The sequence below is a fragment of the Pseudomonas sp. FSL W5-0203 genome (genome assembly GCF_001896155.1).
GTDB classification, from domain to species: domain Bacteria; phylum Pseudomonadota; class Gammaproteobacteria; order Pseudomonadales; family Pseudomonadaceae; genus Aquipseudomonas; species Aquipseudomonas paracarnis.
Window position 1 is genome coordinate 170727 of sequence record NZ_MPOR01000002.1, and the last position, 166534, is coordinate 337260.

162 protein-coding genes and 1 other RNA gene (1 of these 163 running past the window's edge) are annotated in these 166534 nt (G+C 61.0%); 70 read left to right on the forward strand and 93 right to left on the reverse strand.

The annotated features are described in order from the left end of the window. The 5 genes from BOP96_RS03005 to pilG form a co-directional block, all read right to left on the reverse strand. Positions 1 to 329: the 5' portion of an Hpt domain-containing protein gene (locus tag BOP96_RS03005; RefSeq protein ID WP_073451797.1), read on the reverse strand. The gene continues 5491 nt to the left of window position 1, outside the view; 329 of the gene's 5820 nt are visible here — the first part of the coding sequence; its start codon is at positions 327 to 329; its stop codon lies beyond the left edge, outside the window. 175 nt (positions 330 to 504) lie between these two features. Beyond that, positions 505 to 2556 (reverse strand): methyl-accepting chemotaxis protein, encoded by a 2052-nt coding sequence (locus BOP96_RS03010; protein WP_020301916.1) that lies wholly within the window; start codon positions 2554 to 2556, stop codon positions 505 to 507. Beyond that, positions 2553 to 3077 carry a chemotaxis protein CheW gene (locus BOP96_RS03015; RefSeq protein WP_020301917.1) on the reverse strand — a complete coding sequence of 175 codons (525 nt, stop codon included), beginning with the start codon at positions 3075 to 3077 and terminating at the stop codon, positions 2553 to 2555. The genes BOP96_RS03010 and BOP96_RS03015 overlap by 4 nt, the downstream gene beginning before the upstream one ends. An 11-nt stretch (positions 3078 to 3088) precedes the next feature. Then, positions 3089 to 3454, reverse strand: coding sequence for a twitching motility response regulator PilH (pilH, locus tag BOP96_RS03020; RefSeq protein WP_014720320.1), 366 nt, complete (start codon positions 3452 to 3454; stop codon positions 3089 to 3091). A 46-nt stretch (positions 3455 to 3500) separates the two neighbouring features. Continuing rightward, entirely contained in the window at positions 3501 to 3908 is a 408-nt protein-coding gene (gene pilG, locus BOP96_RS03025; protein ID WP_014720321.1) for a twitching motility response regulator PilG, read from the reverse strand. 239 nt (positions 3909 to 4147) lie between these two features. Here pilG and gshB point away from each other — a divergent pair, with 239 nt between their 5' ends. From gshB to BOP96_RS03060, 7 genes are all read left to right on the forward strand, one after another. After that, positions 4148 to 5101 (forward strand): glutathione synthase, encoded by a 954-nt coding sequence (gene gshB / locus BOP96_RS03030; RefSeq protein ID WP_020301918.1) that lies wholly within the window; start codon positions 4148 to 4150, stop codon positions 5099 to 5101. A 77-nt stretch (positions 5102 to 5178) separates the two neighbouring features. Continuing rightward, positions 5179 to 6084 (forward strand): energy transducer TonB, encoded by a 906-nt coding sequence (locus BOP96_RS03035; protein ID WP_014720322.1) that lies wholly within the window; start codon positions 5179 to 5181, stop codon positions 6082 to 6084. 173 nt (positions 6085 to 6257) lie between these two features. Beyond that, on the forward strand, positions 6258 to 6827 hold the full coding sequence (locus tag BOP96_RS03040) for a YqgE/AlgH family protein (RefSeq protein ID WP_019817750.1): 570 nt from the start codon (positions 6258 to 6260) through the stop codon (positions 6825 to 6827). Continuing rightward, positions 6827 to 7264, forward strand: coding sequence for a Holliday junction resolvase RuvX (gene ruvX, locus BOP96_RS03045; RefSeq protein ID WP_003195067.1), 438 nt, complete (start codon positions 6827 to 6829; stop codon positions 7262 to 7264). The genes BOP96_RS03040 and ruvX overlap by 1 nt, the downstream gene beginning before the upstream one ends. Before the next feature lie 132 nt (positions 7265 to 7396). After that, entirely contained in the window at positions 7397 to 7903 is a 507-nt protein-coding gene (gene pyrR / locus BOP96_RS03050; RefSeq protein ID WP_019817751.1) for a bifunctional pyr operon transcriptional regulator/uracil phosphoribosyltransferase PyrR, read from the forward strand. Between the two features lie 24 nt (positions 7904 to 7927). Beyond that, complete coding sequence (locus tag BOP96_RS03055; protein ID WP_014720325.1) at positions 7928 to 8932, forward strand: aspartate carbamoyltransferase catalytic subunit; 1005 nt, start codon at positions 7928 to 7930, stop codon at positions 8930 to 8932. Beyond that, positions 8929 to 10200, forward strand: coding sequence for a dihydroorotase (locus BOP96_RS03060; RefSeq protein ID WP_014720326.1), 1272 nt, complete (start codon positions 8929 to 8931; stop codon positions 10198 to 10200). The genes BOP96_RS03055 and BOP96_RS03060 overlap by 4 nt, the downstream gene beginning before the upstream one ends. A 43-nt stretch (positions 10201 to 10243) precedes the next feature. On the opposite strand, the gene BOP96_RS03065 is transcribed toward BOP96_RS03060, so the two are convergent. Continuing rightward, a complete protein-coding gene (locus tag BOP96_RS03065; RefSeq protein WP_003195076.1) occupies positions 10244 to 10672 on the reverse strand; it encodes an NINE protein in 429 nt (142 codons plus the stop codon). Between the two features lie 249 nt (positions 10673 to 10921). Here BOP96_RS03065 and BOP96_RS03070 point away from each other — a divergent pair, with 249 nt between their 5' ends. Further along, positions 10922 to 11560: a C40 family peptidase gene (locus tag BOP96_RS03070; protein WP_003195078.1), complete on the forward strand. Its 639-nt coding sequence runs from the start codon at positions 10922 to 10924 to the stop codon at positions 11558 to 11560. A gap of 148 nt (positions 11561 to 11708) precedes the next feature. Here the strand turns inward: BOP96_RS03070 and BOP96_RS03075 are convergent, their stop codons facing one another. Then, a complete protein-coding gene (locus tag BOP96_RS03075; RefSeq protein WP_014720327.1) occupies positions 11709 to 12743 on the reverse strand; it encodes a type IV pilus twitching motility protein PilT in 1035 nt (344 codons plus the stop codon). Positions 12744 to 12800: 57 nt separating this feature from the next. On the opposite strand from BOP96_RS03075, the gene BOP96_RS03080 reads away from it, so the two are divergent. From BOP96_RS03080 to BOP96_RS03120, 9 genes are all read left to right on the forward strand, one after another. Further along, the gene (locus tag BOP96_RS03080; RefSeq protein WP_014720328.1) at positions 12801 to 13487 is read left to right on the forward strand and encodes a YggS family pyridoxal phosphate-dependent enzyme; all 687 of its coding nucleotides are present in this window, start codon (positions 12801 to 12803) and stop codon (positions 13485 to 13487) included. Between the two features lie 34 nt (positions 13488 to 13521). Continuing rightward, on the forward strand, positions 13522 to 14340 hold the full coding sequence (gene proC, locus BOP96_RS03085) for a pyrroline-5-carboxylate reductase (RefSeq protein WP_073451799.1): 819 nt from the start codon (positions 13522 to 13524) through the stop codon (positions 14338 to 14340). Between the two features lie 25 nt (positions 14341 to 14365). Then, positions 14366 to 14953 carry a YggT family protein gene (locus BOP96_RS03090; protein WP_003195087.1) on the forward strand — a complete coding sequence of 196 codons (588 nt, stop codon included), beginning with the start codon at positions 14366 to 14368 and terminating at the stop codon, positions 14951 to 14953. A gap of 255 nt (positions 14954 to 15208) precedes the next feature. Continuing rightward, positions 15209 to 16348, forward strand: a complete 1140-nt coding sequence (gene metX / locus BOP96_RS03095; RefSeq protein WP_019817754.1) for a homoserine O-succinyltransferase MetX — start codon at positions 15209 to 15211, stop codon at positions 16346 to 16348. Positions 16349 to 16355: 7 nt separating this feature from the next. Continuing rightward, on the forward strand, positions 16356 to 16976 hold the full coding sequence (gene metW / locus BOP96_RS03100) for a methionine biosynthesis protein MetW (protein ID WP_003195091.1): 621 nt from the start codon (positions 16356 to 16358) through the stop codon (positions 16974 to 16976). 21 nt (positions 16977 to 16997) lie between these two features. Beyond that, the gene (locus BOP96_RS03105) at positions 16998 to 17432 is read left to right on the forward strand and encodes a DUF4426 domain-containing protein (protein WP_014720331.1); all 435 of its coding nucleotides are present in this window, start codon (positions 16998 to 17000) and stop codon (positions 17430 to 17432) included. After that, the gene (rdgB, locus tag BOP96_RS03110) at positions 17429 to 18025 is read left to right on the forward strand and encodes an RdgB/HAM1 family non-canonical purine NTP pyrophosphatase (protein ID WP_032872958.1); all 597 of its coding nucleotides are present in this window, start codon (positions 17429 to 17431) and stop codon (positions 18023 to 18025) included. Before BOP96_RS03105 ends, rdgB begins: the two co-directional genes overlap by 4 nt. Then, positions 18022 to 19224, forward strand: a complete 1203-nt coding sequence (gene hemW, locus BOP96_RS03115; protein WP_019817756.1) for a radical SAM family heme chaperone HemW — start codon at positions 18022 to 18024, stop codon at positions 19222 to 19224. The genes rdgB and hemW overlap by 4 nt, the downstream gene beginning before the upstream one ends. Positions 19225 to 19243: 19 nt before the next feature. Next, positions 19244 to 19567 (forward strand): DUF3392 domain-containing protein, encoded by a 324-nt coding sequence (locus BOP96_RS03120; RefSeq protein WP_003195099.1) that lies wholly within the window; start codon positions 19244 to 19246, stop codon positions 19565 to 19567. Between the two features lie 138 nt (positions 19568 to 19705). Here the strand turns inward: BOP96_RS03120 and trmB are convergent, their stop codons facing one another. From trmB to BOP96_RS03140, 4 genes are all read right to left on the reverse strand, one after another. Beyond that, a complete protein-coding gene (trmB, locus tag BOP96_RS03125) occupies positions 19706 to 20431 on the reverse strand; it encodes a tRNA (guanosine(46)-N7)-methyltransferase TrmB (protein WP_003195101.1) in 726 nt (241 codons plus the stop codon). A gap of 9 nt (positions 20432 to 20440) precedes the next feature. Further along, entirely contained in the window at positions 20441 to 21235 is a 795-nt protein-coding gene (locus BOP96_RS03130; RefSeq protein ID WP_014720334.1) for a thiazole synthase, read from the reverse strand. A gap of 45 nt (positions 21236 to 21280) precedes the next feature. Then, positions 21281 to 21481 (reverse strand): sulfur carrier protein ThiS, encoded by a 201-nt coding sequence (gene thiS / locus BOP96_RS03135; RefSeq protein WP_020301926.1) that lies wholly within the window; start codon positions 21479 to 21481, stop codon positions 21281 to 21283. A gap of 79 nt (positions 21482 to 21560) precedes the next feature. Further along, positions 21561 to 21935, reverse strand: a complete 375-nt coding sequence (locus BOP96_RS03140; RefSeq protein WP_014720336.1) for a DUF423 domain-containing protein — start codon at positions 21933 to 21935, stop codon at positions 21561 to 21563. A gap of 74 nt (positions 21936 to 22009) precedes the next feature. Here BOP96_RS03140 and mtgA point away from each other — a divergent pair, with 74 nt between their 5' ends. After that, a complete protein-coding gene (gene mtgA / locus BOP96_RS03145) occupies positions 22010 to 22732 on the forward strand; it encodes a monofunctional biosynthetic peptidoglycan transglycosylase (protein ID WP_073451801.1) in 723 nt (240 codons plus the stop codon). 188 nt (positions 22733 to 22920) lie between these two features. Here the strand turns inward: mtgA and rpoH are convergent, their stop codons facing one another. The 4 genes from rpoH to ftsY all read right to left on the reverse strand — a co-directional run bounded on the left by rpoH (position 22921) and on the right by ftsY (position 26987). Next, a complete protein-coding gene (rpoH, locus tag BOP96_RS03150; protein WP_003176698.1) occupies positions 22921 to 23775 on the reverse strand; it encodes an RNA polymerase sigma factor RpoH in 855 nt (284 codons plus the stop codon). 130 nt (positions 23776 to 23905) lie between these two features. Further along, positions 23906 to 24928: a permease-like cell division protein FtsX gene (gene ftsX / locus BOP96_RS03155; protein WP_060766840.1), complete on the reverse strand. Its 1023-nt coding sequence runs from the start codon at positions 24926 to 24928 to the stop codon at positions 23906 to 23908. Then, complete coding sequence (gene ftsE / locus BOP96_RS03160) at positions 24925 to 25596, reverse strand: cell division ATP-binding protein FtsE (RefSeq protein ID WP_073451803.1); 672 nt, start codon at positions 25594 to 25596, stop codon at positions 24925 to 24927. The genes ftsX and ftsE overlap by 4 nt, the downstream gene beginning before the upstream one ends. Beyond that, positions 25593 to 26987 carry a signal recognition particle-docking protein FtsY gene (ftsY, locus tag BOP96_RS03165; RefSeq protein ID WP_020301927.1) on the reverse strand — a complete coding sequence of 465 codons (1395 nt, stop codon included), beginning with the start codon at positions 26985 to 26987 and terminating at the stop codon, positions 25593 to 25595. The genes ftsE and ftsY overlap by 4 nt, the downstream gene beginning before the upstream one ends. A gap of 232 nt (positions 26988 to 27219) precedes the next feature. On the opposite strand from ftsY, the gene BOP96_RS03170 reads away from it, so the two are divergent. From BOP96_RS03170 to BOP96_RS03185, 4 genes are read left to right on the forward strand one after another with little or no spacing between them, the layout of a single operon-like run. Beyond that, positions 27220 to 28575 carry a M16 family metallopeptidase gene (locus BOP96_RS03170; RefSeq protein ID WP_014720340.1) on the forward strand — a complete coding sequence of 452 codons (1356 nt, stop codon included), beginning with the start codon at positions 27220 to 27222 and terminating at the stop codon, positions 28573 to 28575. After that, positions 28568 to 30058 (forward strand): M16 family metallopeptidase, encoded by a 1491-nt coding sequence (locus tag BOP96_RS03175; RefSeq protein ID WP_019817760.1) that lies wholly within the window; start codon positions 28568 to 28570, stop codon positions 30056 to 30058. Before BOP96_RS03170 ends, BOP96_RS03175 begins: the two co-directional genes overlap by 8 nt. Then, entirely contained in the window at positions 30058 to 30675 is a 618-nt protein-coding gene (rsmD, locus tag BOP96_RS03180; protein ID WP_014720342.1) for a 16S rRNA (guanine(966)-N(2))-methyltransferase RsmD, read from the forward strand. The genes BOP96_RS03175 and rsmD overlap by 1 nt, the downstream gene beginning before the upstream one ends. A 51-nt stretch (positions 30676 to 30726) precedes the next feature. Further along, positions 30727 to 31722 carry a hydrolase gene (locus tag BOP96_RS03185; protein WP_073451805.1) on the forward strand — a complete coding sequence of 332 codons (996 nt, stop codon included), beginning with the start codon at positions 30727 to 30729 and terminating at the stop codon, positions 31720 to 31722. A gap of 117 nt (positions 31723 to 31839) precedes the next feature. Here BOP96_RS03185 and BOP96_RS03190 read toward each other — a convergent pair whose 3' ends face one another. Both BOP96_RS03190 and BOP96_RS03195 read right to left on the reverse strand, forming a co-directional pair. Next, positions 31840 to 32694, reverse strand: coding sequence for a sulfurtransferase (locus tag BOP96_RS03190; protein ID WP_073451807.1), 855 nt, complete (start codon positions 32692 to 32694; stop codon positions 31840 to 31842). A gap of 33 nt (positions 32695 to 32727) precedes the next feature. Continuing rightward, positions 32728 to 33399, reverse strand: coding sequence for a TetR/AcrR family transcriptional regulator (locus BOP96_RS03195; protein WP_005792294.1), 672 nt, complete (start codon positions 33397 to 33399; stop codon positions 32728 to 32730). 145 nt (positions 33400 to 33544) lie between these two features. On the opposite strand from BOP96_RS03195, the gene BOP96_RS03200 reads away from it, so the two are divergent. The 5 genes from BOP96_RS03200 to BOP96_RS03220 all read left to right on the forward strand — a co-directional run bounded on the left by BOP96_RS03200 (position 33545) and on the right by BOP96_RS03220 (position 38133). Beyond that, positions 33545 to 34972 (forward strand): coniferyl aldehyde dehydrogenase, encoded by a 1428-nt coding sequence (locus BOP96_RS03200; RefSeq protein WP_073451810.1) that lies wholly within the window; start codon positions 33545 to 33547, stop codon positions 34970 to 34972. 29 nt (positions 34973 to 35001) lie between these two features. After that, complete coding sequence (locus BOP96_RS03205; RefSeq protein WP_020301931.1) at positions 35002 to 35547, forward strand: hypothetical protein; 546 nt, start codon at positions 35002 to 35004, stop codon at positions 35545 to 35547. A gap of 53 nt (positions 35548 to 35600) precedes the next feature. Further along, entirely contained in the window at positions 35601 to 37196 is a 1596-nt protein-coding gene (locus BOP96_RS03210; protein ID WP_014720347.1) for a GMC family oxidoreductase, read from the forward strand. A gap of 103 nt (positions 37197 to 37299) precedes the next feature. Then, entirely contained in the window at positions 37300 to 37779 is a 480-nt protein-coding gene (gene coaD / locus BOP96_RS03215) for a pantetheine-phosphate adenylyltransferase (RefSeq protein ID WP_003195136.1), read from the forward strand. A gap of 102 nt (positions 37780 to 37881) precedes the next feature. Continuing rightward, positions 37882 to 38133, forward strand: a complete 252-nt coding sequence (locus BOP96_RS03220; protein WP_003195146.1) for a YfhL family 4Fe-4S dicluster ferredoxin — start codon at positions 37882 to 37884, stop codon at positions 38131 to 38133. 123 nt (positions 38134 to 38256) lie between these two features. Here BOP96_RS03220 and mutM read toward each other — a convergent pair whose 3' ends face one another. Continuing rightward, positions 38257 to 39069: a bifunctional DNA-formamidopyrimidine glycosylase/DNA-(apurinic or apyrimidinic site) lyase gene (gene mutM / locus BOP96_RS03225; RefSeq protein WP_014720348.1), complete on the reverse strand. Its 813-nt coding sequence runs from the start codon at positions 39067 to 39069 to the stop codon at positions 38257 to 38259. A gap of 21 nt (positions 39070 to 39090) precedes the next feature. Beyond that, entirely contained in the window at positions 39091 to 39903 is an 813-nt protein-coding gene (locus BOP96_RS03230; RefSeq protein ID WP_172832678.1) for an HDOD domain-containing protein, read from the reverse strand. A 277-nt stretch (positions 39904 to 40180) separates the two neighbouring features. On the opposite strand from BOP96_RS03230, the gene BOP96_RS03235 reads away from it, so the two are divergent. The 3 genes from BOP96_RS03235 (at position 40181) to ilvD (ending at position 44764) form a co-directional block, all read left to right on the forward strand. Continuing rightward, positions 40181 to 41377: a class I SAM-dependent rRNA methyltransferase gene (locus tag BOP96_RS03235; protein WP_005792302.1), complete on the forward strand. Its 1197-nt coding sequence runs from the start codon at positions 40181 to 40183 to the stop codon at positions 41375 to 41377. Between the two features lie 125 nt (positions 41378 to 41502). Beyond that, positions 41503 to 42693 carry an MFS transporter gene (locus BOP96_RS03240; RefSeq protein WP_073451812.1) on the forward strand — a complete coding sequence of 397 codons (1191 nt, stop codon included), beginning with the start codon at positions 41503 to 41505 and terminating at the stop codon, positions 42691 to 42693. Between the two features lie 229 nt (positions 42694 to 42922). After that, a complete protein-coding gene (gene ilvD / locus BOP96_RS03245) occupies positions 42923 to 44764 on the forward strand; it encodes a dihydroxy-acid dehydratase (protein WP_073451814.1) in 1842 nt (613 codons plus the stop codon). 191 nt (positions 44765 to 44955) lie between these two features. Here the strand turns inward: ilvD and BOP96_RS03250 are convergent, their stop codons facing one another. Beyond that, entirely contained in the window at positions 44956 to 46017 is a 1062-nt protein-coding gene (locus BOP96_RS03250) for a hypothetical protein (RefSeq protein ID WP_014720351.1), read from the reverse strand. A gap of 242 nt (positions 46018 to 46259) precedes the next feature. Between BOP96_RS03250 and BOP96_RS03255 the strand changes: the two genes are divergently transcribed. Further along, positions 46260 to 47651 (forward strand): L-cystine transporter, encoded by a 1392-nt coding sequence (locus tag BOP96_RS03255; protein WP_014720352.1) that lies wholly within the window; start codon positions 46260 to 46262, stop codon positions 47649 to 47651. Positions 47652 to 47736: 85 nt separating this feature from the next. On the opposite strand, the gene BOP96_RS03260 is transcribed toward BOP96_RS03255, so the two are convergent. Continuing rightward, positions 47737 to 48249, reverse strand: a complete 513-nt coding sequence (locus BOP96_RS03260; RefSeq protein WP_019817767.1) for a dihydrofolate reductase — start codon at positions 48247 to 48249, stop codon at positions 47737 to 47739. A 69-nt stretch (positions 48250 to 48318) separates the two neighbouring features. On the opposite strand from BOP96_RS03260, the gene BOP96_RS03265 reads away from it, so the two are divergent. Beyond that, positions 48319 to 49698: a DUF2868 domain-containing protein gene (locus BOP96_RS03265; protein WP_073451816.1), complete on the forward strand. Its 1380-nt coding sequence runs from the start codon at positions 48319 to 48321 to the stop codon at positions 49696 to 49698. Beyond that, positions 49691 to 51058: a DUF3482 domain-containing protein gene (locus tag BOP96_RS03270; protein WP_073451818.1), complete on the forward strand. Its 1368-nt coding sequence runs from the start codon at positions 49691 to 49693 to the stop codon at positions 51056 to 51058. Before BOP96_RS03265 ends, BOP96_RS03270 begins: the two co-directional genes overlap by 8 nt. On the opposite strand, the gene BOP96_RS03275 is transcribed toward BOP96_RS03270, so the two are convergent. From BOP96_RS03275 to BOP96_RS03305, 7 genes are all read right to left on the reverse strand, one after another. Beyond that, positions 51055 to 51612, reverse strand: a complete 558-nt coding sequence (locus tag BOP96_RS03275; RefSeq protein ID WP_020301844.1) for a phosphonate degradation HD-domain oxygenase — start codon at positions 51610 to 51612, stop codon at positions 51055 to 51057. The two genes, BOP96_RS03270 and BOP96_RS03275, sit on opposite strands and share 4 nt — an antisense overlap. Further along, a complete protein-coding gene (locus BOP96_RS03280) occupies positions 51609 to 52739 on the reverse strand; it encodes a TIGR03364 family FAD-dependent oxidoreductase (protein WP_032902267.1) in 1131 nt (376 codons plus the stop codon). Before BOP96_RS03280 ends, BOP96_RS03275 begins: the two co-directional genes overlap by 4 nt. A 123-nt stretch (positions 52740 to 52862) precedes the next feature. Continuing rightward, complete coding sequence (locus tag BOP96_RS03285; protein WP_073451820.1) at positions 52863 to 53876, reverse strand: putative 2-aminoethylphosphonate ABC transporter substrate-binding protein; 1014 nt, start codon at positions 53874 to 53876, stop codon at positions 52863 to 52865. Between the two features lie 22 nt (positions 53877 to 53898). After that, positions 53899 to 55611 (reverse strand): putative 2-aminoethylphosphonate ABC transporter permease subunit, encoded by a 1713-nt coding sequence (locus BOP96_RS03290; protein WP_014720359.1) that lies wholly within the window; start codon positions 55609 to 55611, stop codon positions 53899 to 53901. Position 55612: 1 nt separating this feature from the next. After that, positions 55613 to 56677, reverse strand: coding sequence for a putative 2-aminoethylphosphonate ABC transporter ATP-binding protein (locus tag BOP96_RS03295; RefSeq protein ID WP_003195180.1), 1065 nt, complete (start codon positions 56675 to 56677; stop codon positions 55613 to 55615). Positions 56678 to 56889: 212 nt separating this feature from the next. Continuing rightward, complete coding sequence (locus BOP96_RS03300; protein ID WP_058410822.1) at positions 56890 to 57753, reverse strand: LysR family transcriptional regulator; 864 nt, start codon at positions 57751 to 57753, stop codon at positions 56890 to 56892. A 16-nt stretch (positions 57754 to 57769) separates the two neighbouring features. Continuing rightward, positions 57770 to 60058 (reverse strand): heavy metal translocating P-type ATPase, encoded by a 2289-nt coding sequence (locus BOP96_RS03305; protein ID WP_073451822.1) that lies wholly within the window; start codon positions 60056 to 60058, stop codon positions 57770 to 57772. Positions 60059 to 60143: 85 nt separating this feature from the next. Between BOP96_RS03305 and cadR the strand changes: the two genes are divergently transcribed. Next, complete coding sequence (gene cadR / locus BOP96_RS03310; RefSeq protein WP_073451824.1) at positions 60144 to 60584, forward strand: Cd(II)/Pb(II)-responsive transcriptional regulator; 441 nt, start codon at positions 60144 to 60146, stop codon at positions 60582 to 60584. 130 nt (positions 60585 to 60714) lie between these two features. Here cadR and BOP96_RS03315 read toward each other — a convergent pair whose 3' ends face one another. Together BOP96_RS03315 and lgt are read right to left on the reverse strand one after the other, a co-directional pair. Then, positions 60715 to 61548 carry a thymidylate synthase gene (locus tag BOP96_RS03315; RefSeq protein ID WP_014720362.1) on the reverse strand — a complete coding sequence of 278 codons (834 nt, stop codon included), beginning with the start codon at positions 61546 to 61548 and terminating at the stop codon, positions 60715 to 60717. A 51-nt stretch (positions 61549 to 61599) separates the two neighbouring features. After that, positions 61600 to 62412, reverse strand: a complete 813-nt coding sequence (gene lgt / locus BOP96_RS03320) for a prolipoprotein diacylglyceryl transferase (protein ID WP_003195189.1) — start codon at positions 62410 to 62412, stop codon at positions 61600 to 61602. A gap of 216 nt (positions 62413 to 62628) precedes the next feature. Here lgt and BOP96_RS03325 point away from each other — a divergent pair, with 216 nt between their 5' ends. Next, on the forward strand, positions 62629 to 63375 hold the full coding sequence (locus BOP96_RS03325) for an NRDE family protein (protein ID WP_058410117.1): 747 nt from the start codon (positions 62629 to 62631) through the stop codon (positions 63373 to 63375). Between the two features lie 230 nt (positions 63376 to 63605). On the opposite strand, the gene ptsP is transcribed toward BOP96_RS03325, so the two are convergent. Together ptsP and BOP96_RS03335 are read right to left on the reverse strand one after the other, a co-directional pair. After that, entirely contained in the window at positions 63606 to 65885 is a 2280-nt protein-coding gene (gene ptsP, locus BOP96_RS03330; RefSeq protein WP_014720364.1) for a phosphoenolpyruvate--protein phosphotransferase, read from the reverse strand. A 22-nt stretch (positions 65886 to 65907) separates the two neighbouring features. Then, positions 65908 to 66387 carry an RNA pyrophosphohydrolase gene (locus tag BOP96_RS03335; RefSeq protein ID WP_003176750.1) on the reverse strand — a complete coding sequence of 160 codons (480 nt, stop codon included), beginning with the start codon at positions 66385 to 66387 and terminating at the stop codon, positions 65908 to 65910. Between the two features lie 143 nt (positions 66388 to 66530). Between BOP96_RS03335 and BOP96_RS03340 the strand changes: the two genes are divergently transcribed. After that, the gene (locus BOP96_RS03340) at positions 66531 to 67187 is read left to right on the forward strand and encodes an HAD family hydrolase (protein ID WP_073451826.1); all 657 of its coding nucleotides are present in this window, start codon (positions 66531 to 66533) and stop codon (positions 67185 to 67187) included. A 94-nt stretch (positions 67188 to 67281) separates the two neighbouring features. Here the strand turns inward: BOP96_RS03340 and BOP96_RS03345 are convergent, their stop codons facing one another. Beyond that, positions 67282 to 67695 (reverse strand): DUF2269 family protein, encoded by a 414-nt coding sequence (locus BOP96_RS03345; protein ID WP_014720366.1) that lies wholly within the window; start codon positions 67693 to 67695, stop codon positions 67282 to 67284. Positions 67696 to 67735: 40 nt separating this feature from the next. Beyond that, the gene (gene ilvA, locus BOP96_RS03350; RefSeq protein WP_058410116.1) at positions 67736 to 69250 is read right to left on the reverse strand and encodes a threonine ammonia-lyase, biosynthetic; all 1515 of its coding nucleotides are present in this window, start codon (positions 69248 to 69250) and stop codon (positions 67736 to 67738) included. A 138-nt stretch (positions 69251 to 69388) separates the two neighbouring features. Here ilvA and rpiA point away from each other — a divergent pair, with 138 nt between their 5' ends. Together rpiA and BOP96_RS03360 are read left to right on the forward strand one after the other, a co-directional pair. Next, a complete protein-coding gene (gene rpiA / locus BOP96_RS03355; protein WP_003195201.1) occupies positions 69389 to 70060 on the forward strand; it encodes a ribose-5-phosphate isomerase RpiA in 672 nt (223 codons plus the stop codon). A gap of 333 nt (positions 70061 to 70393) precedes the next feature. Then, a complete protein-coding gene (locus BOP96_RS03360; protein ID WP_073451828.1) occupies positions 70394 to 72340 on the forward strand; it encodes an autotransporter domain-containing protein in 1947 nt (648 codons plus the stop codon). Here BOP96_RS03360 and BOP96_RS03365 read toward each other — a convergent pair whose 3' ends face one another. The 4 genes from BOP96_RS03365 to BOP96_RS03380 all read right to left on the reverse strand — a co-directional run bounded on the left by BOP96_RS03365 (position 72341) and on the right by BOP96_RS03380 (position 76624). Beyond that, on the reverse strand, positions 72341 to 73249 hold the full coding sequence (locus BOP96_RS03365) for an SdiA-regulated domain-containing protein (protein ID WP_073451831.1): 909 nt from the start codon (positions 73247 to 73249) through the stop codon (positions 72341 to 72343). It lies immediately after the preceding gene. Between the two features lie 121 nt (positions 73250 to 73370). Then, positions 73371 to 74294 (reverse strand): SdiA-regulated domain-containing protein, encoded by a 924-nt coding sequence (locus BOP96_RS03370; protein ID WP_014720370.1) that lies wholly within the window; start codon positions 74292 to 74294, stop codon positions 73371 to 73373. Positions 74295 to 74541: 247 nt separating this feature from the next. After that, complete coding sequence (locus BOP96_RS03375; RefSeq protein ID WP_073451833.1) at positions 74542 to 75207, reverse strand: fumarylacetoacetate hydrolase family protein; 666 nt, start codon at positions 75205 to 75207, stop codon at positions 74542 to 74544. Positions 75208 to 75229: 22 nt separating this feature from the next. Next, a complete protein-coding gene (locus tag BOP96_RS03380; RefSeq protein WP_005792341.1) occupies positions 75230 to 76624 on the reverse strand; it encodes an FAD-binding oxidoreductase in 1395 nt (464 codons plus the stop codon). Positions 76625 to 76829: 205 nt separating this feature from the next. Here BOP96_RS03380 and serA point away from each other — a divergent pair, with 205 nt between their 5' ends. Beyond that, the gene (serA, locus tag BOP96_RS03390) at positions 76830 to 78059 is read left to right on the forward strand and encodes a phosphoglycerate dehydrogenase (RefSeq protein ID WP_003195214.1); all 1230 of its coding nucleotides are present in this window, start codon (positions 76830 to 76832) and stop codon (positions 78057 to 78059) included. A 67-nt stretch (positions 78060 to 78126) separates the two neighbouring features. Here the strand turns inward: serA and BOP96_RS03395 are convergent, their stop codons facing one another. Further along, the gene (locus BOP96_RS03395) at positions 78127 to 78567 is read right to left on the reverse strand and encodes a DUF4399 domain-containing protein (protein WP_034128985.1); all 441 of its coding nucleotides are present in this window, start codon (positions 78565 to 78567) and stop codon (positions 78127 to 78129) included. 134 nt (positions 78568 to 78701) lie between these two features. On the opposite strand from BOP96_RS03395, the gene BOP96_RS03400 reads away from it, so the two are divergent. After that, positions 78702 to 79175, forward strand: coding sequence for a transporter substrate-binding domain-containing protein (locus BOP96_RS03400; protein ID WP_032902259.1), 474 nt, complete (start codon positions 78702 to 78704; stop codon positions 79173 to 79175). A 109-nt stretch (positions 79176 to 79284) separates the two neighbouring features. Here BOP96_RS03400 and BOP96_RS03405 read toward each other — a convergent pair whose 3' ends face one another. After that, positions 79285 to 79767: a DUF523 domain-containing protein gene (locus tag BOP96_RS03405; protein ID WP_073451835.1), complete on the reverse strand. Its 483-nt coding sequence runs from the start codon at positions 79765 to 79767 to the stop codon at positions 79285 to 79287. 2 nt (positions 79768 to 79769) lie between these two features. Then, positions 79770 to 80402: a 2OG-Fe(II) oxygenase gene (locus BOP96_RS03410; protein ID WP_003195222.1), complete on the reverse strand. Its 633-nt coding sequence runs from the start codon at positions 80400 to 80402 to the stop codon at positions 79770 to 79772. Between the two features lie 131 nt (positions 80403 to 80533). Here BOP96_RS03410 and BOP96_RS03415 point away from each other — a divergent pair, with 131 nt between their 5' ends. Then, positions 80534 to 81286: a DUF2059 domain-containing protein gene (locus tag BOP96_RS03415; protein WP_003195224.1), complete on the forward strand. Its 753-nt coding sequence runs from the start codon at positions 80534 to 80536 to the stop codon at positions 81284 to 81286. An 82-nt stretch (positions 81287 to 81368) separates the two neighbouring features. On the opposite strand, the gene BOP96_RS03420 is transcribed toward BOP96_RS03415, so the two are convergent. After that, positions 81369 to 82310: an alpha/beta hydrolase gene (locus BOP96_RS03420; RefSeq protein ID WP_014720378.1), complete on the reverse strand. Its 942-nt coding sequence runs from the start codon at positions 82308 to 82310 to the stop codon at positions 81369 to 81371. Between the two features lie 98 nt (positions 82311 to 82408). On the opposite strand from BOP96_RS03420, the gene BOP96_RS03425 reads away from it, so the two are divergent. After that, complete coding sequence (locus BOP96_RS03425; RefSeq protein ID WP_073451837.1) at positions 82409 to 82984, forward strand: DUF6436 domain-containing protein; 576 nt, start codon at positions 82409 to 82411, stop codon at positions 82982 to 82984. 26 nt (positions 82985 to 83010) lie between these two features. Next, the gene (locus BOP96_RS03430) at positions 83011 to 85365 is read left to right on the forward strand and encodes a penicillin acylase family protein (protein WP_073451839.1); all 2355 of its coding nucleotides are present in this window, start codon (positions 83011 to 83013) and stop codon (positions 85363 to 85365) included. 128 nt (positions 85366 to 85493) lie between these two features. Here BOP96_RS03430 and BOP96_RS03435 read toward each other — a convergent pair whose 3' ends face one another. Beyond that, on the reverse strand, positions 85494 to 86459 hold the full coding sequence (locus BOP96_RS03435; RefSeq protein WP_073451841.1) for a GlxA family transcriptional regulator: 966 nt from the start codon (positions 86457 to 86459) through the stop codon (positions 85494 to 85496). A 248-nt stretch (positions 86460 to 86707) separates the two neighbouring features. On the opposite strand from BOP96_RS03435, the gene BOP96_RS03445 reads away from it, so the two are divergent. Next, positions 86708 to 87349 (forward strand): HD domain-containing protein, encoded by a 642-nt coding sequence (locus tag BOP96_RS03445; protein ID WP_060766858.1) that lies wholly within the window; start codon positions 86708 to 86710, stop codon positions 87347 to 87349. Positions 87350 to 87487: 138 nt separating this feature from the next. Here the strand turns inward: BOP96_RS03445 and BOP96_RS03450 are convergent, their stop codons facing one another. From BOP96_RS03450 to BOP96_RS03480, 7 genes are all read right to left on the reverse strand, one after another. Then, a complete protein-coding gene (locus tag BOP96_RS03450; protein WP_003195236.1) occupies positions 87488 to 88372 on the reverse strand; it encodes an ABC transporter permease subunit in 885 nt (294 codons plus the stop codon). Then, positions 88369 to 89289, reverse strand: a complete 921-nt coding sequence (locus BOP96_RS03455; RefSeq protein WP_003195238.1) for an ABC transporter permease subunit — start codon at positions 89287 to 89289, stop codon at positions 88369 to 88371. Before BOP96_RS03455 ends, BOP96_RS03450 begins: the two co-directional genes overlap by 4 nt. Continuing rightward, positions 89286 to 90428 carry an ABC transporter ATP-binding protein gene (locus BOP96_RS03460; RefSeq protein ID WP_003195240.1) on the reverse strand — a complete coding sequence of 381 codons (1143 nt, stop codon included), beginning with the start codon at positions 90426 to 90428 and terminating at the stop codon, positions 89286 to 89288. Before BOP96_RS03460 ends, BOP96_RS03455 begins: the two co-directional genes overlap by 4 nt. A 66-nt stretch (positions 90429 to 90494) precedes the next feature. Next, positions 90495 to 91589 (reverse strand): polyamine ABC transporter substrate-binding protein, encoded by a 1095-nt coding sequence (locus BOP96_RS03465; RefSeq protein WP_014720384.1) that lies wholly within the window; start codon positions 91587 to 91589, stop codon positions 90495 to 90497. Positions 91590 to 91832: 243 nt separating this feature from the next. Then, positions 91833 to 92927 (reverse strand): polyamine ABC transporter substrate-binding protein, encoded by a 1095-nt coding sequence (locus tag BOP96_RS03470; protein WP_019817783.1) that lies wholly within the window; start codon positions 92925 to 92927, stop codon positions 91833 to 91835. A gap of 183 nt (positions 92928 to 93110) precedes the next feature. Then, on the reverse strand, positions 93111 to 94475 hold the full coding sequence (locus BOP96_RS03475) for an aspartate aminotransferase family protein (protein ID WP_014720386.1): 1365 nt from the start codon (positions 94473 to 94475) through the stop codon (positions 93111 to 93113). A gap of 57 nt (positions 94476 to 94532) precedes the next feature. Further along, positions 94533 to 95891 carry a glutamine synthetase family protein gene (locus BOP96_RS03480; RefSeq protein WP_003195249.1) on the reverse strand — a complete coding sequence of 453 codons (1359 nt, stop codon included), beginning with the start codon at positions 95889 to 95891 and terminating at the stop codon, positions 94533 to 94535. Positions 95892 to 96488: 597 nt separating this feature from the next. Between BOP96_RS03480 and BOP96_RS03490 the strand changes: the two genes are divergently transcribed. Both BOP96_RS03490 and BOP96_RS03495 read left to right on the forward strand, forming a co-directional pair. After that, on the forward strand, positions 96489 to 97865 hold the full coding sequence (locus BOP96_RS03490) for a glutamine synthetase family protein (RefSeq protein WP_003195252.1): 1377 nt from the start codon (positions 96489 to 96491) through the stop codon (positions 97863 to 97865). A gap of 244 nt (positions 97866 to 98109) precedes the next feature. Further along, on the forward strand, positions 98110 to 98739 hold the full coding sequence (locus tag BOP96_RS03495) for a TetR/AcrR family transcriptional regulator (RefSeq protein ID WP_073451845.1): 630 nt from the start codon (positions 98110 to 98112) through the stop codon (positions 98737 to 98739). Positions 98740 to 98861: 122 nt separating this feature from the next. Here BOP96_RS03495 and BOP96_RS03500 read toward each other — a convergent pair whose 3' ends face one another. From BOP96_RS03500 to BOP96_RS03535, 8 genes are all read right to left on the reverse strand, one after another. Next, positions 98862 to 99077, reverse strand: a complete 216-nt coding sequence (locus BOP96_RS03500) for a TOBE domain-containing protein (protein ID WP_003176783.1) — start codon at positions 99075 to 99077, stop codon at positions 98862 to 98864. A 19-nt stretch (positions 99078 to 99096) separates the two neighbouring features. Then, entirely contained in the window at positions 99097 to 99903 is an 807-nt protein-coding gene (gene ssuB / locus BOP96_RS03505; protein ID WP_014720389.1) for an aliphatic sulfonates ABC transporter ATP-binding protein, read from the reverse strand. Then, positions 99900 to 100685 carry an aliphatic sulfonate ABC transporter permease SsuC gene (ssuC, locus tag BOP96_RS03510; RefSeq protein WP_003195258.1) on the reverse strand — a complete coding sequence of 262 codons (786 nt, stop codon included), beginning with the start codon at positions 100683 to 100685 and terminating at the stop codon, positions 99900 to 99902. The genes ssuB and ssuC overlap by 4 nt, the downstream gene beginning before the upstream one ends. Before the next feature lie 9 nt (positions 100686 to 100694). Further along, on the reverse strand, positions 100695 to 101843 hold the full coding sequence (gene ssuD / locus BOP96_RS03515) for an FMNH2-dependent alkanesulfonate monooxygenase (protein ID WP_003195260.1): 1149 nt from the start codon (positions 101841 to 101843) through the stop codon (positions 100695 to 100697). Positions 101844 to 101869: 26 nt separating this feature from the next. Then, positions 101870 to 102838, reverse strand: a complete 969-nt coding sequence (locus BOP96_RS03520; RefSeq protein ID WP_014720391.1) for a sulfonate ABC transporter substrate-binding protein — start codon at positions 102836 to 102838, stop codon at positions 101870 to 101872. A 97-nt stretch (positions 102839 to 102935) separates the two neighbouring features. After that, positions 102936 to 103529 (reverse strand): NADPH-dependent FMN reductase, encoded by a 594-nt coding sequence (gene ssuE, locus BOP96_RS03525; protein WP_014720392.1) that lies wholly within the window; start codon positions 103527 to 103529, stop codon positions 102936 to 102938. A 318-nt stretch (positions 103530 to 103847) separates the two neighbouring features. Beyond that, on the reverse strand, positions 103848 to 104486 hold the full coding sequence (locus BOP96_RS03530) for a peroxiredoxin (protein WP_003195267.1): 639 nt from the start codon (positions 104484 to 104486) through the stop codon (positions 103848 to 103850). A gap of 274 nt (positions 104487 to 104760) precedes the next feature. Continuing rightward, entirely contained in the window at positions 104761 to 106104 is a 1344-nt protein-coding gene (locus tag BOP96_RS03535; RefSeq protein WP_014720393.1) for an OprD family porin, read from the reverse strand. Between the two features lie 370 nt (positions 106105 to 106474). Here BOP96_RS03535 and tauA point away from each other — a divergent pair, with 370 nt between their 5' ends. Continuing rightward, positions 106475 to 107461 carry a taurine ABC transporter substrate-binding protein gene (gene tauA, locus BOP96_RS03540; RefSeq protein ID WP_073451847.1) on the forward strand — a complete coding sequence of 329 codons (987 nt, stop codon included), beginning with the start codon at positions 106475 to 106477 and terminating at the stop codon, positions 107459 to 107461. 113 nt (positions 107462 to 107574) lie between these two features. Here the strand turns inward: tauA and argA are convergent, their stop codons facing one another. Both argA and argE read right to left on the reverse strand, forming a co-directional pair. Beyond that, positions 107575 to 108873, reverse strand: coding sequence for an amino-acid N-acetyltransferase (argA, locus tag BOP96_RS03545; RefSeq protein ID WP_014720395.1), 1299 nt, complete (start codon positions 108871 to 108873; stop codon positions 107575 to 107577). Between the two features lie 133 nt (positions 108874 to 109006). Next, complete coding sequence (gene argE / locus BOP96_RS03550; protein WP_073451849.1) at positions 109007 to 110155, reverse strand: acetylornithine deacetylase; 1149 nt, start codon at positions 110153 to 110155, stop codon at positions 109007 to 109009. Between the two features lie 158 nt (positions 110156 to 110313). Between argE and BOP96_RS03555 the strand changes: the two genes are divergently transcribed. Then, positions 110314 to 111681, forward strand: coding sequence for a CYTH domain-containing protein (locus tag BOP96_RS03555; protein ID WP_020301821.1), 1368 nt, complete (start codon positions 110314 to 110316; stop codon positions 111679 to 111681). Positions 111682 to 111754: 73 nt separating this feature from the next. Here the strand turns inward: BOP96_RS03555 and BOP96_RS03560 are convergent, their stop codons facing one another. Continuing rightward, the gene (locus BOP96_RS03560; protein ID WP_003195279.1) at positions 111755 to 112225 is read right to left on the reverse strand and encodes an Lrp/AsnC family transcriptional regulator; all 471 of its coding nucleotides are present in this window, start codon (positions 112223 to 112225) and stop codon (positions 111755 to 111757) included. 127 nt (positions 112226 to 112352) lie between these two features. Here BOP96_RS03560 and BOP96_RS03565 point away from each other — a divergent pair, with 127 nt between their 5' ends. The 6 genes from BOP96_RS03565 to BOP96_RS03590 all read left to right on the forward strand — a co-directional run bounded on the left by BOP96_RS03565 (position 112353) and on the right by BOP96_RS03590 (position 117609). Then, positions 112353 to 112691, forward strand: a complete 339-nt coding sequence (locus tag BOP96_RS03565; RefSeq protein WP_014720398.1) for a hypothetical protein — start codon at positions 112353 to 112355, stop codon at positions 112689 to 112691. Between the two features lie 79 nt (positions 112692 to 112770). Then, complete coding sequence (locus BOP96_RS03570; protein WP_073451851.1) at positions 112771 to 114465, forward strand: GspE/PulE family protein; 1695 nt, start codon at positions 112771 to 112773, stop codon at positions 114463 to 114465. Positions 114466 to 114541: 76 nt separating this feature from the next. Further along, entirely contained in the window at positions 114542 to 115462 is a 921-nt protein-coding gene (locus BOP96_RS03575) for an SPFH domain-containing protein (RefSeq protein ID WP_003195285.1), read from the forward strand. A 10-nt stretch (positions 115463 to 115472) separates the two neighbouring features. Beyond that, entirely contained in the window at positions 115473 to 115919 is a 447-nt protein-coding gene (locus BOP96_RS03580) for an NfeD family protein (protein ID WP_014720400.1), read from the forward strand. Between the two features lie 68 nt (positions 115920 to 115987). Then, entirely contained in the window at positions 115988 to 116302 is a 315-nt protein-coding gene (locus BOP96_RS03585; RefSeq protein WP_003176799.1) for a DUF2388 domain-containing protein, read from the forward strand. 164 nt (positions 116303 to 116466) lie between these two features. Beyond that, positions 116467 to 117609, forward strand: coding sequence for a DegT/DnrJ/EryC1/StrS family aminotransferase (locus BOP96_RS03590; protein ID WP_073451853.1), 1143 nt, complete (start codon positions 116467 to 116469; stop codon positions 117607 to 117609). Positions 117610 to 117739: 130 nt separating this feature from the next. Here the strand turns inward: BOP96_RS03590 and gcvH are convergent, their stop codons facing one another. From gcvH to BOP96_RS03635, 9 genes are all read right to left on the reverse strand, one after another. Then, positions 117740 to 118123: a glycine cleavage system protein GcvH gene (gene gcvH, locus BOP96_RS03595; RefSeq protein ID WP_003195293.1), complete on the reverse strand. Its 384-nt coding sequence runs from the start codon at positions 118121 to 118123 to the stop codon at positions 117740 to 117742. A gap of 52 nt (positions 118124 to 118175) precedes the next feature. Further along, on the reverse strand, positions 118176 to 119258 hold the full coding sequence (gene gcvT, locus BOP96_RS03600; protein WP_003195295.1) for a glycine cleavage system aminomethyltransferase GcvT: 1083 nt from the start codon (positions 119256 to 119258) through the stop codon (positions 118176 to 118178). A gap of 156 nt (positions 119259 to 119414) precedes the next feature. Continuing rightward, entirely contained in the window at positions 119415 to 121031 is a 1617-nt protein-coding gene (locus BOP96_RS03605) for an ABC transporter permease (protein ID WP_020301817.1), read from the reverse strand. 150 nt (positions 121032 to 121181) lie between these two features. Beyond that, positions 121182 to 122186 (reverse strand): extracellular solute-binding protein, encoded by a 1005-nt coding sequence (locus tag BOP96_RS03610; RefSeq protein WP_014720404.1) that lies wholly within the window; start codon positions 122184 to 122186, stop codon positions 121182 to 121184. A gap of 162 nt (positions 122187 to 122348) precedes the next feature. Continuing rightward, on the reverse strand, positions 122349 to 123566 hold the full coding sequence (locus BOP96_RS03615; protein WP_175562976.1) for a 2-octaprenyl-3-methyl-6-methoxy-1,4-benzoquinol hydroxylase: 1218 nt from the start codon (positions 123564 to 123566) through the stop codon (positions 122349 to 122351). Positions 123567 to 123574: 8 nt separating this feature from the next. Next, on the reverse strand, positions 123575 to 124060 hold the full coding sequence (locus BOP96_RS03620) for a DUF4442 domain-containing protein (RefSeq protein WP_073451857.1): 486 nt from the start codon (positions 124058 to 124060) through the stop codon (positions 123575 to 123577). Then, positions 124053 to 125240, reverse strand: a complete 1188-nt coding sequence (gene ubiH, locus BOP96_RS03625) for a 2-octaprenyl-6-methoxyphenyl hydroxylase (RefSeq protein ID WP_019817789.1) — start codon at positions 125238 to 125240, stop codon at positions 124053 to 124055. The genes BOP96_RS03620 and ubiH overlap by 8 nt, the downstream gene beginning before the upstream one ends. After that, a complete protein-coding gene (gene pepP, locus BOP96_RS03630; protein ID WP_014720408.1) occupies positions 125237 to 126559 on the reverse strand; it encodes a Xaa-Pro aminopeptidase in 1323 nt (440 codons plus the stop codon). Before pepP ends, ubiH begins: the two co-directional genes overlap by 4 nt. Before the next feature lie 20 nt (positions 126560 to 126579). Next, entirely contained in the window at positions 126580 to 127137 is a 558-nt protein-coding gene (locus BOP96_RS03635) for a YecA/YgfB family protein (RefSeq protein ID WP_014720409.1), read from the reverse strand. A 138-nt stretch (positions 127138 to 127275) separates the two neighbouring features. Between BOP96_RS03635 and BOP96_RS03640 the strand changes: the two genes are divergently transcribed. The 4 genes from BOP96_RS03640 to BOP96_RS03655 all read left to right on the forward strand — a co-directional run bounded on the left by BOP96_RS03640 (position 127276) and on the right by BOP96_RS03655 (position 128699). Beyond that, positions 127276 to 127485, forward strand: coding sequence for a TIGR02449 family protein (locus BOP96_RS03640; RefSeq protein WP_003177365.1), 210 nt, complete (start codon positions 127276 to 127278; stop codon positions 127483 to 127485). Beyond that, positions 127482 to 127799 (forward strand): cell division protein ZapA, encoded by a 318-nt coding sequence (locus tag BOP96_RS03645; protein WP_014720410.1) that lies wholly within the window; start codon positions 127482 to 127484, stop codon positions 127797 to 127799. Before BOP96_RS03640 ends, BOP96_RS03645 begins: the two co-directional genes overlap by 4 nt. A gap of 30 nt (positions 127800 to 127829) precedes the next feature. Continuing rightward, positions 127830 to 128008, forward strand: a non-coding RNA gene (ssrS, locus tag BOP96_RS03650) — 6S RNA. Between the two features lie 58 nt (positions 128009 to 128066). Next, entirely contained in the window at positions 128067 to 128699 is a 633-nt protein-coding gene (locus BOP96_RS03655; RefSeq protein ID WP_014720411.1) for a 5-formyltetrahydrofolate cyclo-ligase, read from the forward strand. Positions 128700 to 128708: 9 nt separating this feature from the next. Here the strand turns inward: BOP96_RS03655 and BOP96_RS30015 are convergent, their stop codons facing one another. After that, a complete protein-coding gene (locus tag BOP96_RS30015; protein ID WP_010207387.1) occupies positions 128709 to 128858 on the reverse strand; it encodes a hypothetical protein in 150 nt (49 codons plus the stop codon). A gap of 195 nt (positions 128859 to 129053) precedes the next feature. On the opposite strand from BOP96_RS30015, the gene BOP96_RS03660 reads away from it, so the two are divergent. Further along, positions 129054 to 129503: an EVE domain-containing protein gene (locus BOP96_RS03660; RefSeq protein WP_014720412.1), complete on the forward strand. Its 450-nt coding sequence runs from the start codon at positions 129054 to 129056 to the stop codon at positions 129501 to 129503. Between the two features lie 115 nt (positions 129504 to 129618). Here the strand turns inward: BOP96_RS03660 and BOP96_RS03665 are convergent, their stop codons facing one another. Then, positions 129619 to 130026 (reverse strand): flagellar basal body-associated protein FliL, encoded by a 408-nt coding sequence (locus BOP96_RS03665; RefSeq protein ID WP_014720413.1) that lies wholly within the window; start codon positions 130024 to 130026, stop codon positions 129619 to 129621. 150 nt (positions 130027 to 130176) lie between these two features. On the opposite strand from BOP96_RS03665, the gene BOP96_RS03670 reads away from it, so the two are divergent. Continuing rightward, positions 130177 to 131154: an NADPH:quinone oxidoreductase family protein gene (locus tag BOP96_RS03670; protein ID WP_019817790.1), complete on the forward strand. Its 978-nt coding sequence runs from the start codon at positions 130177 to 130179 to the stop codon at positions 131152 to 131154. A 291-nt stretch (positions 131155 to 131445) separates the two neighbouring features. Then, complete coding sequence (glpT, locus tag BOP96_RS03675) at positions 131446 to 132783, forward strand: glycerol-3-phosphate transporter (protein ID WP_014720415.1); 1338 nt, start codon at positions 131446 to 131448, stop codon at positions 132781 to 132783. On the opposite strand, the gene BOP96_RS03680 is transcribed toward glpT, so the two are convergent. Next, positions 132780 to 133433 (reverse strand): gamma-glutamylcyclotransferase, encoded by a 654-nt coding sequence (locus BOP96_RS03680; RefSeq protein ID WP_014720416.1) that lies wholly within the window; start codon positions 133431 to 133433, stop codon positions 132780 to 132782. The two genes, glpT and BOP96_RS03680, sit on opposite strands and share 4 nt — an antisense overlap. 27 nt (positions 133434 to 133460) lie before the next feature. Then, the gene (locus BOP96_RS03685; RefSeq protein ID WP_073451859.1) at positions 133461 to 135848 is read right to left on the reverse strand and encodes a TonB-dependent receptor plug domain-containing protein; all 2388 of its coding nucleotides are present in this window, start codon (positions 135846 to 135848) and stop codon (positions 133461 to 133463) included. A 327-nt stretch (positions 135849 to 136175) separates the two neighbouring features. Between BOP96_RS03685 and BOP96_RS03690 the strand changes: the two genes are divergently transcribed. Next, positions 136176 to 136658, forward strand: a complete 483-nt coding sequence (locus tag BOP96_RS03690) for a hypothetical protein (RefSeq protein ID WP_014720418.1) — start codon at positions 136176 to 136178, stop codon at positions 136656 to 136658. Positions 136659 to 136718: 60 nt separating this feature from the next. Here BOP96_RS03690 and BOP96_RS03695 read toward each other — a convergent pair whose 3' ends face one another. The 6 genes from BOP96_RS03695 to BOP96_RS03720 form a co-directional block, all read right to left on the reverse strand. Next, on the reverse strand, positions 136719 to 137687 hold the full coding sequence (locus BOP96_RS03695) for a CDP-6-deoxy-delta-3,4-glucoseen reductase (RefSeq protein ID WP_003195327.1): 969 nt from the start codon (positions 137685 to 137687) through the stop codon (positions 136719 to 136721). Beyond that, entirely contained in the window at positions 137687 to 139153 is a 1467-nt protein-coding gene (ubiD, locus tag BOP96_RS03700; protein ID WP_003195329.1) for a 4-hydroxy-3-polyprenylbenzoate decarboxylase, read from the reverse strand. The genes BOP96_RS03695 and ubiD overlap by 1 nt, the downstream gene beginning before the upstream one ends. Before the next feature lie 59 nt (positions 139154 to 139212). Then, positions 139213 to 141195 (reverse strand): acyltransferase family protein, encoded by a 1983-nt coding sequence (locus BOP96_RS03705; protein ID WP_073451861.1) that lies wholly within the window; start codon positions 141193 to 141195, stop codon positions 139213 to 139215. Positions 141196 to 141351: 156 nt separating this feature from the next. Then, positions 141352 to 142611, reverse strand: a complete 1260-nt coding sequence (gene rho, locus BOP96_RS03710; protein WP_003176825.1) for a transcription termination factor Rho — start codon at positions 142609 to 142611, stop codon at positions 141352 to 141354. Between the two features lie 234 nt (positions 142612 to 142845). After that, positions 142846 to 143175: a thioredoxin TrxA gene (trxA, locus tag BOP96_RS03715; protein ID WP_014720421.1), complete on the reverse strand. Its 330-nt coding sequence runs from the start codon at positions 143173 to 143175 to the stop codon at positions 142846 to 142848. 120 nt (positions 143176 to 143295) lie between these two features. After that, positions 143296 to 143991: a FadR/GntR family transcriptional regulator gene (locus BOP96_RS03720; protein ID WP_014720422.1), complete on the reverse strand. Its 696-nt coding sequence runs from the start codon at positions 143989 to 143991 to the stop codon at positions 143296 to 143298. A 256-nt stretch (positions 143992 to 144247) separates the two neighbouring features. Here BOP96_RS03720 and BOP96_RS03725 point away from each other — a divergent pair, with 256 nt between their 5' ends. Genes BOP96_RS03725 through BOP96_RS03740 form a run of 4 tightly spaced genes read left to right on the forward strand, consistent with a single transcriptional unit; the run spans position 144248 to position 147087 of the window. Next, complete coding sequence (locus BOP96_RS03725; protein WP_014720423.1) at positions 144248 to 145033, forward strand: transporter substrate-binding domain-containing protein; 786 nt, start codon at positions 144248 to 144250, stop codon at positions 145031 to 145033. A 14-nt stretch (positions 145034 to 145047) separates the two neighbouring features. Beyond that, positions 145048 to 145716, forward strand: a complete 669-nt coding sequence (locus BOP96_RS03730; RefSeq protein ID WP_014720424.1) for an amino acid ABC transporter permease — start codon at positions 145048 to 145050, stop codon at positions 145714 to 145716. After that, positions 145713 to 146363 (forward strand): amino acid ABC transporter permease, encoded by a 651-nt coding sequence (locus BOP96_RS03735; RefSeq protein ID WP_073451863.1) that lies wholly within the window; start codon positions 145713 to 145715, stop codon positions 146361 to 146363. The genes BOP96_RS03730 and BOP96_RS03735 overlap by 4 nt, the downstream gene beginning before the upstream one ends. Then, a complete protein-coding gene (locus BOP96_RS03740; RefSeq protein ID WP_032902243.1) occupies positions 146350 to 147087 on the forward strand; it encodes an amino acid ABC transporter ATP-binding protein in 738 nt (245 codons plus the stop codon). Before BOP96_RS03735 ends, BOP96_RS03740 begins: the two co-directional genes overlap by 14 nt. Here the strand turns inward: BOP96_RS03740 and BOP96_RS03745 are convergent. The 4 genes from BOP96_RS03745 to BOP96_RS03760 form a co-directional block, all read right to left on the reverse strand. After that, on the reverse strand, positions 147059 to 147634 hold the full coding sequence (locus BOP96_RS03745) for a hypothetical protein (RefSeq protein ID WP_138726204.1): 576 nt from the start codon (positions 147632 to 147634) through the stop codon (positions 147059 to 147061). The two genes, BOP96_RS03740 and BOP96_RS03745, sit on opposite strands and share 29 nt — an antisense overlap. Continuing rightward, entirely contained in the window at positions 147600 to 150101 is a 2502-nt protein-coding gene (locus BOP96_RS03750; RefSeq protein WP_175562973.1) for a fimbria/pilus outer membrane usher protein, read from the reverse strand. Before BOP96_RS03750 ends, BOP96_RS03745 begins: the two co-directional genes overlap by 35 nt. A 7-nt stretch (positions 150102 to 150108) precedes the next feature. Further along, complete coding sequence (locus tag BOP96_RS03755; protein ID WP_093114399.1) at positions 150109 to 150795, reverse strand: fimbria/pilus chaperone family protein; 687 nt, start codon at positions 150793 to 150795, stop codon at positions 150109 to 150111. A gap of 120 nt (positions 150796 to 150915) precedes the next feature. Continuing rightward, positions 150916 to 151563, reverse strand: coding sequence for a DUF1120 domain-containing protein (locus BOP96_RS03760; protein WP_014720430.1), 648 nt, complete (start codon positions 151561 to 151563; stop codon positions 150916 to 150918). A gap of 478 nt (positions 151564 to 152041) precedes the next feature. Between BOP96_RS03760 and ppx the strand changes: the two genes are divergently transcribed. Next, positions 152042 to 153544 carry an exopolyphosphatase gene (gene ppx, locus BOP96_RS03765; protein WP_003195352.1) on the forward strand — a complete coding sequence of 501 codons (1503 nt, stop codon included), beginning with the start codon at positions 152042 to 152044 and terminating at the stop codon, positions 153542 to 153544. Positions 153545 to 153672: 128 nt separating this feature from the next. Here the strand turns inward: ppx and ppk1 are convergent, their stop codons facing one another. Together ppk1 and hemB are read right to left on the reverse strand one after the other, a co-directional pair. Then, entirely contained in the window at positions 153673 to 155895 is a 2223-nt protein-coding gene (gene ppk1 / locus BOP96_RS03770; protein WP_014720431.1) for a polyphosphate kinase 1, read from the reverse strand. 18 nt (positions 155896 to 155913) lie between these two features. Then, positions 155914 to 156927, reverse strand: coding sequence for a porphobilinogen synthase (gene hemB / locus BOP96_RS03775; protein ID WP_019819828.1), 1014 nt, complete (start codon positions 156925 to 156927; stop codon positions 155914 to 155916). Between the two features lie 208 nt (positions 156928 to 157135). Here hemB and BOP96_RS03780 point away from each other — a divergent pair, with 208 nt between their 5' ends. Further along, positions 157136 to 157771: a DedA family protein gene (locus tag BOP96_RS03780; RefSeq protein ID WP_014720433.1), complete on the forward strand. Its 636-nt coding sequence runs from the start codon at positions 157136 to 157138 to the stop codon at positions 157769 to 157771. On the opposite strand, the gene BOP96_RS03785 is transcribed toward BOP96_RS03780, so the two are convergent. Then, on the reverse strand, positions 157752 to 158987 hold the full coding sequence (locus tag BOP96_RS03785; protein WP_014720434.1) for a sterol desaturase family protein: 1236 nt from the start codon (positions 158985 to 158987) through the stop codon (positions 157752 to 157754). The genes BOP96_RS03780 and BOP96_RS03785 overlap by 20 nt on opposite strands. Positions 158988 to 159102: 115 nt before the next feature. On the opposite strand from BOP96_RS03785, the gene elbB reads away from it, so the two are divergent. After that, positions 159103 to 159768: an isoprenoid biosynthesis glyoxalase ElbB gene (gene elbB / locus BOP96_RS03790; protein WP_032902239.1), complete on the forward strand. Its 666-nt coding sequence runs from the start codon at positions 159103 to 159105 to the stop codon at positions 159766 to 159768. A 34-nt stretch (positions 159769 to 159802) separates the two neighbouring features. Here elbB and BOP96_RS03795 read toward each other — a convergent pair whose 3' ends face one another. From BOP96_RS03795 to BOP96_RS03815, 5 genes are all read right to left on the reverse strand, one after another. Further along, the gene (locus BOP96_RS03795; RefSeq protein ID WP_032902238.1) at positions 159803 to 160258 is read right to left on the reverse strand and encodes a YaiI/YqxD family protein; all 456 of its coding nucleotides are present in this window, start codon (positions 160256 to 160258) and stop codon (positions 159803 to 159805) included. 1 nt (position 160259) lies between these two features. Next, a complete protein-coding gene (locus tag BOP96_RS03800) occupies positions 160260 to 162155 on the reverse strand; it encodes an FTR1 family protein (protein WP_014720437.1) in 1896 nt (631 codons plus the stop codon). Positions 162156 to 162355: 200 nt separating this feature from the next. After that, on the reverse strand, positions 162356 to 162988 hold the full coding sequence (locus BOP96_RS03805) for a LysE family transporter (RefSeq protein ID WP_005792425.1): 633 nt from the start codon (positions 162986 to 162988) through the stop codon (positions 162356 to 162358). Between the two features lie 96 nt (positions 162989 to 163084). Then, positions 163085 to 163651: a mechanosensitive ion channel family protein gene (locus tag BOP96_RS03810; protein WP_003195372.1), complete on the reverse strand. Its 567-nt coding sequence runs from the start codon at positions 163649 to 163651 to the stop codon at positions 163085 to 163087. Next, on the reverse strand, positions 163651 to 165561 hold the full coding sequence (locus BOP96_RS03815; RefSeq protein ID WP_073451871.1) for an ATP-binding cassette domain-containing protein: 1911 nt from the start codon (positions 165559 to 165561) through the stop codon (positions 163651 to 163653). Before BOP96_RS03815 ends, BOP96_RS03810 begins: the two co-directional genes overlap by 1 nt. 50 nt (positions 165562 to 165611) lie before the next feature. Between BOP96_RS03815 and BOP96_RS03820 the strand changes: the two genes are divergently transcribed. Further along, the gene (locus BOP96_RS03820) at positions 165612 to 166076 is read left to right on the forward strand and encodes a TIGR02444 family protein (protein WP_175562974.1); all 465 of its coding nucleotides are present in this window, start codon (positions 165612 to 165614) and stop codon (positions 166074 to 166076) included. Here BOP96_RS03820 and BOP96_RS03825 read toward each other — a convergent pair. Next, positions 166073 to 166534: hypothetical protein (locus BOP96_RS03825; RefSeq protein WP_175562975.1), on the reverse strand; the 462-nt coding region annotated here is incomplete at its 5' end. The two genes, BOP96_RS03820 and BOP96_RS03825, sit on opposite strands and share 4 nt — an antisense overlap.

Genomic DNA, 166534 nt, shown 5'->3' on the forward strand with positions numbered 1-166534 from the left:
CGGCGGGCACTGTGCACGCGGTCGAGGTACAGCGGCAATTGGCCGAGGGCTTGTTGCAGCAGGCGGATACTTTCATCGCGCTGGCCGACGTGCCCGGCCTGGAGCGCAAGGGCCAGTTCTTCGATCTCTTCGGCCAGCAGCGCCGCGCCGTAGAACTCGACCATTTGCAGCGCGCCATGCACCTGGTGGATACCGGCCAGGCATTGGTTGAGGGCGTCGTCGTCAAGGGTTTCAACGTACGCGTCCAGCGCCGACCGGGCCTGTTTCAGGGTTTCGGCAATATCGCCCTTGACCCATTCGAGGGCCACGTAGTCGTGCCGATCAACCATAACTGCTCCGCTTAGAATTCATGAGTTGCTGGTATCTCACAAACAATGGAGATCCGATGTGGGAGCTGGCTTGCCTGCGATAGCGGTGGGTCAGCACTATATCTGTATCTGACAGACCGCTATCGCAGGCAAGCCAGCTCCCACAGTTGGACTGTGGTGTTCTTCAGGTCGTATTTCAATCATCGACCTGCTTGGGCGGCGGCAAGGTGAAACCCGATACTGACCTGCGCAACTGGCTGGCCATCTTCGCCAGGTTACCAATGCTTTCGGCGGTGGCGGTGGAACCCGACGACGTCTGGGTGGTGATCTGCTGGATCACGTTCATGGTCAGGGAAATCTGCCCCGCCGATGAGGTCTGTTGCTGCGCCGCGTTGGAAATACTCTGGATCAGCGCCGCCAGGGTTTTGGACACGCCTTCGATCTCTTCCAGCGCCACCCCGGCGTCCTGGGCCAGGCGCGCGCCGCGCACCACTTCCGTGGTGGTCTGTTCCATGGATATCACCGCTTCGTTGGTGTCGGCCTGGATGGTGCGCACCAGGGTTTCGATCTGCCGGGTGGCCGCCGAGGAGCGTTCGGCCAACCGTTGCACTTCATCGGCCACCACCGCAAAACCGCGCCCGGCGTCACCGGCCATGCTGGCCTGGATCGCGGCATTGAGGGCGAGGATATTGGTCTGGTCGGCGATATCGTCGATCAGGCTGATGATGTCGCCAATTTCCTGGGACGACTCGCCCAAACGCTTGATGCGCTTGGCGGTGTCCTGGATCTGCTCGCGAATGTTGTCCATGCCGTGGATGGTGTTGTGCACCACCTCGTTGCCTTTGTTGGCGATCTCTACCGAACGTTCAGCTACCGCCGAGGATTCGGCCGCGTTGGCCGATACCTGGTCAATGGACTGCGCCATCTGGTTGATCGCCGTGGACGCTTCGGCAATCTGCTGGGCCTGATGCTCCGATGCCTGGGCCAGGTGCATGGCGGTGGCCTGGGTGTCCTGCACCGCACCGGCGACCTGCCCGGCAGTGAGGTTGATGGTGGCGACCAGGTCGCGCAGTTGGTCCACGGAATAGTTGATGGAGTCTGCGATGGTGCCAGTGAAGTCTTCGGTGACCGAGGCGGTGACGGTAAGGTCGCCGTCGGCCAGGTCTTCGATTTCATCCAGCAGGCGCATGATCGCGTTCTGGTTGCGCTCGTTCTTCTGCGCGGTTTCATGCAGTTGGCGGTTGGTCTCGCGCACCATGACCAGGCCGATCAGGATGATCGAGGCCAGCGCCAGCAAGCCCAGCACGTAACCACCGATGGTGTCGAAGCTGCGCCCGCTGGCGAGGTTTTCAAAACCCGTGGCCAGGTGCGAGGCTTCATCGAGCAAGGTTTGCGACAGGTTAAAAATATTGCTCGCCGAGGCGCGCACCTGGAACAACTGTGGCGAGGTCTCGAGAATTTCATCCACGGAGCCGGAGACAAATTCGAACAGCTCGGCGATGTCCGCCAGCCGCGCACGGGCGTCCGGGTCTTCGACCTGGGTGATACGCAGGCCCGGGTTGCCGTTAAGCATGCCATTGAGCACCACGCCAAAACGGTTGGCATCGCGGCCAAAGGCATCGGCGGCCTGCACGGCGGTTTCATCCCCCGCCAGCACCGTGTTGACCGCCCCCAGGATACGTTCGGCCAGCAGCGACTGGCGTTGGGCCAAGGCAACTTGGCTGGCCGGGGCGCCGCGTTGCAGCAGGATATCCACGACCTTTTCCGACTCGATCTGCAGTTGCGGCACGGTTTCGGCCAGGGTCGCCGCCACCTGGTGCAACGACAATACGGTCTGCTCGCTGGCCAGGATGGCGTCGGTGTTTTTGAGCAGCGCCTCCCAGTCGGTCTGCACCGCCCGCATTTCGGCGCGCACCGCACTGGGCGCCGCCGGCAAGCCAGTTTGCGGGTCACCTTTTTTCAGGTAACCCCAGCGCTGGGCAAAATCGTTGCGCGCATCGCCCAGCAGCTTGAACGCCGCCGCTTTCCCGGCAGCGGCCTCGGTGGCGTTCTTGGCAATGCGCTGGGACAGCACGCGCAGCTCACCGGCGTGGCCGATGTACTGTTTATCGTAGGTGGACTGGGTGTTGAGGTACGCGAAGTTGGCGAACAGCAACATGATGAACACGATCAAGGCGATAAACAGCACGATGATCTGCGAACGGCTGCGCGAAGCGGCCTGGGGTTTGGGCGCGGTAGCGGTACTCATGCGGCAACATCCATGAAGCCAGGGGCCTGGGCCAGGGCGAAGGGGCTGAAGACTTGCCATTGCGGCTCGCCGTCGAACTGGCCCTGGATAAACGGGGCGCTCGAGGCGGTGCTCGCCACCCAGGCGTCCAATGGGAAATGCTGCATGCCTACCACCTCGTCTACCAGCAGCCCGACAAACAGGTCGTTGAACTCCACCACCAGCACCCGCCGTTGCTTGCGCGCCCTGGACAACTCAAGGCCCAGGAAACCGCCCAGGTCCATCACCGGCAGCAAGCGCCCGCGCAGGTTGGCCACGCCCTTGACCCAGGGTTTGACCCCCGGCATCAAGGTGCAGCGCGGCTCATGCAACACCTCGGCGACTTCGCCCATGGGCGCCACGTAGGCGTTTGGCCCTACGCGGAAGGCGATGCCGCTCCAGCGTTGCAGGCGCGTTTCCTGGGACGGCAGGTCCGCGGCCAGCAAGCGGCAGCGGCGGTCGATGTCCAGCAACAGCTCAAAGGCGGTTTGCGACTCGGTCATGATCGCAAGCCTTAGCCGGCCAGCACCTTGTTCAGGGTGGCAATCAGGGTCTCTTCATCCACAGGCTTGGTCAGGTAATCCTTGGCGCCCTGGCGTGCGCCCCAGATCTTGTCGGTTTCCTGGTCCTTGGTGGTGATGATGATAATCGGGATACCGTTGGTTTCTGGCTCCTTGGACAACTGGCGCGTGGCCTGGAAGCCGTTGAGGCCGGGCATCACGATATCCATCAGCACCGCGTCGGGCTTTTCCTGACGGGCCAGGGCCACGCCGTCCGCGCCGTTTTCGGCCTTGAGCACCTGGTGGCCATGCTTTTCCAGCATGCCGGTGAGTTTGTACATTTCAGTCGGCGAATCGTCGACGATCAGAACACGTGCCATGGTTTTCCCCGCTACATTGGTCGGCGCCGGCCCTCGTGAGGCGGCGTCAGTGTGCTTGTTCTACTGCGGCGAACCCAGGCACATAGGCCTTGATCGCCCCCAGCAGTTCTTCCTTGCTGAAAGGCTTGGTCAAAAATTGATCGACACCCACGATGCGCCCCTTGGCCTTGTCGAACAGGCCGTCCTTGGAGGACAGCATGATCACCGGGATCGACTTGAACGCCGGGTTGTTCTTCACCAGGGCGCAGGTCTGGTAGCCATCCAGGCGCGGCATCATGATGTCGACAAAGATAATGTGCGGGTGATGATCGACAATACGAGCCAGGGCGTCGAAACCGTCGATCGCCGTGATGACCTCGCACCCCATGTTCTTCAACAGCGTCTCGGCGGTGCGGCGGATCGTTTTCGAATCGTCGATCACCATCACCTTCAAGGCGTTGGAATGCTGTTCCATATCTGCTCTACCATCGCCACAGCGAATCGGTTTTCGGTGTGTACTGCCTGATGTTGCACAGGATGAACGCCGCAAGCCTTGGAATTCAAGGGCTGCTGCGCCGTGCCAGCCTTTTTAGCACAGTCTCCAAGCGCAATCTATCGAGGCACCCACCCAGTGGTTTTTCCTTGACCCACAACAGCCGCAGCGCCACTCTGACGCCACTTTTATGCGCCCCAATTTGCTAGAGGAAATCCCCCATGAGCGTTCGCGTCGGCATTGTCATGGACCCTATCGCCAGCATTTCCTATAAAAAGGACAGTTCGCTGGCCATGCTCCTGGCCGCCCAGGCCCGCGGCTGGACCTTGTTCTATATGGAGCAGCGCGACCTTTACCAGGGTGAAGGCGAGGCCCGCGCACGCATGCGCCCGCTGCAGGTGTTCGCCAACCCCGAGAAGTGGTTCGAGCTTTCTGACGAAATCGACAGCCCCCTTAGCGACCTCGACGTGATCCTGATGCGTAAGGATCCGCCGTTCGACATGGAATTTGTGTACTCCACCTACCTGCTGGAGCAAGCCGAACGGGCCGGCGTGTTGATCGTCAACAAGCCGCAAAGCCTGCGTGACTGCAATGAAAAGCTGTTCGCCACCCTGTTCCCGCAGTGCACACCACCGACCGTGGTCAGCCGCCGCGCCGATGTACTGCGTGAATTCGCCGCCAAGCATGGCGACGTGATCCTCAAGCCGCTGGACGGCATGGGCGGCACCTCGATCTTCCGTCACCGCGCCGGCGACCCGAACCTGTCGGTGATCCTCGAAACCCTGACCGCCCTGGGCACCCAGCAGATCATGGGCCAGGCCTACCTGCCGGCGATCAAGGACGGTGACAAGCGCATCCTGATGATCGACGGCGAGCCGGTGGATTACTGCCTGGCGCGCATCCCGGCAGCCGGCGAGACCCGTGGCAACCTGGCCGCCGGTGGTCGCGGTGAAGCGCGGCCGTTGTCGGACAAGGACCGCTGGATCGCCGCTCAAGTCGGTCCGACCCTGCGGGAAAAAGGCCTGCTGTTTGTCGGACTGGACGTAATTGGTGAGAACCTCACTGAAATCAACGTCACCAGCCCGACCTGTATTCGCGAGATCGACAATGCATTTGGTACGAACATCGGCGAAATGCTGATGGCCGCCATTGAGCGCAAGCTAAAAGCCAAGTGACATAGAACAGCCGGACACATACCAACATTGCGTTATCATGCGCCACCTGTGAAACGCGCGATGTTGGTTTTCTTGTCATGACACTCCCGTCCGATCTGCCCCCCGAATTCACCCATAGCGGCGTGCGCCCGGCTGATCGTCTCGGTTTTACCCTGTTTCTCGCTGCGCTGATTCACCTCGCCCTGCTCCTGGGCGTGGGGTTCACCCTGGTGGAACCCAAGCAGATCACCAAGACCCTGGAAATCACACTTGCTACGTTCAAGAGCGAAAAGAAGCCCGAAAAGGCTGACTTTCTCGCCCAGGAAAACCAGCAAGGCAGCGGCACCCTCGACAAGAAAGCCGTGCCCAAGACCACCGAAGTGGCGCCCTTCCACGACAACCAGGTCAAGAAGGTCACCCCACCGCCGGCGCCAAAGCCCGAGGTCAAGCAGGCCACGCCCAAGGCTGCGGTAGCCACCGTCGCGCCCAAGCCGCAAAAAGCCCCGACCCAGCGCGAAAAGGCCAAGACCGAACCCAAGCCCGAGCCAGTGAAACCTGCGCCGACGTTCGACAGTTCGACGCTGTCCGACGAAATTTCCAGCCTCGAAGCCGAACTGGCCCATGAACAACAGCTGTATGCCAAGCGCCCGCGCATCTACCGCCTGAACGCGGCCTCGACCATGCGCGACAAAGGCGCCTGGTATAAGGACGAGTGGCGCAAGAAGGTCGAACGCATCGGCAACCTCAACTACCCGGACGAGGCACGGCGCCAGCAGATTTATGGCAACTTGCGCTTGCTGGTGTCGATCAACCGTGACGGCTCGCTGTATGAAGTGCAGGTGCTGGAGTCCTCCGGCCAGCCGCTGCTGGACCAGGCCGCGCAACGCATCGTGCGCCTGGCCGCGCCCTTTGCGCCGTTCAGCGGCGACTTGAACGACGTGGACCGCCTGGAAATCATCCGCACCTGGCGGTTCGCCAAGGGCGACCGGTTGTCCAGCAACTGATCGCACAGATCGTTCCCACGCTCCGCGTGGGAATGCCGCCATGGACGCTCTGCGTCTGCTCTTGGGACGCGGAGCGCCCCGGGATGCATTCCGACGCAAAGCATGGGAACGATCAGCGACCAGGCTCGCGCCCGCACTTGTCAGTTCGTCCCTCCAACGCCACACTAGCGGACATGAAAAACGTCAGCCCGACTTACCTCAAGCACCAATTCCTGATCGCCATGCCCCATATGGCCGACCCGAACTTTGCGCAGACCTTGACCTACATCGTCGAGCACACGGCCAATGGTGCCATGGGGTTGGTGGTCAACCGCCCGCAGGAGCTGAACCTGGCCGATATCCTTGAGCAACTGCGCCCGGAAATCGACCCGCCAGCGCGCTGCCAGGGCGTACCGATCTACTTCGGCGGGCCGGTGCAGACCGATCGCGGTTTTGTACTGCACCCCACCGGGCCGACGTTCCAGGCCACGGTAGACCTTGATGGGGTGTCACTGTCCACATCCCAGGATGTGCTGTTCGCCATCGCCGACGGCATCGGCCCCGAGCAGAGTGTGATCACCCTGGGCTACGCCGGTTGGGAAGCCGGGCAACTGGAGGCCGAACTGGCCAGCAATGCCTGGCTGACCTGCCCGTTCGACGCTGATATTTTGTTCAACACCGCCAGCGAATTGCGCCTGGAAGCGGCAGCAGCCAAGCTGCGGGTCAACCTCAGCCTGCTGACCAGCCAGGCGGGGCACGCCTGATGGCTTTGCGTCTGATCCTCGGTTTTGACTACGGCACCAAACAGATCGGCGTAGCGGTTGGCCAGGTCATCACCGGCCAGGCCCGCGAGCTGTGCACCCTCAAGGCCCAGAATGGCGTGCCGGACTGGAACCAGGTCGAAGCCCTGATTAAAGAGTGGAAGCCTGACGCGGTGGTGGTCGGCCTGCCCCTGAACATGGATGGCACCCCCAGTGACATGTGCCTGCGCGCCGAGAAGTTCGCGCGCCGCCTCAATGGCCGCTACAACCTGCCGTTCTATACCCACGACGAACGCCTCACCACCTTCGAAGCCAAGGGAGAGCGCCGCGACCGTGGCGGGCAAAAGGGCAGTTACCGCGACAACCCGGTAGACGCTATCGCCGCGGCCTTGCTGTTGCAGGGCTGGCTGGATGAAAACACCGCTTTATTTGAATCCTGACCCGCCGCGATCCTGTGGGAGCGGGCTTGCCCGCGAAGAACGTTAACGATACCGCGCGAAGACTGGATGAACGCGGTGCCCATGAGTTTTTCGCGAGCAAGCTCGCTCCTACACACTTGATAAGGAGCCACCATGAGCTTGCCGAACCCTGCCGAACTGATCAGCCAGATGGCGATACGCCTCAAGGCGCACCTGGAACACCGTGCCATCAGCGAACCGCGTTTTATCGGCATACGCACCGGTGGCGTGTGGGTAGCCCAGGCATTGCTGGAAGCACTGGGCAGCGATTCGCCTCTGGGCACCCTGGACGTGTCCTTCTACCGCGACGACTTCAGCCAGAACGGCCTGCATCCACAAGTGCGCCCATCGGCCCTGCCCTTCGAGATCGAAGGCCAGCACCTGGTATTGATCGACGACGTGCTGATGAGCGGCCGCACCATCCGCGCCGCCATGAACGAATTGTTCGACTATGGCCGCCCTGCCAGCGTGACCCTGGTGTGCCTGCTGGACCTGGATGCTGGCGAACTGCCGATCAGCCCGGACGTCGTGGGTGCAACCCTGTCGCTTGCACCCCAGCAGCGGGTAAAATTGTCCGGTCCTACGCCGCTCGAACTCGAACTGCAAGACCTTGCCCTTTAAACCGCCTTGTAAAGAGTCCCCGCGATGACGCCTCTAGATGCCAAGCGCCCGCTGCAGCTCAATGCTCAGGGCCAGTTGCAACACTTCTTGTCCCTCGACGGTTTGCCCCGCGAACTGCTCACCGAAATCCTCGACACCGCCGACTCGTTCCTGGAAGTCGGTGGCCGGGCAGTGAAGAAAGTCCCGCTGTTGCGCGGCAAAACCATCTGCAACGTGTTCTTCGAGAACTCCACCCGCACCCGCACCACCTTTGAACTGGCGGCCCAGCGGCTGTCGGCCGATGTGATCACGCTGAACGTGTCCACCTCGTCGGCGAGCAAGGGCGAAACCCTGCTCGATACCTTGCGCAACCTGGAAGCCATGGCCGCCGACATGTTCGTGGTACGCCACGGCGACTCCGGCGCTGCGCATTTCATCGCCGAGCATGTGTGCCCGAACGTGGCGATCATCAATGGCGGCGACGGCCGTCACGCGCACCCGACCCAGGGCATGCTCGACATGCTCACCATTCGTCGGCACAAGGGCAGCTTTGAAAACCTCTCGGTAGCCATCGTCGGCGACATCCTGCATTCGCGGGTGGCACGTTCGAACATGCTGGCTCTCAAGGCCCTGGGTTGCCCGGATATCCGCGTGATCGCGCCCAAGACCCTATTGCCCATCGGCATCGAACAGTATGGCGTGAAGGTCTACACCGACATGGCCGAAGGCCTCAAGGATGTGGACGTGGTGATCATGCTGCGCCTGCAACGCGAGCGCATGGCCGGGGGCTTGTTGCCCAGCGAAGGTGAGTTCTACCGCCTGTTCGGCCTGACCACCGCACGCCTGGCCAAGGCCAAGCCGGATGCCATCGTGATGCACCCGGGGCCAATCAACCGCGGCGTGGAAATTGAGTCGGCGGTGGCCGACGGCCCACAATCGGTGATTCTCAACCAAGTGACCTACGGCATCGCCGTGCGCATGGCCGTGCTGTCCATGGCCATGAGCGGACAAACCGCGCAACGTCAATTCGAGCAGGAGCAGGCCCAGTGAAGCTCAGCATTCTCGGCGCCCGAGTCATCGACCCGGCCAGCGGCCTGGACCAAGTTACCGATCTACACCTGGACGCCGGCAAGATCGTCGCCATCGGCGCCGCCCCCGCCGGCTTCAACGCCGGCCAGAGCATTGACGCCAAGGGCCTGGTGGCCGCACCTGGGCTGGTGGACTTGAATGTCGCCCTGCGTGAACCGGGCTACAGTCGCAAAGGCAACATCGCCAGCGAAACCCAGGCCGCGGCAGCCGGTGGCGTGACCAGCCTGTGTTGCCCGCCCAATACCAAGCCGGTACTGGACACTTCTGCTGTGACCGAGCTGATCCTCGACCGCGCCCGCGAAGCCGGCAATTGCAAAGTGTTTCCCATTGGCGCCTTGAGCAAGGGCCTGGATGGCGAACAACTCGCCGAATTGATCGCCCTGCGTGACGCCGGTTGCGTGGCCTTCGGCAATGGCCTGGAAAGCTTTCGCAGCACGCGCACCTTGTGCCGCGCCCTGGAATACGCGGCCACGTTCGACTTGACGGTGATCTTCCATTCCCAAGACCGCGACCTGGCCGAAGGCGGCCTGGCCCATGAAGGCGCAGTGGCGAGCTTCCTCGGCCTGCCGGGCATTCCGGAAACCGCAGAAACCGTGGCCCTCGCCCGTGACCTGTTGCTGGTGGAACAAAGCGGCGTGCGTGCGCATTTCAGCCAGTTGACCAGCGCCCGGGGCGTGGCTCTGATCGCCCAGGCCCAGGCCCGTGGCTTGCGGGTAACTGCGGATGTCGCCCTGTACCAGCTGATCCTGACGGATGAGGCGCTGATCGACTTCTCCAGCCTTTACCACGTACAGCCCCCGCTGCGCACCAAGGCAGACCGTGACGGTTTGCGTGCGGCGGTGAAGTCGGGTGTGGTGTCGGCGATTTCCAGCCATCACCAACCTCACGAGCGAGACGCCAAGCTGGCACCGTTTGGCGCGACCGAGCCGGGCATCAGCAGCGTGGAGTTGTTGCTGCCATTGGCGATGACGCTGGTGGAAGACGGCTTGCTGGACTTGCCGACACTACTGTCGCGCCTGAGCGCCGGCCCGGCCGAGGCCCTGCGCTTGCCAGCGGGCCAGTTGGCGGTGGGTTCACCGGCGGACCTGGTGCTGTTCGACCTGGCAAGCTCGACGGTGGCTGGTGAGCGTTGGTTGTCCAAGGGCGAAAACTGCCCGTTCATCGGCCACAGCCTGCCAGCGACGGTGCGGTACACCTTGATGGATGGGCGGATCAGCTACCAGGCTTGACGCGCAAGCTCGTTCCCACGCTCTGCGTGGGAACGATCAGTGCTCAGCGCCCGCTGTTGCGCTCGGCATTGCGGATCGAGATCTGCGTGTTCAGCGTCCAGAAGTCATACAGCACCCCAACCAAGAACAAACCACCGGTCAGCAGGTAGATCAGGCCGGTGATCCATTTGCCCTGATACATACGGTGCACACCAAACACCCCCAGGAACGCCAACAGAATCCAGGCCACGTTGTATTCAATGGGCCCAGCGGTAAAACGCAGGTCGGCTTCACGGTCCATGGCCGGGATCAGGAACAAGTCGATCAGCCAGCCAATACCCAGCAAGCCGAAGGTGAAAAACCAGATCGTACCGGTCACCGGCTTGCCGTAATAGAAGCGATGAGCCCCGGTAAAACCGAAAATCCACAGTAGGTAACCAATCGCCTTACTGTGGGTGTCGTGCTGCTGACCAACCTGTTGATAGGTGTTCATGAAGGACCTCTTTTGCGTCGATAGATAAATTTTTTCATTTTCTTTGTGACTTTTTTACGGGCGCCCGACGTACGGTAAATGGTATCTTCCTGCCCTCAAAGCCTTGTACCGCCTGCCTTGTGTAGGACAATTGCGGCGAATCGTCGCGTTTTTCCTGAATTTGACCCCAAGGTTCAGTCGACAAACGGCCTGAGAACAGCACAAAAAGCTGTTATAAAGTTGCGCGCAAACCCATAAGAGCCACGCCTAATGCGACCATTTTTCAAGACATGGCTAACCATTTGCCTATTAATGCCACTGGCCGCCCACGCCACCAATCGTGAGCAACGACTTCCGAACGTTAACGGTTTCACCCCTAAAGTCCATAGCACGCCCAGCACTGCCAAAGCGGCAAAGCCGACCGTCAGCCGCCCGACTCAACTGAGCAAGGCCCACGGCAAAGTGCTTTCCACCCAGCTGGCCGTGAACACCAAGCAAAGCAGCAACGTCTTGAGCCGTGCCGTCAACGTGCTCGGTACACCTTATCGTTGGGGCGGCAGCAGCCCAAGTAAAGGGTTCGACTGCAGCGGGCTGGTGAAATATGCATTTAACGATGTAAAAGCGGTGGACCTGCCACGCACCTCCAACGCCATGGCGGCCGGCCATGGGTTGAAGGTTGACCGCAAAGACCTGAAGCCGGGCGATCTGTTGTTCTTCAAGTTGAAGAGCCGCCAGGTGAACCACGTTGCCATCTACCTGGGCAATGACCGCTTTATTCACGCACCGCGCCGTGGCAAGTCGGTGAGCATCGACACGCTGAAAAAGCCGTTCTGGGACAAGAACTACGTGATTGCCAAGCGGGTACTGCCTAAAGAGCAGAACAGCAACCTGCGGATCGTGCAGCGCTAAGCCAGGCACCACTGAAGCTCCCCCTTTGAAATGCAATCAAATGTGGGAGCTGGCTTGCCTGCGATGACGGTGTGTCAGTTGGCAGAGAGAGTGCCTGACAGTCCGCTATCGCAGGCAAGCCAGCTCCCACATTGTGTATCTGTGCGTTTTAGATATCTGCCGGCACCCTCGCCTTCTCCCGCGCCTCTTCCCGACTGACCAGGCCCGCGCCCACCAACGCCTTCAAACTCATATCCAGGGTCTTCATCCCCAACGCCCCACCGGTCTGAATTGCCGAAACCATCTGCGCCACCTTGTCCTCACGGATCAAGTTACGAATCGCCGGCGTACCCAGCATGATTTCATGGGCGGCCACACGCCCACCGCCCACCTTCTTCACCAACACCTGAGAGACCACCGCCTGCAACGACTCCGACAGCATCGAGCGGACCATGGCCTTTTCCCCGGCCGGGAAGACGTCCACCAGCCGGTCTATCGTCTTTGCCGCCGACGAGGTGTGCAGAGTGCCGAACACCAGGTGCCCGGTCTCTGCCGCCGTCAGCGCAAGGCGGATGGTTTCCAGATCGCGCAATTCACCCACCAGGATCACATCCGGGTCTTCTCGCAGGGCTGAACGCAGGGCCACCGAGAAACTGTGGGTGTCACGATGCACCTGGCGCTGGTTGACCAGCGCCAGTTTCGGCCTGTGGATAAACTCGATGGGGTCTTCCAGCGTGAGGATATGCTGGCGTCGATGCCGGTTGAGGTCGTCGATCATCGCCGCCAGGGTCGTGGACTTGCCCGAGCCGGTGGGCCCGGTCACGAGCACCAGGCCGCGAGGAAGGCGGGCGATACGCTGGAACACCTCGCCCAATCCCAGCGCCTCCAGGCTCTGGACCTCAGTCGCAATAGCCCGGAACACTGCACCCACGCCGCGATCCTGGCGGAACACGTTCGCCCGGAACCGGGCGACGCCTGGCAATTCGAAGGCAAAATCCGTTTCAAGAGATGTTTCGAAATCCTTTTGTTGATGTTTATTCAGCAACGGGCTCAATAAGTCGACCACTTGGGTAGCGTCCAGCGCTGGCCCATCCAGCGGCCAAACCTCGCCATCAATGCGCAGCATCGGTGCCAGGCCAGCTGACAGATGCAGGTCTGAGGCGCCTCGGCTTACGCTGGCCGTCAGCAATTGCGTGATATCCATAGGGCTTTCCATTTCCAGTAGAATGCCGCGGACTCCATATCCACGGGCGCATCTTGAATGTCGACGATAGCAGACAACATCGGCCTGGTTAGCCAGCGCATCCGCGCCGCAGCCGACGCCGTGCAACGTGACGCAAGCAGCATCCACCTGCTGGCCGTGAGCAAGACCAAACCCGCGCAGGCAGTGCGCGAAGCCTATGCCGCCGGGCTGCGCGACTTTGGCGAAAACTACCTGCAGGAAGCCCTGGGCAAACAGGCGGATTTAACCGACCTGCCCTTGAGTTGGCACTTCATCGGCCCCATTCAATCGAACAAGACTCGCGCTATCGCCGAGCACTTCGCTTGGGTGCATTCCGTGGACCGCCTGAAAATCGCACAACGCCTGTCCGAACAACGCCCGGCCGACCTGCCGCCGCTCAATATCTGCATTCAGGTCAATGTCAGTGGCGAAGCCAGCAAGTCCGGCTGCACACCCGCCGACCTGCCGGCTCTGGCCACGGCGATCAGCGCCCTGCCGCGCTTGAAGCTGCGGGGCTTGATGGCGATTCCCGAGCCGACTGAAGATCGGGCAGAGCAGGATGCGGCGTTTGCCACGGTGCGCGACCTGCAAGCCAGCTTGAACCTGGCGCTGGACACACTTTCCATGGGCATGAGCCACGACCTTGAGTCGGCCATTGCCCAAGGCGCCACCTGGGTGCGGATCGGTACCGCGCTGTTTGGCGCCCGCGACTACGGCCAGCCGTGAAATGGCTGACATCCCTCGAAAATAAGGACCTGTCATGAGCAACACGCGTATTGCCTTTATCGGCGCCGGTAACATGGCGGCCAGCCTGATCGGTGGCCTGCGGGCCAAGGGCCTGGACGCCGAGCAGATCCGCGCCAGCGACCCGGGCGCCGAGACCCGCGAGCGCGTCAGCGCCGAACACGGCATCCAGACCTTCGCTGATAATGCCGAGGCCATCCACGGCGTCGATGTGATCGTGCTGGCGGTCAAGCCCCAGGCCATGAAGGCTGTGTGCGAGAGCCTGCGCCCGAGTCTGCAACCTCACCAATTGGTGGTGTCGATTGCCGCTGGCATCACCTGCGCCAGCATGACCAACTGGCTCGGCGCCCAGCCCATCGTGCGCTGCATGCCCAACACCCCGGCGCTGCTGCGCCAGGGCGTCAGCGGTTTGTATGCCACCGGCGAAGTCACCGCGCAGCAACGTGACCAGGCCCAGGAACTGCTGTCTGCGGTGGGCCTCGCCGTGTGGCTGGAGCAGGAACAGCAACTGGATGCGGTTACCGCCGTTTCCGGTAGTGGCCCGGCCTACTTCTTCCTGCTGATCGAGGCCATGACCGCCGCCGGTGTCAAGCTGGGCCTGCCCCACGACGTGGCCGAGCAACTGGCGGAGCAAACCGCCCTGGGCGCCGCGAAAATGGCGGTCGGCAGCGAGGTGGATGCCGCCGAACTGCGCCGTCGCGTCACCTCGCCCGGTGGCACCACACAAGCGGCTATCGAGTCGTTCGAGGCCGGGGGCTTTGAAGCCCTGGTGGAAACAGCACTGGGTGCCGCCGCACATCGTTCAGCCGAGATGGCTGAGCAACTGGGCAAATAGTCGTCCCTTACCAAGGTAATCAAACATGCTCGGAATCAATGACGCTGCCATTTTCATCATCCAGACCCTGGGCAGCTTGTACCTGCTGATCGTGCTGATGCGCTTTATCCTGCAACTGGTGCGTGCAAACTTCTACAACCCGCTGTGCCAGTTCGTGGTGAAGGCCACCCAACCACTGCTCAAGCCGCTGCGCCGAGTGATCCCGAGCCTGTTCGGCCTGGACATGTCGTCGCTGGTGCTGGCGTTGCTGCTGCAAATCCTGCTGTTCGTGGTGATCCTGATGCTCAATGGCTACCAGGCCTTCACCGTCCTGCTGTTGCCATGGGGCCTGATCGGGATTTTCTCGCTGTTCCTGAAGATCATTTTCTGGTCGATGATCATCAGCGTGATCCTCTCCTGGGTCGCACCGGGCAGCCGTAGCCCAGGTGCCGAATTGGTGGCTCAGATCACCGAGCCCGTGCTGGCACCCTTCCGTCGCCTGATTCCGAACCTGGGTGGCCTGGATATCTCGCCGATCTTCGCGTTTATCGTGATTCAGTTGCTGCAAAGCTGGGTGATTCCGCGCCTGGCCTACTTTGCTTACATGCCAAAAGAGTTGTTTGGCCTGATCTGAATGCCGTAGCCCCTATGGGAGTTGGCTTGTGTGGGAGCTGGCTTGTCTGCGATAGCATGGCTTGTGCTGATCATTCCCACGCTCTGCGTGGGAATGCAGCCCGTGACGCTCCGCGTCACCAGGGCAGGACGCAGAGCGTCCCAAGAGGCATTCCCACGCGGAGCGTGGGAACGATCACGCTAACCCCCGACCATTGCTTGCCGCTAGGGTCCCCGCTCTTTAGACTTACGCCTCATTTAAACGAGAGCAGGGTCGATGCCAGCTGCCTTCCCCCCCGATTCTGTTGGACTGGTCGTGCCACAAGTGGCGCATTTCAGCGAACCCCTGGCCCTGGCCTGCGGCCGTTCGTTGCCAGCCTACGACCTGATCTACGAAACCTATGGCCAACTGAACGCCACGGCGAGCAACGCCGTGCTGATCTGCCATGCCTTATCCGGCCATCATCACGCCGCCGGCTTCCATAGCGTTGACGACCGCAAGCCCGGCTGGTGGGACAGTTGCATCGGCCCCGGCAAGCCCATCGACACCAATAAGTTCTTTGTGGTCAGCCTGAACAACCTCGGCGGCTGCAACGGCTCCACCGGCCCCAGCAGCCTCAACCCGGAAACTGGCAAACCGTTCGGCGCCGACTTCCCAGTGCTGACCGTGGAAGACTGGGTGCACAGCCAGGCACGCCTGGCCGACCTGCTGGGCATCAGCCAGTGGGCCGCCGTGATTGGCGGCAGCCTGGGCGGCATGCAGGCCCTGCAATGGACCATCACCTATCCGGACCGCGTGCGTCATTGCCTGGCCATCGCCTCGGCGCCCAAGTTGTCGGCGCAGAACATCGCCTTCAACGAAGTGGCGCGCCAGGCGATCCTCACCGACCCCGAGTTCCACGGCGGTTCGTTCCAGGAAGCGGGCGTGATCCCCAAGCGCGGCCTGATGCTGGCGCGGATGGTCGGCCACATTACCTACCTGTCCGACGATTCCATGGGCGAGAAATTCGGCCGAGGCCTCAAGAGCGAGAAGCTCAACTACGACTTCCACAGCGTCGAGTTCCAGGTGGAAAGCTACCTGCGTTATCAGGGCGAGGAATTCTCAGGGCGCTTTGACGCCAACACCTACCTACTGATGACCAAGGCTCTGGACTACTTCGACCCGGCCGCCAACCACGATGACGACCTGGCAAAAACCTTCGAGCACGCCACGGCCAAGTTCTGCGTGATGTCGTTCACCACCGACTGGCGCTTTTCGCCGGCACGCTCCCGCGAACTGGTGGATGCCCTGATGGCCGCCAAGAAAGACGTCTGCTACCTGGAGATCGATGCACCGCAAGGCCACGACGCCTTCCTGATTCCGATCCCGCGTTACCTGCAGGCCTTTAGCAACTACATGAACCGAATCGCACTGTGAGAACGCCATGAGAGCCGACCTGGAAATCATCCAAGACTGGATCCCCGCCGGCAGCCGCGTGCTCGACCTGGGCTGTGGCGATGGCGAATTGCTGAGCTGGCTGCGCGACCACAAGCAAGTCACCGGCTACGGCCTGGAAAACGACCCGGACAACATCGCCCAGTGCGTGGCCAAGGGCATCAACGTGATCGAGCAGGACCTGGACAAGGGCCTGGGCAACTTTGCCAGCAACAGCTTCGATATCGTGGTGATGACCCAAGCCCTGCAAGCGGTGCACTACCCGGACCGCATCCTCGACGAAATGCTGCGCGTGGGCCGCCAATGCATCATCACCTTTCCCAACTTTGGCCACTGGCGCTGCCGCTGGTACCTGGCCACCAAGGGGCGCATGCCGGTCTCCGACTTCCTGCCGTACACCTGGTACAACACGCCGAACATCCACTTCTGCACCTTCGAAGACTTCGAAGCCCTGTGTGGCGAGCGTGAAGCCAAGGTGATCAACCGCCTTGCCGTCGATCAACAGCACCGCCACGGCTGGGCGAGTAAGCTATGGCCCAACCTGTTGGGCGAAATTGGTATCTACCGGGTCAGCAGCCCTGGCCTGACCGACCACAAAGTTGCCGTCTAATCATCTTCAAGAGGGACGTTCATGAGTCGTTTGGCTATTTTTCTATTGACCGCATGCCTGGGCGCCAGCGCCATGGCCGCCGACGCTATCGACGCTAATCGCAAAAAAGACTTCGGCGATATCACCGTTCATTACAACACCTTCACTTCAAGCTTCCTGCCCGCTGAGACCGCCCAAAAAGTCGGTGTGGTGCGCAGCAAGGAGAAGGGGTTGATCAACGTGACCGTGATCAAGGGCGTAAGCCCGGTGGCCGCGCAAGTCACTGGCACGGTCAAGGATTTGGGCGGCAAGAGCGAGATCCTGACGTTCAAGCAGATCGAAGAGAAAAGCGGCATCAGCTACCTCGCGCCCTACTCGGTGACCCAGCGGGAATACAAGACGTTTACCATCAACGTTGAAACCGGCGGCAAGGCCCACGGTTTCCAATTCAACCAAGAACTGTTCCCGGCCGAATGATGAACCTTACCCAACTCGTACTCGCCAGCCACAACGCCGGCAAACTCAAAGAACTGCAAGCCATGCTCGGTGAGTCTGTGCACCTGCGTTCGATTGGCGAGTTCAGCCAGGTCGAACCGGAAGAGACCGGCCTGTCGTTCGTCGAGAATGCCATCCTCAAGGCCCGCAATGCTGCGCGTATCTCTGGCCTGCCGGCCCTAGCGGATGATTCGGGCCTGGCCGTGGACTTCCTCGGCGGCGCCCCTGGCATCTACTCCGCCCGTTACGCCGACGGCAAGGGCGACGCAGCCAACAACGCCAAGCTGCTCGACGCCCTCAAGGACGTGCCGGAGGCCGAGCGTGGTGCGCAGTTCGTCTGCGTGCTGGCCCTGGTGCGGCATGCCGATGACCCGTTGCCGATTCTGTGCGAAGGCCTGTGGCCCGGGCGCATCCTGCAAGCCGCCAGCGGTGAGCATGGGTTTGGCTATGACCCGCTGTTCTGGGTGCCGGAGCGCAATGTCTCCAGCGCCGAACTGAGCCCGGCCGACAAGAACCAGATCAGCCACCGCGCCCGCGCCATGGCGTTGCTGCGCCAGCGCCTGGGCTTGAAATGACCCAGAACACCTCTGCGCAGCCGCTGATCCACGGTGGCGCGCAAACACCACGGGCGGCCCTGCCCCATCTGCCGCCCCTGGCGCTGTACATCCATATCCCGTGGTGCGTGCGCAAATGCCCGTATTGCGACTTCAACTCCCACACCGCCAGCAAAGTGCTGCCGGAAGAAGAGTACGTGGACGCCCTGCTGGCCGACCTGGACCAAGACCTGCACGCCGTGTATGGCCGTAAACTGAGTTCGATCTTCTTTGGCGGCGGCACGCCCAGCCTGTTCAGCGCTGCTGCACTGGGCCGCCTGCTCAAGGGCGTTCAAACGCGTATCCCGTTTACCGACGATATCGAGATCACCCTGGAAGCCAACCCCGGTACGTTCGAACAAGAGAAGTTCGTGGCGTACCGCAAACTGGGGATCAATCGCCTGTCCATCGGCATCCAGAGCTTCCAGCAAGAGAAGCTCGAAGCCCTGGGCCGCATCCACAATGGCGATGAAGCCGTGCGCGCAGCCGGCATGGCGCGCCAGGCCGGGTTCGACAACTTCAACCTGGACTTGATGCACGGCCTGCCCAACCAGTCCCTGGAGGACGCCTTGGGCGACCTGCGCCAGGCCATTGCACTCAAGCCGACGCACCTGTCCTGGTACCAACTGACCCTGGAACCCAACACCGTGTTCTGGAACCAGCCACCCGCGCTGCCGGAAGACGACACGCTGTGGGATATCCAGGAAGCCGGCCAGGCACTGCTCGCCGAACACGGTTACGCACAATATGAAGTCTCGGCCTACGCCCAACCGGGGCGGCCGGCGCGGCATAACGTCAATTACTGGAGCTTTGGCGACTTTATCGGCATAGGCGCCGGCGCCCACGGCAAGCTCAGCCACCCGGACGGGCGCATCATCCGCACCTGGAAAACCCGTGCACCGAAGGACTACCTCAACCCGGCCAAAAGCTTCCAGGCCGGCGCGAAAGAACTGACCAACGATGAACTGCCGTTCGAGTTCCTGATGAACGCGCTGCGCCTCACCGAAGGGGTTGATGCCAACCTCTACGCCGAGCGCACCGGCCTTGACCTGGCGAGCCTCGATGAAGGCCGCCGCGACGCAGAACAAAGTGGATTAATGCAGGTCGAACCGTCACGCCTGGCGGCCACCGACCGCGGGCAACTCTTTCTCAATGACCTGTTGCAGAAGTTTTTGAGCTGATAGCTCTTAAGGAAATCGAATGGATCTGGTACTCGACCTGCTCGCCACCGTATCCCGCTGGAGCCGTAGCAACCTGTCGGAAATCTCGTTGGCCCTTGTGGGCTGTTTGCTGGTGCTGTTCGGCGCCGACATCAAGGGCTGGGTCGAAGCACGCCTGGGCAGCATCGCCGGCGCCTTGCGCGTACCCTTGATGGCCCTGCTGTGCCTGATCGGCAGTGGTGCGGCGTTGATCTACGCTACGCCGTGGATTGTGCGGGGATTGAGCCAGTTCAATAACTACAGCCTGGCGCCGGTGTTGATCGTGGTGCTGGTGTTGATTGGCGTGGTAGCAGACCGCCGCTGACCCAGCAGGCACTACAAAACACATGTGGGAGCTGGCTTGCCTGCGATACAGACACTTCGGTGTATCAGTGATACCGAGGTGATGTTATCGCAGGCAAGCCAGCTCCCACATTTGATTGCGTTTCAAGCTGATGACTGTTTAAGCCAGCTTCTCGAACTTCAAATCCCACACCCCATGCCCCAACCGCTCGCCACGGCGTTCGAACTTGGTGATCGGCCGCTCGGCCGGGCGTGGCACGCATTTGCCGTCTTCGGCCAGGTTGCGGTAGCCGGGGGCGACGTTCATCACTTCCAGCATGTATTCCGCGTACGGTTCCCAGTCGGTGGCCATGTGCAGGATGCCGCCCACTTTCAGCTTGCTGCGCACCAGTTCCGCGAAGGACGCCTGGACGATGCGGCGCTTGTGGTGACGGGCCTTGTGCCAAGGGTCGGGGAAGAACAGCATCAGGCGGTCGAGGCTGTTGTCGGCGATGCAGCGGTTGAGCACTTCAATCGCATCGCAGTCGTAGACCCGCAGGTTTTTCAGGCCTTGGGTCAGCACACCGTTGAGCAGTGCGCCGACGCCTGGGCGGTGCACTTCCACACCGATGAAATCCTGCTCCGGCGCGGCTGCGGCCATTTCCAGCAGGGAATGGCCCATGCCGAAACCGATTTCCAGGGAGCGCGGGGCCGAACGGCCGAACACTTGGTCATAGTCCACCGGCGCATCGGCCAGGGGCAGTACGAACAGCGGCGTGCCCTGTTCCAGGCCCTTTTGCTGGCCTTCGGTCATGCGGCCGGCGCGCATCACAAAACTCTTGATGCGGCGGTGCTTGGACTCGTCGCCCTCTTCCACGGTGTTCGGCGTTTCGTTTGATTCAGTCATCAATAGCTCTTACTTGATCAGACCATCCAGCGGCGAAGAGGCGCTGGCATAGAGTTTTTTCGGCATGCGCCCGGCGAGGTAGGCCAGGCGGCCCGCGACGATGGCGTGGTTCATGGCTTGGGCCATCATGATTGGTTGCTGGGCATGGGCAATGGCCGAGTTCATCAGCACCGCGTCGCAGCCCAGTTCCATGGCGATGGTCGCGTCGGAGGCAGTGCCCACACCCGCATCCACCAATACCGGGATCTTGGCTTCTTCGAGGATGATCTGCAGGTTATACGGATTGCAGATGCCCAGGCCGGAACCGATCAGACCAGCCAGCGGCATCACCGCGATGCAGCCGATTTCTGCCAACTGACGGGCGATGATCGGGTCATCGCTGGTGTAGACCATCACGTCGAAGCCTTCCTTGACCAAGGTCTCGGCGGCCTTGAGGGTTTCGATCACATTGGGGAACAGGGTTTTCTGGTCGGCCAGCACTTCCAGCTTCACCAGGTTGTGGCCGTCGAGCAGCTCACGGGCCAGGCGGCAGGTGCGCACGGCTTCGATGGCGTCGTAGCAGCCAGCAGTGTTTGGCAAAAAGGTGTAGCGCTCCGGCGACAGCACTTCGAGCAAGTTCGGCTCGCCCTCGATCTGGCCGAGGTTGGTGCGGCGTACGGCGAAGGTGACGATCTCGGCACCCGAGGCTTCGATGGCCAGGCGGGTTTCTTCCATGTCGCGGTACTTGCCGGTGCCGACCAGCAGACGGGACTGGTAGGTACGACCGGCCAGGACGAAAGGCTTGTCGCTACGAACGATGCTCATGGGAAATCCTCTGGTTGGATGAGGTTCTGCAGAATGCGTGGCGGGCTAGCCGCCGCCGATGGCGTGGACCACTTCGATCTGGTCACCTTCGGTGAGCGCAGTCTCGGCGTGCTGGCTACGCGGAACGATATCCAGGTTGAGCTCCACTGCGACGCGACGCCCGGTCAGGTCCAGGCGGGTCAGCAGGGCCGCAACGGTTTCGCCGTCGGGCAGTTCAAAGGGTTCGCCGTTCAACTGAATGCGCATGCCACGGGCCGCCATCGTTTTTAGGGGCCCGCATTCTAGCGCGATTGGAACCTGAAGGTCAGCTCCAAGCGTCAAGCGGTCAAAGCTGCAAACGCCACGCCGCCAGGCCCAGGAAGAACCAGCCGAGCAGGAACGCCAGCCCGCCAAACGGCGTGATGATCCCCAGTTTACTGATGCCGGTCATCGTCAGCACATACAGGCTGCCCGAGAACAGCAGGATACCGACGGTAAACGAAATACCCGCCCAGGTGACCAACCGGCCCGGAATATGCGCCGCCAGCAAGGCCACGCCGAACAGTGCCAGGGCATGCACCAACTGGTAGGTCACGCCGGTATGGAAGATCGCCAGGTAGTCGGCGCTCAGGCGGTTTTTCAGGCCGTGGGCGGCGAAAGCGCCCAGCGCAACGCCGGTAAAGCCGAAAAAGGCAGCCAGCATCAGAAAGCTACGCAGCATGGGGAACTCCAGTCAGACTCATCGGGCAGGGTCTGTATAATGGCCCGCTCAACGGGTTCGGCCAAGCCATCTCTATGCTGCGTGTCCTCTTCAAACGCTTTCTCAACGTCGTGAAATGGTTTGCCATCGGTAGTGTGTTGCTGGTGCTGCTGTTTCGTGTGGTGCCGCCACCGTTCACTGCGCTGATGGTGGAGCGCAAGGTCGAGTCCTGGGTCGACGGTGAGCCTATCGACCTGCAACGCAGCTGGGTGCCGTGGGATGAAATCTCCGACGACCTTAAAGTGGCGGTGATGGCCGGTGAAGACCAGCGTTTCCCGCAACATTGGGGTTTTGATTTCGGCGCGATCCAGGCGGCGATCCTGCACAACGAGCGTGGCGGCTCGATTCGCGGCGCCAGCACCCTGAGCCAGCAGGTGTCGAAAAATCTGTTCCTGTGGGCCGGCCGCAGCTATTTGCGCAAAGGCCTGGAGGCGTGGTTTACCGGTTTGATCGAAGTGTTATGGCCCAAGCAGCGGATTCTTGAGGTGTACCTCAACAGTGTGGAATGGGATGAAGGCGTGTTTGGCGCAGAGGCGGCGGCGCGGCACCATTTTGGCGTAAGTGCCAAGGGGCTTTCGCGGCAGCAGGCCAGTTACCTGGCGGCGGTGTTGCCCAATCCACGGGTGTGGAGTGCCAGTCATCCGACCGCCTATGTGGCACGGCGAGCGGCGTGGATTCGCCAGCAGATGAGCCAGTTGGGTGGGGAGGGTTACCTGGTGGAGCTGCACAACTCTCGAAAGGCACCCTGGTCCGACTGACACAATACGAGACCTGTGGGAGCTGGCTTGCCTGCGATAGCGGTGGGTCAGTAACCCATGCTTCATCTGACACGGCCTCATCGCAGGCAAGCCAGCTCCCACATTAAACCGAGTTGTACTTGAGACTTTTCGAACACATACAAAAATGCCCCGATCTTTCGACCGGGGCATTTTTTGTTCGCTGCGTTTTAAGCGGCGATCGACAACTTCAGCTTGTTCATCGCGCTTTTCTCAAGCTGACGAATCCGTTCTGCCGACACGTTGTACTTTTGCGCCAGGTCGTGCAGCGTGGCTTTTTCTTCTGCCAGCCAACGCTGGTAGAGGATGTCACGGCTGCGGTCGTCCAGCACTTCCAGCGCTTCGTGCAGGTTGTGGTTGGAGTTGTCGCTCCAGTCGGCGTCCTCCAGTTGACGCGCCGGATCGTACCGGTGGTCTTCCAGATAGTTGGCCGGCGATTGGAAGGCGCTGTCGTCATCCGCTTCGGCGGCTGGGTCGAAGGCCATGTCATGGCCGGTCAGGCGGCTTTCCATCTCGCGCACTTCACGGGGCTCCACACCGAGGCTTTCGGCCACGCGGTGGACTTCTTCGTTGTTCAGCCACGCCAGGCGTTTTTTCTGGCTGCGCAGGTTGAAGAACAGCTTGCGCTGGGCCTTGGTGGTGGCCACTTTCACGATGCGCCAGTTGCGCAGGATGAACTCGTGGATTTCCGCCTTGATCCAGTGCACGGCAAACGACACCAGGCGCACGCCCATTTCAGGGTTGAAGCGCTTCACAGCCTTCATCAGGCCTACGTTGCCTTCCTGAATCAGGTCGGCCTGGGCCAGACCGTAACCGCTATAGCTACGGGCGATATGTACGACAAAACGCAGGTGGGCGAGCACCATCTGCCGAGCCGCCCCCAAATCCTGCTCATAGTAGAGACTCTCGGCCAGTTCACGCTCCTGCTCGGGCGTCAGCAATGGAATGCTGTTGACCGTGTGCACATAGGCTTCCAGGTTCGCACCCGGGACCAAGGCATAAGCAGGTTGCAAAGAAGTGGTCATACGAAAAAACCTCCGACTCACATAACTCGTGCAGTTCAGCACTGCGAAAATTGACCTGGGAACCGTAGGACAAGTTCCCTAAACAGCTGATACGGTCAATACAAACGAAACCACATTAATCTGGCATTAACTACTTCGGCGCCAGCTCACGTAAATGCCGTGCCACCGCAATCCACGCACCGATATACCCCAACAACACCGCGCCAAGCAAGAGACTCAGACCATCGGCTACCGGCACACCGGCCAGAGCGAAATCACTGCCGTAGAGCCCCGCCAGGCCGACAACCGCGTCGTTCAACCAATCCAGGCCAAACGCCAGTACGCCCCAGGACAAGATCCCCGCACCCAGGCCATACAGCGCGCCCATGTACAGGAAAGGCCGACGCACATAGCTGTCTGTGCCGCCCACCAGTTTAATCACTTCTATCTCGGTGCGACGGTTTTCAATATGAAGACGAATGGTATTACCTATCACCAAAAGTAATGCAGACACTAATAACACCGTCAGGCCGAACACAAAGCGGTCGCCCAGCTTGAGGATCGCGGCCAGGCGCTCTACCCAGACTAGATCAAGTTGGGCCTGTTGCACCTTCGGCATCCCTGCGAGTTTTTGTCGCAGGGCTTCCAGCGCCGGCTTGTCGACCTCGTTCGGCGTTACCAGCACCACGCCCGGCAGCGGGTTCTGCGGCAGCTCCTTGAGCGCCTCGCCCAGGCCCGATTGCTGCTGGAACTCTTCGAGAGCCTGGTCGCGGCTGATGTACTCGGCCTCGGCTACCCCCGGGATGTTCTTGATATCATCACGCAGCGCTTCGCCTTCCTTGCTGCTGGTGTCCAGGTTCAGGTACAGCGAAATCTGCGCCGCCCGCTGCCAGGAACCGCCCAGGCGCTCCACATTATTAAGCAACAGCGACAAGCCCATCGGCAGGCTCAAGGCCACCGCCATCACCAGGCAAGTGAAAAAACTACCGATCGGCTGTTTGCCCAGGCGCCGCAGGCTGTCCAGCAGGCTGGCGCGGTGGCTTTCGATCCAGGCGTGCACCAGGGTGCCGAAGTCCGGGCCGTCGTCTTCGTCGTGTTTTTTCTTTTTCGGTTGCGGGTCGGCCGGCTTCGGAGCCACCCGTTCGGATACTTTAGGGCTGCGCGTAGCACTCATACGCCCGCCTCCCCGTCGCCGATCAGGCGGCCGCGTTGCAGGGTCAGCATGCGATGGCGCATACGGGCAATCAGGGCCAGGTCGTGGCTGGCGATCAAGACGCTGGTGCCCAGGCGGTTGATGTCTTCGAACACCCCCATGATCTCGGCCGCCAGGCGCGGGTCGAGGTTACCGGTGGGTTCGTCCGCCAGCAGCAAAGCCGGGCGATGGACGATGGCGCGGGCGATACCGACACGCTGCTGCTGGCCGGTGGACAGGTCGCCGGGAAAGAGGTCGGTCTTGTCCGACAACGCCACGCGCTCCAGGGCCGAGTCCACGCGATTGACGATCTCGGCCTTGGACAACCCGAGGATCTGCAACGGCAGGGCCACATTGTTGAACACCGTACGGTCGAACAGCAACTGGTGGTTCTGGAACACCACGCCGATCTGGCGGCGCAGGAATGGAATTTGCGCATTGCTGATAGTGGCCAGGTCCTGGCCCGCCAGCAGCAACTTGCCGGTCGTCGGGCGTTCCATGGCCAGCAGCAGGCGCAACAGCGTACTTTTGCCCGCGCCCGAATGGCCGGTGACAAACAAGAATTCGCCGCGACGCACTCGAAAGCTCAGCTCATGCAAGCCCACATGCCCGTTGGCATAGCGTTTACCGACCTGTTCGAATCGAATCATGAACGCTCCCGCTCGGCAAACAGTGCCTGTACAAAGGGTTCGGCTTCAAAGGTGCGCAGGTCGTCGATGCCTTCACCGACGCCGATATAGCGAATCGGCAACCCGAACTGTTTGGCCAGGGCGAAAATCACACCGCCCTTGGCCGTGCCGTCGAGCTTAGTCAATGCCAAGCCGGTCAGCTGCACCGTCTGGTTGAATTGCTTGGCCTGGCTGATGGCGTTCTGGCCAGTACCGGCGTCGAGCACCAGCAGGACTTCATGGGGTGCATCGGCGTCGAGCTTGCCGATCACGCGGCGCACTTTCTTCAGTTCTTCCATCAAGTTGTCTTTGGTGTGCAGGCGACCGGCGGTGTCGGCGATCAGCACGTCAATGTTACGGGCCTTGGCGGCCTGCACGGCATCGAAGATCACCGAAGCCGAGTCGGCGCCGGTGTGCTGGGCGATCACCGGGATCTTGTTGCGCTCGCCCCACACCTGCAACTGCTCGACGGCGGCGGCACGGAAGGTGTCACCGGCGGCGAGCATGACTTTCTTGCCTTCACCTTGCAGCTTCTTGGCCAGCTTGCCGATGGTGGTGGTCTTGCCAGCGCCATTAACCCCTACAACGAGGATGACGAACGGCTTTTTCGGCGTGATCACCAGCGGCGCTTCAACCGGTTTGAGCATGGCGGCCAGCTCAGCCTGCAGGGATTTGTACAGCGCATCGGCGTCGGTCAACTGCTTGCGCGCGACCTTCTGCGTCAGGCTCTGGATGATCACGGCGGTGGCTTCGACGCCCACGTCGGCGGTGAGCAGGCGGGTCTCGATGTCTTCGAGCAGCTCGTCATCAATGACTTTCTTGCCCAGGAACAGGCTGGCCATGCCTTCGCCAATACTGGCGCTGGTCTTGCTCAGGCCCTGCTTGAGGCGTGCAAAGAATCCGGTTTTGCTGGTTTCGGTGGTGGCGACGACAGGCTCTGGCTCGATAACGGCAGGTGCAGCGACAACCGGTGCAGGCACTTCAACGACGGGCGGTATTTCAGCCACAGCCTCTACCGGCGCCGGCTCAACCACTGCAGGAATCGGCGGCACGACGTGCTCGGCCTGAACATCCTCAACCAATGCCACGGGTTCTTCGGCCACCGGCAGCTCTAACCAGGGCTTGTGCTCAGGCTCAGGTTCCGGCTCGGCCTCAACGACCGGCTGCAACACCGGCTCAGCCATCGGTAACACCACCGGAACTGGCGTCTCGGCAACCGGTTCGGCTTCTATTACGGGTTCAGGGGTCGGTTCAGCGTGAACCTGTGGCTGTTCGACGACGGTTTCCTGCGGCTTTTTGCGCAGCCATCCGAACAGGCCTTTCTTCTCGCCAGCCGCAGCTGGGGTCTTCTTGTCGTCGTTGGAACCAAACATGGAGACGGCTATCTCAAGGTAGCGACGCGCCACAGGGCGCGCCGGTAAATAAAATTCGATGCGTAACAGACTGTTTTTTAGCCAGCTCGTTCATGCGCAACATTTTGTAAGGCCTAAATAGGGCCTTCACAAGACAGCCGCAGTGGCCGTCCTTAAGTCGGACCAGTATCCTAGCACCTCCTCGCCCGCCGACGCTAAGACCAAGCGGGCAGCCCAACAGGTTTAAAAACGAATGAATGCTCTAGCCCGCCGCGCCGCAGGCCTGCTGTTCAGCACAGTTTGTCTGCCTCTCTCAGCTTTGGCTGCCGATCCACAACCCACCCATGAATTCACCCTCGATAACGGCCTTAAAGTGGTCGTGCGCGAAGATCATCGCGCGCCGGTGGTGGTTTCCCAGGTCTGGTACAAGGTTGGCTCAAGCTACGAAACCCCGGGCCAGACCGGTTTGTCCCACGCCCTGGAACACATGATGTTCAAGGGCAGCGCCAAGGTCGGCCCCGGCGAAGCCTCGCTGATCCTGCGCGACCTGGGCGCCGAAGAAAATGCGTTCACCAGCGACGACTACACCGCGTATTACCAGGTATTGGCCCGTGACCGCCTGGGCGTGGCCTTTGAGCTGGAAGCCGACCGCATGGCCAGCCTGCGCCTGCCGGCCGACGAGTTCAGCCGTGAAATCGAGGTAATCAAAGAAGAACGCCGCCTGCGCACCGACGATAACCCCATGTCCAAGGCGTTCGAGCGCTTCAAGGCCATGGCGTTCCCGGCCAGTGGCTACCACACGCCGACCATTGGCTGGATGGCCGACCTGGACCGCATGAAGGTCGAGGAACTGCGCCACTGGTACCAATCCTGGTACGTGCCGAACAACGCCACCCTGGTGGTGGTCGGCGACGTGACCCCGGACGAGGTGAAAAACCTCGCCCAACGTTACTTCGGCCCGATCCCCAAGCGTGACGTGCCGCCGGCAAAAATCCCGATGGAACTGGCCGAGCCCGGCGAGCGCCTGCTGACCCTGCACGTGCAGACCCAACTTCCGAGTGTGATCCTGGGCTTCAACGTGCCCGGCCTGGCCACCGCTGAAGACAAACGTTCGGTGCAGGCCCTGCGCCTGATCTCGGCCCTGCTGGACGGCGGCTACAGTGCACGGATCTCCGAGCAACTGGAACGCGGTGAGGAACTGGTGTCCGCGGCTTCCACCAACTACGACGCCTACACCCGTGGCGACAGCCTGTTTACCCTCTCGGCCACGCCGAACCAGCAGAAGAAGAAAACCGTGGCCCAGGCCGAAGCCGGCCTGTGGCGCCTGCTCGATGAGTTGAAGGCCAAGCCGCCGACCGCCGAAGAACTGGAGCGCATCCGTGCCCAGGTGATTGCCGGCCTGGTGTACCAGCGTGATTCCATCACCAGCCAGGCCACGGCCATCGGCTCCCTGGAAACGGTCGGCCTGTCCTGGAAACTCATGGACACCGAGCTTGCCGACCTGCAAAGCGTGACCCCGGAAGACATCCAGAAGGCCGCACGCACTTATTTCACCCGCGAACGTCTGAGCGTCGCCCATGTTTTGCCTGAGGAGACCGCTCATGAGTGATCGCAAAAACAGCCGCCTGATCCTGCCCGGCCTGATCGCCGTCACCCTGATGGCGGCCAGCGCCGTTTACTTCTTGCGCCCCAGCGAGTCGGTCGCCAGCCAGGCCCTGGACAAGGCTCAAACGGCCAGCACCCTGCAATCCCTGGCGGAACTGGATGGCAAGGCACCGACCAACCGCAAGCTCGACGTACAAACCTGGACCACCACCGAAGGCGCCAAGGTGCTGTTCGTCGAAGCCCATGAACTGCCGATGTTCGACATGCGCCTGCTGTTCGCCGCCGGCAGCAGCCAGGATGGCGACGTGCCAGGCCTGGCACTGATGACCAACGCCATGCTCAACGAAGGCGTGCCGGGCAAGGATGTCAGCCAGATCGCCAGCGGGTTCGAAGGCCTGGGGGCCGACTTTGGCAACGGCGCCTACCGCGACATGGCGCTGGTGACCCTGCGCAGCCTGAGCGACAGCGCCAAGCGCGACGCCGCCCTGTCACTGTTCAACCAGGTGATCGGCCAGCCGACATTCCCGGCAGACTCGCTGGCACGCATCAAGAACCAGATCCTGGCCGGTTTCGAGTACCAGAAGCAGAACCCCGGCAAACTGGCGAGCATCGAGCTGTTCAAGCGCCTGTACGGCGACCACCCTTACGCGCACCCGAGCGAAGGCACCCCCGAGAGCGTGCCGAAGATTACCCTGGCGCAGTTGCAGGCGTTCCACGCCAAGGCCTATGCGGCGGGTAACGCGGTAATTGCAGTAGTGGGCGACCTGACCCGCGCCGAAGCCGAAGCCATGACGGCCAAGGTGTCCGCCTCGCTGCCCAAGGGCCCGGCGATGGCCAAGATCGCCCAGCCGACCGAGCCAAAAGCCGGCCTGAGCCGTATCGAGTTCCCGTCCAAGCAAACCCACCTGCTGTTTGCGCAGTTGGGCATCGACCGTGCCGACCCGGATTACGCAGCCTTGTCCCTGGGTAACCAGATCCTCGGCGGCGGTGGCTTCGGCACTCGCTTGATGAGCGAAGTGCGTGAAAAGCGCGGCCTGACCTACGGCGTGTATTCCGGTTTCTCACCGATGCAGGTGCGCGGCCCGTTCATGATCAACCTGCAGACCCGCGCCGAAATGAGCGGTGGCACCTTGCGCCTGGTGGAGGACGTATTGGCTGACTACCTCAAGACCGGCCCGACGCAAAAGGAACTGGATGACGCCAAGCGCGAGCTGGCCGGCAGCTTCCCGCTGTCCACCGCCAGCAACGCCGATATCGTCGGGCAGTTGGGCGCCATGGGTTTCTACAACCTGCCGCTGAGCTATCTGGAAGATTTCATGAAACAATCCCAGGCCCTGACCGTCGATCAGGTCAAGGCTGCAATGAACAAACACTTGAGCGCCGACAAGATGGTCATCGTGACCGCCGGCCCGACGATTGCGCAAAAGCCACTACCGCCCCCCACTGATAAACCTGCCGAGCAGCCGCTCGGGGTTCCGGAGCATTAATGGCCAGTTCATCTCGCCCGAAAAAACCTGTCCACAACGTGCATAACGGTGTGGGCCAACTGCGCATCATTGGCGGTGAATGGGGCAGCCGCAAGCTGAGCTTCCCCGACGTTGTGGGCCTGCGCCCGACGCCTGATCGCGTGCGTGAAACCCTGTTCAACTGGCTCGCGCCGTACATAGGCGGGGCCAAAGTGCTGGACCCGTTCGCCGGCAGCGGCGCGCTGTTCCTAGAGGCGCTGTCCCGTGGCGCGGCTCAGGGCCAGGCGCTGGACGCCAGCAATGTGGCGGTGTCCAGCCTCAAGGAGCACCTGGGCACGCTGCGTTGCACCACCGGCCAGGTGCAGACGGCCGACGCGCTGCGCTACCTGGAAACCCAGGCGGCGACTGAATACGATGTAGTGTTCCTCGACCCACCGTTCAACCAGAACCTGCTACCGGCCGTCTGCACTCTGCTGGAAGAACGCCAGTGGCTGGCACCGGATGCCTGGATCTACACTGAGAGCGAGACCGCGCCCTCCACGCTCGGCCTGCCAAGTGGCTGGCGCCTGCACCGGGAGCAGAAGTCCGGGCGGGTGTATTACGCGTTGTGGCATCGTTTGGTCGAAAACGCCGCTTAACCTGTGGCTGGGGAGCTTGCCACGGCGAGCTCACTGGCTACCGAGAGTTTCATGACCCCCTCTTCCGATTTATTCAAACCCGCCTTCGGCCTCGGCAACCCCCACTTGCAGACACTGTGGGGGCCGCTGTGGCGGCCGACCACCCACATCGAGCGTCAGCGTGAGCGCCTGTGGCTGGAGGATGGCGACTTCCTCGATCTCGACTGGCATGGCCCCCATGACGTGCAAGCGCCCTTGGTGCTGGTGCTGCATGGGCTGACCGGTTCGTCCAATTCACCCTATGTGGCCGGCCTGCAAAAAGTCCTCGCGACCCAAGGCTGGGCCAGTGCCGCGTTGAACTGGCGCGGCTGCTCGGGCGAGCCCAACCTGCTGGCTCGCAGTTATCACTCCGGCGCCAGCGAAGACCTGGCGGCAGCGATTGCTCATCTGCGCGCCAAGCGGCCGTTGGCGCCCTTGTATGCGGTGGGTTATTCCCTGGGTGGCAATGTGTTGCTCAAGCATCTGGGGGAAACCGGCAAGGCCTCGGGTCTGCAGGGCGCGGCGGCGGTATCGGTGCCGTTTCGCCTGGATCAATGCGCCGATCGCATCGGCCTGGGGTTCTCGCGGGTGTATCAGAAGCACTTCATGCGCGAGATGCTGGCGTACATCCGCGTCAAGCAACGCCAGTTCCTGCAGGACGGTCGTGAGGATGGGCTCAAAACCCTGGAGGCCCTTGGTTCCCTGGAAAAGATGCGCACATTCTGGGACTTCGACGGGCGGGTAACCGCGCCGCTGCATGGTTTCATCAGTGCTGAAAACTATTATCGCCGCGCATCGAGCCGCTATTACCTGGGCGATATCCGTACGCCTACGTTGATTATCCAGGCGGCCGATGACCCTTTTGTGTTTGCGCACAGCTTGCCTGATGCGCGTGAACTGTCGGACTGTACTGAGTTCGAGTTGCTGGCCAAGGGCGGGCATGTGGGGTTTGTGGAGGGTTCGCTGAAGCGCCCTGGTTACTACCTGGAGCGCCGGATCCCTGCCTGGTTACTGACACAACGCGGTTAAACATGTGGGAGCGGGCTTGCTCGCGAATGCGGTGTATCAGTCACACCTGTATCGACTGACACCCTGCATTCGCGAGCAAGCCCGCTCCCACATTTGATTGGGTTTGCAGATCGAGCCTTAGTCGCCCGTTGCTATCTCCCGGGCTGGATCGGTAATCCACTCACTCCACGACCCCGCATACAACTTGCCCAACGGGTACCCCGCCAGGCTCAACGCAAACAGGTTATGGCACGCCGTCACCCCAGACCCGCAATACGCCACCAGCTCCTGAGCCGGGCGCCCTTGCAACTGCGCGGCAAAGCGTTGCTTGAGCTGATCAGCCGGCAAGAAACGACCATCACTGCCCAGGTTTTCACTGAACGCCGCACATTGCGCACCAGGGATATGCCCGGCAATCGGATCGATGGGCTCCACTTCGCCACGAAAGCGCGGCTGGGCGCGGGCGTCGATCAAGGTCAGGCCAGGTTGGCCCAGGCGTTTTTGCAGGTGTTCGGCATCCAGCAACAGACGATTATCCGGCGTACCGTCGAAGGTACCTGGCGCAACCACAGGCGCGTCCAGGCTCAAGGGGAAACCGGCGGCATGCCAGGCCTTGAGGCCACCATCCAGAATAAACACGCCATCACGCTTGCCCAGCCAGGACAGCAGCCACCAGGCACGGGCGGCGTAGGCACCGGGGCCGTCGTCATACAGCACCACATCGGTGTCGGCACTGATGCCCCAGGCCCGCAGTTGCCTGGCGAACGTGTCCGCCGCCGGCAAAGGATGACGACCGGTCACGCCCTTGGTCACCGGGCCGCTCAGGTGGCGCTCAAGGTCGGCGTATTGCGCGCCCTCGATATGCCCTTCGGCGTAACTGCACAAGCCGTAGTCCGGGTCTTCCAGGGCAAAGCGGCAATCCAGGATCACCCACCCGCTCGACTGTTGGCGCTCGGCCAATTGCGGGGGGCTGATCAGTTGGGCAAGCGGCATGACTGACTCCTGTGCATACAAAGGGGAAAGGTCTTACTTCACTTCTTCCAGTGCCTGATTCAACGGCACGTAAAACTCTTTGAACAAGGCATCCACCGCCTCTTTAGCCTGTGGCGTAACGAACCCCGCCTCCAGCACCAGCACCTGGTACACCCCGCGCTTGATCGCCTCGGCGCTCAGGTGGGTGGATTTTTCATTGGTGGTACACAAAAAACGCACCCACGAGGTAAGGATGATCCACGCATTCAGGGTCAGGGCTTCGGTTTGCACCGGGTCCATATTGAGAATGCCGGCATCGACAAAGCCTTGGTAGATCGCGCCGCCCTGGATCAGGCAACGCTGGGAAAACCGCCGGTAGCCAGTCGCCAGTTCCGGGTCGCTCTCCAGCAGGTGTTCGAGGTCGCGGTGCAGGAAGCGATAACGCCACATGCCGGCCAATACGGCTTGCAGATAAAAGCGTTTATCCTCCACCACCATCGTGCGTCCCTGTGGTGGGCGCAGGAAACTGTCTACCAGCGCTTCATATTCGCGGAACAGCACGGCGATGATCGCCTGCTTGTTAGGGAAGTGGTAGTACAAGTTGCCCGGGGAAATTTCCATGTGGGCGGCAATGTGGTTGGTACTGACACTGCGCTCGCCCTGCTGGTTAAAAAGCTCCAGGCTGGTTTGCACAATGCGCTCGCTGGTCTTTACTCGTGGTGCCATAGGGGATCAGCTTCTATACACGGGATGGGGCATATTACGGCCTAACCCGGCCAGGATAAATCTGGATGTTACTGCAATGTTATTTGACAATTTAGAGCAATGACTCTAAAAATCCAGGCAGACCAATAACAATCGGTGCCGCGCCATGTCTGCCAACGTTGCCTACCTGCAAGATTCCCAGGCGCTGGATCAGCTCCAGAACCTGTTCAACGCCCAACGCCGCGCCTTCGTCGCCAACCCGATGCCGCCGGCCGGGCAGCGCCAGCAATGGCTCAAGGCTTTGCGGGATCTGCTGAGCGACGAACGCCAGGCGCTGATCTATGCGATCAGCCAGGATTTCAGCCATCGCAGCGCCGACGAAACCCTGTTTGCCGAATTGATGCCTAGCCTGCATGGCATTCACTACGCGAGCAAACACCTCAAGGGCTGGATGAAACCTTCCCGCCGCGCTGTAGGCATTGCCTTCCAGCCCGCCTCAGCCAAAGTCATTTACCAGCCATTGGGCGTCGTCGGCGTCATCGTGCCGTGGAACTACCCGCTATACCTGGCCATCGGCCCGTTGGTGGGGGCATTGGCGGCCGGTAACCGAGTGATGCTCAAGCTCAGTGAGTCCACGCCGGCCACCGGTGAGTTGCTCAAGGCGTTGCTGGCCAAGATCTTCCCCGAGGATCTGGTGTGCGTCGTGCTGGGCGAAGCTGACGTGGGCATGGCGTTTTCCAAGTTGCGCTTCGATCACCTGCTGTTCACCGGCGCTACCAGCATAGGCAAGCACGTGATGCGTGCGGCGGCCGAAAACCTCACGCCGGTGACTCTGGAGCTAGGCGGCAAATCGCCAGCCATTGTCTCGGCCGATGTGCCACTCAAGGACGCCGCCGAACGCATCGCCTTCGGCAAAACCTTGAACGCCGGGCAAACCTGCGTGGCGCCAGATTATGTGCTAGTACCGGAAGATCGCGTGGAAGGCTTTGTCGAGGCCTATTCCAAAGCCGTGCGCGGGTTTTATCCGACGCTGGTCGACAACCCGGACTACACCGCCATCATCAACGAACGCCAACTGGCCCGGCTCAATGCCTACGCCAAGGACGCCACCGACAAAGGCGCCACTTTGATCCCACTGTACGAGCAAGGCCAGGCGCGGCGAATGGTCCACAGCCTGCTGTTGAATGTCAGCGACGACATGACCGTGACGCAGGACGAAATCTTCGGCCCGCTCCTGCCCATCGTGCCGTATCGCGGCCTTGACCAAGCCTTTGCCTACATCAACCAGCGACCTCGACCACTGGCCTTGTATTACTTCGGCTACAACAAAGGCGAACAAGCGCGGGTGCTCCACGAAACCCACTCCGGTGGCGTGTGCCTGAACGACACCTTGCTGCACGTCGCTCAGGACGATATGCCGTTCGGTGGCATCGGCCCGTCAGGCATGGGCCATTACCACGGTCACGAAGGTTTCCTGACGTTCAGCAAGGCCAAGGGTGTGCTGGTCAAACAGCGCCTGAACGCAGCGAAGTTGATCTACCCGCCTTATGGCAAGTCGATCCAGAAGCTGATCCAGAAGCTGTTTATCCGCTGATAACCGCCACCTTCGGGACTATAAAAACAATGAACCCCAGCCTGACTGATTCACCCGCGCTGTCACGGCGCGGCGTCTTGAAAATCGGCCTGTGTGCCAGCGCCTTCCTCGCCACCGCCGGGTTGGGCGCCAGCCTCAGCGGTTGCTCCAGCAGTACGCCGGCCAGCGGCTTTGCGATGTTGCGCACCAGCGACTTGCCATTCTTGCGGGCGGTAATCCCGGTGCTGCTGGAAGGCGCGGCCAGTGCTGAACAAGTGCTTGCCGGTATTGAGGGCACCCTGAAAAAGCTCGATTACAGCCTGCAGCACTTGTCCCCCGAGATGTTCAAGCTCACCCAGCAATTATTCGACGTACTGGGCATGGGCATTACCCGCGGCCCGCTGACCGGTATCTGGGGCAGTTGGGAAAACGCCAGCAGCGAACAGATCCGCAATTTCCTGCACCGCTGGGAAAACAGCTACCTGAACCTGCTGCGCATGGGCCAGGGCTCGTTGCTCAAGCTAGTGATCATGGCCTGGTACTTCCGGCCCGAGTCCTGGGCCCATTGCGGCTACCCCGGCCCGCCCAAGATCTAGCCTGGGCCATCCCCCAAGATTGCATCTTCCGACAAGAATAAGAGAGCACACCTATGCCCGTACCCGATCTGTTCCGCGACGGCCTGGCCCGTGGCTGGAAAACCCACAATGGCGCCGCCCTGGATAACGACCTGACCCTGGAAGCGGATGTCGCCATCATCGGCAGCGGCGCCGGGGGCGGTACCACGGCTGAAATCCTCAGCGCCGCCGGCTACAAAGTGTTGCTGATCGAAGAAGGCCCGCTCAAGACCAGTAGTGATTTCAAACTGCTGGAAGACGAAGCCTACGCCAGCCTTTACCAGGAAGGCATCGGGCGGATGAGTAAGGACGGCGCTATCACCATCCTGCAGGGCCGGGCCGTGGGCGGTACCACCTTGATCAACTGGACCTCCAGCTTTCGCACCCCTGACGCTACCCTCGCGCATTGGGCCAGCGAATATGCGGTCAAAGGCCACAGCAGCGCCGAAATGGCGCCCTGGTTCGAAAAAATGGAGCAGCGCCTGGGCATCGCGCCGTGGGCGCTGCCGCCGAATGCCAACAACGATGTGATCCGCAAAGGCTGCGAAAAGCTCGGCTACAGCTGGCATGTGATCCCGCGCAATGTGCGCGGTTGCTTCAACCTGGGGTATTGCGGCATGGGCTGCCCGGTCAACGCCAAGCAGTCAATGCTGGTGACCACCATCCCGTCCACCCTGGAAAAGGGTGGCGAACTGCTTTACCTGGCCCGCGCCGAACGGCTGAAATACAGCGGCGACACCATCAGCAGCCTCGAATGCGTGGCCATGGACGAACGCTGCGTAGCGCCCACCGGGCGCAAGATCAGCGTGAAAGCCAAGCACTATGTGCTGGCGGGCGGCGGCATCAACAGCCCGGCCCTGCTGATGCGCTCCGACGCGCCCGACCCACACTCGCGGCTGGGCAAGCGCACCTTCCTGCACCTGGTCAACTTCTCCGCCGGGCTGTTCGACGAGGTGATCAACCCCTTCTACGGTGCGCCGCAATCCATCTACTCCGACCATTTCCAATGGCAGGACGGCACTACCGGAAAAATGTCCTACAAACTGGAAGCACCGCCCCTGCATCCAGGCCTGGCGAGCACCCTGTTTGGTGGCTATGGCAACCAGAACGCCCTGGACATGAACCAATTACCCCACACACACGCCATGCTCGCCCTGCTGCGCGACGGCTTTCACCCCGACAGCCCAGGCGGCACGGTGGAGTTACGCGGTGACGGCACCCCAGTGCTCGACTATCAGGTCTCGCCCTACGCCTGGGACGGCCTGCGCCGGGCCTTCCACAGCATGGCCGAGATTCAGTTCGCGGCGGGGGCCAAATCGGTCAAGCCCCTGCATCACGACGCGCGCTTTGTGAACAACTTGGCCGAAGCCCGCAGCGTGATCGACGGTCTGAACCTGGAACTGCATCGCACCACCCTGGGCAGCGCTCACGTGATGGGCGGTTGCGCCATGGGTGAAGACCCAAAAAATGCCGTTGCCGACAGCCTGGGTCGCCATCATCAGTTGCGCAACCTGTCGATCCACGATGGCTCGCTGTTCCCCACCAGCATTGGCGCCAACCCGCAATTGTCGGTGTACGGACTGACCGCGCAACTGGCGAGCGCATTGGCCGAACGTCTGAAAACGGCATGAAAAGACAGGGTATTCACGGTATCTATCTACATAAGTCGACTTGGCCCACCGGTAATGCTGCGATACCATCCGGTTCCCCAACGGACTCCGCCAGGACGACGCGATGAACCGAGTGTTGTACCCAGGTACCTTCGACCCGATTACCAAAGGCCATGGCGATCTGGTCGAACGCGCCTCTCGCCTGTTCGACCATGTGATCATCGCGGTCGCGGCCAGCCCCAAGAAAAACCCGCTGTTTCCCCTGGAACAACGTGTGGAGCTGGCGCAAGAGGTCACCAAGCACCTGCCGAATGTGGAAGTAGTGGGCTTTTCGACATTGCTGGCGCATTTCGCCAAGGAGCAGAACGCCAATGTGTTCCTGCGTGGCCTGCGTGCGGTGTCGGACTTCGAATACGAATTCCAGCTGGCCAACATGAACCGCCAATTGGCGCCGGACGTGGAAAGCCTGTTCCTGACGCCGTCGGAGCGTTATTCGTTCATTTCCTCGACGTTGGTTCGTGAAATCGCCGCTTTGGGCGGAGATATCACCAAGTTCGTGCATCCAGCCGTGGCCGATGCGCTGACGCTGCGCTTCAAGAAGTAAGGCTGCTCGGTCGGTGCCTGCTCGCACTGCGGGCGCCAATGCGGCACAATTGCGCGCATTAGTTTTCAGATGCCTTGGCAGAGTGCCCTGGCAGGAGTTTCCATGTCCCTGATCATCACCGACGATTGCATCAACTGCGACGTCTGCGAACCCGAGTGCCCGAACGCCGCCATTTCCCAGGGCGAAGAGATCTACGTGATCGACCCTAACCTGTGCACCCAGTGCGTCGGTCACTACGACGAACCGCAGTGCCAGCAGGTATGCCCGGTGGATTGCATTCCGCTGGACGAGGCACACCCTGAGACGGAAGAGCAGTTGATGGAGAAGTACCGCAAGATTACCGGTAAGGCCTAAACCTCTTCATTGCCCCTAAGGGCCTCATCGCAGGCAAGCCAGCTCCCACACTTGGATATATGAATACATTCAAATGTGGGAGCTGGCTTGCCTGCGATAGCAATATCAGCCTTCACCCAGCAATCAGCTCTGACACCTGGGGCAAAACACACTCGCCCGCTGCCCCAGCACCACATTGCGCAGCTCAGTGCCGCAGACCTTGCATGCCTCGCCGCCCCGGCCATACACGAACAGTTCCTGCTGGAAATACCCCGGCTGCCCATCGCCGCCGATAAAGTCCCGCAACGTGGTGCCGCCCCGCTCGATGGCAGCGGCCAGCACCCGCTTGATCTCAATCGCCAGCTTCAAATAGCGCCCGCGTGAAATCCCGCCAGCGGCGCGGCGTGGGTCAATCCCCGCTGCAAACAGCGCCTCGGTCGCATAGATATTGCCCACGCCCACCACCACCGCGTTGTCCATGATGAACGGCTTCACCGCCATGGACTTACCGCGAGACAGCTGGAACAAGCGCTCGCCATCAAACAGGTCGGTCAACGGCTCCGGCCCCAGCCGCATCAGCAGCTCATGGTTGTGCGGGTCGTGGCTCCAGAGCATCGCACCGAAGCGCCGCGGGTCGGTGTAGCGCAGGGCCATGCCCGATTCCAGCTCGATATCCACGTGCTCATGCTTGGCCGCGGGCATGCCGACTTCCACCAGGCGCAAGTTGCCCGACATGCCCAGGTGGCTGATCAAGGTGCCCACTTCGGCATTGATCAACAGGTATTTGGCCCGGCGCTCCACCAGCACGATGCGCTGCCCTGACAGGCGCACATCCAGATCTTCCGGAATCGGCCAGCGCAGGCGCCGCTCACGCACCACCACGCGGCTGACGCGCTGGCCTTCCAGGTGCGGGGCAATGCCGCGTCGGGTGGTTTCGACTTCTGGTAACTCGGGCATATGTACCTCTTGAATGACGGGTCAGTGCGCGCCCAGTTCGCGGATCGACAACTTCAGGCTCTCGAAGTCGTAGTCCGACAGGCCCACGTAATCCAGCACCAGATGGCCAATGGCGTTCCACTCATGATCCACTGGCTGATTGCCCAGTACGCGATAGGACGAACAGATATGCTCGGCCATCTTCAAAATGGCCAGCAGGTTCTTGAGCTGTGGGTTGCGCGACGTCTCATCGCTGAAAATCGCCAGGGCGTTATGGTGATTGGCGATGGCGTCGGTGACATGCTCCGGCAGGCGCCAGGACTTGGCGGTGTAGTAGCCGACTACCGCATGGTTGGTGTGGAACGCTTTGTTTTCGGTGTCGACCACGCGGCAATCCGGGGCGGCATTGGCGTAGGCCTCTTCCAGCACCGCCATGTAATTGGGAAAGCGCTTGAGCATCAGCGGCACGCCACAATCATGGAACAGGCCCAAGGCATAGGCTTCGTCCACGGCCTGGGAACCGGTGCGCTTGGCCAGGGTGAGGCAGGTCATGGCCACATCCTGGGCGGTGTCCCAGAAGCGGTTGAGGGTGACGATGGTGTCGTCGCACATCTCACCCTTGATCGACTGCGCGTTGATCAAATTGATGATCGAACGGCTGCCCAGCAGGTTCACCGCACGCTGGATCGAAGCGATTTTGTTGCTCAGGCCGTAATACGGCGAATTGACGATCTTGAGCAGCGCGCCGGACAAGCCCGGGTCCTGGGAGATCAGCCGCGCAATCACTTCCAGGTCCGGATCGGGCATGTACTGCTCCATCTGCAAATCCACCATGATTTGCGGTTGAGGCGGCACGCTGATGCCTTGCAGGGCCTGTTGGATCTGCTCGGGGGAAAGCTCTTGGGACATAAGTACACACTCTGGGCTAGGCGCGAATTCTACCCCTTATGCAGACGTGGCCGACACCCAAAAACCCAAGTGAAACCCGATCGAATGTGGGAGCTGGCTTGCCTGCGATAGCATCACCACCGTACGTCTGATACACCGCGCCGCCCGCATCGCAGGCAAGCCAGCTCCCACATGAAAGAGTGCGCAAAGGGTATACTCCCGCTCTTTTTTCCGGAGCGACGTCATGTCCCTGCCAAGCCTGCGTCTCAAAGCCAACGCCGATCGTCGTTTGCGCAACGGCCACCTGTGGGTCTACAGCAACGAAATCGACGTGGCCGCCACCCCACTCCACGGCTTCCAGGCAGGCGACCAGGCTATCCTGGAAGCGGCCGGCGGCAAGACCCTGGGCATCGTGGCCATGAGCCCGAACAACCTGATCTGCGCCCGCCTGCTGTCGCGCGACATCAAGTTGCCGCTGGACAAGTCGCTGCTGGTGCACCGCCTCAACGTCGCGCTGTCCCTGCGTGACCGCCTGTTCGACAAGCCGTTCTACCGCCTGGTCTACGGTGATTCCGACCTGCTGCCGGGCCTGGTGGTCGACCGTTTCGGCGACATCCTGGTGGTACAGATCGCCTCGGCGACCATGGAAGCGCATAAAGAAGATGTGATCGCCGCGCTGACCCAAGTGCTCAAGCCCAGCGGCATCCTGTTCAAGAACGACTCCGCCGCGCGCGACGCCGAAGGCCTCAACCGCTACGTCGAAACCGTGTTCGGCCTGGTGCCGGAGTGGGTGGCGCTGGAAGAGAACGGCGTCAAGTTCGAAGCCCCGGTGATCCAGGGCCAGAAAACCGGCTGGTTCTACGACCACCGCATGAACCGCGCCCGCCTGGCCCCGTATGCCAAGGGCAAGCGTGTACTGGACCTGTACAGCTACATCGGCGGCTGGGGCGTGCAAGCTGCAGCCTTTGGCGCCAGTGAAGTGTTCTGCGTCGACGCTTCGGCCTTCGCCCTCGACGGCGTAGAGCGCAACGCCGCGCTGAACGGCTTTGCCGAGAAGATGACCTGCATCGAAGGCGACGTCTTTGAGGCGTTGAAAGAACTGAAAGCCAGCGAAGAGCGCTTCGACGTGATCGTCGCCGACCCACCGGCCTTCATCAAGCGCAAAAAAGACATGAAAAACGGCGAAGGCGCCTACCGCCGCCTCAACGAGCAAGCCATGCGCCTGCTCAGCAAAGACGGCATCCTCGTCAGCGCCTCGTGCTCCATGCACCTGCCGGAAGACGACCTGCAAAACATCCTGCTCACCAGCGCCCGCCATCTGGACCGCAACATCCAGATGCTCGAACGCGGCGGCCAAGGCCCGGACCACCCGGTGCATCCGGCGATTGTCGAGACGCGCTACATCAAGAGCATTACCTGCCGGTTGCTACCCAATAGCTGATGCTGTTCCCCTGTAGGGACTTGCGGGTTCCTACAGGTTTTTAGGAAATGTCGTACTGCCCCAGGCTTTGACTTTCCGTAGCGCAGACTCGATCCTCGCCCCTCTCATGGAACCGAGGCTCGCGCATGTCGAAGGCAATTACACAGGCTGAAAAACCGCTCTTGGTTTTCTGGCTGATGACCATGACTTTGCTGGGCGTCTTCCCCCTTGACGTCGTACTGCCCTCCTTTCCCGCCCTGGCTGAACACTTCCATACCTCGACCACCCATATCGCTCGATCCGTCAGCCTGTTCGCCATTGGATTTTCCTGCTCAATGCTGCTGATCGGCCCGCTGTCCGACAGAATCGGTCGCAAGAAGCTACTCCTGGCCAGTATGGTAGTAGCCATCCTGGGTGCAGTCGGGTGTCTGGCCGCCAGAAACACGCCCCAATTCCTGTTCTTTCGAGTCATTCAGGCCATAGGCTGCGGTGGTTTCATACTGTCCCAAGCGCTGGTGCAGGACCTTTTTTTCGGCAGGGAACAGGAGCGGTTGCGCATAGCAATGGCCACGGCCGGAGGCATTTTCATCTCGATTTCCCCAGTGCTGGGCGCATGGCTGCAATTGCACTGGGGATGGAAAGCCAGCTTCTACGCGTTTATCGCCCTCTGTGCCGCAACGTGGTTTATGGCTCAACGATTACTGCATGGCGGCTTCCCTCCAACCGCGCCAAGCGAGCGGGGTATTTTCAGGGCCTACGCCAAGGTTTTCGCCAACAGACATTTCGCCAGCTACGCCACGATCTCCGCGATCACCTTCGCCTGTCATTTCTCATTCATCGTTGTGTCACCGCTCATTTTCATGGACCAGTTAAAGCTGTCACCCCATGAGTACTCATTGACCTTGCTTCTCTACGGCGCCGCCTACGTAGTGGGAGGCCTCTGTGCCGGCGTCCTGCACAAACGGCTGGCGGCGGCTACCCAGATGGCAGTCGGGCTGGTTCTGATCGCTATCTCTGGCGTGGTCATGCTGCTGTTGGCCTACCTGTTCGGCTTATCAACCCCGACAGTGTTGGTGCCCATGCTGCTCTGCACGGCGGGCACCACCATCACCCGGCCCATTTCCAACTCCAAGGCCATGAGCCTGTTTCCAGACAATGCGGGAGCCGCAGCTTCCGCCGTTGCGGCAGCGCTGTTCATTGCTGGCGGCTGTATCAGTGCATTTATCAGCACCTTTACCCACCAGTTGAGTACTGCGCTTGGCTTGTGTTTTCTGATCCTGAGCCTTGCCGCCCTTGCGTTGAACTCATGGGCACGGCGGCGCCCGCACGTCCTGTAGCGGCTAACTTCAAGGTTGCGCCCATTCCCTCCAGCCGCCAGCGGTGTAGAATCGGCCCTATTCATCGCCAGTCATCCCCCGGCGGGTTTATGAGCTCGAGGCCCAAGCACGCGGCGATCCCGCGACGCGAGTGGCAACTTCCGGACACACGGCCATTTTCTGAGTGTTCCAGTCGTCAATTAGAAGCTCACTCCCCTTTAGTACTTGATTAGCCGCCCGGAGTGCTCCAATGCCTGATTACCGCTCGAAAACATCCACCCACGGCCGCAACATGGCCGGCGCGCGCGCGCTGTGGCGTGCCACGGGGATGAAAGATGACGACTTCAAAAAGCCGATCATCGCGATTGCCAACTCGTTCACCCAGTTCGTGCCGGGCCATGTCCATCTCAAGGACCTGGGCCAACTGGTCGCCCGCGAGATCGAACGCGCCGGTGGCGTGGCTAAAGAATTCAACACCATCGCCGTGGACGACGGCATCGCCATGGGCCATGACGGCATGCTGTATTCCCTGCCGAGCCGCGAGATCATCGCTGACTCCGTGGAGTACATGGTCAACGCCCACTGCGCCGACGCCATTGTGTGCATCTCCAACTGCGATAAGATCACCCCCGGCATGTTGATGGCTGCCTTGCGCCTGAATATCCCGGTGATCTTCGTCTCCGGCGGGCCGATGGAAGCCGGCAAGACCAAACTCGCCTCCCACGGCCTCGACCTCGTCGACGCCATGGTAATCGCCGCCGATTCCAGCGCTTCTGACGAGAAGGTCGCCGAATACGAGCGCAGCGCCTGCCCGACCTGCGGTTCGTGCTCCGGCATGTTCACCGCCAACTCAATGAACTGCCTGGTGGAAGCCCTGGGCCTCGCCTTGCCGGGCAACGGTTCCACATTGGCCACTCACAGCGACCGCGAGCAGTTGTTCCTGCAGGCCGGCCTTACCATCGTCGAGCTGTGCAAGCGCTACTACGGCGAGAACGATGAGTCGGTGTTGCCGCGCAATATCGCCAACTTCAAGGCGTTCGAAAACGCCATGACCCTGGACATCGCCATGGGCGGTTCCACCAACACCATTCTGCATTTGCTGGCTGCCGCCCAGGAAGCCGAGATCGACTTCGACCTGCGCGACATCGACCGCCTGTCCCGTCACGTGCCACAGCTGTGCAAGGTCGCGCCGAACATCCAGAAGTACCACATGGAAGACGTGCACCGCGCCGGCGGGATCTTCTCAATCCTCGGCTCCCTGGCCCGTGGCGGCCTGCTGCACACCGACCTGCCAACCGTGCACAGCAAGTCCATCGCCGAAGGCATCGCCAAATGGGACATCACCCAGACTGACGACGAAGCCGTGCACACCTTCTTCAAGGCCGGCCCGGCCGGTATCCCCACCCAGACCGCGTTCAGCCAGTCGACCCGCTGGGACACCCTGGACGACGACCGTGAAAACGGCTGCATCCGCAGTGTCGAGCACGCCTACTCGCAAGAAGGCGGCCTGGCCGTGCTGTACGGCAACATCGCCCTCGACGGCTGTGTGGTGAAAACGGCAGGTGTGGATGAATCCATCCACGTTTTCGAAGGCCGCGCCAAGATCTACGAAAGCCAGGACAGCTCGGTACGCGGCATCCTCGCGGACGAAGTCAAGGAAGGCGATATCGTGATCATCCGCTACGAAGGCCCTAAAGGCGGCCCGGGTATGCAGGAGATGCTTTACCCCACGTCCTATCTGAAATCCAAAGGCCTGGGCAAAGCCTGCGCCCTGCTGACCGACGGCCGTTTCTCCGGCGGCACGTCGGGCCTGTCCATCGGCCACGCTTCGCCGGAAGCTGCTGCCGGCGGCGCGATTGGCCTGGTGCAGGATGGCGACAAGGTGCTGATCGACATTCCGAACCGCTCGATCAACCTGTTGATCAGCGATGAAGAACTGGCAGCACGCCGGGTTGAGCAGGACAAGAAAGGCTGGAAGCCGGTGGAGAAGCGCCCGCGCAAAGTCACCACCGCGTTGAAGGCCTACGCGTTGTTGGCCACCAGCGCCGACAAGGGTGCGGTGCGCAACAAAGCCATGCTCGACGGCCTGTAAGCCCCGCGCATAAAAAAGCCCCGCCAGGTGCGGGGCTTTTTTTGTCTGCAGAAATTCCCCAAGACATTGGAGATCAAATGTGGGAGCTGGCTTGCCTGCGATTGCATCACCTCGGAGTACATGAAGTACCGAGGTGTCTGCATCGCAGGCAAGCCAGCTCCCACAGTGACTGCACTTCGACTTAAGGCTCTTTACTGAATCTCCTCCGGTTTCACGATCACCCAGTTCTTGTCCGCCGTCACCGGCAACCCTTCCTTGGCTTGCGCCGCCGCGTGCTTGGCGATCATGCCGTTGAGTTGGGTCATGTACTTGTCTTTGCGGTTGATCCACAGGTGGATGCCGCCCTTGGCCACGTCCACATCGTGGAACAGCATGTAGCCATCGCTGGTCGGTGTGTCACCGCCGACAATCACTGGTTTTTTCCATTCGTCGATGTAGGTGAGGATCGCCGCGTGCTTACCGGCCATCCAGGTCGCCGGGGTCCACAGGTAGGGAGTCAGTTCCAGGCCGAGGTTGCTCTTCTCGTCATACTTGCCGGCAGTGATCTGTTTGCGTGCGGTGGTCAGCTCGCCGGTCTTGCGGTCCTTGAGCATCGTGGTCACGCCGATGACGTTCTCGGGTTTGACGTTGTAGCCGTACTTCGGATCAGCCGCGACCATGCGCACCAGCTCCTCGGACGCGGCGGTCATCACATAGACCTCGATGCCGTTTTCCATCAGTTTGTTGTACAGCTCGGCCTGGCCGGTGAAGACTTTCGGCGGCTGTACCTCGGATTTTTTCACCACGTCGCCTTCGAAATAGCTGACCGGCACGGGCTTGCCGGAGGCCATCAGCTCGTCGACCTGCACTTTGAGCTCCTTGAGGGTAAAGCCGGAAAAAATCTGCGCAACCCAGGGGTAGCAGACCATGTCGTCGACTTCGCACAGGCGATAGTAGTAGCTGAACAGACTTTCCTTATGGTCGGCGGTGTCTTTGAAGGGGATAAGCTTGAGCGAAGGGTCCATGGTTTCGCGGGTGATCAGGCCCTTGTTTTCCATGAACGGCAGCAGCGACTCTTCAAGGTCATAGCGGTAGCTGGTGTTGTCCATGTCGAACACCGCGTAGTTACCCTTGTTGGCATTGGCGGCGATCATTTCGTTGAGTTGTTTGGCGGCAGGTGCCGGCCAGTGTTTCAACTCGGTGGCGGCAAACGCCTGGCTGGCGAGCCCGAGGCAAAAGGCGGCGGATACCAATAGTTTCGGCGCGAGCTTCATAGGCGTTGTCTCCCTCAAGTGAAAGACATCGACGCTAACAAATCCGTATGACAGTTATCGCCCGAGCGCGACCGCTGACGTCGCGATTGCGCCAAGGGCATACGCCTGGGCGTCAAACGCTTATTCCAAAAACGACAGTCGCCATTCCATATTGGTATTAAATCAATATATTTCAAGCTGTTAGGCTTCCCGGTTCGCAATCGCAGGCTCACGCGATTGGCTGCCTTCTCAACGGAGCTTCAATGAATCTGCCCCTGATTCTCAATTTATTGGTGTTCGTGGCCCTGTTGCTGGGCCTGGCACAAACTCGCCGTACTAACTGGAGCCTGGCCAAGAAGGTGCTGTTCGCCCTGGTGCTGGGCGTGCTGTTCGGCGCGGCGTTGCACACGATCTATGGCGACGGCAACCCGGTGCTCAAAGCCTCCATCGGCTGGTTTGACCTGGTCGGCAACGGCTATGTGCAGCTGCTGCAAATGATCGTGATCCCGCTGGTGTTCGCCTCGATCCTCAGTGCCGTGGCGCGCCTGCACAACGCCTCGTCCCTGGGCAAGATCAGCTTCCTGACCATCGGCACGCTGCTGTTCACCACGGCCATCGCGGCGCTGATCGGCATCGGCCTGACCAACCTGTTCGGCCTCACCGCCGAAGGCCTGGTGGCCGGCACCCAGGAAATGGCGCGCCTGCAAGTGATCCAGAGTGATTACGCTGGCAAGGTTGCCGACCTGAATATCCCGCAGTTGCTGCTGTCGTTCGTGCCGGCCAACCCGTTCGCCGACCTGGCCCGGGCCAAGCCGACGTCGATCATCAGCGTGGTGATTTTCGCCGCGTTCCTTGGAGTTGCCGCGCTGCAACTGCTCAAGGACGACGTGGAAAAAGGCCAGAAAGTCCTTAACGCCATCGACACCCTGCAAGCCTGGGTGATGCGCCTGGTGCGCCTGGTGATGAAGCTGACCCCCTACGGCGTGCTGGCGCTGATGACCAAAGTGGTCGCCGGTTCCAACCTGCAAGACATCATCAAGCTGGGCAGTTTCGTGGTGGTGTCGTACCTGGCCCTGGGCCTGATGTTCGTGGTGCACGGCCTGCTGCTGTCCCTGGCCGGGATCAACCCGCTGCGCTTCTTCCGCAAGGTGTGGCCGGTACTGACCTTTGCCTTTACCAGCCGCTCCAGCGCTGCAAGCATCCCGCTGAGCATTGAAGCGCAGACCCGTCGCCTGGGCATTCCGCAATCCATCGCCGGTTTCGCCGCCTCGTTTGGCGCGACCATCGGCCAGAACGGTTGCGCCGGTCTTTACCCTGCCATGTTGGCGGTGATGGTCGCGCCGACCGTGGGCATCAACCCGCTGGACCCGCTGTGGATCGCAACCCTGGTGGCGATTGTGACCTTGAGTTCGGCGGGCGTTGCCGGCGTAGGCGGCGGTGCGACCTTTGCCGCGCTGATCGTGCTGCCCGCCATGGGCTTGCCGGTGTCACTGGTGGCGCTGTTGATTTCCGTGGAACCGCTGATCGACATGGGCCGCACGGCGTTGAACGTCAATGGTTCGATGACGGCGGGGGCGATTACCAGCCAGATCATGGGGCAGACGGATAAGGCCTTGCTGGATGCCGATGAGCATGCCGAGTTAGCGCAGGTCTGATAGACCGCTATAGCAGGCAAGCCAGCTCCCACATTTGAATGTATTCACACATCAAACTGTGGGCGCTGGCTTGCCTGCGATGCTTTTAGGCTTTTTCCCACACTTCGAAGTTGTAGGCCGGCTTATCACCTTCAGCCGGATTCTCGACATTCGACACCAGCTTCCACTGGTTCATATCAAACTCTGGAAACCACGCATCCCCTTCAGGGCTCAGCGCCACGCGGGTCAGGTACAAGCGATCGGCCTGTTCCAGCCCCTGTGCATACAACTGCGCGCCGCCGATCAGCATCAGCTCGTCCACGCCTTGCGCCTTGGCCCATTCCTCAGCCCGCTCTACCGCCGCGTCCAGTGACGGAAACACTTGCGCACCTTCCAACACAAGATCGGTCTGACGGCTGACCACCAGGTTCAAGCGCCCCGGCAGCGGTCGGCCCAGGGAGTCCCAGGTCTTGCGCCCCATGATGATCGGCTTGCCAAGGGTGGTGGCTTTGAAATATTTGAAATCCCCCGGCAAATGCCAGGGCATGCTGTTGTCGACGCCGATCACACGGTTTTCACCGAGGGCTGCGATCAGGCTTAAAGGGAGAGTTTTTTTCATGGCGACGAGAATACCAGAGCGGCGAGCCAGCGGTTATGCTCCAACCTCATCAACACGACAGGACGGCGCGTGACTGCACTGAACCCGCTGCACAGACTTTGGCTGACAGAAACCGTGCGCCTGCGGGAAGAACACGCCGGCCCCCTGGAAGACCTGGAAGCCAACCGCTTGGCCCGCACCGCCGGGGGCGACCTGGCCACGCGCATCCAGCAGCGTGCGCTGCACCTGGCCGAGCGCGATGGTTTGGCCGCCGCACTCAGCCGCTGGCTGCAAGGCGCACGCCTGGCGCTGTTGTTACTGGCGGCGGTCGCCGTCATCAGCGGCGCCGGTTTGGCGTTCGCCGCGCTGGGCAATGGCCTGGCCCCGGTGAATGTGTTTTGGGCCTTGGGCAGCCTGCTCGGCCTGAACCTGATCTTGCTGATCAGTTGGGCCCTGGGCCTGCTGTTTGCCGGTGAACACAGCGCCAGCCTTGGCCGGCTGTGGTTGTGGCTCAGCGAGAAACTGGCGCGTGACGCCAAGGCCGCGCAACTGGCCCCAGCATTGTTGCTGTTGCTGCAACGGCAAAAACTCAATCGCTGGGCGGTGGGTGTGCTGGTCAACAGCTTGTGGTTGCTGGCCTTGCTCAGCGCCCTGGTGATCCTGCTGACCCTGCTCGCCACCCGCCGCTACGGGTTTGTGTGGGAAACCACCATTCTCGGCGCCGATACCTTTGTCGCCGTGACCCAGGCCCTTGGCACACTCCCGGCGCTGCTCGGTTTCAATGTGCCCACCGTGGAGATGATCCGCGCCAGCGGCGACTCCGCGCTGAATATCGAAAGCGCCCGCCAGGCCTGGGCGGCCTGGCTGGTGGGCGTGTTGCTGGTCTACGGCCTGCTGCCGCGGTTGATCCTTGCCTTGCTGTGCCTGTGGCGATGGAAACGCGGGCGCGCAGCGTTGCGCCTGGACCTCAACCTGCCCGGCTACGCCCAACTGCGCGAACGCCTGATGCCCAGCAGCGAGCGCCTGGGGGTCAACGATGTGGCGCCCGAACACCTGCACCCGATCAGCGGCGGCGCAAGTGAGCTGCAGAGTGATGGCGCCTTGCTGGTCGCCATCGAACTCGACGACCAACACCCTTGGCCCCCTAAACTGCCTGCCAACGTCAAGAACGCCGGCATCCTCGACAGCCGCGAATCACGCCACAAACTGCTGGAGCAACTCAGCCGTTTCCCACCCGCGCGCCTGGCCATCGCCTGTGACCCGCGCCGCTCGCCCGACCGTGGCAGCCTGGCGCTGATCGCCGAGCTGGCACGCAGCGCCACCGACACCCGCGTATGGCTGCTGCAGGCACCACCGGGCCAGGCGCTGGACGCCGAGCGCCTGGGCGACTGGCATGCCGCGTTGCAACAGCTTGAAGTGTCGTTTGCCGATTGTGCGCCGCTGAGCTGGCTGGAGACCGGTCATGACTAAACCGCTGAAACTCGCCGTGGTCGGCCATACCAACGTGGGCAAAACCTCACTGTTGCGCACCCTCACCCGCGATGTCGGCTTTGGCGAAGTGTCCCACCGCCCCAGTACCACGCGACATGTGGAAGGTGCGCGCCTATCGGTAGATGGCGAAGCCTTGCTGGAGCTGTACGACACCCCCGGTCTGGAAGACGCCATCGCCCTGCTCGATTACCTGGAGCGCCTCGACCGCCCCGGCGAACGCCTGGATGGCCCTGCACGGCTGGCGCGTTTCCTGGAAGGCAGCGAGGCGCGCCAGCGTTTCGAACAGGAAGCCAAGGTGTTGCGCCAGTTGCTGGCCTCCGATGCCGGCCTGTACGTGATCGACGCTCGCGAGCCGGTGCTGGCCAAGTACCGCGACGAACTGCAAGTGCTGGCCAGTTGCGGCAAGCCGTTGTTGCCGGTGCTCAACTTTGTCAGCAGCAGCGACCACCGTGAACCGGACTGGCGCGAAGCCCTGGCCCGCCTCGGCCTGCATGCGCTGGTGCGTTTCGACAGCGTGGCACCGCCCGAAGACGGCGAACGCCGGCTGTATGAAAGCCTGGCCCTGCTGCTGGAAAACTCACGGCCGCAGTTGGAACGCCTGATCCTCGATCAAGAAGCCCAGCGCCAGGCCCGCCAGCAAAGCGCCGCCCGCTTGATCGCCGAACTGTTGATCGACTGCGCGGCCTGCCGTCGCAATGTCGTCACCGAAGATGAACAGCAAGCCATCGGCGATTTGCGCAAAGCGGTGCGCCAACGGGAACAAAAGTGTGTTGATGCCCTGCTCAAGCTGTACGGCTTTCGCCCACAGGACGCGGCGGCCAGCGACCTGCCGCTACTGGATGGGCGCTGGGGCGACGACCTGTTCAACCCCGAAACCCTCAAGCAACTGGGCGTGCGGGTGGGTGGCGGGATCGCCGCCGGCGCAGCCGCCGGTGCGGGCGTGGACCTCCTGGTCGGCGGCCTGACGCTGGGCGCTGCTGCCCTGGCGGGCGCGATTGCCGGCGGTGCGCTGCAAACCGCGCGCAGCTACGGCAGCCGCCTGATGGGCAAGATCAAGGGCCAACGCGAACTCACCGTCGATGACAGCGTGCTGCGCCTGCTCGCCCTGCGCCAGCGCCAGTTGCTCAAGGCCCTGAACCTGCGCGGCCATGCGGCAATGCACAGCATCAAGGTCGACACGCCCCAGGACAAAACCTGGCGCGAGGGCAAACTGCCCGACGCCTTGAACAAGGCCCGCGCCTATCCGCAATGGTCGTCCCTCAATCCCCACGCCAAACTAAGCCAGGCCGAGCGTCAAGAACAGGTCGAAGCCCTTGCCATGCGCCTCGACGAGACCTAAGCAGTCATCAGCACCTGCCGGGCCTTGGCCTTAAGCACCTCAAGGTCCAGCACCGGCGCCTGCATTTGCTTGGCCTGCTCGTCCCAGTGGCGCATACGCAAGCTCACGGCATACAACGGGTCTTGCTCAAAGGTCCGGGCCTCTTCTGCGCTCATGACGCCGCCTTGGTAACCCAGAGTGCGACGGCTGGCTTCGCTCAAGCGGGCGAAATAGTCCGGTTGGCTGAAGGTCAGGTAACGCTTGGCCTGGACGTGGTATTCCACCAGCCTGGCCAGGCGTTCGCTGAAGCCTGCCCGGCGCAGGTAATCGGCGCCCAGCCGCTCGTGGCTGACCACGCCATAACCGCCCATGTTCGCGCCGCCCTGGCCGCAGAGATGGCCGATGTCGTGGAAAAACGCCGCCAGCACCACCTCGTCGTCAAAACCTTCGGCCATGGCCAATTGCGCGGCCTGGGACATATGCTCGATTTGCGACACCGGCTCGCCGATGTAGTCAGCCGTGCCATGTTGCTCGTACAAGCCAAACACCTGGGCAATCGCCTGTTCCGGGCTCATCGCGTCGCGCCCCACAGTGTGCTGATATTACGCTCGGCCATCGCCGGCCCCACGCTCATCCCTACGCCGGTGTGCATCAAGGCAGCGCTGACGCCAGGTGCCGCCTGCACAAACGAAAACGGCCCAGGCCCGCGCGAACCGTAGACGCCCTGCCAGCGCTCCACCACTTGGACCTTGCAACCCAGGGTCTGTTGCGCCAGTTCGATCAGCCAGTCATCCACCTGCTCGGCGTTGAAGGGCGACGGATCGCTGTCGTAATGGTGGGAGTCACCGATGATCAACTCGCCATGGGGCGTAGGGCTGATCAACAGGTGAATGCCGTGCTCGTGCAGGTACGGCGTTTCGCGCAAGATCTGCGCCTGCACGGCGGCCGCTTCCGGCAGGTCGGCAAAGGCGCCGTAGTGCACGCAGCTCAAGCCGGTGAGCAAGGCATGTTGCAGGTTCAGGTTGAGCACTGGCCGGGCGCGCAGCATTTGCAGGCGACAGGTTTGCGGGTTGAGCGCGGCGATGGCGTCGGCCAGCAGGGTTTGATAGTCGTGGCCGGAGCAAACAATGATCTGCTCGCCGCGAAAGCGGCCTGCCGTGCTGTGCAACTGGCCCGGTTCAACCTCGCGCACCAGGGTAGAGAAGTGAAACTCCACGTTAAGCGCCTGGCTCAGGTAATGGATCAGCGCCGGGATGGCCTCGCGGGAATACAGTTGCTGGTCGTCCTTGCCATGCAGTGCGGCGCGGTGATGGCGGAACTGGCCGGCGTACAGGTCGTTCATGACAGCGCCCTGCAGCAGCTCGACGTTGTAGCCGTGCTCCCGCGCGCGCCCGGCGCAGAAGGCTTCGAGCAGATGCTCTTCGGCTTCGGTGCGGGCGAACAGGTACGAGCCATTGCGTTTGAGCGCCAGGCCCGCCGCTTGCGCCCACTGGCCCCATATTTCGCGGCTTTCCCGCGCCAGGTCGAGCATTGGCCCTGGTGGTTGACCGGTGACCAGCGCCTGGCCGAAGTTGCGCACTGAGGCGCCCAATGGCGTGGCGCTTCGCTCGAACACCTTGACCTTGAGGCCGCGCCTGGCGGCGGCATAGGCGTGGGAGAGACCGAGGATGCCGGCGCCGACGACTAACAGATCACTACTCATACTGTCCTCTGGTTCCCGCGCTCCGCGTGGGAATTCATCCGGTGACGCTCCGCGTCACGACCTATAAAAGCGGACGCGGAGCGTCCAGAGCGGCGTTACCACGCGGAGCGTGGGAACGATCGGTTACTGTTTTTCCGACTTGCCGTCATAACGCTTACGCCATTCGGCCAAGATGCTGTCACGGTTCTTGGAAGCCCAGACAAAGTCGTTCTTGATCAACCGTTGCTCATAGTCGGCCGGCAATTCGGTCTGTGGCTTGGCGATTCCCGGTTGCGCGAGCACGGCGAAGTTGTCCTTGTACAGATCCATCGCCGCGGTGCTGGCGGAGAAGTCAGCGAGTTTTTTCGCCGCCTCGGCATGGGCCGTGCCTTTGATCACGGCGGTGGCTTCGATCTCCCAGCCCAGGCCCTCTTTGGGCAGGATGATCTCCAGCGGCGCGCCCTGGCGTTTGAGCTGAACCGCCGGGTATTCGAAAGAAATACCAATCGGGAACTCACCGGACGCCGCCAACTTGCACGGCTTGGAGCCGGAGTGAACGTACTGGCCGATGTTCTGGTGCAGGTCGTCCATGTACAGCCAGCCTTGCTTCTCGCCGAAGGTCTGGAGCCAGGCGCTGACATCCAGGAAGCCGGTGCCTGAAGACGCCGGGTTAGGCATCACGATCTTGCCCTTGTATTCGGGCTTGGTCAGGTCCTGCCAGCTCACCGGCTTGGTGAGGCCCTGCTTCTCGGCTTCGACGGTGTTGAAGCAGAGGGTGGCGGCCCACACGTCCATGCCGACCCAGGCCGGAGGGTTGGCGGCGTCGCGGTAGTTTTTGCCGATCTTGTCCAAGTCCTTGGGCGCGTAGTTGTCGAGCATGCCTTGTTGATCGAGGATCGCCAGGCTGGAGGCGGCCAGGCCCCACACCACGTCAGCCTGGGGGCGGTCTTTCTCCGCCAGCAGTTTGGCGGTGATGATGCCGGTGGAGTCGCGCACCCACTTGATCTCGACGTCGGGGTTGGCCTGTTCGAAAGCTTTTTTGTAGGTCTTCAATTGCTCGGCTTCAAGGGCCGTGTACACCGTCAACTCGGTCTTGGCCAAAGCATTCAGGCTGAATGCCGTGAGGACTGCAGCGACCAGCGCCAGGGGCTTGAACATGGAGCACCTCCTTCAGGGATGTTTATTGGCCAGGTGCGCGCTGGCGCCAGGCTTGGGAGCGGCGCAGCGCGCCACGTGAGGCCCACGCCAGCAGCAGCGAGACGCTGGCCGAAGTGAACAAGATCAGGGTCGACATGGCCGCCGCACCGCCCACATTGCCGGCGTCGTCCATGTTCAGCACGGCGACGGCGGCGAGGATGGTGTCGGGGCTGTAGAGGAAAATCGCGGCGGACACGGTGGTCATCGCCGAGACAAACAGGTAGCGCAGGATGTCCAGCAGCGCCGGCAGACAGATCGGCACCGTGACGCGCAGATAATGGCGGTACAACGGTGCCTTGAGGGACAACGCGGCGGCTTCGAACTCGGCGTCCAACTGGCGCAAGGCGGTGGTTGCAGTCATCTGCGCGGTGGTCAGGTAGTGCGCAATGGTGCACACCACCAGCAACGCCATGCTGCCGTACAACACATGCAGCGGGTTGCCGTTGAGGTTGAAGAAGAACACGTAGCCCAGCCCCAGGACCAGGCCCGGCACGGCCATCGGCACGAAGCTGAGCATGCGCAGCGCCAGGTTGAGGTTCTTCTGGCCCTTGGTCTTTTCCATCAGGTAGGCGCCGGTGAAAATCAGCACGCTGCCGATCAACGCGGTGCACAGCGCCATGGTCAGGCTGTTGCGATAGGCCAACCAGCCGCCGCCGGCGGTGTCTTCGAACTGGTAGTGGTTGAGCGACAGCGACAGGTTGTACGGCCAGAATTTCACCAGCGAGGAGTACACCGCCATGCCGAACACCAGCAGCAACGCCGCGCAGATCAGCAGCACGATGGCCAGGTAGCAGCCGTCGCGCAGCCGCGATGGCGCTGGCTGGAACACCTGGGCGCGGCCGCTCATCGCGTCGCCATGCCGACGGCGCAACCACGCATCCACGCCAAAGCTGAACAGCGCCGGCAGCAGCAACACCATGCCGATCAACGCGCCGCGACCGAACTGTTGCTGGCCCACCACGGCCTTGTAGGCCTCCAGCGCCAGCACCTGGTAATCGCCGCCCACCACCACCGGTACCCCGAAGTCGGTGATGGTCAGGGTGAACACCAGGCAAAACGCGGCGAACACCGCCTGGCGCGTGGCCGGCCAGGTAATGCTGCGAAACGCCCGGGCCGGGCTGGCGCCCATGCTCGAAGCGGCGTCGAACAAACGCGCATCCGCCAGGGACAACGCCGACAGCAAAATCATCAAGGCATGGGGAAAGGTGTAAATCACCTCACCGAGCACAATGCCCCAGAACCCATAGATATTCTCCGAGAACAAGCCGCGCAGGAGGCCCTGGTTGCCGAACAAATAGACCAGGGCAATGCCCGGCAGCATCGACGGCGCCATCAATGGCAGCAATGACAGGCCACGCCAGATGGACTTGCCGGGGATCAGCGTGCGTTGCAGGGCATAGGCAAACAAGTAGGCCAGCGGCACGACGATGGCCGCCACGCTGAGGGAAACTTTCAGGCTATTGCCCAGCAACCAGTGGAAGTTGGCGCTGCTCAGCAGTTCGCGAGCGGCTACCAGGCCACCGCCCTGCCCGGCTTCGCTGCTGAAGCCGCGCCAGAAGATCGCCAACAGCGGCAACAGCACCGCCACCACCAACAGGCCCAGCCAGAGCCATTTGCCGCCGACCACAAAGAGGCGGTCGCCCCACTCGGCGCGGGACACCTGGCGCGGTACCGGCAATGTCATCACCGCCCCCATCTCAGGCAAACACCTGCAGGCTGCGCGGCGGCAACGCCACCCAGATATCCTGTGCACCCAGGCGCGGCATGGCTTCCGGCGCCAGTTCAGCCAGCAACGGATGGCCTGGCAACTGCTCCAGCTCAAAGCTCATGCGGCAGCGGTTGCCGAGGAAGGTGATCTCGCGAACCTTGGCCGGGAACAGGTTTTCTTCATGCACCGGTGGGTTGACGCAGATCGCTTCCGGGCGGCAGAACAAGCGGCCCGATTGGGCGACACCCGCGTCCTCAGCCAGGCGCATGTTCAACCCACCCACCTGGGCATGGCTGGCGCTGTTACGGCTGAACGGCAACCAGTTGCCCTGGCCGACAAACTCCGCCACGAACGGCGTGGCCGGGCGGTCGTAGATTTCCTGGGGCGTGGCGTACTGCTCGACCTTACCGTTGTTCATCACGGCAATGCGGTCGGCCATCAACATGGCTTCGTCCTGGTTGTGGGTCACCATCAAGGTGGTGATGCCCAGGCGCCGCTGCAGTTGGCGCAGTTCGGTGCACAGGTGCTCGCGCACGCGGGCATCGAGGGCCGACATCGGCTCATCCAACAGCAATAACGACGGCGCCGGCGCCAGTGCGCGGGCCAGGGCGACGCGCTGTTGCTGGCCGCCGGAGAGTTGGCCGGGGTACTTCTTTTCGCTGCCCACCAGACCCACCAGCTCAAGCATCTGCGCGACCCGCTTGCGCACTTCATCGCGGCCGCTGCCCGTAAGGCCGTAGCCGATGTTCGCTTCAACGCTGAGGTTGGGAAACAACGCATAGGACTGGAACAGGATGCCGTAGTCCCGCGCCTGGGGTGGCAGCAGGGACACGTCCCGCTCGCCCAGGTAAAGCTCACCGCTGTCCTGGCGCTCCAGGCCGGCGATGCAACGCAGCAGTGTGGTCTTGCCGCAGCCGGACGGGCCCAGCAGGCACACCAGCTCGCCGGCGGCGACGTCTAGGGAGACGTTGTCCAGCGCGGTGAAGGCGCCAAAGCGTTTCTGGATTGCGCGCACTTTCATCGGTGCGCCGGGTTGGGTTAGGGCTGTGTGCATGGTGGCACCTCATCGAACGGATGAAGGCCATGCTAGGGAGGGAATGCGTAGCGGGTGTGGCAGGAAGGCAAAACGGGGTGATAGTGGTATTGGTGGATTTGTGTAGGACTCATGATCGTTCCCACGCTCTGCGTGGGAATGTCTCTAGTGACGCTCCGCGTCACGGACGCAGAGTGTTCTGGGCGGCGTTCCCACGCGGAGCGTGGGAACGATCAGAGGGGTGACATTTCCTGTGCCAGGCCAAGGAACGCCGCCGGCAGGCGCGCACCTTTGCGCTCCTTGAGGCAATACAGATACTCCGGAATCTGCGGTGCATCCTCGATGGTCAGCACGCGCAACTGCGGGTCATGGGGCACTTCCTGGCGGGCGATGATGCTAATGCCGATGTTGCGCAGCACCGCCTCGCGAATCGACTCACGGCTGCCAATCTCCAGCAACGGCCCGTACCCCACGCCGGCGTTCTTCAACATCTCTTCCGTCAGCCGGCGGGTGGTGGAGCCCGCTTCACGCATCAGCAAGGTGTGCCCGATAAGCGCGCTCAACGGTACGTGATCGAGCTTGGCCAACGGGTGATTGCGGTGCACCGCCAGCACCAGCGGGTCCGTGCCCAGCACGCGGCGGATCAGACGGGCATCTTCCAGCAATTGCGATGAGGCCGCGACATCGACGCGGTAATCGTCCAACGCCTCAAGCACCTGTTGGGAATTGCCGATTTCCACCGAGACTTCCACCTGGGGCAGTCGCTCACGAAAAGCTTTGACCAGATCGAGGATGTAATACGGCGCCGTTGCTGCAATTCTCAGCGCACCCTGGACCTGGCCGTTGTTGCGCAGGAAAAACTCGATATCCGCTTCCTGCTGCAACAGCGCCTTGACCATCGGCAACAGCCGCGCGCCTTCGTCGCTGACGGTGAGGCGGCGGCCGCCACGGTAGAACAACTCGACGCCGTAGTGGCCTTCGAGGTTGCGAATCTGGGTGGTCACCGTGGGCTGGCTCAAGCCGAGTTTCTTCGCCGCCTGGGTAATGCTGCCCAGGCGGGCGACCATGAAAAACGCCTTTAACTCAGCACTCAGCACACCACCCTCTCATCCGCTATTTGCGCACCAGGCGCAGGCCATTGAACACCACCAGCAGGCTCACGCCCATGTCGGCGAAGACCGCCATCCACATGGTCGCCATGCCCATGAACGTGACGGCCAGGAAGATCGCCTTGATCACCAGCGCCAGGGCGATGTTCTGCTTGAGGATACTCGACGTTTGCCGCGACAACCGAATGAAAGCCGGAATCTTGCGCAAATCATCGTCCATCAGCGCCACGTCGGCGGTCTCGATAGCGGTGTCGGTGCCCGCCGCGGCCATGGCGAAGCCGATCTCGGCACGGGCCAGGGCCGGGGCGTCGTTGATACCGTCACCGACCATGCCCACCCGACGGCCCTGGCCGTAGAGGGTTTCGATGGCTTGCAGTTTGTCGGTGGGCAACAGGTCGCCCTGGGCCTGGTCGATACCCACCTGGGCCGCAATGGCCTTGGCAGTGTGGGTGTTGTCGCCGGTGAGCATCAGGGTCTTGATGCCCAGGTCGTGCAACTGCTGAATAGCTTCGCGGCTGCTCTCCTTGACCGTGTCGGCCACGGCAAACAGCGCCAGCGGGCCAGACTTGTCCAACAGCAACACCACGGACTTGCCTTGTTTTTCCAAAGCAAAGAGTTTCTCTTCCAAGGCCTCGGAACACAGACCGAGGTCTTCCACCAGGCGGTGGTTACCCAGGTGATAGGTCTGGCCGTTGATATCACCCCGCACACCGCGCCCGGCCAGGGCTTCGAAGTTATCCACAGCGTGAGTCGACAGGTTTTTATCCACAGCTGCGTTGGCAATCGCCAGGGACACCGGGTGATCGGAGCGCGATGCCAAGCTGGCCGCCAGGGCCGGCGCGCTGTCTTCGATGTTCGGGAGCAGCGGCAGGTAGTCGGTTTGCACCGGTTTGCCGTGGGTGATGGTGCCGGTCTTGTCGAGGGCCAGGTAGTCGAGCTTGTAGCCGCCCTCCAGGTACACGCCGCCCTTGATCAGGATGCCTTTGCGCGCCGCTGCCGCCAGGCCGCTGACAATGGTCACCGGGGTGGAGATCACCAAGGCACAAGGGCAGGCCACCACCAGCAGCACGAGGGCGCGGTAGATCCAGTCAAACCACACGCCCGCCATGAACAGCGGCGGAATCACCGCCACACCGAGGGCAAACAGGAAGACAGCCGGGGTATAGACCTTGGAGAAACTGTCAACAAAGCGCTGGGTTGGCGCCCGTGCCCCTTGGGCCTGTTCCACGGCGTGAATGATCCGCGCCAGCGTGGAGTTGTTGGCCGCGGCGGTGACCTTGTACTCCAGGGCGCCGGCCTGGTTGATGGTGCCGGCAAACACTTTATCGCCCACGGTTTTTTCTATCGGCAGGCTTTCCCCGGTGATCGGTGCCTGGTCGATGGTGGACTGGCCGGCCGTGACTTCCCCGTCGAGCCCGATGCGCTCGCCAGGCTTTACCCGCACAATCGCCCCAAGATCAATGCTTTTGACCTCCTTTTCCAGCCATGAACCGTCAGCCTGGCGCACCGTGGCCTGTTCCGGAGTCATCTGCATCAGGCCGCTGATGGCGTTGCGCGCACGGTCCAGGGACTTGGCCTCGATCAACTCGGCCACGGTGAACAGGAACATCACCATCGCCGCTTCGGGCCACTGGCCAATCAGGATCGCGCCCGTCACCGCGATGCTCATCAAGGCATTGATATTGAGGTTGAAGTTCTTCAGGGCAATCCAGCCCTTCTTGTAGGTGGTAAGGCCGCCGCTGAGAATCGACACCAACGCCACCAGCGCGATTACCCAGGTGGGCGCCACACCAGTGAAGTGCAACACCTCGGCCCCCAGGGCACCCACGCCCGACACCGCCAGCGGCCACCAATGTTTCTTGGCGGGCGGCGCGGCGGCAGGGCTGCCTTCTTCGATAGGGTCGGCCTGCATGCCGATGGACTTGATTGCCTCAATGATCGGCGCGGTGTTCGGCAGGTCATGGGTGACGCCGAGGATGCGGTTGATCAGGTTGAATTCCAGTTGCTGCACGCCAGCGAGCTTGCCCAGCTTGTTCTGGATCAGCGTCTGCTCGGTAGGGCAGTCCATGGCTTCGATGCGGAAGGTGCTCAGGCGCGAGCCGGCGGTGGGCGCCTCACTCAGGGTCACGATGGCAGGCCCGGCAGCGCCGGAGCAGCAGGAGCCGGAATGGCCGTGGTTATCCACAGGCGTGAGTTTGGCGGGCCCATGGTCATGTTTGTGATCATGGCCGTGATCGTGATCGTGATCATGCTTGTGGTCGTGCTTGTGCGGGGTATGAATGGAGTGGCTCATCAGGTCGCGTCCGTAAAGGTGCCTGTTGCCAAGTAAAGACCCTGTAGCCACTATAGGGTCAAGCGCCCATTTGGAGATTGCTGCGATGAAGATCGGCGAACTGGCCAAACTCACCGATTGCCCGGTGGAAACCATCCGTTATTACGAGAAGGAAAACCTGCTGCCGCCCCCGGCACGCACCGACGGCAACTACCGCGTGTACACCCAGGCGCACACCGAGCGGCTGACCTTTATTCGCAACTGCCGCAGCCTGGACATGACCCTCGAAGAAATCCGCAGCCTGCTGGGTCTGCGCGACAGCCCCCAGGACCAATGCGAAATCGTGAATGCCTTGATCGACGAGCATATCCACCATGTGAAAGCGCGGATCGACGGGTTGTTGGCCTTGCAGGAACAACTGCTGGACCTGCGCCAACGTTGCGGCGGTGGGAACCAGTGCGGGATCTTGCAGCAGTTGGAAGTCAGCGGCGGGATTGCGGCCAGCGAGGCCGAGCCTTCGCATGTGGGCAGAAGCCACGGCCATTAACTCAAGCGAACACCAAACCCATGTGGGAGCTGGCTTGCCTGCGATAGCGGCGGGCCCGCGACATTGATGTCGCCTGACACTGCGCTATCGCAGGCAAGCCAGCTCCCACAGTTTTTCACCGAGTAAGGCTTTAGATAGCTACGTCGGCCTTGATGCTTGGGTCGGCGTCGTAGCCCACAATCTCAAAATCTTCGAACTTGTAGTCGTAGATCGACGCAGGCTTACGCTTGATCACCAGTTCCGGCAGTTTTTTCGGCGTACGCGCCAACTGGGTCTGGATCTGTTCCATGTGGTTGCTGTAGGCGTGGGTGTCGCCCGTGGTGACGATGATCTCGTGGGGGATCAGGTCGCACTGCTGGGCCAGCATGTGGGTCAGCAACGCCAGCGCGGCAGTGTTGTACGGCAGCCCCAGGAATACGTCGGAGCTGCGGATATACAGCTGCATCGACAGATGGCCGTCATGCACGAACGCCTGGTACAGCAAATGGCACGGCGGCAGGGCTTGCTTGCCGTTACGCGCGTTTTCCTGCGGGCTCTGGGTTTCGTCCGGCAGGTATTCGACGTTCCAGCCGTGGAACAGGATGCGGCGGCTGTTGGGGTTGGTCTTGAGCGTGTGCACCATGTAGTCGATCTGGTTGATCGTGCCGCCGTCCTTGGTCGGCCAGGCGGTCCACTGCTCGCCGTACACGGGACCCAGGTCGCCGTCTTCGGTGGCCCACTCATCCCAGATCTTCACGCCATTTTCGTTGAGCCACTTGATGTTGGTGTTGCCGCTCAACATCCAGATCAGTTCGTTGGCGATGCTTTTGAAGTGCAGCTTCTTGGTGGTCAGCAGCGGGAAGCCGTCGGCCAGGTTATGCCGATACTGACGCGCAAACACAGCCTTGGTGCCGGTGCCCGTGCGGTCGCCCTTGGTCAGGCCATTGGTCACGACGTCCTGCAGCAGTTCGAGATATTGCTTCATGTTTTTACCCGTATCGTTGAAGCCAAGACCTCCTGGTCTTGGCATTCGAATTTAAAGCGCGGCGTTCTTCAGCGGCTGCGGGCGATTGTACGCCCACCACAGCATGCCCAGGCCCGCCAGGATCATTGGCAAGCTAAGCACCTGACCCATGGTCAGCCAGCCCCATGCCAGGTAGCCCAACTGCGCATCCGGTACCCGTACGAATTCGACGATAAAGCGGAAAATCCCGTAGAACAGCGCGAACATGCCCGACACGGCCATGGTTGGGCGTGGCTTGCGCGAGAAGATATAGAGAATAAGGAACAGCGCCACACCTTCCAATGCGAACTGGTACAGCTGCGACGGGTGGCGCGGCAGTTGCGCCGGGTCGCTGAACGGCGGGAACACCATCGCCCACGGCACGTCGGTCGGCTTGCCCCACAGCTCGGCGTTGATAAAGTTACCAATGCGCCCAGCACCCAGGCCGATCGGCACGAAGGGGGCGACGAAGTCCATCAGTTGGAAGAACGACTTGCCATTGCGCCGGCCAAACCACCAGGCGGCGATCATCACGCCGATAAACCCGCCGTGGAACGCCATGCCGCCCTTCCACACTTCGAAGATCAGGGTCGGGTTGGCGAGATACGCAGACAGGTCGTAGAACAGCACATACCCCAGGCGCCCGCCGACGATCACCCCCATCGACATCCAGAACACCATGTCGGAGAGCTTCTCCTTGGTCCAGGTCGGGTCGAAACGGTTCAGGCGCCGGGAAGCCAACAGCCAGGCGCCGCCGATGCCGATCAGGTACATCAACCCGTACCAATGGATTTTCAGCGGACCGATGGCCAGGGCCACCGGGTCGATCTGCGGGTAAGGCAGCATTGCGACTCCTCGTTAAAACATTTAGTCATGACGCACCGGACCATGCCGATGTGCGATTAAGCCTGCGTTACAGCGGCGAGATCAAATTAAGAAGTTCACATACACGCCAAATAGCCCGGCATGTTAACGGATCAGAGGTGCACGGCCCAACTTCGAGACGATGGAACACCGGCGCGTCTGTGGGTAGAGTGGCAAAAACACAAAAGGGGTCACCCGATGTGCCTGATTGTTTTCGCCTGGCGACCGGGCCATGCCCAGCCACTGATCGTCGCGGCCAACCGCGATGAGTTCTACGCCCGCCCCAGCCTGCCGCTGGCCCAGTGGGCGGATGCGCCCCAGGTCTATGCCGGTCGCGATCAGGAGGCCGGGGGCACCTGGCTGGGGGTGAACGCGGATGGGCGCTTTGCCGCCTTGACCAACATCCGCGACCCGCACCAGCCACCGGCACGCAAGTCTCGCGGCGAACTGGTTGCGCGGTTTCTCAGCGGTTCGCTGCCGATCGACGATTATTTGGCCGATGTGAACGGCCGCTCGATTGAATATGCCGGGTTCAACCTGCTGGTGGGCACGCGGGATGAGCTGTGGCACTACAACGCCAATGACACCGAGCCGACGTTGCTGAAGGCTGGCGTGTATGGATTAGCCAATGCCGGGCTGGATACGCCCTGGCCGAAGCTAGTGAAGGCCAAAGCAGCGTTCAGCGCCGTGCTGGAGAACCCCGAGCCTGAGGCACTGCTGGGGATTCTCAGCGACCCGCAGACCGCGCCGTTTGCTGAGCTGCCGGACACCGGCGTAGGCCTGGCGACCGAAAGCCTGCTGTCGAGCGTGTTTATCGCCAGCCCCAGTTATGGGACACGGGCGAGCACAGCGCTGATCGTGAATGCCGATGGGACGCGGCGGATGCTGGAGCGCAGCTTTGGCCCGCACGGGGGGCGGCTGGGTGAGGTGGACCTGATGTTTTAGCGCTGCTTGGACCACCGCTATCGCAGGCAAGCCAGCTCCCACAGGGGAATGCATTCCACAGGTGGGAGCTGGCTTGCCTGCGATGAAGGCGCCTCGGTCTTTGATCGTTCCCACGCTCTGCGTGGGAACGCCTCTTGTGACGCTCTGCGTCACGCTCTAAAAGCCGACGCGGAGCGTCCAGGGCTGCCTTCCCACGCAGAGCGCGGGAACGATCTGCTAGAAGCTCGCTCCTACAGGGTTTTGGCCGAGGCCGGGTTGATCATCCGGGTCAACCCCAGGTTTTTCAGCGCCAATTGCAGCGAGCTGTGGATAACTTGCGGGTTGTCGATGGTCATCAACTCGGCGAGCAAATCCTTGGCCCTGCTCAATTCCACCTGGCGCAGCATCCACTTCACTTTCGGCAAGTTGGTGGCGTTCATCGACAGGCTGTCAAAGCCCATCGCCATCAACAGCACCGCCGCCGCCGGGTCGCCGGCCATTTCGCCGCAGATACTCACCGGCTTGCCTTCGGCATGGGCGTCGCGCACCACGTGTTGCAGCGCTTGCAGCACCGCCGGGTGGAGGTAGTCGTAGAGGTCGGCCACCCGTGGGTTGTTACGGTCCACGGCCAGCAGGTACTGGGTCAGGTCGTTGGAGCCTACCGACAGGAAGTCCACCTGCCGCGCCAGTTCCTTGGCCTGGTACACCGCCGCCGGTATTTCGATCATCACGCCAATCGGCGGCATCGGCACATCGGCGCCTTCATCGCGCACTTCGCCCCAGGCACGGTGGATCAGGTGCAGGGCTTCTTCCAGCTCATGGGTGCCGGAGATCATCGGCAGCAGGATGCGCAGGTTGTTCAAGCCCTCGCTGGCCTTGAGCATAGCGCGGGTCTGGACGAGGAAGATTTCGGGATGGTCGAGGGTAACGCGAATACCGCGCCAGCCAAGGAAGGGGTTGTCTTCTTTGATAGGGAAATAGGACAGTGACTTATCGCCGCCAATATCCAGGCTGCGCATCGTCACCGGTAACGGGTGGAAGGCTTGCAATTGCTCGCGATAAATCGCCAGCTGCTCCTTCTCGCTCGGGAAACGCTGGTTGATCATGAACGGCACTTCGGTGCGGTACAGACCCACCCCTTCGGCGCCGCGCTGTTGCGCACGGGCTACATCCGCAAGCAGGCCAGTGTTGACCAGCAGCGGTACCCGGTGGCCATCGGGGGTGACACACGGCAGCTCGCGCAGCGAATCCAGGCCCTGGGCCAGTTGCTTCTCTTCTTCCACCACCTCGGCGTATTGCTTGCGCAGCACGTCGCTGGGGTTGGTGAACACCTCGCCGCGATGCCCATCGACGATCATGTCGATGCCGTCGACCTTGGAGTACGGCAGGTCCACCAGGCCCATCACCGTCGGGATACCCATGGCCCGGGCCAGGATCGCCACGTGGGAGTTACCCGAACCCAATACCGAAACCAAGCCCACCAGCTTGCCTTCAGGCACTTCGCCAAGCTGGGTGGCGGTCAACTCTTCACTGACCAGAATGGTGTTATCGGGGAAGACCATGTTGGTGCTGCGGTCTTCCTGCAGGTACGCCAACAGACGTCGCCCCAGGTCGCGTACATCCGATGCGCGCTCGCGCAGGTAGGCGTCGTCCATCATTTCGAAACGGTTGACGTGATCGGTGACCACCTGGCGTAACGCGCCCTGGGCCCACTGGCCGGTCTTGATCACAGTCTTGACTTCGTTACCCAGGGACGCGTCGTCGAGCATCATCTGGTACACGTCGAACAGCGCACGCTCTTCGGGGCGCAGCTGGGTGGCCAGCTTGGTCGACAGGTTGCGCATGTCGGCGCGCACGCCTTCGAGGGCGGTCTTGAACAGTTTGATTTCGGCGTCGATGTCACTGACGGTCTTGTCCGGCACCACATCGAGGTCGGCGGGCGGCAGCATGACCACCGCAGTACCCACCGCAGCGCCTGGCGAACCCGGTACGCCGACGAACTTGGCTTCCTGGATACCCTTGCCCTGGCGCCCCAGGCCGCGAATCGAGCCGGTCGCTTCGGCGTGGGCGATAACCCCGGCCAGTTGCGCGCTCATGGTCACCAGGAAGGCTTCTTCGCCTTCGTCGAACTGGCGACGCTCTTTTTGCTGGATAACCAACACGCCGACAACGCGGCGGTGGTGAATGATCGGCGCACCAAGGAACGAGGCGTAGCGCTCTTCGCCGGTTTCGGCAAAGTAGCGATAACGCGGGTGATCGGCCGCGTTCTCGAGGTTCAGGGGTTCTTCACGCGTCCCCACCAGGCCCACCAGACCTTCATTGGGCGCCATGCTGACCTTGCCGATGGAGCGCTTGTTCAAGCCCTCCGTGGCCATCAGCACAAAACGGTTGGTCTCGGGGTCCAGCAGGTAAACCGAGCAGACCTGGCTGCCCATGGCTTCCTTGACGCGCAACACAATAATCCCCAACGCCGCCTTGAGATCCTTGGCGGAGTTAACTTCCTGGACGATCTTGCGCAGCGTATTGAGCATGGCTCGGGGTCGAACTCCGTCGTCAGTCGCGCGCTAAAAGGCGCGGGGCAAGCTCTTTGAGAGCGCGACGATAAACCTCGCGCTTGAATGTCACCACCTGGCCCAACGGATACCAATAGCTGACCCAGCGCCAGCCATCGAACTCCGGTTTACCGGTCAAATCCATCCGCACCCGCTGCTCGTTGGAGATCAGGCGCAAAAGAAACCATTTCTGCTTCTGGCCGATGCACAGCGGTTGGCTGTGGGTACGCACCAGGCGTTGCGGCAAACGATAGCGCAACCAGCCACGGGTACAGGCCAGAATTTGTACATCTTCGCGCTCAAGGCCGACTTCTTCGTTCAACTCACGGTACAAGGCGTCTTCAGGGGTTTCGTCGGGGTTGATTCCACCTTGAGGAAACTGCCAGGCATCTTGGTTGATTCGGCGAGCCCATAGCACCTGTCCGGCATCATTCGTCAGAATAATGCCGACATTAGGACGGAAACCATCGGGGTCGATCACGGCAACAACCTCGCAAACGCATGTCGCCGCATTGTTCCACAAAGGTTGTTCCAGCGGCAACGAGGCTTCTTACCTTATGTGCACTCTTGTGAAAAGACCGTATTCTGGACGCCTTTTTACAGACTTTTCAGCGAGTAACTGCAATGCGCCTGGCTTTATTCGACTTGGACAATACCCTTCTGGGCGGTGACAGCGATCACGCCTGGGGCGATTACCTGTGTGAACGCGGGATTCTCGACGCGGTAGCCTACAAGGCCCGCAACGACGAGTTCTACCAGGACTACCTGGCCGGGCGGCTGGATAACGCCGCCTACTTGAACTTCTGCCTGGAAATCCTCGGCCGCACCGAGATGGCCCAGCTGGACGCGTGGCACAACGACTACATGCGCGACTGCATCGAGCCCATCATGCTCCCGAAGGCCGTTGAACTGCTGGCCAGGCACCGCGCCGCCGGTGACAAGCTGGTGATCATCACCGCCACCAACCGCTTCGTCACCGCGCCGATTGCCGCCCGCCTGGGCGTCGAGACCCTGATCGCCACCGAATGCGAAATGGTGGATGGCCGCTATACCGGGCGCAGTACCGATGTGCCGTGCTTTCGCGAGGGCAAGGTGACGCGTTTGAACCGCTGGTTGGAAGAAACCGGGCATAGCCTGGAAGACAGCTACTTCTACAGCGATTCGATGAATGATTTGCCGTTGCTGGAGCAGGTAACGCACCCGGTGGCAGTGGATCCGGATCAGAATTTGCGCGCCGAGGCTGAAAAGCGTGGTTGGCCGGTGATTACGCTGCGCAGCTGATGACGCTATCGCAGGCAAGCCAGCTCCCACATTTGGAATGCATTCCCCTGTGGGAGCTGGCTTGCCTGCGATGAACGCGACGCGGTCTAACGCTTTAAACCGGCTTGGCGCCCATCAGCCCTGCAATCGCCACAAACCCCACCAGGCTGACCACCGCCAGCACCAGGGTGAAATTCAGGCTCCCGCCCTCGCCCTTGCGCAGCCGATTGAGCCGCGCCACCAGCCAGAACCAGGCCAGCGCCGCCACGGTGTAGAGGATGCTGGAGCCCAAGATCCAGGTTTGCCCCAATGGCCAGCCGAGCAGGTGCACCAGCCACCAGCCGGTGAAGGGCATGCTCACCAGGCAAATCCCCATCAGCAGCCATACAAATGCCCAGGGGCGCTGCACGGTCGCGGCCGGGCCGGCGCTGCGTTTACGCCACGCCAATACCGCCAGGCCCAGGCCGCTGAGCAGCAGCAATACGGTGGCGGTGATGTGGATCACCTTGAGGGTGGTCAGCGTTTCCATGGTCTCTATTCCTTATAGGCCGCTCAGTCAGCGTAGTCGCTCAACCGAGGAACAGCTGGTAAGCCGGGTTTTCGCTTTCATCCCAGTACGGGTAACCGATTTGCGCCAGCGCGGCAGGCACCAGATGGCGCTCGTCCGCCGGCACTTGCAAGCCCGCCACCACTCGGCCGTCAGCCGCGCCGTGGTTGCGGTAGTGGAACATCGAGATATTCCAGCGCCCGCCGAGTTTGTTGAGGAAGTTGAACAACGCCCCCGGCCGCTCCGGGAATTCGAAGCGAAACACCAACTCGTCGCTGACTTTGGCCGCATGCCCACCGACCATATGGCGAATGTGCAACTTGGCCAGTTCGTTCTCGGTGAGGTCCAGCACCGGGAAACCCTGGCTGGTCAAACTGGCCACCAACGCGCTGCGCGGGTCGTTCTCCGGGTGGGTCTGCACGCCGACGAAAATGTGCGCTTCGCTGCCGGAGTGGTAGCGGTAATTGAATTCGGTGATCTGGCGCTTGCCCACCGCTTCGCAGAAGGCCTTGAAGCTGCCCGGCCGCTCGGGGATGGTCACGGCGATGATGGCCTCACGGCCTTCACCCAGTTCGGCGCGCTCGGCCACATGGCGCAAACGGTCGAAGTTGACGTTGGCGCCCGAGTCAATGGCGACAAAGGTCTGGCCGCTGACACCGCGGGTCTCGACGTACTTTTTGATCCCGGCCACGCCCAGTGCACCCGCCGGCTCGGTGATGGAGCGGGTGTCATCGTAGATGTCCTTGATCGCCGCACAGATTTCATCGGTGCTGACGGTGATCACTTCATCCACGTAGTCTTTGCAAATGTCGAAGGTGTGCTGGCCGATCTGCGCCACCGCCACGCCGTCGGCGAAGATGCCCACGGTCGGCAATACCACACGCTCGCCCGCCGCCATGGCGGCTTGCAGGCAGTTGGAGTCGTCCGGTTCCACGCCGATGATCTTGATCTCCGGGCGCAGGTATTTCACATACGCCGCAATCCCGGCGATCAGACCGCCGCCGCCCACCGGTACGAAAATCGCGTCCAGAGGCCCTGGGTGCTGGCGCAGGATTTCCATCGCCACGGTGCCCTGCCCGGCAATGGTGTGCGGATCATCGTAGGGGTGGATGTACACGTAGCCTTTTTCGTCGACCAGCTTGAGCGAGTAGGCCAGGGCTTCCGGAAAGGAATCACCGTGCAGCACCACTTTGCCGCCCCGGGAGCGCACGCCTTCGACCTTGATCTCCGGGGTGGTCTTGGGCATCACGATGGTGGCTTTCACCCCCAGCACCTTGGCCGCCAGGGCCAGGCCCTGGGCATGGTTGCCGGCCGACGCGGTGACGACGCCGCGTGCACGTTCTTCGGCACTGAGCTGGGTCAGCTTGTTGTAGGCGCCGCGAATCTTGAACGAGAACACCGGCTGCAAGTCTTCGCGCTTGAGCCAAATCTTGTTACCCAGCCGCTCGGAGAGCTGGCGGGCAGTCTGCAAGGGGGTTTCCACGGCGATGTCGTAAACACGCGAGGTGAGGATTTTTTTGACGTAGTGTTCAAGCATCGGCAGGCATCTACTTCACGGGTTGGGCAGGGCCAAGGAGTCTAACCCAGCGTTTGGCCGGGCGACCACACGAATCCCGAGGTTTTGTTGGGTTATACTCGCCGCCCTCGTTAATTCCCCGCCCGTTCCGGAGCCCGCATGACCCAGGATCAACTCAAACAGGCAGTGGCCCAGGCCGCTGTCGATTTAATCCTTCCTAAACTCGACGACAAGAGCATCGTCGGTGTCGGCACCGGTTCCACCGCCAACTGCTTCATCGACGCACTGGCCCAGCACAAGGGCGCGTTCGACGGCGCCGTGGCCAGTTCCGAAGCCACCGCCGCCCGTCTCAAGGGCCATGGCATTCCGGTGTACGAGCTCAACACCGTGAGCGACCTGGAGTTCTACGTCGACGGCGCCGATGAAAGCGACGAGCACCTGAACCTGATCAAAGGCGGCGGCGCGGCCCTGACCCGCGAGAAGATTGTCGCGGCCGTGGCCAAGACCTTCATTTGCATCGCCGACGCGAGCAAGCTGGTACCCGTGCTGGGCACGTTCCCACTGCCGGTGGAAGTCATCCCCATGGCCCGCAGCCATGTGGCCCGCGAGCTGGTGAAACTGGGCGGCGACCCGGTGTACCGCGAAGGTGTGTTGACCGACAACGGCAACATCATCCTCGACGTGTTCAATATGCAGATCACCAACCCGGTGGAGCTTGAGACGCAGATCAACGCCATTGTGGGTGTGGTCACCAACGGCCTGTTCGCGGCGCGCCCGGCGGATGTATTGCTGCTGGGTACCCCGGAAGGCGTGAAAACCCTCAAGGCCTGACCCTGTGGGAGCCGGGCTTGCCCGCGATGCAGACGACTCGGTGTATCAATGAATACCGAGGCGATGCCATCGCAGGCAAGCCAGCTCCCACATGTGTTTGCGCTCGACTCTAGAGCGATGTAACAAAAACGCTACTTTTCGCAGCACTCCTCGCCAAAACCGTGCGCTCTGTCACGGCACCCCCTGCCCCGCCTGGTATCCAATCCGTTACAAATTACAGCCACGCGACCCACGCGTTTAACAATGCGCCAATTCGCAGCCGCCCATGGAATGAGGCGCGCATTGTGCAAAGGGTCTGGGCTTGCACATTCCCATCACCTCAAGGAAGACCTTGTGATAAAGCCTCTAGCCTTCGCCATCAGCGTTGCCGGTGCCCTGCTGTCCACGCCTACCCAGGCCTACGATTACGGCCAGCACGCCAACACCACCCTGGAAAAACTGATCAACGACTACCCTGGCCGATATCGCGGCACGGCAAATTTTGCCGGGGCAGCCGACTGGATGCAGAGCCAGATGGGCACGGCCTATAGCATCAGCCGTCAGGACTTCACCTGGAACAACGGCAGCCGGGCTTCGCAAAACGTGGTGGCCTCTGCCGCTGGTACCAAGGCCCAGTACGTGGTGATTGGCGCGCATTTCGACACTTACTTCGGCCGCCCGACCCTGCAAGGCCTGGATGACAACGGTTCCGGCGCCAGCGTGCTGACCGAGGTGGCGAAGAACCTCAGCGGCCTGTCACTGGAAAATGGCCTGCAGGTAGTGGGCTTCGGCGCCGAAGAAGAAGGCCTGCGCGGCTCCCGTGCCTTTGTCGACTCACTCAACACCAGCCAGCGCGCCAACATGCTCGCGATGATCAACCTCGACAGCCTGATCACCGGCGACATGATGTACGCCCACGCCGGCCAGAACAGCACCGCCAACCCGGCCTTGGCCTCCTTGCGCGAGCACACCTTCCAGATCGCCAGGGAATTGAACATCCCCTTATTCAGCAACCCCGGCCTGGACCCGCAGTACCCGAAGGGCACCGGCTGCTGCAGCGATGGTGAAGCGTTTGAACCGCTGAATATCCCGATCCTTTATATAGAGGCCACCAACTGGGAACTGGGCGACCTGGACGGCTACACCCAGACCGACAACCCGAAAATCCCCGGCGGCTCGACCTGGCACGACCCGAACGAAGACAACAAAGCCGTGCTGACCGATGCATTCGGCCAGGCGCGCATCGACCAGCGCCTGCGCGACTATTCACGCCTGCTCAGCCGCCTGGTGCTGGAACTGACCAACGCCGACCTGATGGCCTCGACCGCTTCTGGCGGTGCCGTTGCGCGCAATATGCAAGACAACCTGCAGCGCCAGCATCAGGCCCTGGTGCGCCTGCATGATCGCCGTTGGCTGACCCTGCAAGCGGCCAGCCGCGGGGTCGGCAGCTTCGATGGCGAGATCGGCGTGGATGGCGAATACAACCCGGACAGCGGCTTCGACACGGCCCCCAACCCCGAAGCCCGGCGCGTGGGCCTGCATGCCCTCGGCGACTACCAACTGACTTCAAGCCTGAATATCGGCGCCAGCCTCAGCTACCTCAATGGGCGCGACAAACTGGAGCATCGCGGCAAGCTCGACAGCGACACCTGGCAGGCAGCCGTCTATGCACTGCTCAACGATGGCGGGCCACGCTGGCTGGGCGGTGACCTGAGCGTGGGCCACACGCGCTTCGACTCCAAGCGCAACCTGGTCATCCAGGCCAATGGCGGGCCGATCCTGCTCAACCAGCAACTGACGGGCGATACCGATGCCCTGGCGTTGGGCGCACGGGTGCTGGGTGGCTATGACTTTGACTTTGGCGCGATCAAGAGCGGGCCGTTCGCCGGCCTGGACTACAGCCATTACCGCATCGACAAGTTCCACGAAAAGCAGAACCTGCGCACGGCCCTGGAGTACGAAGAGCAGTCTTTCGACTCCCTGGAAGCCAGCCTCGGCTGGCGCGTGCGCGGCGCTGTTGCCCTGCCCTATGGCCTGAACCTGATGCCCTACGGCGACATCGCCTGGGTCAAGGAATTGGCCGACGGCCGCCTGGACGACCTGCAACTCACCGCACGCGCCGATGGCCAGGCCCGCACCGCCAGGCTGGGCTCAGTGGATAAGAGCTTCGCTCGCGCACAACTGGGCAGCCAACTGGCGATCACCCCACAGTTGGGCGTGTTTGCCGAGGTCAATGGCCGCCTCGGGCATGCTGAAGGCAGCCAGACCGGTTATTCGCTGGGTGTGCAATGGATGTTCTGATCAGGGTTTCTTGAACACGTAAAACAGGTTGGGCTCGCTGACCATGTACAGCGTGCCGTCGTCATCCATGGCGATCCCTTCGGCCTGGGGCACGCGCTTGCTCAGGCCATGGCGCCCTTTAAGCAACGACAGACTGCTTAGAGGGCGACCATCAATATCCAGCTCCAAGACCAGGAACGACTCATCCGACAGCGCCAACAGATGGCCACTGCGCTCGTCGTATTGCAGGCTCGACAGGTCGCGCACAAACAGGCCGGCATCGCGCTTGGGGTTGTTGATCACATGTACCGAATAGGTTTTTTCCGGCTTGAAATGGGGAAACCCGTGCACCTCGTAGATCAGCATGGGGTCGCGTTCCTTGGCCACGAACAAGCGCTTGCCCACCGAGTCGTAGGCCAACCCTTCAAAGCCCTTGTTGCCGCCGACGTGCACGCCCAGGGTCATTTGCTCCGCATCGACGGCGTCGAGGAACTTGGTGTCATCGTCCACATGCACTTTGATCAAGCGCTGCTGGCGCTCATCGCTGATGACGTAGATGTTGTCGCTGATAAATTCCACCGCTTCGGCATCGCCAAAGCCCACCAGCGGAATGCGCCGCAGGATCTTGCCCTCCAGCGACAACTCGACCAGTTCGGCGTTTTTATTGGTGACAGTAAACAGGCTTTTGCGCACGGGGTCGTAGGTCAGGGCCGAGACATCGTCGTCAAGCCCTTCGATCACCTGGCCTTCGAGGGTGACACGGTAGTCCGCCAGGCCAATGGCGCGCTCATCCGCAGGCTGGTACCACACCTGCCAGTTGAACCAGGCGCGTTCGAACAGACGGAACTGCTGTGCCACCAGCCCGGCAGTGACCAGGGCGAGCAACAGCAGGATAAAAACAGCAGGTTTAGGGCGGGCAAGTCGACGCATCGGGGCGGGCTCAGAGAAAAAACTGGCGAATAGATATCAAGGTCACCTGAATTTAAACTTAAACGCACCGGACTGCCTGGCGAATGCCGTTTATAAAGAAAACTCTGACGTAATTCGTCAGTTATTTCTGCTTTTCAAAGCGATAGAACAGGTTTGGCTCACTGACCATGTACAGGTTGCCGCTCTCGTCCATGGTCACGCCTTCGGCACGGGGGATCGTGTCTTTCAGGCCATTGAAGCCGCCAAGCAAGGTCATGAAGCTGACTTGCTCGCCCGTTTCATCCAGTTCCAGCAGCAGGTGGGAATCGGCCGACAGCACCAGCAAATGTCCGGTACGTGGGTCGATGGACAGGGCCGACAGGTTGCGCACATCCAGTTCGGTGCTGGCCAGTTTTTGCTTGTCGCCGGTCAGCGTATTGCCATCGCTTTTCCAGGTGAACAGGGCCGGGGGACGTTCTTCGCCCAGCACCAACTGCTGGTTGCGCTTGTCCCAGGTAACGGCCTCAAAGGCTTTGTTCTGATCTTTGGACGGGCCCAGGTCATAACTGGGGAAATCGGCCTTGTTCAGCGCCGTAGTGCCGGCGTCGACCTTGACCACGGTCAGGCTGTGATCGCGTTCATCGACCACCGCCATCAAGCCGTTTTCCATCACTGCCACGCCTTCCGGATTGTTCCAACCGTTGAGCGGCATTTTGCGCAACACATCGCCTTGCAGGCTCAGTTCGACCAGGAAGGGATTCTTGCCCATCACTGAAAACAGGGTTTTGGTCTGCGGGTTATAGGACAGGTCTGATGCCTCGTCCTTCTCCATACCGGGCAGCAACTTGGCGTCGATCACCGCGTGATAGTCCGGCAGCCACACACTTTCTCGGCGTTCGGCCGAACTCTCGAAACGCTCCAGCACCCACAGCAGGCCGCGATCATCCCAGTGCATGGCCCAGGCGATGCCATACAAAATGGCACCAGCCAAAAATACCCAGGAATACCAGCGCATGGACAAGCGAGAGCGAAGCGAGGTTTTCGAAGTGGGCAGAGGCACGACCATTGAGCGCTTTTCCGGAAAGTCAGCTGTAGGGGATAGCACAGGATTCAAGGCCCCGCGCGCAAGAGCAGGGAATTATCCGGATGGCGTGTGAAAAAAATGCAAAACGCCGGATCCTGCAGATGTACACAAACAACTGTGGGAGCGGGCTTGCCCGCGATTAAGGGCGTTCAGTCAACTATTCAGTGACTGTCACACCGCCATCGCGGGCAAGCCCGCTCCCACAGTTTGATCGCAGTTTGGCAGTGATTTAGCGCACGACGCTTTCGAAAGGGTTCACACCTGCCAGCTCCAACACCACTTCATCGCCTACATTCAACGGGCCAACGCCCGCCGGGGTGCCGGTCAGGATCACGTCGCCCGCTTGGAGGGAGAAGCAACCCGCCATGTACTGAATCATCGGCACAATCGGGTTAAGCATCTGCGCGCTGTTGCCGTCCTGGCGCAATTCGCCGTTGATGCTCAGGCGAATGCCGATATCGGTCACGTCCGCAAAGGTACTGCTGACCACGAAGGGGGCAATCACCGCCGCGCCATCGAAAGACTTGGCGATTTCCCACGGCAAGCCCTTGGCTTTGAGCTCGGCCTGTTTGTCGCGCAGGGTCAGGTCCAGGGCCGGAGCGAAGCCGGAGATGGCGTCCAGCACTTCTTCCCGGCTCGGCTTGGCGGACAAAGGCTTGCCGATCAATACGGCGATTTCCGCTTCGTAGTGCACCGAACCACGCTCGGTCGGAATGGCAAAGCCACCTTCCAACGGCACCACGCAGCTGCCCGGCTTGATGAACAGCAGCGGCTCGGTGGGTACCGGGTTGTCCAGTTCCGTGGCGTGTTCGGCGTAGTTACGCCCGATGCACACCACTTTACCCACCGGGAAGTGGATGTTGGTGCCGTCGACATACTTGTGCTGGTAGCTCATGGAACGACTCCTTCAGGTGCGGTTAAACAGCGAAGATCTTGCCGGGGTTCATGATCCCGTTAGGGTCGAACACGGCTTTGACGGCCTTCATGTATTCGATTTCAACCGGTGAACGGCTGTAGGTCAGGTAATCGCGCTTGGTCATGCCCACGCCGTGTTCGGCGGAGATCGAGCCGTTGTACTTGGCGACGGTCTCGAATACCCACTTGTTAACGGTGGCGCACTTGGCGAAAAACTCATCCTTGCTCAGGTTTTCCGGCTTGAGGATGTTCAGGTGCAGGTTGCCGTCACCGATATGGCCGAACCAGACGATTTCGAAGTCCGGGTAGTGTTCACCGACGATCGCGTCAATTTCGCTCAGGAACGCTGGCACTTTCGACACGGTCACCGAGATGTCGTTCTTGTACGGCGTCCAGTGGGAAATGGTTTCGGAGATGTACTCGCGCAGTTTCCACAGGTTGTGCAGCTGGGTTTCGCTCTGGCTCATCACGCCATCCAGCACCCAGCCCTGCTCCACGCAATGTTCGAACGTTTCCAGGGCGTGGTTGGCGACTTCTTCGGTGGTGGCTTCGAATTCCAGCAGGGCGTAGAACGGGCACTCGGTTTCGAACGGCGCCGGCACGTCGCCACGACCAAGGACTTTGGCCAGGGCTTTGTCCGAGAAGAATTCGAAGGCGGTCAGGTCCAGTTTGCTCTGGAAGGCGTGCAGCACCGGCATGATCGAGTCGAAATCAGTCGTGCCGAGCACCATTGCCGTGAGGTTCTTTGGCGCGCGGTCCAGGCGCATGGTGGCTTCGACCACAAAGCCCAGGGTGCCTTCGGCGCCGATAAACAGCTGGCGCATGTCGTAGCCGGTGGCGTTTTTGATCAGGTCGCGGTTCAGCTCCAGCACATCGCCTTTGCCGGTGACGACCTTCATGCCGGCCACCCAGTTGCGGGTCATACCGTAGCGAATTACTTTGATCCCGCCGGCATTGGTGCCGATATTGCCGCCAATCTGGCTGGAACCGGACGAGGCGAAGTCCACCGGATAATACAGGCCGTTTTCTTCAGCGACGTTCTGCAGTTGCTTGGTCACCACACCCGGCTGGCACACGGCGGTGCGGTCGGTGAGGTTCACGTCGAGGATCTGGTTCATATAGTCGAACGACACCACCACTTCGCCATTGGCGGCAACGGCAGCAGCCGACAGACCGGTGCGCCCGCCCGAGGGCACCAGCGCCACCTTGTGCTCATTGGCCCACCGCACGATGGCCTGTACCTGCTCGGTGGTCTTGGGGAACACGATGGCGCTAGGTGCGGGAGCGAAGTGCTTGGTCCAATCCTTGCCGTAAGCCTCCAGGGAGTCGGCGTCGGTCAGCACTTTGCCGGGCTCAACCAGGGTCTTTAGCTCATCAATCAGGGCAGGATGGGTCATCGACAGAACTCTCGAACAATTCATGGTCATCCTGAGAACGCTTCACGTCGCAGGAATAGGTGTTTAGCGGGGTGCGTATGCTAGCATACCGCCCCCGCAGGACAGACCCAAAGGGCGTTTCTGCGGTGACGGCTTTCCTGCCGTCCGGGTCAGCTTGCGCTGCTCGACTCCCTGCCAATTTTCTCCGGGATACAGGTTTACGCAGATGAGCAAGACTTCTCTCGATAAGAGCAAGATCAAGTTCCTTCTTCTGGAAGGCGTCCACCCATCGGCTGTCGACGTTCTGAAAGCCGCCGGGTACACCAGCATTGAGTACATCACCAGTTCTCTGCCGGAAGCCCAGCTCAAGGAAAAGATCGCCGACGCGCACTTTATCGGCATTCGCTCCCGCACTCAGCTGACCGAAGAGATCTTCGACCACGCCAAGAAACTCGTGGCTGTCGGCTGTTTCTGCATCGGCACCAACCAGGTCGACCTCAATGCAGCGCGCGAGCGCGGCATCGCGGTGTTCAACGCACCGTACTCCAACACCCGTTCCGTGGCGGAGCTGGTGCTGGCCGAGGCCATCCTGCTGCTGCGCGGTATCCCTGAGAAGAACGCTTCCTGCCACCGTGGCGGCTGGATCAAGAGCGCGGCCAACTCCTTCGAAATCCGCGGCAAGAAGCTGGGTATCGTCGGCTACGGCTCGATCGGCACGCAACTGTCGGTGTTGGCTGAAGGCCTGGGCATGCAGGTGTTCTTCTACGACACCCTGACCAAGCTGCCATTGGGCAACGCCACCCAAGTGGCCAGCCTGACCGAGCTGCTGGGCATGTCCGACATCGTCACCCTGCACGTTCCGGAAACGGCCGAGACCCAGTGGATGATCGGTGAGAAGGAAATCCGCGCGATCAAGAAAGGCGGGATCCTGATCAACGCCGCTCGCGGCACCGTGGTCGAGCTGGATGCCCTGGCCGACGCGATCAAGGACAAGCACCTGATCGGCGCTGCCATCGACGTGTTCCCGGTGGAGCCGCGCTCCAACGATGACATCTTCGAAAGCCCGCTGCGTGGCCTGGACAACGTGATCCTGACCCCGCACATCGGCGGCTCCACCGCTGAAGCCCAAGCCAACATCGGCCTGGAAGTCTCGGAAAAACTGGTCAAGTACAGCGACAACGGTACCTCGGTATCGTCGGTCAACTTCCCGGAAGTGGCCCTGCCGGCTCACCCGGGCAAGCACCGTCTGCTGCACATCCACCAGAACATCCCTGGCGTGATGATGGAGATCAACAAGGTCTTCGCCGAAAACGGCATCAACATCTCCGGTCAGTTCCTGCAGACCAACGAGAAGGTCGGCTACGTGGTGATCGACGTCGACGCCGAGTACTCGGACCTGGCGCAAGAGAAGCTGCAGCACATCAACGGCACTATTCGTAGCCGCGTGTTGTTCTAAGGCTTCAAGCGCTGGATAAAAAATGGGAGACCCGCAGGGGTCTCCCATTTTTTTGCCCGAATAACGCTTATTTGACGTTAACGGTGATCACTTTCGAGGCGACTGTGGGTTCGAACTGGCGATGCACGTTGTCGCCGGCCACCAGTTGCAGGGTGTGCTTGCCTGGCGTCAGGGTCAGCTCGGTTTCGGTCTGCGCCTTGCCGAAGTGAATCGAGGTAGGCGTGGCCGGGATCGCCTCATTGGCGTTGAGCGACTCCACCTTCTGGTCTACCAACAGATGGTGGTGCCCGGCGTTAGGCACTTGCTTGTCGATCGGTTCCAGGTCCAGCTTCTTGACGCCGAATTTGACGGTGAAGGTTTTATCAACGGTGGCGCCATCTTTCGGCGAGACGATGAACACTTCGGCACCTTCAGGCGCAGGTGTACGAGGAAGGTCTGCGGCACTGGCCAACATCGAGGTACCCAGCAAAAGGCTGGCAATCGTTGCACGGGACAAAAGGGCTTTCATTCGCTTCTCCAGTTTTTCGGTGAAATCTGTAGGGTTATGACAACTTCGCGATAAATTGCGGTCCAAGGCACCCGACACCATAACAAAACGTTGCTGAACGGCGTCTCGCCTGTACGAATTCTTTAGGAGTGACCATGCGCTTTTCGCCTGGCCTGTTGCTGTTGCTTCCTCTTCTGAGCCCCTTGGCTCATGCCGAACTGATTGACGACGTCAATGATCGCGGTGAACTGCGCATCGCCCTGGAAGCCAACACCCCGCCGTACAATTTCAAAGAGGGCGACAAACTCGCAGGCTTTGAAGTGGAGCTGGGTGAACTGCTGGCCAAGGAGATGGAGGTGCGCTCCTCGTTTATTACCACCGATAACGCGGACCTGCTGTCCGGTGTGGAAACCGGCAAGTACGACGTGGCCATTAACCATATGGCTATGACTGCCGAGCTTGAGGATCGTTTCGATTTCAGTGAGCCTTACCACCAGAAGCCGGCATTGGCGATCCCGTTCCAGAAGGGCAACCCGGCGTTCAAGACCAGTTTGAACGGGGCGTTGAAGCGGGTTAAGGACGATGGCCGGTTGAAGGCGCTGGCGCAGAAATGGCTCAAGGTGCAATAAAATGTGGGAGCTGGCTTGCCTGCGATAGCGGTCTGTCAGTTACACATAAGGTGCTGATACACCGCTATCGCAGGCAAGCCAGCTCCCACACTTGATCTGTTTAAACTTCTTAAAGCTGCGTGAGGGCAATTGCCGCCTGTGGCAACTCCAACTCACTGAACACCTGCACACCATGGCGCTTGAGCAGCGCCGCCGTGACGCCTTCGCCACTGACCTTCACCCCGCTGAAGGTGCCGTCATAGGTCAACAGATTGCCGCAGGATGGGCTGTTGGCCTTGAGAATGGCGATGCGGATGTGATGGCGTTGCACCAGCGCCAAGGCTTGGCGGGCACCGTCGAGAAAGGCGCTGGTGAAGTCTTCGCCCTCGGCCGTCAGCACCTGGGCGCGGCCTTCCCACACGTCGATGCCCTGCCCGCCTGGGATTTCGGCCGATGGCCGCGGTGTGGGCAAGCCCCCCGCCACTTCCGGGCAGATGGCAACCACGCGGCCTTCAGCTTGCCACGCTGCCAGTGGGTCGAATGGGCCGCTGGCCCCGCCGTCGTAGCGCACCTTGTGCCCGAGCAGGCAGCGGCTGACCAGAATCTTTTCCATGTTTAAAACGGCTCGTTGCCCCGCCGGCGAAACCAGCCCGTCAAGGACAGGCGTTCGCGCGTAGCGGGCAGGACTTCGTGAGGCACCTCGCCCGACAGGAATACCACCAGGCAACCCCCGGTGGGCACCACGTCGTATTCGACACCGCCCTTGAGGTACATGCGCAGTTGGCCGCCATGCTCGGGCAGCCAGGCGTCGTTCAAGTAGATCACCGCCGAGACCATGCGCCGGTCATCGTCGCGAAAACGGTCTACATGCTTGAGGTAAAACGCGCCCGGCGGGTACATCGCGAAGTGGCTTTCGAAATCTTCCAGGCCCAGGAACAGGCTGCGATTCATCGCCAGGCGCAGGCCGTCCATCACGCCCATGTAGGTGTCGCAGATAGGCGCGTCCCCCTCCTCCAACCACTGGATATGGTCGCCGCGAATGCCTTCGCGAATTTCCTGGGCCGGCCCACGCCCTACCGCTGCGGGCGCCAGTTCACCCTGCGCCGCACGTTTACGGCACTCAGCCGCCAGCTCCAGGGTCAGAGCCTGGGGCAGGAAGCCATTTTGCTGCGACCAGCCTTTTTCGGCCAAGTCGTCGACGATGCGTTGCAGCAGCGGGTGATCGAGGGGTATTTGCATGGCGCGCATAGTATCCATACGCCTGAAAATCCGACAGCGCCGTTGAGCGTCTGAATGCACTTTAGTCAGGTGACCGATAGGACTTCTCGACAAATCCTACGCCCGACACGGACAATAGTGGCCGACTGACAGGAGTCCTTATGCGTCGTTTGTTTTTTTCTGTGTTGATGTTCTGCGTTTTGCCCGCCTGGGCAGACGGCCATGACCAGTTGTACAAGGTCGCCGGCTGGGCCGAACAACGTGCGCACTTCAATGACGCCCTCAGTGCCGCCCAGCAGCGCTACCGCAATAGCCTGCCGCCGGTGGTGTACCAGGCGCTGGTGGACAACAGCAATAAACGCTTTGCCGCCCAGGCCATGGACCAGCGTGCCGAGGCGCAACTGCGCAAGCACTTGCCCGACCCGAAACCTGCCCTGGCGTTTTTCCAGTCGCCCCTGGGCCGAAAGATCGTCGCCGCTGAGTTGCTGGCCACGCGCCGCGATCAACTGGCGAAAAACGCACAGGGCCTGCCCAAACTCGAAGCCGATGCCACCCGCAGCCTGATCATCGGCCACCTGGCCCAGGCCCTGCCCGCCCGCGAGGCCGGTGCCGAGGTCAGCCTGGCGATTGCAGGCGTGGCGGCCGACAGCTTGAGCCAGATGATCCCCGGCCTGCTCGGCGGTGGCCAGGCGCAAGGAATGTTGAATGGCCAGCGCGAGCGGTTGATGCAGCAGATCGACAAGGATTTGAACAATACCTTGCTGTATGTCTATCGGGATTTGTCCGACCCTGAGCTGGAAGAGTTCGCCACCTTTGCCGAGTCGCCGGAGGGCAAGGCGTATTACCAGGCTGCCCTGGCGGCCATTCGCGCAGGGCTGGCTGTCGGCCAAAGCACCTCAAGCCTGACGCAGTAAACCCTGTGGGAGCTGGCCTGCGATTGCGATCTGTCAGTGACACCGCTATCGCAGGCAAGCCAGCTCCCACATTTGAACCGCGTTATTTCAGGTGATCCGTGAGGAAGTTAAAATATGCTTCGCGAATCTGCGGAATTTCATTGGCCAAGTGATGCCGACCCCGCTTGAGCATCAACACCTCAGGCCGGTCGAACTTACCTCGCAACACCTGCAAATTGTGCTGCCAGTCCACCGTCATATCTTCCTCACCCTGCACGATCACCGGGCGCCGGGGGCTGCGTGGTGCGGCTTCGATGCGTTTGATCCAGCGCGCCAGCGACCCCACCCAGGCGGTAGGCAGCTGGCGAGGCTGTAGCGGGTCGGCTTCCAGGAACGGCTTGAACGCAGGGTCGTTGGAGTTATCGCTGAAACGCCGGGCGATGCCTTTGACGAACGGGCGCAGCAGGTAATAGCTGACCTGGGACCAACCCCAGGCACGCGGCCGCACCAAAGGCGACAGCAGGAAAGTCTTGCCCTGGGCCGGACTCTGGGCGCCGTGGTGGAGCAGATGGTCCACCACGATGGCGCCGCCGGTGCTTTGCCCGAACAGGTGCCAGGGTTGCGGCAATTGCAGCGCCTTGGCCTCGACGAACAAGGCCTGCACCACGCTCTGGTACACCGCAAAGTCATCGATGCTGGCGCGCACGCCGCTGGACAAGCCATGGCCCGGCAGGTCGCAGGCGATCACCACGAAGCCCTGGTCCAAGGCCCAATCCACCACATGGCGATACAGCCCCATGTGATCGTAGAAACCGTGGAACAGGAACATGGTCGCGACCGGTGCTGGCGGCCACCAGACCTGGGCCACCACCTCGAACCCATCCACCTGCAAGCGCCCCAGGCGGCTCACCGCCGGCACCTGGCGTGCGGCCAGGTCGAGCCCGTAGAAACGCTGGTAAACCCTCGCCTCGGCTGACAGCGGCTGCGCATCCACCAGGGGGCGCAAGCTTTCGCGCAGATGATCAGGGTCAAAGGTGACGGGCATAAAGGCTTCCAGACTTGCGGTGAAGATGAATATCGAGCTGCGATATTCATCTGTCAGGACAAGCATGGCAAGCTACGCGACCTGCGAGGATACATCCAATGCGAGCGCCCTACCGTAACGCCCTGTTCGCCAGCCTGATCCTGGTTATCTGCGCCGGGGTGCTGTGGGCGGCCTATGACTGGTTCCAAGGCCGCTACCTGCGTGCCTTCAGCGAACACACCGCGGTATTTTCCGGCGATGCGCTGCAACTGCCCGCCGCCCTCAGTGGCCCTGGCCCGATTCGCCTGGTGCACTTCTGGGACCCGGCCTGCCCGTGCAATGTCGGTAACCAGCAGCACCTGGGCGAGTTGATCGAGCAGTACGCGCCCCAAGGGGTGGAGTTCTATGCCCTGCAAAAACCCGGCAGCCACGGCCAGTTGCCCGAGAACCTGCGCCACATGAAAGTCCTCGATGCCCTGCCCGGCGCGGACCAGATCCCCGCCAGCCCGGCCGTGGGCATTTGGGATCGCACCGGCAAGCTGGCGTATTTCGGCCCCTACAGCGAAGGCCTGACGTGCAACGCCAGCAACAGCTTTATCGAGCCGATCCTCAAGGCGCTTGGAACCGGACGCGAAGTGAATGCCACTCACACCCTCGCGGTAGGCTGCTATTGTTCGTGGCCTAAGGATCTGTAGCCCGTCCACTTTGGTAAGGAATGTTCATGAAGCGCGTCCTGCAGGTTTTTGCGGTGCTGATTGTGCTGGTCGCCCTGGGCGCCGGTTGGTACGTCTACAGCAAACAACCCACGCGCCAGGGCACGGTGACGCTGGCGCACCTGCAAGGTTCGGTCACGGTGCGCTACGACGACCGTGGCGTACCGCATATCCGCGCCGAGAATGAGGCCGATCTGTACCGCGCCCTGGGCTATGTGCATGCCCAGGACCGGTTGTTCCAGATGGAGATCATGCGGCGCCTGGCCCGTGGCGAACTGGCCAAGGTACTGGGGCCCAAGCTGCTGGAGACCGACAAACTGTTTCGCAGCCTGCGCATTCGCGAGCGTGCCTTGAGCTATGTGGAGCACATGGACCCTGACTCGGCCTCGTCCAAGGCCCTGCAAGCCTACCTGGACGGGATCAACCAGTATCAGGACAGCCACGCCAGCCCCATGGAGTTCGATGTGCTGGGCATCGCCAAGCGCCCGTTTACCGCCGAAGACAGCATCAGCGTCGCCGGGTACATGGCCTACAGCTTTGCCGCAGCCTTTCGCACCGAGCCGGTACTGACCTATGTGCGCGACCGACTGGGCAGCGCCTACTTGAACGTCTTCGATCTCGACTGGCAACCCAAGGGCGCTCTCAACCTGGCCGCCAGCGATTGGCAGACCCTTGGCGCCATCGCCGCCCTGAGCGAACAGGCCCTGGCCGACAACGGCCTGCCGCAGTTCGAAGGCAGCAATGCCTGGGCCGTCAGCGGCAGCCATACCCAAAGCGGCAAACCGTTGCTGGCGGGTGACCCTCATATCCGTTTCTCGGTGCCTTCGGTCTGGTACGAGGCGCAGCTGTCGGCGCCAGGCTTCGAGTTGTACGGCTACCACAACGCGCTGGTACCGGTGGCGTTCCTGGGGCACAACCTGGACTTCGGCTGGAGCCTGACCATGTTCCAGAATGACGATCTCGACCTGGTCGCCGAGAAGGTCAACCCGGACAACCCCAACCAGGTCTGGTATCACGGCCAATGGGTGGACATGAGCAGCAGCGAGCAGCAGATCCAGGTCAAGGGCCAGGCGCCGGTGACCCTCACCCTGCGCCGCTCGCCCCACGGCCCGATCATCAACGACGTGCTCGGTGAGAACGCCGGCAGCACACCGATTGCCATGTGGTGGGCGTTCCTCGACAGTGAAAACCCGATCCTGGATGGTTTCTACCAGCTCAACCGTGCCGACACCCTGGCCAAGGCACGTGCCGCAGCCGCCAAGGTCTCGGCACCGGGCCTGAACATCGTGTGGGCCAATGCCAAGGGCGATATCGGTTGGTGGGCAGCGGCGCAGTTGCCGATCCGCCCGGCCGGCGTTAACCCTGCGTTCATCCTCGACGGCAGTACTACCCAGGCCGACAAGCTGGGTTTCTACCCCTTCAGTGCCAACCCCCAGGAAGAAAATCCGTCGCGCGGCTATGTGGTGTCCGCCAATGCCCAGCCGGCATCGCCCACCGGCATGCCGATTCCCGGCTATTACAACCTGGCTGACCGCGGCCAGCAGTTGAACGCGCAGTTGAGCGACACAAGCGTGAAGTGGGATGTGACCAACAGCCAGGCCCTGCAACTGGGCACCACCACCGCCTACGGCCCACGCCTGCTGGCGCCGCTGTTGCCGGTGCTGCGCGAGGTGGTCAAGGACCCGGCGCAACTCAAACTGGTGGAACAGCTTGCCAACTGGAAGGGTGACTACCCGCTGGACTCCACCAGTGCCACGCTGTTCAACCAGTTGCTGTTCAACCTTAGCGACGCGACCTTTCACCCCAAACTCGGCGATGCCTTGTTCAAGACCCTGCTCGGCACCCGCGTGATCGACGCCGCCTTGCCACGCCTGGCCGCATCGGCAGACTCACCCTGGTGGAACGGCAATCGGGCCGACACCGTCAAGCTCGCCTGGGACAACAGCCTGACCCACCTCAAGGCGACGTTCGGCGATGACCCGGCGCAGTGGCAGTGGGGCAAGGCGCACACCCTGACCCACGGTCACCCGCTGGGCCTGCAAAAACCGCTGGATAAAATCTTCAACGTCGGCCCGTTCCCGGCACCGGGCAGCCATGAGGTTCCGAACAACCAGACCTCTCCGATTGGCCCAGCACCGTGGCCGGTAACCTACGGCCCGTCGACACGACGCCTAATCGACTTCGCCGACCCGGCCCACGCCCTCACCATCAACCCGGTGGGGCAAAGTGGTGTGCCCTTTGATACGCACTATGGCGACCAGGCGCAGAGCTATATCGAGGGCAGGTATGAGCAGGCGCACTTCAGTGAGGAGGAAGTGACGGCCAATACCCGCGGCACCTTGAAACTGCTGCCCGCCCGATGATCGTTCCCACGCTCCGCGTGGGAATGCAGCCATGGACGCTCCGCGTCCGCCCTTAGAAGCGGGACGCAGAGCGTCCCAAGAGGCGTTACCACGCAGAGCGTGGGAACGATCACGCATCGTTCCCACGCTCAAACCGGCGCCGCAAAGTTAAGCCTGAACTGTTGCGGCGTGACGCCCAGCCGGCGGTTGAACACACTGCGCATGTGCTGGGCGTCGCGAAAGCCGCATTGAAAGGCCACGGTCTTAAGCGGTGCGTGGCTGCTTTCAAGCATCACGCGCGCCGCATCCACGCGCGCCCTCTCGACAAATTCCGCCGGCGTAATCCGCGCTTCACGGGCAAACACCCGGGAGAAATTGCGCGCACTCATATTGGCCGCCTTGGCCAGGTCGGCAATGGTCAAGTCTCCCGTCAGGTTGGCCAGCACGTACAGCTGCACCAGCGCCACCGCCGAGGTGGTTTCGGCATGGGGCGTGAGGAACGGGCTGAACTGCGATTGCCCGCCCGAGCGCTGGGTGAACACCACCAGGCGCTTGGCCACGCTCAGGGCCACTTCCGGGCCGTGATCCTGGGCCAGCAAGTACAACGACAGGTCGATACCTGCCGTGACCCCGGCGGAGGTGTAGAGCTTGCCGTCCTGCACATAGAGACGGTCGGCTTCGACCTGGGCCGAGGGGCACAGGCGCGCCAGGCTGGCGGCATCGTTCCAATGGGTCGTGACGGTCTTGCCGTCCAGCAAGCCTGCACGGGCCAGCATGAAGGCGCCATTGCAGATCGAACCAAAACGCTGCGCCTTCGCGGCGGCCGCGCGCAGCCAAGCGTCAAACTCGAAGCCGAAATCCTCGAAGGGTAACTGCGGGCCACCGGCGACCAGCAACAGGTCATAGGGTTGCCGGGCTTCGCTGTAGTGCTTGTGCGCCTGCAGTGACAAACCGTTGGAGGCCGCCATGGCGCCGTGGCCAAAGCCGAGTACTTCCAGCCGATAGTGATCCTCGGGCGCCAGGAAGCGGTTGGCCTCGCAGAACACATCCATCGGCCCGGTCACGTCCAGCGACTGGACACCGGGGAAGATCAGGATGGCGACGGTTTTGCCCATGGTCACAAACACCTTTTTCCAACTGGATAAACGCGACCCCCTTGTGGGAGCTGGCTTGCCTGCGATGCAGACGACTCGGTACCTCAGGTACACCGAGGTGATGCTATCGCAGGCAAGCCAGCTCCCACAGGGGATCGCCTACATGCTTGGCACGATGTGGCGGCACATTGGCCGGGATCGCCTCCCTGTGGCGATAGCCGCTTCAGGGTCATGGGACCAGACTGGAATCTTTCCAGAGGAGATCCACCATGAGCACCACCATAGCCGGTATCCAGATCCCTGACAGCACCTTGGCCAGGGCCACCACCGAATACATCCGCGACGTCGAATCGGACCTGCTCTACCACCATTCGCGCCGAGTCTTCCTGTTCGGCGCCTTGAGCGGTGAGCGCAAGCAATTGGCCTACGACCCGGAGTTGCTCTACGTCGGCGCGATGTTCCATGACCTGGGGCTGGTGGAAGGCCACCGCAGTGACGACGAGCGTTTTGAAGTGGACGGCGCCAACGCCGCCGCCGCATTTCTCAAGCCCTATGGGTTGAGCGATGACGATATCGAACAAGTGTGGTTGTCCATCGCCCTGCACACCACGCCGGGCGTGCCGAAACACTTGCGTCCCACCGTAGCGCTGGTGACCGCCGGGGTGGAGATGGATGTGCTGGGCATGGACTACGCCGCGTTCAGCAGCGCGCAGCGCGAAGCGGTGGTGCATGCACATCCACGGGGTGAAGGGTTCAAGGAGTGCATCATCTGCGCGTTCGCCGACGGCTTGCGCCATCGCCCGCAGACCACGTTTGGCAATGTTAAGACCGACGTGCTGGTGGACCAGGAGCCGGGGTTCACGCCGATGAATTTTGTGCAGGTGATCCGCACGTCGCCGTGGGCTGACTGAAACCCGATGTTATAAGCACCGCAAAACTACTGTGGGAGCTGGCTTGCCTGCGATGACGGTGAGTCAGCACCTTATAAGTGACTGATACACCGCCATCGCAGGCAAGCCAGCTCCCACATTTTCACCCTGCTCCGGCAGTCAGACCGGCGCTGGCGCCCGGCGCTTGTCCGGCTGCTGCCAGCCATCCGCTGCGGCTTCTTCAATCGCTTGCTGAATAGCCTTCTTGCGATGCTCTTCGGCCCGACGGCTGAAGAACCACACCAGGAAGGTCACCAGCGACACCGCCAACAGAATCAGGCTCGCCACGGCGTTGATCTCGGGTTTAACCCCCAGACGCACCGCCGAGAACACTTCCATCGGCAAGGTGGTGGAACCAGGGCCCGACACGAAGCTGGCCAGTACCAGGTCGTCCAGCGATAGCGCGAACGACATCATGCCGCCCGCTGCCAGCGATGGCGCGATCATCGGGATGGTGATCAGGAAGAACACCTTCCATGGCCGTGCGCCCAAGTCCATCGCCGCTTCTTCGATCGACAGGTCCAGCTCACGCAAGCGCGCCGACACCACCACCGCCACATACGCCGCACAGAAGGTGGTGTGGGCGATCCAGATGGTGACGATGCCACGTTCCTGGGGCCAGCCGATCATCTGCGCCATGGCCACGAATAGCAGCAACAGCGACAGACCGGTGATCACTTCGGGCATCACCAACGGTGCCGTCACCAGGCCACCGAACAGCGTGCGGCCCTTGAACTGGCTGATGCGCGTCAGCACGAAGGCCGCCAGGGTACCCAACGCCACCGCCGCCACCGCCGTGTAGCAGGCAATTTCCAGGGAGCGGGCCACCGAGCCCATCAACTGGGTGTTGTCCAACAGGCCCACGTACCATTTGATCGACCAACCGCCCCACACTGTCACCAGCTTGGATTCGTTGAACGAGTAGATCACCAGGATCAACATTGGCAGGTAGATGAACAACAGGCCTGCGACCAGCATGAAGCTGGAGAAACGAAAGCGCTTCATATCTTGCCCTCCAGCTCTTTGGCCTGGCTGCGGTTGAACAGGATGATCGGCACGATCAGGATCGCCAGCATCACCACCGCCAGGGCAGACGCCACCGGCCAGTCACGGTTGTTGAAGAACTCTTGCCACAACACCTTACCGATCATCAGGGTTTCCGGGCCGCCGAGCAGTTCAGGAATCACGAACTCGCCCACCACCGGGATAAACACCAGCATGCAACCGGCGATGATGCCGTTCTTGGACAGCGGCACGGTGATTTTCCAGAAGCTGTTGAAGGTACTCGAACCGAGGTCCGAAGCAGCTTCCAGCAGGCTCTGGTCGTGCTTCACCAGGTTGGCGTACAGGGGCAGGATCATGAACGGCAGGTACGAATAGACCACGCCGATGTACACCGCGATGTTGGTGTTGAGGATCTGCAGCGGCTCGTTGATCAAGCCCATGGACATCAGGAAGCCATTGAGCAGGCCGTTGTTGCTGAGGATGCCCATCCACGCATACACCCGGATCAGGATCGCGGTCCAGGTGGGCATCATGATCAGCAGCACCAGCACGGTCTGCATCTCTTTGCGCGCGGTGGCAATGGCGTAGGCCATCGGGTAGCCGATCAGCAGGCACAGCAGCGTGCTGAAAAACGCCATCTTCAGCGAGCCCAGGTAGGCGGCGATGTACAACTCGTCGCCCGCCAGCAAGCTGTAGTTGGCCAGGTTCAGCACCACCTCCAGCTTTTGCTCAACGTAGGTATAGATCTCGGTATAGGGCGGGATCGCCACATCGGCTTCGGCAAAGCTGATTTTCAGCACGATGAAAAACGGCAGTGCGAAAAACAGGAACAGCCAGAGGAAAGGAATCCCGATGACCACCTGCTTGCCATTGGGCACGATGCGATCCAAGCGCCGCTTGAATTTCTTCATGTTCATGAGCGAAGTACCACGCCGCTGTCGTCTTCCCACCACACGTACACCTGGTCACCCCAGGTTGGGCGCTGGCCACGGCGTTCGGCGTTGGCGACGAAAGACTGCACCAGCTTGCCGCTCGGCAGCTCCACGTAGAACACCGAGTGGCCGCCCAGGTAGGCGATGTCGTGCACCTTGCCGCTGGACCAGTTGTGCTCGCAGGTTGGCATTTCAGTGGTCACCAGCAGCTTTTCCGGGCGAATCGCGTAGGTCACCGACTTGTCTTCCACCGAGGTGGCGATGCCGTAGCCCACGTAGATGTCGCGGTCCAGGTCCGGGCACTTGAGCACCGCGTGGCCTTCAGCGTCGTCCACCACTTGGGTGTCGAAAATGTTGACGTTGCCAATGAACTCGCACACCAGGCGGCTGGTGGGCGTTTCGTAGATATCGATGGGGCTGCCGATCTGGGCGATCCAGCCCAGGTGCATGATCGCGATGCGTTCGGCCATGGTCATGGCTTCTTCCTGGTCGTGGGTCACCATCACGCAGGTCACGCCGACGCGCTCGATGATTTCCACCAACTCCAGTTGCATCTGCGAGCGCAGCTTCTTGTCCAGGGCGCCCATCGGCTCATCGAGCAGCAGCAGTTTCGGGCGCTTGGCCAGGGAGCGGGCCAAGGCCACACGCTGGCGCTGGCCGCCGGACAATTGGTGCGGCTTGCGCTTGGCGTACTGGCTCATCTGCACCAGCTTGAGCATCTCGGCCACGCGTGCGTCGACTTCAGCCTTGGGGATCTTGTCCTGTTGCAGGCCGAAGGCGATGTTCTGCGCCACGGTCATGTGCGGGAACAAGGCGTAGGACTGGAACATCATGTTGATCGGCCGCTCGTAGGGCGGCATGTCGGTGATGTCCACACCGTCGAGGTAGATGCGACCTTCGGTTGGGCGCTCGAAACCTGCAAGCATGCGCAGCAAGGTGGATTTGCCCGAACCCGAACCGCCGAGCAAGGCGAAGATCTCGCCTTTCTTGATTTCCAGGGACACATCGTCCACGGCAATCGTCTCGTCGAACTTCTTCGTGACCCGGTCGATTTTGACCAACACCTTTTTCGGTGTCTGGTCGCCCTCGAGGGCTTTCTTATAGGCGCCGGAGGCAACTGCCATTTACGAAACTCCCAAAAAAAACTGTGCAGCCGGCCCAATGCGGGCCAGCCTTGGATAGTTTGAGCCTTACTTGCCCGTCTTGACCTTGGTCCAGCTACGGGTCATTAAACGCTGCACTTTCGGGGGTAGCTCAAAGTTGACGAATGTCCGCTCGAGAACCGCCTGCGGTGGGTAAACCGCTGCGTCGGTGCGTATCGATTGCTCCATCAGTTTGTCCGCCCCTGGGTTAGGGTTGGCGTAACCGACTTGATCGCTGACCTGAGCGATCACCTCAGGCTGCAGCAAATAGTTGATGAAGGCGTGGGCTTCCTTGACGTTGCTGGCATCCTTGGGAATCGCCAGCACGTCGAACCACAGGTTGCCGCCTTCTTTGGGAATCGTGTAGGCGATGTTCACGCCTTTGCCCGCCTCCGCCGCACGGGCCTTGGCCTGGAACACATCGCCGGAGAAACCGGCCGCCACGCAGATGTTGCCGTTGGCCAGGTCCGAGATGTATTTGGAGGAATGGAAGTAGGTCACGTAGGGCCGCACCTTCAGCAGTTTTTCCTCGGCTTTCTTGTAGTCGGCCGGGTTGGTGCTGTTGGGGTCCAGGCCCATGTAGTTGAGTACTGCGGGCAGCATTTCATCGGCCGAGTCCATGAACGACACGCCGCAAGTGGCCAACTTCTTCATGTTTTCCGGTTCGAACAACACGGCCCAGGAGTCGATCTTGTCGACCCCCAGCACTTCCTTGACCTTGTCGACGTTGTAGCCAATGCCATTGGTGCCCCACAGGTACGGCACCGCGTACTGATTGCCCGGGTCGTTCTTTTCCAGGCGCTTGAGCAGCACCGGGTCGAGGTTGGCGTAGTTTGTCAGCAGTGACTTGTCGAGCTTCTGGAATGCCCCGGCCTTGATCTGCTTGCCCAGGAAATGGTTGGACGGCACCACCACGTCGTAGCCGGTGCGCCCGGCGAGCAACTTGCCTTCCAGGGTTTCGTTGGAGTCAAACACGTCATACACAGGCTTGATACCACTGGCCTTTTCGAAGTTGGCCAGGGTGTCGGGGCCGATGTAGTCCGACCAGTTATAAATATGCACCGTCGGTGCGGCCTGTACGCTGGCAGCCAGCGTGATACCTGCACCCACCAGCATGGCTTTGCGAAATAAAGAAATTGGCAAGTGGAGGTCCTCTTGAATAGTTGGGGCCTTGAAGTTGTTGCCCGGCAACAAAACCGGCGCGCAACTTACCGTCGATAAACCGATCCGGCAAAACTTTCTGTCATTTAATTTCTGAGAGCTGTTTTGTGTGGGAGCGGGCTTGCTCGCGAAAGTGGCGTATCAGTTGATACATATGCTGGCTGACGCTCCGCATTCGCGAGCAAGCCCGCTCCCACACAAGCTCGCTCCTACAGGTTTCTGGCGTTATTTACCGGACTTGATCTTGGTCCAGCTACGGGTCATTTCACGCTGAGTTGCCGCTGGCATGTCGGCAATGGCGTAGAGCTTGGATTGCACTTCGGCCGACGGATAAATACCCGGGTCGCTGGTGATGTCTTTATCGACCAGGGCAGTGGCTTTCTCGTTACCGTTCGGGAAACGCACACTGTTGGTGATCGCGGCCATGACGTCTGGCTTGAGCAGGTAGTTCATGAATGCGTAGGCAGCCTCGACGTTTTCGGCATCCTTGGGAATGGCGACCATGTCGAAGAAGCTGCCAGCACCTTCCTTGGGAATGTCATAGGCGATCTTGACCTTGCCACCGGCTTCAGCCGCACGGGTTTTGGCCTGTTCGATGTCACCCGAGTAGCCCACAGCCACGCAGATGTTGCCGTTGGCCAGGTCGGAGATGTACTTGGAGGAGTGGAAGTAGCCGATCGAAGGACGGATTTTCATGAACAGGTCTTCGGCCTGTTTCAGATCAGCCTTCTTCGTCGTGTCGGTCGGCAGGCCCAGGTAATGCAGCGCTACCGGCAGCATTTCGGTTGGCGAATCGAGGAAGCTCACGCCGCAGCTTTTCAGCTTGGCGATGTTTTCCGGCTTCATCAGTACGTCCCACGAGTCGATCTTGTCCACGCCCAGTGCGGCCTTGACCTTCTCCGGGTTGTAGCCGATGCCCATCGAGCCCCACATGTACGGGAAGGCGTGCTTGTTGTCCGGGTCGCTGACCGATACAGCCTTGAGCAGGGATTTGTTCAGGTTGCCGTAGTTGGACAGCTTGGACTTGTCCAGCTCCTGGTAGACACCGGCCTTGATCTGCTTGGCGAGGAAGCTGTTCGACGGCACGACGATGTCGTAGCCGGACTTGCCTGCCAGCAACTTGGCTTCCAGGGTTTCGTTGCTGTCAAAAACGTCGTACACCACTTTGATGCCCGACTCTTTTTCAAAGTTGGCGATGGTGTCCGGTGCAATGTAGTCGGACCAGTTGTAAACGTGCAGCACTTTATTGTCTGCCTGGGCCGCGCCCGCCATTGCGCCCATCAGGGACAAGGCGAGGAGAGTCTTGCCAGCGTTCTTCAAACCTAATGCCTTCATTTGGTGATGCTCCAATTTTTTCTTTTTTGGGCCACAAGCGTTGTATGTTTTACGGCCCAACCGAAGGGCAACAAAACAGGGCGACAGTCTGGCAAGTTCAGGGGCTGGCTTTCAACCAAAGCCCCTGCCTTTTTAACTGCCCAGTGCACCGCGCACTGAGCCTAGCACTTAGCCCTGCAAGGCAGCCAAAGTCAGGTCCAGGCAATGGCGGGCCTTGGTGACCAGCTCGTCGATTTCAGCCTTGCTGATGACCAGTGGCGGCGAAATGATCATAGTGTCGCCCACGGCGCGCATGATCAGGCCATTTTCAAAGCAGAAGGTTCGGCAGATCATGCCGGCGCCTTTGCCTTCGTGACGCTTGCGCGTCGCCTTGTCCTGCACCAGCTCGATCGCACCGAGCATACCGACGCCGCGTACTTCACCCACCAGCGGGTGATCGCCCAGTTCCCTCAGACGTTTCTGCAAATACGGTGCCGTTTCGTCGTGCACTCGGTTAACGATTTTTTCATCGCGCAGGATGCGGATGTTTTCCAGCGCAACAGCCGCGGCCACCGGGTGACCGGAGTAGGTAAAGCCGTGGTTGAAATCGCCCCCTTCGTTGAGCACCGCCACCACTTCGTCACGCACGATCAGGCCGCCCATGGGCACGTAGCCCGAGGTCAGGCCCTTGGCGATGGTCATCATGTGCGGCTTGAGGTCGTAGAAATCGCTACCGAACCACTCACCGGTACGGCCGAAGCCGCAGATTACTTCGTCGGCGACAAACAGGATGTCGTACTTGGCGAGGATTTCCTTGATGCGCGGCCAGTACGTGGCAGGCGGCACGATCACGCCACCGGCGCCCTGGATCGGCTCGGCAATAAAGGCGCCGACGTTGTCCACGCCCAGCTCCAGGATTTTCTCTTCCAACTGGTTTGCGGCCCACACACCGAATTCCTCGGGGCTCATGTCGCCGCCTTCGCCAAACCAGTACGGCTGCGCGATGTGGGTAATGCCCGGGATCGGCAAGTCGCCCTGCTCGTGCATATAGGTCATGCCGCCCAGGCTGGCGCCGGCCACGGTAGAGCCGTGGTAGCCATTCTTGCGGGCAATGATGGTTTTCTTGTTGGGCTGGCCCTTGATCGCCCAGTAGTGGCGGACCATGCGCAACATGGTGTCGTTGCCTTCGGAGCCAGAGCCGGTGAAGAACACATGGTTCATGCCGGCCGGTGCGACATCGGAAATGACCTTGGCCAACTCCAATACCGGCGGGTGTGCGGTCTGGAAGAACAGGTTGTAGTACGGCAGCTCTTTCATCTGCTTGGCGGCGGCATCGGCCAGTTCATCGCGACCGTAACCGATCGCCACGCACCACAGGCCGGCCATGCCGTCGAGGATCTTGTTGCCTTCGCTGTCCCACAGGTAAACACCGTGGGCTTTGGTGATGATCCTTGGGCCTTTCTCTTTCAATTGCTTGAAGTCGCTGAACGGCGCCAGGTGGTGATCATTGCTCAAGGCTTGCCATTCACGGGTTTGCGGGTTGTTGCTGGACATACCAATCTCCTAGACTTTTCAGTGAAGGCGCGCCATTTAAAAGGCGCGCCCGGCGCATCAGACGGCGAAGAGCAGGAATTCCCGCTCCCACGAACTGATCACGCGCTTGAAGTTTTCATGCTCGGCCCGCTTGACCGCGACGTAGCCTGTGATGAATTTTTGCCCCAGGTATTTCTCGATGGTCTTGCTGTTTTCCATGCGTTCCAGAGCGTCTTCGATGGTCAACGGCAGGCGCAGGTTGCGCCGCTCATAACCACGGCCCACCACCGGCGCGCTCGGGTTATGGCCTTCGACCATGCCGATGTAGCCGCACAACAGGCTGGCGGCAATCGCCAGGTACGGGTTGGCGTCGGCTCCCGGCAGGCGGTTTTCCACGCGGCGGTTCTGCGGGCCGGCATCCGGTACGCGCAGGCCGACGGTGCGGTTTTCTTCGCCCCATTCCACGTTCACCGGCGCCGAGGTATCGGGCAGGAAGCGGCGGAACGAGTTCACGTTGGGGGCGAATAAAGGCAGCAATTCAGGGATGAACTTCTGCAGGCCGCCGATGTGGTTGAGGAACAGCTGGCTCATGGTCCCGTCTTCATTGGAGAAGACGTTCTTGCCGGTGGCAATGTCGATGATGCTCTGGTGCAGGTGCATCGCGCTGCCGGGCTCGCCGGTCATGGGCTTGGCCATGAAGGTGGCGGCCACGTCGTGCTTGAGCGCGGCTTCACGCATGGTGCGCTTGAACACCAGGATCTGGTCGGCCAGGGACAGGGCATCGCCGTGACGGAAGTTGATTTCCATCTGCGCGGTGCCGTCCTCGTGGATCAGGGTGTCGAGGTCCAGCTCCTGCAGTTCGCACCAGTCGTAGACGTCTTCGAACAGCGGGTCGAATTCGTTGGCTGCTTCTATAGAAAAGGACTGGCGACCGGTTTCCGGGCGGCCGGAGCGGCCAATCGGCGGTTGCAGCGGGAAGTCCGGGTCTTCGCAGCGCTTGGTCAGGTAGAACTCCATCTCCGGCGCCACGATGGGCTGCCAGCCGCGGTCGGAGTAGAGCTTGAGGACTTTCTTAAGCACGTTGCGCGGCGACAGCTCGATCGGGTTGCCTTGCTTGTCGTAGGTGTCGTGGATCACCTGGGCGGTCGGTTCGATGGCCCAGGGCACCAGGAATACCGCGTTCTGGTCGGGGCGGCAGATCATGTCGATGTCGGCCGGGTCGAGCAATTCGTAATAGATGTCGTCTTCGACATAATCGCCGGTCACGGTCTGCAACAGAACGCTCTCGGGCAGGCGCATGCCTTTTTCGGCAATGAACTTGTTGGTCGGCGAGATCTTGCCCCGGGTAATGCCGGTGAGGTCGCCAATCATGCATTCGACTTCTGTGATCTTGTGGTCTTTCAACCAATCGGTGAGCTGGTCGAGGTTGTTACTCATAAATGCCTCTGGGCTGGGTTTCCTGGCATCCATTAAAGGCCAGGCGTTGGTTGACGCAGCATCCGCGTCGTTTTTTCATTCAGGGTAGGAGCTTACCTGCCATTTGCCCGCAGGTTGCATTCCTCAGGCCAAAGTTGTGCGCAATTATGATCGGCACGGCGGATGAGGGTCGCTCAGTGGCGTCGGAGATGGCAAAAAGGAGATCGGCCGGGCCGTCAAGAATATTGGCCGGTGCCTGAGCATTCACACGGGGCGAATGAGCTGCGGACAAAGCCTGGCTGGAGCAGGCGCAGACGCCGATTGGCGGCAGGTGAAACATGAAGCACCCCGGTATTATTGCTGTTATGGGTTTGAATCGAGCTTAGCCTTGTTCATTTTTTTACACAACACCCCCGTAAAAAATCCTACACGGCCCGCTCAAGCCTGCAGGTCCCAAGCCCCTAAAACCCAAAAAACCGCCCCAAAACCCCGCAAAAAAGGCTCCATGGCGCTTTTTTAGGGCAAAAAATGCCTCGCTTGACTTCGGCAGGCCGTTCGGGTTGACTGAAACCAGAAAAGATCAATGATTGATATTTTTAACAACAAAGGTGTTGCATCATGTCGGTACCCCCGCGTGCCGTTCAGCTTAACGAAGCGAACGCGTTCCTTAAGGATCATCCTGAGGTTCTGTACGTAGACCTTCTAATTGCGGATATGAATGGTGTGGTGCGCGGTAAGCGCATCGAACGCACCAGCCTCCACAAGGTTTACGAGAAGGGCATTAACCTGCCTGCCTCTTTATTTGCCCTGGATATCAACGGCTCTACGGTGGAAAGCACCGGCCTGGGCCTGGACATCGGTGATGCTGACCGAATCTGTTATCCAATCCCCGACACCCTGTGCAATGAACCCTGGCAAAAGCGCCCTACCGCGCAACTGCTGATGACCATGCACGAACTTGAAGGTGAACCTTTCTTCGCCGATCCGCGCGAAGTGCTCCGCCAAGTTGTTACCAAGTTTGACGACCTCGGTCTGACCATCTGCGCCGCCTTCGAGCTTGAGTTCTACCTGATCGACCAGGAGAACGTGAACGGCCGGCCACAACCGCCCCGCTCACCGATCTCCGGCAAACGCCCGCACTCGACACAGGTCTACCTGATCGACGACCTCGACGAATACGTCGACTGCCTCCAGGACATTCTGGAAGGTGCCAAGGAGCAAGGCATCCCGGCGGACGCCATCGTCAAGGAAAGTGCCCCGGCGCAGTTCGAAGTGAACCTGCACCACGTTGCCGACCCGATCAAGGCCTGTGATTACGCGGTACTGCTCAAGCGCCTGATCAAGAACATCGCCTACGACCATGAGATGGACACCACCTTCATGGCCAAGCCTTACCCAGGCCAGGCAGGCAACGGTTTGCACGTGCACATCTCCATTCTGGACAAGGACGGCAAGAACATCTTTGCCAGCGAGGATCCCGAGCAGAACGCCGCATTGCGTCACGCGATCGGCGGTGTGCTGGAGACCCTGCCCGCCCAAATGGCGTTCCTGTGCCCCAACGTCAACTCCTACCGTCGTTTCGGCGCACAGTTCTACGTGCCGAACTCGCCGTGCTGGGGCCTGGATAACCGCACCGTGGCGATTCGCGTACCCACCGGCTCGTCCGATGCCGTGCGTATCGAACACCGTGTGGCTGGCGCCGATGCCAACCCTTACCTGCTGATGGCCTCGGTATTGGCGGGCGTGCACCACGGCCTGACCAACAAGATCGAGCCGAACGCTCCGGTGGAAGGCAACAGCTACGAGCAGAACGAGCAGAGCCTGCCGAATAACCTGCGCGATGCCCTGCGTGAGTTGGACGACAGTGAGGTAATGGCCAAGTACATCGATCCTAAATACATCGATATCTTCGTCGCCTGTAAGGAAAGTGAGCTGGAGGAGTTTGAACACTCCATCTCCGACCTTGAGTACAACTGGTACCTGCATACCGTGTAAGCGGTTGCTGCAATAAAAGAACGCCGCTGATTTTGGTCAGTGGCGTTTTTTTATGGGTTTATTTTGGAAACCGGGTTCGCCTCATCGCAGGCAAGCCAGCTCCCACATTTGATCGCGTTCCAACCTTCAAATGCGTTCCATTGTGGGAGCTGGCTTGTCGGGTCGCCGCATCGCTGCGATAGCGGCCTGGCAGACAACACACCTTCCTGCTCATACAATGCCCGCTGCCTTGTAGGAGACATCCATGACCACCCGCCCCGCCGCCCCTCGCAAACCCCGCGCCCGCAGCCAGGCCCGGATCGATGCGATCCTTGAAGCCGCCCGCACCTTGCTGGCCGCCGAAGGTGTGGCCAGTTTGTCGATCTACAGCGTGGCCGAACGAGCACAGATACCACCGTCATCGGTGTACCACTTTTTCGCCAGTGTGCCGGCGTTGCTGGAGGCGTTGACCGCTGACGTTCACGCAGCCTTTCGCGCCGCCATCCAGGCGCCCATCGAGCATGAATCGCTCAAGCATTGGCGCGACCTGTCCTACATCGTTGAACAACGCATGCTCAGCATCTACAGCAACGATGCCGCGGCGCGCCAGTTGATCCTCGCTCAGCACGGGTTGACCGAAGTGACCCAGGCCGATCGCCAGCATGATCTGGAATTGGGCGACTTGATGCTGGCGGTGTTCAATCGCCACTTTGAAGTGCCAACGCTACCGAGCGATGTGGACGTGTTTGCCCTGGCATTGGAGTTGAGCGACCGCGTGTACGCGCGCTCGGTGCATCAGCATGGGCTGATTACGCCGCGCATGGCGGAGGAAGGGATGCGGGTGTTTGACGCGTATGTGGGGCTTTATTTGCCGGCCTATCTGCCTAAGCGCTGATCGTTCCCACGCTCTGCGTGGGAATACATCCCGTGGCGCTCTGCGTCACCTTTGGCACAGCGGGACGCGGAGCGCCCCAGGCGGCATTCCCACGCAGAGCGTGGGAACGATCAGTGGCGTTATCACAACTTGGCAATCGACACCTCAGTGGATTTCACAAAGGCAATCACTTCACTGCCGATCACCAGCTCCAACTCCTTGACCGAACGGGTGGTGATCACCGAGGTGACAATGCCGGACGCGGTCTGCACGTCAATTTCCGACAGCACGTCGCCAACCACGATTTCCTTGATGGTGCCTTTGAACTGGTTACGCACGTTGATGGCTTTAATAGTCATGGTGTTTTTCCTGTGTGAGTTATTGAGCCCAACGCAATTGCGTCGGCAGCGGTGAAACAGGTTCGGGTTCCGGTGGGGAACCGGGTAGCGATAGCACGCGGTTGAGCACTTCGGCTTCCAGCGCGGCCAGGCGATGTGAGCCACGGGCCCGTGGGCGTGGCAGGTCGATGTTCAGGTCGAGGCCGATTTCGCCGTTTTCAATCAGAATCACGCGGTCGGCAATCGCCACGGCTTCGCTGACGTCGTGGGTCACCAGCAACACCGTGAAACCGTGCTTGCGCCACAGGTTTTCGATCAGTTGCTGCATCTCGATGCGGGTCAGGGCATCCAGTGCGCCCAGCGGCTCATCGAGCAGCAACAGGCGCGGCTGGTGGATCAACGCCCGGGCGAGTGCCACGCGCTGTTTCTGGCCACCGGACAACGCCGCCGGCCATTCATTGGCGCGCTCGGCCAGGCCAACCGCTTCCAGCGCATCCAGCGCTTTGGGCCGCCAGTCGCCCTTGAGGCCCAGGCCGACGTTATCGATGATCTTTTTCCAGGGCAGCAAACGCGCTTCCTGGAACATCAACCGCGTATCTTCAATCGCTTCGTGCAGTGGCGCGGAGCCGGCCAGCAGCTCGCCGCCACTGGCTTTGTCCAGCCCCGCCAGCAGGCGCAGCAAGGTACTTTTGCCGCAACCACTGCGACCGACCACGGCCACGAACTGCCCCGCAGGAATATGCAGGTCGATCTCTTTGAGCACTTGGCGGGTACCAAAGGCCTTGCGCAATTTGCGCACTGCCAGCGGGATGCCCTTCAACAGACGCGGAGGTTGTTGAGCCGTCATGCTGCACCTCCTTTGACTTGGTACGCCGGGTGCCAGCGCAGCCACACACGTTCCAGCCCACGGGCTGCCAGGTCGGCCAGTTTGCCGAGGATGGCGTACATGACGATGGCCAGTACCACCACGTCGGTTTGCAGGAATTCACGGGCATTCATCGCGAGGTAACCGATGCCGGAACTTGCCGAAATGGTTTCCGCCACGATCAGCGTCAGCCACATGAAGCCCAGGGCGAAGCGCACCCCCACCAGGATCGACGGCAGCGCGCCCGGCAGAATCACTTGCCAGAACAGGCTGAAACCGGACAAGCCATAGCTGCGCGACATCTCCACCAATGCCGGGTCGACATTGCGAATGCCGTGGTAAGTGTTCAGGTAGATCGGGAACAAGGTACCCAGGGCCACCAGGAAAATTTTCGCGGTCTCATCAATGCCGAACCACAGGATCACCAGCGGAATCAGCGCCAGGTGCGGCACGTTGCGGATCATCTGCACGGAGCTGTCGAGCAAGCGCTCGCCCCACTTCGACAAGCCGGTGATAAAGCCCAGGGCCAGACCGATGCTGCCTCCGATCACAAAGCCCAGGCCGGCGCGCCAGCCGCTGATGGCCAGGTGCGTCCAGATTTCGCCGCTGACCACCAGGTTCACCCCGGCTTCGATCACTGCACTCGGCGCTGGCAGAATGCGCGTCGACAACCAACCCGCCGACACCGACAACTGCCACACCGCCAGCAATAAGATCGGCAGCACCCAGGGCGCCACGCGATGGCTGATTTTTTCTAAGTCCATAACGGCGCCTCAGCTCTGTGACGCAGCTTTGGGAAGGATGTCGTTGGCAACCATCTCGCCAAACGGGCTGACGTAGCCGGCGCTTTTGGGCAGCTCGGGACGTTCGATATCCAGGTGCGGGAACAACAGCTCGGCGACCCGATACGACTCTTCCAGGTGTGGATAACCGGAGAAGATAAAGGTATCGATACCCAGGTCCGCGTACTCCTTGACCCGTGCCGCAACCGTGGGGCCATCGCCCACCAGCGCCGTCCCTGCGCCGCCACGTACCAGGCCGACGCCGGCCCACAGGTTGGGGCTGACTTCCAGGTTGTCACGGCTACCACCATGCAAAGCTGCCATGCGTTGCTGGCCCACCGAATCGAAGCGCGCCAAGGACGCCTGGGCGCGGGCGATGGTCTCGTCGTCCAGGTGGGAGATCAGTTTGTCGGCGGCTTTCCAGGCTTCGTCGTTGGTTTCGCGCACGATCACATGCAAGCGAATGCCAAAGCGCACCGTGCGTCCCAGTTTTGCAGCCTTGGCGCGTACCTGCGCGATCTTTTCCGCAACGGCTGCCGGCGGCTCGCCCCAGGTCAGCACCATCTCCACCTGTTCGGCCGCCAAGTCCTGGGCGGCCTCGGAGGAACCGCCGAAATACAGCGGCGGGCGTGGCTGCTGGATCGGTGGGTAGAGCAATTTGGCGCCTTTGACGCTGATGTGCTCGCCGTCGTAGTCCACGGTCTCGCCTTCCAGCACACGGCGCCAGATGCGGGTGAATTCCACCGACGCCTGGTAGCGCTCTTCATGGCTCAAGAACAATCCGTCGCCAGCCAGTTCTTCCGGATCGCCACCGGTGACCAGGTTGAACAGCGCACGGCCACCAGACAGGCGATCCAGGGTCGCGGCCTGACGCGCGGCCACGGTCGGGGAGATGATCCCAGGGCGCAGGGCAACCAGGAATTTCAAGCGCTGGGTCACGGGGATCAGCGAGGCGGCCACCAACCACGAGTCTTCGCAAGAGCGGCCCGTAGGGATCAACACCCCGCCGAAACCCAGGCGGTCGGCAGCCTGGGCCACTTGTTGCAGGTAACCGTGGTCGACAGCGCGGGCGCCTTCGGCGGTGCCAAGGTAATGACCGTCGCCGTGGGTGGGCAGGAACCAGAAAATATTGAGGCTCATGGAGTTGTCTCCTGAATGAAGTCGGATTACGGCGCTTTGGCAACCGCGGCGGGTGGCGTCCAGATCACGTCCTTGATGCTCAAGGGCTTGGGGATCAATTTGAGTTGGTAGAAGGTGTCTGCGATTTTCTGCTGGGCGGCGACCACTTCCGGGGTCAGGAACAGCGCGCCGTAGCCCTGGCGTTTCACCGATGTGAGGGTGATATCTGCCGGCAGGCCGAGCAGTGGGGCGACCTGCTCAGTCACTTCCTGCGGGTTGGCCTTGGACCATTCGCCTACCGCACGCACCTCTTCCACCAACGCCTTGATCACTTGCGGGTGCTGTTCGGCGTAGGGTTTGGTGGCTAGGTAAAACTGATGGTTGTCGGCAATTGCGGTGCCGTCTCGCAGGGTGCGCGCTTGCAGTTGCTTCTCGGCGGCGGCCTGGTACGGGTCCCAGATTACCCAGGCGTCCACGCTGCCACGCTCGAATGCGGCACGGGCATCGGCGGGGGGCAGGAACACGGTCTTTACGTCGGTGTAGTTGAGGCCGGCATCTTCCAGGGCACGCACCAGCAGGTAGTGCACGTTGGAGCCTTTGTTGAGCACGACCTTTTTACCCTTGAGCTCGGCCACCGATTTGATCGGCGAGTCCTTGGGCACCAGGATCGCTTCGCTGGTAGGCGCGGGTGGTTCGTAGGCGACGTAGAGCAGATCGGCGCCAGCCGCCTGGGCAAACACCGGTGGGGTTTCGCCGGTAACGCCGAAGTCGATGGAGCCGACGTTCAGGCCCTCGAGCAATTGCGGGCCACCGGGGAACTCGGTCCACTGCACCTGCACGCCTTGGTCGGCCAGGCGTTTTTCCAGGGTGCCCTTGGCCTTGAGCAGCACCAGGGTGCCGTACTTCTGATAACCGATCCGCAAGGTCTCGGCGGCTTGGGCTTGAACGATGGCGCCGAAGGACACAGCCGCAGCAAAGAGTGCGACCAGACCACGACGCAAGATGACAGTGCGCATGGCGCTCTCTCCAACTGTGCGATTAGGGTTTTGGCTGCACCTGCTTGGCCGTTGTCGGCTGAGTAAGGTGAGGGTTTCCAGCTTTTCGGGGTGAGGCTCAGATGCTCCAGCGAGCACTCAACAAACGTTCATTCAATACGTCAGGGTCCAAAGGTTTTGGCCGTCGCGCCATGGCGCTGTAGAGCTGCTCCAGGGCTTCGTGCAGACGCTGTTCAAGTACCGGCACCAGTTGCGCCTGAACACTGCCTTCGCCATAGGCGATCTGGCTGTCTTCGGCAAAAATACCGTGGAGCAATTCCTGCGCCTTGAGGGCCGACAGCACCGGCTTCAGGGCGTAGTCCACCGCCAGCATGTGGGCGATGCTGCCGCCGGTCGCCATCGGCAGCACCACCTTATGGGCCAGCGCACGCTCCGGCAGCAGGTCCAGTACAGTTTTCAACGCCCCGGAAAACGACGCCTTGTACACCGGCGTGGCGATCACCAGCCCGTCAGCATTGGCGACTTGTTGCAGCAGGTCGATGACCTTGGGGCTGTCGAAGCGTGCGTGCAGCAAGTCTTCAGCCGGGAAGTCCCGTACCTGGTAACTCACCACTTCCACCCCCTGCTGTTGCAGCCACTGACGGGTTTTATCCAGCAAGACCCCAGAGCGGGAACGCTGGCTGGGACTGCCTCCAAGTGTTACGACCAGCATGCAGGAGATTCCTTGAGCAAGTGTCGGCGGTTCGCTGTGCGGCGATGGCGCCAAGATGGGATAGACCTTATCAGCAGATTTATATATCTATAAATCTTATTTATTCATTTGTTTATTCCATAAATACATAAGCGTTTAACCAATCGCCAGGCGAAAAAAAAGGCCGTCGAAACGGCCTGAAAACCCCTGCTGTGTGAGACGGTTTGCAACTTGAAGCCTGTGCTGTTCATGAGGCCGCCATCGCGGGCGAGCCCGGCTCCCACAGGGGAATGCGGTCAACTGTGGGAGCCGGGTTTGCCCGCGATGGCGATATCAGCCTTAACGATTGGGTTGTGGGGTAAGACGCAGGTACGGCTTCACCGCGCGATAGCCCTTGGGAAAGCGTTTCTTGATCTCTTCCTCGTCCTTGAGTGACGGCACGATCACCACTTCATCCCCATCCTGCCAGTTGGCCGGCGTCGCCACCTTGTGGTTGTCGGTCAGTTGCAGCGAGTCGATCACCCGCAGGATTTCATGGAAGTTACGCCCGGTACTGGCCGGGTAGGTGATGGTCAGGCGGATCTTCTTGTTCGGGTCGATCACGAACAAGGAGCGCACGGTGAGGGTATCGCTGGCATTCGGGTGGATCAGGTCGTAGAGGTCCGAGACCTTGCGGTCGGCGTCGGCCAGGATCGGGAAGTTGACCACGGTGTTCTGGGTCTCGTTGATGTCTTCGATCCACTTGTGGTGCGAGTCCACTGGGTCTACCGACAGGGCGATGGCCTTGACCCCACGCTTGGCGAATTCGTCCTTGAGCTTGGCGGTGAAACCCAGTTCGGTAGTGCACACCGGCGTGAAGTCCGCCGGGTGGGAAAACAACACTCCCCAGCTGTCGCCCAGCCATTCGTGGAAGCGAATCTTGCCGGCGCTGGAATCCTGTTCGAAGTCGGGGGCGATGTCGCCCAGTCTTAGGCTCATGGTGTGGCTCCTGATGAGTGCTTATGGAGCCCACTGTGCATGGATTTTTTGTGATTTAAAAAGAATAAATATCGATTTATCTAGACGATAAAAGAATATTAAAAATCAGTTCATTGGACTTGGGAACGGCCTGAGGCCAACATCGCCTTCAAGGTTCGAGAAGGCCTTGAGACGCTGCAAAAAAGAGGGATTCAGGAAGGGCTTGCGGGGGTTGAGCCCGACTTGAACAGCAAGACACCTTGCCCGGCATTGCGCCGGGCAAGGTTTTACAGTCTTACAACAGCGGGATCGAGTAGCTGACGATCAAGCGGTTTTCGTCCTGGTTACGCGCGTTGGCGATGTCGCTGCGCCACATAGCGTTTTTCCACGCCACGCCGACGTTTTTCAGCGGACCTTCCGGTACGACGTAGGCAACAGTGATGTCACGTTCCCACTCGGACTGGCCGGTGAACTCGGTACGGTTGCTGGCGACGGTGTCGATATGATCACCTTTCAGGTAAACCACACCGGCGGTCAGGCCAGGCACGCCGACTTTGGCGAAGTCGTAGGAGTAGCGAGCTTGCCAGGTACGCTCGCCGGCACGGGCGAACTTCTGGATCTGCATGTCGGTGGTGATGTAAGCCGACGAGCCGTCACCCTGGTTCAGCCAAGGGAAGTCGCTGCTGCCGTTGCTGACCTGGTAACCGCCACCGAAGGTGTGGCCGGCAACCGAGTACAGGAACAGGCCGCTGTACAGGTTGTTGTCGACTTTGCCACGGCCGGAGTTCACGCCGCTGTAGTTGCCCGTCGAGAAGTAAGCGGACTGGTTGCCGTTGTTACCATCGTCGGAGCTGTTGAAGTAGCGCAGGTCAGACTTCAGCACGCCTGGACCAATGGCCCAGTTGTGGGTCAGGCCCAGGAAGTGTTGCTTGTAGAAATCTTCCAGGTTGCCGTAGTAGTACTGGGCGGTCAGATCCTTGGTGATCTTGTAGTCGCCACCGGCGTAGTAGAACTTGTTGCTCGAACGCCAGTTCACACCACGGCTGTTGGCGCCGGAGATGGACAGGCTTTCGTTGTTGCTGGAGTTACGGCCCTTGGCTTTTTCGATCTGGCCGGCGACCAGGGTCAGGTCCTTGATGTCGCTGGAGGTGATCTGGCCACCCTGGAAGGTCTGCGGCAGCATACGACCATCGTTGGTGACGATGACCGGCAGCTTGGGCTGCAAGGTACCCAGCTTCAGTTCGGTCTGGGAGATCTTGGCCTTGGCGGTCAGGCCCAGGCTCGAGTAGTTATCAACGGCTTCGCCATTGGACTTGCTCGGGAAGATAGTGCCGCCGTAAGAGCTGGCAGTCGCACCGTTGGTGCCGCCGCCGGAATCCAGGCGAACACCCAACAGGCCGATAGCGTCGAGACCGAAGCCAACAGTGCCTTGGGTGTAACCGGAGATGAAACGCAGATCGAAGCCTTGGCCCCATTCTTCGTTCTTGCTCGGGTTGGCCGTGCCTTCGCGGTTATCGGTGTTGATGTAGAAGTTACGCAGGCCCAGTGTGGCCTTGCTGTCTTCGATGAAACCGGCAGCGCCTGCTTGCTGAGCGATTGCGCCCAACGTTACAGCCACAGCCAAGGTGGACTTCTTCATGTACCGCTCCTCTCATTTCTAATTTTTGTATTTCTTTGGTCTCGGGTCTGACGCCCTCGATCCACAGATGCGCGATTAGCGCCAGATAGTGACCACCAAGTCAATCGTAACCTTGTGTGTCTACTACCTTCGTCTAATCGCAGTTGATTTGGTCCCTGCAGGGTAATGAGTTTTTCATACACCCAAAAAGAATTATTTCATTCTTTTTCATACGATCCAGGAATAAGACTTTCCGTGAAGCTGGCCGGTCAGGATAGACGCGCCGCTCCATAAGCTAATTCCTAAAGGGTATTTACTGGTGCTTTTTTAGATCGATTAGTGTTGCCGTACGGTTGCATACGTCACTCACGATCAAAAAGGCGACGCCATCATGGCCAAACGCACATCCTCCCGTCAATTTGTTACAGTTTTTGTATCGCTATTACTTTCTTTTGGTGTCAACGCCGCCGACCTGACGGTGGGCTACCAGACCGGCATCGATCCCAGCAAGGTTCCCCAGGCCGACGGCCTGTACGAAAAAGCCATCGGCGAAAACATCGCCTGGCGCCGCTTCAACAGCGGGCCAGAGGTAGTCACGGCCATCGCTTCCGGTGATGTACAAATCGGCAACCTCGGCTCCAGCCCGCTCGCGGCGGCGGCCTCGCGCAACCTGCCGATTGTGGCGTTTATCGTATCGGCACAGATCAACGCTTCTGAAGCCCTGGTGGTGCGCAACGGCAGTGGCATCGATAAACCCCAGGACCTGATCGGCAAAACCATCGCCACGCCCTTCGTCTCCACCTCCCATTACAGCCTGCTCGGCGCGCTGAAACACTGGGGGCTGGACACCAAACAAGTCAAGGTGGTGAACCTGCAACCGGCCGAAATCGCCGCCGCCTGGAAGCGTGGCGATATTGATGGAGCTTTTGTGTGGTCACCGGCCCTGGGCGAAATCCGCAAGACCGGAAAAACCCTGACAGACGCGGCGCAGGTGGGCCAATGGGGCGCGCCGACGTTTGAGGTGTGGGTGGCGCGCAAGGATTTTGCGCAAAAACATCCTGACGTAGTGGCCAAGTTCGCCAAAGTTACCCTGGATGCCTTTGCCGACTATGCCGCCCACAAAGACAGCTGGACGGTGGATTCCGAGCCAGTGCAGAAAATCGCCAAATTGACAGGTTCAAATGCCGACGACATTCCGGAACTGTTGGCCGGTACGACGTTTCCGGATGCGCAGGCACAGCAAACCGCTGCGCTGCTCAAGGGCGGCACGGCGAAGGCGATTGGGGAGACGGCGAAGTTCCTGAAGGAACAGGGGAAGGTGGAGACGGTGCTGCCGGATTATTCGGCCTATGTGACCGATAAATTCATCCCACAATAAATACAGTCTTTGGTGGGAGCTGGCTTGCCTGCGATGCCAGCAACTCGGTCCTGCAGTTAAACCGAGGCGCCGCTATCGCAGGCAAGCCAGCTCCCACACAGAGCCGTACTCTTTTACAGGGCCTTTTCAAAGATCTTGGAGTTGCGCTGATAGTTGTACAGCGACGCCCGCGCCGACGGCAGGCGGTCCACGCTGCTGGGTACAAAACCGCGTTCGCGGAACCAGTGGGCCGTACGGGTGGTGAGTACAAAGAGGGTTTTCAAGCCCTGGGCGCGTGCCCGGGTCTGGATGCGTTCGAGCAACACATCGCCTCGCGCGCCGTGGCGGTACTCCGGGTTCACTGCCAGGCACGCCAACTCCCCCGCATCCGAATCCGCGATCTGATACAGCGCCGCGCAGGCGATGATCATGCCTTCGCGCTCGACCACGCTGAACTGTTCGATCTCACGCTCCAGCACTTCCCGCGAACGGCGCACCAGAATGCCCTGCTCTTCCAGCGGGCTGATCAGGTCCAGCAAGCCGCCGACGTCTTCAATCGCCGCTTCGCGCACCAGTTCGAATTGTTCCTGGGCCACCAGCGTACCGCCACCATCGCGGGTGAACAGTTCGGTAAGCAAGGCGCCATCTTCGGCGTAGCTGACGATATGGCTGCGCCCTACTCCACCCCGGCAGGCTTCGGCAGCGGCATCGAGCAGTTCGGCTTGATAGTTGCTGCCCAGGCGTTGCAGGTGCGCGGGTACTTGTTGTGGGCGCAATTCACGCACCAGGCGGCCGTTCTCATCGATCAGACCGGGATCGGCGCCGAACAGCAGCAATTTGTCGGCGCCCAGATCGATGGCGGCGCGGGTGGCGACGTCTTCGCAGGCCAGGTTGAAGATCTCGCCGGTGGGCGAATACCCCAACGGCGACAGCAGCACGATAGAGCGCTCATCCAACAGGCGGTTGATGCCCTTGCGGTCGACCCGGCGCACTTCGCCGGTGTGGTGGTAGTCCACGCCTTCAAGCACGCCGATTGGCCGTGCGGTGACCAGGTTGCCGCTGGCCACGCGCAGGCGCGAGCCCTGCATCGGCGAGGACGCCATGTCCATGGACAAGCGCGCCTCGATGGCAATACGCAGATGGCCCACCGCGTCGATCACACACTCCAGCGTCGCAGCATCGGTGATGCGCAAGCCTTCGTGGTAAGCCGGGGTAAGGCCGCGTGCTTGAAGGCGGGTTTCGATTTGCGGGCGCGAGCCATGCACCAGCACCAGGCGCACACCCAGGCTGTGAAGCAGCACCAGGTCGTGGACGATATTGCCGAAGTTGGGGTGGTCCACACCATCGCCGGGCAGCATGACCACAAAGGTGCAGTCGCGGTGGGCGTTGATGTAGGGCGAAGCGTGACGAAGCCAATTGACGTATTCGGGCATAACACCTGGGCCTGTAATAAAAAGCAGCCAAATAAAGGATCAATCGTGAAAGCGCACAGCGGCTGATGGTTATCGTCGGAACAGGCTTGGCGACACGCTCACTCTCCTTATGTACGAATGGGCAAGGGCAAATTTATGCAGGTTTCAGGCAGTAGTGTTCGATCAGTTCCCGCAATAGACGCACTGTAGGCGTCAAGCGTGACATTTCAAGGTATTCGCCCGGCTGGTGAGCGCAGGCAATGTCGCCAGGCCCGAGCACCAGGGTTTCGCAACCGAGGCGCTGAAGATAAGGCGCTTCGGTGCCGAACGCTACTGCTTCGGCACGATGACCGGTCAAACGTTCCGCCACCCGCACCAGCTCGGCGTCTTCGGGCTGCTCAAAGGGGGGGACTTCGGGGAACAACGGCGCGTAGTCGATCTTGACCTTATGCCGCTCGGCCACGGGTTCGAGCTTCTGGCGAATCGCGGCGCGCAGCACCTCGGGGTCCATGCCCGGCAGGGGTCGCAGGTCGAACTCCAGGGAGCATTGGCCGCAGATGCGATTGGGGTTGTCGCCGCCGTGAATGCAGCCGAAGTTCATCGTCGGCTGCGGCACGCTGAATTGCGCGTTACGGTAATCGCGCTGCCAGGCCAGGCGCAGGCCGCGCAGTTCGCCGATGGCGTCATGCATGGCTTCCAGGGCGCTGTGGCCCAGGCTGGGGTCCGACGAGTGGCCGCTGCGCCCGAGGATGTCGATGCGCTCCATCATCACGCCTTTGTGCAAGCGGATAGGCTTGAGCCCGGTCGGCTCGCCGATCACAGCTGCACGACCTAATGGGCGCCCCGCCTCGGCCAGCGCACGGGCACCGGACATAGAGCTTTCCTCATCACAGGTGGCCAGGATCAACAGCGGTTGCTTGAAGGGTTGGTCCAGCAGCGGCAACACCGCGTCGATAACCAGTGCGAAGAACCCCTTCATGTCACAACTGCCCAGCCCTACCCAGCGACCATCGACTTCCGTCAGCTTGAGCGGGTCGGTCTTCCACAGCGCCGCGTCATACGGCACGGTATCGCTATGCCCCGCCAACACCAAGCCACCGGGGCCGCTGCCGAAACTGGCCAACAGGTTGAACTTGCCGGGGCTGACTGGTTGGATATCGATGGCAAAGCCCAGGTCGCCCAGCCAAGCGGCGAGCAGGTCGATCACCGGGCGATTGCTCTGGTCGAGAGACGCCTGGGTGCAGCTCACCGACGGCGCGGCGATCAAGGCGGCGAACTGCTCTTTCATGGACGGTAACGGCATGCGCGGTCTCCCAACTTCCCGGATGAACCTCACTATAGAGGCATCTGCGCAACACAATAAACCGTTGCGGCACGTTGCCGGGCTCAGTCCTGTACACTGCACGACCTTGGCAGCCACACTTTTCCCCGGCTGCGCTCCCGATCCTGGATTTTCCGGCCATGCAGAAAGAAACCGAAATCAAGCTACGCGTCAGCCGCGAAACACTCGCCGCGCTGCGTGAGCACCCGTTACTGAAAAAACGCAACAAAAGTGGCTGGGAACGCCGTGAGTTGATGAACCAGTACTTCGACACCCCCGAGCGTGACCTGGCCCAGGCCAAGGTTGCCCTGCGCCTGCGCAAGGACGGTGACGACATCATCCAGACCCTCAAGACCCGCGGCCAAAGCGTCGCCGGCCTGTCGGAACGCAACGAATACAACTGGGACCTGCCCAAAGCCAAGCTCGACGTGAAGAAACTCGATGGCGAGTGCTGGCCCGAGCAACTGGCCGAGCTGGACAAAAAGACCCTCAAGCCGATCTTCACCACCGACTTCGTGCGTGAACGCGCCGAGATCGCCTGGGGCCGTGGCAAGGCCAAGGTGGTGATCGAAGCCGCCCTGGACCTGGGCCATGTGGTGGTCGGCAAGCAGAAAGAAGAAATCTGCGAGCTGGAACTGGAACTGCGCGAAGGCGAACCGGCGGCCCTGCTGGAACTGGCCGCCGAGCTGGCCGCAACCCTGGCCCTGATGCCGTGCGACATCAGCAAGGCCGAACGCGGCTACCGCCTGTATGACGCCAGCAGCTACTCCCTGAGCCTGCCGGCGCCACAGATCCACGCCGAAATGCCATTGGACGACGCCTTCGCCGCGATCCTGTGGCACCTGCTGGGCAGCAGCCAGCGCCTGGCTGAGCAATACCGCTTCAATGGCCACTGGCGCCTGCTGCAGGACTGGGTCGAGAACCTCGGCGAGTTGCGCGCCCTGATCGGCAGCCTCGGTCAGGCCGCGCCGCGCCAATCCACCAGCGAACTGCGCAGCGCCCTGGATGCGTTGCTGGAAGACTGGCGCCCGCTGGTCCAGGCCGGTGACGACGATGAAGACATTCGCAAAGCCGCGCCGGAACAGTTCATCGAAGAGCTGCAAGACGTGCGCTGGGGCCTGTTCTCACTCAACCTCTCGCGCTGGCTGCTGGCCCGCACCTGGACGGCCGAGCGTAATGTGCGTGGCAACCGCCAGGGCGCTGCGCAAATCACCAACTGGCTGCCACGCCTGCTGGCCGACGACGCCGTCGCCCTGCAACTGCAGCGCTACCAGCAACAGCCGGAAGATCTGGCCGAGCAACTGCCGCGTATCGAACGCATCCAGGCCTGGCTGCACCATGCGCGCCATGTGGTGGACATTCCTGAGCTGGACCGATTGTACGGCGAACTGAACAAGCTGGCGCACCTGGCCAACCAGCCGATTACCGATGAATCCCTGGATGCGCGTATGCATCAGGCGATTGCGGTGTATCAGAATCGTGCCTGGAAGACCCTTCTGCGCCTGTAATACCGCTATCGCGGGCAAGCCCGCTCCCACATTTGCTGTGGGAGCGGGCTTGCCCGCGATGAGGCCCTCCCTGTCAGCGCAAGACTGGCAGGCTGGTGGTGGACTTGATCTCCGACAGCGCCACAATCGAGTTGACCTCCTGGATCCCCGGCACCATCGACAACTTCTCGAAGAAAAACCGCTCGTACGCCTCGATATCCGAGGTGACGATACGCAGCAGAAAATCCACCGCCCCCATCAGCACGTAGCACTCCAACACTTCCGGAAAACCGCGAATCGCCTCGGTGAACTCAGTGAAATTGGAGCGACCGTGGGCGTTGAGTTTGACCTCGGCGAAAATCTGCGTATTGAGCCCGATTTTCTTGCGGTCCAGCAGGGTGACTTGGCCGCGGATCACCCCCTCCTCCTTGAGCCGCTGAATACGCCGCCAGCATGGCGACTGCGACAGGCCGACCTGTTCGGCAATCTGTGCACTGGAGAGCGAGGCATCCTCTTGCAGCAAGGCCAGGATACGGCGGTCGTAGGCGTCCAACTCACTGTGCATAAACGCACCCCTGAATAGGCTTATCTTGAATTGTTCTGGTCGATTTATCGCCAAACGGGCTTATTTTAGATAAGAAATCTCCCGAGGCGAATGTAAAAATTTCTCCAGTCTAAACTGGAGAGTCAGCATGCATGCCGTCGAAACCGCCTACCCCGCCACCCGCGTCGATGCGTGGGCCGCCAATAGCAGCCACTGCCAGGCGCACTATCGCATCGTCGCCGAGGCTGAACCGGACGTGCTGTGCCGGGTGCTGAACTACTTCGCGCTGCAATTGCTCACGCCCACCCAGGTCAGCATGAACCGGGAAGCCGACCTGCTGAGCATCGATATCGTGATGACCGGCCTGAGCTGGCACCGCGCCCAGGTGATCGGTGAAAAGATTCGAAACCTGATCAGCGTCTGCACCCTGGAGCTGTGGTCGGCTGATTCCGAGCGGCCTCAAGCGCTGGCGGCGATGGCGCAGTAAAAACCGGCAACACACGCGCCAGCAGGACCTTCAGCGGCTGGCTAGCCTGGGATTACCCCCACGCCCCAGGAAAACCTGCATGCCCGTCGCCGCTCACGATCACCTCTTGGAACTGCAGCAATTGTTGCCGGCGCTGGTCGAGCAAGGGTTGATCACGGCGCAGGCGGCGCAAAAGGTAGCGCCAGCGTCCGGCAGCCAGCATCCCTTGGAATGCATCGCAGCCCAGGGCCCTTGTCTGGAGACCTTGATTCAATGGCTGGCCCGGCAGGTCGGCCAGCCTTACCTGCGCATCGACCCATTGAAGATTGATGTGGCGGCCGTGGTGCCCTTGATGTCCCACGCCTTTGCTCAGCGCCACGGCATTCTTGCAGTCGCGGTGGATGCCCACAGCGTGACGGTCGCCAGTGCCCAACCCCATATCACCACTTGGGAAGCCGGGCTGTCCCAGGTACTCAAACGCACGATCAAGCGCGTGGTTGCCAACCCTCAGGATATTCAGCGCTGTATCAACGAGTTTTACCGCTTGGCCAAGTCCGTCAGCGGTGCGGATCAAAAAATGACGGCGCCTGGCAATGTCGACTTGCTCAGCCTCGGCGCCAGCGACAAGGAGCCGGACGCCAACGACGCGCATATCGTCAACATCGTCGACTGGCTGCTGCAATACGCCTTTGGCCAACGAGCCAGCGACATCCATATCGAGCCCTGCCGCGACCAGGGTCGGGTGCGCTTTCGCATTGATGGGCTGCTGCATGACGTCTATCAATTTCCCCCGCAGGTCACCATGGCCGTGGTCAGCCGCCTGAAAAGCCTGGGGCGAATGAACGTGGCCGAAAAACGCAAGCCCCAGGATGGCCGCGTCAAGACCAGGAACCCTGCGGGTGTCGAAGTGGAATTGCGGCTTTCGACCCTGCCCACGGCATTCGGCGAAAAACTGGTGATGCGAATTTTCGACCCACAGGTGCTGCTCAAGGATTTCGACCAGTTGGGTTTGTCCAGCGCCGACCAGCAACGCTGGCACGCCATGACGCGACGCACCCACGGCATCATCCTCGTCACAGGCCCGACCGGCTCAGGCAAGACCAGCACCCTCTACACCACCCTCAGGCAACTGGCGACCCGCGAGGTCAACCTGTGCACGGTGGAAGACCCGATTGAAATGGTCGAGCCGGCCTTCAACCAGATGCAGGTCCAGCACAACATCGACCTCACGTTCGCCAGCGGCATCCGCGCCCTGCTGCGCCAAGACCCGGACATCATCATGATCGGCGAAATCCGCGACCAGGAAACCGCAGAGATGGCTATCCAGGCCGCGCTGACCGGGCACCTGGTGCTCTCGACCCTGCACACCAACGATGCACCCAGTGCCATCAGCCGCCTGCAGGAACTGGGCGTTGCTCACTATTTGATCAAAGCCACGCTCATAGGTGTGATGGCGCAGCGCCTGGTGCGGCTTCTGTGCAGCCACTGCAAGCACCCCGCGGGCCTGGAGGACGATGGCGGCTACGAAGCTGTCGGCTGTGCACACTGCCGTGACAGCGGTTATCGAGGCCGGGCCGGACTGTATGAAATCATGCTCATGGGCCCGGCACTCCAGGCGCTGGTCACTCCAGGCGCGGACGTACAAGCCCTGCGCCGTGGGGCACTGGCGCAGGGCATGAGCAGCCTGCGCATGGCCGGCATCGAGAAAGTGAAGGCCGGGCTGACCACGATGACGGAGGTGTTGCGGGTCACGCCAGGGGATTCAGAAACAAATCCTTTGTTTGTTGGGCCATGAAACCGTCCTTATCCGTGACCAGACCGTTACAATCGGCCTAATGTCATTCACTGACACCTTCAGATAGGGAATCGCTATGCAGATCGGAACCGTACTGCTTCTTTTCGTGGGCTTGGCCATCGCCATTCTGTTCATGGGGTTCAAAGTGGTGCCCCAGGGCTACCAATGGACTGTCGAGCGTTTCGGCCGCTACACCAACACCCTCAAGCCCGGCCTGAATATCATCATCCCGGTCATGGACCGCATCGGTCGCAAGATCAACGTGATGGAAAGCGTGCTGGATATCCCGCCTCAAGAAGTCATCACCGCCGACAATGCCACCGTGCAGATCGATGCCGTGTGCTTCTTCCAGGTGGTCAACACCGCCCAGGCCGCCTATGAGGTCAACAACCTCGAACATGCTATCCGCAACCTGCTGCAGACCAATATCCGTACCGTACTCGGCTCCATGGAACTGGACGCCATGCTGAGCCAGCGCGACGGCATCAACGAAAAACTCCTGCGCACCGTGGATGAAGCCACTGCGCCATGGGGCATCAAGATCACCCGTATCGAGATCAAGGATATCAGCCCGCCTGCCGACCTGATGGCCGCCATGTCCGGCCAAATGAAAGCCGAACGGATCAAGCGCGCACAGATCCTCGAAGCCGAAGGCCTGCGGGCGTCGGCGATCCTGACAGCGGAAGGCAAAAAGCAGGCGCAAATCCTTGAAGCCGAAGGCAGCCGCCAGGCAGCGTTCCTGGAATCCGAGGCCCGCGAGCGCCAGGCCGAAGCCGAAGCGCGGGCGACACAAGTGGTGTCCGAAGCCATTGCGTCGGGCAACGTGCAGGCGGTGAACTACTTCGTCGCGCAAAAATACATCGACGCCCTGGGCAAACTCGCCTCGGCCAACAACAGCAAGGTCATCCTGATGCCGCTGGAAGCCAGCCAGGTGATTGGCGCCGTGGGCGGTATCGGCGAAATCGTCAAGGCAACCTTCGGCAACCAGAAAGGCTGAGGCCAACACCATGTGGGACTTTTTGCTGCATTTGTCGTTTTGGGACTGGTTAGCCCTGGGCACCGTGCTGTTGATTCTCGAGGTGTTCGGTGCCGGAGGCTACCTGCTCTGGATGGGCATCGCCGCCGCAGCCGTGGGCGTGATCAAGTTCCTGTTCCCGCCGCTGGGGCTGGAATGGCAACTGCTGCTGTTTGCGGTGTTGTCGATACTGACCGCCGTGTACTGGTGGAAACGCCAACGCAGCAGTGCCAAGGCCAGCGATCAACCGGGGTTGAACGAGCGCGGTTCAGAGTTGGTCGGGCGCACTTTCGTGGTGCATCAAGCCATAGTGGATGGCCGCGGCAAGGTCAAAGTCGGCGATGGCGTGTGGATGGTCACCGGTGCAGACGCCCCCGTGGGCGCTCAAGTCCGCGTGGTTGGGCAGGATGGGGTGATTTTAAAGGTTGAAACTGTTTAGTCAGTGATGGAACTGGATCGGGTTAACTACAATCAAAACGTACAGATAACCCACCGGAGTCACCCATCATGCGTCTCAAATATGCTGTCGCAACCCTCGCTGTGCTTTCCCTACCTGTCGGCTCAGCCATGGCCGATAGCTTCTGGCGTAATGTCATCTCGTCGGGCGCCACCACTGGCTCGACTTACCTGACGTTCAAGGACCACAAGCTGGTGGTCGCCGCCCAGGACGACGCAGGCAGCTTCGTCGCCAGCGACGGCGGCATTCGCGGCCCGTACCTGGAAGCGGCCATGCAGAAGGTCCGCGCCGACAACCCTGGCCTCCAAGCCACCGACATGGAACTGGCTAACGCCATCCTGGCGAAGAATGCTGTAACCGAGTAACAACTGCCCTCATAAAAAATGCCGCTTTTTCAAGCGGCATTTTTTTGCCTGCTGCATGACGAATCGTTCATGGATGACAGGCTATATTCAGTCTCAGCATGCAACCATGCCCTACTGACACGTCTATTTTTCATTGCCTACCTGAAACGGATGCCTTCTTCGTCATGAGCCAACAGCCCTTCCTGCCGTTTTCCAAACCGACCATTGATGAAGCCACCATCGCGGCGGTCGGCGATGTTCTGCGTTCCGGCTGGATCACCAGCGGGCCAAAGGTGCAGGCGTTCGAAGCACAGTTGTCTGACTATTTTGGCGGACGTCCGGTGCGCACCTTCAACTCGGGCACCTGCACCATGGAGATCGCCTTGCGCATCGCCGGGATCGGGCCTGGGGATGAAGTCATCACCACACCAATCTCCTGGGTTGCCACGGCCAACGTGATTCTCGAAGTGGGCGCCACTCCCGTCTTCGCCGACATCGACCCGGTGACGCGCAATATCGACCTGGCCCAGGTGGAAGCCGCCATTACTCCGCGCACCAAGGCGATCATCCCGGTGTACCTGGCCGGCTTGCCCCTGGATATGCCGATGCTCTACGCGCTGGCCAACAAGTACAACCTGCGCATTGTCGAAGATGCTGCCCAGGCCCTGGGGTCCAGCTGGGATGGAGAACGCATCGGCGCAACTGGCGACTTCGTGTCCTTCAGCTTCCAGGCGAACAAGAACATTACGTCGTCCGAAGGCGGCTGCCTGGTGTTGAACAATGCCGAGGAGGCCCGTCTGGCAGAGAAGTACCGCCTGCAAGGCGTCAACCGCAGCGGCTTCGATGGCCTGGATGTGGATGTGCTGGGTGGCAAGTTCAACATGACCGACATTGCCGCCGCCATCGGCCTGGGGCAATTTGCGCACATCGAGAAAATCACCGCCCATCGTCAGAACCTGGCACGGCACTACTTCAAATGCTTCGGCAGCAATTTCGAAGCCCAATACGGCGCGCAACTGCCGCCGGCCGACTTCGAAAACAGCAACTGGCACCTGTTCCAACTGGTATTGCCGGAGCGCCAGGATGGCCTGCCAGCCCGTGCGACGTTCATGGAGCAGATGCAGGCCCACGGCGTGGGTATCGGCTATCACTACCCGCCGATCCACCTGCTGAGCCTCTATCGGGCACAGGGTTTCAAGGAAGGCATGTTCCCGGTGGCCGAACGTGTTGGGCGTTTGATCGTGTCGTTGCCGATGTTCACGGCGATGACAGAGGCGGATGTGGAGCGGGCTGTAGCGGCGGTTAAAGCCGTACTGAAAAAAGACTGATCACAACAAATCAACTGTGGGAGCTGGCTTGCCTGCGATGCTGGCACCTCGGTGTATCGGTGATACCCGGGTGATCCAATCGCAGGCAAGCCAGCTCCCACATTGAGGTGTGCTGTTGCAGCTGTTGCGTTTATTCGCCGATCGCGGCTTTGTAGCCGGCGGCATCCAGCAGTTTGTCCAGCTCGGCCTTGTCGCTTGGCTTGAGCTTGAAGATCCAGGCGCCGTACGGGTCAGAGTTCAGCAGCTCAGGGCTGCCACTCAGCTCTTCGTTGACAGCAATCACTTCGCCGGCAACCGGCGAGTAGATATCCGAGGCTGCTTTCACCGACTCAACCACACCCGCCTGGCCTTGCGCTTCAAAATTGGCACCCACTTCCGCCAACTCAACAAACACCACATCACCCAAAGCTTCCTGTGCATGGTCGGAGATCCCGACGGTCACGGTGCCGTCAGCTTCCAGACGGGCCCATTCGTGACTTTCGGCAAAACGCAGGTCGGCAGGGATATTGCTCATAGTCTGTGTCCTCAAGATGAAATGTCAGCGGCCATTGGCCTGCCGGAATTGGTTAGATCAGGGTTTTGCCATGACGCACGAAGGTCGGCTTGACCACTCGAACCGGATACCACTTGCCGCGGATTTCCACTTCGGCCCGGTCGGCAGTCGCCGTCGGCACACGCGCCAGCGCAATGGATTTGCTTAGCGTAGGCGAGAAACTACCACTGGTGATCTCTCCTTCGCCAACATTGGCGATACGAACCACTTGGTGAGCACGCAGCACACCACGCTCTTCAAGGACGAGCCCCACCAGTTTGAACTGCACGCCGGCTGCTTTTTCTGCTTCCAGCGCAGCGCGGCCAATGAAGTTACGCTCGACAGGTTCCCAGGCGATGCTCCAGGCCATGTTGGCCGCCAGCGGCGAGACGGCCTGGTGAATATCCTGGCCATACAGGTTCATGCCGGCCTCCAGGCGCAAGGTATCGCGCGCACCGAGGCCGATGGGGGAAATGCCAGCGCCCACCAGGTCGTTGAAAAAGCCCGGTGCCTGATCGGCCGGCAGCACGATTTCGAGGCCGTCTTCGCCGGTATAGCCGGTGCGGGCGATATACCAGTCGCCATCGGCCCGGCCTTCGAACGGTTTGAGCTGATGGATCAGGATGCCACGGGACTGGGTCACCAGTTCGGCGATTTTCTGCCGGGCGTGGGGGCCTTGGATGGCGAGCATGGCCAACTCGGAGCGCTCATGCAGTTGCACTGAGTAGCTGCCCAGTTGCGCCTGCATCCAGGCCATGTCCTGATCGCGCGTGGCGGCGTTGACCACCAGGCGGTAACCGGTTTCGGTGCGGTAGACGATCATGTCGTCCACCACCCCGCCCTGCTCGTTGAGCATGGCGCTGTATAACGCACGGCCACAGCCGTGCAGTCGGTCGACATCATTGGCCAGCAGGTACTGGAGCCATTCCTTGGCCTGGGGGCCGGTGACATCGATCACGGTCATATGAGATACATCGAAGACCCCGCAGTCGCGTCGCACCTGGTGGTGTTCTTCAACTTGCGAGCCGTAATGCAAAGGCATATCCCAACCGCCAAAATCGACCATTTTCGCGCCGAGGGCGAGATGCAGGTCATACAGAGGCGTACGCTGTCCCATGGGTTTCTCCTTCCGGGCTTGGCGAAGGCGCGCAGAGCTGCCACGTGCGCCGAACACCTTGTACTACAAGGCCCGCAGCCACATACAGCAGGTCGATCCGAAAGACGGAGCGCACCGAATGCCGCGCATTGTAGCCTCAAGCCGTAGGACTGGCACCTAACCGATTTGCCGAGCCGAGCGACGAATCAGCCCGATGACCGGCAACAAGCCGACCAGCACAAGGGTCAGCGCCGGCAAAGACGCCCGTGCCCATTCGCCTTCACTGGTCATTTCAAAGATGCGGACCGCCAGGGTGTCCCAGCCAAACGGGCGCATCAGCAAGGTGGCCGGCATTTCCTTGAGCACATCTACAAACACCAGCAGCGCTGCGCTCAACGTGCCCGGCAGCAATAACGGCAGATACACTTTGCAAAACAGTCGTGGGCCACTCACCCCAAGGCTGCGTGCCGCTTCGGGCAAAGACGGACGGATTCGCGCCAGGCTGTTTTCCAGCGGCCCGTAGGCCACCGCCAGGAACCGCACCAGATACGCCAGCACCAGTGCCGACAGGCTGCCCAGCAGCAAAGGCTTGCCCGCCCCGCCCAGCCATCCGGAGAGCGGCACCACCAACTCGCGGTCCAGGTAACTGAACGCCAGCATGATCGACACCGCCAGCACCGAGCCTGGCAAGGCATAGCCGACATTGGCCAGGCTGATACCGGAGCGAATCGCCCGGGTGGGCGCCAGACGGTTGGCAAAGGCCAGTATCAGCGCGACGCTGACGGTGATCAGGGCTGCGATACCGCCCAGGTAGAGGGTATGCACGATCAGCCCGGTGTAACGTTCATCCAGGTCGAAGCGGCCACGCTGCCAGAACCACGCCACCAGTTGCAGCATCGGAATCACGAACGCACAGGCGAAGACCAGGCTGCACCACGCACTGGCCGCCACGGCTTTGAACCCGCGCAAGTGGTACAACGCCTTGCCCCGCGGGCGCTCATTGCTCGGTCGACTGGCCCCGCGCGCACGTCGCTCGCCATACAGCACCAACATCACTACCAGCAGCAGCAGACTCGCCAGTTGCGCGGCACTGGACAGGCTGAAAAAGCCGTACCAGGTTTTATAGATAGCGGTGGTGAAGGTGTCGAAATTGAATACCGAGACCGCGCCAAAATCCGCGAGTGTCTCCATCAACGCCAAGGCCACACCGGCACCAATCGCTGGCCGCGCCATTGGCAATGCCACACGCCAGAACGCTTGCCATGGCGATTGCCCTAGCACCCGCGCCGCTTCCATCAAGCCTTTGCCCTGAGCCAGGAACGCGCTGCGCGCCAGCAGGTAGACATAGGGATAGAACACCAGCACCAACACGATGACCACGCCGCTGGTAGAGCGTACCCGCGGCAAGCGCAACCCGGTGCCGAACCACTCGCGCAGCAGGGTTTGCACCGGGCCGGCGAAATCCAGCAGGCCCACAAACACGAAGGCCAGCACATAGGCAGGGATTGCAAAGGGCAACATCAATGCCCAGTCGAGCCAGCGCCGCCCCGGGAACTCGCACAGGCTGGTCAGCCAGGCCAGACTGACGCCCAGCAGCGTCACGCCCAGGCCGACACCGAGCACCAGGGTCAAGGTGTTGCCCAGCAAGCGGGGCATCTGAGTGTCCCAGAGGTGCGACCAGATCTGCGGGTCGATGCTTTGCCAGGACAGCAGCAGCACGCTCAGCGGCAACAGCACCAGGGCGGCGACGCTGAAAACCGGCAGGTACCAGCGACGTTGGGCGGGGTGGGCCAAGGAAAAGCTCTCAGAAAAATAAAGATGTTGAAGCGGCCACTAACCAATGTGGGAGCTGGCTTGCCTGCGATACAAGCACCCCGGTGTATCAGTGATACCGACGTGATGCAATCGCGGGCAAGCCAGCTCCCACAGTCGAGCGGCGCAGCTTCAGTTCCAGCCAGCACGATCCATCAGGCGAATCGCTTCGGCCTGGCGCTTGCCTGCCACTTCCACTGGCAAGGTATCGGCCACGAACTTGCCCCAGGTCGCCACTTCCGCCGATGGCGGTACCGCCGGGTTGGCCGGGAACTCCTGGTTGACGTCGGCGAAGATCTTCTGCGCCTCAGGCGTGGTCATCCACTCCACCAGCGCCTTGGCCGCTTCCGGGTGTGGTGCGTGCTGGGTCAGGCCGATGCCGGAGAGGTTCACATGCACGCCGCGGTCGCCCTGGTTCGGCCAGAACAACTTCACTGCCAGGTCTGGCTTCTGCTTGTGCAGGCGACCGTAGTAATAGGTGTTGACGATACCCACGTCGCACTGCCCGGCGTTGATGGCCTCCAGCACAGCGATGTCATCGGAGAACACGTCGGTGGAGAGGTTATTCACCCAACCCTTGATGATTTCTTCGGTCTTGGCCGCGCCATGGGTCTCGATCAACGTGGCGGTCAGCGACTGGTTGTAAACTTTTTTCGCCGTGCGCAGGCACAGGCGGCCTTCCCACTGCTTGTCGGCCAGGGCTTCGTAGGTGGTCAGGTCGCCCGGTTTTACCCGGTCGGTGGAATAGGCGATCGTTCGCGCCCGCAGGCTCAAACCGGTCCAGGCGTGGGCCGATGAGCGGTATTGCAGAGGAATATTCTTGTCGATCACAGGAGAGGTGAACGGTTGCAGGATGCCCATCTGCTCGGCCTGCCAGAGGTTGCCGGCGTCAACGGTGAGCAGCAGGTCGGCGGTGGCGTTCTCGCCCTCGGCCTTGATGCGCTGCATCAACGGGGCTTCCTTGTCGGTGATGAACTTGACCTGTACGCCGGTCTTTTTGGTGTAGGCGTCGAACACAGGCTTGATCAGTTCGTCGATACGCGAGGAGTAGACCACGACTTCGTCGGCCGCCTGCACGGTGGTGCTGCCGATCAGGGTGAGTGCCAGGGCAGTCAGGAGGCGCTTGGGTGCCAACATGGGTGCGGTCTCTCATTTGCAAATGGAGGGCAAATGATAAGGACTCACATTTGGTAACGCTTGGTGGAGGCGTTACCAGATGTTGCACAGCCAGAATATGCGCCGGAGCTGACGGCCTCATCGCGGGCAAGCCCGGCTCCCACAGAGGGTTGTATTGTCAGTTCAGGGTTTGGCGAGTTCGGGGAGATCGCCAGTCAATCCGAGTGCCTGGCGCACAAACACGGCTTTGGCTTCGGGCATCTGGTCGACGATTTTCAAACCCGCGTTGCGCAACCAGCGCAGCGGCAGTTGATCGGCCTGGAACAAGCGCTCAAAGCCTTCCATCGCCGCCATCAGCGCCAGGTTATGGGGCATGCGGCGCCGCTCGTAACGGCTCAGCACTTTCACATCGGCCAGGCGCTCGCCGCGCTCGGTCGCCGCCAACAGCACTTCGGCCAGCACGGCTGCATCGAGCAAACCCAGGTTGACGCCCTGCCCCGCCAACGGGTGGATGACGTGAGCGGCGTCGCCGATCAGTGCCAGGCCTTCGGCCACATAGCGTTTGGCATGGCGCTGGCGCAACGGTACGCACACACGCGGGTCAGCACTGAGCACGGTGCCCAGGCGCCCCTCGAAAGCACGCTCCAGCTCACGGCAGAAGCCTTCTTCATCCAGCGCCATCAAGCGCTCGGATTCGGCGGGCGTGGTCGACCAGACTATCGAACACCAGTCTTCCTGCCCATCGCGCACCAGCGGCAGGAACGCCAGCGGACCGGTGTCGGTGAAGCGTTGCCACGCGGTGCGCTGGTGCGGCTGACTGCTGCGCACGCTGGTGACGATGGCGTTATGCAGGTAATCCCATTCACGGGTAGGTGTACCGGTCAGGCGGCGTACGGCGGAGTTGGCACCGTCGGCAGCCACCACCAGCGGCGCGCGCAGCTTGCGGCCGCCGGCCAGGGTCAGCAACCAGTCATCGCCGGAGCGGCGCATCTGTTCCAGGCGCGCACTGGCCAGCAGGCCGAGGTCGCAGTCATGCAGGCGATCGAGCAAGGCATCCTGCACCACGCGGTTCTCGACGATATGCCCAAGCACCTCGGCATGCACACTGGCCGCCGAGAAGTGGATCTGCCCGGTGCCGCTGCCGTCCCATACCTGCATTTCGCCATAGGGGCTGGCACGCCGCTCTACGATACCGTCCCACACGCCCAGGCGCTCAAGAATGCGCTGGCTGGCCGCCGACAACGCGCTCACCCGCGGTTCAAACGCCGCAGCCGGGTCAAATGGCTTGACGCTCAACGGGCTGCCGTCGAGCAGCAGTACTTGCAAGCCACTGCCCTGCAACGCCAGCGCCAGGGCGCTTCCGACCATTCCGGCCCCGACAATCAGCACATCTGCGCGCATGTCCATATTCAAGCCTGTCTCGCTGGCGGCTTGCGCCGCACATAAAGGGTTTTGTCGACCCGCGCCACCAGAGTGCCGGAGCCGTCATGAATCTCGACTTTGAGGTGGGGCAGATATTTCTCGCCACCTTCAGTCTGGCGCCGGATCTGATCGAGCAAAGCGTCGTCGATGGAGAATTCGGCATACACCGGGCCTTTGCCCGGCGAGATGAAGTCGATACTCGCGGCCTTGTCCCACACAATGTAGTCGCGCCCCAGATTCTCCATCAACAGCAACATGTAGAACGGATCGACCATCGAATACAGGCTGCCGCCAAATTGCGTACCGACGTAATTGCGGTTGTACCAACCCAGGCCCATGCGCACCTTGGCATGTCGGAAATCGGCACTCAATGCCTGCACCCGCACCCCGGCGCCGAGGTACGGCGGGTACAGGGTGAGGAACCAGCGCAACAGCCGCGCCTTGCCCACGCGTTGGGTTAGCCACTTACGCATCGGAACGCGTACCCAGGCCCATGGCCTGACGGGCGAACCAGCGTTTGGCCGGTGGTAACAGGTCGAGGCCAAGCAAGCCCATATTGCGGCCCAGCGCCATCAACGGTTGGGCACTGCCAAACAGGCGCGTGACCTGGTCGGAGAAGCCTACGGTGAGTTGCTGGTCCAGGCGCTGGCGCTCGCGATAGCCTTGCAAGGTCGCCAGGTCACCCGGCACAGCAGGCCCGGCCAGCAGGGCTTCGGCCAAGGCATTGGCATCGCGCAGGGACAGGTTGAACCCCTGCCCGGCAATCGGGTGCAGGCTGTGGGCGGCATTGCCGAGGACCACCAGGTGCGAACGCACTTGCTCTTCGGCTTCCACCAGGGTCAACGGGTACAGGTGGCGGGCGCCCACTTGCTTGAGGGTGCCCAGGCGATACCCGAACACACCCTGAAGTTCGCTCAGGAAGCTACGCTCGTCGAGGCTGGCCAAGCGCTGGGCGTCCATGCCGATGCGGGTCCAGACCAGCGCGCAACGGTTGTCCGGCAGCGGCAGCAAGGCCATGGGGCCTTCATCGGTAAAGCGCTCGAACGCCTCGCCATTGTGCGCTTCGCTCGGCGTGATGTTGGCGATCAGCGCGCTCTGGTTGTAGGGCCGGGTTTTCACGCCGATGCCCAGCTGCTCACGCAAGCCGGAACGGCCGCCATCGGCCAGTACCGCAAGGTCGCATTCCAGCACGGTTTCATCGTTGAGGGTCAGGCGATAGCCATCGGGCAGAGGCTCCATGCGCGTGACTTCTGCCGGGCAACGCCAGCTCACCACGTCCTTGTCCAAGCCTTGCCACAGGCATTGGCCGAGCCAGGCGTTTTCCACCACATAACCCAGGGCTGGCACGCCCTCCTCCATCGCGGACAAACGCGCGGTGGAGAAGCGCCCACGGTCCGATACATGGATCTGCTTGATCGGCTCCGCCCGTCGGGAAATGGCCTGCCACAGGCCCAGACGCTGGTAAATCTGGCGCGCGCCAAACGACAGCGCGGAAGATCGCGCATCGTAGCTCGGCTGGTAGCTGTCGCCCGGTGCAAAGGGTTCGATCAGTACGATCTTCCAACCCCGAGCCTTGGCCCCGGCTTGCAATGCCAGGGCCAGGCTGGCCCCCACCAGGCCGCCGCCGACAATCGCCAGGTTGACCCGGCTCATCGGGCAGCCGCCATCAACGCTTCGATCTCGGCAACGGTCTTGGGCACACCGCCGGTCAGGATTTCACAGCCTTGCTTGGTCACTACCACGTCGTCCTCGATGCGCACGCCAATGCCACGCCATTTCTTTGCCACAGTCTGGTTGTCCGGGGAAATATAGATACCCGGCTCCACGGTCAAGGCCATGCCCACTTCCAGCACGCGCCATTCACCGCCCACTTTGTACTCGCCCACATCATGCACATCCATGCCCAGCCAGTGGCCGGCACGGTGCATGTAGAAGGCGCGGTAGGCTTCGCTGGCGATCAGTTCGTCAACGTCACCTTGCAACAACCCCAGCTTCACCAGGCCGGCGGTGATGACCTGCACGGTCGCCTCGTGGGCCTGGTTCCAATGTTTGTTCGGCGCGATCTGCTTGAAGGCGGCTTCCTGGGAGGCCAGCACAATCTCGTAGATCGCCTTTTGCTCGGGCGAAAACTTGCCGTTGACCGGCCAGGTACGGGTGATATCGCTGGCGTAGCAATCGATCTCACACCCGGCGTCGATCAGCACCAGGTCGCCGTCCTTGAGCACCGCGTCATTCTGCTGGTAATGCAGGATGCAGCTGTTGCGCCCAGCAGCGACGATGGAGCCATAGGCCGGCATCTTCGCGCCGCCTTTGCGAAACTCGTAATCCAGCTCGGCTTCCAGGCTGAACTCATGCAGGCCGGCACGACTGGCCTGCATCGCCCGCACATGGGCCGCACAGGAAATTCGCGCCGCCTCGCGCATCACCTTCACTTCTGCCGCCGATTTATACAGGCGCATATCGTGGAGCAAATGATCCAGGGCAACGAATTCGTTCGGCGGCTGGGCGCCCAGGTGTGCTTTGGAACGGATCACGTTGATCCACTCCATCACGTGCCGATCGAACTCGGCATTGCTGCCCATGGCCGAGTACACGCGGTCGCGACCTTCGATCAGGCCGGGCAGGATGTCGTCGATATCGGTAATGGGGAAGGCGTCATCCGCGCCAAAGTCACGAATCGCGCCCTCGGTGCCCGCACGCAGGCCGTCCCACAATTCGCGCTCGGCATTGCGCTCGCGGCAGAACAGCACGTACTCGCCGTGCTGGCGACCGGGCATCAGCACGATCACCGCTTCGGGCTCGGGGAAACCGCTCAGGTACTGAAAATCGCTGTCCTGGCGGTAAACATGCTCGACATCGCGGTTGCGGATGGCCACGGCGGCGGCCGGCAGGATCGCGATGCTGTTGGGTTCCATCTGCGCCATGAGCGCTTTGCGGCGCCGGGTGTATTCCGCTTTGGGGATATGGATCATGGGCAGATGGGTGTCCTTTCTCAGTGCAACGACGGCTTGGGAGCAGCGGGCTCAGCGGACTTGCGGGTCTCGGTGAACAGCAGCAGCGGCGCGACGCGCAGGTACTCCATGACTTCCATGTAGTCGCCTTCGCCGTCTTCGGATTCTTCCAGGGCATCTTGCACCTGGGAGATGGCCGCCAGGTCCTGCAGCACTTCCTTGGCGTCGGTGCTCAGCTCCAGGCCGCCGGCATTCACGCCGAAACCGTGGAGGAAACCCTGGCACCATTGGCCCAGCGCGGCAGCGCGATCGGCCAGCGGGGCGTCGTCGGTGGGCAGCAGCAGGACCACGGTGACGTCATCACCGGTCAGTTCGCCCTTGACCATTTCTTGCAGGCCGATCAATGCGTTGCGCACATTGTCGGTGGGTTCGGTTTCCAGCAGCTCGGCCACATCGGCCAGCCAGTTGTCGGCATCAAAGCCGACACCGGTGCAACTGCGGCCCAACAGCACGCCGTGCAGTTCAGCAGGCGAGCATGGATGGCCGCTGGCGCTCAGCAGTTTGGAAAAAGCATCGTACGGGGAGTTCTGAATGGGCATGGTGAGCTAGGCGCCAGACGGCGCAATGTCTAGAATGGAGCGCTGTATCCTAGCACCGGCAGACGCACCAAGACTATCGAGGGCGTCAGATCGTTTATCCTGCAGTTGCCATTCATCAGACAAATCCAGTGGAACCCAATGGAAGACACCGACCTGCAAGCGCTGATGGCCAGACTCGAACTGCTAATTGATCGGGTCGAGCAACTTAAGAGTCAAAACGGACTCCTATTAGCTCAGGAAAAGACCTGGCGCGAGGAACGCGCTCACCTCATTGAAAAAAACGAAATCGCCCGGCGTAAGGTCGAATCGATGATTTCGCGCCTGAAGGCCCTGGAGCAAGACTCATGAGTTCAAGCAATAGCGTTACCGTGCAGATCCTCGACAAAGAGTATTCGATCATCTGCCCCCAGGAAGAACGCAGCAACCTGGTGAGCGCTGCCCGCTACCTGGACGGCAAGATGCGCGAAATCCGCAGCAGCGGCAAAGTGATCGGCGCCGACCGCATCGCCGTGATGGCCGCGCTGAATATCACCCATGACCTGCTGCATAAGCAGGAGCGCCCTGACGTACAGGCCAGCGGCTCGACGCGCGAGCAGGTGCGTGACCTGCTCGATCGCGTGGATCTGGTGCTTTCCACCGATTCAGACACACCCAAGGGCTGATTGCCGAGCAGGTTTAAGGTATACTCGCCCCACTCCCTGGCGTGTTTGCCAGTCGGCGATGTCCCTGAGCCGATTCGCACTACCCTGGAAGTTGCACGTTGGGCTGGTGTGCATGTCCGCTAGACGGAAAGCCTTAAAGCCTACTGCTTCTTCCACCTTGAACTTTCGGGTTCAAGGGCTAAGTCGACAGCGGCTCTGTCGGGGAGCCTGAATTCCCAAACTCAATGCCAGTCCCCGGACTGGCATTGTTTTATGAGCCGAAAAATCATGACCGAACCTGCGCCGCTTTCCCGTCCGCAACTTCGACGCATGTTGCGCAAGGCCCGCCGCGCGCTCACGCCAAGCGAGCAGCGCCAGGCCGCTCAGGGTCTGTACCGGCAACTGGCACAGCACCCGCTGTTTCGCCGGGCCAAACATATCTCTTTATATCTGCCCACGGACGGTGAAATCGATCCGCGCCTGCTGCTGCGTGCGGCCCAGCGTCGCGGCAAAGCCACTTACCTGCCGGTGCTCAGCGCCTGGCCGCGCACCAAGATGGTGTTCCAGCGCGTACGCCCTGGGGATAGGTTGTTGCCCAACCGCTTTCGCATCCTTGAGCCACGGGTCAATGCCCATCACCAGCGCCAAGTCTGGGCGCTGGACCTGGTGTTGTTGCCGTTGGTGGGGTTCGATGATGTGGGTGGGCGCCTGGGCATGGGCGGCGGGTTCTACGATCGCAGCCTGGCCTATCTTGCCCGCCGCCAGAGCTGGCGCAAGCCAACGCTGCTGGGGCTGGCCCATGAATGCCAGAAAGTCGAACGCCTGGCGCAGGCAAGCTGGGATGTGCCGTTGGCGGGGACGGTGACTGATAAGCAGTGGTATGTCGCACAAACGCCGCTGGAAACAGCGGCGCCTTGGTGAATGCTTGAGTTAACGCTTGAACGGTTGCGGCTGCTGCTGAGCCAGTTCAACCGGTGCATCGGTCTTGTTCGACCACAGGCTCTGGGCATAACCGGTGGTCACGACGCCCAGACCAAACAAAATAACCAAAATCCATAGTAAATCCGGCTTACGTTGCATCGATTGCCCCCCTTTCAGGCACCTCGTACACGATGACAACAACGTTCCAAAGTAGTCCGTTGCAGCTGCGTCAAGCTTAAAAGCGCGCATTCTGCGGTAACGTGAACCAACACGCAAACCTTGACGCCAACCGACTGTCGGTTTGTCATGCAATTGCCCGACAACTTACCCAATGCCTTTTTCAGGAGCCCAACCATGGCCTACTGGCTGATGAAATCCGAGCCCGACGAACTCTCCATCAACGGCCTGGAAAAGCTCGGCGAAGCGCGCTGGGACGGGGTACGCAACTATCAGGCGCGCAACTTTTTGCGCGCCATGGCCGTGGGCGACGAGTTTTTTTTCTATCACTCCAGTTGCCCGGAGCCAGGGATTGCCGGCATCGGCAAAATCATCCGGGCCGCCTATCCGGACCCCACTGCGCTGGAACCAGAAAGCCACTATTTCGACGCCAAGGCCACCCCGGAGAAAAACCCGTGGAGCGCGATCGATGTCGCACATGTGCAAACCTTCTCCAAGGTGCTGGGGCTCGGCTATCTAAAACAGCAAACTGCACTGGCTGAAATGCCGCTGGTGCAAAAGGGCAGTCGGCTTTCGGTCATGGCGGTCACACCGGAGCAGTGGGCAGCGGTCCTCCAGTTGCTTTAATTGAAACTGGCTTCTTGCGGTGCCTGTCAGGGCCTCTTCGCGGGCAAGCCCGCTCCCACACTGGAAATGCGAACCCCTCTGGGAGCGGGCTTGCCCGCGATAGTCGCGCAGCGACTTACTGGATGATCAGGTTGTTGAACAGCAGGTCTTCTACCACTGGCTTGCCGGTTTCATCATTCATCACCTGCTGCGTTTGCTTCAACGCTTCCTGACGCAGCTTTTCCTTGCCTTCCACACTGCTCATGGTCTCGTTGGTCTGCTGGGTAAACAGCGCCACCAGTTGGTTGCGAATCAACGGGTCGTTGGCCTTGACCAACTTCGCCGCCTCATCACCCGTCACGCGCAGTGCAATGTCGGCTTTGTAGACCTTGAGCTTGGCGGTGCCATCCAGGCCGTAATTGCCCACGAACGGCGGGCTCAGGCTGATATAGCTGACCTTCGGCGCCTCGCCCTCTTTGGCCTCTTCGGCCTGGGCTGCCATCGGCAAGGTCAGGGCCAGCATCAACAGGATCCACGCTTTCACAGTTCATTCCTCGAATTCGGTTGCCGGGTAGCATAACGCTAGCAAGGCTGAGCACAAGCTTATGGGGGCTTATCAGGCGCGGGCATGCTCGTTGACCCACGGGCGTACCCTCCTACACTTATCGGCCACGACGCCAAAAGGAATAGTCCGATGAAAGCTGTGCTGTGCAAAGCCTTCGGCCCCGCCGAAACCCTGGTGCTGGAAGAGATCGCCAGCCCCGCGATCAAGAAGAACGAAATCCTGTTGGACGTGCACGCGGCCGGGGTGAATTTCCCGGACACGCTGATCATCGAAGGCAAATACCAGTTCAAGCCGCCCTTTCCGTTCTCACCCGGTGGTGAAGCGGCAGGCGTGGTCAGTGAAGTGGGTGAGAAAGTCAGCCATCTGAAAGTCGGTGACCGTGTGATGGCGCTGACCGGCTGGGGCAGCTTTGCCGAGCAGGTCGCGGTGCCCGGCTATAACGTGCTGCCGATCCCGCCGAGCATGGATTTCAACACCGCCGCCGCCTTCAGCATGACCTACGGCACCTCCATGCATGCGCTGAAACAACGCGCCAACCTGCAACCTGGCGAGACCCTGCTGGTGCTTGGCGCGTCCGGCGGCGTGGGCCTGGCCGCCGTGGAGATCGGCAAGGCCATGGGCGCCCGGGTGATTGCCGCCGCCAGCAGCGCCGACAAGCTCGCAGTGGCCAAGGCGGCCGGCGCCGATGAGCTGATCAACTACAGCGAAGCCAGCCTCAAGGATGAGGTCAAGCGCCTGACCGATGGCAATGGCGCTGACGTGATTTACGACCCGGTGGGGGGTGACCTGTTTGACCAGGCCATTCGTTCGATCGCCTGGAATGGGCGCCTGTTGGTGGTGGGTTTCGCCAGCGGGCGTATTCCTGAACTGCCGGTGAACCTGGCGTTGCTCAAGGGCGCAGCGGTGGTCGGGGTGTTCTGGGGTTCGTTTGCCCAGCGCCAACCGCAGGACAATGCAGCGAATTTCCAGCAGTTGTTCACCTGGTATGGCGAGGGCAAGCTCAAGCCGTTGGTGTCGCAGGTGTATCCGCTGGAACAGGCCGCCCAGGCGATCAATGATCTGGGACAGCGCAAGGCAGTGGGTAAAATAGTTGTCCAAACCCGATAACACACCTGAAATGCAATCCATGTGGGAGCTGGCTTGCCTGCGATAGCGGTGGGTCAGCTGCTACAGATGAAGCTGACCCACCGCTATCGCAGGCAAGCCAGCTCCCACAGTAGTTACTTCGCGGTCTTAGGACCTAACCACGACCATCACTTATCTATAGGCGACATGTTCGTAAAAGAACATGCAATTGCTCTCGTTTCCTGTGTTTGCGGATAAGAAGCGATGCTATTTTCGGTAACGAAACTGTAACATTCGCATCCGCAGTCAAAACAAGAAATTTGGAGCTCTTGAATGTTTGCTTTCTTTCGTCCTGCCGCACACCAGGCGCCCCTGCCTGAAGAAAAAATAGACAGTACCTACCGACGGCTGCGCTGGCAGATCTTCGCGGGTATTTTCTTTGGTTACGCCGGCTACTACCTGCTGCGTAAAAACTTCTCCCTGGCCATGCCCTACCTGATCGACGAGGGTTACACCCGTGGTGAACTGGGCCTGGCAATGTCGGCGATCGCGATTGCCTACGGTTTGTCCAAGTTCCTGATGGGCCTGGTGTCCGACCGCTCCAACCCACGTTACTTCCTGCCCTTCGGCCTGCTGGTTTCGGCGGGGGTGATGTTCATTTTCGGTTTCGCGCCTTGGGCAACGTCCAGCGTGACCATGATGTTCATTTTGCTGTTCATCAACGGCTGGGCCCAGGGCATGGGCTGGCCGCCAAGTGGGCGGACCATGGTGCACTGGTGGTCGCAGAAAGAACGCGGCGGCGTGGTGTCCGTGTGGAACGTGGCGCACAACGTCGGCGGCGGCCTGATCGGCCCGCTGTTTCTGCTCGGCATGGCGTGGTTCAACGACTGGCATGCGGCGTTCTACGTGCCGGCCACCGTGGCCCTGGCGGTGGCGGCGTTTGCCTTCATCACCATGCGCGACACCCCGCAATCGGTGGGCCTGCCGCCTATCGAGCAGTACAAGAACGACTATCCGGAAGGTTACGACGCCAGCCACGAAGACGAATTCAGCGCCAAGGAAATCTTCGTCAAGTACGTGCTGCGCAACAAAATGCTCTGGTACATCGCCTTCGCCAACGTGTTCGTCTATCTGTTGCGTTACGGCGTACTGGACTGGGCGCCGACCTACTTGAAAGAAGCCAAGCACTTTACGGTCGATAAGTCGTCCTGGGCGTACTTCTTCTACGAGTGGGCAGGTATCCCGGGTACGCTGCTATGCGGCTGGATGTCGGACAAGATCTTCCGTGGCAACCGCGGCCTGACCGGCATCGTGTTCATGGCCCTGGTGACAGTGGCAACCCTGGTTTACTGGCTCAACCCGCCGGGCAACCCGATGATCGACATGATTGCGCTGTTCTCCATCGGCTTCCTGATCTACGGCCCGGTGATGCTGATCGGCCTGCAGGCACTGGAACTGGCTCCGAAGAAGGCCGCCGGTACCGCAGCGGGCTTCACCGGCTTGTTCGGTTACCTGGGCGGTTCGGTAGCGGCAAGTGCCGCCATGGGCTATACGGTTGACCATTTCGGCTGGGACGGCGGCTTTGTACTGCTGATCAGCGCCTGCGTACTGGCGATCGCGTTCCTGATCCCTACGCTGTGGCACACCAACAGTGTCAGCTCGGCGCGTTAACCGCCCAGGCAATCCTTGGCACAACGCTTGAGCCGCGCCTCCAGGTTTTTATCTGGCATGGCGTGGCTACGCAGGGCGTTCACGGTCTGCTCGACATAATCGCGAGTCGTACCGTAACGCCCGCAAGCGCTTTGCAGTACATGATTAAGCACGATATCGGGCAAGTTGCCGGCATAGCTGGGCAAATGCCGCTCCAACACAAACCCCAACGCCTGGACGGTGCTGCCATCTTCCAATCGGCAACTGAGCCAGTGCGGCCGGTACGAGGGGTAAGGCATCTCACGCTGCCACAGGGCGTAAAGCGAGGCCTCCAACTGGTCCTCCGGCAAGCGGTAGGCAAACCCGCTGCAGGAACCACCGCGATCCAACCCAAACACCAGCCCCGGCAGCTCCGGCGTACCGCGATGCTCGTGTGACCACAAATACAAGCCACGGTGATAACCGTGAACCCGTGCACGCACCCGCTCGGTCGACGAGCATTCAGGGCGCCAGATCAGCGAACCATACGCAAACAGCCACACCGGCCCACCCTTGTGCCGAGCCATGGTGGCTTGCATCGAGCTCATCAATTGTTCGTGAGTGAGTTGCGGCCCCAGATCGAGCCGCGGAGGGTAAGCCAATTGCAGAAGATCGGTTTCAATGGCGGTCATGGCGAAAAGCGGTGCGCCTCCTGTGTGTTACCAGTTGTAAGCGACTTTACCGTAATAGAACGCGCCGCTGTAACCGTACGGCGAAAAAGTGCTGTAGGCGAGGTTGCCGCCGCTGCTGGCGAAGGCGTTAACCTTCTCCGGGTACTTATCGGTGACGTTGTCGCCACCCAGGGTGAAGGTCCAGTTCTTCAACTTGTAATCCGCTGACAGGTCCAGCACCCAGGCGGCCTTGAAGGTCTGATCGTTGACCTTGTCCGTCTGATAACTGGTGAACTCACCATAGCGCACCAGGTTAGTGTGCAGCGCCCAATTACCGAAGGTGAAGTCATTGCCCAGGCTCAGCTTGTGCTGGGGCGTGGTATCGCCCAGCAAACCGATACGCTCGCGGCGGTCCACCCGCACCAGGTTGGCCCCCAGGCTGTCGAGAATCGCGGGGTTGGCTTTCACGTCGGTGACTTTGGTGTGGTTGTAGTTGTAGCCCACGGTACTGTTCCAGCGAATGCCGTTATCGAGCTGGTAGCGATAGTTGGCTACCAGATCGACGCCATCGGTGCTGGTGTCCGTGGCGTTGGTAAAGTAACGGGCCGTGGTGTAGTTGATATTGCCGACGCCATTGGCTTGCAGGTAGGCCACCGTGGCCGGGTTGAGATTGAGGTTGGACGACAGGCTGATGCGGTCGCGGATGTCGATGCGGTACACATCGAGCGTGACGGTCAGGTCATCGGCCGGCTCGAGCACCAGGCCGAGGCTGTAGTTGCGCGACTTTTCGGCCTTGAGGTCTTCGGCACCCAGCAGGCGCGCGACCTGACTGTTGGCCGGGAAGGTGCCGGCTTCCTGGATGGTGCTACCGATCAACTGCGATGAGGTGTAGGCAAAATTCTGCTGGGCCAGGGACGGCGCACGGAAACCGTTGGAGATGCTGCCGCGCACGGCCACCTGGGGGGTGAAGTCATAGCGGGCCGACAGCGAGCCGCTGACGTTGGAACCAAAGTCACTGTAATCCTCATGGCGCACGGCAGCCGAGGCGCTGAGCTTTTCGGTGAAGTTGGTTTCCAGGTCCAGGTACTGCGCCCAGTTATGCCGCGTGCTGGTACCGGCATCGGCATCGCGGAAACCACCCAGGCCGGAGCTGCCGGTCTGGTAATAGGACGCGGGCTCGCCCGCCTCGATTTCATAGCCCTGATGCAGGTACTCACCGCCGAACGCCACAGAGACCGGATACGGCAGAAAGCCCACATCGAATTCACGGGACAGGTCCAGGCTGACTTGCTTCTGATCGTTGCTCAGTGTGCCGTTATTGAATTTACGCGGCGTCGCCAGGCCCAGTGAGGTGTTGATGGTTTCAGTCCCCAGTTCGTACTGGTTCTTGCCGTAGTTGGCCGACAAGTCGTAATGCCAGTCGTAGGCCAGCAGGCCGCGCAAGCCCACCACCAGCGAGGTGTCTTCCAGGTTGCCTTTGATCAGTGGCAGGTAGCCGTTGGGGTTGAGCGCCTTGATGTTGTTGGACGCGTTGCTTGCCCGGTAGAAGGCTGCCGTTTCACCGCGCCGCTTGCTGTAGCCACCGAAGGTGTAGAACTCGGCGGCATCGTTGAAGGCATACTCCGAGTTGAACTGGAATTTGCCTTCATTGGTGGCCGGCTCACCTTGGCGGAACACACGCTGGCCGTAAGTAGTAGAGCCGATGCTGCCGGGGCGGTAGTCGTTGCCGGCGCGGTTGGTGTAATCGTTGTCGGCGCCTTCGGCAGACAGGTTGATAAAGCCATTGTCGCCCAATGCCAGGCCCGTATTACCGCTGACATTACGCTGGATACCGTCACCCTTTTTGTACTCGCCAAACTTGCTGGAAACCGAGCCGCCATGGTCGGCGTGCTTGAGGATCACGTTGATCACCCCGGCGATCGCATCGGAGCCGTAACGGGCAGAAGCGCCGTCGCGCAGCACCTCGATATGGTCCACCGCCGACAGCGGGATGGCATTCACGTCTGCCGGAGCCGAACCGCGCCCAACCGCACCGCCCAGATTGACGAAGGCACTGGTATGGCGACGCTTGCCGTTGACCAGTACCAATACCTGGTCCGGCGACAAGCCGCGCAACTGCGCCGGACGCACGAGTTCGGCGCCGTCCACCAGGCTTGGTCGGGGGAAGTTGATCGACGGGATCAGGCGCGCTAATACGGCACCCAGCTCATCGGAGCCGGTGCTGCGCAGGGTTTCACCGGAGATTACGTCGATTGGCGACAGCGATGCACTGGCGGTGCGCTCTTGGGCGCGGGTGCCGGTGACGATCACGGTGTCGAGTTTAGGTGCATCAACCGCAGATGTTTCGTCTGCAAGAACTGGATTGAATCCCACAACCGTCAGCAAATTTGCCGACAAAATCGCCGTGTATAGCGCGTGTTTCCTGTAGCTGCCCATACCGCTCCCCTTTGAATCAAAAATAGAACTGCAATGCGCGAAGTTCGTACGATCGATCCGGCTGGCGGGCGGTGGCGGTCAGTATCTGGTTATGGTCGATGAAGTCGGTAGTCCGTTGAGATATAGCTTAAAGATATTCATAAACCAGAATAAATACCTTAAAAGAATAAGCAAAAGCATAAGCACACTCGCCCATTCGTCAGGATCCACGCGGCTAATCCCGGTACTTTCAGCCCCGGTTCAGCCTGGGCGGGTGCCAAGCCGTCAAACTGACGCGCCTATAACGACCCACTTAGCCGCTCATCAAATCGACTACCGAGGTCGCCCATGAAAAAATTCCGATTGCCTGGCCTGCTATTGCTTGCCCAGGCCACCACAGCACTGGCTAGCGAAACGCCAACGGTCACTGACGACAAAGGCTTCTGGTACGCCCAGACCAGCATCTACACCCGGCACTTTGCACCCGACCCGCAACACAACAACAAGCAGGACTTGATCGGCCTGGAGCGCAATGAGGCGTCGGGCCTGGTGTATGGCGGGGTGACCTTTCGCAACTCGTTCCGCCAACGCTCGTACTACGCCTATGCGGGCAAGCGCTATGACATGGCCGACTATCCGGTGTATGCGAAGTTGACCGGCGGGCTGATCCAGGGCTATCGCGGCGAGTATCGCGACAAGATCCCATTGAATCGTTTTGGCGTAGCGCCAGTGATCATTCCATCGGTGGGAACGCATTACGGGCCGGTGGCGGCTGAGCTGGTATTGCTCGGGTTCAACGCGGCAATGGTGACGACTGGAGTGCGCTTCTGACACAGCACGGTCGCGGGTGGGAGCTGGCTTGCCTGCTCCCACATTATTCAGCGCAAGGTGTTAGGGCCTTGGGGCGTAGGCAAACACGTCAGCGCGCATCCGGTGAGCATCCATACCGGCGTCGACCAATGCATCCAAGGTGCCATAAATCATCGCCGGTGAGCCGCTGGCGTAGACATGTACCGTGTTGAGGTCGGCAATGTCTTCGCACACTACCTCATGCAGCAAACCGCAGCGCCCTTCCCAGCCACACAGGTCGCTGACCACTTTGTGCAGGAACAGATTGGGCAATTGCAGCCACTGATCCCAGTGCTCGATCTGGTAGAAATCTTCCGGGCGCCGTACGCCCCAATACAGGTGCACCGGGTGCTTGAAGCCCGAAGCGCGGCAGTGCTCGATCAGACTGTGCATCTGCGCCATACCGGTACCGGCGGCCATCAGCACCAGCGGCCCGTCCGGCAACTCGGCCAGGTGGGTGTCACCGAACGGCAGTTCCACACGAGCCATCTGGTTGCGCTGCAATTGTTCGATCAGGTTGCGCGCACTGTCTTCGCGCACCAGCACATGCAGCTCCAACTCACGCCCGGCATGGGGCGCAGAAGCCAGAGAAAACGCCGACTTTTCGCCGTTCTCCCGTTCGAGCATCAAGTATTGCCCGGCGTGGTAACGCACCGCCTTACCGGCCGGGGCGCGCAGGCGCACACGCCAGACATCGCCGCCGACTTCCACGCACTCGATCAATTGGCATGACAATTTGCGCAACGGCAACTCTCCTGGCGCCAGTACGCCATCCCACAACACAATGCAGTCTTCCAGGGGCTCGGCGATGCAGGTGTAGAACTCACCATGATCGCGCACTTCCCCGGCTTGGCGTACCCGGCCCTCCACCAGCAACGCCGCACAGACATGGCACACGCCATTGCGACAGGCCTGAGGGCACTCATAGCCCAGGCGACGGGCGCCCTCGAGGATTCGCTCGCCAGGGGCCAGTTCCAGCACAGCACCGGAAGGTTGCAGGGTTACACGCATCAATCTATTCCCAATTCTTTCCAGATCGCATCGACCCGCGCCGTGACGGCTTCATCCTTGACGATCACCCGGCCCCACTCACGCGTGGTTTCGCCCGGCCATTTGTGCGTGGCATCCAGGCCCATCTTTGAGCCAAGGCCCGATACCGGCGACGCGAAGTCGAGGTAGTCGATAGGCGTGTTGTCGATCATCACCGTGTCGCGCTTGGGATCCATGCGCGTGGTGATGGCCCAGATCACGTCGTTCCAGTCCCGGGCATTGATGTCGTCGTCGGTGACGATAACGAACTTGGTATACATGAACTGTCGCAAAAACGACCACACACCGAGCATTACCCGCTTGGCATGCCCCGGATACGACTTCTTCATGGTGACGATGGCCATGCGATACGAACAGCCCTCGGGCGGCAGGTAGAAGTCGGTGATCTCAGGGAATTGCTTTTGCAGGATCGGCACGAACACTTCGTTGAGCGCCACACCGAGGATGGCCGGCTCATCGGGCGGACGGCCTGTGTAGGTACTGTGGTAGATCGGCTTGACCCGATGGGTGATGCGCTCGACGGTGAACACCGGGAAGCTGTCGACTTCGTTGTAGTAACCGGTGTGGTCGCCGTACGGGCCTTCATCGGCCATTTCACCTGGGTGAATCACGCCTTCAAGGATGATTTCGGCGGTAGCCGGCACTTGCAGGTCGTTACCGCGGCACTTCACCAGCTCCGTGCGATTACCGCGCAACAAGCCGGCGAAGGCGTACTCGGAGAGGCTGTCAGGTACGGGAGTGACGGCACCGAGAATGGTCGCCGGGTCGGCACCCAGGGCCACGGACACCGGGAACGGCTTGCCGGGATGCTTCTCGCACCACTCACGAAAGTCGAGGGCGCCGCCACGGTGGCTGAGCCAGCGCATGATCACTTTGTTACGGCCAATGACTTGCTGACGGTAGATACCGAGGTTCTGGCGATCCTTGTTCGGGCCCTTGGTGACAGTCAGGCCCCAGGTGATCAACGGGCCGACGTCGCCGGGCCAGCAGGTTTGCACCGGGAGCATGGCCAGGTCGACATCATCGCCTTCAATGACCACTTCCTGGCACACCGCGTCCTTGACCACCTTGGGGGCCATGGCGATGATCTTGCGGAAGATCGGCAGTTTGGACCAGGCGTCCTTCAAGCCCTTGGGCGGCTCGGGCTCCTTGAGAAAGGCCAGCAGCTTGCCGATCTCACGCAGCTCGCTGACGGACTCGGCGCCCATACCAAAGGCCACGCGCTCGGGAGTACCGAACAGGTTGCCCAGCACCGGGATATCAAAGCCGGTCGGGTTTTCGAACAACAGCGCCGGGCCCTTGTTGCGCAAGGTGCGGTCGCAAATCTCAGTCATTTCCAGCACCGGAGAAATCGGCATCTGGATACGTTTCAACTCTCCGCGCTGCTCAAGTTGCTGCACGAAATCCCGAAGATCCTTGAATTTCATTAACCATGCCACCCGTAAAATAGGCGTACATCCTACCTGCTCTGAGGGCGGCTGGCAGCTTAATTGGCCGTCAATCCACGTGATTGCAACGAACTGAACAACGGTTCCAGGAAGGCTTCGATGTGTCGCGCGCCGACGTCCGAAAGATGGTTATCGTCGGTATACAACGCGCGGCCATTGAGTTCGACCCGGCACAACCCATCGGCGCCGCACAGTAATGGCGCGGGGTCCAGCACCGCGACACCGCTGTCGGCAGCCGCCAATTCATCAAACAATTGCGTGATAAAGGCCTGGCGCTTCACATGCTCGGCCACGGCGAGCCCTTCACCGTCCACGGGCCGGTTCATCATGGCCAGGCGGCTGAGACGGTAAGGCACGATGATTTCCTGCAGCGGCACTTCCTTGACCAACCAGACCTTGTGGCCGGCAGCGCGCAAGTCCCGAATGCGCTCGCGCAGGCCCTGGGCAAAGCGTTGTTCGGCGACGGCACGCACATACTGGCCGGTGCCAGGATCTTTGAGTGCATGCTCCTTGTCACCGGACATTTGCCCATACACATACAGGCTCCAGCGGGCGGCCAACACCACATCGCTGAACGTCTGCTCAGCCATGGCCTTCTCGACGCGACGGTTGAAATGCGCACAGCGGGCGATATTTTCCAGGCCATCAAGGGGAATACAGCCGGCAAAACTGGCTTCGACCAGGCTGATATCGTGACGATCAGCGCCTTCTTTGAGTGCCGGTATCAGCGCGGTTGCGTGACTGTCGCCCCATACCAACGCCGAAACCGATTGGTCTTTCGGGCCGAAATGGCAGAACAAGCGTTCATCGGGCGTATCTTTGTCGGCCATGCACGCCAGCAGGTCAGGGCTCCACTTCTTGGCCTGGGCAAAACGCAACGCCTGTTCGGACAAGCGCGAAGGCACGCCGTCAGCTTCGCGTATCGCAAGGCCAGTGAAGCCCAGCCCCAGAATGCCGACCATGGCTGACGCCAGAATTGCCTTACGCGAAGCCAGCAAACGTTTTTCTCGGAACGGCGTTTCCACGAAGCGCCAGGACAGATAGCCCAGCACCAGCGAAAGCAGCATCAGCCCCGCCAGTTCCAGCGCGCTCAAGCCATCCACCGCGGCGTAGTTGGCGTACACGAATACCGGCCAATGCCAGAGGTACCAAGAATAGGAGATCAGCCCGATACCCACCATGATCCGCGTGCCCAACAGGCGAGCGACCCAAGTCTGTTGCTGGCCGTTGGCCCAGATCAACCCGACCACACCCAGCACAGGCAACAACGCAGTCGCGCCTGGAAACGGCGTTTTCGCGTCGTAACCCAATACAGCGATGAGGATCAATGCAAGGGAAGCCAGGCTGATTCCTTGCGCCAAGGCCAGCGAGGCGCGCCATTCACGCTTGGGCTGCACCGCCAGCATCGCACCGGCCAGTAGCTCCCAGGCCCGCAGATGCAACAGGAAGAAAGCTTTCTGTGGCTCATGCTGAACCGCCCAGACGCTCATGCCAAACGACGCCAGCAGCACCGCGAACAATGCCAGGCGCCAGTGCTTCAAACGGCTGGAAAGCAAGGTCAACAGCAATGGGAAGAAAATATAGAACTGCTCTTCTACCGCCAATGACCAGGTATGCAACAGGGGTTTGATGTCTGATGAAGCATCGAAATAGCCGTGCTGGCGCGAGAACAACAGGTTCGAGGTAAAGGTCACCTGATAATGCGCAGACCGCCCCAACTCTTCATAGTCCTTGGGCGCCAACAGAAACCAACCCACTGCCAGTGTCGCCGCGATCATCACAAACAGGGCCGGCAAGATACGCCGGGCACGGCGAGCCCAGAAGTCGATGAAGCTGAAGCGTCCGGCTTGACGCTCACGCCAGATAATTGACGTAATCAGGAAGCCCGAGATGACGAAAAAGACGTCAACGCCAACAAAACCGCCAGTAATGCCAGGGACACCAAAGTGGAACAACACGACTGCAAGGACAGCGATGGCACGCAGGCCATCGATGTCTCTGCGGTAAGCAAGGGTGGTCATAAGAATGTGGTCAGTCTGCGACGAAAGGGATGAGCGAGGTCACGCGTCAATTTTTGTTACTTAACGGATACTTATGCCACAAAAATCGCAGAATCTCGACGCAAAAAAAATGGCGCCCCATTAAGGGCGCCATTTTTTTGGACCTGAAACGCTGTATTACTTGCGTTTCATCGACAGGAAGAACTCGTCGTTGGTCTTGGTGGTTTTCAGCTTGTCGATCAGAAACTCGATGGCAGCGACTTCGTCCATCGGGTGCAGCAGCTTGCGCAGGATCCACATACGCTGCAGTTCGTCGTCTGCGGTCAGCAGCTCTTCGCGGCGGGTGCCGGAGCGGTTGATGTTGATCGCAGGGAACACACGCTTTTCAGCGATGCGACGGTCCAAAGGCAGTTCCATGTTGCCGGTACCCTTGAACTCTTCATAGATCACTTCGTCCATCTTCGAGCCGGTTTCAACCAGCGCGGTGGCGATAATGGTCAGCGAGCCGCCTTCTTCGATGTTGCGCGCAGCACCGAAGAAACGCTTTGGTTTTTCCAGGGCGTGGGCATCGACACCACCGGTCAGCACCTTGCCGGAGCTCGGGATCACGGTGTTGTAGGCGCGGGCCAGACGGGTGATGGAGTCGAGCAGGATCACCACGTCTTTCTTGTGTTCGACCAGGCGCTTGGCCTTCTCGATCACCATTTCGGCAACCTGCACGTGGCGGGTTGGCGGCTCATCGAACGTCGAGGCAACCACTTCGCCGCGCACGGTGCGCTGCATCTCGGTCACTTCTTCCGGACGCTCATCGATCAACAGTACGATCAGGTGAACTTCAGGGTTGTTACGTGCGATGTTCGCTGCAATGTTCTGCAGCATGATCGTTTTACCGGCTTTCGGCGGTGCGACGATCAGGCCACGCTGGCCTTTGCCGATTGGAGCGCAGAGGTCAATCACACGACCGGTCAAGTCTTCGGTGGAGCCGTTACCGGCTTCCATCTTCATGCGCACGGTCGGGAACAGCGGCGTCAGGTTCTCGAAGAGAATCTTGTTTTTCGCGTTCTCGGGGCGATCGAAGTTGATCGTGTCGACCTTGAGCAGGGCGAAGTAACGCTCGCCTTCCTTCGGAGGACGGATCTTGCCAACGATGGTGTCACCGGTGCGCAAGTTGAAGCGACGGATCTGGCTCGGCGAGACGTAGATATCATCTGGGCCGGCGAGATAGGACGCATCTGCAGAGCGGAGGAAGCCGAAGCCGTCCTGGAGAATCTCCAGCACGCCATCACCGGAGATTTCCTCGCCGCTTTTCGCGTGCTTCTTGAGCAGGGAGAAAATCACGTCCTGCTTGCGCGAACGGGCCATATTTTCTATGCCCATTTCTTCGGCCAGTTGGAGCAGGTCGGTAATCGGCTTTTGCTTGAGTTCAGTCAGATTCATATAGGAATGACGTAATCATTTATGGAGGGGGGAAATTAAGCTTTTGGCTTAATGAGGCCGCGCCGCAGAGAAGGCGACAGGATCGCGTACTAATCGAAAAGGAATGCGTCGGCGACGGCTTGCAGGGGGCAGTGGAGAAACCACTGCGGGGCCGAATGTACCACCTGGATTTCGGAGCGTCTAGCCCTGTTTTACGAAAAAGCCCCGCAATTTGCGGGGCTTTTTTGACGACGCTTAGAGGCTCGCGTCGAGGAAAGCTTGCAACTGGGACTTCGACAGAGCACCCACTTTAGTCGCTTCGACATTGCCGTTCTTGAACAGCATCAGGGTCGGGATACCACGCACGCCATGCTTGGCCGGGGTGTCCTGGTTCTCGTCGATGTTCAGCTTGGCAATGGTCAGCTTGCCTGCGTAGGTGGTTGCAATGTCGTCCAGGACCGGAGCGATCATTTTGCAAGGGCCGCACCATTCAGCCCAGTAGTCAACCAGCACCGGGCCGTCAGCCTTGAGGACTTCGGCTTCAAAGGTCGCGTCGGTGACGTGCTTGATAAGATCGCTGCTCATGGATGTCTCCGGATTGTAAGCAAAAAAAACGTTGCCCATCATAGCCGCCCTTCCCCTGTTCAGGAAGCCGCGTCTGATTGAGTCTTGCTATGAGGTTGAATGAGCGTGGGTATGACTCTGTCACGGCGTGGCGGGCGTCATGAACGCAATGCCCGTGCGCAACGCTGCATTACGTATATGTTCCTGCATGGTTTTCTGCGCCGCCGTACTGTTGCGGCGGGCCAGGGCGCGCAGGATTCTGCGATGTTCCTGCCAGGTTTCCATGGCCCGTTCCGGCCGGATGAACGGTAGCTTCTGACTTTCCAGAAACACCTCGGCGCTGGCGCTCAGGATGCTCACCATGGCCTGGTTACCGCTGGCCAGCAGAATACGCTGATGAAATTCGAAGTCCAGGCGGGCGGCCGCTTCGAAGTCGCCCGCCTTGAGCACTTTGCGCATGGCTTGGACGTTGTCTTGCAGGCTGTCCAGTGCATCGAGGGTCAGTGTCACTGCTGCCAACCCCGCCGCAAACCCCTCCAAGGCGTAGCGCAGCTGGAAGATATCCGGCGGCGTGGCCTGCGCCGCGAAGGGCCAGGCGAACCCCGGTGCCTCTTGCACGTCCTGCACGAACACGCCCTTGCCCGGCTGCACGTTGACCACGCCCAAAGCGCTGAGGGACGACAGCGCCTCACGCAACGACGCCCGGCTCACCCCCAATTGCAGGGCCAGGTCGCGCTGGGATGGCAGTGCGTCGCCCGGCCCAAAGCCTTGCTCCTTGATCAGTTTGCGGATGGCCTGCAAGGCCGCTTCCGGTACGGCTTGGGCAATGGAATTCATAAAAAGCTCAGGGTTCCCGATAGCGTGTGTGACCCGTTGTAAAACTATTCATAGCTGGCTGCAAGCCACGCCCCAAAGGCGCTCGCGGCTTTTTGCAAACGCTCGAAAAGGGTGCGGGAAACCTGACCACTGTTCAGACCAGTAAGACCACTGCACCTCAACAAACATCAGCCTTGCAGACGATCCGAACGGTGCTGGCATGGGCTGTGCACTGGGCAAACTCAGAAAATTCCTTCGCCTTTTTCGGAGAGTTGCCATGACCAAGCGCTACAGCGCCCTGCTCACTGCCCTGTTTGCCAGCCTGATGCTGAGCCAGGCACCCGCCCAGGCGAGTGGTCTGGATGACATCGTCGCCCGTGGCACCCTGAAGGTTGCCGTCCCCCAGGACTTCCCGCCGTTTGGTTCGGTCGGCCCTGACATGCAACCCCGGGGCCTGGACATCGACACCGCCAAGCTGCTGGCCGACCAACTCAAGGTCAAGCTGGAACTGACGCCGGTCAACAGCACCAACCGCATACCGTTCCTCACCACTGGCAAAGTCGACCTGGTTATTTCCAGCCTGGGCAAGAACCCCGAGCGCGCAAAGGTCATCGACTTCTCCAACGCCTACGCGCCGTTCTACCTTGCCGTGTTTGGGCCGCCTGATGCCGCCATCGCCAGCCTCGACGACCTCAAGGGCAAGACCATCAGCGTGACCCGTGGCGCCATCGAAGACATCGAGCTGACCGCGGTAGCGCCCAAGGAAGCCACGATCAAGCGTTTTGAAGACAACAACTCCACCATCGCCGCCTACCTGGCCGGCCAGGTCGACCTGATCGCCAGTGGCAACGTGGTCATGGTGGCCATCAGCGAACGCAACCCCAAGCGCGTACCGGCACTGAAGGTGAAACTCAAGGATTCGCCGGTGTACGTAGGCGTGAACAAGAACGAGCCGGCGCTGCTGGAAAAGGTCAACCAGATCCTGGTGGCAGCCAAGGCTGACGGCAGCCTTGGGAAAAACGCGATGCAGTGGCTCAAAGAACCGCTGCCTGCCGACCTCTGACGCGGAGCTCAAAGATGGCCTATCAATTCGACTTTGTGCCGGTGCTGGCCAATACCGACCTGCTCCTGCGTGGCGCGCTGTTCACCCTTGAGCTGACGGCCATTGGCGCCATCCTCGGCGTGGCCCTGGGCACTGTCGGCGCCGTGGTACGGGCGTGGAAGATCCAACCGTTTGCGTGGGTCTTTGGTGTGTATGTCGAGTTGATCCGCAACACGCCGTTCCTGGTGCAACTATTCTTCATCTTCTTCGGCCTGCCATCCCTCGGGTTAAAAATTACCGAGTGGCAAGCCGCCGTGCTGGCGATGGTGATCAACCTGGGGGCCTACTCCACCGAGATCATCCGTGCCGGCATCCAGGCCATCCCACGGGGGCAACTGGAGGCGGCCGCGGCACTGGCAATGACGCGCTTTGAAGCGTTTCGCCATGTGGTGCTGCTGCCGGCCCTGGGCAAGGTGTGGCCCGCCCTGAGCAGCCAGATCATCATCGTGATGCTCGGTTCGGCGGTGTGTTCGCAGATTGCGACTGAAGAATTGAGCTTTGCCGCCAACTTTATCCAGTCGCGTAATTTCCGTGCCTTTGAAACCTATGCCCTGACCACCCTGGTGTACCTGTGCATGGCGCTGATGATTCGCCAATTGCTCAACTGGATCGGCCGACGGTTTGTCATGAGGAACAGCCGATGAGTGATTTTTCGTTCTGGGACATTGTGCGCAACCTGCTGACCGGCCTGCAATGGACGCTGTTGCTGTCATTGGTGGCGTTTGTGGGCGGCGGCCTGATCGGCTTATTGGTGATGACCCTGCGCATCAGCCGCAAAGCGTTCTCACGCAATATGGCCCGCACCTATATCGAACTGTTCCAGGGCACGCCACTGCTGATGCAGCTGTTCCTGGTGTTTTTCGGCGTTGCCCTGCTTGGCGTGGACATATCGCCCTGGCTGGCAGCGGCAATTGCCTTGACCCTGTTTACCAGTGCCTACCTGGCTGAAATATGGCGCGGTTGCGTCGATTCCATTGCCCACGGCCAATGGGAAGCCTCGGCCAGCCTGGCCCTCAACCCGCTTGAACAACTGCGCTATGTGATCCTGCCCCAGGCGCTGCGCATTGCTGTCGCGCCGACGGTGGGCTTTTCGGTGCAGGTGGTCAAAGGCACCGCCGTGACCTCGATCATCGGCTTCACCGAACTGACCAAGACGGGCGGCATACTCGCCAACGCCACCTTTGAACCCTTCATGGTCTACGGCCTGGTGGCCCTCGGTTACTTTTTGCTCTGTTACCCCTTGTCCCTCAGTGCGCGCTACCTGGAAAGGAGACTGCATGCCTCTGCTTAGAATTTCTGCCCTGCATAAGTATTACGGCGATCACCACGTACTCAAGGGCATCGACTTGACGGTGGACGAAGGCCAGGTGGTCGCGATCATCGGCCGCAGCGGCTCGGGCAAGTCCACCTTGCTGCGCACCCTCAATGGCCTGGAGTCGATCAACGACGGTGTAATCGAAGTCGATGGCGAATACCTCGACGCCGCCCGCGCCGACCTGCGCAGCCTGCGGCAGAAGGTCGGCATGGTGTTCCAGCAATTCAATCTGTTCCCGCACCTGACCGTGGGCGAGAACGTGATGCTGGCGCCGCAAGTGGTGCAGAAAGTGCCCAAGGCCAAGGCCGCCCAACTGGCCAGGCAGATGCTGGACCGGGTCGGGCTGGGCGAAAAATTCGACGCCTTTCCCGATCGCCTGTCCGGCGGCCAGCAACAGCGCGTCGCCATTGCCCGCGCCCTGGCCATGTCGCCCAAGGTGCTGCTGTGCGACGAGATCACTTCAGCCCTGGACCCCGAACTGGTCAATGAAGTGCTGAGCGTGGTGCGCCAACTGGCTCAGGACGGCATGACCCTGATCATGGTGACTCACGAAATGCGTTTTGCCCGTGAGGTCGGCGACAAGCTCGTGTTCATGCACCAGGGCAAGGTACATGAAACCGGTGACCCGAAGGTACTGTTCGCCAACCCGAAAACGGCCGAGCTGGCTAACTTCATTGGCTCGGTGGAACAGCCGGGCTAACCAGTTCGAAACGGCCCTGCCCTTCAAGGTGGGCCTGCGTGCGTACCACCAACGCGTCGAAGGGCAGTTCGGTGTCGATATCGACCTGGGCGGTGAGCCTGCGCCCTGTCACCGGCACACCTGAGACTCGCGCAATCAAGGCCTGGCCGGGTAACAACTGGCCGCTGGCCGACTCATCAGGTGCTTGAGCAGACGACCAGCCGACTGCTCGCCCGTCGACCTGGGCATGCTTGAGACGCAAGCGCAAACGCCCCTCACGACCAAACCGAAACCCTTGCCCATCGGCAGGCGCTGCGACAAAACGCAGGGCCATTGCCGCCGGCTCCGCGCAGAGCACGGTCATGCTGAACGTGCGGGTAGCCAGCACCACAGTGGCATTTTCAACCACTGCATCCCGGTATATCGGCCCATAGTCGATGCGCGACTGGCTCAGCGATAGCCGACAGTTTTCAGCTTGCGCATCAAGTGCTGCCAGCAACATGCATAACAGGGCCAAGGGCAGGCTTGCACGCTTAACCACCCTGGCACACCGCCGATACCGCTTCATAGAATTTGTCATTGTCAGGCTTGGCCTCGGGGTCGATGTGCAACAGGCAAGTGGAAGAGTCCGGCAATGAAACTTTCAGGCTTTGCGACTCGGAGACGTCGTTGAGGAAAATCATGCCCTCGCCCACCACACTGGTGATGAAGCGATTGCCCTTGCCCAAGACCGAGGCGCCCTGAGGCAATGGTCGGCCGTGCTGATCGTTGGCGGTTACCAGCATCCGGCGTACTTTCACCACGTCAAAATCCACGTTATTGAACGAGCCTCGGCCTGCCGCAAGGACCTGGGTGCCGTTTTTCAGGTCCACCCGTTTGGGCAAGGAAGGGGTCTGCACCTGGACGCGGCTGTTGGTGTAGGCCGGCAAGCCGGCGATTACCGCCTGGCCGCTGAAGTCGGTCCATACCGGGCCTTGTGGCGTCTCGACTTTCGCCGAGCCGATATCGCCGACCGAGACGATGCCGAACGTGTCCTGCACGCTGTAGGGCGAAAAGGTCAGCCCGCCTTCGTGAGCCACCGCACCACCCTGCCATTGGCCGGTGTAGCTGGTGCCCAGCGGGTCACGGCTAACGCCCAGGCCCACTCGCGTATAGCGTGGCAACAAGTCCACTTGCCCACGCAACGATTGCTCCCTGGCCCGCATGTCACGCTCAACTCCCACTTCGTAGTTCACATACTCGTTGACCCGCTCGCTCAGTGCAGTGCCCGCGGTAAATTGCTCCCCACGGCGGCTGGTGTAGCTGCTCACACGGCGATCGCCGCCCAGCGGCACGCTGACCTGCAACCGCAGGGACACATCGTTATCCACGGCACGATCACGCCGGCTGCCTGTATAGGTGGCGTCACGGCCAGCCCGTGAACCACCTACCTGTGAATCAGCGATCAGCGCCACATCGGCATGGCCAAACGACTTGTTCCATGAGGCAAACACATGCTCGCTGGTTTGCCCGCCAAATTGAGCGCTGCGGGTGTAATTCAAAGAAAATACGCCCAGCGTGGGGTCGGCCCAGCTCACGCCCGCGGTGTACTGGTTTTTAAAGTGGGAATCGAGATCATCGGCCCTGAGCGACTGGCCCACTTCAGTGACTTCACGGTAACCACGCGTCTGGGTAGTGGCGCTGAGGTTGACGTCGATATTGGCCCCGACCGGGCTGCTCAGTGACAGGCTGCTGCGTGAGCCGGACACGGCTTTCTGGCTGTCCCGGGACAGGTTATGGCGTGCGTTGACAGAAACCCGCTGGAAAAACACGCTGCTCAGGGAGCCCCCTGCCGCCCAATAGTCATCGGTACTCAACAAGCCAAAACCCGCAGACGAGTGGCTCCCCAGCCCCCAGGTACCACTGCCCATGGCGATCACCGGTGAAGGCCCTTCCTCACCCGCCGTTCTGCGCAACTCGCCCACCGACAAATAGTATCCAGGCGCCGCCGGGGTAGCCCCCGCGAACGATGCCGCCGGCACCACGAAACTGCGCTTGGCACCCCGCACGTCAATTACACTGACCTCAAGGTCGCTGGTGGTGTTAAGCAGGGGCAAGCCCGTCAGCCGGAACGGTCCTTCAGGCACCAACGTACTGTGGACCAACACACCGGACTGGCGTATTTCGACCCGCGATTGGCTTTGGGCCAACCCCTCGACCACTGCGTTATTGTCGCCTGCGGGTGTTCTGGCCTGCCCATCGGGGGAGAACTGCACGCCCGACAGTTGGATCCCGCCAAACAACGGGTTATTGCTGGAGATCTGGCCTGCCTGGAACGTCGACTGCAACCCGGCGATATCCCGCTGGGCATAAGCGTGCAAGTGTTCGGTACGGGTCTGGCCGTTGTCAGACACATAGAACTGACGGCTGCGGACAATCCAGTCGTCGAGGTTGAAGCCCGCCTCTGTATAAGCCGACACGAACCGGCTGGGCCCACTGCGCAAATGGCTGTCGTAACCCAGCACGTCATAGTTGAACAACGCTGCCGCGCCACCGTGGGAAAAATTCCCGCTTTCCCACTGGGATTCGCGCAAGGCCTGGGTCGGCACCACCAGTACCACTTCGTCGTTACCGGGGCGCAGCCGCACCATCGTCGCCGGGAATGCGCCGAGAAAGTCATGGCAGGCCTGGTCGGGCCTGGCGCCGGGCTGCAGGATTGTGCCGGGTTTAACCAGCCCGGCCTTCTCAAGTAAACCTGGGGTGAAACACAACTCACCCTGCGAACCAAACCGGGCATCCACCCGCCCAAGCGGGTTGCCATTGACCCGCAACCCCACCACCTGGACACCTTCGCGAAAGCGCGCCGCACTGCGAAAGTAATCGGCAACCTTGGGGTCTATGCCGTGGGTTGTGAGGGCCGCCAGGTCAAACCCTTCCCCGAGTTCCAGCGCGGTCGCCATACCAGGCAGACTCCAGAGCGCCGCAAAGCCGATGGATAACGTGGATCGACCGGGCCAGGCAGTACCGGCAATGTCGCGCCTCGAAGGAAGCCTCATGAACCGATCAACCTTCATCGGTGATGACCGGCGCTCGGTAGCTGTCTACCGAAAACCCGTAGACCGTGGCGGGCTGGATCTCTACTTGAGCCACATTGCCCAGAGTACCTTCGCCCTTCGCCACCAATGCCTCACCCGGCAAGATGTAAGTGCGCGGCAATGTCGCCAGTGTGCCTTGTGGCAGCAGCTGCACATCTGGCGCCAGGCGCACCACATAGGCGCTGTCGTTGTGGACGCTGAGCCGGTCCCCGACGCGCTTCCACGTCAACAATTCCCACGGCGTATGGTGTCGCGGCAGGCCTTGGGGGTGCAGGATCAGCGGCAAATTCTGCCGCAGGGTGATGCCAATGGTCGCACCACCCGCAGCCCGCGCCTGGGGGATGCCCTCAAACGACACGCGCTTGAGCCGCTGGGTCTTGAGCGGCTGTTTCAGGGTGCTGATAAAACGCACCAGCTGGGTGTCGCCTGCCTCCACACGGGTAACTGGCGGTGTGACAATCAGTAGCGGCTCCAGGTCTTCAGGCACATTCTCAACCACGGAATGCAGCAGCGCGGGCCCCGCATCGGTGTTCTTGATACTCAGGGTGGCTTCGCCGTCCTCTTCATAAAGCACCACCACTGTTGTTTCCGGTAACATACCGTCGGCGGTGGCAACAGCACTAAAAAAAAGATGCCACAGCCATACACAACTTATTAAAAAACCACGCACTCAGTATTCCCCTCAACTCATGCCATTGACGATTGGCAATCGCGCAGCCATAGAAAAACAGCCAATAAGAAAGGGTTAGTTTCTTGATCGGCTGCTTTCAGTTATTTAGATGTAACTCAATACAAGCGTGGCGCGCCCATCAATGGAAATGTCGCGGCTTAAATCCAGATCCCGAGCCTTGTTGATTACCGCTTTCACCGCGAGCGTACCGGTCAATTGGCTGATAGCGGCAGGGGTAATCGTCGTGCCATTACGCCAAGAGTACTGGCTCGGCGACTGGGCCACTTTGCCATCGCTGTTGTACCAGGCCCCCAGGCCGCTGCGCATGATCGGAAACAGCGTTGTGCCGGAGGACCTGAGGTCCTTGAGAGTCACCGAATAGCCACCGGTACGCCGGGCGCCTACCATACCCAAACCATAGTTCTGTGCTTCGGTGAAGCCCGCGCCGAGGATGCCCGTCACCTTGCTGCCCGCTTGCAGGTCGGTAAACGTGAGCCCGAACCTGGCAGGCGTGGTGCCGCAATTGATCACCAGCGAAGTGGTCCTCTCTTCGCGCGGGTTAAACGCTGTTTGGGACAATTCGCCCGAGCGAATCGTGCCGTAGTCGATGATGCCACTGCCCGCCAGGCTGAGGTTGCAGGCAGCAGGTGTAATGGTGCCCCTGACGACCAACTGCGCACTGGTGGTTGCCTGGGCATTGAGGGTTGCAGCCAGGCACACCATACCGACGGTTAATCCAATAATTTTTTTCATGCTCGTCCTGTCATTAGGAATTAACAGGCGTTCTTTATTTTGGTTTTAGCGACTCCGTCGCTCAACGCTTTATCTTCCGTAACACAAAACTATAAATAAATAACACCCAGGCAGAATTGCCGAATGACAGTCTGGCGCCTTGGTGCCTGGCAAAAAAATCAGACAACACGGTATTTGCTGTGGGCCGTATTAAATTAGGCAACGGCTTTAATCGATCAGCAAAGTAGTCCTCTGACTGAAATCGCATGATCTACAGCCCCGATCACTGTAAGCAATGTCATACACAACTTACGACGACATACAGTTAAAACGTCTTACGGTATCGGATTGCCTATTCGTTTAAAGCTTGCGAAGCTGCCCTGCACTTCCCAGAGATTTCCCTACAGACAGCATCGGTCCAATTACCGAAGCACAACGCGTTGGCGTCAGCGGTCGATCGTGGCACGATGGCAAGGTTATCGACCGAGATCCTCAAACCATGCCGCAATCCCAAGCCAAGAATCTGTCCTTGATCGCCGCCATCGACCTGGGCTCCAACAGCTTTCATATGGTCGTGGCCAAGGCCCAGAACGGTGAGATCCGCATCCTTGAGCGGCTCGGCGAAAAAGTGCAACTGGCCGCCGGGATCGACGACGAGCGCAAGCTCAATGAAGAATCCATGCAGCGCGGCCTCGATTGCCTCAAGCGTTTTGCGCAACTGATCAACGGCATGCCCCCTGGCGCAGTGCGTATCGTTGGCACCAATGCCTTGCGCGAGGCCCGCAACCGCAACGAGTTCATCCATCGCGCCGAGGAAATCCTCGGGCATCCGGTGGAGGTCATCTCGGGCCGTGAAGAGGCTCGCCTGATCTACCTCGGCGTGTCACACACACTGGCCGATACGCCCGGCAAACGCCTGGTGGCAGACATTGGCGGCGGTAGCACCGAGTTCATCATCGGCCAGCGTTTCGAACCGCTGCTGCGTGAAAGCCTGCAGATGGGATGCGTGAGTTTCACCCAGCGTTATTTCAAGGATGGCAAGATCACTCCGGCGCGCTATGCCCAGGCCTACACCGCAGCGCGTCTGGAAATCATGAGCATCGAACACGCCTTGCACCGACTGACCTGGGATGAAGCCATCGGCTCGTCCGGCACCATCCGTGCCATCGGCCTGGCCTTGAAAGCCGGTGGCCATGGCACCGGCGAGGTGAACGCCGAGGGCTTGGCGTGGCTCAAGCGCAAGTTGTTCAAGCTGGGGGATGCAGAGAAAATCGACTTCGATGGCATCAAGCCCGACCGCCGTGCGATTTTCCCTGCGGGCCTGGCAATTCTCGAAGCCATCTTCGACGCCCTCGAACTGCAACGCATGGACCACTGTGACGGCGCCCTGCGCGAAGGCGTGCTCTACGACCTGCTGGGCCGGCACCACCACGAAGACGTGCGCGAGCGCACCCTCAGCTCGCTGATGGAGCGTTATCACGTTGACCTGGAACAAGCCGCACGCGTGGAGCGCAAAGCCCTGCACGCGTTCGACCAGGTGGCCGAGGACTGGGACCTGGAAGACGGCGTCTGGCGCGAGTTACTCGGCTGGGCAGCCAAGGTGCATGAAGTCGGCCTGGACATCGCCCACTACCATTATCACAAGCACGGCGCCTACCTGATCGAACACTCGGACCTGGCCGGTTTCTCCCGGGAAGACCAACAGATGCTCGCGCTGCTGGTACGCGGCCATCGCCGTAATATTCCCAAGGACAAGTTTGCCGAATTCGGTAAAGACGGCATCAAGCTGATTCGCCTGTGCGCGCTGCTGCGCTTTGCGATCCTGTTCCACCACATCCGTGGCACCCAGGAAATGCCGCAGGTCAAACTGCATGCCGATGGCGACAGCCTGGAAGTGATGTTCCCCAAAGGCTGGCTGGATGAAAACCAGCTGACCCAGGCGGACTTCGCCCAGGAAGCGGAATGGCTGACACGGGTGGGGTTCAGCCTGAACCTGCGCTAAAGCCCACTGCAAAACAAATGTGGGAGCGGGCTTGCCCGCAAATGCAGTGGAACAGTCACCAGATGCATTGACTGACACACCGCATTCGCGAGCAAGCCCGCTCCCACATGGAGTTGCGTATGCCTGGGCTAGTTCACCGTCAGAATCGGGCTACCCAACTTCTCCAATAATGTCGCCTGCGCGCTGCGCGGGTTCTGGTTGCCGGTCGGGGTGTTACGCACGTAGCGACCATCCGACTGCAGGCTCCAGCTGTGGGTGTTGTCGGTGAGGTAGCTTTCCAGCTCCTTCTTGACCCGCATGATCAGCTTCTTGCCTTCCACCGGGAAGCAGGTCTCCACGCGCTTGTCGAGGTTGCGCTCCATCCAGTCGGCACTGGAGAGGAACATCTGTTCTTCGCCGCCGTTAAGGAAGTAGAACACGCGGGTGTGCTCCAGGAAGCGGCCGATGATCGAGCGCACATGGATGTTATGCGACACGCCCACAATGCCGGGGCGCAGGCAGCACATGCCACGTACCACCAGGTCGATGCGCACACCGGACTGGCTGGCCTTGTACAGAGCACGGATGATCTTCGGATCGGTCAGCGAGTTGAACTTGGCGATGATGTGCGCCGGCTTGCCATCGAGGGCAAACTGGGTCTCGCGGGCAATCATGTCGAGCATGCCCTTCTTGAGCGTGAACGGCGCGTGCAACAGCTTCTTCATGCGTAGGGTCTTGCCCATGCCGATCAACTGGCTGAACAACTTGCCGACGTCTTCGCACAGCGCGTCGTCGGACGTCAGCAAGCTGTAGTCGGTGTAGAGCTTGGCGTTGCCGGCGTGATAGTTACCGGTACCCAAGTGGGCGTAGCGCACGATCTCACCGGCTTCACGGCGCAGGATCAGCATCATCTTGGCGTGGGTCTTGAAGCCGACCACGCCGTAGATCACCACCGCACCGGCCGCTTGCAGACGGCTGGCCAGTTGCAGGTTGGACTCTTCGTCGAAACGCGCACGCAACTCGATCACCGCAGTGACTTCTTTGCCATTACGCGCCGCATCCACCAGCGCATCGACGATTTCCGAGTTCGCGCCGCTGCGGTACAGGGTCTGGCGCACGGCCAGGACGTGCGGGTCCTTGGCAGCCTGGCGCAGCAGGTCGACCACCGGGGTGAACGACTCGAAAGGGTGCAGCAGCAGGATGTCCTGCTTGCTCACCACGCTGAAGATGTTCTCGCTGTTTTGCAAAAGTTTCGGGATCTGCGGCGTGAACGGCTTGTATTGCAGCTCCGGGTGGCTGTCCAGGCCGGTAATGCTGAACAGGCGCGTGAGGTTCACAGGGCCGTTGACCTGGTACAGCTCCGATTCTGCCAAGTTGAACTGCTTGAGCAGGTAGTCCGACAGATGTTTCGGGCAGGTGTCCGCCACTTCCAGGCGCACCGCATCGCCATAGCGCCGTGAGAACAGTTCGCCGCGCAGGGCACGTGCCAGGTCTTCAACGTCTTCGGAGTCCAGCGCCAGGTCGGCGTTACGGGTCAGGCGGAACTGGTAGCAGCCCTTGACCTTCATGCCCTGGAACAGGTCGTCGGCGTGCGCGTGAATCATCGATGACAGGAATACATAGTTGTCGCCAGCGCCCCCTACCTCTTCCGGTACCTTGATGATCCGAGGCAACAGACGCGGCGCCGGGATGATCGCCAGGCCCGAATCGCGGCCGAAAGCGTCGATACCTTCGAGTTCGACGATGAAGTTGAGGCTCTTGTTCACCAGCAAGGGGAACGGGTGCGTCGGGTCGAGGCCGATAGGCGTGATGATCGGCGAAATCTCGTCCCGGAAGTAACGGCGCACCCAGGTCTTGATCTTGGCGGTCCAGTGACGACGACGAATGAAGCGGACTTGGTGCTTTTCCAGCTCCGGCAGCAGGATGTCGTTGAGGATCGCATACTGGCGGTCTACATGGCCGTGCACCAGCTCACTGATACGCGCCAGGGCCTGGTGCGGTTGCAGGCCATCGGCACCGGCTTGTTCACGGGCAAAGGTGATCTGCTTCTTGAGGCCGGCAACACGGATCTCGAAGAACTCGTCCAGGTTACTGGAGAAGATCAGCAGGAATTTCAGCCGCTCCAGCAAGGGGTAGGACTCATCCAGCGCCTGCTCAAGCACGCGGATGTTGAATTGCAGTTGTGACAACTCGCGGTGGATGTACAGGCTGCTGTCATCCAGGTTGGTGACCACGGCCACCGGCGCCGGCGCAGGCGCTTCGGCCACCACCGCAGGCGGTGCGGGCTCCAGCTCCGGCGGGGTCTGGGCGACTTGTTCAACCACCGGGTGAGCGTCTTTTACGGCAACTTCTGAGAGTCCTTCGGTATTCATCGAGTGTTCCTGTGAGGGCTATTGTTGCTCTCTAAGCAATTGGGCGGCGCGGGCGGCGAAGTAGGTCAGAATGCCATCAGCGCCGGCACGTTTAAAGGCAGTCAGGGATTCGAGGATCACCCCTTCACTCAACCAACCATTCTGGATGGCCGCCATGTGCATGGCGTATTCACCGCTGACCTGATAGACAAAGGTCGGCACTTTGAATTCCTCTTTGACCCGGTAAAGAATGTCAAGGTAGGGCATCCCCGGCTTGACCATCACCATATCGGCGCCTTCGGCCAGGTCGGCAGCCACCTCGTGCAGAGCTTCCTGGCTGTTGGCCGGGTCCATCTGATACGAGGCCTTGTTGGCCTTGCCCAGGTTCAGCGCCGAGCCTACCGCATCGCGGAATGGGCCGTAGTAGGCGCTGGCGTATTTGGCCGAGTAGGCCATGATCCGCACATTGACGTGACCGGCCAGCTCAAGGGCTTCGCGAATCGCCTGGATGCGCCCGTCCATCATGTCCGACGGTGCAACCACCTGGGCGCCCGCAGCCGCGTGTGATAACGCCTGCTTGACCAGTGCATCGACGGTGATGTCGTTCTGCACATAACCGTCTTCGTCAAGAATGCCATCCTGGCCGTGGGTGGTGAACGGGTCCAGGGCCACGTCAGTGATCACCCCAAGCTCCGGGAAGCGCTCGCGCAAGGCACGGGTGGCGCGCTGGGCAATCCCGTCGGGGTTCCAGGCTTCAGCGGCGTCCAGGGACTTGAGTTCCGCCGGGGTCACCGGAAACAGCGCCAGCGCCGGAATGCCCAACTCGACCCAATTCGCCGCTTCTTCAAGCAACAAATCAATGGTCAGACGCTCCACACCCGGCATCGACGCCACCGCTTCCCGGCGATTTTCGCCGTCGAGCACGAAAACCGGCAGGATCAGATCATTCGTGGTCAGTACATTTTCACGTACCAGGCGACGAGAAAAATCATCACGACGATTGCGACGCAGACGGGTGGCAGGGAACAGGCGATTGGCAGGGGTAAAGCTCACGACAGACTCCTGAGCCCGTGTTTACGGGCGAGCGTTGCAGTTATAAGCGGCCATTATGACGAATGAATGACAGTTGTGCTTATCGACGCGACCTGTAGTCCCATTCGTCATTTGCATAGGAATTGTTCACTTCGTGACACATCTCGATACTTTCATGAATCTTCGTGAAGGCGTAGGCTGCGCGTTCATTTCGCCAGCACCCTAGACCATGCTTCAACAATTTCTGCATGACTTCGGCTACTTTGCCCTCTTTCTCGGCACGTTCTTCGAAGGCGAGACCATCCTTGTACTCGCAGGCTTCCTGGCGTTCCGTGGCTACATGGATATCAACCTGGTGGTGGTCGTTGCCTTTTTTGGCAGCTACGCCGGCGACCAGCTCTGGTACTACATGGGGCGCAAGCACGGCCGCAAGTTGCTGGCGCGCAAGCCGCGCTGGCAATTGATGGGCGACAAGGCGCTGGAACATATCCGCAAGCATCCGGATATCTGGGTATTGAGTTTCCGCTTCGTCTACGGCTTGCGCACGGTGATGCCCGTGGCGATTGGCCTGTCCGGCTATCCACCGTTGCGCTACCTGGTCCTCAACGGTATTGGCGCGGCGATCTGGGCCGCGGCACTGGGGGCGGCGGCCTACCACTTTGGCGCGGTGCTGGAAGGGATGCTCGGCAGCGTCAAGAAATACGAGCTGTGGGTACTGGGCGCCTTGCTGGTGCTGGGCTTTGGCCTGTGGCTGCGCCGTCGCTTCAAGAATGCCCGCATCGCCCGCCAAGCCTGTGCCGAGGCCAAGGCTCGGCTGGCTAACGAGCCAGCCCCGATCGAAACGCCTAAGACACCCACCGAGTAAGCCGGCTTCTGCAACAGTAGAGGCCGATGAGGCTGAGCAGGCTGTAGCTCGCCAGGCCCAGCCAGCCCAGGTTGCTGGCGGGCCACAACCCTGCCAGCGGCGCCAGCCATACCAAGGGAACATTCAGCACCAGGCGCGCCAGCTCGGCCTTCAGTGCCCATGGGCGATTCTCCAGCGCAACCCCCAGGGTAAACAATCCCAGTGCCATCGCGCCCCAACCGAGGACCAGCGCCGAGGTGGGCGAGCCCTCACCCACATTCATCAGATAGCTGCCAAACCCCACATAAGCCGCAAACTGCAAGGCGATGTAGACCTGGTGGCGCACGTCCAGCGGCACCTCGAATTTGCGGAACTGGCTCAGGTCCGGCTTGGCCATCGGGTACTTGGCCTTGACGTCCGCCGGCCGCCAACCGGTGCGCATGAACCAGATGCGCAGCTTGTCCCACCAACGCTCAGTACGCCTGGCGTCGCTCCAGAGCTGCGCATAAAACTGCAGGTTGGCCCACAGCGGATTCCAACTGGCCAGGGGTGTGGTTACGCCGAAAATCACCGGTTCGTTATCGTCTTCCTCTTGGAAGGTGCCGAACAGCCGGTCCCAAATAATGAACACCCCGCCGTAGTTGCGATCCATGTAGAGAGCGTTCTGTGCATGGTGGGCCCGATGATTGGACGGTGTGACGAAAAACCATTCGACCCAGCCGAGCTTGGGAACATGGCGTGTATGGACCCAGAATTGATACAGCAGGTTGAGCGACGCTACGCTGATAAACACCACCAGCGGCACACCAACCACCGCCAGGGGCAAGTAGAAGATCCAACTCAGCAGGAAACCGGTGCTGGTCTGGCGCAAGGCAGTGCTGAGGTTGTAGTCCTCGCTCTGGTGATGCACCGAATGCGCGGCCCACAGGATGTTGCGTTCATGCCCCATGCGGTGCAGCCAGTAGTAGCAGAAATCATAAAACACAAAAGCGAATACCCAGGTCCAGACGCTCTGGGTCGGCAACTCGAACAACGCCAGGTGCTTGAGGGCGAAGGCGTAGGTCAGCAGGCCCACACCCTTGGTGAGCAAGCCGGTGGTGGTGGACAGCACACCGGTGCTGAGGCTGTTGATGGCATCCGCCACTCGGTAGTTGCGCGCGCCGCGCCAACGGTCGGCCAGCAACTCCACCACAATCAGGGCGATAAAAAACGGTACTGCGTAAGGCACGAAGTCCATGGGCTAGTCCGGTCTATTTTTGTTACATCAAGATTAGGTGCAGCGACGTGAGATCCCATTGGCAACAGGTTACAAATTAGTAGACATTTAACGCCATGAATCAGGAGAAATGCCCATGAGCAAAAAGATTGCAGTGATCCTTTCCGGCTGTGGCGTGTACGACGGCGCAGAGATCCATGAAAGCGTGATCACCCTGCTGCGCCTGGACCAGCGCGGCGCTCAAGTGGAATGCTTTGCACCCGACGTAGCGCAGTTGCACGTGATCAACCACCTCACGGGCGAAGAAATGCCCGAGTCGCGCAACGTGCTGGTGGAATCCGCGCGTATCGCCCGCGGCGCCGTGAAGGATATAGGCCAAGCCAACGCCGCAGACTTTGACGCGCTGATCGTGCCGGGCGGGTTTGGTGCGGCCAAGAACCTGTCGAACTTTGCCGTGGAAGGCGCCGGTTGCAGCATCAACCCTCAGGTGCTGGCACTGGCTGAAGCCTTTGCCGAAGCGGGCAAGCCGGTGGGGTTGATCTGCATTTCGCCGGCCCTGGCCGCCAAGATCTACGGCCCTGGCGTGACCTGCACCATCGGCAACGATGCCAGCACCGCCGCAGCCCTGGACAAGATGGGCGCCACCCACCTCGAATGCACCGTGGAGGACATCGTCGAAGACCAGGCGCGCAAGCTGGTGAGTACGCCGGCCTACATGCTGGGCAAGAACATCAGCGAGGTGGCGTCAGGCATCAACAAGCTGGTGGATCGGGTGTTGGAGTTGACTCACGAGAACGACTGACGCCCTCTTTCTGTAGGAGCGAGCTTGCTCGCTCCTACAGTGGTTTCATCAAGCGGGTAAGGATTCGGTCCAGCGAATTGGCAAACGCCTGCTTGTCCTTTTCGCTGTGGGGCGGTGGGCCGCCGCCCATCTGGCCTTGCTCGCGCAGGTCGGTAAACAGGTTACGCACCGCCAACCGCTCGCTCATGTTCGCTGGGCTGAATTCCTTGCCACGCGGGTCAAGGGCCGTCACGCCCTTCTTCACCAAGCGGTCGGCCAAGGGCACGTCGCTGCAAATCACCAGTTCGCCGGGCACGGCGTGCTCCACCAGGTAATCATCGGCGGCATCCGGCCCGCTGGGCACCACGATCAGCTTCACACAGGCAAAGCTCGGTTTGATCTGGCTTTGCCCTGCCACCAGCACTACCTCAAACTGGCGCTTGAGGGCGAACTTCACTACTTGGTCCTTGGCCGCCCGAGGGCAGGCGTCGGCGTCGATCCACACGCGCATGCTACGCCGCCACCCGGCGCTTTTCGGTCAGGCGGCTACGGCCATACAACACCACAATCGCCAGGATCGCCACGGCCTGTGCCCCCAACGAGTACGCATCGGCGTGGATGCCCAGCCAGTCGAAGTCAAAGAACGCCACCGGCCGCGTGCCGAAGATGCCTGCTTCCTGCAAGGCTTTCACACCGTGCCCGGCAAACACCACCGACAGCGCACACAGCAGCGCGGCGTTGATGCCGAAGAACAGCGCCAGGGGCAACTTCGCCGAACCGCGCAGGATCACCCAGGCCAGGCCCACCAGCAGCACCAACGCCGTGGCACCACCGGCCAGCACCGCGTTGTGCCCGGCAGGGCCGGCTTGCAGCCACAGGGTTTCGTAGAACAGGATGACTTCGAACAGTTCGCGGTACACCGAGAAGAACGCCAGCACGGCAAAACCGAAACGCCCACCGCCGCCCACCAGGCTGCTCTTGATGTAGTCCTGCCAGGCTGCCGCGTGACGCCGGTCGTGCATCCACACGCCGAGCCACAGCACCATCACACTGGCGAACAACGCCGTGCAGCCTTCAAGCAACTCACGCTGGGCACCGCTGACGTCAATGACATAGGCCGCCAAAGCCCAGGTACCCAAGCCTGCCAACAGCGCCAGGCCCCAGCCGACGTTGACGCTGCGCACCGCCGATTGCTGGCCGGTGTTACGCAGAAAGGCGAGGATCGCTGCCAGCACCAGAATCGCTTCCAGGCCTTCGCGCAGCAGGATCAGCAAGCCGGAGATATAGCTCAACGACCAGCTCAGGCCATCGCCGCCCAGCAAACCGGCCGATTCAGTGAGTTTGCCTTTGGCCAGGTCCAAGCGCTGCTGCACCTGCTCGATAGGCAAGCCGTCCTGCAACGATTGCCGATAGGCCATCAGGGCCTTCTCGGTGTCTTTGCGCACATTGGCATCGACGTTATCCAGGGAGCTTTCCACCAGTTCGAAGCCTTCCAGATAGGCCGCGACGGATAGATCGTAAGCCTGCTCATGGTCGCCGTTGCGGAAGGCCGCGAGACTCTTGTCCAGGGTGGCGGCGGTGTAGTCGAGCAACTGCGCGGGGCCACGCTGAACCTGCGGCGGTTGGGCACGTTGAGCGCGGAATGTCGCGGCAGCGCCAGGGCCGTCAGCGGCGAGCACTTCATTGGGGGTCTGGCGGGCCAGGTCGGCAAGGTTGAATGTCTGCTCGCCTTTGGCGGCGGCCGGGTCGGCCGTGAAGCCGGCGATATAGGTTGCCAGGTCCCAGCGCTGGCGGTCGTCCAATTGGTCAGCGAACGACGGCATGTCGGTGCCCTCCACGCCCAGGCCGAGGGTGTTGTAGATCGCGTAGAGGCTCAGGCGATCCAGGCGCGTGGCATCGCGCAGGTTAGCGGGTGGTGGCGTCATGCCCATGCCTGCGGGGCCATCGCCGGCACCTGCTGTGCCGTGGCACACCGAACAATGCTGGGCGTAGAGCGGCGCGCCGCGCGTCGGGTCCGGCGTGATGGCCGGGGCCTGGCTGACTTCATACGCCACGGCCAGCTTGGCACCCAATTGGCGGGCCTGGCGGGCAACGCTTGCGCCATCCTGGTGGGCAGTGACCGCGGCCAGCAGTTCATCAACGCCCTTTATCAGCTCGGCGCGCTCGGGTTTGTCTGGCAAATCCGCCACCAGCCCCTGCAACACCCCGAGAAATTCCACTTGTTCACGGTATTCCGAGTCATCCACCACCTTGCCCGCCTCCACCGTGGGTGGGTAGTCGGCGCCAATGTAGTCCAGCAAATGCAGGGCTTGCGGCGCGCCCTCGGCGGTCGCGGCCAACAGATTGAAGCTGCACGACAGCAACGCCGGCAACAGCAGCCAGGCGAGAAAGCGGAAAGGGGCGGTCATGAATGAATCTCAAGTGGAAATACGAAGTAACACTATTGTTGAGCTTTAATGGATTCGACTCAAGGTGTTATTTCATATCACCCTAAAACCAATGTGGGAGCGGGCTTGCTCGCGAACGCGGTGCTTCAGTCACTATTTTCTTTGACTGATACCGTATTCGCGAGCAAGCCCGCTCCCACATTTTTGAGCCAGTCGCTTGGTCAGGCCGTGGCGCGATGCAGGCTCGCCAGGAAACCGGCAGCGCCGACAAACAAGCCAGCAAAGGTGCGGTTTACGCGTTTCTGTTGTTTGGGCGTACGCAACAGGCGCAAGACTTTCGACGCCAACCCTGTGTAGCCCGCCATTACGATCATATCGACGCTGATCATAGTGGCACCGAGGATCAGGTACTGGATCAACAACGGCGCCTGCGGGTTCACGAACTGCGGCAGCACCGCCAGCATAAACACCAGCGCCTTGGGATTGCTGGCGTTAACCAGGAAGCCGCGGAACATCATCGCCATCGGTTTGCCGATCGGGCGCACGGCGGCGTCATCGGTCATGTCCATGGGCAGGGCACGCCATTGTTTGATGGCCAGATACACGAGGTAGGCCACGCCAAACCATTTGATCGCATAGAACGCAGTAGACGAGGCCGCCAGAATGGCACCCAAACCACCGGCGACCACCGCAATCTGCATCGCCAGGCCCAGTTGCAGACCGATGGCGTTCCAGTAGCCACGCACAAAACCGTATTGCAGGCCGCTGGACATCGAGGCGATGGCACCGGCGCCAGGAGAAAGGGAGATGATCCAACTGGCCAGGAAAAAGGCCAGCCATGTATCGAGAGCCATTGCACACCTCGTAAGGGAGTTAGCGGTTGTGCCTTAAGCTAACTCCAGCGACCAAAGGCTGGCTATAGATTTCTGTAGGAGCGAGCTTGCTCGCGCCTACAGGATATTAGTGCCAGAGCCGGGCCAACGGCGTACCGAACGCTGGAAGAACAGACTATTGGGCACCTGCACCATCGCGCTGTTGGTCCCGGCTTCCTCGACTTCGATCAGCGTGGTGTAGAGCAAGTTGATCGCCACGACCCGGCCCTTCACGCCCGGTTTGTCGACGGTGTCCACCAACTCGACGATATCACCGAGGCGAAACGGCCCGACCGTGAAGATCAGGATCGCGCACAGCAGGTTCGACAGCACCGACCACATGGCGAAGAACGCCACGGCCGCCACCGCGACAAAGCCTGACAGGGCCGTCCACAACACCGTGGCAGACACACCCAGGCGGCCCAGCACAAAGATCAGCGCACTGCCCATGATCAGCCAGCGCAAGCCGCCCCGCAGGGGCATCAGCAATTGCGGCGGGAACGGGTAGCGCTCACCCAGGCGCGTAAGGCCTTTTGCGACGAAGCGCTGAGCCAGGTAGCCAGCCAACAGGATCAGCAGGATTTGCACGCCGATCCAGATGGGTTCGATCCATTGCACCGGTACCGGTAATTGCAACGCCTCCATCAGGACAGCGCCTCCAGCTCCGCTTGCAGGGTTTCGAGCAATTCGAGGGCCTCCATCCAGGTTTCCTCCAACTGCCCCTCGCGCACCTTGAGCTTGGCCTGTTCGGCCAGCAGGTCACGCAGCTCGTCCTTGCGCGCCGACTCGTACACGGCGCTGTCGCCCAGGCTGGCTTCGATCTTGGCCAGGCGCTCATGCACCTTGCCCAGATCGGCTTCCAGCTTGTCGGCCTCACGCTTGTGCGGCGCCAACTGCTGGCGCAGCGCGGCGGCGGCCTGGCGCTGGGCTTTCTTGTCGGTCTTGTCCGGGTTGACCGGCGTGTTGCTGGCCGGCGCATTGCGCAGACGGTACTCCGTCAGCCAGCGCGCGTAGTCGTCCAGGTCGCCATCGAACTCTTCGACCTTACCGTCGGCCACCAGCAGGAAGTTGTCGGTGGTGCTCTTGAGCAGGTGACGGTCGTGAGACACCACCAATACCGCACCGCTGAACTCCTGCAGGGCCATGGTCAGCGCCAGGCGCATTTCCAGGTCCAAGTGGTTGGTCGGCTCGTCGAGCAGCAACAGGTTCGGGCGATCCCACGCGATCAGGGCCAGGGCCAGTCGGGCTTTTTCGCCACCGGAGAAATTCAGCACAGGTTCGTCAATGCGCGCGCCACGGAAGTCGAAACCGCCAAGGAAGTCGCGCAGGGTCTGCTCGCGCTCGGTCGGCGCCAGGCGTTGCAGGTGCAACAACGGGCTTGCCTTGGCGTCCAGCGAGTCCAGTTGATGCTGGGCGAAGTAACCCACCACCGTGTTCTCGCCACGAGTGAGGCGACCGGCCAGCGGCTCAAGCTCACCCGAAAGGGTCTTGATCAGTGTCGACTTGCCTGCGCCGTTCGGGCCGAGCAAACCGATGCGTGCGCCCGGCGTGAGCTGCAGCTTGACCTTCTCAAGGATGGTTTTGTCGCCATAGCCAAGGCGAGCGTCCGAGAGGTCCAACAGCGGGCTGGAGATCTTCACCGACTCACGGAAGACAAAGTCGAACGGCGAATCGACGTGGGCCGCCGACAGCTCTTCCATGCGTTCCAGGGCCTTGATCCGGCTCTGGGCCTGGCGGGCCTTGGTAGCCTGGGCCTTGAACCTAGCGATGTAGCTTTCCATGTGCGCACGTTGCGCCTGTTGCTTTTCAAAGGCCTGTTGCTGCTGGGCCAGGCGTTCGGCGCGGGCGCGTTCGAACGCGGTATAGCCGCCACGGTAAAGGGTGATTTTCTTCTGTTCGACATGGGCGATGTTATCGACCACGGCGTCGAGGAAATCCCGGTCGTGGGAGATCAGCAGCAAGGTGCCCTGGTAACTCTTGAGGAAATCTTCCAGCCACAGGATCGCATCGAGGTCCAAGTGGTTGGTCGGTTCGTCGAGCAGCAGCAGGTCAGAGGGGCACATCAGCGCTTGAGCCAGGTTCAAGCGCATGCGCCAGCCACCGGAGAAATCGGCGACCGGGCGGTCCATCTGTTCGTTGGTAAACCCAAGGCCAGCGAGCATCTTGCGAGCGCGAGCGTCGGCCGTGTAGCCGTCGGCGCTGTCCAGCTCCGAGTGCAGGCGCGCCTGGGCGGCACCGTCCTGGGCTTTTTCGGCCTCAGCCAGGTCGTGTTGCACCTGGCGCAGGCGCAGGTCGCCATCGAGCACGTAGTCGATGGCGATACGGTCCAGGGTGTCGATCTCCTGGCGCATATGGGCAATGCGCCAGTCGGCCGGCAGCAGGCAGTCCCCGGAATCCGGGGTCAGCTCCCCCAGCAACAGGGCGAACAACGTGGATTTGCCGGCGCCGTTGGCACCGATCAGGCCGGCTTTGTGACCGGCGTGCAGGGTCAGCTCGGCGTCTTCAAGAAGACGTTGCGGGCCACGCTGTAATGTTAGGCTTTGAAGTCGGATCATAATGGCGGCGGAGTCTACCAGCTTCGTTGGCCGCTGGCTTGGGTGTGAATATGTGCGCTGACCTGTGGAGCTTTGCCCTTTCGACCTATGCCCGCCCAGGCGTGGAGGCCGCGTGCCTGCGCTTGCAGGAGCAAGGGGCAGACGTGTGCCTGTTGTTGTGTGGTGCTTGGCTGGAGCAACGTGGTGTGGCGTACAAGCCCGAACGCGTTCTGGCACTGCAACAGATGGCTCATCCGTGGCGGGTGCAGGTAGTCGAACCGCTACGACAAGTGCGCGTGCAATGGCGAGCCTTGGCCCAGCAGGATGCGCAATTGGCATCGCTACGCGAGCAGATCAAGACACTGGAGCTGGAGGCCGAAAGAACGTTGCTGGCGCGCTTGGAAGCGCTGGCGCAGACATGGCCGATCAATGAGGTGGTGGATCAGCAAGACTGGCTTGAAGGCCTGGCGACCGAAGCCGCCAACCTTGACCACGACGCGCTGCTGCAATTGCGCGTCATGGCCACCAACACTTAGGAAGCGCTGGTTGGGGTGGTGCTTGGCGCTACCGGTGCAGGGGTGCTGCTGGCCGATGCAGTTGGAGCGGTGGCGGCTGCCGGGGTGGCAGTGGGTGCTGCTGGAGCGGCTGGCTTTGCGGGCGCTGGCTTGGCGGCTGGCTTCACGGCTGGTTTAGCAGCAGCAGGTTTAGCGGCTGGCTTGGCAGCCGGTTTGACAGCAGCGGTTTTAGCGGCTGGCTTCGCGGCTGGTTTGGCAGCAGCGGTTTTAGCGACTGGCTTGGCAGCTGGTTTGGCAGCAGCAGGTTTAGCGGCTGGCTTCGCGGCTGGTTTGGCAGCAGCGGTTTTAGCGACTGGCTTGGCAGCTGGTTTGGCAGCAGCGGTTTTAGCGACTGGCTTGGCAGCTGGTTTGGCGGCAGCAGTTTTAGCAGCTGGCTTCGCGGCTGGTTTGGCAGCAGCAGTTTTAGCAGCTGGCTTCGC

Excerpts from the sequence above, each read along its gene's own strand:
- BOP96_RS03010 (WP_020301916.1), bottom strand. The coding sequence starts at position 2,556 with ATGAGTACCGCTACCGCGCCCAAACCCCAGGCCGCTTCGCGCAGCCGT.
- BOP96_RS03015 (WP_020301917.1), bottom strand. The coding sequence starts at position 3,077 with ATGACCGAGTCGCAAACCGCCTTTGAGCTGTTGCTGGACATCGACCGC.
- pilH (WP_014720320.1), bottom strand. The coding sequence starts at position 3,454 with ATGGCACGTGTTCTGATCGTCGACGATTCGCCGACTGAAATGTACAAA.
- pilG (WP_014720321.1), bottom strand. The coding sequence starts at position 3,908 with ATGGAACAGCATTCCAACGCCTTGAAGGTGATGGTGATCGACGATTCG.
- gshB (WP_020301918.1), top strand. The coding sequence starts at position 4,148 with ATGAGCGTTCGCGTCGGCATTGTCATGGACCCTATCGCCAGCATTTCC.
- BOP96_RS03035 (WP_014720322.1), top strand. The coding sequence starts at position 5,179 with ATGACACTCCCGTCCGATCTGCCCCCCGAATTCACCCATAGCGGCGTG.
- BOP96_RS03040 (WP_019817750.1), top strand. The coding sequence starts at position 6,258 with ATGAAAAACGTCAGCCCGACTTACCTCAAGCACCAATTCCTGATCGCC.
- ruvX (WP_003195067.1), top strand. The coding sequence starts at position 6,827 with ATGGCTTTGCGTCTGATCCTCGGTTTTGACTACGGCACCAAACAGATC.
- pyrR (WP_019817751.1), top strand. The coding sequence starts at position 7,397 with ATGAGCTTGCCGAACCCTGCCGAACTGATCAGCCAGATGGCGATACGC.
- BOP96_RS03055 (WP_014720325.1), top strand. The coding sequence starts at position 7,928 with ATGACGCCTCTAGATGCCAAGCGCCCGCTGCAGCTCAATGCTCAGGGC.
- BOP96_RS03065 (WP_003195076.1), bottom strand. The coding sequence starts at position 10,672 with ATGAACACCTATCAACAGGTTGGTCAGCAGCACGACACCCACAGTAAG.
- BOP96_RS03070 (WP_003195078.1), top strand. The coding sequence starts at position 10,922 with ATGCGACCATTTTTCAAGACATGGCTAACCATTTGCCTATTAATGCCA.
- BOP96_RS03075 (WP_014720327.1), bottom strand. The coding sequence starts at position 12,743 with ATGGATATCACGCAATTGCTGACGGCCAGCGTAAGCCGAGGCGCCTCA.
- BOP96_RS03080 (WP_014720328.1), top strand. The coding sequence starts at position 12,801 with ATGTCGACGATAGCAGACAACATCGGCCTGGTTAGCCAGCGCATCCGC.
- proC (WP_073451799.1), top strand. The coding sequence starts at position 13,522 with ATGAGCAACACGCGTATTGCCTTTATCGGCGCCGGTAACATGGCGGCC.
- BOP96_RS03090 (WP_003195087.1), top strand. The coding sequence starts at position 14,366 with ATGCTCGGAATCAATGACGCTGCCATTTTCATCATCCAGACCCTGGGC.
- metX (WP_019817754.1), top strand. The coding sequence starts at position 15,209 with ATGCCAGCTGCCTTCCCCCCCGATTCTGTTGGACTGGTCGTGCCACAA.
- metW (WP_003195091.1), top strand. The coding sequence starts at position 16,356 with ATGAGAGCCGACCTGGAAATCATCCAAGACTGGATCCCCGCCGGCAGC.
- BOP96_RS03105 (WP_014720331.1), top strand. The coding sequence starts at position 16,998 with ATGAGTCGTTTGGCTATTTTTCTATTGACCGCATGCCTGGGCGCCAGC.
- rdgB (WP_032872958.1), top strand. The coding sequence starts at position 17,429 with ATGATGAACCTTACCCAACTCGTACTCGCCAGCCACAACGCCGGCAAA.
- hemW (WP_019817756.1), top strand. The coding sequence starts at position 18,022 with ATGACCCAGAACACCTCTGCGCAGCCGCTGATCCACGGTGGCGCGCAA.
- BOP96_RS03120 (WP_003195099.1), top strand. The coding sequence starts at position 19,244 with ATGGATCTGGTACTCGACCTGCTCGCCACCGTATCCCGCTGGAGCCGT.
- trmB (WP_003195101.1), bottom strand. The coding sequence starts at position 20,431 with ATGACTGAATCAAACGAAACGCCGAACACCGTGGAAGAGGGCGACGAG.
- BOP96_RS03130 (WP_014720334.1), bottom strand. The coding sequence starts at position 21,235 with ATGAGCATCGTTCGTAGCGACAAGCCTTTCGTCCTGGCCGGTCGTACC.
- thiS (WP_020301926.1), bottom strand. The coding sequence starts at position 21,481 with ATGCGCATTCAGTTGAACGGCGAACCCTTTGAACTGCCCGACGGCGAA.
- BOP96_RS03140 (WP_014720336.1), bottom strand. The coding sequence starts at position 21,935 with ATGCTGCGTAGCTTTCTGATGCTGGCTGCCTTTTTCGGCTTTACCGGC.
- mtgA (WP_073451801.1), top strand. The coding sequence starts at position 22,010 with ATGCTGCGTGTCCTCTTCAAACGCTTTCTCAACGTCGTGAAATGGTTT.
- rpoH (WP_003176698.1), bottom strand. The coding sequence starts at position 23,775 with ATGACCACTTCTTTGCAACCTGCTTATGCCTTGGTCCCGGGTGCGAAC.
- ftsX (WP_060766840.1), bottom strand. The coding sequence starts at position 24,928 with ATGAGTGCTACGCGCAGCCCTAAAGTATCCGAACGGGTGGCTCCGAAG.
- ftsE (WP_073451803.1), bottom strand. The coding sequence starts at position 25,596 with ATGATTCGATTCGAACAGGTCGGTAAACGCTATGCCAACGGGCATGTG.
- ftsY (WP_020301927.1), bottom strand. The coding sequence starts at position 26,987 with ATGTTTGGTTCCAACGACGACAAGAAGACCCCAGCTGCGGCTGGCGAG.
- BOP96_RS03170 (WP_014720340.1), top strand. The coding sequence starts at position 27,220 with ATGAATGCTCTAGCCCGCCGCGCCGCAGGCCTGCTGTTCAGCACAGTT.
- BOP96_RS03175 (WP_019817760.1), top strand. The coding sequence starts at position 28,568 with ATGAGTGATCGCAAAAACAGCCGCCTGATCCTGCCCGGCCTGATCGCC.
- rsmD (WP_014720342.1), top strand. The coding sequence starts at position 30,058 with ATGGCCAGTTCATCTCGCCCGAAAAAACCTGTCCACAACGTGCATAAC.
- BOP96_RS03185 (WP_073451805.1), top strand. The coding sequence starts at position 30,727 with ATGACCCCCTCTTCCGATTTATTCAAACCCGCCTTCGGCCTCGGCAAC.
- BOP96_RS03190 (WP_073451807.1), bottom strand. The coding sequence starts at position 32,694 with ATGCCGCTTGCCCAACTGATCAGCCCCCCGCAATTGGCCGAGCGCCAA.
- BOP96_RS03195 (WP_005792294.1), bottom strand. The coding sequence starts at position 33,399 with ATGGCACCACGAGTAAAGACCAGCGAGCGCATTGTGCAAACCAGCCTG.
- BOP96_RS03200 (WP_073451810.1), top strand. The coding sequence starts at position 33,545 with ATGTCTGCCAACGTTGCCTACCTGCAAGATTCCCAGGCGCTGGATCAG.
- BOP96_RS03205 (WP_020301931.1), top strand. The coding sequence starts at position 35,002 with ATGAACCCCAGCCTGACTGATTCACCCGCGCTGTCACGGCGCGGCGTC.
- BOP96_RS03210 (WP_014720347.1), top strand. The coding sequence starts at position 35,601 with ATGCCCGTACCCGATCTGTTCCGCGACGGCCTGGCCCGTGGCTGGAAA.
- coaD (WP_003195136.1), top strand. The coding sequence starts at position 37,300 with ATGAACCGAGTGTTGTACCCAGGTACCTTCGACCCGATTACCAAAGGC.
- BOP96_RS03220 (WP_003195146.1), top strand. The coding sequence starts at position 37,882 with ATGTCCCTGATCATCACCGACGATTGCATCAACTGCGACGTCTGCGAA.
- mutM (WP_014720348.1), bottom strand. The coding sequence starts at position 39,069 with ATGCCCGAGTTACCAGAAGTCGAAACCACCCGACGCGGCATTGCCCCG.
- BOP96_RS03235 (WP_005792302.1), top strand. The coding sequence starts at position 40,181 with ATGTCCCTGCCAAGCCTGCGTCTCAAAGCCAACGCCGATCGTCGTTTG.
- BOP96_RS03240 (WP_073451812.1), top strand. The coding sequence starts at position 41,503 with ATGTCGAAGGCAATTACACAGGCTGAAAAACCGCTCTTGGTTTTCTGG.
- ilvD (WP_073451814.1), top strand. The coding sequence starts at position 42,923 with ATGCCTGATTACCGCTCGAAAACATCCACCCACGGCCGCAACATGGCC.
- BOP96_RS03250 (WP_014720351.1), bottom strand. The coding sequence starts at position 46,017 with ATGAAGCTCGCGCCGAAACTATTGGTATCCGCCGCCTTTTGCCTCGGG.
- BOP96_RS03255 (WP_014720352.1), top strand. The coding sequence starts at position 46,260 with ATGAATCTGCCCCTGATTCTCAATTTATTGGTGTTCGTGGCCCTGTTG.
- BOP96_RS03260 (WP_019817767.1), bottom strand. The coding sequence starts at position 48,249 with ATGAAAAAAACTCTCCCTTTAAGCCTGATCGCAGCCCTCGGTGAAAAC.
- BOP96_RS03270 (WP_073451818.1), top strand. The coding sequence starts at position 49,691 with ATGACTAAACCGCTGAAACTCGCCGTGGTCGGCCATACCAACGTGGGC.
- BOP96_RS03275 (WP_020301844.1), bottom strand. The coding sequence starts at position 51,612 with ATGAGCCCGGAACAGGCGATTGCCCAGGTGTTTGGCTTGTACGAGCAA.
- BOP96_RS03280 (WP_032902267.1), bottom strand. The coding sequence starts at position 52,739 with ATGAGTAGTGATCTGTTAGTCGTCGGCGCCGGCATCCTCGGTCTCTCC.
- BOP96_RS03285 (WP_073451820.1), bottom strand. The coding sequence starts at position 53,876 with ATGTTCAAGCCCCTGGCGCTGGTCGCTGCAGTCCTCACGGCATTCAGC.
- BOP96_RS03290 (WP_014720359.1), bottom strand. The coding sequence starts at position 55,611 with ATGGGGGCGGTGATGACATTGCCGGTACCGCGCCAGGTGTCCCGCGCC.
- BOP96_RS03295 (WP_003195180.1), bottom strand. The coding sequence starts at position 56,677 with ATGCACACAGCCCTAACCCAACCCGGCGCACCGATGAAAGTGCGCGCA.
- BOP96_RS03305 (WP_073451822.1), bottom strand. The coding sequence starts at position 60,058 with ATGAGCCACTCCATTCATACCCCGCACAAGCACGACCACAAGCATGAT.
- cadR (WP_073451824.1), top strand. The coding sequence starts at position 60,144 with ATGAAGATCGGCGAACTGGCCAAACTCACCGATTGCCCGGTGGAAACC.
- BOP96_RS03315 (WP_014720362.1), bottom strand. The coding sequence starts at position 61,548 with ATGAAGCAATATCTCGAACTGCTGCAGGACGTCGTGACCAATGGCCTG.
- lgt (WP_003195189.1), bottom strand. The coding sequence starts at position 62,412 with ATGCTGCCTTACCCGCAGATCGACCCGGTGGCCCTGGCCATCGGTCCG.
- BOP96_RS03325 (WP_058410117.1), top strand. The coding sequence starts at position 62,629 with ATGTGCCTGATTGTTTTCGCCTGGCGACCGGGCCATGCCCAGCCACTG.
- ptsP (WP_014720364.1), bottom strand. The coding sequence starts at position 65,885 with ATGCTCAATACGCTGCGCAAGATCGTCCAGGAAGTTAACTCCGCCAAG.
- BOP96_RS03340 (WP_073451826.1), top strand. The coding sequence starts at position 66,531 with ATGCGCCTGGCTTTATTCGACTTGGACAATACCCTTCTGGGCGGTGAC.
- BOP96_RS03345 (WP_014720366.1), bottom strand. The coding sequence starts at position 67,695 with ATGGAAACGCTGACCACCCTCAAGGTGATCCACATCACCGCCACCGTA.
- ilvA (WP_058410116.1), bottom strand. The coding sequence starts at position 69,250 with ATGCTTGAACACTACGTCAAAAAAATCCTCACCTCGCGTGTTTACGAC.
- rpiA (WP_003195201.1), top strand. The coding sequence starts at position 69,389 with ATGACCCAGGATCAACTCAAACAGGCAGTGGCCCAGGCCGCTGTCGAT.
- BOP96_RS03365 (WP_073451831.1), bottom strand. The coding sequence starts at position 73,249 with ATGCGTCGACTTGCCCGCCCTAAACCTGCTGTTTTTATCCTGCTGTTG.
- BOP96_RS03370 (WP_014720370.1), bottom strand. The coding sequence starts at position 74,294 with ATGGTCGTGCCTCTGCCCACTTCGAAAACCTCGCTTCGCTCTCGCTTG.
- BOP96_RS03375 (WP_073451833.1), bottom strand. The coding sequence starts at position 75,207 with ATGAGCTACCAGCACAAGTATGTCGACGGCACCAACATCCACTTCCCG.
- BOP96_RS03380 (WP_005792341.1), bottom strand. The coding sequence starts at position 76,624 with ATGACCCATCCTGCCCTGATTGATGAGCTAAAGACCCTGGTTGAGCCC.
- serA (WP_003195214.1), top strand. The coding sequence starts at position 76,830 with ATGAGCAAGACTTCTCTCGATAAGAGCAAGATCAAGTTCCTTCTTCTG.
- BOP96_RS03395 (WP_034128985.1), bottom strand. The coding sequence starts at position 78,567 with ATGAAAGCCCTTTTGTCCCGTGCAACGATTGCCAGCCTTTTGCTGGGT.
- BOP96_RS03400 (WP_032902259.1), top strand. The coding sequence starts at position 78,702 with ATGCGCTTTTCGCCTGGCCTGTTGCTGTTGCTTCCTCTTCTGAGCCCC.
- BOP96_RS03405 (WP_073451835.1), bottom strand. The coding sequence starts at position 79,767 with ATGGAAAAGATTCTGGTCAGCCGCTGCCTGCTCGGGCACAAGGTGCGC.
- BOP96_RS03410 (WP_003195222.1), bottom strand. The coding sequence starts at position 80,402 with ATGCGCGCCATGCAAATACCCCTCGATCACCCGCTGCTGCAACGCATC.
- BOP96_RS03415 (WP_003195224.1), top strand. The coding sequence starts at position 80,534 with ATGCGTCGTTTGTTTTTTTCTGTGTTGATGTTCTGCGTTTTGCCCGCC.
- BOP96_RS03420 (WP_014720378.1), bottom strand. The coding sequence starts at position 82,310 with ATGCCCGTCACCTTTGACCCTGATCATCTGCGCGAAAGCTTGCGCCCC.
- BOP96_RS03425 (WP_073451837.1), top strand. The coding sequence starts at position 82,409 with ATGCGAGCGCCCTACCGTAACGCCCTGTTCGCCAGCCTGATCCTGGTT.
- BOP96_RS03430 (WP_073451839.1), top strand. The coding sequence starts at position 83,011 with ATGAAGCGCGTCCTGCAGGTTTTTGCGGTGCTGATTGTGCTGGTCGCC.
- BOP96_RS03435 (WP_073451841.1), bottom strand. The coding sequence starts at position 86,459 with ATGGGCAAAACCGTCGCCATCCTGATCTTCCCCGGTGTCCAGTCGCTG.
- BOP96_RS03445 (WP_060766858.1), top strand. The coding sequence starts at position 86,708 with ATGAGCACCACCATAGCCGGTATCCAGATCCCTGACAGCACCTTGGCC.
- BOP96_RS03450 (WP_003195236.1), bottom strand. The coding sequence starts at position 88,372 with ATGAAGCGCTTTCGTTTCTCCAGCTTCATGCTGGTCGCAGGCCTGTTG.
- BOP96_RS03455 (WP_003195238.1), bottom strand. The coding sequence starts at position 89,289 with ATGAACATGAAGAAATTCAAGCGGCGCTTGGATCGCATCGTGCCCAAT.
- BOP96_RS03460 (WP_003195240.1), bottom strand. The coding sequence starts at position 90,428 with ATGGCAGTTGCCTCCGGCGCCTATAAGAAAGCCCTCGAGGGCGACCAG.
- BOP96_RS03475 (WP_014720386.1), bottom strand. The coding sequence starts at position 94,475 with ATGTCCAGCAACAACCCGCAAACCCGTGAATGGCAAGCCTTGAGCAAT.
- BOP96_RS03480 (WP_003195249.1), bottom strand. The coding sequence starts at position 95,891 with ATGAGTAACAACCTCGACCAGCTCACCGATTGGTTGAAAGACCACAAG.
- BOP96_RS03490 (WP_003195252.1), top strand. The coding sequence starts at position 96,489 with ATGTCGGTACCCCCGCGTGCCGTTCAGCTTAACGAAGCGAACGCGTTC.
- BOP96_RS03495 (WP_073451845.1), top strand. The coding sequence starts at position 98,110 with ATGACCACCCGCCCCGCCGCCCCTCGCAAACCCCGCGCCCGCAGCCAG.
- BOP96_RS03500 (WP_003176783.1), bottom strand. The coding sequence starts at position 99,077 with ATGACTATTAAAGCCATCAACGTGCGTAACCAGTTCAAAGGCACCATC.
- ssuB (WP_014720389.1), bottom strand. The coding sequence starts at position 99,903 with ATGACGGCTCAACAACCTCCGCGTCTGTTGAAGGGCATCCCGCTGGCA.
- ssuC (WP_003195258.1), bottom strand. The coding sequence starts at position 100,685 with ATGGACTTAGAAAAAATCAGCCATCGCGTGGCGCCCTGGGTGCTGCCG.
- ssuD (WP_003195260.1), bottom strand. The coding sequence starts at position 101,843 with ATGAGCCTCAATATTTTCTGGTTCCTGCCCACCCACGGCGACGGTCAT.
- BOP96_RS03520 (WP_014720391.1), bottom strand. The coding sequence starts at position 102,838 with ATGCGCACTGTCATCTTGCGTCGTGGTCTGGTCGCACTCTTTGCTGCG.
- ssuE (WP_014720392.1), bottom strand. The coding sequence starts at position 103,529 with ATGCTGGTCGTAACACTTGGAGGCAGTCCCAGCCAGCGTTCCCGCTCT.
- BOP96_RS03530 (WP_003195267.1), bottom strand. The coding sequence starts at position 104,486 with ATGAGCCTAAGACTGGGCGACATCGCCCCCGACTTCGAACAGGATTCC.
- BOP96_RS03535 (WP_014720393.1), bottom strand. The coding sequence starts at position 106,104 with ATGAAGAAGTCCACCTTGGCTGTGGCTGTAACGTTGGGCGCAATCGCT.
- tauA (WP_073451847.1), top strand. The coding sequence starts at position 106,475 with ATGGCCAAACGCACATCCTCCCGTCAATTTGTTACAGTTTTTGTATCG.
- argA (WP_014720395.1), bottom strand. The coding sequence starts at position 108,873 with ATGCCCGAATACGTCAATTGGCTTCGTCACGCTTCGCCCTACATCAAC.
- argE (WP_073451849.1), bottom strand. The coding sequence starts at position 110,155 with ATGCCGTTACCGTCCATGAAAGAGCAGTTCGCCGCCTTGATCGCCGCG.
- BOP96_RS03555 (WP_020301821.1), top strand. The coding sequence starts at position 110,314 with ATGCAGAAAGAAACCGAAATCAAGCTACGCGTCAGCCGCGAAACACTC.
- BOP96_RS03560 (WP_003195279.1), bottom strand. The coding sequence starts at position 112,225 with ATGCACAGTGAGTTGGACGCCTACGACCGCCGTATCCTGGCCTTGCTG.
- BOP96_RS03565 (WP_014720398.1), top strand. The coding sequence starts at position 112,353 with ATGCATGCCGTCGAAACCGCCTACCCCGCCACCCGCGTCGATGCGTGG.
- BOP96_RS03570 (WP_073451851.1), top strand. The coding sequence starts at position 112,771 with ATGCCCGTCGCCGCTCACGATCACCTCTTGGAACTGCAGCAATTGTTG.
- BOP96_RS03575 (WP_003195285.1), top strand. The coding sequence starts at position 114,542 with ATGCAGATCGGAACCGTACTGCTTCTTTTCGTGGGCTTGGCCATCGCC.
- BOP96_RS03580 (WP_014720400.1), top strand. The coding sequence starts at position 115,473 with ATGTGGGACTTTTTGCTGCATTTGTCGTTTTGGGACTGGTTAGCCCTG.
- BOP96_RS03585 (WP_003176799.1), top strand. The coding sequence starts at position 115,988 with ATGCGTCTCAAATATGCTGTCGCAACCCTCGCTGTGCTTTCCCTACCT.
- BOP96_RS03590 (WP_073451853.1), top strand. The coding sequence starts at position 116,467 with ATGAGCCAACAGCCCTTCCTGCCGTTTTCCAAACCGACCATTGATGAA.
- gcvH (WP_003195293.1), bottom strand. The coding sequence starts at position 118,123 with ATGAGCAATATCCCTGCCGACCTGCGTTTTGCCGAAAGTCACGAATGG.
- gcvT (WP_003195295.1), bottom strand. The coding sequence starts at position 119,258 with ATGGGACAGCGTACGCCTCTGTATGACCTGCATCTCGCCCTCGGCGCG.
- BOP96_RS03610 (WP_014720404.1), bottom strand. The coding sequence starts at position 122,186 with ATGTTGGCACCCAAGCGCCTCCTGACTGCCCTGGCACTCACCCTGATC.
- BOP96_RS03615 (WP_175562976.1), bottom strand. The coding sequence starts at position 123,566 with ATGCGCGCAGATGTGCTGATTGTCGGGGCCGGAATGGTCGGAAGCGCC.
- BOP96_RS03620 (WP_073451857.1), bottom strand. The coding sequence starts at position 124,060 with ATGCGTAAGTGGCTAACCCAACGCGTGGGCAAGGCGCGGCTGTTGCGC.
- ubiH (WP_019817789.1), bottom strand. The coding sequence starts at position 125,240 with ATGAGCCGGGTCAACCTGGCGATTGTCGGCGGCGGCCTGGTGGGGGCC.
- pepP (WP_014720408.1), bottom strand. The coding sequence starts at position 126,559 with ATGATCCATATCCCCAAAGCGGAATACACCCGGCGCCGCAAAGCGCTC.
- BOP96_RS03635 (WP_014720409.1), bottom strand. The coding sequence starts at position 127,137 with ATGCCCATTCAGAACTCCCCGTACGATGCTTTTTCCAAACTGCTGAGC.
- BOP96_RS03640 (WP_003177365.1), top strand. The coding sequence starts at position 127,276 with ATGGAAGACACCGACCTGCAAGCGCTGATGGCCAGACTCGAACTGCTA.
- BOP96_RS03645 (WP_014720410.1), top strand. The coding sequence starts at position 127,482 with ATGAGTTCAAGCAATAGCGTTACCGTGCAGATCCTCGACAAAGAGTAT.
- BOP96_RS03655 (WP_014720411.1), top strand. The coding sequence starts at position 128,067 with ATGACCGAACCTGCGCCGCTTTCCCGTCCGCAACTTCGACGCATGTTG.
- BOP96_RS30015 (WP_010207387.1), bottom strand. The coding sequence starts at position 128,858 with ATGCAACGTAAGCCGGATTTACTATGGATTTTGGTTATTTTGTTTGGT.
- BOP96_RS03660 (WP_014720412.1), top strand. The coding sequence starts at position 129,054 with ATGGCCTACTGGCTGATGAAATCCGAGCCCGACGAACTCTCCATCAAC.
- BOP96_RS03670 (WP_019817790.1), top strand. The coding sequence starts at position 130,177 with ATGAAAGCTGTGCTGTGCAAAGCCTTCGGCCCCGCCGAAACCCTGGTG.
- glpT (WP_014720415.1), top strand. The coding sequence starts at position 131,446 with ATGTTTGCTTTCTTTCGTCCTGCCGCACACCAGGCGCCCCTGCCTGAA.
- BOP96_RS03680 (WP_014720416.1), bottom strand. The coding sequence starts at position 133,433 with ATGACCGCCATTGAAACCGATCTTCTGCAATTGGCTTACCCTCCGCGG.
- BOP96_RS03685 (WP_073451859.1), bottom strand. The coding sequence starts at position 135,848 with ATGGGCAGCTACAGGAAACACGCGCTATACACGGCGATTTTGTCGGCA.
- BOP96_RS03690 (WP_014720418.1), top strand. The coding sequence starts at position 136,176 with ATGAAAAAATTCCGATTGCCTGGCCTGCTATTGCTTGCCCAGGCCACC.
- BOP96_RS03695 (WP_003195327.1), bottom strand. The coding sequence starts at position 137,687 with ATGCGTGTAACCCTGCAACCTTCCGGTGCTGTGCTGGAACTGGCCCCT.
- ubiD (WP_003195329.1), bottom strand. The coding sequence starts at position 139,153 with ATGAAATTCAAGGATCTTCGGGATTTCGTGCAGCAACTTGAGCAGCGC.
- BOP96_RS03705 (WP_073451861.1), bottom strand. The coding sequence starts at position 141,195 with ATGACCACCCTTGCTTACCGCAGAGACATCGATGGCCTGCGTGCCATC.
- rho (WP_003176825.1), bottom strand. The coding sequence starts at position 142,611 with ATGAATCTGACTGAACTCAAGCAAAAGCCGATTACCGACCTGCTCCAA.
- trxA (WP_014720421.1), bottom strand. The coding sequence starts at position 143,175 with ATGAGCAGCGATCTTATCAAGCACGTCACCGACGCGACCTTTGAAGCC.
- BOP96_RS03720 (WP_014720422.1), bottom strand. The coding sequence starts at position 143,991 with ATGAATTCCATTGCCCAAGCCGTACCGGAAGCGGCCTTGCAGGCCATC.
- BOP96_RS03725 (WP_014720423.1), top strand. The coding sequence starts at position 144,248 with ATGACCAAGCGCTACAGCGCCCTGCTCACTGCCCTGTTTGCCAGCCTG.
- BOP96_RS03730 (WP_014720424.1), top strand. The coding sequence starts at position 145,048 with ATGGCCTATCAATTCGACTTTGTGCCGGTGCTGGCCAATACCGACCTG.
- BOP96_RS03735 (WP_073451863.1), top strand. The coding sequence starts at position 145,713 with ATGAGTGATTTTTCGTTCTGGGACATTGTGCGCAACCTGCTGACCGGC.
- BOP96_RS03740 (WP_032902243.1), top strand. The coding sequence starts at position 146,350 with ATGCCTCTGCTTAGAATTTCTGCCCTGCATAAGTATTACGGCGATCAC.
- BOP96_RS03745 (WP_138726204.1), bottom strand. The coding sequence starts at position 147,634 with ATGAAGCGGTATCGGCGGTGTGCCAGGGTGGTTAAGCGTGCAAGCCTG.
- BOP96_RS03750 (WP_175562973.1), bottom strand. The coding sequence starts at position 150,101 with ATGAGGCTTCCTTCGAGGCGCGACATTGCCGGTACTGCCTGGCCCGGT.
- BOP96_RS03760 (WP_014720430.1), bottom strand. The coding sequence starts at position 151,563 with ATGAAAAAAATTATTGGATTAACCGTCGGTATGGTGTGCCTGGCTGCA.
- ppx (WP_003195352.1), top strand. The coding sequence starts at position 152,042 with ATGCCGCAATCCCAAGCCAAGAATCTGTCCTTGATCGCCGCCATCGAC.
- ppk1 (WP_014720431.1), bottom strand. The coding sequence starts at position 155,895 with ATGAATACCGAAGGACTCTCAGAAGTTGCCGTAAAAGACGCTCACCCG.
- BOP96_RS03780 (WP_014720433.1), top strand. The coding sequence starts at position 157,136 with ATGCTTCAACAATTTCTGCATGACTTCGGCTACTTTGCCCTCTTTCTC.
- BOP96_RS03785 (WP_014720434.1), bottom strand. The coding sequence starts at position 158,987 with ATGGACTTCGTGCCTTACGCAGTACCGTTTTTTATCGCCCTGATTGTG.
- elbB (WP_032902239.1), top strand. The coding sequence starts at position 159,103 with ATGAGCAAAAAGATTGCAGTGATCCTTTCCGGCTGTGGCGTGTACGAC.
- BOP96_RS03795 (WP_032902238.1), bottom strand. The coding sequence starts at position 160,258 with ATGCGCGTGTGGATCGACGCCGACGCCTGCCCTCGGGCGGCCAAGGAC.
- BOP96_RS03800 (WP_014720437.1), bottom strand. The coding sequence starts at position 162,155 with ATGACCGCCCCTTTCCGCTTTCTCGCCTGGCTGCTGTTGCCGGCGTTG.
- BOP96_RS03805 (WP_005792425.1), bottom strand. The coding sequence starts at position 162,988 with ATGGCTCTCGATACATGGCTGGCCTTTTTCCTGGCCAGTTGGATCATC.
- BOP96_RS03810 (WP_003195372.1), bottom strand. The coding sequence starts at position 163,651 with ATGGAGGCGTTGCAATTACCGGTACCGGTGCAATGGATCGAACCCATC.
- BOP96_RS03815 (WP_073451871.1), bottom strand. The coding sequence starts at position 165,561 with ATGATCCGACTTCAAAGCCTAACATTACAGCGTGGCCCGCAACGTCTT.
- BOP96_RS03820 (WP_175562974.1), top strand. The coding sequence starts at position 165,612 with ATGTGCGCTGACCTGTGGAGCTTTGCCCTTTCGACCTATGCCCGCCCA.